Source organism: Actinobacillus succinogenes 130Z, assembly GCF_000017245.1.
Classification (GTDB): domain Bacteria; phylum Pseudomonadota; class Gammaproteobacteria; order Enterobacterales; family Pasteurellaceae; genus Exercitatus; species Exercitatus succinogenes.
This window is the reverse complement of the sequence record NC_009655.1, coordinates 1-230,686: the sequence shown is the minus strand read 5'-3', so window position 1 is coordinate 230,686 and position 230,686 is coordinate 1. Positions and strand designations below refer to the sequence as shown.

192 protein-coding genes, 8 tRNA genes, 4 rRNA genes and 4 pseudogenes (1 of these 208 cut by a window edge) are annotated in these 230,686 nt (G+C 44.9%); 141 read left to right on the top strand and 67 right to left on the bottom strand.

Features of this window, described 5'->3' with window-relative positions; genetic code table 11:
* Positions 1-121, bottom strand: partial view of a ribose ABC transporter ATP-binding protein RbsA gene (rbsA, locus tag ASUC_RS01030; RefSeq protein ID WP_011978851.1) — the beginning only. Its footprint begins 1,382 nt before the window's first position; only the first 121 of its 1,503 coding nucleotides appear in the window; it begins with the start codon at positions 119-121; the stop codon falls past the left edge of the window.
* Between the two features lie 9 nt (positions 122-130).
* Complete coding sequence (gene rbsD / locus ASUC_RS01025) at positions 131-550, bottom strand: D-ribose pyranase (RefSeq protein WP_011978850.1); 420 nt, start codon at positions 548-550, stop codon at positions 131-133.
* A 217-nt stretch (positions 551-767) separates the two neighbouring features.
* Between rbsD and recO the strand changes: the two genes are divergently transcribed.
* The 7 genes and pseudogenes from recO to ASUC_RS00995 all read left to right on the top strand — a co-directional run bounded on the left by recO (position 768) and on the right by ASUC_RS00995 (position 7,515).
* Complete coding sequence (gene recO / locus ASUC_RS01020; protein ID WP_011978849.1) at positions 768-1,481, top strand: DNA repair protein RecO; 714 nt, start codon at positions 768-770, stop codon at positions 1,479-1,481.
* A gap of 23 nt (positions 1,482-1,504) precedes the next feature.
* Complete coding sequence (gene rlmD / locus ASUC_RS11275; protein ID WP_011978848.1) at positions 1,505-2,824, top strand: 23S rRNA (uracil(1939)-C(5))-methyltransferase RlmD; 1,320 nt, start codon at positions 1,505-1,507, stop codon at positions 2,822-2,824.
* A gap of 12 nt (positions 2,825-2,836) precedes the next feature.
* On the top strand, positions 2,837-5,059 hold the full coding sequence (gene relA, locus ASUC_RS11270; RefSeq protein WP_011978847.1) for a GTP diphosphokinase: 2,223 nt from the start codon (positions 2,837-2,839) through the stop codon (positions 5,057-5,059).
* 43 nt (positions 5,060-5,102) lie between these two features.
* Complete coding sequence (locus tag ASUC_RS01005; RefSeq protein ID WP_011978846.1) at positions 5,103-5,462, top strand: diacylglycerol kinase; 360 nt, start codon at positions 5,103-5,105, stop codon at positions 5,460-5,462.
* Between the two features lie 10 nt (positions 5,463-5,472).
* A pseudogene (gene lptM / locus ASUC_RS11050) lies at positions 5,473-5,571 on the top strand (LPS translocon maturation chaperone LptM); the annotation flags it as partial.
* 66 nt (positions 5,572-5,637) lie between these two features.
* Positions 5,638-6,885 (top strand): diaminopimelate decarboxylase, encoded by a 1,248-nt coding sequence (lysA, locus tag ASUC_RS01000; protein WP_011978844.1) that lies wholly within the window; start codon positions 5,638-5,640, stop codon positions 6,883-6,885.
* Positions 6,886-6,897: 12 nt separating this feature from the next.
* Positions 6,898-7,515 (top strand): glutathione S-transferase family protein, encoded by a 618-nt coding sequence (locus ASUC_RS00995; protein ID WP_011978843.1) that lies wholly within the window; start codon positions 6,898-6,900, stop codon positions 7,513-7,515.
* Positions 7,516-7,781: 266 nt separating this feature from the next.
* On the opposite strand, the gene ASUC_RS00990 is transcribed toward ASUC_RS00995, so the two are convergent.
* A complete protein-coding gene (locus tag ASUC_RS00990; RefSeq protein ID WP_011978842.1) occupies positions 7,782-8,525 on the bottom strand; it encodes a GntR family transcriptional regulator in 744 nt (247 codons plus the stop codon).
* Positions 8,526-8,643: 118 nt separating this feature from the next.
* Between ASUC_RS00990 and acnB the strand changes: the two genes are divergently transcribed.
* Positions 8,644-11,250 carry a bifunctional aconitate hydratase 2/2-methylisocitrate dehydratase gene (gene acnB, locus ASUC_RS00985; RefSeq protein ID WP_011978841.1) on the top strand — a complete coding sequence of 869 codons (2,607 nt, stop codon included), beginning with the start codon at positions 8,644-8,646 and terminating at the stop codon, positions 11,248-11,250.
* Between the two features lie 164 nt (positions 11,251-11,414).
* Here acnB and ASUC_RS00980 read toward each other — a convergent pair whose 3' ends face one another.
* Together ASUC_RS00980 and ASUC_RS00975 are read right to left on the bottom strand one after the other, a co-directional pair.
* Positions 11,415-12,488, bottom strand: a complete 1,074-nt coding sequence (locus ASUC_RS00980; RefSeq protein WP_318248752.1) for a 4-oxalomesaconate tautomerase — start codon at positions 12,486-12,488, stop codon at positions 11,415-11,417.
* A gap of 104 nt (positions 12,489-12,592) precedes the next feature.
* On the bottom strand, positions 12,593-14,050 hold the full coding sequence (locus ASUC_RS00975; RefSeq protein ID WP_011978839.1) for an anion permease: 1,458 nt from the start codon (positions 14,048-14,050) through the stop codon (positions 12,593-12,595).
* Between the two features lie 396 nt (positions 14,051-14,446).
* Between ASUC_RS00975 and proS the strand changes: the two genes are divergently transcribed.
* Positions 14,447-16,162 carry a proline--tRNA ligase gene (gene proS, locus ASUC_RS00970; protein WP_011978838.1) on the top strand — a complete coding sequence of 572 codons (1,716 nt, stop codon included), beginning with the start codon at positions 14,447-14,449 and terminating at the stop codon, positions 16,160-16,162.
* A gap of 73 nt (positions 16,163-16,235) precedes the next feature.
* Here the strand turns inward: proS and modC are convergent.
* From modC to gpt, 3 genes and pseudogenes are all read right to left on the bottom strand, one after another.
* Positions 16,236-16,922, bottom strand: a pseudogene (modC, locus tag ASUC_RS00965) (molybdenum ABC transporter ATP-binding protein); the annotation flags it as partial.
* Positions 16,922-17,626, bottom strand: a complete 705-nt coding sequence (gene modB, locus ASUC_RS00960) for a molybdate ABC transporter permease subunit (RefSeq protein WP_011978836.1) — start codon at positions 17,624-17,626, stop codon at positions 16,922-16,924. The pseudogene modC and the gene modB, both read right to left, overlap by 1 nt.
* Positions 17,627-17,683: 57 nt before the next feature.
* Positions 17,684-18,142, bottom strand: a complete 459-nt coding sequence (gene gpt / locus ASUC_RS00955) for a xanthine phosphoribosyltransferase (protein WP_011978835.1) — start codon at positions 18,140-18,142, stop codon at positions 17,684-17,686.
* Positions 18,143-18,263: 121 nt separating this feature from the next.
* On the opposite strand from gpt, the gene ASUC_RS00950 reads away from it, so the two are divergent.
* The 11 genes from ASUC_RS00950 (at position 18,264) to ASUC_RS00900 (ending at position 31,089) form a co-directional block, all read left to right on the top strand.
* Entirely contained in the window at positions 18,264-19,712 is a 1,449-nt protein-coding gene (locus ASUC_RS00950) for an aminoacyl-histidine dipeptidase (protein ID WP_041834588.1), read from the top strand.
* 483 nt (positions 19,713-20,195) lie between these two features.
* The gene (ribB, locus tag ASUC_RS00945) at positions 20,196-20,840 is read left to right on the top strand and encodes a 3,4-dihydroxy-2-butanone-4-phosphate synthase (protein WP_011978833.1); all 645 of its coding nucleotides are present in this window, start codon (positions 20,196-20,198) and stop codon (positions 20,838-20,840) included.
* Positions 20,841-20,940: 100 nt separating this feature from the next.
* A complete protein-coding gene (locus tag ASUC_RS00940) occupies positions 20,941-21,894 on the top strand; it encodes a sugar-binding transcriptional regulator (protein WP_011978832.1) in 954 nt (317 codons plus the stop codon).
* Between the two features lie 144 nt (positions 21,895-22,038).
* Positions 22,039-22,971, top strand: a complete 933-nt coding sequence (locus ASUC_RS00935; protein WP_011978831.1) for a D-ribose ABC transporter substrate-binding protein — start codon at positions 22,039-22,041, stop codon at positions 22,969-22,971.
* 56 nt (positions 22,972-23,027) lie between these two features.
* A complete protein-coding gene (locus ASUC_RS00930; protein WP_011978830.1) occupies positions 23,028-23,624 on the top strand; it encodes a DUF2291 family protein in 597 nt (198 codons plus the stop codon).
* A gap of 11 nt (positions 23,625-23,635) precedes the next feature.
* On the top strand, positions 23,636-25,159 hold the full coding sequence (locus ASUC_RS00925) for a sugar ABC transporter ATP-binding protein (RefSeq protein ID WP_011978829.1): 1,524 nt from the start codon (positions 23,636-23,638) through the stop codon (positions 25,157-25,159).
* Positions 25,160-25,179: 20 nt separating this feature from the next.
* On the top strand, positions 25,180-26,217 hold the full coding sequence (locus ASUC_RS00920) for an ABC transporter permease (RefSeq protein ID WP_011978828.1): 1,038 nt from the start codon (positions 25,180-25,182) through the stop codon (positions 26,215-26,217).
* Between the two features lie 181 nt (positions 26,218-26,398).
* Positions 26,399-27,229 (top strand): transketolase, encoded by an 831-nt coding sequence (locus tag ASUC_RS00915; protein ID WP_011978827.1) that lies wholly within the window; start codon positions 26,399-26,401, stop codon positions 27,227-27,229.
* Entirely contained in the window at positions 27,222-28,157 is a 936-nt protein-coding gene (locus ASUC_RS00910; RefSeq protein ID WP_011978826.1) for a transketolase family protein, read from the top strand. Before ASUC_RS00915 ends, ASUC_RS00910 begins: the two co-directional genes overlap by 8 nt.
* Before the next feature lie 15 nt (positions 28,158-28,172).
* Entirely contained in the window at positions 28,173-29,645 is a 1,473-nt protein-coding gene (locus ASUC_RS00905) for an FGGY family carbohydrate kinase (protein ID WP_011978825.1), read from the top strand.
* Positions 29,605-31,089: an L-fucose/L-arabinose isomerase family protein gene (locus ASUC_RS00900; protein WP_198003514.1), complete on the top strand. Its 1,485-nt coding sequence runs from the start codon at positions 29,605-29,607 to the stop codon at positions 31,087-31,089. The genes ASUC_RS00905 and ASUC_RS00900 overlap by 41 nt, the downstream gene beginning before the upstream one ends.
* 313 nt (positions 31,090-31,402) lie before the next feature.
* Here the strand turns inward: ASUC_RS00900 and typA are convergent, their stop codons facing one another.
* Positions 31,403-33,253, bottom strand: coding sequence for a translational GTPase TypA (gene typA / locus ASUC_RS00895; RefSeq protein WP_011978823.1), 1,851 nt, complete (start codon positions 33,251-33,253; stop codon positions 31,403-31,405).
* A gap of 34 nt (positions 33,254-33,287) precedes the next feature.
* Between typA and ASUC_RS00890 the strand changes: the two genes are divergently transcribed.
* The gene (locus tag ASUC_RS00890) at positions 33,288-33,491 is read left to right on the top strand and encodes a hypothetical protein (protein WP_041834586.1); all 204 of its coding nucleotides are present in this window, start codon (positions 33,288-33,290) and stop codon (positions 33,489-33,491) included.
* Positions 33,492-33,695: 204 nt separating this feature from the next.
* Complete coding sequence (gene glnA / locus ASUC_RS00885; RefSeq protein WP_011978822.1) at positions 33,696-35,111, top strand: type I glutamate--ammonia ligase; 1,416 nt, start codon at positions 33,696-33,698, stop codon at positions 35,109-35,111.
* Positions 35,112-35,231: 120 nt separating this feature from the next.
* On the opposite strand, the gene ASUC_RS00880 is transcribed toward glnA, so the two are convergent.
* Positions 35,232-36,467 (bottom strand): chloride channel protein, encoded by a 1,236-nt coding sequence (locus ASUC_RS00880; protein ID WP_011978821.1) that lies wholly within the window; start codon positions 36,465-36,467, stop codon positions 35,232-35,234.
* Positions 36,468-36,597: 130 nt separating this feature from the next.
* Positions 36,598-36,888 (bottom strand): YfcZ/YiiS family protein, encoded by a 291-nt coding sequence (locus ASUC_RS00875; protein ID WP_011978820.1) that lies wholly within the window; start codon positions 36,886-36,888, stop codon positions 36,598-36,600.
* A 243-nt stretch (positions 36,889-37,131) separates the two neighbouring features.
* Between ASUC_RS00875 and ASUC_RS00870 the strand changes: the two genes are divergently transcribed.
* From ASUC_RS00870 to ASUC_RS00860, 3 genes are all read left to right on the top strand, one after another.
* A complete protein-coding gene (locus ASUC_RS00870) occupies positions 37,132-37,698 on the top strand; it encodes a Dps family protein (RefSeq protein WP_011978819.1) in 567 nt (188 codons plus the stop codon).
* Between the two features lie 114 nt (positions 37,699-37,812).
* A complete protein-coding gene (gene narQ, locus ASUC_RS00865; protein WP_011978818.1) occupies positions 37,813-39,498 on the top strand; it encodes a nitrate/nitrite two-component system sensor histidine kinase NarQ in 1,686 nt (561 codons plus the stop codon).
* A gap of 2 nt (positions 39,499-39,500) precedes the next feature.
* Positions 39,501-40,010 carry a GNAT family N-acetyltransferase gene (locus ASUC_RS00860; RefSeq protein ID WP_011978817.1) on the top strand — a complete coding sequence of 170 codons (510 nt, stop codon included), beginning with the start codon at positions 39,501-39,503 and terminating at the stop codon, positions 40,008-40,010.
* 48 nt (positions 40,011-40,058) lie between these two features.
* Here ASUC_RS00860 and ASUC_RS00855 read toward each other — a convergent pair whose 3' ends face one another.
* Positions 40,059-40,970 carry a GntR family transcriptional regulator gene (locus tag ASUC_RS00855; protein ID WP_011978816.1) on the bottom strand — a complete coding sequence of 304 codons (912 nt, stop codon included), beginning with the start codon at positions 40,968-40,970 and terminating at the stop codon, positions 40,059-40,061.
* A gap of 147 nt (positions 40,971-41,117) precedes the next feature.
* Here ASUC_RS00855 and ASUC_RS00850 point away from each other — a divergent pair, with 147 nt between their 5' ends.
* The 8 genes from ASUC_RS00850 (at position 41,118) to ASUC_RS00815 (ending at position 49,681) form a co-directional block, all read left to right on the top strand.
* Positions 41,118-42,122, top strand: a complete 1,005-nt coding sequence (locus tag ASUC_RS00850) for a zinc-binding alcohol dehydrogenase family protein (protein WP_011978815.1) — start codon at positions 41,118-41,120, stop codon at positions 42,120-42,122.
* 134 nt (positions 42,123-42,256) lie between these two features.
* Entirely contained in the window at positions 42,257-43,243 is a 987-nt protein-coding gene (locus ASUC_RS00845; protein WP_011978814.1) for a C4-dicarboxylate TRAP transporter substrate-binding protein, read from the top strand.
* A gap of 53 nt (positions 43,244-43,296) precedes the next feature.
* Positions 43,297-43,788: a TRAP transporter small permease gene (locus ASUC_RS00840; RefSeq protein WP_011978813.1), complete on the top strand. Its 492-nt coding sequence runs from the start codon at positions 43,297-43,299 to the stop codon at positions 43,786-43,788.
* Positions 43,789-43,790: 2 nt separating this feature from the next.
* Positions 43,791-45,083, top strand: coding sequence for a TRAP transporter large permease (locus ASUC_RS00835; RefSeq protein WP_011978812.1), 1,293 nt, complete (start codon positions 43,791-43,793; stop codon positions 45,081-45,083).
* 21 nt (positions 45,084-45,104) lie between these two features.
* Positions 45,105-46,562 carry a tagaturonate reductase gene (locus ASUC_RS00830; protein ID WP_011978811.1) on the top strand — a complete coding sequence of 486 codons (1,458 nt, stop codon included), beginning with the start codon at positions 45,105-45,107 and terminating at the stop codon, positions 46,560-46,562.
* A 13-nt stretch (positions 46,563-46,575) separates the two neighbouring features.
* On the top strand, positions 46,576-48,063 hold the full coding sequence (locus tag ASUC_RS00825) for a UxaA family hydrolase (protein WP_011978810.1): 1,488 nt from the start codon (positions 46,576-46,578) through the stop codon (positions 48,061-48,063).
* Positions 48,064-48,074: 11 nt separating this feature from the next.
* Positions 48,075-49,013 carry a sugar kinase gene (locus tag ASUC_RS00820; RefSeq protein WP_011978809.1) on the top strand — a complete coding sequence of 313 codons (939 nt, stop codon included), beginning with the start codon at positions 48,075-48,077 and terminating at the stop codon, positions 49,011-49,013.
* A gap of 29 nt (positions 49,014-49,042) precedes the next feature.
* Positions 49,043-49,681: a bifunctional 4-hydroxy-2-oxoglutarate aldolase/2-dehydro-3-deoxy-phosphogluconate aldolase gene (locus ASUC_RS00815; protein WP_011978808.1), complete on the top strand. Its 639-nt coding sequence runs from the start codon at positions 49,043-49,045 to the stop codon at positions 49,679-49,681.
* Positions 49,682-49,857: 176 nt separating this feature from the next.
* Here ASUC_RS00815 and uxuA read toward each other — a convergent pair whose 3' ends face one another.
* From uxuA to ASUC_RS00790, 5 genes are read right to left on the bottom strand one after another with little or no spacing between them, the layout of a single operon-like run.
* On the bottom strand, positions 49,858-51,042 hold the full coding sequence (gene uxuA, locus ASUC_RS00810; protein WP_011978807.1) for a mannonate dehydratase: 1,185 nt from the start codon (positions 51,040-51,042) through the stop codon (positions 49,858-49,860).
* Positions 51,043-51,067: 25 nt separating this feature from the next.
* Positions 51,068-51,823: a GntR family transcriptional regulator gene (locus ASUC_RS00805; RefSeq protein ID WP_011978806.1), complete on the bottom strand. Its 756-nt coding sequence runs from the start codon at positions 51,821-51,823 to the stop codon at positions 51,068-51,070.
* Positions 51,824-51,825: 2 nt separating this feature from the next.
* Positions 51,826-54,216, bottom strand: coding sequence for a glycoside hydrolase family 31 protein (locus ASUC_RS00800; protein ID WP_011978805.1), 2,391 nt, complete (start codon positions 54,214-54,216; stop codon positions 51,826-51,828).
* 10 nt (positions 54,217-54,226) lie between these two features.
* Complete coding sequence (locus ASUC_RS00795) at positions 54,227-55,528, bottom strand: TRAP transporter large permease (RefSeq protein WP_011978804.1); 1,302 nt, start codon at positions 55,526-55,528, stop codon at positions 54,227-54,229.
* A gap of 11 nt (positions 55,529-55,539) precedes the next feature.
* On the bottom strand, positions 55,540-56,031 hold the full coding sequence (locus tag ASUC_RS00790) for a TRAP transporter small permease (protein WP_011978803.1): 492 nt from the start codon (positions 56,029-56,031) through the stop codon (positions 55,540-55,542).
* Positions 56,032-56,269: 238 nt separating this feature from the next.
* Here ASUC_RS00790 and ASUC_RS00785 point away from each other — a divergent pair, with 238 nt between their 5' ends.
* Together ASUC_RS00785 and uxaC are read left to right on the top strand one after the other, a co-directional pair.
* Positions 56,270-57,256 carry a TRAP transporter substrate-binding protein gene (locus ASUC_RS00785; RefSeq protein ID WP_011978802.1) on the top strand — a complete coding sequence of 329 codons (987 nt, stop codon included), beginning with the start codon at positions 56,270-56,272 and terminating at the stop codon, positions 57,254-57,256.
* A gap of 307 nt (positions 57,257-57,563) precedes the next feature.
* The gene (uxaC, locus tag ASUC_RS00780) at positions 57,564-58,967 is read left to right on the top strand and encodes a glucuronate isomerase (RefSeq protein ID WP_011978801.1); all 1,404 of its coding nucleotides are present in this window, start codon (positions 57,564-57,566) and stop codon (positions 58,965-58,967) included.
* A 70-nt stretch (positions 58,968-59,037) separates the two neighbouring features.
* Here the strand turns inward: uxaC and cls are convergent, their stop codons facing one another.
* From cls to ASUC_RS00765, 3 genes are all read right to left on the bottom strand, one after another.
* Positions 59,038-60,522, bottom strand: a complete 1,485-nt coding sequence (gene cls, locus ASUC_RS00775; protein ID WP_011978800.1) for a cardiolipin synthase — start codon at positions 60,520-60,522, stop codon at positions 59,038-59,040.
* A 32-nt stretch (positions 60,523-60,554) separates the two neighbouring features.
* Entirely contained in the window at positions 60,555-61,415 is an 861-nt protein-coding gene (locus ASUC_RS00770) for an endonuclease/exonuclease/phosphatase family protein (protein ID WP_041834686.1), read from the bottom strand.
* 132 nt (positions 61,416-61,547) lie between these two features.
* Positions 61,548-62,870: an anaerobic C4-dicarboxylate transporter gene (locus ASUC_RS00765; protein ID WP_011978798.1), complete on the bottom strand. Its 1,323-nt coding sequence runs from the start codon at positions 62,868-62,870 to the stop codon at positions 61,548-61,550.
* 283 nt (positions 62,871-63,153) lie between these two features.
* Between ASUC_RS00765 and aspA the strand changes: the two genes are divergently transcribed.
* From aspA to trmL, 5 genes are all read left to right on the top strand, one after another.
* On the top strand, positions 63,154-64,581 hold the full coding sequence (aspA, locus tag ASUC_RS00760) for an aspartate ammonia-lyase (protein WP_011978797.1): 1,428 nt from the start codon (positions 63,154-63,156) through the stop codon (positions 64,579-64,581).
* Positions 64,582-64,615: 34 nt separating this feature from the next.
* A complete protein-coding gene (gene ansB / locus ASUC_RS00755; RefSeq protein WP_011978796.1) occupies positions 64,616-65,665 on the top strand; it encodes an L-asparaginase 2 in 1,050 nt (349 codons plus the stop codon).
* A 101-nt stretch (positions 65,666-65,766) separates the two neighbouring features.
* Entirely contained in the window at positions 65,767-66,231 is a 465-nt protein-coding gene (locus ASUC_RS00750) for a low molecular weight protein-tyrosine-phosphatase (RefSeq protein ID WP_041834584.1), read from the top strand.
* Positions 66,232-66,338: 107 nt separating this feature from the next.
* Entirely contained in the window at positions 66,339-66,551 is a 213-nt protein-coding gene (locus ASUC_RS00745) for a YdcH family protein (RefSeq protein WP_011978794.1), read from the top strand.
* 72 nt (positions 66,552-66,623) lie between these two features.
* Entirely contained in the window at positions 66,624-67,100 is a 477-nt protein-coding gene (trmL, locus tag ASUC_RS00740) for a tRNA (uridine(34)/cytosine(34)/5-carboxymethylaminomethyluridine(34)-2'-O)-methyltransferase TrmL (RefSeq protein WP_011978793.1), read from the top strand.
* Here trmL and ASUC_RS00735 read toward each other — a convergent pair.
* Entirely contained in the window at positions 67,097-67,975 is an 879-nt protein-coding gene (locus ASUC_RS00735; protein ID WP_011978792.1) for a LysR family transcriptional regulator, read from the bottom strand. The genes trmL and ASUC_RS00735 overlap by 4 nt on opposite strands.
* Before the next feature lie 115 nt (positions 67,976-68,090).
* On the opposite strand from ASUC_RS00735, the gene ASUC_RS00730 reads away from it, so the two are divergent.
* From ASUC_RS00730 to ASUC_RS00720, 3 genes are read left to right on the top strand one after another with little or no spacing between them, the layout of a single operon-like run.
* Positions 68,091-68,663, top strand: coding sequence for an NADPH-dependent F420 reductase (locus tag ASUC_RS00730; RefSeq protein ID WP_011978791.1), 573 nt, complete (start codon positions 68,091-68,093; stop codon positions 68,661-68,663).
* Positions 68,664-68,684: 21 nt separating this feature from the next.
* Positions 68,685-68,915 carry a tautomerase family protein gene (locus ASUC_RS00725; RefSeq protein WP_011978790.1) on the top strand — a complete coding sequence of 77 codons (231 nt, stop codon included), beginning with the start codon at positions 68,685-68,687 and terminating at the stop codon, positions 68,913-68,915.
* An 11-nt stretch (positions 68,916-68,926) separates the two neighbouring features.
* Positions 68,927-69,802 carry an alpha/beta fold hydrolase gene (locus tag ASUC_RS00720; protein ID WP_011978789.1) on the top strand — a complete coding sequence of 292 codons (876 nt, stop codon included), beginning with the start codon at positions 68,927-68,929 and terminating at the stop codon, positions 69,800-69,802.
* A 319-nt stretch (positions 69,803-70,121) separates the two neighbouring features.
* On the opposite strand, the gene gyrB is transcribed toward ASUC_RS00720, so the two are convergent.
* Together gyrB and ASUC_RS00710 are read right to left on the bottom strand one after the other, a co-directional pair.
* On the bottom strand, positions 70,122-72,557 hold the full coding sequence (gene gyrB / locus ASUC_RS00715; RefSeq protein ID WP_011978788.1) for a DNA topoisomerase (ATP-hydrolyzing) subunit B: 2,436 nt from the start codon (positions 72,555-72,557) through the stop codon (positions 70,122-70,124).
* A gap of 212 nt (positions 72,558-72,769) precedes the next feature.
* On the bottom strand, positions 72,770-73,888 hold the full coding sequence (locus ASUC_RS00710) for an ROK family protein (protein WP_011978787.1): 1,119 nt from the start codon (positions 73,886-73,888) through the stop codon (positions 72,770-72,772).
* Positions 73,889-74,058: 170 nt separating this feature from the next.
* Here ASUC_RS00710 and ASUC_RS00705 point away from each other — a divergent pair, with 170 nt between their 5' ends.
* The 5 genes from ASUC_RS00705 (at position 74,059) to ASUC_RS00685 (ending at position 79,354) form a co-directional block, all read left to right on the top strand.
* Positions 74,059-74,844, top strand: coding sequence for an SDR family oxidoreductase (locus tag ASUC_RS00705; protein WP_318248751.1), 786 nt, complete (start codon positions 74,059-74,061; stop codon positions 74,842-74,844).
* An 80-nt stretch (positions 74,845-74,924) separates the two neighbouring features.
* Positions 74,925-76,523, top strand: a complete 1,599-nt coding sequence (locus ASUC_RS00700; RefSeq protein WP_011978785.1) for a xylulokinase — start codon at positions 74,925-74,927, stop codon at positions 76,521-76,523.
* A gap of 95 nt (positions 76,524-76,618) precedes the next feature.
* Positions 76,619-77,974 carry a glycoside-pentoside-hexuronide (GPH):cation symporter gene (locus tag ASUC_RS00695; protein ID WP_011978784.1) on the top strand — a complete coding sequence of 452 codons (1,356 nt, stop codon included), beginning with the start codon at positions 76,619-76,621 and terminating at the stop codon, positions 77,972-77,974.
* A gap of 11 nt (positions 77,975-77,985) precedes the next feature.
* On the top strand, positions 77,986-78,438 hold the full coding sequence (locus tag ASUC_RS00690) for a PTS sugar transporter subunit IIA (protein WP_011978783.1): 453 nt from the start codon (positions 77,986-77,988) through the stop codon (positions 78,436-78,438).
* A 160-nt stretch (positions 78,439-78,598) separates the two neighbouring features.
* Complete coding sequence (locus ASUC_RS00685) at positions 78,599-79,354, top strand: DeoR/GlpR family DNA-binding transcription regulator (protein WP_041834685.1); 756 nt, start codon at positions 78,599-78,601, stop codon at positions 79,352-79,354.
* A 187-nt stretch (positions 79,355-79,541) separates the two neighbouring features.
* Here the strand turns inward: ASUC_RS00685 and ASUC_RS00680 are convergent, their stop codons facing one another.
* Together ASUC_RS00680 and ASUC_RS00675 are read right to left on the bottom strand one after the other, a co-directional pair.
* Positions 79,542-81,518 (bottom strand): bifunctional 2',3'-cyclic-nucleotide 2'-phosphodiesterase/3'-nucleotidase, encoded by a 1,977-nt coding sequence (locus ASUC_RS00680; protein WP_011978781.1) that lies wholly within the window; start codon positions 81,516-81,518, stop codon positions 79,542-79,544.
* A 142-nt stretch (positions 81,519-81,660) separates the two neighbouring features.
* Positions 81,661-82,419, bottom strand: a complete 759-nt coding sequence (locus ASUC_RS00675) for a DeoR/GlpR family DNA-binding transcription regulator (protein WP_011978780.1) — start codon at positions 82,417-82,419, stop codon at positions 81,661-81,663.
* Positions 82,420-82,603: 184 nt separating this feature from the next.
* Here ASUC_RS00675 and ltnD point away from each other — a divergent pair, with 184 nt between their 5' ends.
* The 8 genes from ltnD (at position 82,604) to ASUC_RS00635 (ending at position 91,592) form a co-directional block, all read left to right on the top strand.
* Positions 82,604-83,506 (top strand): L-threonate dehydrogenase, encoded by a 903-nt coding sequence (gene ltnD, locus ASUC_RS00670; protein WP_011978779.1) that lies wholly within the window; start codon positions 82,604-82,606, stop codon positions 83,504-83,506.
* A 2-nt stretch (positions 83,507-83,508) separates the two neighbouring features.
* Positions 83,509-84,750, top strand: a complete 1,242-nt coding sequence (gene otnK, locus ASUC_RS00665) for a 3-oxo-tetronate kinase (protein WP_041834583.1) — start codon at positions 83,509-83,511, stop codon at positions 84,748-84,750.
* On the top strand, positions 84,747-85,379 hold the full coding sequence (otnC, locus tag ASUC_RS00660; protein WP_011978777.1) for a 3-oxo-tetronate 4-phosphate decarboxylase: 633 nt from the start codon (positions 84,747-84,749) through the stop codon (positions 85,377-85,379). Before otnK ends, otnC begins: the two co-directional genes overlap by 4 nt.
* Positions 85,380-85,381: 2 nt before the next feature.
* Positions 85,382-86,158, top strand: coding sequence for a 2-oxo-tetronate isomerase (gene otnI / locus ASUC_RS00655; RefSeq protein ID WP_011978776.1), 777 nt, complete (start codon positions 85,382-85,384; stop codon positions 86,156-86,158).
* Between the two features lie 161 nt (positions 86,159-86,319).
* Positions 86,320-87,672, top strand: a complete 1,353-nt coding sequence (locus ASUC_RS00650) for a GntT/GntP/DsdX family permease (RefSeq protein ID WP_011978775.1) — start codon at positions 86,320-86,322, stop codon at positions 87,670-87,672.
* Positions 87,673-87,729: 57 nt separating this feature from the next.
* Entirely contained in the window at positions 87,730-89,070 is a 1,341-nt protein-coding gene (locus ASUC_RS00645; RefSeq protein ID WP_011978774.1) for an alpha/beta hydrolase-fold protein, read from the top strand.
* 11 nt (positions 89,071-89,081) lie between these two features.
* Positions 89,082-89,768, top strand: a complete 687-nt coding sequence (locus tag ASUC_RS00640; RefSeq protein WP_011978773.1) for a cyclase family protein — start codon at positions 89,082-89,084, stop codon at positions 89,766-89,768.
* Positions 89,769-89,795: 27 nt separating this feature from the next.
* Positions 89,796-91,592, top strand: coding sequence for an alpha/beta hydrolase (locus tag ASUC_RS00635; protein WP_011978772.1), 1,797 nt, complete (start codon positions 89,796-89,798; stop codon positions 91,590-91,592).
* Between the two features lie 125 nt (positions 91,593-91,717).
* Here the strand turns inward: ASUC_RS00635 and ASUC_RS00630 are convergent, their stop codons facing one another.
* The 4 genes from ASUC_RS00630 to def all read right to left on the bottom strand — a co-directional run bounded on the left by ASUC_RS00630 (position 91,718) and on the right by def (position 97,290).
* Positions 91,718-93,730, bottom strand: coding sequence for an OPT family oligopeptide transporter (locus tag ASUC_RS00630; RefSeq protein WP_011978771.1), 2,013 nt, complete (start codon positions 93,728-93,730; stop codon positions 91,718-91,720).
* A 155-nt stretch (positions 93,731-93,885) separates the two neighbouring features.
* On the bottom strand, positions 93,886-95,274 hold the full coding sequence (rsmB, locus tag ASUC_RS00625) for a 16S rRNA (cytosine(967)-C(5))-methyltransferase RsmB (protein WP_011978770.1): 1,389 nt from the start codon (positions 95,272-95,274) through the stop codon (positions 93,886-93,888).
* 68 nt (positions 95,275-95,342) lie between these two features.
* Complete coding sequence (gene fmt, locus ASUC_RS00620; RefSeq protein WP_011978769.1) at positions 95,343-96,296, bottom strand: methionyl-tRNA formyltransferase; 954 nt, start codon at positions 96,294-96,296, stop codon at positions 95,343-95,345.
* Between the two features lie 478 nt (positions 96,297-96,774).
* Entirely contained in the window at positions 96,775-97,290 is a 516-nt protein-coding gene (gene def / locus ASUC_RS00615; protein WP_041834582.1) for a peptide deformylase, read from the bottom strand.
* Positions 97,291-98,107: 817 nt separating this feature from the next.
* On the opposite strand from def, the gene ASUC_RS00610 reads away from it, so the two are divergent.
* The 16 genes from ASUC_RS00610 (at position 98,108) to ASUC_RS00535 (ending at position 117,116) form a co-directional block, all read left to right on the top strand.
* Positions 98,108-99,403: a nucleotide sugar dehydrogenase gene (locus tag ASUC_RS00610; RefSeq protein ID WP_011978767.1), complete on the top strand. Its 1,296-nt coding sequence runs from the start codon at positions 98,108-98,110 to the stop codon at positions 99,401-99,403.
* An 18-nt stretch (positions 99,404-99,421) separates the two neighbouring features.
* The gene (locus ASUC_RS00605) at positions 99,422-100,372 is read left to right on the top strand and encodes a Gfo/Idh/MocA family oxidoreductase (RefSeq protein ID WP_011978766.1); all 951 of its coding nucleotides are present in this window, start codon (positions 99,422-99,424) and stop codon (positions 100,370-100,372) included.
* A 208-nt stretch (positions 100,373-100,580) separates the two neighbouring features.
* On the top strand, positions 100,581-101,156 hold the full coding sequence (locus ASUC_RS00600) for an acyltransferase (protein WP_011978765.1): 576 nt from the start codon (positions 100,581-100,583) through the stop codon (positions 101,154-101,156).
* A gap of 13 nt (positions 101,157-101,169) precedes the next feature.
* Entirely contained in the window at positions 101,170-102,246 is a 1,077-nt protein-coding gene (locus tag ASUC_RS00595; protein ID WP_011978764.1) for a DegT/DnrJ/EryC1/StrS family aminotransferase, read from the top strand.
* 10 nt (positions 102,247-102,256) lie between these two features.
* The gene (locus ASUC_RS00590; protein WP_011978763.1) at positions 102,257-103,360 is read left to right on the top strand and encodes a glycosyltransferase; all 1,104 of its coding nucleotides are present in this window, start codon (positions 102,257-102,259) and stop codon (positions 103,358-103,360) included.
* The gene (locus tag ASUC_RS00585; RefSeq protein WP_011978762.1) at positions 103,360-104,517 is read left to right on the top strand and encodes a glycosyltransferase; all 1,158 of its coding nucleotides are present in this window, start codon (positions 103,360-103,362) and stop codon (positions 104,515-104,517) included. The genes ASUC_RS00590 and ASUC_RS00585 overlap by 1 nt, the downstream gene beginning before the upstream one ends.
* A gap of 4 nt (positions 104,518-104,521) precedes the next feature.
* Positions 104,522-105,829 (top strand): oligosaccharide flippase family protein, encoded by a 1,308-nt coding sequence (locus ASUC_RS00580; protein WP_011978761.1) that lies wholly within the window; start codon positions 104,522-104,524, stop codon positions 105,827-105,829.
* Positions 105,819-107,000 (top strand): glycosyltransferase, encoded by a 1,182-nt coding sequence (locus tag ASUC_RS00575; protein ID WP_011978760.1) that lies wholly within the window; start codon positions 105,819-105,821, stop codon positions 106,998-107,000. Before ASUC_RS00580 ends, ASUC_RS00575 begins: the two co-directional genes overlap by 11 nt.
* Before the next feature lie 181 nt (positions 107,001-107,181).
* Positions 107,182-108,288 (top strand): O-antigen ligase family protein, encoded by a 1,107-nt coding sequence (locus ASUC_RS00570; protein WP_245822059.1) that lies wholly within the window; start codon positions 107,182-107,184, stop codon positions 108,286-108,288.
* The gene (locus ASUC_RS00565; protein WP_011978758.1) at positions 108,285-108,884 is read left to right on the top strand and encodes a sugar transferase; all 600 of its coding nucleotides are present in this window, start codon (positions 108,285-108,287) and stop codon (positions 108,882-108,884) included. The genes ASUC_RS00570 and ASUC_RS00565 overlap by 4 nt, the downstream gene beginning before the upstream one ends.
* Positions 108,881-109,846, top strand: a complete 966-nt coding sequence (locus ASUC_RS00560) for an ATP-grasp domain-containing protein (RefSeq protein WP_011978757.1) — start codon at positions 108,881-108,883, stop codon at positions 109,844-109,846. The genes ASUC_RS00565 and ASUC_RS00560 overlap by 4 nt, the downstream gene beginning before the upstream one ends.
* Positions 109,836-110,480, top strand: a complete 645-nt coding sequence (locus tag ASUC_RS00555) for an HAD family hydrolase (protein WP_011978756.1) — start codon at positions 109,836-109,838, stop codon at positions 110,478-110,480. The genes ASUC_RS00560 and ASUC_RS00555 overlap by 11 nt, the downstream gene beginning before the upstream one ends.
* 33 nt (positions 110,481-110,513) lie before the next feature.
* Complete coding sequence (locus tag ASUC_RS00550) at positions 110,514-111,695, top strand: DegT/DnrJ/EryC1/StrS family aminotransferase (RefSeq protein ID WP_011978755.1); 1,182 nt, start codon at positions 110,514-110,516, stop codon at positions 111,693-111,695.
* A 14-nt stretch (positions 111,696-111,709) separates the two neighbouring features.
* Positions 111,710-113,635: a polysaccharide biosynthesis protein gene (locus ASUC_RS00545; RefSeq protein WP_011978754.1), complete on the top strand. Its 1,926-nt coding sequence runs from the start codon at positions 111,710-111,712 to the stop codon at positions 113,633-113,635.
* A gap of 20 nt (positions 113,636-113,655) precedes the next feature.
* On the top strand, positions 113,656-114,822 hold the full coding sequence (locus ASUC_RS00540; protein WP_011978753.1) for a polysaccharide export protein: 1,167 nt from the start codon (positions 113,656-113,658) through the stop codon (positions 114,820-114,822).
* A gap of 182 nt (positions 114,823-115,004) precedes the next feature.
* Positions 115,005-117,116 (top strand): polysaccharide biosynthesis tyrosine autokinase, encoded by a 2,112-nt coding sequence (locus ASUC_RS00535; RefSeq protein WP_011978752.1) that lies wholly within the window; start codon positions 115,005-115,007, stop codon positions 117,114-117,116.
* Between the two features lie 147 nt (positions 117,117-117,263).
* On the opposite strand, the gene coaA is transcribed toward ASUC_RS00535, so the two are convergent.
* Complete coding sequence (gene coaA / locus ASUC_RS00530) at positions 117,264-118,217, bottom strand: type I pantothenate kinase (protein WP_011978751.1); 954 nt, start codon at positions 118,215-118,217, stop codon at positions 117,264-117,266.
* A gap of 200 nt (positions 118,218-118,417) precedes the next feature.
* Here coaA and ASUC_RS00525 point away from each other — a divergent pair.
* The 5 genes from ASUC_RS00525 to tuf all read left to right on the top strand — a co-directional run bounded on the left by ASUC_RS00525 (position 118,418) and on the right by tuf (position 120,085).
* Positions 118,418-118,493 (top strand) — tRNA-Thr (locus tag ASUC_RS00525).
* Positions 118,494-118,520: 27 nt separating this feature from the next.
* Positions 118,521-118,605, top strand: a tRNA-Tyr gene (locus ASUC_RS00520).
* A 36-nt stretch (positions 118,606-118,641) separates the two neighbouring features.
* Positions 118,642-118,716, top strand: a tRNA-Gly gene (locus ASUC_RS00515).
* A gap of 4 nt (positions 118,717-118,720) precedes the next feature.
* Positions 118,721-118,796: transfer RNA gene (locus ASUC_RS00510), tRNA-Thr, on the top strand.
* Positions 118,797-118,900: 104 nt separating this feature from the next.
* On the top strand, positions 118,901-120,085 hold the full coding sequence (gene tuf / locus ASUC_RS00505) for an elongation factor Tu (RefSeq protein ID WP_011978750.1): 1,185 nt from the start codon (positions 118,901-118,903) through the stop codon (positions 120,083-120,085).
* A 296-nt stretch (positions 120,086-120,381) separates the two neighbouring features.
* Here the strand turns inward: tuf and ASUC_RS10965 are convergent, their stop codons facing one another.
* The 3 genes from ASUC_RS10965 to ASUC_RS00490 form a co-directional block, all read right to left on the bottom strand.
* Positions 120,382-120,780, bottom strand: a complete 399-nt coding sequence (locus tag ASUC_RS10965) for a PIN domain-containing protein (protein WP_049752176.1) — start codon at positions 120,778-120,780, stop codon at positions 120,382-120,384.
* Between the two features lie 121 nt (positions 120,781-120,901).
* Positions 120,902-121,660 (bottom strand): DeoR/GlpR family transcriptional regulator, encoded by a 759-nt coding sequence (locus ASUC_RS00495; RefSeq protein ID WP_011978749.1) that lies wholly within the window; start codon positions 121,658-121,660, stop codon positions 120,902-120,904.
* A 30-nt stretch (positions 121,661-121,690) separates the two neighbouring features.
* On the bottom strand, positions 121,691-122,566 hold the full coding sequence (locus tag ASUC_RS00490; RefSeq protein WP_011978748.1) for a rhomboid family intramembrane serine protease: 876 nt from the start codon (positions 122,564-122,566) through the stop codon (positions 121,691-121,693).
* A gap of 53 nt (positions 122,567-122,619) precedes the next feature.
* On the opposite strand from ASUC_RS00490, the gene ASUC_RS00485 reads away from it, so the two are divergent.
* Positions 122,620-122,925, top strand: coding sequence for a DUF5389 family protein (locus ASUC_RS00485; protein ID WP_041834581.1), 306 nt, complete (start codon positions 122,620-122,622; stop codon positions 122,923-122,925).
* On the opposite strand, the gene glpE is transcribed toward ASUC_RS00485, so the two are convergent.
* Complete coding sequence (gene glpE / locus ASUC_RS00480) at positions 122,904-123,239, bottom strand: thiosulfate sulfurtransferase GlpE (RefSeq protein ID WP_011978746.1); 336 nt, start codon at positions 123,237-123,239, stop codon at positions 122,904-122,906. The two genes, ASUC_RS00485 and glpE, sit on opposite strands and share 22 nt — an antisense overlap.
* A gap of 133 nt (positions 123,240-123,372) precedes the next feature.
* Between glpE and ASUC_RS00475 the strand changes: the two genes are divergently transcribed.
* The 4 genes from ASUC_RS00475 (at position 123,373) to ASUC_RS00460 (ending at position 128,089) form a co-directional block, all read left to right on the top strand.
* Positions 123,373-123,885: a hypothetical protein gene (locus tag ASUC_RS00475; protein ID WP_011978745.1), complete on the top strand. Its 513-nt coding sequence runs from the start codon at positions 123,373-123,375 to the stop codon at positions 123,883-123,885.
* 76 nt (positions 123,886-123,961) lie between these two features.
* The gene (fruB, locus tag ASUC_RS00470; protein WP_011978744.1) at positions 123,962-125,464 is read left to right on the top strand and encodes a fused PTS fructose transporter subunit IIA/HPr protein; all 1,503 of its coding nucleotides are present in this window, start codon (positions 123,962-123,964) and stop codon (positions 125,462-125,464) included.
* Between the two features lie 2 nt (positions 125,465-125,466).
* Positions 125,467-126,408, top strand: coding sequence for a 1-phosphofructokinase (gene fruK, locus ASUC_RS00465; RefSeq protein WP_011978743.1), 942 nt, complete (start codon positions 125,467-125,469; stop codon positions 126,406-126,408).
* Between the two features lie 4 nt (positions 126,409-126,412).
* Positions 126,413-128,089 carry a fructose-specific PTS transporter subunit EIIC gene (locus tag ASUC_RS00460; protein WP_011978742.1) on the top strand — a complete coding sequence of 559 codons (1,677 nt, stop codon included), beginning with the start codon at positions 126,413-126,415 and terminating at the stop codon, positions 128,087-128,089.
* Between the two features lie 153 nt (positions 128,090-128,242).
* Here ASUC_RS00460 and ASUC_RS00455 read toward each other — a convergent pair whose 3' ends face one another.
* Genes ASUC_RS00455 through ASUC_RS00445 form a run of 3 tightly spaced genes read right to left on the bottom strand, consistent with a single transcriptional unit; the run spans position 128,243 to position 132,233 of the window.
* Positions 128,243-129,697, bottom strand: coding sequence for an FGGY-family carbohydrate kinase (locus ASUC_RS00455; protein WP_011978741.1), 1,455 nt, complete (start codon positions 129,695-129,697; stop codon positions 128,243-128,245).
* A gap of 3 nt (positions 129,698-129,700) precedes the next feature.
* A complete protein-coding gene (locus ASUC_RS00450) occupies positions 129,701-130,729 on the bottom strand; it encodes an ABC transporter permease (protein WP_011978740.1) in 1,029 nt (342 codons plus the stop codon).
* A gap of 16 nt (positions 130,730-130,745) precedes the next feature.
* Positions 130,746-132,233, bottom strand: coding sequence for a sugar ABC transporter ATP-binding protein (locus tag ASUC_RS00445; protein WP_011978739.1), 1,488 nt, complete (start codon positions 132,231-132,233; stop codon positions 130,746-130,748).
* Between the two features lie 159 nt (positions 132,234-132,392).
* Here ASUC_RS00445 and ASUC_RS00440 point away from each other — a divergent pair, with 159 nt between their 5' ends.
* Positions 132,393-133,334, top strand: coding sequence for a sugar ABC transporter substrate-binding protein (locus ASUC_RS00440; protein WP_011978738.1), 942 nt, complete (start codon positions 132,393-132,395; stop codon positions 133,332-133,334).
* Between the two features lie 82 nt (positions 133,335-133,416).
* Here ASUC_RS00440 and ASUC_RS00435 read toward each other — a convergent pair whose 3' ends face one another.
* Positions 133,417-134,307 carry a LysR family transcriptional regulator gene (locus ASUC_RS00435; protein WP_011978737.1) on the bottom strand — a complete coding sequence of 297 codons (891 nt, stop codon included), beginning with the start codon at positions 134,305-134,307 and terminating at the stop codon, positions 133,417-133,419.
* Positions 134,308-134,676: 369 nt separating this feature from the next.
* On the opposite strand from ASUC_RS00435, the gene ASUC_RS00430 reads away from it, so the two are divergent.
* On the top strand, positions 134,677-135,843 hold the full coding sequence (locus ASUC_RS00430) for a multidrug effflux MFS transporter (protein WP_011978736.1): 1,167 nt from the start codon (positions 134,677-134,679) through the stop codon (positions 135,841-135,843).
* Positions 135,844-135,867: 24 nt separating this feature from the next.
* Here ASUC_RS00430 and ASUC_RS00425 read toward each other — a convergent pair whose 3' ends face one another.
* From ASUC_RS00425 to ASUC_RS00415, 3 genes are all read right to left on the bottom strand, one after another.
* Positions 135,868-136,773 (bottom strand): LysR family transcriptional regulator, encoded by a 906-nt coding sequence (locus tag ASUC_RS00425; RefSeq protein WP_011978735.1) that lies wholly within the window; start codon positions 136,771-136,773, stop codon positions 135,868-135,870.
* Positions 136,774-136,958: 185 nt separating this feature from the next.
* Positions 136,959-137,285: a glycine zipper 2TM domain-containing protein gene (locus tag ASUC_RS00420; protein ID WP_011978734.1), complete on the bottom strand. Its 327-nt coding sequence runs from the start codon at positions 137,283-137,285 to the stop codon at positions 136,959-136,961.
* 224 nt (positions 137,286-137,509) lie between these two features.
* Positions 137,510-137,713 (bottom strand): glycine zipper 2TM domain-containing protein, encoded by a 204-nt coding sequence (locus ASUC_RS00415; RefSeq protein ID WP_011978733.1) that lies wholly within the window; start codon positions 137,711-137,713, stop codon positions 137,510-137,512.
* A 132-nt stretch (positions 137,714-137,845) separates the two neighbouring features.
* On the opposite strand from ASUC_RS00415, the gene ASUC_RS00410 reads away from it, so the two are divergent.
* The gene (locus ASUC_RS00410) at positions 137,846-138,352 is read left to right on the top strand and encodes a TetR/AcrR family transcriptional regulator (protein ID WP_011978732.1); all 507 of its coding nucleotides are present in this window, start codon (positions 137,846-137,848) and stop codon (positions 138,350-138,352) included.
* A 34-nt stretch (positions 138,353-138,386) separates the two neighbouring features.
* Here the strand turns inward: ASUC_RS00410 and tehA are convergent, their stop codons facing one another.
* Both tehA and ASUC_RS00400 read right to left on the bottom strand, forming a co-directional pair.
* Complete coding sequence (gene tehA, locus ASUC_RS00405; RefSeq protein ID WP_011978731.1) at positions 138,387-139,331, bottom strand: dicarboxylate transporter/tellurite-resistance protein TehA; 945 nt, start codon at positions 139,329-139,331, stop codon at positions 138,387-138,389.
* A 149-nt stretch (positions 139,332-139,480) separates the two neighbouring features.
* Positions 139,481-140,800 (bottom strand): replication-associated recombination protein A, encoded by a 1,320-nt coding sequence (locus ASUC_RS00400; RefSeq protein WP_011978730.1) that lies wholly within the window; start codon positions 140,798-140,800, stop codon positions 139,481-139,483.
* A 255-nt stretch (positions 140,801-141,055) separates the two neighbouring features.
* On the opposite strand from ASUC_RS00400, the gene ASUC_RS00395 reads away from it, so the two are divergent.
* The 8 genes from ASUC_RS00395 (at position 141,056) to ASUC_RS00360 (ending at position 148,356) form a co-directional block, all read left to right on the top strand.
* On the top strand, positions 141,056-142,192 hold the full coding sequence (locus ASUC_RS00395; protein ID WP_011978729.1) for an alpha/beta hydrolase: 1,137 nt from the start codon (positions 141,056-141,058) through the stop codon (positions 142,190-142,192).
* Positions 142,193-142,434: 242 nt separating this feature from the next.
* Positions 142,435-142,992, top strand: a complete 558-nt coding sequence (locus tag ASUC_RS00390; RefSeq protein ID WP_011978728.1) for a DapH/DapD/GlmU-related protein — start codon at positions 142,435-142,437, stop codon at positions 142,990-142,992.
* The gene (locus ASUC_RS00385; protein WP_011978727.1) at positions 142,989-143,417 is read left to right on the top strand and encodes a cyclophilin-like fold protein; all 429 of its coding nucleotides are present in this window, start codon (positions 142,989-142,991) and stop codon (positions 143,415-143,417) included. Before ASUC_RS00390 ends, ASUC_RS00385 begins: the two co-directional genes overlap by 4 nt.
* Before the next feature lie 190 nt (positions 143,418-143,607).
* Positions 143,608-144,321, top strand: coding sequence for an HXXEE domain-containing protein (locus ASUC_RS00380; protein ID WP_011978726.1), 714 nt, complete (start codon positions 143,608-143,610; stop codon positions 144,319-144,321).
* Between the two features lie 318 nt (positions 144,322-144,639).
* Positions 144,640-145,098 carry a DMT family transporter gene (locus tag ASUC_RS00375; RefSeq protein ID WP_011978725.1) on the top strand — a complete coding sequence of 153 codons (459 nt, stop codon included), beginning with the start codon at positions 144,640-144,642 and terminating at the stop codon, positions 145,096-145,098.
* Between the two features lie 177 nt (positions 145,099-145,275).
* Positions 145,276-146,394 (top strand): S-(hydroxymethyl)glutathione dehydrogenase/class III alcohol dehydrogenase, encoded by a 1,119-nt coding sequence (locus tag ASUC_RS00370; RefSeq protein WP_011978724.1) that lies wholly within the window; start codon positions 145,276-145,278, stop codon positions 146,392-146,394.
* Between the two features lies 1 nt (position 146,395).
* The gene (gene fghA / locus ASUC_RS00365) at positions 146,396-147,235 is read left to right on the top strand and encodes an S-formylglutathione hydrolase (protein ID WP_011978723.1); all 840 of its coding nucleotides are present in this window, start codon (positions 146,396-146,398) and stop codon (positions 147,233-147,235) included.
* Between the two features lie 494 nt (positions 147,236-147,729).
* Positions 147,730-148,356, top strand: coding sequence for an endonuclease III domain-containing protein (locus ASUC_RS00360; protein ID WP_011978722.1), 627 nt, complete (start codon positions 147,730-147,732; stop codon positions 148,354-148,356).
* 47 nt (positions 148,357-148,403) lie between these two features.
* Here ASUC_RS00360 and ASUC_RS00355 read toward each other — a convergent pair whose 3' ends face one another.
* Entirely contained in the window at positions 148,404-149,252 is an 849-nt protein-coding gene (locus tag ASUC_RS00355) for an MBL fold metallo-hydrolase (protein ID WP_011978721.1), read from the bottom strand.
* Between the two features lie 160 nt (positions 149,253-149,412).
* On the opposite strand from ASUC_RS00355, the gene ASUC_RS00350 reads away from it, so the two are divergent.
* Both ASUC_RS00350 and ASUC_RS00345 read left to right on the top strand, forming a co-directional pair.
* Complete coding sequence (locus ASUC_RS00350) at positions 149,413-150,348, top strand: GlxA family transcriptional regulator (protein WP_011978720.1); 936 nt, start codon at positions 149,413-149,415, stop codon at positions 150,346-150,348.
* Positions 150,349-150,503: 155 nt separating this feature from the next.
* The gene (locus ASUC_RS00345) at positions 150,504-151,376 is read left to right on the top strand and encodes an aldo/keto reductase (RefSeq protein ID WP_011978719.1); all 873 of its coding nucleotides are present in this window, start codon (positions 150,504-150,506) and stop codon (positions 151,374-151,376) included.
* Between the two features lie 62 nt (positions 151,377-151,438).
* Here the strand turns inward: ASUC_RS00345 and ASUC_RS00340 are convergent, their stop codons facing one another.
* The gene (locus ASUC_RS00340) at positions 151,439-152,581 is read right to left on the bottom strand and encodes a porin (protein WP_011978718.1); all 1,143 of its coding nucleotides are present in this window, start codon (positions 152,579-152,581) and stop codon (positions 151,439-151,441) included.
* 190 nt (positions 152,582-152,771) lie between these two features.
* On the opposite strand from ASUC_RS00340, the gene ASUC_RS00335 reads away from it, so the two are divergent.
* The 6 genes from ASUC_RS00335 to ASUC_RS00310 are packed head-to-tail and all read left to right on the top strand — an operon-like array spanning position 152,772 to position 161,822.
* Positions 152,772-153,959, top strand: a complete 1,188-nt coding sequence (locus ASUC_RS00335; RefSeq protein ID WP_011978717.1) for a glycosyltransferase family protein — start codon at positions 152,772-152,774, stop codon at positions 153,957-153,959.
* Between the two features lie 36 nt (positions 153,960-153,995).
* Positions 153,996-155,225 (top strand): glycosyltransferase family 4 protein, encoded by a 1,230-nt coding sequence (locus ASUC_RS00330; protein ID WP_011978716.1) that lies wholly within the window; start codon positions 153,996-153,998, stop codon positions 155,223-155,225.
* A 15-nt stretch (positions 155,226-155,240) separates the two neighbouring features.
* Complete coding sequence (locus tag ASUC_RS00325) at positions 155,241-156,422, top strand: glycosyltransferase family 4 protein (RefSeq protein ID WP_011978715.1); 1,182 nt, start codon at positions 155,241-155,243, stop codon at positions 156,420-156,422.
* A gap of 11 nt (positions 156,423-156,433) precedes the next feature.
* The gene (locus ASUC_RS00320; RefSeq protein ID WP_011978714.1) at positions 156,434-158,296 is read left to right on the top strand and encodes an ABC transporter ATP-binding protein; all 1,863 of its coding nucleotides are present in this window, start codon (positions 156,434-156,436) and stop codon (positions 158,294-158,296) included.
* 19 nt (positions 158,297-158,315) lie between these two features.
* Positions 158,316-160,634, top strand: coding sequence for a phosphotransferase (locus ASUC_RS00315; protein ID WP_011978713.1), 2,319 nt, complete (start codon positions 158,316-158,318; stop codon positions 160,632-160,634).
* 18 nt (positions 160,635-160,652) lie between these two features.
* The gene (locus ASUC_RS00310; protein ID WP_011978712.1) at positions 160,653-161,822 is read left to right on the top strand and encodes a nucleotide sugar dehydrogenase; all 1,170 of its coding nucleotides are present in this window, start codon (positions 160,653-160,655) and stop codon (positions 161,820-161,822) included.
* Between the two features lie 121 nt (positions 161,823-161,943).
* On the opposite strand, the gene mazG is transcribed toward ASUC_RS00310, so the two are convergent.
* The gene (mazG, locus tag ASUC_RS00305; RefSeq protein WP_011978711.1) at positions 161,944-162,729 is read right to left on the bottom strand and encodes a nucleoside triphosphate pyrophosphohydrolase; all 786 of its coding nucleotides are present in this window, start codon (positions 162,727-162,729) and stop codon (positions 161,944-161,946) included.
* A 237-nt stretch (positions 162,730-162,966) separates the two neighbouring features.
* Here mazG and uspA point away from each other — a divergent pair, with 237 nt between their 5' ends.
* From uspA to rpoC, 14 genes are all read left to right on the top strand, one after another.
* Entirely contained in the window at positions 162,967-163,392 is a 426-nt protein-coding gene (gene uspA / locus ASUC_RS00300; protein ID WP_011978710.1) for a universal stress protein UspA, read from the top strand.
* Positions 163,393-163,555: 163 nt separating this feature from the next.
* The gene (gene alaS / locus ASUC_RS00295) at positions 163,556-166,180 is read left to right on the top strand and encodes an alanine--tRNA ligase (RefSeq protein ID WP_011978709.1); all 2,625 of its coding nucleotides are present in this window, start codon (positions 163,556-163,558) and stop codon (positions 166,178-166,180) included.
* A gap of 76 nt (positions 166,181-166,256) precedes the next feature.
* Positions 166,257-166,442: a carbon storage regulator CsrA gene (csrA, locus tag ASUC_RS00290; protein ID WP_011978708.1), complete on the top strand. Its 186-nt coding sequence runs from the start codon at positions 166,257-166,259 to the stop codon at positions 166,440-166,442.
* A 12-nt stretch (positions 166,443-166,454) separates the two neighbouring features.
* Positions 166,455-167,819, top strand: coding sequence for a phosphohexomutase domain-containing protein (locus ASUC_RS00285; protein WP_011978707.1), 1,365 nt, complete (start codon positions 166,455-166,457; stop codon positions 167,817-167,819).
* Positions 167,820-167,902: 83 nt separating this feature from the next.
* Positions 167,903-168,790, top strand: a complete 888-nt coding sequence (gene galU, locus ASUC_RS00280; protein WP_011978706.1) for a UTP--glucose-1-phosphate uridylyltransferase GalU — start codon at positions 167,903-167,905, stop codon at positions 168,788-168,790.
* A gap of 160 nt (positions 168,791-168,950) precedes the next feature.
* The gene (secE, locus tag ASUC_RS00275; RefSeq protein WP_011978705.1) at positions 168,951-169,361 is read left to right on the top strand and encodes a preprotein translocase subunit SecE; all 411 of its coding nucleotides are present in this window, start codon (positions 168,951-168,953) and stop codon (positions 169,359-169,361) included.
* Between the two features lies 1 nt (position 169,362).
* Complete coding sequence (gene nusG, locus ASUC_RS00270) at positions 169,363-169,920, top strand: transcription termination/antitermination protein NusG (protein WP_011978704.1); 558 nt, start codon at positions 169,363-169,365, stop codon at positions 169,918-169,920.
* A gap of 232 nt (positions 169,921-170,152) precedes the next feature.
* The gene (locus tag ASUC_RS00265) at positions 170,153-170,914 is read left to right on the top strand and encodes a hypothetical protein (RefSeq protein ID WP_011978703.1); all 762 of its coding nucleotides are present in this window, start codon (positions 170,153-170,155) and stop codon (positions 170,912-170,914) included.
* A 234-nt stretch (positions 170,915-171,148) separates the two neighbouring features.
* On the top strand, positions 171,149-171,577 hold the full coding sequence (gene rplK / locus ASUC_RS00260; protein ID WP_011978702.1) for a 50S ribosomal protein L11: 429 nt from the start codon (positions 171,149-171,151) through the stop codon (positions 171,575-171,577).
* 4 nt (positions 171,578-171,581) lie between these two features.
* Positions 171,582-172,271, top strand: coding sequence for a 50S ribosomal protein L1 (gene rplA, locus ASUC_RS00255; RefSeq protein ID WP_011978701.1), 690 nt, complete (start codon positions 171,582-171,584; stop codon positions 172,269-172,271).
* Between the two features lie 292 nt (positions 172,272-172,563).
* Positions 172,564-173,055: a 50S ribosomal protein L10 gene (rplJ, locus tag ASUC_RS00250; RefSeq protein ID WP_011978700.1), complete on the top strand. Its 492-nt coding sequence runs from the start codon at positions 172,564-172,566 to the stop codon at positions 173,053-173,055.
* 57 nt (positions 173,056-173,112) lie between these two features.
* Positions 173,113-173,481, top strand: a complete 369-nt coding sequence (gene rplL / locus ASUC_RS00245) for a 50S ribosomal protein L7/L12 (RefSeq protein ID WP_011978699.1) — start codon at positions 173,113-173,115, stop codon at positions 173,479-173,481.
* 309 nt (positions 173,482-173,790) lie between these two features.
* The gene (rpoB, locus tag ASUC_RS00240) at positions 173,791-177,819 is read left to right on the top strand and encodes a DNA-directed RNA polymerase subunit beta (protein ID WP_011978698.1); all 4,029 of its coding nucleotides are present in this window, start codon (positions 173,791-173,793) and stop codon (positions 177,817-177,819) included.
* Between the two features lie 137 nt (positions 177,820-177,956).
* Entirely contained in the window at positions 177,957-182,216 is a 4,260-nt protein-coding gene (rpoC, locus tag ASUC_RS00235) for a DNA-directed RNA polymerase subunit beta' (protein ID WP_011978697.1), read from the top strand.
* 148 nt (positions 182,217-182,364) lie between these two features.
* Here rpoC and rhlB read toward each other — a convergent pair whose 3' ends face one another.
* Positions 182,365-183,606, bottom strand: a complete 1,242-nt coding sequence (gene rhlB, locus ASUC_RS00230) for an ATP-dependent RNA helicase RhlB (protein WP_011978696.1) — start codon at positions 183,604-183,606, stop codon at positions 182,365-182,367.
* Between the two features lie 187 nt (positions 183,607-183,793).
* Between rhlB and rho the strand changes: the two genes are divergently transcribed.
* Complete coding sequence (rho, locus tag ASUC_RS00225; RefSeq protein WP_011978695.1) at positions 183,794-185,056, top strand: transcription termination factor Rho; 1,263 nt, start codon at positions 183,794-183,796, stop codon at positions 185,054-185,056.
* A 124-nt stretch (positions 185,057-185,180) separates the two neighbouring features.
* Here the strand turns inward: rho and ASUC_RS00220 are convergent, their stop codons facing one another.
* Positions 185,181-185,993, bottom strand: coding sequence for an outer membrane protein assembly factor BamD (locus tag ASUC_RS00220; protein WP_011978694.1), 813 nt, complete (start codon positions 185,991-185,993; stop codon positions 185,181-185,183).
* Positions 185,994-186,088: 95 nt separating this feature from the next.
* On the opposite strand from ASUC_RS00220, the gene rluD reads away from it, so the two are divergent.
* Entirely contained in the window at positions 186,089-187,063 is a 975-nt protein-coding gene (rluD, locus tag ASUC_RS00215) for a 23S rRNA pseudouridine(1911/1915/1917) synthase RluD (protein ID WP_011978693.1), read from the top strand.
* A 14-nt stretch (positions 187,064-187,077) separates the two neighbouring features.
* Complete coding sequence (pgeF, locus tag ASUC_RS00210) at positions 187,078-187,812, top strand: peptidoglycan editing factor PgeF (RefSeq protein WP_011978692.1); 735 nt, start codon at positions 187,078-187,080, stop codon at positions 187,810-187,812.
* Between the two features lie 104 nt (positions 187,813-187,916).
* On the opposite strand, the gene ASUC_RS00205 is transcribed toward pgeF, so the two are convergent.
* Genes ASUC_RS00205 through metN form a run of 3 tightly spaced genes read right to left on the bottom strand, consistent with a single transcriptional unit; the run spans position 187,917 to position 190,447 of the window.
* Positions 187,917-188,708 (bottom strand): MetQ/NlpA family lipoprotein, encoded by a 792-nt coding sequence (locus ASUC_RS00205; RefSeq protein ID WP_011978691.1) that lies wholly within the window; start codon positions 188,706-188,708, stop codon positions 187,917-187,919.
* Positions 188,709-188,730: 22 nt separating this feature from the next.
* A complete protein-coding gene (locus ASUC_RS00200) occupies positions 188,731-189,420 on the bottom strand; it encodes a methionine ABC transporter permease (protein WP_011978690.1) in 690 nt (229 codons plus the stop codon).
* A complete protein-coding gene (gene metN, locus ASUC_RS00195; RefSeq protein ID WP_011978689.1) occupies positions 189,410-190,447 on the bottom strand; it encodes a methionine ABC transporter ATP-binding protein MetN in 1,038 nt (345 codons plus the stop codon). The genes ASUC_RS00200 and metN overlap by 11 nt, the downstream gene beginning before the upstream one ends.
* A 166-nt stretch (positions 190,448-190,613) precedes the next feature.
* Here metN and gmhB point away from each other — a divergent pair, with 166 nt between their 5' ends.
* The 9 genes from gmhB (at position 190,614) to ASUC_RS00150 (ending at position 197,179) form a co-directional block, all read left to right on the top strand.
* Positions 190,614-191,168, top strand: a complete 555-nt coding sequence (gene gmhB, locus ASUC_RS00190) for a D-glycero-beta-D-manno-heptose 1,7-bisphosphate 7-phosphatase (protein WP_011978688.1) — start codon at positions 190,614-190,616, stop codon at positions 191,166-191,168.
* A 306-nt stretch (positions 191,169-191,474) separates the two neighbouring features.
* Positions 191,475-193,017, top strand: a 16S ribosomal RNA gene (locus tag ASUC_RS00185).
* An 82-nt stretch (positions 193,018-193,099) separates the two neighbouring features.
* A tRNA-Ile gene (locus ASUC_RS00180) sits at positions 193,100-193,176 on the top strand.
* Between the two features lie 70 nt (positions 193,177-193,246).
* Positions 193,247-193,322 (top strand) — tRNA-Ala (locus tag ASUC_RS00175).
* 292 nt (positions 193,323-193,614) lie between these two features.
* Positions 193,615-196,613, top strand: a 23S ribosomal RNA gene (locus ASUC_RS00170).
* A 102-nt stretch (positions 196,614-196,715) separates the two neighbouring features.
* Positions 196,716-196,831: ribosomal RNA gene (gene rrf, locus ASUC_RS00165) — 5S ribosomal RNA — on the top strand.
* Positions 196,832-196,881: 50 nt separating this feature from the next.
* Positions 196,882-196,997: ribosomal RNA gene (gene rrf, locus ASUC_RS00160) — 5S ribosomal RNA — on the top strand.
* The 16S, 23S and 5S rRNA genes sit together here with 4 tRNA genes alongside, the layout of an rRNA operon.
* A gap of 11 nt (positions 196,998-197,008) precedes the next feature.
* Positions 197,009-197,085 (top strand) — tRNA-Asp (locus ASUC_RS00155).
* Positions 197,086-197,103: 18 nt separating this feature from the next.
* Positions 197,104-197,179: transfer RNA gene (locus ASUC_RS00150), tRNA-Trp, on the top strand.
* A gap of 16 nt (positions 197,180-197,195) precedes the next feature.
* Here ASUC_RS00150 and ASUC_RS00145 read toward each other — a convergent pair.
* Positions 197,196-198,252: pseudogene (locus ASUC_RS00145) on the bottom strand (site-specific integrase).
* A 322-nt stretch (positions 198,253-198,574) separates the two neighbouring features.
* Between ASUC_RS00145 and ASUC_RS00140 the strand changes: the two are divergent.
* The 3 genes and pseudogenes from ASUC_RS00140 to purB all read left to right on the top strand — a co-directional run bounded on the left by ASUC_RS00140 (position 198,575) and on the right by purB (position 202,398).
* Positions 198,575-199,558, top strand: a pseudogene (locus ASUC_RS00140) (phage portal protein).
* 844 nt (positions 199,559-200,402) lie between these two features.
* Positions 200,403-201,017, top strand: a complete 615-nt coding sequence (gene hflD / locus ASUC_RS00135) for a high frequency lysogenization protein HflD (RefSeq protein ID WP_011978686.1) — start codon at positions 200,403-200,405, stop codon at positions 201,015-201,017.
* Between the two features lie 13 nt (positions 201,018-201,030).
* Entirely contained in the window at positions 201,031-202,398 is a 1,368-nt protein-coding gene (gene purB, locus ASUC_RS00130) for an adenylosuccinate lyase (protein WP_011978685.1), read from the top strand.
* Positions 202,399-202,468: 70 nt separating this feature from the next.
* Here the strand turns inward: purB and ASUC_RS11045 are convergent, their stop codons facing one another.
* Positions 202,469-202,774, bottom strand: a complete 306-nt coding sequence (locus tag ASUC_RS11045) for a YecR-like lipofamily protein (protein ID WP_011978684.1) — start codon at positions 202,772-202,774, stop codon at positions 202,469-202,471.
* A gap of 82 nt (positions 202,775-202,856) precedes the next feature.
* On the opposite strand from ASUC_RS11045, the gene ASUC_RS00125 reads away from it, so the two are divergent.
* On the top strand, positions 202,857-203,105 hold the full coding sequence (locus ASUC_RS00125; protein WP_011978683.1) for a helix-turn-helix domain-containing protein: 249 nt from the start codon (positions 202,857-202,859) through the stop codon (positions 203,103-203,105).
* Between the two features lie 60 nt (positions 203,106-203,165).
* Here ASUC_RS00125 and srmB read toward each other — a convergent pair whose 3' ends face one another.
* Both srmB and ASUC_RS00115 read right to left on the bottom strand, forming a co-directional pair.
* A complete protein-coding gene (gene srmB / locus ASUC_RS00120) occupies positions 203,166-204,488 on the bottom strand; it encodes an ATP-dependent RNA helicase SrmB (protein ID WP_011978682.1) in 1,323 nt (440 codons plus the stop codon).
* Positions 204,489-204,579: 91 nt separating this feature from the next.
* Positions 204,580-206,238, bottom strand: a complete 1,659-nt coding sequence (locus ASUC_RS00115; RefSeq protein ID WP_011978681.1) for a putative transporter — start codon at positions 206,236-206,238, stop codon at positions 204,580-204,582.
* A 168-nt stretch (positions 206,239-206,406) separates the two neighbouring features.
* On the opposite strand from ASUC_RS00115, the gene ASUC_RS00110 reads away from it, so the two are divergent.
* Both ASUC_RS00110 and polA read left to right on the top strand, forming a co-directional pair.
* The gene (locus ASUC_RS00110; protein WP_011978680.1) at positions 206,407-208,191 is read left to right on the top strand and encodes an ABC transporter ATP-binding protein/permease; all 1,785 of its coding nucleotides are present in this window, start codon (positions 206,407-206,409) and stop codon (positions 208,189-208,191) included.
* 106 nt (positions 208,192-208,297) lie between these two features.
* The gene (polA, locus tag ASUC_RS00105) at positions 208,298-211,168 is read left to right on the top strand and encodes a DNA polymerase I (RefSeq protein WP_011978679.1); all 2,871 of its coding nucleotides are present in this window, start codon (positions 208,298-208,300) and stop codon (positions 211,166-211,168) included.
* An 82-nt stretch (positions 211,169-211,250) separates the two neighbouring features.
* Here the strand turns inward: polA and ASUC_RS00100 are convergent, their stop codons facing one another.
* The 8 genes from ASUC_RS00100 to radC form a co-directional block, all read right to left on the bottom strand.
* Positions 211,251-212,639 carry an SLC13 family permease gene (locus ASUC_RS00100; protein ID WP_011978678.1) on the bottom strand — a complete coding sequence of 463 codons (1,389 nt, stop codon included), beginning with the start codon at positions 212,637-212,639 and terminating at the stop codon, positions 211,251-211,253.
* Positions 212,640-212,802: 163 nt separating this feature from the next.
* On the bottom strand, positions 212,803-213,513 hold the full coding sequence (locus tag ASUC_RS00095; protein ID WP_011978677.1) for a tRNA1(Val) (adenine(37)-N6)-methyltransferase: 711 nt from the start codon (positions 213,511-213,513) through the stop codon (positions 212,803-212,805).
* Between the two features lie 53 nt (positions 213,514-213,566).
* On the bottom strand, positions 213,567-214,568 hold the full coding sequence (gene bamC, locus ASUC_RS00090; RefSeq protein ID WP_011978676.1) for an outer membrane protein assembly factor BamC: 1,002 nt from the start codon (positions 214,566-214,568) through the stop codon (positions 213,567-213,569).
* 117 nt (positions 214,569-214,685) lie between these two features.
* Positions 214,686-215,582, bottom strand: a complete 897-nt coding sequence (gene dapA / locus ASUC_RS00085; protein WP_011978675.1) for a 4-hydroxy-tetrahydrodipicolinate synthase — start codon at positions 215,580-215,582, stop codon at positions 214,686-214,688.
* Between the two features lie 135 nt (positions 215,583-215,717).
* The gene (gene mutM / locus ASUC_RS00080) at positions 215,718-216,530 is read right to left on the bottom strand and encodes a bifunctional DNA-formamidopyrimidine glycosylase/DNA-(apurinic or apyrimidinic site) lyase (protein ID WP_011978674.1); all 813 of its coding nucleotides are present in this window, start codon (positions 216,528-216,530) and stop codon (positions 215,718-215,720) included.
* A 122-nt stretch (positions 216,531-216,652) separates the two neighbouring features.
* Positions 216,653-216,823, bottom strand: a complete 171-nt coding sequence (gene rpmG, locus ASUC_RS00075) for a 50S ribosomal protein L33 (RefSeq protein WP_011978673.1) — start codon at positions 216,821-216,823, stop codon at positions 216,653-216,655.
* A gap of 11 nt (positions 216,824-216,834) precedes the next feature.
* Complete coding sequence (gene rpmB / locus ASUC_RS00070) at positions 216,835-217,071, bottom strand: 50S ribosomal protein L28 (protein WP_011201102.1); 237 nt, start codon at positions 217,069-217,071, stop codon at positions 216,835-216,837.
* Between the two features lie 222 nt (positions 217,072-217,293).
* Entirely contained in the window at positions 217,294-217,956 is a 663-nt protein-coding gene (gene radC, locus ASUC_RS00065) for a RadC family protein (protein ID WP_011978672.1), read from the bottom strand.
* Positions 217,957-218,121: 165 nt separating this feature from the next.
* Here radC and coaBC point away from each other — a divergent pair, with 165 nt between their 5' ends.
* The 8 genes from coaBC (at position 218,122) to dld (ending at position 226,101) form a co-directional block, all read left to right on the top strand.
* The gene (gene coaBC, locus ASUC_RS00060) at positions 218,122-219,321 is read left to right on the top strand and encodes a bifunctional phosphopantothenoylcysteine decarboxylase/phosphopantothenate--cysteine ligase CoaBC (protein ID WP_011978671.1); all 1,200 of its coding nucleotides are present in this window, start codon (positions 218,122-218,124) and stop codon (positions 219,319-219,321) included.
* 50 nt (positions 219,322-219,371) lie between these two features.
* Positions 219,372-219,827 (top strand): dUTP diphosphatase, encoded by a 456-nt coding sequence (gene dut / locus ASUC_RS00055; protein ID WP_011978670.1) that lies wholly within the window; start codon positions 219,372-219,374, stop codon positions 219,825-219,827.
* Positions 219,827-220,480: a nucleoid occlusion factor SlmA gene (gene slmA, locus ASUC_RS00050; protein WP_172435802.1), complete on the top strand. Its 654-nt coding sequence runs from the start codon at positions 219,827-219,829 to the stop codon at positions 220,478-220,480. Before dut ends, slmA begins: the two co-directional genes overlap by 1 nt.
* Positions 220,481-220,501: 21 nt before the next feature.
* Positions 220,502-220,723 (top strand): YheU family protein, encoded by a 222-nt coding sequence (locus tag ASUC_RS00045; protein ID WP_011978668.1) that lies wholly within the window; start codon positions 220,502-220,504, stop codon positions 220,721-220,723.
* A gap of 27 nt (positions 220,724-220,750) precedes the next feature.
* Entirely contained in the window at positions 220,751-221,419 is a 669-nt protein-coding gene (gene crp / locus ASUC_RS00040) for a cAMP-activated global transcriptional regulator CRP (protein ID WP_011978667.1), read from the top strand.
* A gap of 128 nt (positions 221,420-221,547) precedes the next feature.
* Entirely contained in the window at positions 221,548-222,306 is a 759-nt protein-coding gene (locus ASUC_RS00035; RefSeq protein ID WP_011978666.1) for a class I SAM-dependent methyltransferase, read from the top strand.
* A 131-nt stretch (positions 222,307-222,437) separates the two neighbouring features.
* Positions 222,438-224,258 carry a monovalent cation:proton antiporter-2 (CPA2) family protein gene (locus ASUC_RS00030; RefSeq protein ID WP_011978665.1) on the top strand — a complete coding sequence of 607 codons (1,821 nt, stop codon included), beginning with the start codon at positions 222,438-222,440 and terminating at the stop codon, positions 224,256-224,258.
* Between the two features lie 148 nt (positions 224,259-224,406).
* The gene (dld, locus tag ASUC_RS00025) at positions 224,407-226,101 is read left to right on the top strand and encodes a D-lactate dehydrogenase (protein WP_011978664.1); all 1,695 of its coding nucleotides are present in this window, start codon (positions 224,407-224,409) and stop codon (positions 226,099-226,101) included.
* A gap of 108 nt (positions 226,102-226,209) precedes the next feature.
* Here dld and ASUC_RS00020 read toward each other — a convergent pair whose 3' ends face one another.
* The 4 genes from ASUC_RS00020 to dnaA are packed head-to-tail and all read right to left on the bottom strand — an operon-like array spanning position 226,210 to position 230,435.
* The gene (locus ASUC_RS00020) at positions 226,210-226,812 is read right to left on the bottom strand and encodes a hypothetical protein (protein ID WP_011978663.1); all 603 of its coding nucleotides are present in this window, start codon (positions 226,810-226,812) and stop codon (positions 226,210-226,212) included.
* A gap of 30 nt (positions 226,813-226,842) precedes the next feature.
* A complete protein-coding gene (gene recF / locus ASUC_RS00015; RefSeq protein WP_011978662.1) occupies positions 226,843-227,919 on the bottom strand; it encodes a DNA replication/repair protein RecF in 1,077 nt (358 codons plus the stop codon).
* Between the two features lie 29 nt (positions 227,920-227,948).
* Positions 227,949-229,049: a DNA polymerase III subunit beta gene (gene dnaN, locus ASUC_RS00010; RefSeq protein WP_011978661.1), complete on the bottom strand. Its 1,101-nt coding sequence runs from the start codon at positions 229,047-229,049 to the stop codon at positions 227,949-227,951.
* An 18-nt stretch (positions 229,050-229,067) separates the two neighbouring features.
* A complete protein-coding gene (dnaA, locus tag ASUC_RS00005) occupies positions 229,068-230,435 on the bottom strand; it encodes a chromosomal replication initiator protein DnaA (protein ID WP_011978660.1) in 1,368 nt (455 codons plus the stop codon).
* Positions 230,436-230,686: the final 251 nt, after the last annotated feature.

Sequence of the window (230,686 nt, the reverse complement as noted above, 5' to 3'; positions counted from 1 at the left end):
TTTCACCCATTAACGCCATTGCGCGTCCGGCATATACTGATAAACAGGCGTTACTTAATGCTTTCACACCTGGAAAGGATTTATCTATCCCATTGATTTTCAATAAAGTTTCATATTCCATACCGCCATCCTAAAATGGTACGCCCGAAACCAAAATAATATTGGCATAAGGCGAACATTCGCCGCTTCGCACAATGCCTTTGCTGTCGTGTGTCAGTTTCTTAAACTTTTCATGAGAAACAAATTCTACTGGAATTTGGTTACCCTGCTTGGTAGCTAATTGTGATAAATGCGCTAAAAGTGCGGTTAGAATTTCGGGATTTTTTTCTTTGATTTCAGATGCTAAAATGGCGCGTTCCACAAACATTTCACTAGTCACCGCATAAAGTGTTTCTAAAAAGCTCGGAATTCCTTTTGTTAAAGCCAAATCTATCCGATTGGAAGAATTGGGAATAGGCAACCCCGCATCACACAGGGTTAACGTTTCCGTATGTCCAAGCGTGGCTATCGCGTAGGAAAGTTGAGCATTTATAATAGTTGTTTTTTTCATTTTTGCTCCTTTAATTACCTCTATCTTTATCTTATCGAAACGTTTCGATGAGATAAAGATAGAGATGTTGACAGGAAAAGCAAATGGTTTTGTTTAAATTTGTGAACTGGATCACGAAAAATGTCTCTATTTTTAACCGAATATTCTTGTAAAAGTACGGCTAAAAATCTGCTAGAATATGGGCTCTTTTAAGATAGGGCGGATTGGCGTTTAAAACGTGGCGATTGAGACTTTTCAGCGGGGCTTCGTGCTACATCGCAAGCCTTACAGCGAAACCAGTTTGCTGGTCGATTTGTTTACGGAAGAAACCGGGCGGTTAACCGTTTTGGCGAAAGGTGCGCGGGCAAAACGTTCGGCGTGGAAAGGCGTGTTGCAACCCTTTACGCCGTTGCTGTTGCGCTGGTCGGGAAAAGGCGCGTTGAAAACGCTGACTAAAGCCGAACCCGCCGCTATCGCACTACCGTTACAGCAAACGGCATTGTTCAGCGGTTTTTACGTAAACGAACTGCTTTGCCGCGTAATAGAGGCGGAAACGCCGAACGGCGAGTTATTTCAGGATTATCTGCACTGTTTAACCCGTCTTGCTTCGGAAGACGGTGTGGAACCTGCGTTGCGTACTTTTGAATTTCAATTATTGACTATGCTGGGTTACGGCGTGGATTTTACCCATTGTGCGGGTTCGGGCGAACCGGTAGACGAGGCGATGACCTATCGTTACCGCGAAGAAAAAGGCTTTACGGCGTCGCTGATTAAAGATAACGCCACTTTTTACGGGCGGGATTTATTGGCGTTCGAGGCGCGGGATTTTCGTGATCCAGCCGTACGTTCGGCGGCAAAACGCTTCACCCGCATGGCGCTGAAACCCTATTTGGGCAATAAACCTTTGAAAAGCCGGGAATTATTCGCTCACAACATTTTATTTTTGAAATAACCGTTTTACTAACTGTAGTATCCATGGCATTGTTTTACTCTCCGCAAAAATCTGCAAAAAAACGACCGCACTTTCAGCCGGTATTGACCGCCGATATTATCGATTTGGATTATCAGGGGGCTGGCGTGGCGAAAATTCGGGGCAAAACCTGGTTTATCGACAATGCCTTGCCGTCGGAAACCGTGCAATTCCGTGTGACGGAAGACAAACGTCGGTACGGATTGGGTGTCACCGAAAATATTCTGCGTGCCAGTCCGCTTCGTCAAACGCCCAAATGCCGGTTTTTCGGCGAATGCGGCGGTTGTCAAAGTCAGCATATTCCGTCGGATATGCAGCGGAATGCAAAACAGCAGGCGCTGTTCCAACGCTTGCAGAAGCTGCAAAAGGATATTGAATTTATGCCGATGATGACGGGCGAACCCTGGCAATACCGGCGCCGTGCCCGTCTGAGTCTGTTATTCGATGGCAAAACCCGTCAGTTGGAAATGGGCTTTCGCGGCAAAGGTTCGGCGCAAATTGTCGCGGTTGATCGTTGCGAAGTGCTCGAGCCCGCCTTAAATAATTTATTGCCGAATCTGACCGCACTTTTTGCCCGCTTCAGCCAGCCGGCTTCCCTGGGGCATGTGGAGCTGGTTGCGGCGGATAACGGCGTTGCCGTGTTATTGCGGGTGACGCAAAATCTCGTCGAATCCGACCGCACTTTGTTGCTCGGCTTTGCCGAGTCGTACGGCGTAAATCTGTTTGTGCAGGATAATCAGTCGATTCGTTTGTTGCACGGTGAACCGCCTTATTATGAAATTCAGGGATTACGTCTGCAGTTCGATATTCGCGATTTCATTCAGGTGAATGCGGATTTGAACCGGAAAATGGTGGCGACGGCGTCGGATTGGTTGGCGTTGAAACCGACGGATCGGGTGCTGGATTTATTCTGCGGTATGGGCAATTTTACTTTGCCGATCAGCCGTTTGGTGAAAAGTGCGGTAGGAATCGAAGGTGTTTCGGCGATGGTGACAAAGGCGACAAAAAATGCCGAACAAAACCATTGTGAAAATGTCGAATTTTATCAAACGGATTTGGATTCGTCTTTTGTCGACAAGCCTTGGGCAAACCGACCGTTCGATAAAATTTTGCTCGATCCGCCCCGCAGCGGCGCGGCATTTGCGTTATCGGCCTTAATCGGATTACAGCCGGAAAAAATTCTGTACGTGTCCTGTAATCCGGCGACTTTGATACGCGATGCGGAAAATCTGTTGCGGGCGGGTTATCGTTTGCGACGCGTGGCGATGATCGATATGTTTCCCCATACGGGGCATTTGGAAAGTATTTCATTGTTTGAGAAATAAAAAGGAAAGAATATGGTTGCCGTTCGTGGTTCTCATCTGCTCAATCCCAAAGATTTTGTGATTGAAAACTGGTGTGCCGACTTGGGGCTTGCGCCCGAAGTGGAAACCCGTCTGGTGCAGGCTTGGCGTTATTCCCAGACCAAAGCGCAACAGCTTTTTTTGAACAGCCACTGGTATTTACGCGACGGCGTGGAAATGGTGGAAATTCTGCATAGTCTGAACATGGACGGCGACACGCTGCTGGCGGCGATGCTGTTTCCGGTGGTGAACGCCAAAATTGTGAATACGGAACAGATTAAGGAAGATTTCGGCAGCAAAATCAGTAAGCTGGTCAAAGGCGTGATTGACATGAGCTACATCCGCCAACTGGATGCGTTACAGTCTTCCGATAATCTGCAAATCGACAATATCCGCCGTATGTTGCTGGCAATGGTAGATGACTTTCGTTGCGTCATCATTAAACTTGCGGAACGGATTACCTATCTGCGCGATGCCGACAAGCGTTACAGTCGGGAAGAAAAAATCGCCGCCGCTAAAGAATGTACCAAAGTTTATGCGCCGTTGGCGAACCGTCTCGGGATCGGACAGCTCAAATGGGAACTGGAAGATTACTGTTTCCGTAATTTACAGCCCGAACAATACCGCATTATCGCGCTCAAACTGAACGAACGCCGGCTCGACCGCGAACAATATATTCAGGATTTTGTACAAGAACTCTCCGATTATTTGCATGAAAATATCGGCAAAGCGGAAGTTTACGGACGTCCGAAACATATCTACAGCATCTGGCGCAAAATGAAGAAGAAAAATCTGGATTTCAGCGGGCTGTACGATATTCGTGCCGTACGTATTCTGGTGCCGAATCTGGAGGATTGTTATACTGCATTGGGCGTTGTGCATACCCACTTCAAACACTTGCCGGACGAATTCGACGATTATATCGCCAATCCTAAACCGAACGGCTATCAATCCATTCATACCGTAGTGTTGGGCAAAGGCGATAAACCGATCGAAGTGCAGATTCGCACGGAAAAAATGCATGCCGATGCCGAACTCGGTGTGGCCGCTCACTGGAAATATAAAGAAGGCACCACGGGTTCCATGTCCGCTTACGAAGAGAAAATCACCTGGTTGCGTAAACTGCTGGCATGGCAGGCGGATATTGCCGACAGCGGCGGTATTGTGGGCGAAATGCGGACGCAAATCTTTGATGACCGGGTTTATGTGTTCACGCCGAAAGGCGAGGTGGTGGATCTGCCGGCGGGGTCTACGCCGCTGGATTTCGCTTATGCCATTCACAGCGATGTGGGACACCGTTGCATCGGTGCGAAAGCGGGCGGACGAATCGTGCCGTTTACTTACCAACTGCAAATGGGCGATCAAATCGATATTCTCACTCAGAAAACGCCGAATCCGAGCCGAGACTGGTTAAATCCGAGTTTAGGGTTTACCCATACGCAAAAAGCGCGGTCAAAAATCGCAGCGTTTTTTAAAAAACTGGATCGCGATAAAAACATTCCTCTCGGTAAGGAACAACTCGAAAACGAACTTGCTAAACACGGATTTAGCTTAAAACAAGCGGAGCAGTTAGGGCTGCCGCGTTACAACCTGAAATCGCTGGAGGATTTGTACAACGGTATCGGCAGCGGCGATATAAAGTTGAATCAGTTGATCAACTTCCTGCAAAACAAGCTGGTTAAACCGACTGCGGCGGAAGCGGATGCCGAGGTGTTACGCCACGTTACCCAAAAAAGCGTGGTGAACTCTCAGCAAAAGGCGGATAAAAAAGGGTATGTCGTGGTAGAAGGGGTGGGCAATTTAATGCACCACATGGCGCGTTGTTGTCAGCCGATTCCGGGCGATGAGATCGTCGGTTACGTCACGGTGGGACGGGGTATTTCCATTCACCGGGCGGACTGCGAACAATTGACGGAACTGGCGGCAGCTCATCCGGAGCGGGTAGTGGAAACCAATTGGGGCGATCAGGATCACCAAAACGGTTATCATGTCAGTATTCGTGTGGTCGCGACGGATCGCAACGGTTTGCTGCGTGATATCACTACCGTGCTTGCTAATGAGAAAATCAGCGTCACGGGCGTATCCAGTCGGGCGGACAATAAACGCCAGATTGCCACTATTGATTTGGAAATTGCGTTGGCCAATGTGGAAATGCTCGGCAAGATCACTGCGCGTCTCGCTTCGCTGGAAGATGTGATTGACGTCAAACGGTTATAATGTGACGGCAGATAAGCGCGTCGTGAAACGGAAATTTAATTTTATGTATGACAAAACCACAGGTTTAACCCATTTGATTAACGCCGCCAAATACTCGTTACAAGGGCTACAAAGTGCGGTCAAAAACGAAGCGGCTTTTCGCCACGAATTGCTGCTCGGTGTCGTGTTTGTTCCTCTCGCTTTCTGGCTGGCGGACGACAAAACCGAGCTGGTATTGATGCTTGCTTCTTACTTTATCGTACTGATCGTAGAATTACTTAACAGTGCGCTGGAATGTACAGTAGATCGTATCGGTACCGAACGTCACGAATTGTCCGGTCGCGCGAAAGATCAGGGATCTGCCGCCGTCTTTGTTGCATTGGTGAATTTTGTGGTCACTTGGTCGGTTTTATTGATTTTTTAACAGGATATTTATGAAAAAGTTATTTACCCTTTCCATTATATGTGCGTTATTGACCGGTTGCGGCGTGAAAGGTCCGCTTTATCTGCCGGCGGATAATCAACCTGAACAAGACGCGCAGAAACAGACGCAACCGCAAATTCAAGAAGAACAAACCCAACAGCAATAGGATTTCAGAATGGATTTTTTCCACTATAAAAACCATAAACTTTACGCCGAAGATTGTGAGATTACTCAACTGGCGGAACAATTCGGCACGCCGCTTTACGTTTATTCAAAAGCCACATTGGAACGTCACTGGCACGCTTTTGACGACGCCTTCGGCGATTACCCCCATTTAATCTGTTTTGCTGTGAAATCCAATTCGAATATCGCCGTTTTACAAACTATGGCACGCTTGGGATCCGGATTCGACATCGTTTCCCAAGGCGAATTAGAACGCGTGCTGGCGGCAGGCGGCGATCCGGGCAAAGTGGTTTTTTCCGGCGTGGCGAAAACTGAAACGGAAATTACCCGCGCGCTGGAAGTCGGTATTCGTTGTTTTAACGTAGAAAGTATTCCGGAATTGTATCGGATTAACGAGGTTGCCGGTAAACTAGGAAAAATCGCACCGATTTCCCTGCGGGTAAATCCTGATGTGGATGCCCATACTCACCCTTATATTTCCACCGGTTTAAAAGAAAATAAATTCGGTGTCAGCGTCGATCAGGCGCGCGAAGTGTATCGACGGGCGGCCGAATTGCCGCATATCGCCGTCACCGGAATGGATTGCCATATCGGTTCCCAATTAACGGAATTGCAACCGTTTTTAGATGCGGCGGATCGTCTCGTGGTATTAATGGAACAGCTGAAACAGGACGGCGTTCAGTTAAAACACTTGGATTTAGGCGGCGGTTTGGGCGTGACTTATAGTAATGAAACGCCGCCTCATCCTACCGATTATGCAACGGCATTGTTACAGAAATTGCAGGCTTATAATCTTGAGATTATTCTTGAGCCTGGCCGTGCCATTTGTGCCAATGCCGGCGTGCTGGTAACAAAAGTGGAATATCTTAAATCCAACGAAACCCATAATTTTGCCATCGTCGATGCCGGTATGAACGATATGATTCGTCCCGCTTTGTACGAAGCTTACATGAATATCATCGAAGCCGACCGTACTTTGCCGCGTGCAAAAGCGGTTTATGACGTGGTGGGGCCTATCTGTGAAACCTCGGATTTCTTAGGCAAAAAACGCGAACTTGCAATTGCCGCCGGCGATTATTTAGTGCAACGTTCCGCCGGGGCATACGGCGCCAGTATGAGTTCGAACTATAACTCGCGTCCCCGTACCGCCGAAGTGATGGTAGACGGCGATAAAGCTTTTTTAATCCGCCGTCGCGAAAGTTACCAAAACCTTTGGCAATTAGAAAACCTATTACCGTAACAAGGAATTAACATGAAACTATATTATTTAAAAGGCGCCTGTTCGCTGGTTCCGCATATTGCTCTGGAGTGGATCGGTAAACCCTTTGAAGCCGTGGAAGTCAGCCATGAACAAATTAAATCGCCGGAGTATTTGGCGTTGAACCCGCAAGGCGTCGTGCCGTTATTACAGGACGGTGATTTTGTGTTGTCGCAAAACGTTGCGATTCTGAGCTATTTGGATGCGCTCTATCCGGATGCCAAATTATTCGGCAGCGTTACCGTGCAGGATAAAGCCAAGGCGATGAAATGGCTGGCATTTTGTAACGCCGATTTGCACAAAGCTTTCGGACCGGTATTCCGTCCGCCGGTTTATGCGCAAGGCGATGACGAATTATTGACCCGCATCCGCCAAACCGCCGGTCGGCAAATCCTGGATTTATTAGCCATTGCCGATGATTGTTTGGCTAAACAGATTTTCTTAGGCGAACGTATTTCCGTCGCCGATGCGTACCTTTACGTAGAATTGCGTTGGTGCAAAGGTTTGGGATTGGATTACGGTCACTTACGCAACCTCGAAGCTTTTTACCGACGGGTAAGTGAAAATGTCGGAGTACAGGCCGCATTAAAAGCTCAGGGACTACCGGTTTAAGCGGGTTAAAAATACACTTAAAAACGACCGCACTTTAATTCCATCGTAAAATCGAATATCGAACCGACGAAGTTAAGGGGCGGAAGTTACGGGATAATATTCTTTTATACCGTTGGTTAAAGCGCGTAACGTCTCGGTGGGAAAAATAAATTCAAAAACTTAGGGTTCGTTTATTTTGTATAAACGAACCCTAAGTTTTGTATTAAAGGAAGCTTAATTTTCGAGTTAACTTTATTCTGTCTGCTGAAGTTTATAAACCGGCTCGGTTAGGTAATGGTTGTTTCGTAATAATAGTTTTCCGCCAAACCGTAAGTTTCACGGTATTCAATAATACTGCCGTCCAGACCTTTGGCGGTGCGGCGGATACGGACGACGGCTTTTTCCCGGTTGTCGGTTAAATACGGGTCGCTGTAGTTTAATAAAAAGTTCATTTGCTCTTTGGCCGAGATAACCATTTGCCCGCAGTGTTCAAAGTAGAACGGATAGAGCAGGCTGGGAAATTGCGCTAAAGATAAATCGAGAAAACTGCCGAAACGTTCTTCCGACAACCAAATCTTATCGCTTAGAATTACGGTATCCCCGTCCATGCGTACCCGTTCCAGATAAATAAGCGGTGCGTCCGGCGGCAAATCTAGAATTTTGTTGATTTCTTGATTCGGCGCAATACGTTTTACCGTTTTGACTATACCCGTAGGCGTGCTGACTTCACCCTTTTCGTCCCGAGAGGGATAAAAACGGATCATGGAGGATTTAATGAATGCCGGATGTTTTAAAAATGTGCCCTTCCCCTGGTGTTTGATTAACACGCCTTCTTCAACCAGCCCCTCAACCGCTTTACGGATGGTCCCGATAGATACGCCGTATTCGTTAGCGAGTTCTTGTTCGCTCGGGATGGCTTTATCAAATAACCAGTTTTCTTCAGCCAAAAATTGTTGCAGTCGATATTTTATCTGAATATAACGTGGCATTCTGCTCGCTTGAGCATAATTAATGTCATAACTTTGTAACATGAATTAACCTTAAAAAATGTGTTGACATACCTGAAAAAAGGTATTAACGTGACCAACATATAGTCATATATATGTTTTATTGATTCCTTTGCCTTTATTTTATATTGGAGTGAACATTATGTCTAATTTCTTAGCTCAATATCAATCACATGTTGATGAACGCGCTGCATTGGGAATTGTTCCGAAACCGTTAGATGCGGAACAGACCGGACAGCTTGTCGAGTTACTCAAAAATCCGGTAGTCGGAAGGGAAAGCGAATTACTTTCGTTATTTGAAAACCGCATACCTGCGGGTGTCGATGATGCCGCTAAGGTCAAAGCCGAATTTTTGACAGAAATCGTGAATGGTCGGGAATCCAGCCCGTTAATTTCACCGGAACATGCGGTAGAATTACTCGGAACCATGAGCGGCGGATACAATGTTCAACCGTTAATAGATTTACTGGATAATGCCAGATTCGCTCCGCTTGCCGTCAAAGCCCTTTCTTTTACCCTCTTGATTTTTGATAACTTCAACGCCGTTGCCGAAAAAGCGAAACAAGGCAATACGTTCGCCGAACAGGTATTGCAATCCTGGGCGGACGCCGAATGGTTTACTTCCCGTCCGAAATTAGCCGATAAAATCACACTCACGGTTTTTAAAGTATTAGGCGAAACCAATACCGATGATCTTTCTCCTGCGCAGGAAGCCTGGTGTCGTTCGGATATTCCGCTGCATGCCAATGCCATGTTAAAAATGCCTCGTGAGGGAATCGAACCGGATCAACCGGGATCTGTCGGTCCGTTAAAACAGCTTGCCGCATTAAAATCGAAAGGTTTTCCGCTGGTTTATGTAGGGGATGTGGTCGGTACCGGTTCGTCCCGTAAATCCGCAACGAATTCCGTGCTGTGGCATATGGGGGACGATATTCCGTTTATTCCGAATAAACGGACCGGCGGTTTCGTATTCGGCGGTAAGATTGCCCCGATTTTCTTTAATACGGCGGAAGATTCCGGCGCATTACCGCTGGAATTAGATGTTACCGCACTGAATATGGGGGATGTGATCGACGTTTATCCGTACGAACGGAAAATCTGTAAACATGGCTGTCAGGAAGTACTCGCAACTTTCAATTATAAAACCGAAGGATTGTTGGACGAAGTCCGTGCCGGCGGCCGTATTCCGTTGATTATCGGACGCAGTTTAACCGCCAAAGCCCGGGCCGAACTCGGGTTGCCTGAAAGCGATGTATTCGTCAAGGCACCGGAGATGCCTGATACGGGTAAAGGTTTTACCCTTGCCCAGAAAATGGTAGGCAAAGCCTGTGGCGTAGACGGCGTGCGTGCCGGTCAATATTGCGAACCCTTTATGGCTTCTGTGGGATCGCAGGATACGACGGGAACGATGACGCGGGATGAATTAAAAGATTTAGCCTGTTTAAAATTCTCTGCTCCGTTGGTTATGCAGTCGTTCTGCCATACTGCGCCTTATCCGAAACCAAGCGATGTGGTAACCCATAAAACGCTGCCCGAATTTATCACCAGCCGCGGCGGTATCGCACTGCGTCCGGGCGACGGTGTTATCCATTCCTGGTTAAACCGCATGTTGTTACCGTTCACGGTAGGAACCGGCGGTGACTCGCATACCCGTTTTCCTATCGGTATTTCGTTCCCTGCGGGATCGGGGTTGGTCGCATTTGCCGCCGCAACGGGTATTATGCCGTTAGATATGCCGGAATCCGTATTAGTGCGTTTCACCGGAAGCATGCAAAAAGGCATTACTTTACGTGATTTGGTACATGCCATTCCGTATTTTGCCATCAAGCAAGGCCTATTAACCGTTGAAAAAGAGAACAAGAAAAACGTGTTCTCCGGTCGGATTCTGGAGATCGAAGGGTTAGAAACGCTAACCGCCGAACAGGCGTTCGAATTGGCGGATGCGACGGCGGAACGTTCGGCCGCCGCATGTACGGTGAAATTGAACGAAAGTTCTATTGCCGAATATCTTCGTTCCAATATCGTATTATTGAAAAGCATGATTGCCGACGGTTATAGCGATGCGAAAGCACTGGAGAACCGTGTAAAGGCAATGGAAGAATGGTTGGCGAATCCGGAAATGCTGGAAGCGGATGCCGACGCCGAATACGCGGCGGTGCTCGATATCAACATGGACGAAATCAAAGAACCGATTCTCTGCGTACCGAACGACCCGGACGATGCCCGCTTATTATCCGAAGTACAGGGCAATAAAATTGACGAAGTCTTCATCGGTTCCTGTATGACAAATATCGGACACTTCCGTGCGGCGGGTAAATTACTCGGCGAATTAAACGGCGAACTCAATACCCGTTTATGGCTTGCTCCGCCGACCAAAATGGACGCGGCGAAATTATCGGAAGAAGGTTATTATAATATCTACGGACGCACCGGCGCGCGGACGGAAATGCCGGGATGTTCGCTCTGTATGGGTAACCAAGCCCGTGTACGCCCTAATTCTTCCGTGGTATCCACCTCAACCCGAAACTTCCCGAACCGTTTGGGGCAAGGGGCGCAGGTTTACCTGGCTTCTGCGGAACTGGCCGCCGTCGCCGCAATTCTCGGTCGCCTGCCGACATCGGAAGAGTACTTCAATGCCGTAGCGGATTTGAATAGCCGAAAAGACGAGGTTTACCGTTATCTTAACTTCGATCGGTTACCGAGCTATATCGAAAAAGCCGGGCAGGTTATTTTTCAAACCGGAGCTTAATTGCAAAAACGGATGTCACAATGACGTCCGTTTTTATTTGTGAAAAATAAAAGTCCCTAATAGAATAAAAGTGCGGTCAATATTTTGCGTATTTTTTCATGTCGTCATAAACAAAAAGAGTTGGTTTCACCAACTCTTTTCTCATGACTCGGATAATCGTTAAATTATTTCAACAAGGTTTCATCGTAGAACACTTCGCCGATCATTAACGGGCGGGCGGTACGTACTAAAGCGGCGCGGGTGAATTTATAGCTGTTACCGTCCGGTTCACACACAATGTCTACACTGATAAAACCGGAAGGATGTTCGATAGTTACCACGCTACCCGTGTCTTTATACAATGCGGAAGCCACCGTACCTTCGATTTTTGAGGCCGCCGATACGCAAATGGAACCGGTTACCGCATGACTTGCATGGCACTTATCCGGTACGAAATAGCGGGACGTAATGTTGCCTTTGCCTGCCGGTGCGGAAAGAATACCCATTTTCGGAATCACTTTTTCCGACACGTCGCCCAGTCCCATCATTTCCCCCGCTTTACGGCGAATGGGTTCGATAATGTCAAACAGCGCTTTATCGGCATCCAGTTCGGCTTTACTTTCTTTACCGGTTAACCCCAAATCCGCCGCATTAAATAACACCATCGGCATAGCGACATCAATGCAGGTCACATTATAGCCGTTGATATTATCCTGTTTATTGCCGGTCGGAAAAATTTTACCGGTTTTCGCCCCTTCGATTTGACTGAAATTCAGATTTACCGGAGAACCGGAGCCCGGCACGCCGGACACTTCCGCCGTGCCGTCGAATTTCAATTGTTTGTTCGGGGTTTCCGCCGACACTTCAATAATACTGTTGGTATTAACGTTGTTTACCACTACTGTGGTTATGCCGTCCTGTAGTTCGATTAACCCTTTTTCACTGGCGAAACACACGATACCGGACAAAATGTTGCCGCACGAAGGTGCGGTATCCACCACTTTTTTGTCAATTCCCACCTGGGCGAAAAGATAATCCAAATCGACGCCCTCTTTATCGGATTTTGACACAATGGCGACTTTGCTGGTTACGCTGGTGGCTCCGCCCAGTCCGTTAATCTGGGTGGCGTCGCCGGAACCCATCACTGTCATCAGAAATTTATCCCGCTCCCCAATATCGGCCGGCAAATCTTGTTTCAGAAAATACAGACCTTTGGACGTACCACCGCGAATAATCATACAAGGAATACGTTTCATCATATTCTCCTTTTAAAAAAACAATGGAAAAAAGCACCGCACTTCATTATTCGGAAAGGTTAGCGAGAACTTCCCGGATAAACGGAATGAAGCCGGTGCGAAGTCAGTTAACCGAAGAAGTTCATGTTTTCAAGGATTGACCACCAACCGAAACCGATAGTTACATGAATAAGCAATGTAATCACGGCACAAACACCGCCGGTAATCCAGAACGATTTCAAATCATGGTAACCCAAACCGTAAATCACCGCCGCCGGCGCCGAACCGTAGTGCGTTACCATACTGCCGTAGCTGTTTGAAAATAACAATCCCAACGCCAGGAATAACGGATCCGCCCCCGCAGCAATTCCCACGGCGGAGAAAACCGGCACCATAGACGCCACATAAGCGGCACCCGATGCGAACAGGTAACGTACGGCAACGCTGAGAATTAGTATAAAGACGGTAATCATCAACGGACTGTTTTCACTCGCCGGAATAAGCGTACTCATGGTGACGGATAACCATTCGAAAAAATTCGCCTGTTTCAATGTCGCCGCGATACCCAACAAGCCGCCGTACCAGGTCAAGGTCGTCCAGCCGCCTCTGTTTTTAAGCATATCCTCCCATGTCAGTACGGAAGTGAGAATAATCAATGCCATTGCCGAAATTGCCACAGTAAATTCGGCAATGTGCAGGACACCGGAAAATACCCAACCTAAAATTGCACTGATAAACAGCACTGCAAGGATTTTTTCTTTGGTTTTCATCGGCCCCATTTCTTCCAAACCTTTGCGGGCAATTTCTTTGTTATCCACCTCTTTCAATTCGGGTTTGTAAAGTACATAGACCACAAACGGCATTAACAGTAAGGCGATGAAGCCCGGTACGCAAGCGGCGATAAACCATTGCGTCCAATTCACATCAATATGCAGAATCGGGCGCATTAACTCCAACGCCACCGCATTCGGCGCCATCCCGGTTAAAGTGATATAACCGGTTGTCTTCACCACCATATAGGTATTCAACAATAAGTAGTGACCTACTCTGCGCGGCGATTTAAACGGTTCCGAACCGAGCGACACGGCGATAGACTGCATAATCGGCGCCATAATACCGCCGCCGCGTGCCGTAGTGGACGGCATAGCCGGGGAAATCAATAAATCCAATAAGGCATTTACATAACCCAGACGTAATGTGGTGCTACCGAAAGCGCCGATCATTTTATAGGCGATACGACGCCCCAAACCCGTTTGTACGAAAGCGGCGCTCATAGCGAAAGCGGCGAATACCAACCAGGTTGTGCCTGATTTATAGCCGTCCAATACCACGGACTGTTTCAACGCCACTTTTGTACCGTTTACGGTTTCCGCCGGCGTGTTGCCAATCATAATGGCGGAAATCGCGACCGCCGCCAATAAAATCGGCGGAGCCGGGAAGGGTTTCAGAATTAAAGCGATAATGGTACCGATATATACCCCCAGCACATGCCACCCGATCAATGACAAGCCTTCGGGTGCGGGGAAAATATAGGTTAAGATTGGAAATGCCAGAATGATGGCATAATGAATGAGTTTTTTGTCCATAAAGAGACTCCCACAGTTAAAAAATAATCTCAACTAGTCATATAGTTGACTAGTTTATGCATACTGTCAATGGGGTATTTACTTTTTTTAAGTTTTTGTGATTCAGATCACAAAACAGTCTAAATATGTGTAAAAAAATACATATCGATTAATGAATAAATTGTCGTTGCCGCCTGATATTTCTGTGAGAAATCCGGTCTGAAATGTTGAGATAATATTCGTATTATGAATCCCCCGCTTCAAACGTTTTATCCGTTTATTTCTATTATCACCTCCTATTTAATGAGCTAAAATATCGCCAAAAACTTCATTTTTTCTGACCGCACTTTATTTTTCGGTTTTGCAATTAATGGTAAACTAAACGGAATTTTTTGAGACAACCAAACAGGATACAGAATGCGTACGAGTCAATATTTATTTTCAACTCTAAAAGAAACCCCGAATGACGCTCAGGTGGTGAGTCATCAGCTGATGTTGCGGGCGGGCATGATTCGGTCGATGGCGTCCGGTTTATACAATTGGCTGCCGACGGGCGTTAAAGTGTTGAAAAAAGTAGAAAATATTATTCGCGAAGAAATGAATAAGGGCGGTGCCATTGAAGTGTTAATGCCGGTGGTGCAATCGGCGGAATTATGGCAGGAATCCGGCCGTTGGGAACAATACGGTCCCGAGCTGCTGCGTTTCAGCGATCGCGGCAATCGCGATTTCGTACTCGGCCCGACTCACGAAGAAGTGATTACCGATTTGGTGCGCCGCGAAGTGTCTTCGTACAAGCAGTTGCCGTTGAATTTATATCAGATTCAAACCAAATTCCGCGATGAAGTTCGTCCGCGTTTCGGTGTGATGCGCTCCCGCGAATTTGTGATGAAAGATGCTTATTCTTTCCACACCACGCAAGAAAGCCTGCAACAGACTTATGAGGTGATGTATCAGGTTTATACCAATATTTTTACCCGGTTAGGTTTGGATTTCCGTGCGGTACAGGCGGACACCGGGTCTATCGGCGGTTCCGCTTCACATGAATTCCAGGTGTTGGCGTCCAGCGGTGAAGACGACGTAGTGTTTTCTACCGAAAGCGATTTCGCCGCCAATATCGAACTGGCGGAAGCGATTGCCGTGGGCGAACGTCAGGCGCCGGGCAAAGCCATGGAACTGGTGGACACGCCGAATGCCAAAACCATTGCGGAATTAGTGGAACAGTTCAATCTGCCGATTGAAAAAACCGTGAAAACCCTGATTGTTAAAGGTGCGACGGAAGACGCGCCGTTGGTGGCGTTAATTATTCGCGGCGATCATGAGCTGAACGAAATTAAAGCGCAAAAACATCCGCTGGTGGCGGATCCTCTTGAATTTGCCGACGAAACGGAAATTAAAGCGAAAATCGGCGCGGGCGTGGGCTCGTTAGGGCCGGTTAATCTGAATATTCCGGCGATTATCGACCGTTCCGTCGCCTTAATGTCCGATTTCGGCGCCGGCGCCAATATCGACGGCAAACATTATTTCAACATAAATTGGGAACGCGATGCGGCGATGCCGGAAGCGTTCGATCTGCGTAATGTGGCGGAAGGCGATCCGAGTCCGGACGGCAAAGGTACGCTACAAATCAAACGCGGTATCGAAGTGGGACATATTTTCCAGCTGGGCAAAAAATATTCTGAAGCCATGAACGCTACGGTGCAGGGAGAAGACGGCAAACCGTTGGTAATGACCATGGGTTGTTACGGAATCGGCGTCACCCGCGTGGTGGCGGCGGCGATTGAACAGCATCATGACGAACGTGGAATTATCTGGCCGACGGACGAAATTGCACCGTTCACCGTGGCAATCGTGCCGATGAATATGCACAAATCCGAGAGCGTGCGGGCGTTTGCGGAAGAATTGTATCAAACCCTGAAAGCGCAAGGCGTGGATGTCATTTTTGATGACCGCAAAGAACGCCCGGGCGTGATGTTCGCGGATATGGAACTTATCGGTGTGCCGCATATGGTGGTGATCGGCGAGAAAAATCTCGATAAAGGCGAAATCGAGTATAAAAACCGTCGAAACGGCGAAAAACAAATGATTGCTAAAGACCGGCTGCTGGCATTTTTAGCTGAAAACGTGAAAGCGTAATCCGTTAAAAATATAGAGAAAACCGACCGCACTTTTAGAGGACAAATCAAAGTGCGGTCGGTTTTTATGTATTGTTTTCTGCGCGCCAGCGGGCTAGTCGTGGGTCGCTCAATACGGTTTGAGTATCGCCGTAAGCCGTTACCTTACCGTTATCCATCAGGATGACCCGTTGAGCCAACGCCTTGATTTCTTCCGGACTGTGCGTGACATATAAAATCGGAATTCGGATTTCGCGGGAAAGGGTTTGCAGGTAGGCAAGCAGTTCCTGTTTACGCGGTAGATCCAGTGCGGACAGCGGTTCGTCCATCAGTAAAATCTCGGGGGCGGTCAACAATGCGCGTCCGATGGCGACCCGTTGTTTTTCACCCCCCGAAAGTGTGGCGGGGTAGCGTTTCAGCAAGGATGCGATGCCGAGCAAGTCCAAAACCTGCTGAAAATTCACCGCACTTTTCTTTTTCATACCGTAACATAAGTTACCTTTCACCGTGTAATGGGGAAATAGGCGCGCGTCTTGAAATACGTAACCGATATGGCGCTCGTTCGGTGCGAGATTGATGTGGCGTGCTGTGTCCGTCAGCGTTTTACCGTTCAGACGGACGAAACCGTAATCCGGCGTAAGCAACCCGCTAACCATGTTGATCAGCGACGTTTTGCCCGAGCCGGACAGACCGAAAACGGCGGTAACGCCCTGCGCCGGAATTTGCAGATTAGCTTCCAGTTGCAGTTCGCCCAGTGTTTTTTTGACGTTGATTTCCAGCATTATTCCCGTCCTAATTTGGATTGAGTACGTTTCGCCAGCCATTCCGACATCAGCAGCGAAACCAGCGAAATTACAATAGCGATAAGACAAAGTCTTGCCGCCGCACCTTCCGCATTGGGCGTTTCGATAAACGAATACATGGCGAGCGGAATAGTACGCGTTACTTCGGGGATATTGGATACAAAGGTGATGGTCGCGCCGAATTCGCCGAGAGAACGGGCGAAGCCCAAAATCACGCCGGCTAAAATGCCGGGAGAAGCCAAGGGCAGCGTTACGGTGAAAAAGGTGCGCCAGGCGGACGCACCGAGAGTACGCGCCGCCTGTTCCAATTTGACGTCAATGCTTTCAATGGCAAGACGGATGGCGCGAACGACCAGCGGAAAAGTCACGATCGCCGAGGCCAACGCCGCACCGTACCAGGAAAAGGAAAAACTGAAACCGAACCAGTCCAGCAGGAATTTGCCGATCACGCCGTTGCGTCCCATGGTAGTGAGCAATAAATAACCGATTACCACCGGTGGCAGCACCAACGGCAAATGAATAATACTGTTCAGCACTGATTTGCCCCAGAACCGGCAACGCGCCAGCAACCAGGCGGTGGCGATTGCCGGCGGCAGGCTGCATAAAATTGCCCAAAAAGCGACTTTTAAACTCAACCGGACGGCGTCGATTTCCGCTTGGGAAAGAGTAATATATTCAATCATATAACGAATTCGTACAGAAAAAACACGAGTTTACTCGCGTTTTTCATTTTATCTCGATTATTTACGGGCGATAGGCGGAACGAAGCCCAAGCCTAAATCCCAAGGTTGTTCGATCCAAGTGTCCTGCGGAATGTCGATAACGTAATCGTCCACTAACGGCGCACCTGCCGGTTTGGCGAAGACGGTAACGAATTTGGCTTTCGGGTACATGTTACGGATTTCTTTCGCCGTATTGCCGGTATCTACCAAATCGTCCACCACGATAAAGCCTTCGCCGTCCGTTTCGGCGGCATGGATAACCCGTAATTCGCCTTGCCGGTCGTGATCATAACTGGCGATACACACGGTTTCCACATGACGAATGCCGAGTTCGCGCGATAATACGGCCGCCGGGAACAAACCGCCGCGGCTTACCGCAATAATCCCTTTCCATTGTGAAGCGGGTAATAAACGTTCCGCCAGCTTACGGCTGTGCATTTGGAACATATCCCAGGTCACCACATATTTTTCGCTCATAATTTCTTCCTTTCGACCTCTTTAAAAATGGCGTAAGGATAACCCGAAACGGGTTTTTATGCTATCATTTTGCAACAAAGTGCGGTCGAAAATCCGCAAATTTTATAAAAAAGGAAGAAATATGTCAGAAATTCAAACATTACAGCCCGCAAGACTATGGCAATGGTTCGATAAAATTTGTGCGATTCCGCATCCGTCCTATCACGAAGACGCATTGGCGGAATTCATTGTGAACTGGGCGAAAGGGAAAAATTTGTTTGCGGAACGGGATGAAGCGGGCAATGTGCTGATTCGCAAAGCCGCGACCCAAGGCATGGAGAACCGCCCGTCGGTAGCGTTACAGGCGCATCTGGATATGGTGCCGCAGGCGAATGAATCCACCCGTCACGATTTTCTGAAAGATCCGATCTTACCCCGCATTGAAGGCGATTGGGTGTATGCCGCCGGTACCACGCTGGGGGCGGATAACGGTATCGGTATGGCGTCGTCGTTAGCGGTGCTGGACAGCGACGATTTGGCGCATCCCGAACTGGAGGTTTTGCTCACCATGACGGAAGAAGCGGGCATGGAAGGCGCACTGGGTTTGCGTGCGGGATGGTTACGCGCCAAAATGATGGTGAATACGGATACCGAAGAAAGCGGCGAAATCTATATCGGTTGTGCGGGCGGCGAGAATGCGGATTTCAGCCTGCCGGTGAATACCCAACCCAATAAATTTCCTCATTGCTTTGAGGTCGCGATTAAAGGATTGCGCGGCGGGCATTCCGGTTGCGACATTCACACCGGACGAGGCAATGCCATTAAATTATTAGGTGTATTTTTGACCGCACTTTCCTACGCGACCCAAGATTTTGCCATTGTAGATATACGCGGCGGTTCCGTGCGCAACGCCATTCCGCGCGAAGCTTTCGTTACCTTGGCATTGGACGACGCCGACGCACTGAATCGGGTGGCGGAAAATTTCAAAGCGCATTTGAAAGCGGAATTAACGGAAGATCCGAATGCGCAAGTGTTGCTGAACAAAGTGGCGTTACCGCAACAAACCTTCGATACCGCCAGCAGTCAAACCGTGACACATGTGCTGAATGCGCTGCCGAACGGTGTCGTGAAATTCAGCGATACCGTTAAAGACGTGGTGGAAACCTCATTAAGTATCGGCGTATTAAATATGAAAAACGGCGCGTTACACGGCACGATTTTGTTGCGTTCGTTGATTGAACACGGTACCGATGAAGTGAAAGCGGAACTCGTCGCATTGGCGCAGCAAAGTGGCGGCGATGTCGCCTATTCCGGTTACTATCCGGGTTGGGAACCGCATCCGGATAGCGATATGTTGACATTGACCAAACAGGCGTATGCGCAGGTTATAGGCGAAGAACCGAAAGTCAAAGTGATTCACGCAGGTTTGGAATGCGGACTGCTGAAAAAAATCTATCCGGAATTGGACGTGGTGTCTATCGGCCCGACCATCCGTAACGCCCATTCGCCGGACGAATGCGTGCATATCCCTGCGGTACAGACCTACTGGTCGGTGTTAACACAAGTGTTAGCCGGTATTAAGGAGAAATAATTCGAATATTATTTTCGTAAAGTGCGGTCAAAAAATATGATGTTTTTCACGAGAAAATTATCAGAAATTTGACCGCACTTTTGTGAGAGTTGGAACAGAACAGTATGAGAACAATGGCAGTTCATTATCTATAGAAGATGAAAACTAAAATTATTAATTAGTTTCTTTTGCTGGTATTGCATCAGATTCAAATAATTACCGTTTTTACTGTTTTCTGAACCTTTTTACTATAATAATCTATTAATGCTGTGGTGATATTCTTATTTGCAAGGTAATTGGCGTTATTTGAATGAAATATTCACTCTGGAGAAGAATATTAGGCTTCTTCGGGATTGTTATATTTTTTTGATTTGAGTTATACTTCTTAATAATTATCAGGGCGAGTGAAAAGTCTTTTGGGTGAGATGATCCACTAGGTTCATTATCTCATCGTCATTTCTGACACCTTGATTCTAGCATTTTATTTTTTATAAGGTATTTAGTATGAATCAGTCATTATTATCTTCATTTGGCACATCGGAAGAGCGTGTTATCAAGGCTATTGAAGCATTTAAACAAGGTAATGGTGTTCTTGTCTTGGATAACGAAGACCGTGAGAATGAAGGTGATTTGATTTTTCCAGCAGAAACAATCACTCCAGAACAAATGGCAATTTTAATTCGCTATGGTAGTGGAATTACCTGTTTGTGTATTACAGATGAATTATGTAAGCAGCTTGATCTACCACCAATGGTTCAATGTAATACGAGTGTAAATAAAACTGCATTTACTGTAACAATAGAAGCTGCCAGTGGTGTATCTACTGGAGTGTCGGCATCAGATCGTGTGACTACTATTAAAGCAGCGATCTCAGTTGGAGCCAAACCAGAAGATTTACATCGACCGGGGCATGTTTTTCCATTATGTGCTGTTGAGGGCGGAGTGCTTGCCCGTGGAGGGCATACTGAAGCTGCAGTTGATTTAGCGCGTTTATCAGGTTACCGAGAGGCAGGCGTTATTTGTGAAATTACAAATGATGATGGTACGATGGCAAGAACACCGGAATTAGTGGAATTTGTAAAAAAATTTGGATATGCCATAGTAACAATCGAAGATATTATCGGGTATCGTAAAAAATATGATTGTTAGAGTGGTTAATTGGATTGTATATATTTACTCAATTCTCTAAATAGCAGCATATTGAAAATATACTGCTATTTTTTAATGGTTAAGATAAATGGAGAATGTTATGGCAATGTTGGATGAGAAACGGCTGTTGGCAAAGATTGCAAAGCTATATTACGATGAGAAAATGAAGCAAACAGATATTGCTAAGAGTTTGAATTTGTCACAATCTTTTATTTCTCGCTCTTTAACAAAATGCATTGCCGAAGGCATTGTTCAAATTAATGTTATCCCTCCCCCAAATATTTTTTTAGATCTCGAGCAAATTTTACAAAAGCGGTTTGCTCTTTCTCAGGTTATTATCGTTGATTCTGATGAACATGATAATGAAGAACAAATTCAGAGAGCTATTGGTTCTGCTGCTGCATATTACCTGCAAGTTACATCTCAACCAAACCAACTAATAGGGATTTCTGCTTGGAGTGATACGATTCGAGCCATGGTAGATACGATGATGCCATTAAATATAAAAGCAAAAGGTGTCGTACAACTTTTGGGTGGCGTTGGTATTAATGGGAATGTGCAGGCTAATTTATCAACTTACACACTTGCTCAAAAATTGAATTGTCCTGCTTATTTATTGCCTTCGCAAAATATTTCTTCTACAGATGAAGTAAGTTATAAGAATGAGTTATTAAAAAATCCTGAGGTTGCACAGGTGATAGAGTTATTTGATACGATTGATTGTGCGATTATTGGTATCGGACGATTGGAACCCTCAGCTTCATTAAAGAAATCAGGTATTTATTATAATTCTTGTATGAAAGAAAAATTAAAATCGAAAGGTGCTGTTGGTGATATTTGCTTACATTATTTTAATAATGATGGCACCCCCGTATTGAGCAATATGGAAGATCCTGCAATTGGCATTGATTTAGAAAAATTAAAGAAATGTCCAAAAGTGATTGCTTTGGCGGGGGGTATTGAAAAAGCAGAAGCCATCAAAGCAGCACTTATCGGTGGTTATATTGATATTTTAGTCATCGATAAGCTCACGGCTCAATTATTATTACAGTAAGTAATAGGCGCAAATCCATTTCATATTTTTTGTGATCAATATCGCATTTTTAATATTCTCTATTAGACAGTTTTTTGTTTTTTATTTATATTCCTTATTGAGTATATATTCATATTTGAATAAATATTCAATAAGGAGATCTCAATGAAATTACTCAAAGCTAGTCTTGTGGCATTATCTTTAGCTGCATCAACATTTGTTTATGCAGATAATGGATTAATTGCAATCATTACTCCATCTCATGATAACCCATTCTTTAAAGCTGAAGCAGACGGTGCGAAACAAAAAGCAGAAGAGCTGGGCTATACAACATTGGTTGCCTCACATGATGATGATGCCAACAAACAAGATCAATTAATCTCAACTGCAGTTTCACGTAAAGCTAAAGCAATTATTCTTGATAACGCTGGTTCTGATGTAACTGTTGGGGCATTAGAAAAAGCGAAAGCAGCAGGAGTTCCAGCATTTTTAATCGATCGTGAAATTAATAAAACAGGTGTTGCTGTTTCGCAAATCGTTTCAAATAACTATCAAGGTGCACAATTAAGTGCAGAAAAATTCGTTGAATTAATGGGCGAAAAAGGTCAATACGTTGAATTGCTTGGTCGTGAATCAGATACTAATGCCTCTGTTCGTTCTCAAGGCTTCCATGAAATCATTGATGAATACCCAGAAATGAAAATGGTTGCTCAACAAACTGCAAACTGGAGCCAAACAGAAGGTTTCAGCCGTATGGAATCTATTTTACAAGCTAATCCAAATATTAAAGGTGTCATTTCTGGTAACGATACTATGGCATTAGGTGCGGAAGCCGCATTAAAAGCTGCAGGTCGTACGGATGTGATTGTGGTAGGTTTTGATGGAAGCGACTATGTGAGAGATTCAATCTTAGCGGGTGGCAATATTAAAGCAACAGCTTTGCAACCGGCTTGGGATCAAGCGCAAGAAGCTGTTGTTCAAGCTGATAAATATATTCGCACAGGTTCTACTGGTAAAGAAGAAAAACAATTAATGGATTGTATTCTTATTGATAGTAGCAATGCGAAAAAATTAAATAAATTTTCATTAAGCAAGTAACATTTCATATTCGGGGATTTTGCTAAGTAAAATCCCCGCCTTATACAGGAGGCATTATGTTTTCATGTCAACATTTGAAATCAAGTCTTTTAATTGTGCTTACAAGTTTGGCTGTTGCCGGATGTGAAGTTGTTGAACTAGATAGTGCTGGCAAACCTATTATTCCAATGTCGGCAGAGGAAGCGGCATCCTTAGCGAATATGGATCCAAAAGATGTTGTTACTAAAATGTGGACTGATATTGTTCAGGATGCTCAGAAAGCACCAATTTCACTCGAATCCCTTGAAAATAAAAAAGAAAATGATAAAAGTTATTTCGTGAGATTCTCTGGGGTTGTTGAACAAGTTGAAGTTAAATCTAAATTTATTACAGTAAGTGTTAATACTGGTAACGAGATTATTCCTATTCAAGTGGGGTCAATGATCAAAGGCAATGCTATTCGTGATGCTTCTTCATTGCTTTCTTTTGACCAATTTAAAAACCAAATTCAATATTCTAAGTTAGCTAAAGAACTTAATAAAAGTGCGGTCCAAAATTTAGTTAAATTAGATGATAGCAGTGTTGGAAAAAAAGTTGATGTGTTATCTGCATTAACAATTAAAGGTGACAATATTCAGAACGTTGTTCCATTAGACATTAAAATTGTTGAATAAGGAGCTATGTAATGAGTATAGAAACAAAAGATGTTGTTATGCGTGCTGAGAATATCTCAATGATATTCCCAGGTACAAAAGCGCTTGATAATGTGAGTTATAACGTTTATCGCGGCGCTGTTAATGTAATCATTGGAGAAAATGGTGCAGGTAAATCAACATTAATGAAAATTCTTGCAGGTGTACAGCAACCAACTCTTGGTGATTTGTATATCAATGGTGAGAAAGTTCATATTACTGATACGCGTAGTGCAGCCGCTCATGGTATTGGTATGGTACACCAGGAATTGAATTTATCTGAAAATCTCTCTGTCGCAGAAAATATTTTCTTAGGTCGCGAACTTCAATCAGGATTATTACCAATTGACAATAATGCTCAATACGAAGCATCAAAAGAATTGCTCAAACGTTTAAAACAAGATATTGATCCAAATGAAATTGTTTCAAATTTAAAAGTTGGACAAAAACAACTCATTGAAATTGCAAAAGCATTAGCAGGCAAAATTGATATTTTGATTTTAGATGAACCGACCTCTGCATTGAGTAAAACTGAAGTACAGATTTTGTTTGATGTGATTCGCGAACTTACAGCGCAAGGTGTTTCCATTATTTATATTTCGCACCGTTTGGAAGAATTAATGGAAATTGGTACTTATATCACTATATTGCGTGACGGAAAATTCCAGTCCGAGGCTGCAGTGAAAGATATTGACGTGCCTTGGATTGTGCGTGAAATGTTAGGTTCTGATCCTGTGACTGATTTTTTACCTGAAAATCGTGAATTTGGTGCAAAAATTCTGGAAGCAGAAAATATTACTTGTATCAATGAATCTGAAAATAAAGTGGTCAATGATGTGTCCTTTTCTTTACGAGCTGGTGAAATCGTTGGGATTTACGGTTTAATGGGAGCGGGACGTACAGAATTATTTGAATGTTTATTAGGACAAGCTGAATATTCAGGTCGTTTTTCATTAAACGGTATCATTATTAATGAAAATATTTCAACTACTAATCGGATAAAAATGGGATTGGGTTTGGTGCCGGAAGATCGTAAACGTTCAGGTATTTTCCCTGTTACTTCAGTAGGTAATAACCTCACTGTTTCTAGTTTATGGAAACGCTTGAAAAAACAATTTGTAATTTCTAAAGAAGATGAGGAGAAAGCCATCCAATCAACCATTAAAGAGCTTTCAATTAAAGTGTCTTCTCCTGAGGTAGAGATTCAAGCATTGAGTGGTGGTAACCAACAAAAAGTGGTTATTGGTCGTTCATTGTTAACTGAACCTAAGGTATTGTTACTCGATGAACCAACACGAGGCATTGATATTGGTGCTAAAGCCGATGTATTTGAGATGATGGTTAAACTTTCTCAACAAGGTATTGGTATTTTATTCTCAACATCAGATCTAAAAGAAATTATGGCAGTTTCAGACCGTATTTTGGTGATGTCTAATGGTAAATTAACCGCAGATGTGAAACGCTCTGAAACTAATGAAGCCGCTCTTGTTCTTGCAAGTGCAAAAGGATTCCAATAAGAAGTATTGTGGGGGACGTTATGTCTAAATCAGTATCATCAGGTAATTTAACATTATTACTTTTAAAATTAAGAACATTTATTGCATTAATTATTATTCTTGCATTCTTTACTTTTACTGTTGATGGTTTCTTAAATCCATCAAGTTTAATCATTATGATTAAACATATTTCGATTAATGCCTTGTTAGCATTGGGGATCACTTTTGTCATTATTACGGCAGGTATTGACTTATCCATTGGTGCGATTTTAGGCTTATGTGGTATGGTGGCCGGATATCTTATTTCTAAAGGTATTGTGTTGCCAATGTTTGGCATTGCGATTTTCCCGAGTGTGTGGGTAATTGTTCCGCTCGTCTTGTTACTCGGTGCAATACTCGGTGGGATTAATGGGTATATTATCACTCGTTACAATGTTGCACCGTTTATTTGTACATTAGGTACGATGTACATTATTCGTGGTGCAGCAATGTTAACCTCAAATGGTGAAACCTTCCCTGGTTTATCAGGTAATCCTCAATTAGGTAATACAGGTTTTGATATCATAGGAGCAGGCAGTTTGTTTGGTGTGCCTTATTCAATTTGGCTCATGTTTATTGTGGCGGGCTTAATTGCTTACACCGCAAAAAAATTGCCTTTTGGTCGTCATGTTTATGCGATTGGTGATAACGAAAGAGCAGCTGAGTTATCAGGTATTAAAGTAAATAATACAAAAGTTTGGGTGTATGTTATTTCTGGTTTGTGTGCTGCATTGGCGGGTATTGTGGTGACATCTCAATTAGTTGCCAGTCACCCAGCAACAGGTAATGCATTTGAAATGAATGCGATTGCAGCGGTTGTATTAGGTGGTACATCATTAGCAGGTGGTCGAGGTACTGTTGGCGGTACACTGATTGGTGCGTTTGTTATTGGTATTTTAGCTGATGGCTTGGTAATGATGGGGGTAAGTGAATTCTGGCAAATGGTGATTAAAGGTATTGTAATCATCGTGGCAGTGGTCATCGATCAAATGCAAAATAAATTGCAATATAAAGTTGCAGTGGCATCTCAAAAATCTTAGGTAGGATAACAATTTTTAAAAGCTGATTTAATTACAAATCAGCTTTTATTTTTTTATAGACTATTTTTTGTGATCTATATCTCATTTTGAGAAAGATCTTTTAGACAAACAATAAATTTAAGCATATAGTTATCTTGAATATATAGCCGACAAAGAATATTTATTCATTAAGGAGCAAGAAATGAACCCGTATAATTTGTCCTATGATGAGTTAGAAAAAAAAGCCAAAGCAATTCGTCGGAAAATCGTCGTATTAAATGCTAACAGTCCTGCTGGTGGTCATACAGGCGCAGATTTATCTCAAGTAGAAATCTTAACTTCATTGTACTTCCGTGTATTAAATAATGATCCAAAAGATTTAATTAACCCAGAGCGTGATATTTATATTCAGTCTAAAGGTCATGGTGCAGGTGGTTATTATTGCTGTTTAGCCGAGGCAGGCTATATTCCTGAAGACTGGTTACCAACCTATCAACATTCAGATTCAAAACTTCCAGGCCACCCAGTAAAACATAAAACACCTGGTGTGGAATTAAATACGGGGGCTTTAGGTCATGGTTTACCTGTGGCTGTCGGTTTAGCCATTGCCGCTAAAAAAAGCGGTAGTAAACGTAAAATCTATGTGTTAACGGGGGATGGCGAACTTGGCGAGGGTAGTAACTGGGAAGCTGCATTGACTGCGGCACAATATAAATTAGACAACCTTATTATTATTAATGATAAAAATAAATTACAACTTGCTGGTTTTACTAAAGATATTTTATGTACTGATCCATTAGATAAAAAATGGGAAGCGTTTGGTATGGAAGTGCATGAATGCCAAGGTAATGATATTCGTTCAGTCGTAGATACCTTAGAAAGCATTCAGCCAAATGGCAAACCACATGTAGTTATTGCTAATACTACGAAAGGTGCAGGTATTTCATTTATTGAAGGTCGTCCAGAATGGCATCACAAAGTACCGAAAGGCGATGAAGTTGAATTAGCATTAGAGGAGTTGAAAGATGAGTAACGCAGAACATTTAGCAAATATCATGGTGGAACGCTTTATAAGTGCGGTCAAAAATGGCGTAGATTTAGTTCCTGTAGTTGCTGATTCAACATCAACAGCAAAAATTGCTCCATTTATTAAAGAATTTCCAGATCGCTTAGTGAATGTTGGTATTGCTGAACAATCTTTGGTTGGTTGTGCTGCAGGGTTAGCTTTAGGTGGTAAGGTGGCTGTTACTTGTAATGCGGCACCATTCCTAATTTCACGAGCCAATGAGCAAGTGAAAGTGGATGTTTGCTACAACAACACAAATGTAAAACTCTTTGGATTAAATTCAGGTGCCAGCTATGGTCCATTAGCCAGCACGCACCACAGTATTGATGATATTGGAGTGATGCGTGGTTTTGGTAATATCCAGATCTTTGCGCCATCCAGTCCAAATGAATGTCGCCAAATAATTGATTATGCAATTAATTATGTCGGTCCAGTGTATATTCGCCTTGATGGTAAAGAATTACCAGAGATCCATAATGATGACTATGAGTTTGTTCCAGGTCAAATCGATGTATTACGGAAAGGGGGTAAAATTGCGTTAGTGGCTATGGGTTCTACAGTATATGAAATTGTAGATGCGGCAGTTAAATTAGCAGAAAAAGGCATTGAAGTCACCGTTGTAAATGTGCCTTCAATTCGCCCATGTGATACAGAGGCATTATTCAATGCAATTAAAGATTGTAAATATGTGATTAGTGTTGAAGAACATAATATTAACGGTGGTGTCGGTAGTCTAGTGGCTGAAGTGATTGCTGAACATGGTGCACCGATTACGTTAAAACGCCGAGGTATTGCGGATGGTGGTTATGCACTGGCAGGTGATAGAAAATCAATGCGTAAACACCATGGTATTGATGCGGATAGCATTGTGGACTTAGCCTTATCTTTAAACTAGATAGTTGGAGTTGTTATGAGCACGCCTTTTATTATCGCTATTGATGAAGGAACAACTAATGCAAAAGCCATTGCTGTAAGTATGAATGGAGAAATGCTTGCAAAGGGTAGTGTACCATTAAAATTAGCACATCCACAGCCAAGTTGGGCAGAGCAAGATCCTATGGAAATTTGGAATGCAGTCGAAAGTGCGGTCGAAATCTGTGTTAGTTCTTTGGCTAAAGAGGATATAAAAGGCGTTGCGATTAGTAACCAACGAGAATCTGTTTTAATTTGGGAGCGCGCTACAGGGAAACCGCTAACACCATTAGTGAGCTGGCAATGCCGGCGCACAGAGAGTTTATGCCAAGAAATTGCACAGCAACCTGCCGCGACAAAATTAAAAGAGATGACAGGTTCCGTGCTTGATCCGCTTTTCCCAGCCTCAAAAATCAAATGGTTATTAAGCCATTTAGAAAATGGCTTTGAACGCGCTCAGCGTGGTGAACTTTGTGTCGGGACGGTTGATGTCTGGCTGGTTTGGAAATTAACCAATGGAAAATCCTTTGTGACAGACCATTCTAATGCATCGCGTTATCAATTATTTAATTTACATACTGCAAGCTGGGATGATGAATTATTAAGTTTATTTGGTGTGCCAAAAGCCTGTTTACCTGACATTATGCCATCAAGTGGTTTACGTGGAGAAACCGAAAACTGCCGTAGTTTACCTAATGGTGTTCCAATTTTATCTCAAGCTGGGGATTCTCACGCAGCTTTGTATGGTCAATGTGGCTTTAACGATGGTGTGGTGAAAGCAACCTATGGTACAGGTAGTTCGTTGATGACCAAAACTAATGTTATTCCGACAGAAGATTTTGGTGTGAGTACGACAGTCGCATGGTATGACGATAAATTAGATTTTGCTTTGGAAGGCAATATCACGCATACAGGTTCTGCATTAGCTTTTGCAGCGCAAATATTGGGGATTGATTCAGTAAATACATTAAGTGAGCTGGCTCAATCTATTGATAACAATCAAGGGGTTTATTTTGTTCCTGCATTAGCAGGTTTAGGTGCGCCTTATTGGGACACCCAAGCACGTGGAATTATTTGTGGTTTAACCGATGCGGTAACGCCAGCGACTATCGCAAGAGCAGCGATGGAATCTGTTGCTTATCAAGTAGCAGATCTCTTCTTTGCCATGGAGAAAACTTTAGGAAAAAAATTAGAAACACTTTCTGTTGATGGTGGACCAACCAAAAACAAATGGCTTATGCAATTCCAAGCTGATTTATTACAACGACCTATTATCTGTGGGGAAATCGCCGAAGTGTCAGCATTTGGAGCAGCTTTTTTAGCAGGGAAAGCGCTTGGCTGGTGGAAAAATGATAAACAATTAAATGCATTACCGCGGAAAGTGGAGATTATTCAACCAAATCCAGCAACAGAAGTGATGAAAAATAACTATGGTGCTTGGCAAAGTGCGGTCAAAAAAGCAAGAATTTAATTCAACTTATGGAGTGATTAAAATGAGAAGAAAATTAGATAAAATGACCTTGGCGGTATTAATTGGTAACCGCGGTTTTTTCCCGAGTTATTTAGTGGGTGATGCACGACGTGATGCACAAAAAATTTTTGCAGAATTAGACATTAATACTATTATGCTTACTGAAGAACAAACCAACTATGGGGGAATTGAAACCTATTCAGATGCAAAAATTGCCGCGCAGTTATTAAAAGATCACAAAGATGAAATTAATGGTATTGTTGTTTTATTACCGAACTTTGGTGATGAAAAGGCGATGTCTGAAGCTATTCGTCAATCAGGTTTAAATGTCCCGATTTTAGTGCAAGCGGAAGATGATGAATTACACAAAATGGGCTTGGCGACACGCCGTGATAGTTTCTGTGGTAAAATTTCTCTTTGTAATAATTTAAGACAATTTGGTATTCCGTTTACTCTAACAACACAGCATACCTGTGCACTTACCAGTGATATATTTAAACAAGATTTAAAATCTTTTGAAGCTATCTGTCGAGTGGTAACAGCCATCCGCGGTTGTCGTATCGGGGCTATTGGTGCACGTCCAGCAGGTTTTAATACTGTAAGATATAGTGAAAAATTATTAGAGCGTTTAGGTATTACAGTAGAACCAATTGATTTGTCAGAGATTTTTGCTCGAGTAAATAATCTTACGGATAATGATCTTCGCATAGAGGAAAAACTTACATTGTTAAAAAACAATGCTGATGCATCACGTATTTCTGAAGATAAATTGCTGATGATGTCTAAACTTTTTGTTGTGATTAGCGAATGGATCATATCAAATGATATTGATACAACTGCTATTCAATGTTGGACCTCGTTACAAAATACTTTAGGTATTAATGTTTGTTCAATTATGAGTGTGATGTCTGGTCAATTAATGCCAAGCGCCTGTGAAGTGGATGTGATGGGGGCATTATCTATGTATGCACTATCGATTGCTTCAATGAAACCAGCATCTATTGCAGACTGGAATAATAATTTTGGCAATGATCGTGATAAATGTGTGATGTTCCACTGCGGTAATTATGCAACTGATGAATTAATTAATCCATTTATGGCAACAGCAGATATTATCGGTACAACCGTAGGTTGTGAGAATACCTGTGGAGCGATTAATGGTCGTATGAAAGCAGGTCCATTAACTTATTGCCGTATTTCGACAGATGAGTTTACTGGTAAAGTAAAAGCTTATGTCGGTGAAGGTAAATTCGTTGATGATGACTTAGATACTGTTGGTTGCCGTGCAGTGATTCAAGTGAAAGGTTTAGAAGACTTATTAGCTTACATTTGTAACAATGGTTTTGAGCATCACGTGGCGATGAACCATTCATCAACAGCGAAAGTATTGAATGAAGCATTTAATAAATATTTAGGTGTTGAGAGTTATTACCATAATAAATAACTAGTATAAGATGGTAGGAACTTAAGATATGGAAGATCAGGCTTAATCTGACAAATATGTAATTTTAAGCAGAGGTTGTCAGATTGAGTTTGATTTTCTACAGATAAGCATTTATACCATTGAGTATTATTTTTTACCATATCTTTGGACTATTGGATTGCTGCAAAAATGAATTTTTCAGGTTCATAATTCAAAAATATGGGTTAAAGCCTTGTACTATATAGCTTTAACCCACTTTTCACCAACGTTTTGTCCATTATGCCAAGAAAAACCGCACCATCAAAGTGCGGTTAATTTTTTCATAGTTTTTTTATTAACGCGTGCTGGTACTGGTTGTCGTACGGTTGGCGCGTTTGCGATCCGTTTCCGTCAGCAGTTTTTTACGGATGCGGATGGATTGCGGGGTGACTTCCACCAATTCGTCGCCGTCGATAAATTCGATGGCCTGTTCAAGGGTAAGCTTGAGCGGCGTGGTCAGCTGAATCGCATCGTCTTTACCGGACGCCCGCATATTGGTGAGTTTTTTGCCCTGCAGACAGTTTACGGTTAAGTCGTTGGAACGGCTGTGAATGCCGATGATTTGACCTTCGTACACTTCCTGACCGTGTTCGACCATTAATTTGCCGCGTTCCTGCAAACCCCATAAGGCATAGGCGAGGGCTTTACCGGTGGCGTTGGAAATCAATACGCCGTTTTGGCGTTGACCGATTTCGCCCGGTTTAATGTCGTCGTAATGGCTGAAGCTGGAGTACAGCAAACCGGTACCGGAAGTCATCGTCATGAATTCGTTACGGAAACCGATTAAACCGCGGCTTGGGATCACATATTCCAAACGGGTGCGGCCTTTGCCGTCCGGGCTCATATCTCTGACTTCGCCTTTGCGAATACCCAAGGCTTCCATTACGGCACCTTGGTGCTGCTCTTCGATGTCGATGGTGACCTGTTCGAACGGTTCCTGTTTATGACCGTTTTCTTCTTTGTAGATTACTTTCGGGCGGGATACCGCCAATTCGTAGCCTTCGCGACGCATATTTTCGATTAATACGGATAAATGCAGTTCGCCACGACCGGATACGCGGAATTCGTCCGGATTAGGGGTTTCTTCCACGCGCAACGCTACATTGTGTACCAATTCTTTGTTTAAGCGTTCGAGAATTTGACGGGATGTCACGAATTTTCCTTCCTGTCCGCAGAACGGTGAGGTGTTGACGCAGAAGAACATGGTGACGGTCGGTTCGTCTACGCTCAATGCCGGTAACGCTTCCACCGCGTTGATGTCGCAAATCGTATCGGAAATGTTCAGTTCGCCTAAACCGGTGATTGCCACAATATCGCCTGCTTGCGCCAAATCTTCTTCGTAACGCTGTAAACCCAAGTGTCCCAACACTTGACCGATTTTACCGTTACGGGTTTTGCCGAAACTGTCGATAATAGTGACGGATTGATTCGGTTTTACCGTACCGCGTTTGATTCGACCGATACCGATCACGCCCACGTAGTTGTTGTAATCCAATTGGGAAATCTGCATTTGGAACGGTGCGTTTAATTCCACTTTCGGCGGTTCTACATATTCGACGATAGCTTCAAATAACGGTGTCATGTCTTCCGCCAGTTCTTCATGTTCAAGACCGGCAACACCGTTTAAGGCGGAAGCGTAAATAATCGGGAAATCTAATTGTTCGTCCGTGGCGCCCAAGTTTACAAATAAATCAAAGACTTGATCCACCACCCAGTCCGGACGGGCGCCCGGACGGTCGACTTTATTGATCACCACAATCGGTTTTAAACCGTGAGCGAAAGCTTTTTGAGTGACGAAGCGGGTTTGCGGCATCGGGCCGTCAAAGGCGTCCACCACTAATAACACGGAATCCACCATGGAAAGAACGCGTTCCACTTCACCGCCGAAGTCCGCGTGCCCCGGGGTGTCCACGATGTTGATACGGTAGTCGTTCCAGTTAATCGCCGTGTTTTTGGCCAAAATGGTAATGCCGCGTTCTTTTTCCAGATCGTTCGAGTCCATTACGCGTTCGTCCGCATCACCGTTACGGGCCGCTTCTAATGTGCCCGATTGCTGTAACAGTTTGTCGACCAGTGTCGTTTTACCGTGGTCAACGTGCGCAATAATCGCGATATTGCGCAATTTATGAATATCTAATTCTGCCATTTAAAATGTTCTTAATAGTTTAACGAATAATAAAATGATGAGATTTTTATTCGAAGCCGCCGAAACGGTTTCTTTTCCCTTCGGGGTTGTCGGCAAAGCCAACGTGCAAAAATCTTCGATTTTCGTCGCCGCACTTTGTGTGCCGTATGCGGTGTCGGATGAGCCGTGGCGGCGAAAGGTCGCAAATTATACAACTTTTTCCGGCTACGGGCTATCTAAAATCGGAAAAACAGTTTGAATTTTCACCGCACTTTCTTGACTAACATGAAGATCTTATTCATTTAAATATCGACGGGGTTTTGTTTTTTACGGATATTTGCACGGAATAGATTATGTGGTATTTTCCGCAGGGGGAAAATGTTTTAGAATAACCCTAATTTTAGGGGCTGTTTATGAAAGATAAACGGGTCTTACTGATAAAATCTTATAACAGGAGTTTTTTATGGCTAATGCAGCAATTGAACGCGTGTTCAAGTTGATAGAAGAGAACGACGTTAAGTTCGTGCTTCTTCGTTTTACGAATATTAAGGGGAAAGAACACGGCGTTTCATTACCTGTCAGTGCTGTCGACGAAGATTTCTTCGAAGACGGCAAAATGTTCGACGGTTCGTCGGTGGAAGGCTGGAAAGCCATCAATAAAGCCGACATGCTGTTAATGCCAATCGCCGAAACCGCTGTTGTCGACCCGTTCGCCCAAATCCCTACCTTATCTATCCGTTGCAGTATTTACGACCCGAACACTATGCAAAGTTACGATCGCGATCCGCGTTCCATCGCTATGCGTGCGGAAGAATACATGCGTTCCACCGGTATTGCGGATCACGTATTTTTTGGTCCGGAACCGGAATTCTTTTTATTCGACGACGTACGTTTCAGCACGGAAATGAATAACGTTTCCTTTAAAATCGACGATATTGAAGCGGGTTGGAACACCAACCGCAAATACGAAGACGGCAACAATGCTTACCGTCCGCTGGTGAAAGGCGGTTACTGTGCGGTTGCGCCGAACGATACGGCGCACGACATTCGTTCCGAAATGTGTCTGTTAATGGAAGAAATGGGCTTGGTGATTGAAGCGCACCACCATGAAGTGGCGACGGCCGGTCAAAACGAAATCGCCACCAAATTCAACAGCCTGACCCTGAAAGCGGACGAAACCCAAATCTATAAATACATCGTGCAGAATGTCGCGGCGGAACACGGCAAAACCGCCTGTTTCATGCCGAAGCCGTTTGCCGGCGACAACGGTTCGGGCATGCACTGTAACATGTCTTTAAGCAAAGACGACAAAAATATTTTCCAAGGCGGTAAATATGCCGGTTTATCCGAAACCGCGCTTTATTACATCGGCGGTATCATCAAACACGCAAAAGCGTTAAACGCATTCACCAACCCGACCACCAACTCTTACAAACGTTTGGTGCCCGGCTTTGAAGCGCCGGTGTTATTGGCGTATTCCGCCAGCAACCGTTCCGCTTCAATCCGTATTCCGGCGGTGACCAGCCCGAAAGCGATTCGTGTGGAAGCGCGTTTCCCGGATCCGGCGGCGAATCCGTATTTAGCCTTTGCGGCATTATTAATGGCGGGGCTGGACGGCGTGGTGAACAAAATTCATCCGGGTGACGCGATGGATAAAAATCTGTACGATTTACCGCCTGAAGAATTGAAAGAAATTCCGGCGGTGGCCACCTCATTGGAAGATGCGTTGGCTTCTTTGGAGACCGACTTCGAATTCTTAACCAAAGGCGGCGTATTTACCAAAGACTTTATCGAAGCCTTCATCGACATCAAACGCAAAGAAGTGGCGCGCGTCAATATGACACCGCATCCGGTAGAATACGAAATGTACTATGCCTGATTTATCGGCTTAACGGCAGAATAATTCGCGTAATAAATGAAGTGCGGTCAAAAAAATCGATGATTTTTCGACCGCACTTTTTGTTTGCCCGAGATCTGATAAAAGTATTTTATGAAATGGTTATTTCCATTTGGCGATCAAGCGATCGGTGGCGATTGCCGCCCCCATTGCCAAGGTGAGCGGCATTAATACTTCCGCGTTGCTGCGGGTGAGCTCCAACAGAAAAACGATGGAAGTAAACGGCATTTTCTGCATAATCCCCAAAAACACGCACGCGCCGATAATGGCGGCGCCTTCCAGCGAAAGCTGCGGGAAGAGCGCGTTCCAGCCGATCGCCAGACTGTAGGCGAAAGTGCTGCCGAGCATCATAGACGGCGTAATCAGCCCGCCGTAAGCGCCCGCCGCCAGCGCAAACAGCACCGCAAGCCATTTTAACGCCATTAATTGAAGGCTTTCCGACCAGTTAATCATTTCACCGAATGTCAGTTGATTGCCGGGTTTGCCGTTGCCGAGAATTTCCGGTTGATAAATGGAAATGAAGCCGATGAGACTGAATAACAGTACGGCGACGGGAATAATGCGTTTGTCCGTGCGCTGTAAAAAAGGCACGTGTTGGGTAGAGCGACGGAATCCCTGTACCACAAAAGGAATCAGCATCCCGATAATAGCGGAGAAAATCAGTAGTTCCGTATTAATGGCGAACGGCGTGACTTTGTCGTACTGCACCAAATCGCCCAGAAAAAAGCGCGATACGCAGGTGGAAAGCACCACGGTGACTAAGGCCGCCCCCAGCGAACGCGTGCTGATGCTGAGCACCATGGTTTCCAGAATAAAAATCGTGGAGGCGAGCGGCACGTTATATACCGCCGTCAAACCCGCACCGGAGGCGCAAGCGAGAATCAATTTAGCGTCGGTGTCGTTTAAACCGGCTTTTCTTACCCATGCGCTGCCGAATGCCACGGACATTTCGCGCGGCGCCACTTCGCGTCCCAAAGGGGAACCCAGCCCGACGGTAATAATCTGCAATAAAGCATGGCCGACGGTTTTAAAAAACGGTACTCCCTGTTGCGGGTTATCCAGTCCCTGTTTCACACTGAGCAGTTTTTTGCCGTAACGATGAACGCTATACCAGCCGATTCCCACCACAATACCGCAAAATGTGAGGGCGAGCCAACGACGTTCGGCGGAACTTTGTAACACGCCTTCGCGAAAGGACATGTTTTCGCCGTTTAAGCCGTAATCGAAAGCGATATGCTGAATACCGTGCAGAATATGAGTGAGCGCCGTGCCGATTAGCCCCGAGATAATACCGATATAGACGAGAGAAAGATAGAAACGCAAGTTGAGTTTTGTCATGAAACAATTAATTATATGAGAACGGTTGACAGAAACGGCGTTATGTCGGCTTGCAAAACCGTTACGCCAAGAAAAGTGCGGTCGGAAAAACGAAAGTTTTTTGGACCGCACTTTTATCGAATCGATAACTTTAAACGGAACGCGTGCCTAATTGGAAAATCACGGCTTCCGCCTGACAACTGAATACGAAACCGGCTTTTAAGCGAAAACCGCCTTCGGCTTCATTAATCTCACTTTGAATTTGGCAGGGTTCGGTTTCGGTGTCCCGTGCTTTTTGGGTCAGTTTCGCCAATGCCGCTTCCGCTTCCGCCCGGGTCGGGTACACTTTGTCGAAATCCGCTTTTAAATCGCTGTTATCCAGAATAGAACCTACATCAAAGGTGTTGCAACCGACGCATTCGACGGGTTTATCGTTTTTCATAAGTTATTGTCCTATAGTTGTGAGTTAACCTGTTTCCTCACTTTACCCTCAAATGCGGCGGTAAGCAACCTTCAAGGCGGTAATTGTCCTATTTTGATAGGAATTTACAATTGTTATATCGATAAGTGATAGTCTGTTTCTATTTTAACTATTCGGGATAACAATTGGAAAAGCGGTTCGCGCGCCATATAATAAACTCGACAAAACAAAAAAGCAGCAGCAAAATACAGAAGGAGAAACGTTATGTCAGACAAAATGAATTATCCGGTTTTAACCTTAACCGAAAAATCGAAATCTTTAACGGCGGACGTTAATAAAAATGCCGCTCATACCGTACCGGGCTTGGACGTAAAAACCGGGCATTCCATCGCAGACGCATTACAAACGCGTTTACAGGGCTTGAACGAACTGCAATTAATTCTAAAACACGCTCACTGGAACGTAGTAGGGCCTCAATTTATCGCGGTACACGAAATGCTGGACGATCAGGTTGACGAAGTGCGCGACTTTGTAGACGAAATCGCCGAACGTATCGCCGCCTTGGGCGTGGCGCCGAACGGTTTGCCGGGCAATCTGGTGGCAATCCGTCAAACGCCGGAATATCCGTTAGGCCGGGCCGGCGCGCAGGATCATTTGCGTATTCTCGACAAATACTATGCACATAATATCGAATCTCACCGTTTCGTATTGGAACACTTCGGCGAATTGGATCCGATTAGTGAAGATTTGTTGGTAGCGCAAACCCGGGCATTGGAAAAATTACACTGGTTTATCCGCGCCCATTTGGATAACGGCAACGGAAATCTGTAATATTCGGGTATTTTAGGGTGCGGTCGCAAAAACGCGGTTTTTTGTGACCGCACTTTTTTGTTGTTCCCGTTTTTTGTTACAATACACCGCGTTTTCTACTCAGCAGGATTTATTGTGAACGTTAAAAAATCGGTGACTACGCGCATTGCCCGCTATCTGATTACGGTAATTATTTTTGCCGGCATAATCACTACCTTCGCGCTCGGCATTATGGTGAGCAACCGTTCCGATGCCGAACAGATTAACGTATCGGGTTCGCTGCGTTATCAAAGCTATCGCATTCTGTATAACTTAAAAAACCATCCGGATTTGCTGTATCAGGATTTACGCGAATACCGCAAATCCTTGCATTCGCTGTCTTTAAGTCAAATCGACACCCAATTTTTAGCACCGAAAGAGCTGAAAAATGCCTACCATGATCTCATCGCCGACTGGGGCAAAATGGAAAAAAACGCTTTAGTTAAAGATGTGAAATCTTACGACGCCAATCTGGAAAATTACGTGTTACAAGTGGATCGCTTCGTCTTTGCCCTGCAACGGTTTGCCGAACGAAAACTGATTATCACCAGCGTAGTGATAGTGGTGTCCATGCTGTTGATTATTGCACTGGTCGCCTGCATTACCGCCTTTGTTAAAAAACAGGTGGCGGCGCCGTTACAACAATTAACCCGTGCCAGCGTGCAGATTCAAATGCGCAATTTTCAGCATATTCCGTTGGATACGAACCGACCGGACGAACTGGGTGATTTAGCCAAAGCGTTCACCCAAATGTCTTCGGAACTGAGCAAAATTTATTCCAATCTGGAAGAACGTATTGCGGAAAAAACGCAAAAACTCACCCAAACCAACCGCACGTTGTCTATGCTGTATCATTGTTCGCAGGCACTTTCCGGTTCGGATACGGACAATGAACATTTACGCGCGGTAATGAAAAATGTCATGCTGGCGGAACATTTGCGGGCGTTGGAATTAGTGCTTATCGCCGACGACACCCGCATTATGCTGGGCGAACCGAGCGAAAGTTTAAGCTGGCAATCGGCGGATGTGGGCGCCGACAGCAACCGCATAGGCGAATTGCGCTGGCAGGCGGGATTGCCTTGCCCGGATCCGCGTATTTTGGAAAATATCGGACAAATGTTGGGACGCGCTTTATATTTCAGCCAAACGCAACGCCAGCAACAGCAACTGTTACTGATGGAAGAACGTTCCATTATCGCCCGCGAACTGCATGATTCGCTGGCGCAAGTGCTGGCTTATCTGCAAATTCAGTTAACCCTGTTAAAACATCATCTGAACAAAGACGAGCCGAATGCGAAAAACAAAAGTCTGGCGATTATCCGCGATTTCGAACAGGCGCTGACCGGCGGTTACACCCAATTACGGGAGCTGTTGGCAACCTTCCGTTTAACCGTGCAGGAAGCGAATCTAAAACTTGCGTTGGAACAAGTGATAGACAGCCTGCGCAATCAAACCTCTATTCACATGAATGTGACCTGCAATCTGCCGTCGCACGTATTCAATGCCCAGCAGTTGGTGCATGCATTGCAGATTGTGCGTGAAGCCGTATTGAATGCGATTAAACATTCTAAGGCAAATCTGATTGAGGTGATCGCGCATACCAATGAGGATGGCGAACAGGAAATCATTATCCGTGACGACGGTGTCGGCATTGCGAGTCTGGATGAACCGGAAGGTCATTACGGTTTGCGGATTATGGAAGAGCGCAGCCGTCAGTTAAACGCGAAATTAACCATTAAGAACCGCCCGACCGGCGGCACCGAAGTTTGCATATTGTTATAGCGATGAAAATCAGAACGGCGAAAGAACAGGATTTGCCGCAGATTGTGGCGATTTATAATCAGGCGATTCCCTCACGCCGCATTACCGCCGATTTGCAGCCCGTAACCGAACAAGCGCGTCGCCCCTGGTTTGAAGCGCATTTGAACAGTTCCCGCCATCCGATTTGGGTGTTGGAAAGTGCGGTGGAAAAAAACAAAATTTTAGGTTGGTGTTCCTTTTCACCTTTTTATGATCGCGCCGCCTTCGATCAAACCGTCGAAATCAGCGTTTATCTGGATCAATCTGCAAAAGGACGGGGTTACGGATCGCAGGCAATCCGGTTTTTACAGGCACAAATGACCGCATTGGACGTACATACTTTAATGGCGTATGTTATTGAGGAAAATCACATCAGCCGTAAAATGTTCGAAAAGCTGGGATTCCGCCGGTGGGGACGCTATCCGCACATCGCCAACATGGGCGACAGCTTGCAGACTTTTTTGATTTACGGTTACCAGAAAACGGCGGAATAGGTGTAGGGGCTAAAAAAACATTTTATTTTTGACCGCACTTTTGACGGATTATTCATTCATCCGGTTAATACTGTTCATCAACCCTTTCTTAGCCGTCCGTAAATGACGCTTCAATTCTGTAATTGCGCCTAAGTCATCTTGGCTTACGATTTTCACTAGGATAGCCAAGTGTTCTTCTACCGCTAAGATATTCCTAGTGCGTAAATCTTTGTTATCCCATTGATAGTGAAAATGAAAAACAACAGAAATTAAATTAATAAAATCATTAATGAAGGGATTATCGGCAGCGGATAAAATAAGAGAATGCAATTGTTGATCTAATAGGGAAAAATCAGGATATTTTTCAATGATGTTATCCCTTAGTGCGCGGTGTTCCTGCAATAAAAATTTCATCTTTTTCCAACGAATATCATCTTTGGGTAAATTCATAAAGCAATTTAATGCATGACATTCAAGCATTTCTCTTAATTCAAATAATTTATCGGCGTAATGCTGAGTCAATTTTGTGAGTTTCCATTTACCTGCCGTGATATGGGAAATCAAATTAAAACGAGAGAATTGGATGAGATATTCGCGCACGGTAAAAATATCTACATTTGCTTTTTTCGCTAATTCCAACTCTGTAAAATCATCACCGGGTTTGATAATTTTCTGTTGTACTGCATAGCTGAAGTATTTTTCTAATTTCTGTAATTGGTTATTCTCTAACTTTTTGATTTTTATATAGGTTATTTTAAGATCTTCTGTTGGTTTTTGAATAACGATTAATTTATCATTTGTTTTATTCAGAATATTTTGTTCTGTTAGATAATGTACTGCGTGTCGGATGGTTGTTCTGCTGACGTTGTATAAACCTGCAAGTGTTGATAATGAAGGTAAAGGCGATTCCAATAGTTCTGATGATATATCGTCAATCAATCGATTAATAATATCCTGTCTTAGATTTAAATCTCTACTCATATACTGCCCGGTCTAGTAATAAAAAACAGTTAAAAAACACTAAAATTATTCTTTGATCACATTACTGCAAAGAAATTTATAACTTAATAAAAATTAAATCAATAATATCTTCACTTTTTAATTATTTCGTTAGAAGAGAGAATTATTATGAAATCACTAGTATGTAAAGAACCGTTTAAACTTGTTTTAGAGGAAAGAGAAAAGCCGCAACCAAAAGAAAATGAAGTGCAATTGAAAATTGCAGCGATTGGTATTTGTGGTACGGATATTCATGCTTATGCCGGTAATCAACCATTCTTTGAATACCCGCGTGTATTAGGACATGAGGCAAGCGGTGTGATAACGGATTTAGGTAAAAATGTAGATAAATTCAAAGTAGGTCAACGGGTGGCATTAATCCCTTATGTTTCCTGTGGTAAGTGCGGGGCATGTTTAAGCGGTAAAACGAATTGTTGTGAGAAAATTTCGGTTATCGGCGTTCATCAAGACGGCGCATTTAGTGAGTATCTCGTTGCACCCGCTCAAAATATTTTACCCGTTTCTGACAATGTTAATGATGTTACTGCTGCGCTAATCGAACCTTATGCTATTAGTGCACATGCAGTAAGACGCGCACAAATAAACGTTGGGGATGATGTTTTAGTCGTGGGAGCCGGTCCTATTGGACTTGGCGCCGCCGCGATTGCTCATGCCGATGGCGCAAATGTCGTGATTGCTGATACGAGTGAAGAACGACGTAAACATATTCAGGCAAATATTCCGGTACCTACATTGGATCCTATTAATGAAAAAGTAGAAGATTATTTTAACGGTCGTTTACCTGAAATTGTTATTGATGCGACAGGTAATCAAAGGGCAATGAACAATGCGGTAAATTTAATCCGTCATGGCGGTCGGATCGTATTTGTCGGTTTACATAAAGGCTCAATTGAGTTTAGTGATCCTGATTTCCATAAAAAAGAAACCACTCTTATGGGGAGCCGTAATGCGACATTAGAAGATTTTGAGAAAGTACAGCGGTTAATGGCTGAAGGCAAAATTGCAGCGAATATGATGCTGACTCATACATTCAAATATGATGGATTAGCGGATATTTATGAGGAAGAGATTACCAAGAATAAATCGTTAATTAAATCTGTTATTTTATATTAGAAACAAATAAAAAACAGATAAAAAACAGGTAAGTATGATATGTAGCAGAAATTAATAAAAATTTTCATCGTAGTAGTTATTCATTTACGAAGTTGTAAATTTATTATCTATCATCATTAATATGTGAGGACAATATGAAATTACTTTCTAAATCAATCAAAGCTATCCTTTCAGTGGGTTTATTAGGATTAGCAATTAACGCTCAAGCAGAAACGGAAATCATGGTTGCTTATGGTAACCAGCCTGGCGAACCTATCGATAAAGCAATGCACTTTTGGGCGGACAAAGTCAAAGAAAAGTCTAATGGCGACATCGTATTTAAATTGTTTCCATCGAGCCAATTAGGTAGTGAAACTGAGGTATTGGAACAGGCAAAATTCGGAGCAAATATTATTACTATCAGTGATTACGGCGCATTAATGGATATTGTGCCTGATCTTGGTGTTATTAATGCGCCGTATATTAGCCAATCATTTGAGAAAAAATCTAAGTTATTACATTCTGACTGGTTTAAAGATTTAAGCGATAAATTAGATCAACATGATATTCATATTATCGTTCCTGATGTAATTTATGGTACGCGTCATTTATTAACAAAGAAACCGGTAACAAAACCAAGTGACCTTAAAGGTATGAAAGTCCGTGTTCAACATTCACGCTTGTTCTTACAAACGATTAACGCGATGGGTGGGGTTCCGACACCGATGTCATTATCTGATGTTTACCCCGGCTTATCCGAAGGGATTATTGACGGTTTAGAAAATCCTACTGTTGTATTATTCGGTGGGAAGTTTTTTGAAGTCGCTAAAAATCTGAATTTAACTGCTCATACTAAACACATGTCTCCATTTGTGGCTGGTACGGCATTTTGGAATAACTTAACGCCGGAACAACAAAAGATTATTGTAGATGCAAGTCGTGAAATGGTGACTTATGGTGGAGGATTAATTGAACAGGCTGAAAATGAAGCATTGGAAAATTTGAAGAAAGCGGGTGTAACGGTTAACGATGTCGATTTGCCGGCTTTCGAAGCATCTGTTGCCGATGTTATTTCCACAGGATTCCCTGAATGGTCACCAAATCTTTATAAAAATGTTCAGGAAAAACTTTCTCAATTTTGACCGCACTTATGGCGTTCAGCTAGCTGAACGCCATTCTATATAGAGGTTTTGTTATGTCTAAACCAACAATTAAAAAGAAATTTTGGCTAAGTGATATTGATGAAATATTAGCATCATTTTTCTTAGCGTTAATTGTTCTGTTATCGGGTTACGGCGTAGTTATGAGATATTTTTTAAATACTCCTAGTGCCTGGGTAGAAGAAATCTGTGTCGTATTTTTTATTTGGTTTACATTTTTGGCATCAAGCGCCTTATGTAAAAACAATGAATTGATTCGCATTGATTATCTATTAACTAAAATTCCGAACAAGATAGCAAATTTCATAGACGGAGTGATTCAACCCTTAATCATGATTTTTTGTTTGGGATTTATGATTTATTGGGGATTTAAATTATTACCAATGTCGAAAATGCGTTTCACACCGGCATTACAAATTTCTTATGTCTATATTTATGCCATCATTCCGATTAGTGCATTATTTATGCTTTATTATGAATTAAGAAAAATTGCTTATTACTTCAAACTTAGTAATAAGGGGGATTAATTATGGACGTTATTATTCCTATTTCTATTCTATTGTTTCTCTTTGTTATTGGAACACCGGTCGCTTTCTGTATTTTTTGTTCAACATTAATCTATTTTTTAATGAGTAATTTACCTATGGTAATGTTGATTCAACGACTAGCTGGCGGTTTGGAAAGCGTTACTTTACTTGCGATTCCTTTCTTCATTATGGCTGGAGTATTTATGAATCACACAGGGATTAGTGAACGATTACTCAAGTTTTGTGAAGTATTAACGGGGCATATGAGTGGCGGTTTGGCTCAGGTTAATGTCGCATTGAGCACATTAATGGGCGGTTTATCCGGTTCGAATATTGCGGATGCCGCAATGAACTCGAAATTACTTGTACCTCAAATGGTTGCGCGTGGTTATAGTGCTTCATTTTCTGCAGCCGTAACAGCTGCCGGATCGCTCATTACCCCTATTATTCCGCCCGGTATAGCGATGATTATTTATGGTTATGTCAATAATGTTTCTATTGGGCGTTTATTTTTAGCGGGTATTGTCCCCGGAACCCTGCTTTGTATCATGATGATGGTTTTGGTTTCCATTATTTCTAAAAAGCGAGGTTATTTGCCTATTCGAGAAAAGCGTGCAAGCTGTAAAGAAATCATTGTTTCGGCTAAAGATGCGGTATTGGCTCTTTTACTGCCAATTATCATTATTGGCGGTATTCGAATGGGGATTTTTACACCTACTGAGGCTGGGGCTGTTGCGGTGATTTATGCATTAATACTAGGCATGTTTATTTATCGCAATATGGATTTGAAAAAACTTTGGCTGGCAACCCGAGAATCGGCATTAGGCGCGGCGAACGTATTGTTAATAATCTGTGTCGCCGTAGCATTCTCAAAATTCTTGACTTGGGAGCGTGTGCCGCAAACTCTTGCGAGCTGGATGACAACAGTGGTTGATAGTCCGATTACGTTCTTAATGCTGGTTAATGTTGCTTTATTGATTTTAGGTATGTTTTTAGAAGGTAATGCGATCATGATCGTATTGGCGCCGTTACTTGCGCCAATTGCACATTCATTTGGCATTGATCCTATTCATTTCGGTATTGTTTTTATTTTCAACGGGGCAATTGGGACGATTACGCCTCCATTAGGAACCGTAATGTTTACAACGTGTTCTATTACCGAAGTTCCTATTGAGAAATTTATCAAAGATGTCTTACCGTTTTGGGGACTCCTTATATTGGAACTCATTCTATTAACTTATATTCCGACAATCACCACTTGGCTGCCTAATTTAGTTTATGGCGTAGCACAATAATTCGTAGTAAGGATAAATAAAATGAAACAATTAAACAGAACTAATCACCCAGGCCGCCAATATCCGACAAAAATCATCCAATTCGGTGAAGGTAATTTTTTACGTGCCTTTATCGACTGGCAAATCGATATTTTAAATGAAAAAACGGATTTGAATGCGGGCGTAACAATTGTCCGTCCGATTAATACGGATTTTCCGCCGTCATTAAATACGCAAGACGGGCTTTACACGACTATTATTCGCGGGTTAGATGAAAACGGTAATAAAGTTAAAGAAACCCGTATTATTCGTTCGGTTAATAATGAAATCAATATTTATCAAAGTTACGACGAATATTTGCAGTTAGCGCATAATTTAGACATTAAATTTATTTTCTCCAACACCACTGAAGCGGGCATCAGTTATCATTCGGGCGATAAATTCGACGACCGTCCGCAAGTGAGTTATCCGGCAAAACTCACCCGTTTATTATACGAACGTTTCACTGCGGCGAACGGTGATAAAGATAAGGGGTTTATTTTATTGCCTTGCGAATTAATTGATTATAACGGTGAACAGCTTAAAGAACTGGTATTTAAATATGCCGAAGAATGGCAACTTTCCGCCGCTTTTTTGGAATGGTTGGAAGCCGCCAATACTTTTTGTTCGACCTTGGTGGATCGCATTGTCACCGGCTATCCGCGTGTCGAAGCGGCGCAATTGGAAGCGGAACTGGGCTATAACGATACTTTCTTGGATACCGCCGAACATTTTTATTTATTTGTGATTCAGGGGCCGCAGTCGCTGGCGCAATTATTGCGTTTAGACCAAGCGGATTTAAACGTCTTAATCGTAGATGACATTAAACCGTACAAAGAACGTAAAGTGGCGATTTTAAACGGCGCCCATACCGCATTGGTGCCGGTGGCTTATCTGGCAGGCGTGAATACGGTGGGAGAGGCGATGAATGATGCGGAACTTTGTCGTTTTGTGCAACACACTATGGATAAGGAAATTATTCCGGTCCTTTCTTTGCCGAAAGACGAATTGCAACAATTTGCCGACGCGGTCATTAAGCGTTTCCAAAATCCGTTTATTCAGCATCAGTTGTTATCTATTTCCTTGAACAGTATGACAAAATACCGCACCCGTAATCTGCCGCAATTGATCACTTATGCGGAAAAATTCGGTAAATTACCGCCGCACTTAACCTTTGCTTTAGCGGCGCTGATTGCCTTTTATCGCGGCGAGCGGGACGGGCAGGCGATTCCGTTGCAGGATGACGAACATTGGTTGACGAATTTCAAAACCTGGTGGCAGGAAGCGGATGCCGGCGAAATTTCTTTATTCCAATTGGTTCACCGCGTGCTGAAACAGGCGGAACATTGGGAGCGGGATTTAACCGCAATCCCGCAGTTGACGGAAACCGTTACCCGACAATTGGAAAGCATTTTAGACAAAGGTATGCGTCAAGCCCTTCGTGAATATTGTGCCGACTAAGCGGAGATTTGATATGAAGCAGTTTATCAAAATCCAGCGACAGGATAACGTAGCGGTGGCATTGCAGGATTTATCCGCCGGCACGTTGTTAGATGTTGACGGACAACAAATCGAATTAAAATCGGATATCGGGCGGGGACATAAATTCGCGTTGAACGCCATTGCCGAAAATCAGGATGTGATTAAATACGGTTATCCGATCGGTCATGCATTGTGTGATATTGCAACGGGCGAACATATTCATACTCATAATGTAAAAACCAATCTGAAAGATATTAATGATTATAAATATTCGCCGGAATCGACCGCACTTTCTGCGCAAATGCCGGATCGCGAGGTGCGGATTTATCGCCGTAAAAACGGCGGTATCGGCATCCGTAACGAACTTTGGATTGTACCGACCGTAGGATGTGTGGTGGGCATTGCCAATTTAATTAAAAAGCGTTTTATGCAGCTTAACGATTTAAGCGATATTGACGGCGTATTCACCTTTAATCACAGTTACGGCTGTTCTCAATTAGGCGATGACCACCAAAACACCAAAACAATGCTGCAAAATATGGTGAAACATCCTAATGCGGGCGCGGTTTTGGTGATTGGCTTGGGGTGTGAAAACAATCAGGTCGGCGCGTTTAAAGAAAGTCTGGGCGAACATGATGAAAATCGTGTGAAATTTATGGTTTCACAGCACTATGATGATGAGGTCGAACAGGGCGTCGAGCTTTTACAGCAGCTTTATCAGGCAATGCGTCAGGATCGCCGTGAAAGCGGTAAATTAAGTGAAGTGAAATTCGGTTTGGAATGCGGTGGCTCCGACGGTTTTTCCGGCATTACGGCAAATCCGATGCTGGGTCGTTTTTCCGATTATGTCATTAGTCACGGCGGCACGACAGTGCTTACGGAAGTGCCGGAAATGTTCGGGGCGGAACGTATTCTGATGAGCCATTGCAAAGATAAAAATATCTTCCAAAAAACCGTGGATATGGTGAATGATTTCAAAAAATACTTTATTGAGCATAACCAGCCTATTTATGAAAATCCGTCGCCGGGTAATAAAGCGGGGGGCATTACCACGCTGGAAGATAAATCTCTCGGCTGCACGCAAAAAGCGGGACACAGCCAAGTGGTGGATGTACTGAAATATGGCGAACGATTGAAAGTTCAGGGGTTGAATCTGTTGAGTGCGCCCGGTAATGATGCCGTGGCGACCAGCGCATTAGCCGGAGCGGGTTGCCATATGGTATTGTTCAGCACGGGGCGCGGTACGCCTTACGGCGGTTTTGTGCCGACCATGAAAATTGCCACCAACAGCGAGCTGGCTCATAAGAAAAAACATTGGATCGATTTTGACGCTGGGCGTTTGGTTTATGATGTGGGCATGGATGAATTATTGAACGATTTCATTAACTTAGTGGTGGAAACCGTAAACGGCAAGCCCACTAAAAATGAAATTAACGAATTCCGCGAACTAGCGATTTTCAAAAGCGGTGTGACGCTTTAAGGGAAGAGACAATGAAAAAACTCGCTCTAATCGGAGAATGCATGATAGAGCTGAACGGCGAGCCGTTCGGCACTATGCGTCAGACTTACGGCGGCGATACGCTGAATACGGCGACTTATGTGGCGCGCGTCAGCTCGCCCGAACGGATTCAGGTATGTTACGTATCCGCCTTGGGCACGGATAAATTGAGTCAGGGCATGATTGACCGCTGGCAGGGGGACGGCATTCAGACGGATTGGGTGCTGCGCGATAAAAACCGTTCCGCCGGTCTGTATCTGATTCAGCTGGACAAACAAGGCGAACGGACGTTTTTATATTGGCGCAACCAATCCGCCGCCCGTTACTTGCTGCAACACCCGGATTATCCTCAGGTTCTCTCCGCCCTGAAAAGTGCGGACATGATTTATTTAAGCGGCATCAGTCTGGCAATCTTGCCGGAAAACGACCGCACTTTGCTGATTGCACAATTGCGCGAATTGAAAAAAGCCGGCGTGGAAATCGCCTTCGACAGCAACTTCCGTCCGAAATTATGGGACAGCCTCGCACAGGCGCAAGCCTGTTATCGAGCCTTGTTACCGTTAGTGGATGTGGCGTTAGTCACCTTTGACGACGAAGAAATGCTGTGGTCGGATACGGACGAACAAGCCACTATCACCCGCTTGTCCGCCTTCGATATTCCGAAAATCATCGTAAAACAAGGCAGTCTGGGTGCCACGATTTGTGAAAACGGCACGCAGACCTTCGTTCCGACGATTCCCGTCGAAAACGTAACGGACACCACTTCCGCCGGCGATTCCTTCAACGCCGGTTTTCTGGCGGGCTATTTACAGGGCAAACCGTTGACCGTTTGTTGCGAGCAAGGTAACCGACTGGCGGGCATCGTGATTCAACATAAAGGCGCGATAATCGACCCTGCCGCCACCGAAGCGTTACGCGCAGCGTTTAATTAAATACAAGATAGAAAAATTAAGGACGGATTATGGCTTACAGCACCGAACAAATTATCGAAAAACTCAGCCGACTGAAAGTGGTCCCGGTGATAGCCGTGGATGAGGCGAAGGACATTATTCCCTTAGTGCAAACCTTATCGGACAACGGTTTACCGGTGGCGGAAATCACCTTCCGTTCGGCGGCGGGTGAAGAAGCGATTCGGTTAACCCGTCAGCATTTTCCCGACGTACTGATTGCGGCAGGAACCGTGCTGACCCCGGCACAAGCGGTGGCGGCTAAAAACGCCGGCGCGGATTGCATTGTGACGCCGGGATTTAACCCGAATATCGTCAGACTTTGCCAAGCGTTGGACTTACCCGTTACGCCGGGGGTCAACAACCCGATGGCGATTGAAGCGGCATTGGAATTAGGCGTGAAGGCGGTGAAATTCTTCCCGGCGGAAGCCAGCGGCGGGGTGAATATGATTAAAGCGTTGCTCGGACCTTATGCAAACCTGCAGATTATGCCGACGGGCGGCATTTCGCCTTCGAACATCAAAGATTATCTCGCCGTTCCGAACGTTGTGGCCTGCGGCGGTTCCTGGTTTGTGGATAAGGCGCTGATTAAGTCGCAGAACTGGGATGAAATCGGGCGCTTGGTACGCGAAGCGGTGGAATTGGTCAGCTAAAACCGTGTTAAAACAATAACCGGAGAAACCGGTCAGGGCGACGATAAGAACCGCTGGAGAGAAGAACGCTCATTCGGTTCTTGTTCGGTTGGGGTGCAGCCGGGGCAAATTGAAACGGTTGAAAAACGTTGAAAAAATTGACCGCACTTTTGTGCGGTCAATGCTTTTAAGTGTAATTATTTTTCAAAAAAGACTTTTTTCAGTCCCATTTCCAGACCGCGGAATTCGGCTAAACCTTTCAAACGACCGATTGCCGAATAACCCGGGTTGGTTTTTTTCTTCAAGTCGTCCAGCATTTGATGACCGTGATCCGGACGCATCGGAATCAGGCGGGTATCACCGTCGGCTTTACGGCGGTATTCTTCCGTTAATAGGGCCTTAACCACATTAAACATATCCACGTCACCCTGTAAATGCGCGGCTTCATGGAATGTCAGCGGATTATCTTCACGGCAGGTGGAACGTAAATGCGCGAAATAAATGCGATCGCCGAATCTTTCGGTCATTTTGACTAAGTCGTTATCCGCCCGGACTCCGTAAGAACCGGTACACATGGTGAATCCGTTCGCCGGTAAATCACAGGTATCTACGTACCATTGCATATCTTCAATAGTCGAAACGATTCGTGGTAAACCTAAAATCGGACGCGGCGGGTCATCCGGGTGAACCGCCATTTTTATGCCGACTTCCTGCGCTACCGGAATGACTTCATTTAAGAAATAAGCCAAGTGGGTGCGGAATTTTTCCGGCGAAATGTCTTTATAGCGATCGAGTTGCCCTTGGAATTCTTCTAAGGTGTAGCCTTCTTCGGCACCCGGCAATCCGGCGATAATGTTGGCGGTCAGCTGTTTGATATCCGCTTCCGTCATGTTGTCGAAATAAGCTTTCGCCGCTTTTTGTTCTTCTTCGGTGTAAGCCTGTTCTGCTCCCGGGCGTTTTAAAATATGTAATTCAAAAGCCGCAAAGGCAATTTGATCAAAACGCAATGCTTTTGAACCGTCCGGCAATTCATAGGCGAGATCGGTACGCGTCCAGTCTAAAACCGGCATGAAGTTGTAACAAACCGTATCAATGCCGCATTGGGCAAGATTACGTAAGGTTTGTTTATAATTTTCGATCCATGTTTTGTAATCGCCCGTTTGGGTTTTGATTTCTTCGTGGACCGGCACGCTTTCCACTACGGACCAGGTGAGTCCCGCCGCTTCAATAATCGCTTTACGTTTTTCGATTTCTTCGATACTCCAAACTTGCCCGTTCGGAATATGATGCAGTGCGTTTACGATACCGGTTGCGCCGGCTTGGCGGATGTCTGCTAAAGATACCGGATCATTCGGTCCGTACCAACGCCATGTTTGTTCCATAAAAACTCCTTATTTAATCGTTTATTTAAAGCCCGACAACCACCGGATTTACGTTAAACAAGAAACCGTCAAAATTCGGGTCTTCGATATCCGATAATTCGAACAGCGTTTGTTTTACGTTTTCTAAGTGTTGCCACATCGCTTTTTTTGCAAGTGCCGGATTTTTCCGTTGAATTCCGTTTAAAATATTTTCGTGATCCTGAAGCCAGAATTTGCGGTATTCCTGATCAGTAATATGGGCGTGCAGCCCCTGCCACATAGACGAGTTCGTCCGGTATTTCCAAAGCTCTTTTTGCAGTTTTATCAGCACTTCATTTTGTGTGATTTCGGCAATGGCGCAATGAAACTCTTCGTCGGCCGTATAATCTTTATCATCTTCGGCCAGCGTCATTCGCTCTTTATTTAAGATTTGTTTTAATCTCAAAATATCGTTACGGGTCGCTTGGATAGCGGCGAATTCAGCAATGCCGCTTTCCAGTAATTGTCTTGCCTGTAATAGTTCGAAAGGACCGACGTCTTCGTAAGATTCGTCCGGATGTTCCTCCGAAGTCAGCGGCATATTGATCACGTATACGCCGGAACCTTTTCGCACTTCCACTAAATTTTCCAGCTCAAGCATAATGATGGCTTCACGGACCACCGTACGGCTGACGTTCATTTTTTCTGCCAGATCCCGCTCGGGCGGCAATCTTTCGCCGATTTGGTAAAGACCGTCGATTAATTCCTGTTTTAAGATTGAGCCGATTTTTTTATAGGAGCGTAATTCTGCATTTTCAGCCATAATTAAATCTCTCGGATGTTTTCTAAGCTTAATTCGGTACCCGGTCGGAATTCATTGCCGTTTACCAGAAACGTTCTTGTTTCGTTTGCCGGTAAAGTCAATTTTAATGCCTGATAGGCGGGTTTCCAATTCCCTTGTTTCCGAATATCCATATAAACCGTATCTTGCGTACTGCCTAATGTGATATTTAATTGTAAATATTCACCTTTTTGATATTGATAAGTTAAACCGTCATCGTCAAAAATTGAGCATTGGAGTTCGCCGTCCTGTTTTAACGGATAAACGGCAAGTTGTCTTGCGGTATCCGCTTCCGGTTTGCTATAAGCGGTACGTTCGGACATCGGAATGACGGTTCCCGCTTTAACGAATAACGGAATACGTTCTAACGGTGCGTCGACATTAATTTTTTGACCGGGTTCATAGTAAGTATGGTGGTAAAAATCGTACCAGCCCGCATGATTTTGCGGTAAATACACTTCACGATTTCGTTGCCCTTTTTCTACTACGGAAGCTACGAGCAACTCTCTGCCGAAGAGATAATCATCGGTTTCGGCGTAAGTATTTGCATCGTTTTCGTGATCTAAGAACGTTGGTCGCAACATCGGTTCAAGTTGTTTATGTGACTGCCAGAAAATATTGTAGATATAAGGCATTAATCTATAACGCAGTTTAATGGTGTCGCGAATGATATTCGTCACTTCCGGATACATCCAAGGTTCGTTTACCGTTTTGTCGTCATTCCATGAATGGATGGTAAAACGCGGGTGAAAAATGCCGTTTTGTACCCAACGTACAAACAATTCGGGTTCCGGTTTGTCGCCCGCGAAACCGCCTACGTCATGACCTACGTTATACAAACCAGACAAGCTCATCCCTAATCCCATACGAATGTTATAGCGTAAGGTATTCCAGCCGGTACGGTTGTCACCCGACCAGGTTTGTACGTAACGGTTCATACCGGCGCAACCGGAACGGGAAATTAAGTACGGACGTTCGTTCGGCGCAAATTCTTTTTGTGCTTCGTAAGACGAACGCATCATTAATAGGGGGTGTAGTGCGCGAATGAGGTTAATCGGAATTTCTTTACCGAAGCCCGCGCATTTGGCTTGTTCGTCCCAAATTTCATATTCGTTGTTATCATTCCACGTAGAGCCGATACCGCGTTCCAATAACTGTTCTTTAACGTTATCTTTCCACCATTTTACCGTCGCGGGGTTGGTAAAGTCTAAATGCGAACCTTCATCGTCCCAAAAGACGGAGCGCTCGGGCAAACCCGTTTCACTGTCTTTAATAAATAAACCCAACGTTTCCGCTTCTTTATAACGAGGATGATCCTGCAACATACAAGGTTTAATGTTGGCCGCCAGATGCATACCGGCTTCGCGGAAATGCGCCGACATTTTCAGCGGTTCCGGAATTTTATCGTAATTCCAGTTGAATACATAACGTTTGCCGTTAATTGAAGTATAGCCTGATGATAATTGAAACGAGTCGCACGGAATATCGTGTTGTTTACATAGGTCTACGAATTTTTTGAGTTGTTCCTGCGCATCATCGGCATCGGTATAACTCATTGTGGAACCGCTGTAACCCAGCCCCCAACGGGGACCGAAGATTGTTCCGCCCGTAAGTGCGGTGTATTTTTTGGTAACGTCCAAGGTACTCGGTCCGAGAATGACATAGTAATCCATATCCCCGTCTTCTGCGCGGTAGCTTTTATAAGCGGTATGATAGTTATCCAATTCGTTGCCTAAATCAAACCAGCATTGAGCGAGGTTATCGTAATAAATGCCGTAGCTTACGTCGTTTTTACGGGTAATATAGAACGGAATATGTTTGTATAACGGGTCGGTTTTTTCTGCGTTATAACCCATTGCGTCGAGATTACGCATCTCAAACCGACGACCTTTACGGTTCAAATCCCCCGCTTTTTCGCCCAAACCGTAGCAGTTTTCGTCAAGGCTACGGGCAATGAAGTGAGCGATTTTATCGTTGCTGACACCAAACTGATATGCCCCTGTTTTACGTTCTTGCATCAGAGGCAGCCATTCGTCTTCTTTTTTATAAAACCATTCCAATGCGAGCGGTTGATTTATGCGAATTTTTAGCAAATCAGTCGCTACCTCAATCACATCGTTAGTAAAATTCAATTGATAATTTGGTAATGAAAATCCTGCGGTTGAAATACGATCACGTCCTTCAAACGGCACATCTTCCTGATTGGGTGCAATCGCCCAAGTGCGGTCTAATTTGAAGGCGTTTTTGTGTGTGAATGCAACGCGGATAACGTCCTGTTCCAGAACGAATATATGCATAATATAATCGCGTTCGCACTGAATATCTACGCGGTTTCCTTCTTGTCTTAAAAACTGAGCGCTTTTTAACGTTTTCATCGTATATCCTTTAATAGCCAAGTAATGTTTGCGGTAACCATAAGCTTAACTGCGGAACGAATGTCACCAAAAATAAGGTTAAAATTAACATAGCGTAAAACGGTAGTAACGGTCTGATGACTTTATCGATTTTTACGCCGGCTACGGAACAACCGACAAATAAAGTTGAGCCTACCGGCGGCGTACAGATGCCGATTGATAAGTTAAATGCCATTAAAATACCGAAATGCACCGGATCCATGCCTAATTCGGTTACGATCGGTAAGAAAATCGGCGTAAAGATTAACAGGGCGGGCGTCATATCCATAAAGGTACCCACGATTAATAATGTTAAGTTAATGATTAATAAAATTACAATCGGATTGTCCGAAACGCTTAATAAGGCATCGCTGATGGTATAAGGAATATCCGCATTCGCCATTGCCCAGGACATTCCCATTGAGGCACCGATTAACAGTAATACGATAGAGGTGGTGGTCATGGCATCCAGAATAATCCGGGGTAATTCTTTCAGCGAGATTTCTTTATAAATAATCATGGACAGAATCAGGGTATAAACTACGGCGATCGCAGAAGCTTCCGTTGCGGTAAAAATACCGGCAATAATACCGCCGATGATAACGACCACCAGCCCTAAACTCGGCAATGCGTCTAAAGTACGATGCGTCACTTCTTTAAAAGTCGGTTTCGGTGAAACGGGATATTTGTTTTTTTTCGCAATAAAATAGGCGATGCTCATAATACCCAAACCCATTAAAATTCCCGGAATATAGCCCGCTAAAAATAATGCGCCGATTGATGTGCCGCCAGAAATCAATGAGTAAACGATAAAAGTATTGCTCGGCGGAATTAACAGACCCGTCGGCGAAGAGGTAATATTTACTGCGGCGGAAAACGCCGGATCATAACCTTCTTTTTTTTGCAGCGGCGCCATTGTGCCGCCTACTGCCGCCGCCGCTGCCACCGCAGAACCGGAAATGGAACCGAACATCATGTTGGCGAGTACATTCACATGCGCTAACGAACCCGGCAAGCGACCGCCCAATACTTTGGCAAATTCGATTAAACGTAAAGCAATACCTCCGCGGTTCATAATGTTACCGGCCAAAATAAAGAACGGAATGGCTAGCAGTGAAAAACTGTCTAAGCCCGATGCCATCTTTTGAGAAATAACGGTAATTGCCGATTCCATCGGAAGGGCAAGCAAAATGGTTAAAAGCGATGATACGCCGATAGCGAAAGAAATTGGTACACCAATGGCAAGGAAAAAGAAAAAACTGCCCGCTAATGTGAGAATTGTTGTCCATTCCATGAGAGACTCCTTTAATTCTGACCTGAAAACTGACGAATGTCAGCGATAAAATCCCGCACTAAAAAGACGAGCATAAAGAATCCGCTAACGGGAAGCGCCAGATAAACCAATCCCATTTGGATTCCCAATACGGGAGAGACCTGACCGGCGGCTATCGTATCGAGAACCAGTTTCATTCCGCCGTAACACATGATTACGACAATAAAAAATATACTGATAGTATTGATAACCAGTTGAAGAAATGCCTGTTTTTTAGGGCTTTTTTCGAGTTTCATCAACAACAGATCAATGGCAAGGTGTTTCTTTTTCCCTAATCCGTAAGCCGCTCCGACTAATCCGACCCAAATAAAAAGAAAGCGTGCCAATTCGTCCGTTACCGTACTCGGATCATTCAGTACATAACGTGAAAAAACCTGCCATACGACAGAAACGACGAGCGCCGCACACAGCACAATACAGAAAGCGGCCAGTATACGGTCTAATAGGGATATGAGCCTGGTCATGATATTTTCCTCATATGATTTACAACATGTATACGCATTAATTGGTAAACCAATATACTGATAAATTTATTCAAATAACATTGAAATTTAGTTTTTTTGTTTATTTTGTGATCTTCTTCACAGATTTACATAAAACATATAGAGCCAATTATTAAATCGGTATACCATTTTATCCGATAATAGGAACGAGAGCCTATTATCCCCACCGTTTCACCAAATTTTGTATGGAGATAAGCTTATGTTTATGAAGAAAAATGTCCTTACCCTAGCGATAAGCGGCTTAGTGGCGGCGACGATGTCCCTTTCCGTGTCGGCCAAAACAACGTTAAAATTAAGTCATAACAATGATAAAACACACCCGGTTCATATTTCTATGCAGGCTATGGCGGATGAAGTCAAAAAAGCAACTGACGGTGAAGTGGTTGTTCGTATTTATCCGAACAGTCAATTAGGTAATCAACGCGAATCCATGGAATTAATTCAATCGGGTTCTCTTGATATGGCAAAAACCAATGCCAGTGAATTAGAAGCGTTCGAACCTGTTTACGGTGCGTTTAATGTTCCGTATTTATTTAAGGATACCGAACATTATTACAAAGTACTGAAAGATCCTGAAATCGGCGGGAAAATTCTGGATTCTACAAAAGGCAAAGGATTTGTCGGGTTAACTTATTACGATGCGGGATCCCGTAGTTTTTACGCTAAAAAGCCGATTAAAACTCCTGCGGATTTAAAAGGGCTGAAAGTTCGCGTACAACCTAGTCCGAGTGCATTGGAAATGATGAAATTAATGGGGGCGTCCGCAACACCGTTGGCATTCGGTGAACTCTATACTGCGCTTCAACAGGGCGTCGTAGATGCGGCGGAAAATAACCCGACGGCCTTAACATTAATGCGTCACGGTGAAGTGGCGAAATTTTATAGCGAAGACGAACACACAATTATCCCGGATGTCTTGTTAATAAGTGAAAAATCCTGGGCAAAACTCACTCCGGAACAGCAAAAAATAGTGAAGGACGCAGCGGATAATTCAATGATGAGCCATAAAGATCTTTGGGCTAAGGCAACTGAAGAAGAAATTCAGAAAGCAAAAGATACGATGGGAGTTGAGTTCGTAAAAGTGGAAAAACAACCGTTTGTGGATGCGGTGAAACCGATGCATGATAAGGCGCTTGCCGATCCGGTCATTGGTCCGATGGTACAAAAAATTGATGCCGCACGATAATAGGGCTATTAGGGTATGATAATCCATGCCCTTTTATTTTGAGGTTCGGAGAAAATAAAATGACGTTAGCCGGAAGTCATCGTTTTAACGATAAAGCGGTGGTATTTACGGAAAGCGGTGAGTGCTTGGTACTTATTTTGCCGGATAAGCAGCCAAAACGGGTGCACATAAAATTTTAACCGATATGCCTACGGGAGATTTCGCCGAAACGAGACCATTAATAGGAGGTATGCGGGTACTTCGAACAGCATTGTTTTTCCTATTGACGGCGGCATCTCTGCTTATAGCGGCGTGTAAGGAGTAACAAATGAAACAATTTATGGATGAGGATTTTTTACTGTCTAATGATGTGGCGCGTACGCTTTATTTCGATTATGCGAAAGATCAGCCGATTTTCGATTATCATTGCCATTTACCGCCTAAAGAGATTGCGGAGAATCGTTTATTTAAGGATTTAACCGAAATCTGGTTAGCGGGCGACCATTATAAATGGCGAGCCATGCGTTCGGCGGGGTTTGATGAAAATGTGATTACGGGCAATGCTTCCGCTTATGAAAAATATCAGGCTTGGGCGAAAACCGTACCGCTTTGTATCGGCAATCCGATTTATCACTGGACGCATTTAGAACTGCGTCGTCCGTTTGGGATTACCGATACCTTGTTCGGACCTCAAAGTGCGGACAAAATTTGGCAAGAATGTAATGAATTGTTACAACAACCCGAATTTTCCGCTCGCGGTATTATGCGGCGGATGAACGTGAAATTTTCCGGCACAACGGATGATCCGATTGACAGCCTTGAGTATCACAAAGCTATTGCGGAAGATAACGCTTTTGATATTGAGGTCGCGCCGAGCTGGCGTCCGGATAAAGCGGTTAAAATCGAATTAGACCAATTTAACGATTATCTGGAACAGCTGGAACGGGTTTCCGACACCGACATTAACAGCTTCGACGCATTGAAAAAAGCGCTTCTCAAACGTTTGGAGCATTTTGATCAACATGGTTGTAAATCGGCGGATCACGGTATGGAAATCGTACGTTTTGCGCCGATTCCCGATGAAAAAGAATTGGATCGTATTTTACGATTACGCCGTAGTAATCAGGCGTTGACGGAATTACAAATCAATCAATATTCGACCGCACTTTTAGTATGGTTAGGTACCGAATATTGCAAGCGTAACTGGGCTATGCAAATGCATATTGGTGCCTTGCGCAATAACAATACCCGTATGTTCAAGCTGCTCGGTGCGGATGCGGGATTCGATTCTATTGCCGACCGCACTTTTGCGGAACCGCTTTCTCGTCTGTTGGATACGATGGATCAAAACGACGAATTGCCGAAAACCATTTTGTATTGCCTGAATCCTCGGGACAACGAAATGATCGCTACGATGATCGGTAACTTCCAAACGGGAGGAGTCGCCGGAAAAATCCAGTTCGGTTCGGGTTGGTGGTTTAATGATCAGAAAGACGGTATGGAACGTCAGTTACAGCAACTTTCACAGCTTGGTTTATTGAGTCAATTCGTGGGTATGTTGACGGATTCGCGCAGTTTCTTGTCTTACACCCGACACGAATATTTCCGTCGGATTTTATGCGAGATGGTGGGTAAATGGGTGGTCAACGGCGAAGCCCCGAATGATATGAATCTGCTTGGAAATATGGTGAAAAATATCTGTTATAACAACGCGAAAAGTTATTTCAAATAAGGGAAAATTTGACCGCACTTCCGGGTTCCGACTAAAAAGGCGTGATTCAACGCCTTTTTAATCGCCGTTTTTACAGTAACGGGCTGACCAGCCGTACGATATTTTCCACCAGCCCCCACCATTTTTGTCGGAACAGCCGGTCCATTTCGTTAATGTAACGGCTGTCGGCTAAGTATTGTTGTTGCAACGCGGCGATTTGGGTCGTCATATCCCGATTGTAAATCGCCAGACTGATTTCAAGATTCAGGAAAAAGCTGCGCATATCCATATTAACGGTGCCGAACAGGCTGAAATCATCATCGATTACCAGGGTTTTGGCATGTAATAATCCCGCTTTAAATTGCGCGATTTTAATGCCGTGTTTCAGTAATAACGGAAAATAAGCCCGTGAAGCGTAGCGCACCATGAAGGAATCCACTTTTTCCGGCAAAATCAGCGTGACGTCCACACCGCGTCGCGCCGCGGTGGTGAGAGCTATCAGCAGCGGTTCGTTCGGTACAAAATACGGCGTAGTAATCACAATCCGTTTGGTGGCGGCGTGAATGGCGCACAGAATGGTTTCGTAAATAATACTTTCATCTTGTTCCGGTGCCGAGGGAATCACCTGAGCAGTGATATCGCCCGCAGCGGCCGGGATTCTTTCCATATCCGTTTGTTCGTAACGCAGCAGGTAATGTTGTACCAATTGCAGATTTTCTTCGCTCTCAACGGCGATATCCGCATACAGCACCGCCGCCATTTCCAGTACGACGGCGCCGGTGCAGCGCATCATTACGTCCACCCATTCGCCCACACCGGAATCTTTTTTGAAATAACGGGGATCAATCAGGTTAAAACTGCCGGTGTAACCGATATAGTAATCGACAACCAGAATTTTGCGGTGGTTGCGCAGATCATTGCGGGTATAAAGGGTGCGTAATAACCCGATAGGCAGGGAGGCCTCTACAAATACGCCGGCAGTTTGCAGTTTATTATGCCATCGGCTGCGGAAAAAACGGCTGCTGCCGATGGCGTCCGCCAGAATGACGCAACGTACGCCGCGTTTGGCGGCATCCAGTACCGCTTGTAATAAGGCGTCGATTCTGCCTTCCGGTTCGATAATATAAAAAGCCAACAGGCAGCTTAATTTAGCTTGTTGAATATCGGCAATCATGGCATTGATGATGTCGTCGGTAGAGGTGAGCAGTTGCATGCGGTTATGTTGATTTGCCGCTAATCCGGTAGCTTTTTTTACCATTTTTTCAATGCCTTGATGGGATTCGGGCAGTTCTTTATCCGCACTGAAATGTTGTTCGTCCGTTAAATAATCCGAGGCGAAGTTTTGATAAAATCGAATCATTTCCGTTGTTCGGGCTAAACGGCGTCTGCCGATTCGGGTTTCGCCCACTAGTAAATAAGCTATAATCCCCACCATGGGAAATGCCAGCAAAATCACTAGCCAGGCGAAAGCCGAACCCGTATTGCGCTGACGGTATAATACCCGCACGGCGCAAGCGACGACGACGGTAAAGTGGAGCGCCAGTAATACTTCACTCCAGGTTAACGAAAATGACATATTCCTTCCTTCATCGATAAAATACGAAGCCTTTACTCCAAAGAAAAATGCAGTTCTACCGGATTATGGTCGGAACTGCGTAACGCCGTGCTTTGCGCGGAATGTACGGTGACACCGCGGATAAAAATATTGTCTAACGGATAACCGAAGGCTTTAATCCGTTCATCCGGCGAAAAGTGCACGGCGGTTAAGCCTAAGGAACGGATGAGTGCCTGTAACTGTGCGTTGCGGTTTTTGCTCCATGCATTGAAATCGCCCGTTAACACTACGGCGCCGTGATGTTGCGCTACTAATTGTTTTAAGGTTTCCAACTGGTATTGGTAAGCCGTGGTTTTCCATTCGAAATTGACCAAATGCACGTTCACGATGAGCAGAGACCGGTTTTCCACCGCAAACTGCATTGCCGCCATCACTTTCGGCAGCCGCAGCCAAGGCTCGGGTTGCGCATTGATACAATAACGTTCGGCGCTCAAATCGGATAGATTCAATACGCCCGATTGCTGGTGACGAAACTGAAACGCCAGTGTGTGTAACATGGTTTTAAACCGGGGTAATGTTTGCGGAATATGCTGTAAAGTGGTGGCTTCCTGCAGAAAAACGAATTGTTTGTCTTGCACCAGATTAAGTAAGTCCCTGCGCCATCCGTTATCCGCACCTTTGTGAATATTCCAACTAAGCAGGCGGAATTCGCGTTTTGCCACGGGTTCCGCCAGCGGATTGCGATAACACTGCCAGCGGGTAATATTCTTATCTTTCTCTTTTTCAAATGGCTGTCCCTGCGGGTGCCGGAATAATACTTCCGGTGTTTGATAAAGGGTCAGATTTTTGGTTAAAAACATAGTACCGCCGCCGAATAAAAGCGTAATAATTAAAAAAAATGTGCGTTTTTTCATTTTATGCACAACTTGATAAATGATATCCATCTTAGCAATAAACGGCGTGATTATTCAAATTTTTACCAAATGGCGGGAGTCAAACAAAAAGTGCGGTCAACTTGACCGCACTTTTTCCTTTTTGCAGGGATTTTAGATAAACAGATTCGCAAATAACAAACCCAAACAAATACTGAAGAACATGCTGAGTAAGCCCGGAATCATAAAGCTGTGGTTGAAAATGTATTTACCGATACGGGTGGTGCCGGTAGTATCAAAGTCGATAGAGGCGATAATCGGACCATAGTTCGGAATAAAGAAGTAACCGTTGACCGCTACAAACACCCCGATAAGCACCGGTGCCGGAATGCCCAAGCCGATACCGAGCGGGAACAATGTGGCAACCGTCGCCCCTTGGCTGTTTACCAGCACGGATAATGCGAATAAGGCGAAGGCGAACGCCCATGGTGCGGTGTTGACCAATTCGGATACCATTTCTTTTACTTCGCTCATGTGAGCCTGCATTAAGGTGTCGCCTAACCATGCGATACCGAAGATGGCGATAACCGCACGCATACCGGCATGGAATACGGAACCTTTGGTAATGGCGGTGCCGTCCGGTTTGCAGAAGAAAATGATGAGCGCGCCGATTGAAAGCATGACGATTTCGATAGTATGCGCCATGCCCATTGGTTTACCGTCGAACACCGGACGCAGTGACGGAATCGCCCCCATTAATACGACCAGTAATGCGCCCAATAAGAATAAGGAGACGGAAACTTTAGCGCCGGCGGTGATTTCGACTTCTTCAGGATTGCTGTCCGCATGAATGGATTTTACGTATTCCGGATCTTGCAAACGTTTTTGATATTCCGGATCGTCTTTCAGTTCTTTACCCATTTTGTTCACGAAAATACAGGCGAGACCCAAACCGAGTACGGTTGCCGGAATAGTCACGGAAAGTACGTTACCTAAAGTAATGCCTTGCGGTTCGAGATATGCGACCACGGCAACCACTGCGGCGGCAATCGGACTGGCAACAATGGCGAATTGCGAAGCGATAACCGCCATCGAAAGCGGACGTTCCGGGCGAATACCGTTGTGGCGGCTGACTTCCGCAATAACCGGCAGTACGGAATAAGCTACGTGGCCGGTTCCCGCCAATACCGTGAATGTCCAGGTTACCGCGGGTGCCATAAAGGTGATATATTTCGGATTACGGCGCAGAATGTTGGTGGCGATTTTGATCATGTAATCCAAACCGCCCGCCGCTTGCATAGAAGCTGCGGCGGCAACCACCGCCATAATCATAAACATTACGTCAATCGGCAAACCGGCGGGTTTCAGTCCGAATCCGAAAGATAGGATAGCCAGACCCAAACCGCCGAATACGCCTAAACCTATACCACCGACCCTTGCACCCATCAGGATACAGAGCAATACGATGGCAAATTGGATAATAAACATTGCAGTCATAATTGTTCTCCATAAAAGTTATAAAAAGTAAGCCGCACTTTTCAGCCTGAATATCGGTTCCGCTGATTTTACAAGCGATTGCCAACCGTTATCAGGACTTTAACATTTTCCGATAATATACCGCTAAATAGTAAGGATTTAAACCTTAAAAATTTTAATAGTTCAAATAAAAATTTGTACGATCAAACACTTATCGAAATTTGATCAAGATCACATTTTTAGCCTATAAAAGCCGCTATGATTTGGTGTGACGACTATCTGACACAAAAACGAGGGTAAAATTATGAAAAACGTACGTGTTGAAGTGGATTTATTAGGCGAACGCGAAGTATCGAATGATGTGTATTGGGGGATTCATACATTAAGAGCGGTGGAAAATTTCAATATTTCCGATCATTGCATTTCCGACGTACCGGAATTCGTACGCGGTATGGTGATGGTGAAAAAAGCGACGGCGATGGCCAACGGCGAATTAGGTGCGATTCCGAAAAAAGTCTCCAAAGCTATCGTTCAGGCTTGTGATGAAATCCTGTTGAACGGACGTTGCATGGATCAGTTCCCGTCCGATGTTTATCAAGGCGGCGCAGGTACTTCCGTGAATATGAATACCAACGAAGTCGTAGCCAATTTAGCCTTAGAAATTTTAGGTCATCAAAAAGGCGAATACGATATTATCGACCCGATGGATCACGTGAACGCCAGCCAGTCTACCAACGATGCCTACCCGACCGGATTCCGTATCGCCGTGTACAACAGTATTATGCATCTGATTGAAAAAATCGAATATTTGCAACAAGGTTTCGACAAAAAAGCGGAAGAATTCGCCAATGTGTTGAAAATGGGGCGTACTCAGTTACAAGACGCCGTACCGATGACCGTGGGACAAGAATTCAAAGCCTTTGCGATTCTGCTTGAAGAAGAAGCGAAAAATTTAAAAGATACGGCGGAATTATTGCTGGAAGTCAACTTAGGTGCGACGGCAATCGGAACCGGTTTGAATACCCCGGAAGGTTACCGCGAATTGGCGGTGAAATGTTTATCCGAAGTAACCGGTTTGCCTTGCGTCGGTTCCGAAAATCTGATTGAAGCCACTTCCGACTGCGGTTCTTATGTAATGGTGCACGGCGCGCTGAAACGAAGCGCGGTCAAAATTTCGAAAGTTTGTAACGACTTACGTCTGCTGTCATCCGGTCCGCGAGCAGGATTGAACGAGATCAATCTGCCCGAATTGCAAGCCGGTTCTTCCATCATGCCGGCAAAAGTAAATCCGGTTGTGCCCGAAGTGGTAAACCAAGTGTGCTTTAAAGTGATCGGTAACGATACGACCGTAACTTTTGCCGCCGAAGCCGGCCAGTTACAGTTAAACGTAATGGAACCGGTAATCGGTCAAGCGATGTTCGAATCTATCGATATTCTCGCTAACGCATGTGTGAATTTGCGTGATAAATGTATCGACGGTATCACCGTAAACAAAGAAATCTGTGAAAATTACGTGTTTAACTCTATCGGTATCGTGACCTATCTGAATCCGTTTATCGGCCACCATAACGGCGATATTGTGGGTAAAATCTGCGCACAAACCGGTCGCAGCGTACGAGATGTAGTACTGGAAAAAGGCTTACTGACCGAGGCGCAGTTAGATGATATTTTATCCGTTGAAAACCTGATGAAACCGACCTATAAAGCGGCGCGTTTTACCGACGAAGAATAAGCGACGGCGAAAATCATCACAGGAAATAATAGCTATGCAAATGAAACAATTAACCTTAGCAACCTTATTGGCCTTCTCGGCGTTTTCCGCTTCCGCCGCAGATTTGCCTAATCTGACCGTGCTCGCTACCGGCGGCACCATCGCCGGCAGCGGTGAAAGCGAAGTAAGTTCCGCTTATCAGGCGGGTCAGTTGAATATCGACACTTTATTAAACGCCGTGCCGGAAATCAAATCGCTGGCAAACGTGAAAGGCGAACAGGTGGTGAAAATCGGTTCGCAGGATATGAGCGACGATATCTGGCTGAAACTGGCGCGTACCATTAACGGTCAATGCGGCGGTACCGACGGTTTTGTGATTACTCACGGCACGGACACCATGGAAGAAACCGCTTATTTCCTCGACATGACGGTGAAATGCGAAAAACCGGTGGTCATGGTGGGCGCAATGCGTCCGGCAACGGAGAAAAGTGCGGACGGCCCGTTGAATCTTTATAACGCCGTGGTGGTGGCGAAAGATAAAAAATCTTCCGGTCGCGGTGTATTGGTGGCGATGAATGACGAAGTGCTGGGGGCGCGTGATGTCACCAAAACCAGCACAACTTCCGTGCAAACTTTCCGTTCACCGAATTTCGGTACTTTAGGTTATGTACATAACAGTAAAGTGGATTACGAACGTTCGCCGGAAAGCAAGCATACTATCGACACGCCGTTTAATGTGGATCATTTGGAAAAACTGCCGAAAGTGGGTATTGTTTACGCTTATGCCAATATGCCGACGGAACCGTTGAAAGCGTTGCTTGATGCGGGTTATGAAGGTATCGTGGTCGCCGGCGTGGGCAACGGCAATATGAATAAAGCGAATCTGGATTTGTTGGCGGAAGCCGCTAAGAACGGCGTAACGGTGGTGCGTTCCTCCCGCGTACCGACAGGTTACACCACCCGAGATGCGGAAGTGGACGACAGCCAATACGGCTTTATTGCCTCCGGTACGTTGAATCCGCAAAAAGCCCGCGTGTTATTGCAGTTAGCGTTAACCAGAACCAAAGACGCGGTACAAATTCAGCAGTATTTCGAAGATTTCTGAATTTGCCGAAAAACGTTGTGTTTTTTGACCGCACTTGAATCGCAAACACCCGACAAGATACAATGTCGGGTGTTTTTTATGGGAGTTAAAGTACGAAGAAAATTCGTATTCTGTTTGTCTGTTTAGGGAATATCTGCCGTTCTCCTATGGCGGAGTTTATGATGCGGCATAAAGCAAAATTAGCGGGATTGAGTGATTTTATCGAAACGGACAGTGCGGGAACATCGGGTTGGCATGACGGTAAGGATATGCATTGCGGCACGGCGGATATGCTGGATTTACATAAAATCGGCAGCACCGGTTTTGTCAGTCGCAAAGCGGACGTTGCGGATTGGGAACATTTCGACTATATCGTGGCGATGGATCATCAAAACCTGCGGGATTTGCAAGCGCTGTTCGGTAAAAAATCCGATAAATTATTCGGCATCGCCGAATTAGTCCCCGAGTTGCAATACGATCATATTCCCGATCCCTGGTACACCCATAATTTTCAGGAAACCTATCAGTTGTTAGACGTGTGCTGTGATGCCTTACTGGCAAAAATTCGACGCGAACATAAACTTTAAAAATGCCGGGCAGATCACATTTTTTATGTTTGAAATCGGTTAAGATATAAACATATCCTAGAGATATTCTCTTTTCTTTTTTGATTTATCCCACAGGAGTAAAGCTTATGTTTCCGGAATTCCGTGATTTAATTACCAAACTAAAAACCGAAGATGCGCATTTTGCCCGCTTATTTGAAAGACACAACGAGCTGGATCACAAAGTCAAAAACATCGAAGACCATATCGAGATGGGAACGCCGAGCGAAGTGGAAATGCTCAAGAAGGAAAAACTTCAGTTGAAAGACGCCATGTACGCCATCTTGAAAAAAGCTTCATAAATGCCTTCGGACGGTTGCATTCGGGGGCGTATAAGTTAGAATGAGCGGACTTGATTCGAACAGGTTATGCTTATGTTAGATATTGTTTTATACGAACCTGAAATCCCGCAAAATACCGGCAATATTATCCGTTTGTGCGCCAATACCGGTTTTCGCCTGCATCTAATCGAACCGCTCGGGTTTACTTGGGATGACAAACGTCTGCGTCGGTCCGGTTTGGATTACCATGAATTCGCCGAAATCAAACGGCATAAAACGTTCGAGCGGTTTATTGAAAGTGAAAAACCGAAACGTTTATTCGCTCTTACCACCAAAGGCGGACCGGCACACAGTGAAGTGCGGTTCGAATCGGGTGATTTTTTAATGTTCGGTCCTGAAACCCGCGGCATCCCGATGTCGATTTTAGACAACATGCCGATGGAACGGAAAATCCGCATTCCCATGACGGCAAACAGCCGCAGCATGAACCTGTCCAATTCCGTCGCCGTTGCGGTATACGAAGCCTGGCGCCAACTCGGTTATCAGGGAGCGGTGAATTTAACCCGTTAATTTCTAAATACTTCTTTCAATATATTCAATACAGCCACATTTTTCGCCGACTGCGCGGCGTTTGCCACTACGGCGGAAATGCGTTTGCCGGGTAATGTTGTATTCGGCAGTACTTGTTGCAACCGGTGATTTTCGGCGAAAACTTGTAATTCGCCGCTAAGTATAAAAGTCAGCCCCATTCCTTCGCTTGCCAAGTAATAAGCGCTCGCCGATGCATTCGGGCATTCGGTACGGTGTTCGGGCAGGCATTTCGGCAGGTTCAAGGCTTCAAAAGCGTTGAGCAATATGAAATCGCTGTGGTTAAGCCAGTGGGCGGTAAGTAAATCCGCAGGTTGATTGATGGGGGTTCTTGTCAAATAATCCGGCGAAGCGGCGATACACAACGACCATTCCGCTAAGCGATACACCACATTATCGGGCGAATCGCTGATGTCGCCCGCCCGGATAGCGATGTCCGCCGTGCTGTGTTGTAATTGAGCCATAGTATCTTCGGCGAGCAAGACAAGCTGAATATCGGGCAAATTCTGTTCCACCGTCTTCAATAAAGCTCGAATTTCTTTGGTTCGCACCAACCCAGTGGGTAAAGAAAGGCGCACCATACCGCTAGGTTTGGCTTTAAGTGCGGTCATTTTTTCGTGCGTTTCCGTCATCACGTCCGCCAGTTTTGAAGCCTGTTGCCATAAAATTCTGCCCGATTCGGTCAGTTCTAAACGGCGAGTATTGCGATTGAGCAATTTCAACCCGTAATAGGCTTCCAGATTTTGCAAATGCTGACTAACCGCACTTGCCGTCATGCCTAAACTTTCTGCAGCACGGCTCATACTGCCTTTTTTGATGACTTCATTGAAAATTAACAGACGTTTTGTATTTTCCATGTTCAAGTTTAACTTAAAAGTATTTTCAGAATTATTGGTATTATCAAGTAAAACTGTGTGTATTAAAATATACCCAACTTAAATAGTCAATCAAAACTTAAATGAGGAATATGTTATGACAACGATTTCAATTTTCGGCAAAGGTAATATGGGTAAAGTGCTGGCGGAACGTTTCACGCAGGCCGGTAATCAAGTGACAACGGTCGGACGTAATGAGAATGCAAAACTGGGCGAAATCGTCATCTTTGCCGTCCCATTCGCAGCAGTTGATGATATTATCAACCAATATCGCAATCAATTAGCCGATAAAATTGTGATTGACATTACCAATCCGGTGGACTTCGCTACCATGGATGATTTGGTGGTGCCGCCCGACAGTTCTGCGGCTGCGGTTATCGCACAAAAATTACCGGCTTCAGCGGTAATCAAAGCGTTTAACACTAATTTGGCGGCGAATATCGGTTCCGGAAAAGTGGCCGATCTCGCTCAAACCACGGTGTTGCTCGCCGGTGATTGCGAACAATCCAAGGCAAAAGTAACCGAAGTTTTAAACGGTAGCGGTTTGGCGGTAAAAGATGCGGGTTCGCTCAAACGGGCGAGAGAATTGGAAGCTCTCGGTTTCTTGCAAATTACTCTTGCAGTGCGGGAACAAATCGGCTGGACAGGCGGTTTTGCGTTGTTTGCATAAAAAAGTTATGAGGAGAAAAAAATGCCGCATATTTCGATTAAATGTTATCCCAAAGGGTTGAACGCACAGGAATTGCAACGTTTTGCCGATGACTTAACGGCGTTTGTCAGCGAACGTCTGCATACGCCTGAAGAGTGGATTACCATTGATTATCAGGAAATGCCTGCTGATGAATGGAAGGAAAAAGTTTATGATGCGGAAGTTAAACCGAACGGCAAACATTTTTTACGCCGACCGCATTATGAATTATAAGGAAGAGTAACATGAAATTTAAAACCGTTTTAGCCTGCGCATTATTGATGAGTTCTTTTGCTTTCGCCCAAGAACCCGTGCGCTATTTCGGACAGAGCGAGCAAGGTTATCGGGCCTCGCAACCTTACGGCGTAAATGAAAAAGCGGGGCATTACGCCCAATCGGCGGACGCCGAAATTTGGTATGAAATCTACGGTAAAGGCGAACCTGTGGTAGTGTTGCACGGCGGCATGGTCGGTTCGGTGGCGGAAATGGGCGAATTTATCGATGAATTGGCGAAAACCAAGCAAGTGATTGCCATCAGTACCCGCGGACATGGTAAATCCTTTGCCGGCGGTAATCAAAGCTATCCGCAAAAAGCCGAAGATGTGTTAGCCGTATTAAATGCCGCCAAAGTTCAAGGCAAAGTCAGTTTGCTCGGGTTTAGCGACGGCGGCTATACGGCGTTATTTTTCGGTGCAAACTATCCTGAACGTACGGCAAAAATCGTTGCCATCGGTGCGGGCGAATGGAAAAAAGGCTTTGTGCAAGGCACTCGTAACCCGAATATGACCTTTCAAGACTTGGAAAAACTTGACCGCACTTTTTGGGCGCAGCAAGCCGGAATCCGTCCTGAACCTGCCAAAACCGCCGACTGGTTCGACAGCCTTAATGAAACCTACAATCACACCGGCGTAGAAGCGGACGTGTTCCAAAAAATCATGGCGCCGACCTTATTTGTGGTGGGCGAAAAAGATACCAATGCGCCGTTGGATACGGTGTTAAGTGCATATAAAATGACGAAAAACGCCCAACTTTCGGTGATTCCAAATGCTAACCACCCGGTTTTTGCGGAGAATTTCCAAGCCGTATGGACGGCGGTAAAACCGTTCTTAGATACGAAATAAAAGTATGTAGCCCGGGTCGTTTGGATTTATTGGTCGGGTAACATTGCCCGACCTTGTATATTAAAAATCAGATAAACCGGCAACCGCTAGCACAATGTTATCCACAGCTACGTTTACTCGGTTATTAGGGCGCGGTGAATTTAAACTGTCGGTGGCCGAATGTTCTGCCATTCTTGAGCGTATCCCTGCCAATTTGAATTTTTACATCGCGTTTATTAACGACGACATAAAAATCGAGCTCTGTAAAATACGGAGCTCGATCGTTAAGTTTACTTTTCACTGTCTAAAAGTGCGGTCGGTTTTAATGACGTTTTTTAGATTAAATATCCAGATTTGCACGTAACGCGTTGGTTTCGATGAAGTCGCGGCGCGGTTCCACTTCATCCCCCATTAAGGTGGTGAATAGCTGATCCGCTTCGACGGCGTCTTTAATGGTGACCTGCAACATATGGCGCGCTTCCGGATCCATAGTGGTTTCCCAGAGTTGTTCCGGGTTCATTTCGCCTAGCCCTTTGTAACGCTGTACGGTTAAACCGCGGCGGGACTGTGCTACCAGCCAGTTGATCCCTTCTTCGAAACCGCTAATCGGTTTTTTGGTTTCGCCGCGTTGAATATAGGCAGTGTCTTCCAATAATCCGTCGATTTTTTTACCTAAATTTACTACGCGGGCGTATTCGTTGCTGTGAGCAAAATTGAAATCCAGCAGATAGTTGGTATCAATACCGTGCGCGCGGACGGTCAGTACAATGTCGTACATATTCCGTTCGCCGTTGAACTGAGTTCGAATGCGGTAATGGTTGCTGTCGGTATCCTGTTCTTCCAGTATTTTTACCAGAGAATTCGCCCAATTTTCCACCGCACTTTGATCTTCCAGAATAGATGTGGTCAATTCGGGATAATAAATCAATGATTTTAACAGGATTTCCGGATAGCGACGGTGCAGGCGCGCAATCATTTGTTGTACGCCGTTAAATTCGGATACCAGATTTTCCAACATTAAACCGTTCATCGCCGGGGCGTTTTCATTCACATAAAGCGCCGCGTCCTCCAGTGCTATCGCCAATTCGTATTGGGTCATGGATTCGTCGTCTTTCAGGTATTGTTCCTGTTTGCCTTTCTTCACTTTATAAAGCGGCGGCTGGGCGATATAGACGTAACCGCGTTCAATCAGTTCCGGCATTTGGCGGTAGAAGAACGTCAGCAATAATGTACGGATGTGCGAACCGTCCACATCCGCATCGGTCATGATAATAATTTTGTGATAACGCAGTTTTTCCGGATTATATTCGTCGCGTCCGATTCCGCAACCCAGTGCGGTGATTAACGTACCCACTTCCTGAGAAGACAGCATTTTGTCGAATCGGGCTTTTTCCACATTCAGGATTTTACCCTTTAACGGCAGAATAGCCTGGTTTTTGCGGTTGCGGCCTTGTTTGGCCGAACCGCCCGCAGAATCCCCTTCCACCAGATAAAGCTCGGAAAGGGCGGGATCCCGTTCCTGACAATCCGCCAGTTTGCCCGGCAGACCGGCAATATCCAGTACGCCTTTGCGGCGGGTCATTTCACGGGCTTTACGGGCGGCTTCACGGGCACGTGCCGCCTCTACGATTTTGGTGGCGATAATTTTGGCGTCGTTCGGATTTTCTTCCAGATATTCCTGCAACCGCTCGTTCATGGCGGATTCCACGGCGCCTTTTACTTCGGAAGAAACCAGTTTGTCTTTGGTTTGCGAGGAGAATTTCGGATCCGGTACTTTCACGGAAATCACCGCGACCAAGCCTTCGCGGGCGTCATCGCCGGAAGTATCCACTTTATCTTTATCGCTTTTCCCTTTCTTGTTTAAACCGGATTTATCCATATAGGCATTCAGGGTGCGAGTCAACGCCCCGCGGAAACCCGCCAAGTGGGTACCGCCGTCCCGTTGCGGAATATTGTTGGTAAAACAGTAAATATTTTCGTTATAACTGTCATTCCACTGCAATGCCACTTCAACGCCGATACCCTCTTTTTCCATCGTAAAATAGAATGGTTTTTGATGAATCGGCGTTTTATTTTGGTTTAAAAATTCCACGAAAGCCTGGATACCGCCTTCGTAGTGGAAATGATCATTTTTACCGTCTCGTTCGTCGAATAATTTGATAGATACGCCTGAATTCAGGAAAGAGAGTTCGCGTAACCGTTTTTTCAGAATATCGTATTCGAAAACGGTTTTAGTGAAAATAGCGGAACTTGGCCAGAAGTGTACTGTAGTACCTGTTTTTTCGCTGTCACCGATGATTTTCAACGGCGCTTGCGGTTCGCCCAGGTGATAGAACTGCTCGTGTACATGTCCCTGGCGGCGGATGGTAAGTTGAAGTTTGTCAGAAAGGGCGTTCACCACGGAAACCCCCACACCGTGTAATCCGCCCGATACTTTATAGGAGTTATCGTCGAATTTACCGCCGGCATGCAATACGGTCATAATCACTTCTGCCGCCGAAACGCCTTCTTCCGGGTGAATATCTACCGGAATGCCGCGCCCGTCGTCCTGTACGGATATGGAATTGTCTTCATGAATGGTGACGATAATGTCTTTACAATAACCGGCTAACGCCTCGTCAATAGCATTGTCTACCACTTCAAAAACCATGTGATGCAAGCCCGTGCCATCATCCGTATCTCCGATATACATTCCGGGGCGTTTACGTACCGCATCTAAGCCTTTCAATACTTTGATGCTGCCCGCACCGTAATTTTCGGCTGTATTCTCTGACATAAAAATATCTCTTATTTGTTGCAAAAAATTGGCGAAATTATAGCAGAAAAGAGGAAAAATAGCACGGATTAATGCCGGCAAAGTGCGGTCGGAAAACGCAAAGTTTTTTGAGTCTCGGTTAGGTCAACGCCCCTGGCGGAACGTTCTTTCCGAAGGATAGCGAATAACAAAATAGCGTTTGAGGGAATGCCGGTTTTAGAAAGTCGTTACGTTTACGGGATATATTTTCGGATAAACGGCAACCCGGCGCCGATTAACGCTGCGTTTTGCTGTAAAGCGGCGATGCGGATGAATTGTCCGCTCAGCGGAAACGGGGCATGATTTTCTACCAGCCGGCTTAAGAGCGACAGGTCTTCATCGCGTAAATAAGGGGCGATTTCTCCGCCTAAAATAATGTCCCGTTCCAACAAAAGATATACGTAATTCAATGCCTTGGCGAAGTAGGTTAAGAATCGGAGCCAACGGGCATAGGTCGGTTGATCGTCGGTACGCAGTTTCAGAAAAAAGTGTTCCAGGGATTCGCCGGATTGTAAAAGTGCGGTTAAAGAACAATAAGTTTCTAAACAGCCGATTTGACCGCAATAACAAGGATTACCGTTGTCGTTTATGCGGAAATGTTCCAGCGCGCCGGAATAGCCCTGTTTGCCTTGATCAATCTGATTATTGAGAATTAATGCGCCGCCGAGATGTTCGCTGACGGAAATATAAACGGCGTTATGAATGTGTTGTTTCGCATGCCATAATTCGGCATTGGCGGCGCATTTGACATCGTGCAGCAGGATTACGGGATAAGCGAAATACGGTTGCAGTGTCGCGACGCTGAGATGATCATAAGGTAAGATTTTGCCGTATAAAATAGTTTGCCCGTCTTTATTGGCTATCCCCTGAAAGGAAATCCCCACCCCTAAAATCCGACTGTCGTTATAGCCCTGATCCGCAATAAATCCGTTTATAGTGTGACAGAGACTTTGAATATAGTTCAAGCTGTTCTCAAAATTCACCATGAAATAATTCACTGTAGAAATATCGCCTTTCAGATTAATGACGGCGCATTTGATACTTTTGGACTGGATTTCCACTCCGATGGAAACGGCGGCATCGTCCACCAACCGATAAGCGGTGGCCGGTCTGCCGCCTTGTGGTGCACACATGCCGTTTTCTTGAATTTTTCCTTCCGCTTCTAAAGCGGATACATTATTAACGACAGTGGGTAGGCTGAGTTTCAATAAACGGGCAATTTGGGGTTTCGACAGTAATTCGTGGTGAAAAAACAAACGGTATATGTTGAGGTAATTGCTTTGTTTCACATCCTGCGCAGTAACTCGACTCATTTTATCCCTCATACCTTCAAAAACTTTTTAATTTTGTGAATTCTATCACATTTTTGATAAAAACTTTGCTCTTCTCCGTCGATTTACTTGCTTATTTGTTGCACAGAGAATAATCTAAAATCACTTTAATAAAATATCTTTATTAAAGTTGATTTTATTAAATGGAGAAAATGATTATGGGTATCTTGGAAAAAATGAAATTAAACGGCAAAACGGCATTTGTTACCGGCGGGGCGCGAGGTATCGGTAAAAGTGTTGCGACGGCATTTGCCGAGGCGGGAGCCAATATTGCTATCGCAGATTTCGATATTGCCGAAGCGGAAAAAACGGCGGCGGAAATTGCACAAGCGACAGGTGTAAAAGCCATCGCGGTAAAAACGGACGTTACTCAGCCCGAAAGCGTCAATCAATTAATCGATACCGTTAAGAAAGAATTCGGCAAATTAGATATTGCATTCTGTAATGCGGGTATTTGTTTGAACGTGCCTGCGGCGGAAATGAGTTATGAACAATGGTTGAAAGTGATCAATGTGAATTTAAACGGCGTATTTCTGACCGCTCAGGCCGCAGGTAAATTGATGATTGAACAGGGAAGCGGCGGTTCCATTATTAATACCGCGTCTATGTCCGCACATATCGTGAACGTACCGCAACCGCAATGTGCCTATAACGCGTCTAAAGCGGGCGTCATCCAGCTAACCAAATCGCTGGCTATCGAATGGGCGCAGCACAATATTCGCGTTAACAGTTTAAGCCCGGGTTATATCGGTACGGAACTGACTCTCAATTCCAAAGAATTACAACCGTTAATCAAAACCTGGAACGATATGGCGCCGTTACACCGCTTAGGCAAACCGGAAGAGTTACAGGCGATCTGTGTCTATCTTGCCGGCGATACCAGCAGTTTTACAACCGGTTCCGATTTTATCGTAGACGGGGCATTCACCTGCTTCTAATCAATTTTCGGACTATCCGGTTCTACCGGATAGTTCTTCTAGACAGCCAAAAGCGCTTTGTACTTGTATAGGAGGCATTTATGAATGCTGATGCAAAAGTAACCGTTCAAAACGGCCAGGCTTATTTGGGGATTGAACTGGGTTCTACCCGAATTAAATCCGTATTAATCGACGAACAAGGGAATATTCTCGCCAAGGGTAGTTTTGAATGGGAAAACCATTTCACCGACGGTATTTGGACGTATCCGCTGGATGAAGTCTGGGCGGGGATAGCACAAAGTTATCAGGATATGAGTAACGCCGTTAAAAGCAAGTATGGTATTCGGCTCACCCGCCTTGCCGCCATAGGGATCAGCGCTATGATGCACGGTTATTTGCCTTTTGACGCGCAGGATAACCAGCTTGCGGAATTCCGCACTTGGCGTAACAACACCACGGCGGTGGCTGCGGATGAACTCACCGAACGGTTGCAATACAACATTCCTCAACGATGGAGTGTCGCTCACCTTTATCAAGCCGTGCTGAATCAGGAAGAACATGTTAAAAATATCGCCTATATCACTACATTGGCGGGCTATGTTCACTGGCAGTTAACCGGCGAAAAAGTGTTGGGGGTCGGCGATGCTTCCGGTATGTTCCCGATTGATTCGGGTATTAAAAACTACGATGAAAATATGGTGAATATTTTCAACGAACTGGTTGCTGATCGGAATTTTAACTGGACGCTGAATCAAATTCTGCCGAAAGTGCTAGTAGCGGGTGAGCCTGCCGGGGTATTAAGCGAAAAAGGCGCAAAATTACTGGATCCGGCCGGTTATCTGCAGGCGGGATGTCCGCTTTGTCCGCCGGAAGGCGATGCCGGAACCGGTATGATGGCGACTAACAGTATTAAGGTGAAAACCGGTAATGTTTCCGCCGGTACGTCGGCTTTCGCCATGGTAGTGTTAGAAAAACCGTTGTCAAAAGTTTATCGTGACCTGGATATGGTCACCACGCCTGACGGCGAACCGGTGGCGATGGCGCATTCTCAGAATTGCAGTTCGGATCTGAACGCCTGGTTCCATTTATTCAGTGAAGTTTTACGTACTTTTCGCGCCGATATTACGACCGACCATCTATACGATTCATTGTTTACCAAAGCCTTAGAAGCTTCACCGGACGGCGGAGGCTTGTTGTCTTATTGTTTCTATTCCGGCGAACACGGAGTGGATTTGCTTACCGGTTGCCCGTTATTCCTGCATTCCGCCAAATCCGAATTTAACTTGGCCAATTTCATTCTGGTACAACTTTATACTGCCTTCGGTGCGATGAAACTCGGCATGGATACGCTGACCAAACAGGAAAAAGTTAAGGTAGAAAAAATCTTTGCCCACGGCGGTTTGTTTAAAAGTAAAGGCGTGGCGCAGCATGTACTGGCGTCGGCGTTGGACGTGCCGGTTGCGGTATTGGATACCGCCGGTGAAGGCGGTGCCTGGGGAATTGCCTTATTGGCGGCATACACCCGACAAGCTGACCGTCCGTTGGCCGATTTTTTGGAACAAACGGTTTTTGCCGGCGCCGTGGATAACGTTTTGGCACCGGATCCCGTTTGGGTCGGGGGGTATGAAAAATTTATTCAGCGTTATAAAGACGGATTATCCGTCGAACGGGAAGCGGCTAAATTTGCGAATCCCGTGTAAAAACACCGCTTTTTTTGACCGCACTTTATGACAATTAAAACCGCACTAAGCACGGCGTTTTGTTAAAAATGTCATGCTTAGCGTAAGGAGTTTTTATGAACCGACAAAATAAATGGTTAAAACGTATCGGTTACGGTTTCGGCGATTTCGGCTGTAACTTAGTATTCAGTACCATGGCGTCTTACCTTATGTTTTTCTATACCGACGTATTCGGCATTGAAGCCGCCGTGGTCGGTACCATGATGTTATCCACCCGGTTGTTGGATGCCGTGACGGATGTACTGATGGGATTGGTTGTTGACCGTACGCATACCCGCTGGGGTTCCGGTCGGCCTTATTTTGTGATCGGCGCCATTCCGTTTGCGATTTTTACCACATTAACGTTTTACGTGCCTGATTTCGGTACGGCGGGGAAAATCATTTGGGCCTATTGCACTTATATTATGCTTTCTCTTGCCTATACTGTAGTGAATATTCCGTTAAACACCATTGTTCCGCGTTTAACGTCGGACATTAACGAACGAAATATTCTGGTGGCAAGCCGTATGATTTGCGCCTTGTTGGGGACGACCGTGGTGATGGGGATTACCCAACCGTTGGTGGATTTCTTCGGCGGCGGCGACTATAAGCAAGGCTATTTCATCACCATGACGGTTTACGGCGTGCTGGCCATGTTGATTTTCTTTTTTACTTTTACCCAAACGGAAGAAGTGGTACCGCCAACCGTCGTGCGAAGCGAAAAATCTTCCGTATGGGATGATTTCAGAGGACTGACTTCACAATCCTGGATTTTAGTTTTAGTGAATTTCTTCTATTTCGGCCTGTTCGTTGTGCGTAATACTTCCGTAATTTATTACTTTACATATAACCTGAACAGTACCGGATGGTTGACCTTCGTCGGCTTTTTCGGGATTTTATCCGGTTTACCGATTCTGTTGTTATTGCCTCGGCTGCAAAAAATCTTTCCGCAACGCACCCTGATCATCGCCTGCTGTGCGCTTTATCTTGTCGGTGATGCCATTGCCTACATCGGTAAGGATTCTCTGTTCCTGCAACTGACCAGTTTAGCCGTTACCGGTTTGGGAATGTACGGTATTTTCGGTGTGACTTTTGCCATTCAACCGGATGTGATTGATTATTCCGAATATGAGAAAAACCGCAGTATACCGGGTATGATCGCCTCAATGCAGGGATTTTTCGTAAAATTCGGTATGGGCGTAGCCGGACTTTCTATCGGTTGGATCCTTGAGGCCGGCGGTTATCAGCCGAATGTGGCGCAAACCGACTCCGCTTTATTCAGTATCGAGGTTTGCTACATTTGGATTCCGGTCATTATTTGTCTCAGTATTGTGGCATTAATGAGCTTCTACAAACTGGACGGATTACGCAGCGAAATGAGCCGGGTATTGGATTTACGCAGAAAACAAATGGAATACGCCGATAAATTTTAGGAGAACATATCATGAGTACTGATTTCATTATTCCGATGTCGGGGAAGTTGGTATCCCTCGAACAAGTACCCGATGAAACTTTTTGTCAAAAGAAACTTGGTGACGGTTTCGCCGTGATTTTACAGGGCGAAGTGGTTGTCAGTCCGATTTCAGGCGTGGTCATTGCCGCTTTTCCGACAGGACATGCTTTTATTATCCGCCGGGAGGACGGTTTGGAAGTATTGATTCACATCGGACTCAACTCGGCGGCGAAATCCGAAGCGTTTCGTATGCAGATTGAAAAATATCAGGAAATAGAACGGGGCGACGTATTGGTTTATATTGACCGACAAAAACTCGGCGATACGGAGGCCGATCTGGTTTCGCCCATTGTGTTTGCGAATCCCGGAATCAGAATCAATCTGTTGAAATCGGAGCAAGACGTGTTAGTGGGGGATCCGGACGCCGTTAGCGTTTCATTGTGATATTTGAATATCAAGCAGTTATTTTAAATAATCCGCAACGCCGGAGTCGGCCTAAATTGCCGGCTTCGGCGTTGCAATTCGGTTACAGGTAAATTTTCTTTTGGTAATTATTTTTTCTTGTATGATAATGGTATAACCAATCTAAAGGATCAGAATCATGATATTACAGGAAAGACAAGAAACCATTATGCGCTACTTAAAAAGCCACAATATGGCGACGGTAGAGCAGCTGGTAAAAGTTACCCATTCTTCCCCGGCGACCATTCGTCGGGATTTGATTAAACTGGATCAGCAGGGTTCCATTATCCGTACGCACGGCGGCGTAGCGTTAAATCAATTTATTCCCTTTCAGCCCACCACCAATGAAAAGCAATACCGTCAGATTGTGGAAAAAGAGCATATTGCGGAATACGCTTCTTCACTGATAAAGGCCGGGGATTCCGTGGTTTTGGATGCCGGCACGACTACGCTTTGTATCGCCAAAAGAATTACCCATCTCCCGTTGCGGGTCATTACCACCGATTTGCATATATCCCTCTTGCTGTCCGAATATAAGCAGATTGAAGTGATTATGACCGGCGGACGGATCGATACCAGCAGCCAATCCTGCATAGGAGCCCAAAGTTTGGCGTTTCTGCAAACGATTAATCCGGATTTTGCTTTTGTCAGCTGTAATTCATGGTCATGGGAAAAGGGCATCACCGCTCCGACGGAAGAGAAAGCGGCATTGAAGAAATCGCTGTTACAAAATGCCGTTAATCGGATCTTGGTGGCGGATAGCAGTAAATATGGCAAATATTCGTTATTCTGCGCCACTAATTTAACGGATTTGACCCGCATTATTACGGATTCTAATCTTGATGCCGAAATACAGCAGCAATTATCCGATAAAAGATTCGAACTGGCTATCGTATAAATCCGCAGGATAAAATTATCTCGTTTTTATTGGTAATGTCTGCTCGGGTGTTTCTTTATTTAAGATGCAGACAGCGCCAATGTGCAAAAAATATCGTATTTTTGACCGCACTTTACGGCATGGAAATAAAAAATCTCCGGCTTAAGGCCGGAGATTTTATCGTCGGTATTCTTGTTATAACGGCCGGTTATCGGCTTAAGTCGATTTGGTATACCGCAAATCCGATTTCATCTATGCCCACAAAGGTCATCGGATGACGGGCGTTAGTTTGAATAAATTCCATCGCTTTGTCCGTCGGCGAGGTTTCGAAACGGATATCCAATTTTCCGTCGCTGCGAATCGGTGCAATCCGCCAGTTCTTATCTACTTTCGGTGACACTTCGCCCTTTGCTTTACTTTCCGACGAAATATAATCCGCCACAACCTGGCGGTTTTCATTCGGCGACGCGAATACGATGTGATCATCGCCCGTTCCCGGGAATTTATTGCCGTAAGCGCGATAATTATTGGTGACAATCAGAAAATTCGCTTTCGGATTAACCGGTTTTCCTTTAAATTTTAATTCCACAACACGGTGTGAATTCGGATTAATCAGATTGCACTCGCCGTCATAACGGGCCGGTCGGGTTATATCGAATTGATATTCCACGCCGTCAATTACGTCATAATTATAAGTGCGGAAACCGTCCCAGTTTAAAAGGTATTGCGTTTCTTCGCTGGCGGCGTCAATTTGATTGAACATACCGGCGCTGCATTCCAGCCATTCTTTCAGTTCTGCGCCCGTGACTTTGACCACGACCAGCATATTCGGATAAAGGTATAAATCGGAAGCGTTACGGAAGGTTAAATGTCCTTTACTGACTTCGGTAAACCCGAGCGGATCGTTTTTGCGTCCGCCGACTTTGAACGGCGCCGACGCGCTTAACACCGGTAATTTAGCCAGCTTAGGCAGGTTCTTCATGATTTTTTCGGCATAGGCTTTTTGGGCGCGGTTCACGATTTGTATGGTCGGATCATCCTGCACTAACGCCAGATAACTATACATATTATCGCTTGAACGGCCGATCGGTTGAGAGACGAATCTGAGTGTGGCTTCATGTACCGGCTGTAAAAGTGCGGTGATTTTCGGATGATTTTTTACTGTCGGCGTTTTCGTTTGTTCGTCGTAAATCGGACGTAAAGCGGAGGAACCGTTCACTACCGTCCATTTTCCCCGACGTTTCGCCAACGTTAAATCAATTACGCTGATATGATTCGCCCAGTACCCGGCCATGCCGGCGGGGATGTTTCGGATGGTACCTTTGGCAATATCGACATGCGGCGATTTTTCAAATTCCTTACTCGGGAATAAACCGTGAGAATGTCCGAAAACAATGGCGTCAATGCCTTTTACCGTGGCTAAATGAAAGGCGGCATTTTCCATTCCCGCACGATAAGGACCGTCAAAAGGTCCGGTATGCGCCAATGCAACGATAATATCCGCGCCGTTCTTTTTCAGAATCGGAATGTATTTGCGCGCAGTCCGGACAATATCCCGTACTTGCACTTTGCCCGCCAGGTTCGCTTTATCCCAGAGCATAATCTGCGGCGGTACAAAACCGAGATAACCGATACGGATTTTCTGTCTGTTGCCCGCCTGATCCAATACCTCTTTTTCCTGCACGGCATAAGGCTGGAACATGGGTTCGTCGGTACCTTTGCGCACTATGTTGCTATTGATGGTGGGATATTGCGCCTGTTTGATGACGCGGTTTAGATATTCCAAACCGTAATTGAATTCATGATTTCCCAGTGTCCCTACATTGTATCGCATTTCGTTATTGACTAAGATCGCCGGATGCGGTTTGCCTTGTTTGGCTCCTTCCGCCGCTTGATAATCCGCAATCGGATTACCCTGAATTAGATCGCCGTTATCGACCAAAATGGAATTCGTTACTTCCCGGCGCGCCTGCTCAATTAACGTCGCGGCACGGGTGAACCCGAATCTGTCGGTCGGCGCGTCTCGGTAATAATCGAAATTCGTTAAAAAACAATGAACATCAGTGGTTGCGATAATGCGTAATTCGACTTGACGGTTGTTGCCGGCTGCCGCCCAACCGTAACGATCGGTTCCCAACACCAGAAAGGCGCCGGCTCCGAGCTGAATGAATTTTCGTCTATCCATTTTTACCCCATGGTTATCTTCTAAGGCAAGGTAACGCTAAATTTTTGATGAAATCGTACTGCCGCATAAAACATAGAAAAAGTGCGGTCACAAAATGAAAGTTTTTATTAGGATCCGTTTATGAAAGATAAACAGGCGGTATTTAAACCAGCGATAATTCCACGTCCATTTTGTGGATTTTTTCCTGTGCGTTTATTACTAATCCTTTATCACAAATAATACGATTAAATGTCGTCAACGGAAAGAGCGAGAACGTGGCGACTTTGCCGTATTTTGAAGAATCGGAAACCAAGACTTTACGCCTGCTGGCTTGGATAATGGCCCGTTTGACAGAAATTTTGTCTTCGTCCGGCGTAGTTAACCCGGCCAGATTCCACGAAGAAGTCGAAATAAACGCCAGATCGATGGAAAGCTGGCGTAATGCCTGTGCCGCCAATTCGCCGACGGAAGAACGATTGGCTTTATTCACGGTACCGCCGATATGAATCAGCCGACATTTTCCGTTGACCATCAGATAATTGGCAATAACAAAATCATTGGTCACCAGTAACAAGTCTTCACGCTCGGTAATATATTTGGCGATTTCAAGTGTTGTGGTGCCTGCGTCCAAATAAACTACGCAGTTTTCCGGAATCAGGTTTGCCGCCGCTTTACCGATTTTTTCTTTTTGTTCGTGGGAAAGCCGGGATTTGTCGTCATGAGGCAGTTCTACCGTCAGTCTTTCTAACAACTGTACGCCGCCGGACACCGAAATTACTTTTCCTTCGCTTTCGAGTTTCTGAATATCCCGTCGAATCGTCATGTGAGAAACGTTTAATTTCTCCATTAATGCGCTAATACTGATTACACCGTGTTTTCGGATAAGTTCAAGCTCAATACGAAGCCGTTCTACAGGTATCATCTTATCTCCTTGGGTCTATCGTACCTCATTATATGACTTTGTCATATATTATCAATGCATATCTTTTTTGAACATATTTTAACAATATTTATCATTTTTGCGATCTTGATCACAGATTTTCACATATTTATCGGGCAGAATACTCACCGCCATCACAATTAATTTATTTTGAGGAGAATTCGTTATGAATAAATCTTATTCTGTTGCAGTTATCGGTTTGGGTTCTATGGGAATGGGCGCCGCTATGTCTTGCGTGAATGCCGGCTTAACTACCTACGGTATCGATTTAAACCCGGCGGCATTAGAAAAACTGCAGGCTGCCGGTGCTAAAGCGGTGGCAACCGACGGTCATGATTTTGCGCAAGAATTAGATGCGGTGGTTGTGTTGGTGGTAAATGCGGCACAAGCCGATTCAGCCTTATTCGGCGAAAACGGAATCGCAAAGAAATTAAAAGCGGGTACCGCGGTAATGGTGTCGTCTACTATGGCGGCGTCAGATGCAAAAGCAATTTCACAAAAATTAACAGAGTTAGGCTTGGTAATGTTAGACGCGCCGGTATCGGGCGGAGCAGCCAAAGCCTTAAAAGGTGAAATGACGGTCATGGCGTCGGGGCCGAAACAGGCTTTTGATAAATTACAGCCCGTATTAGACGCTACCGCCGCGAAAGTTTACAACATCGGCGAAGAAATCGGTTTAGGGGCGACGGTGAAAATTGTGCATCAATTATTGGCCGGCGTGCATATCGCCGCAGGCGCGGAAGCGATGGCGCTGGCGTCAAAAGCCGGTATCCCGTTAGATGTGATGTATGACGTGGTGACCAACGCCGCAGGTAATTCCTGGATGTTTGAAAACCGTATGAAACACGTGGTGGACGGTGATTATACGCCGCTTTCTATGGTGGATATTTTCGTAAAAGATTTGGGTTTAGTCAATGACACCGCAAAATCGCTGCACTTCCCGCTTCATCTTGCAAGCACGGCTTATTCAATGTTTACCGAAGCGAGTAATGCGGGTTACGGCAAAGAAGATGACAGTGCGGTAATCAAAATCTTCAGCGGCGTAAATTTACCGAAAAAAGGAGCGTAATGATGTTAGGCGTTATTGCAGATGATTTCACTGGCGCCAGCGATATTGCCAGTTTCTTAGTAGAAAACGGGCTAAGTGCGGTGCAAATGAACGGCGTGCCGAAGCAGCCGTTAAACAGCCGGGTAGATGCGATTGTTATCAGCTTAAAATCTCGTTCTAACCCGGCGAATGAAGCCGTTGAACAATCTTTAAATGCTTATAACTGGTTGCAAGAAAACGGTTGTACACAGTTTTATTTTAAATACTGTTCCACCTTTGACAGCACGGCGAAAGGCAATATCGGCCCGGTTACCGATGCTTTGTTAGAGGCGTTAAACGAAGATTTCACCGTGATTACGCCGGCCTTGCCGGTGAACGGTCGAACCATATTTAACGGTTATTTATTTGTGGGCGAGCAATTATTAAGCGAATCCGGCATGAAAAATCACCCGATTACACCGATGACGGACGCGAACCTAATGCGTTTGATGGACGCTCAAGCCAAAGGCAAAACAGGTTTGGTGGCGTATGCCGATGTGATTCAAGGTGCGGCGCGTGTAAAAGAACGCTTTGCGGAACTTAAAGCGCAAGGTTATCGCTATGCCGTAGTGGACGCGGCGGATAATTCCCAACTTGAAGTGCTTGCCGAAGCGGTGGCCGGTTTGAAATTGGTGACGGGCGGTTCCGGTTTGGGTGCTTATATAGCGGCCCGTTTAAGCGGCGGCAAAAAAGGTACGAACGCCTTTACGCCGACTAAAGGCAAAACCGTAGTGCTTTCGGGATCCTGCTCGGTTATGACCAACAAACAGGTGGAAAAATACTGCGAAAAAGCACCGCACTTTCAGCTTGATGCGGCACAAGCGATTAATAATCCCAACTATGCAGAAGAACTTTATCAATGGGTAACCGCAAACCTTGACGCACCGCTTGCACCGATGGTGTATGCAACGGTTCCGCCTGAAGCGTTGAAAGCGATTCAAAATGAATTCGGTGCGGATAAAGCCAGTCATGCCATTGAAAACACCTTTGCGCAGTTAGCGGCGAAATTAAAACGGTACGGCGTGACCAATTTTATTAATGCGGGGGGCGAAACCTCAAGTATCGTGGTGCAACAGCTCGGTTTCTCGGGGTTCCATATCGGTAAACAAATCGCTCCGGGTGTGCCCTGGTTGAAAGCGGTGGAAGAAGATATTTATCTGGCGCTTAAATCGGGCAATTTCGGTAAAGAAGACTTCTTCGAATATGCACAAGGAATGTTTGTATGACGGATTTAGAACAAAAAGCATTGATGGTGCGACTCGGACGTTCTTTTTATGAACGCGGTTACACCGTCGGCGGCGCCGGCAATTTATCCGTGCGTCTTGATGATAATCGTGTGTTAGTGACGCCGACAGGCTCTTCTTTAGGTCGTTTAACGGCGGAATGTTTGTCGGTGTTGGATATGGACGGCAATGTGCTGGAAGGCAATAAGCCATCGAAAGAGTCCGTGTTTCACTTGGCGATGTACAGAAAAAATCCGGCGTGCAAAGCCATTGTGCATTTACATAGTACTTATTTGACCGCACTTTCTTGTTTGGAAGGGCTGGATCCAAATAACGCAATGCGCGCTTTCACGCCTTACTATGTCATGCGTGCAGGCAAAATGCAGGTGATTCCCTATTATCGTCCCGGTTCGCCGAAAATTGCGGAAGCGCTGAGCGAACGGGCTTTGACGGGCAAAGCGTTTTTGCTGGCTAACCACGGCGTAGTCGTGACCGGTGCCGACTTACTGGACGCCGCAGATAACACGGAAGAATTAGAAGAAACCGCCAAATTATTCTTTATCTTGCAAGGACAAAAAATCCGTTACTTGACTGATGAAGAAGTGAAAGATCTAGAAAACAGAGGGAAATAATTATGCCTAAATTTGCAGCCAATTTAACCATGATGTTTAAGGAAGTGCCGTTCTTAGACCGATTCGAAGCCGCCGCTCGAGCAGGATTTAAATATGTGGAATATTTATGGCCTTATGATTATCCGGCGGAAGAACTTAAAGCCAAGCTCGATCAATACGGATTGAAACAAGTGTTATTTAATTCTTTACCGGGCGATATTGCCGCCGGCGAATGGGGCGTATCCGCCATTCCCGGGCGAGAGGAAGAAAGTCACCGGCATATCGATTTGGCATTGGAATATGCGCTTGTGTTGAAATGCCCGACCGTTTTGATTATGGGGGGCGTCGTACCGCCGGGTCAAAACCGGGCTAAATACAAACAAACCTTTATCGATAACTTACGCTACGCCTCGGAAAAATTTAAAGCGCACGGTATTAATATCGTACTGGAATCCTTAAGCCCGCAGGTGAAAGAAAACTACTTGATGAGAACGCAGGACGACGCCTTGGAAATCATTGATTTGGTCGATCGGGATAATGTTTTTTTACAACTTGATTACTATCACGCCCAAAATGTAGAAGGCAATCTGGCACGTTTAACGGATCGCGTCAAGAATGTGCTTTATCACGTGCAAATCGCTTCGGTGCCGGATCGTCACGAACCGGACGAAGGTGAAATCAATTATCCTTTTATTTTCAATAAATTGGATGAAATCGGTTATCAAGGTTATGTGGGCTGCGAGTATAACCCGCGTGGCGATACCGCTGCCGGTTTAAACTGGTTCCAAGCCTATAAATAATCGTCCGAAGAGATAACGGTTTTAAGGCGACGGATAATAGTCCGTATTTAAAAAATGTTTAGTTTTTTGACCGCACTTTTCATTATCAATGAGTGAAAAAGTGCAAAACGAAATAAAGCGTTTCATTGAGATGAAACGCTTTTTTAAACCGAGGTGATTATATGTCAAACGGCAGTCTTATTCTCATTGGCATAGTGAGCGTGGTTGCGTTGCTCACTTTAATGATTCGCGGTAAAGTCCATCCTTTCTTGGCATTGGGCGCAGTCAGTATCGCCGTAGCGCTTAGTGCGGGCATTCCGATGGGGGAGGTTATTCCGACTCTGGTAAAAGGTATGGGCGGAACTCTTGGCGGCGTTGCATTGATTGTGGGGTTAGGGGCAATGCTCGGTAAAATTATCGAGAAATCGAACGGTGCAGACGTTCTGGCCGGTTGGTTGCTGGATAAATTCGGTTCCAAACGGGCGCCGTTTGCATTGGCGATGACAGGGTTTATTTTCGGTATTCCCGTTTTCGTCGATGTGGGCTTTATTGTTCTGATTCCGATTATTTTCAGTGTCGCCCGTCGTTTAGGCGGCAATATGCTGGTTTATGCGCTACCTATCGGTTTATCCATGCTGACCGTTCATGTTTTAATGCCGCCGCATCCCGGCGTTGTGGCGGGTGCTCAGGTTTTAAACGCGGATATCGGGTTAGTCCTCGGTTTAGGTTTTATCGCCGCTCTTCCTGCGGTTTTGCTTGGTCAGAATTTTATTCCGCTGTTTACAAAAAATAATTTTGTCAATATTCCCGCCTCAAGTGATTTGCTGGAATACCAAAAACTGCGTTCACAGAAAGAAAACGGCTTGCCGTCCTTCGGTACCGTGTTGACGATGATCGTATTCCCCTTGGTGCTGATCATGCTGGGAACGGTGACCGCCACTACATTACCGAAAGAAAGCGTTATCCGCTCTTTTTTCAGTATGGTGGGGGCATCGCCGTTCGCATTAATGCTTGCGGTTTGTTTATCTTCATACGTACTCGGCATTAAACGGGGATGGAGCAAGGAACAGTTAGAAGAAATTCTGAATTCCGCATTAGCTCCTATTGCGGGCATTATCCTGATTACCGGTGCAGGCGGTATGTTCGGCAAAGTGTTGGATGCAAGCGGCGTAGGTAAAGCGCTGGCCGATGTGTTATCCGGCACCGGTCTGCCCGTAATACTGTTAGCGTTTATTCTTGCCGCATTATTGCGTGCCGCTCAAGGTTCGGCAACCGTCGCCGTGATTACTACCGCAACGATTTTAGCGCCGATGATTACGGTTTCGGGTTATACGGACGTTCAAGCGGCGCTGGTTACTGCGGCGATTGGCGCGGGTTCAATGACGCTTTCACATGTAAATGACAGTTTATTCTGGGTATGGACGAAATTCTTCGGAATTTCCATTTCCCAAGGGCTGAAAACCTGGTCGATTCTCACCACCATTTACGGCACGATAGCGTTTTTAATCGTCAGTTTAATGTGGATGTTTGTTTAAGCCGACAAAGGCAAGCTATGTTGATAGCTTGTCTTTATTTTTTCTAAGGAGAAAACGATGTTAAAGAAATCGCTCGTCTTACTTTCTCTGTTCGGCACATTACCTGTCCATGCGGAAGATGTGCCGATGCAAGCTCAATTTGTTCAAACGACATTACTTGCGGAAATCACGGCACAGGGGCAAAAAATCAACGCTGTGGCTTTGGAATATGAAGACAATGTGCTTTCCGGTTCCGATTTACGCAAAACTTTTCAAATTTCCACCGCACTTGAGGGCAAAGAACCACAACCTAGAACGATATTACGTGCTTATGTAAACGACAAACCTGAAATTTCATCACAAGCCAAAACAGGAAAATTTGTGATTATAGAATTGGATGATCAAGATAAGAATGCCGATTTGTATAGTTTGAAAGTCGAAAATGATCAACCGATGAAATTCAGAGGTAAGGATAAAGACGGCAATATTGTAGATGTTGAGAAAAAGCAAATTAATCGTGTACCTCAATATTATGGTGAGAAATTGGTTTATCACATTGAGCAAACCGGTTATTTGAAACTCACCAACGGTAAAACGTTGGCAAAAGCTCAGTTAACACAATCCGCAGTTGCGGGAAAAGTGAAAACCCTCTGGCTTGATGAATTTACGGCCAAGTCGGTTTTCTTAACAGATAAAGCTAATTTCCTAAATTATCGTATTTTTACACCGCACTTTGAGCAAGGGAAAGCCTATCCGCTGACTATTTTCTTACACGGTTCAGGGCAAGTTGGCTCGGACAATCTCGCACATTTATTATCCGGCAAAGGGGCGATTTCCACGCTGCAATATGAACGGGGCATTGTGCTTGCGCCGCAATATCAAAGCGTTTTCGATCCTTTTGATGACAGTGCGAAAGGGCAGAACGGCGGTATTCACTGGCAAACGGATAATCGCCGTGATTTAGTTTTTAACATGATTGACGACACTTTAGCGCAATATCCGCAAATTGATAAAAATCGGATTTATCTTGTGGGATTATCACGCGGTGCGGAAGGTGCGCTAAAACTTTTGCTAAGTCGACCACACTTTTTTGCTGGTGCGTTGTTAATGAGTGGCCGCGAAGCCTTTACCCATGAATGGATTGATGGCAATGCGACTAAAGAGAACATTTCTCCAATTAAAGACATACCGATGTGGTTCTTCCATAGCAAAGAAGACAAAATCTCGCCGGTTACCGGTTCGCGTATTAATGTAGATTTATTAAAAACGCTGAATGCACCACATGTGAAATATACGGAATTCACCACCGAACAGGCGGGAGATAACGGCATTACTAATAGCAATGCGCATAATACTTGGGATGCAGTATTCAATAGTCCCGAAGTCATGCAATGGCTATTACAGCAAAAACGTCAATAAGGAGATTAATTATGTTTATATATTTATCACATAAATTAGATCCGAATGATTTAGCTTGGCCGGGTGAACCAATGGTCGAAGTAGTACGCTGTACGGATGTGAGTGAAGAAACGCCATTTAGTAGTTTTATCACTAAATTGCCTAATCATTGCGGTACACATATGGACGCACCTCGTCATTTTGTGAAAGAGGGGTTGAGCATTAACGAATTAGCGATGGAATATTTCTGCCACAAAGATATTGCCTTACTAGACATTCCAAAAGGTGAAGCGGAAGGTATTACTAGAGAAGATTTAGAATCTTACGCTGATATTTTGGCAAAGGTGTCTTTTGCCTTTTTGCGTACGGGTTTTGAAAAATACAGAACGGAAAATCCGCTCATTTACCAAAATGAAGGTCCGTATATTGCGGTAACTGCAGGACAATATTTATCTGATAATTTCCCAAATCTTAAAGGGGTGGGTATCGACTTTTTATCTATCGGTTCGCCATCTTCGCGTATTCCTGATACGGAAAATCCGAAAAATTGTCATCAGGCAATTTTGGGTTATCACACAGGGCGTTTCACGACAGTAATTGAAGATATGCATCTTGCTGAATTGCCGAAAGGAGCAAAAATTAAACAATTTATTAATGCGCCGTTACGTATTACCGGCTTAGATTCGAGTCAAGTGACGTGTATTGTGGAATTAGAATAAAGTGCGGTTAAATTCTGAGGAATTTTCATGATGAAAAGAAATAGCTTCCGGGCAATTGTTTTTCTCATTTTTAGTTTTGTCGGCGCTTATTTTGCCCATCAAATTGAGCGTGATTTTGGGCGGATTGATGTTTATACGGTGAGTTTTATCACAGAAGAAAATCACCCCATGGTGGCGAAACTTTATCGTCCCATTTCAGCGATAAAAGACACGCCAAAACCCGGGTTATTGGCGTTACATGGTTATCAGAGCGATAAAGAGGCGACGAATACTTTCGGAGCCTTGGAGTTGGCAAAACGCGGTTTTGTCGTGTTAGCGATTGATCATTTCGGTCATGGTTATTCTACCGCTTTGCCCGCTGCGAATAAAAATATGAGCGGAGCCAATAACGGTTATCAATATTTAAAATCTTTGCCTTTCGTGGATAAGGAACGTCTTGGTATTTTCGGGCATTCTACCGGTGCGTTAAATGCGATCGGAGTGGCGAAACTTAATCCGGATCATAAAGCCGTTAACGGTCAAAGCAGTAACGGCGGTGATCCGAGTTTACATAACTATTTGGTTACACAAGGCTTGTATGAAGAAATTGGCGGTTATCGTGAAAAATCTTTCCCTGTGAAAGAATTAGTGAAAAATGAAGCGCGTTTAAAAGCTTTTAATCTGCCGATAAACGGGCAACTGCAGTGGAATCATACTTACGGTGATTTTGCGGATGGTTCCGCACGTCGCGCGGCATTGGTGAACGGCACCCATTTAGGCGTGATGATAGCGGAGCAGACGAATAAAGAAGCGATTTTATGGTTCAATCAAACCCTGCAAAACGGTGTTCAAGATGCTGATTGGATTGATCCGGATCGACAAACTTATTGGTATAAAGAATTTGCAGGTTTATTTGCATTATTTAGTGCATTAGTTTCCGCATTATTTTTAGCAAATGGTTTATTACGCAATTCTTATTTTTGTGCAGTGACACAAACTCCGTCAAAATTAACCGCGCTTTCCCAAGGAAAATGGTGGGCATTTGCATTAGTGAATGTTGTTATGACGATGATTTTATATCCGTTATTTACACAATGGGGCGGAGCCAATGAGCCTATTGCTTCGATAATTCCATTTATGCCTTTAGAAATGGGGAATGGGATTATTTTGTGGCTTGTCGTGAGCGCAATGATAAACTATTTATTCTTCTTACTTTGGAAACGTAATACGAAAGTTTCTTTGCGAGAATTCGGTGTGTTGACTAATAATCAAGGTGTAACAACACCACAGATCGTTATTCGTCACTTTATTTTGGCAGTAATTTTAATTATCTATTTATATGGCATCACAAGTTTTGTACATACATTCTGGGGAGTAGAATTACGTTTTCTATGGCCGTTACTCAAACCGTTAACGGCAGAACGTTTTATGTTATTCCCTGTATATTGGCTATTGATTTTACTGTTCTTCTTTTCATTTAACGGTTTAATCGCGACAGTTCAAATGAGAATGAAACAAGCGGAAAGTTTTGCAATAACGCTGTTAAGCTGGACGGTAAAAACCAATTTCTTTGCCGTATCAGGTTTAATTTTGTTATGGTTATTTCATTTCGTACCGGATTTCATGCAAATTGGTCCGGGATTCGATATTGTTGGTTTGCCACAGTTCGGAGGACGTTGGATGATGATGTTAGCGGTGATTATTCCGCAATTTATCGTATTCATCTTCTTAAATCATTGGTGTTATCTGAAAACAGGTTATGTTTATTTAGGTGTCTTTCTTACGTCGATGCTTATGGCATGGATTATCGTCGGCGGACAAGTGATAGGACGTTTTTTAGGGTAGGAAATCAGTAAGATTTTTCGTTTTCTTAGTACTTAAGATTATATTTCAAAACTATAGGGACAATAAATACAATCTGCACCTTAAACTTAAGTGCAGATTGTATTTTGTTATCGGGTAGAGCGTATTTAACGCTTAGCCCGTAACACCCGGAGGGCGTAGATGCCGATGCCGGCGACGAATACGATTAAACCTAATACTTGACCGACAGTATCCCAGTCGTTCAAAGCTAGAGCCAATGGGGCGTCGGAACCGCCGGAGGTGACGGAGCCTGCGATAATGAAGGCAAGTAAGACGCCGATTAAGCTCTCGCCCACGATTAAACCGGCGGCAAACAATGTGCCGTAGCGATCCGCTTTTTTCTTTATCTCATGCACGTTTTTGCCGTGGCGTTCGGCGTGGTTTTCAATGTGGCGATTGATGAACCAAGCCAGCGCGGCGCCCACGATAATCGGCGCATTCACTACCGGCGGCAGATAAATGCCCATGCCTACGGCAAGTACCGGCAGTGCAAGGCGCCCGTCGCTGGATTTTTTCAGCAACGCGTCCACAATAATTAATGCAATGCCCAGTGCAATACCGGTGAAAATATACGACCATTCCAGATTATGGGAGAAAATACCGTTGGCGATAGTCATCATTAATGTGGCTTGCGGCGCAGACAACGCCTGTGTCGCATCCATGCCTTCGCGCGGCATGGCACCGCTGAAACCGTATGCATTGAACAGAATTTCGAGCACCGGTGCGATGACGAACGCTCCCACGATACAACCGATGATTAAGGCGACCTGTTGACGCCAAGGTGTTGCCTGTACTAACTGGCCGGTTTTCAAGTCCTGCAGGTTATCGTTGGAAATCGCGGCGGTCGTCATCACGATTGAACCGGTGAAAATAGTTAACGCGGTTAAGAAACGTTGTCCATCCTGGTGTGCGGTTAAACCGAGACTGTTACCGATCGCCATCAGTACGATAGCGGTGATGACTACGGAGATAATTCCGATACCGGAAATCGGGCTGGAAGACGACCCCACTAATCCCGCCATGTAACCGCAGGCGGCGGCGACGAAGAAACCGATGACGACGGCAAGGGCGGTACAGACCGCAATCAGCAGCAATGCCGCTTCCGCAGAAAGAGATACGGGGTGCACAAAGTTATACATGGCGAATACGATTAACGCAACGCTTACCAAGGTGATGAGGACCATCGCTTTAGGCGATAAGTCTTGTGAAGTGCGGTCGGATTTTTGCAGGTTTTTATCACCCAATGCACGGAAGGATTGGCTCATACCTTGCAACATCGGTTTTAGTAAAATCAGTAATGTCCAGATTGCGGCGATACCGATGGTTCCCACGCCGATAAAGCGGACTTTGGTTTTCCAGATATTCATGGCATAACCGATCATTTCCGCATCCGCCGGCATAGGATCAGCCGCCGTGAAATAGGGTACGGCGACACCCCAAGCGAAGAAAATACCCAGTAAAATTGCGATACCGCCTATCATGCCCACCAAATAACCGGCACCGAGCAAGGCGAAAGAAAACCCCATCGGTACCTGGAAAACGGCATTGCCGCCTTTGAACCATAAGCTGGCGCCATCGGCGATCACGCGCAAACCGTTGGTACAGAATCCCACGATTGCCGCCAATAGCCCGCCGGCGGCGATTTCCTTGATACCGCTTTCGCTTTCACCGTTATGGCTGTCGTCGTTACCGGCTTTCAGAATCTCTGCGGCGGCGACACCTTCGGGATAAGGCAGGTCGCTTTTTACCACCATGACATGTCGTAACGGCACGGTAAAAATCACGCCTAAAATCCCGCCCGCCATACAAACCAATAGAGTTTGCCAAAACGGAAATCCCTGCCAGTATCCCATCATCAGCATTGCAGGCAATACGAAAATGACGGAAGATTGAGTTCCGGCCGAGGACGCTTGCGTTTGCACCATGTTGTTTTCAAGAATATTCGAACCCTTGAAAAATTTTAATACCGCCATAGAAATTACCGCGGCGGGGATGGATGAAGCAAACGTCAAGCCGACTTTCAGCCCTAAATAAACGTTGGATGCGGTGAAAACCACCGTAATCAGCGCACCCAACAACATACCTCGGAAGGTGAGTTCTTTTAATGTTGGTTGGTTCATAAATATATTTCCTTGATTGAAAGGTTTCCGAGTATAGACGAACTTCGAAAAATTGGCACGAAGATCCTATAAAAATGTGGTGAAATATTATTTTTCTTATATAAAAAAGCCTGAAATGTATCAGGCTTTTAAATATTATCTAAAAATCAGTTAATTCATTGGGCCGTTTTGCGCAGCTTCGCATAATAGAATCCGTCGCCGCCGTTTTCCGTCGGCAGAAACTGATGCCCGATTTCCTGTGGCGGCGAGAAGGGTAATGGCATTAATTGCGCATCGGTATGTTCCGCTAAGAAACGGGCGATTTGTCGGCCGTTTTCTTCGGGCAGCACGGAACAGGTCGCATATAGTAATACGCCGTTCGGTTTAAGGGTCGCCCAAAGCGCGGTCAGAATTTGATACTGAATGTCCACTAACGGAGCAATATCCTGTTCCTGACGCAACCATTTTATATCGGGATGACGGCGAATCACGCCGCTGGCGGAACAAGGCGCGTCCAGTAAAATACGGTCGAATTGTACCGCACTTTTACGTCCGCTAATCTGTTGAGCCGCCTGCTCTAACCAGGTTTCGGGCCGTGCGGCGTCACCGCAAATGACGATTGCCTGCTGGTTTAAGCGGGCGAGGTTTTCCGTAATCCGTTTGAGGCGGTTTTCTTCCACATCCACCGCCACCACTTTGGCTTGCGGCGCCTGTTCCAGAATGTGTGTCGTTTTGCCGCCCGGCGCTGCACAGGCGTCCAGAATCAGTTCGCCGTTTTGCGGTTCCAGTAAAATGCCGGACCACTGAGCGTGCACATCCTGTACCGTTACCCAACCTTCGGCAAAGCGAGGCAAGCGTTGCACCGGCATCGGCGATTCCAGTCGCAGGGCATGGGGATTTTCATCGGTACAAGCCGTCATGTCGTTTTCCGCCAGCAACTGTCGGTAATTTTCCGTAGAACCGTGAATTCGGTTCACCCGTAACCACATCGGCGGTTTCCGATTGTTGGCGTCGATAATATCGCGCCAGTTCGGATAGATTTTTTTCAGTTTGTTCACCAACCATTCGGGATGGTTGGTCTGCCAATGTTTGTCTACCGTAGCAAGCACGCTTTCCTGTTCCCGCAGAAAGCGGCGCAACACGCCGTTAAGCAATCCGCGGAAATTGTCCGATTTGAGTTCTTTCGCCGCATTCACCGTTTCGTTTATCGCCGCGTGTTGCGGAATGCGGGTGTATAGTATTTGATACAGCCCCACCAACAGTAAACAATGCACGATACGGGTTTTGCCTTTCAGCGGTTTGTCCATCAGCAGACGGATTATCCATTCCAACCGCGGCAGTACACGGCATATGCCGAAGCAGATTTCCTGCAGCAACGGCAGATCCTGCGGCTTGAGTTTTAGTTGCGTTTCGGGAATTAACGCGGATAAGGATTTTCCCTGATCCAGCACTTGCAGAATAATTTGCGCCGCCGCCGCCCGCACGCTGAGATTTTTTCCGGTTAAGCCTTTGGGGGCGTTATTTTTGCCGGAAAGTGCGGTGGTTTTTCGGGATGTTTTTGTCATATGGGTTTACTCAATATTACTTGATGATGTTACGGACACAGGGTGAGAGTGCAAACTGTGCAGTAGAATTAACTCAACACATTTCCCGCTTGAAACCAATCCGCCCGCCCGTTCAGAAAATCCTGCACCGACATCGGTTTTTTACCGGAAGGTTGCAAACGGGTGATATTCAATACGCCGTCGGCAGTGGCGATTTGCACGCCTTTTTTATCGCAAGCCAATACCGTACCCGCCGCTTTTTCCTGATGCGGTAATACATCCGCCTGATAAATTTTAATGCGCTCTTCGTTACCGTTGAGGTTTAAAGTTAAAAATGCCGTCGGTGCGGGATTAAAGGCGCGAATATTGCGTTCAAGCTGGGCGGCGGGCAAGGTCCAATCCAGCTTTGCTTCTTCTTTGGTCAGTTTGTCGGCGTAACAGCTTTGACTGTCGTCCTGTACCTGCGGTTGAAAACTGCCGTCTTCCAGGTGATCCAATACTTCAATCAATGCCGACGGTGCGAGTTGCGCCAATTTTTGATAGAGCGTGGCGGAGGTTTCCTGCGGGGTAATTTCACAATAAACTTTGTGCAACATATCACCGGTATCCAAGCCTTCGTTCATTTGCATGACAGTGACCCCGGTTTGCTTATCGCCCGCCCAAATCGCCCGTTGAATAGGCGCCGCACCGCGCCAACGGGGCAGAATCGAACCGTGCACGTTCAGGCAGCCCAAACGCGGTGCTTCAAGTACCGCTTTCGGCAGAATTAAGCCGTAAGCCACGACCACCATGACGTCCGCATTTAATGCCGCCAGTTCCGATTGCGCTTCTTCATTGCGCAGAGATTTTGGTTGATAGACGGGAAGGTTATGCTGTTGCGCCAGCTGTTTAACCGGACTGGCTTGCAGTTTTTTTCCGCGCCCCGCCGGTTTATCGGGCTGGGTATAAACCGCAATGACATTGTGGTTGGAAGCAAGCAGCGCTTGCAGATGCTGTGCGGCAAAATCAGGCGTGCCGGCGAAGATAATGTTTAGGTTTTTCATAATTAACGTTTTTTTCTCTTACTTTCTTTGCTTCGCCAAAGAAAGTAAGCAAAGAAAGGCGCCCCCGTTTTGCCTTATTTCCTGAAAATGGTGAAATTTGCTTTACGAAAATCTTGTAAACTCGCTACGCTCAAACAAACAAGATTTTCTACAAATTTAACCATTTTCAGACGGCAAAAAGGGGAATGGATCAGGTTGAATATCGGTTATTTTAGAACAAATTAAAAAATATTAAAAATTTGACCGACTTTTTATGATAATGCGCTAGAGGGGCCCCGTCTGAGGCGCCTGAGCGACTTGAAATTTTCAGGAAAATAAGTTTGTTTGAGCGTAGCGAGTTTACTTATTTTCCGTGAAGAAAATTTCAACCGAGCGAAGAACAGCACCGAAGTCGGGGTGCACTTTCTTTTGCATACTTTTCTTTGTGCAAGCAAAGAAAAGTATGGAGGCTTTGGCGAAGTAAAGAAAGTAAGAGGAATTAAGCTCTTTGTTTCGCCAGTTGTCGTTGATATTTCACTAGTTTTTCTTTCATTCGATTGCGCTTTAACGGCGATAAATAATCGGCGAAAACGATACCGTTTAAGTGATCCATTTCATGCTGGATGCAGATTGCCAGTAAACCGTCGGCATGCAAAGTAAATTCTTCGCCGTAGCGGTTAAGGGCTTTGACGGTGATTTTTTCTTTGCGCGGGACGAAACCGCGAAAGCCGGGTAATGACAGGCAGCCTTCTTCGATACCGGTTTCGCCTTCGCTGTCGAGTAATTCGGGATTAATCAATACCAGTTGTTCGTTTTTTTCACCGCTGATGTCGATGGTGATCACGCGTTTGTGTACGTCGACCTGCGTAGCGGCTAATCCGATGCCTTCTTCCTGATACATGGTGTCAAACATGTCGTCGATAAACGTCTGTAGTTCGTCGTTGAATTCGGTGACGGGGGCGGCGACGGTTTTCAGGCGTTCGTCAGGATAAATCAGTACGTTTAATAATGCCATAAAGTCTCTTTCCATAAATGTTAAAAAATCGGGCATATTCTACACGAAATTCCGTTAAGCCGCTCCTATTTCTTTGATTAGCCTTCGGCTGTGTTTTGGCGAAAATGTATGTAAAAACAGTTGCTTTTTTGACCGCACTTAGCATAAAAAGTGCGGTCGTTTTTATGAAGATTTATTACGCAAACGGTTTTATTTCCTGAAGATAAAAACGCGGAATATTACTTTTAATATATGGTAAGCGAATTGGATTTTGTATTCGGTAAATAGTATTTTAATGTTTGTTTAATTTAAATTTTTCTTTACTTTTTGTAAGGTTTTGTTAGTTTTTATTGTTATTGTTATTGTTATTGTTATTGTTATTGTTATTAGGTTTATTGTAAGTTTTTGTAAATAGCGGGGTTCGGAGACTGAAATAAGTTGCTATCCCAGTTAAATACTGCTATTTATTAACAATAACTCGGATGTCAGACCAATGATGAAATCATTTTTTTATTAAATTATACCGTATTCCTATGAGATGTTTGTTTATCGTCAATGTTTAATTATGATTATCATAAATTACTTATTTATCGGTGAATTTTTTAGTGGTCGGATCTGATAAGGATTTTCTGAACTATATTAATGTGTATTAAGTCCTATATTCGTATTTATTTTTATTAAATCCTAGTTGTTTTATTTTATTGATTTTCCGAACCGTAATTAGGGTGAAATTGAAAATATTGTGATGTTTTCTTTACGGTTTGATTTTTATTTTTCTGATCGATTAATTTATTTAAATCGTTACTTTTAAATTTTGAAAATATAGGGGTATATTTTTATGAATCTAGACAGCTACAAAGTTGGCGTTGTCGGTCTTGGTTACGTGGGTTTGCCGTTAGCGGTAGAGTTCGGTAAACAGCGGGAGACCATTGGCTTTGATATTAGCCCGAATAGGGTAAAAGAACTGGCAGAGGGTAAAGACCGGACTTTAGAAGTCTCATCGGAAGCCCTCAAGTCAGCTACTCATCTTTCTTACACCTCTGATCTGGAACGGCTTAAGCGATGCAATTTTTTTATCGTTACGGTTCCGACTCCCATTGATGATGTCAACCGCCCGGATTTAACACCGCTGCAGAAAGCCAGCGAATCCATCGGTAAAGTGCTGAAAAAAGGCGATATCGTAGTGTATGAATCCACGGTATATCCCGGGGCTACGGAAGAAGTCTGTGTCCCTATTTTGGAGCGGGTTTCCGGTTTGAAATTCAACCAGGATTTCTTTGCGGGTTATAGTCCGGAGCGGATTAATCCGGGCGATAAAGTCAATACGCTTACTAAAATTAAAAAAATTACCAGCGGCAGTACGCCCGAAGTGGCGGATATTGTCGATCAAATGTACGGCAGTATCATTACTGCGGGCACCCATAAAGCCGCCAGTATTAAAGTGGCGGAAGCGGCAAAAGTGATCGAAAACACTCAACGGGATTTGAATATTGCCTTAGTAAACGAATTATCCATCATTTTCGAACGGGTCGGTATCGATACGGTGGATGTGTTGGAAGCGGCAGGCAGTAAATGGAACTTTTTACCGTTCCGCCCGGGTTTGGTGGGCGGACACTGTATCGGTGTCGATCCGTATTATTTAACTCACAAAGCGGAAGAGGTGGGGTATAACCCGCAGGTGATTCTTGCCGGTCGTCGCATTAATGACAATATGGCGCATTATGTGGCGCAAACCACCGTCAAATTAATGCTGAATCATAATATTGACGTCGCCAAAGCCAAAGTAGGTATTTTAGGGGTGACGTTCAAGGAAAACTGTCCGGATATCCGTAACAGTAAAGTGGTTGATGTGATTCACGAGTTACGTAATTGGGGCGCAGATGTGGTGGTCGCCGATCCTTGGGCCGATCCCGCCGAAGTAAAACACGAATACGGTTTGGATTTATCCGTGATTGATGAAAATCACCCGGTGGATGCGCTGATTGTGGCGGTAGGTCATAAAGAGTTCCGGGAATTAAATCCGGAAATTCTGCGTACTTATATGAATTCGTCTAATCCGGTATTGGTGGATGTGAAGAGTTTATTTGATCGAGATGCCTTATCACAGCAAGGTATCAGTGTGTTCCGTTTATAAACGAATAGAGACTAAATTATGAAAAGATTTGCACTTATCGGTGCGGGCGGTTATATCGCGCCACGTCATTTGAGAGCGATTAAAGATACGGGCAATACCTTGGTTGTTGCCATGGATGTGAACGATTCCGTCGGAATTATGGACAGTCATTTTCCGGACGCCGAGTTTTTCACCGAATTCGAACAGTTTGAGGCTTTTGTCGAAGATCAAAAATTAAAGGGTGAAAAACTGGATTATGTGGCGATTTGTTCACCGAACTATCTGCATGCGCCGCATATGAAATTCGCCTTAAAAAACGGGATTAACGTGATTTGCGAAAAACCGTTGGTACTCAATTCCACGGATTTGGATATATTATCCGAATATGAACAAAAATACGGTGCAAAAGTGAATTCGATTCTGCAGCTACGCCTGCATCCGTCGATTATCGCCCTGCGTGAAAAAGTCGAATCCGCGCCGGCCGATAAAGTGTTTGACGTCGATTTAACCTATCTGACTTCACGCGGTAAATGGTATATGAAATCCTGGAAAGCGGAGGATCAAAAATCCGGCGGCGTCGCCACCAATATCGGTGTGCATTTTTACGACATGCTGCATTTTATTTTCGGTGATGTGGTGAAAAACGAAGTGCATTACCGCGATGAGAAAACCGTTTCCGGCTATTTGGAATACAAACGTGCGCGGGTTCGTTGGTTCTTATCGATCGACGCCAATAATTTGCCGGCAAACGCCGTGCAAGGTGAAAAACTGACTTATCGTAGTATTACGATTGAAAACGAAGAACTGGAGTTCTCCGGCGGTTTTACCGATTTGCACACCCAAAGTTATCAACGTATTTTGGAAGGCAAGGGTTACGGCCTGGAGGAAAACCGCACGGCGATCGAGACGGTGGAACATATCCGCCATGCCGATGTAGTGGCGAATCCGGCAAATCCGCATCCGTTTTTAACGAAATTATTACAAAAATAAATCTCAATTGAGTGTACTGGCGGGCAGTTCAATTGCAATTCAATTCTGGGCTATATAAAAGTGCGGTCACAAAAAACGACGTTTTTATTTTGTTTTTTGACCATAATTTATACATAGCCCATTTGAGAATTGCATTTACGCTTTAAAGGTTTTGTATAAAACGCGAAGCGGGATCCATTCAATTATTCAACAGCGGGAAACCAACATAATGAACTATTATCAACATTCGTCGGCAATCGTCGACGAGGGCGCCGAAATCGGCGACGGCTCAAGAGTCTGGCATTTTGCTCACGTATGCGGCGGCGCCAGAATCGGCAAAGAAGTGTCCTTAGGGCAGAACGTATTTGTGGGCAATAAAGTGCGTATCGGCGACCGTTGCAAAATTCAGAATAATGTTTCCGTATATGACAATGTGTACTTGGAAGAAGGCGTTTTTTGCGGTCCGAGCATGGTTTTCACCAATGTTTACAACCCGCGTTCCTTGATCGAACGGAAAAGCGAATATAAAGATACTCTGGTAAAAAAAGGCGCGACGTTAGGTGCCAATTCCACCATTGTCTGCGGGGTAACCGTCGGCGCTTACGCCTTTATCGGCGCGGGCGCGGTTATTAACCGCGATGTGCCGGATTATGCCCTGATGGTCGGCGTGCCCGCCAAACAGATCGGTTGGATGAGCGAATACGGCGAACAGCTGGATTTACCGTTGTCGGGTCAGGCTGAAACCCGATGCCCGCATACGGGAGAGGTTTATCGCTTGGACGGTAATACGGTGAAGAAATTATAGGCAGGTAACAAAGATGGAATTCATTGATTTAAAGGCGCAACAGCAACGCATTAAAGCGCAGATTGACGCGGGGATTCAAAACGTATTGACGCACGGTAAATATATTTTAGGACCGGAAGTGGCGGAATTGGAAGAAAAACTGGCGGCTTACGTCGGCGCAAAATATTGCATTACCTGCGCTAACGGTACGGACGCGTTGCAAATCGCACAAATGGCGTTAGGTATCGGTGCGGGCGATGAGGTCATTACCCCGGGATTTACCTATATCGCTACGGCGGAAACCGTTGCCTTGTTAGGCGCAAAGCCCGTTTATGTGGACGTAGATCCGAAAACTTACAATATTGACCCGGCGAAACTGGAAGCCGCCATTACAGCACGCACTAAAGCCATTATTCCCGTCAGTCTGTACGGGCAATGTGCGGATTTTGATGCGGTAAATGCTGTCGCGCAGAAATACAACTTACCGGTGATTGAGGACGCGGCGCAAAGTTTCGGTGCGAGCTATAAAAACCGTAAAAGTTGTAATTTAACCACTATTGCCTGTACCAGTTTCTTCCCAAGCAAACCTTTAGGTTGTTATGGTGACGGCGGTGCGATTTTTACCAATGACGATGAGTTGGCGAAAGTGATTAGACAAGTGGCGAGACACGGTCAGGATCGTCGTTATCATCATATCCGTGTAGGGGTGAACAGCCGTTTAGACACCTTACAGGCAGCGATTTTATTACCGAAATTGGCAATTTTGGATGATGAAATTGCCGCCCGTCAGCGCGTAGCGGAAAATTATACCCGGTTGTTTAATCAAGCGGGCATTCACACCACGCCGTTTATCGAGGCGCATAACCAAAGCGCTTGGGCGCAATACACCATTCAAGTGGACAACCGCACCGATGTGCAGGAAAAATTAAAAACATCAGGAATTCCGACCGCGGTTCATTATCCGATTCCGTTAAATAAACAGCCGGCCGTGGCGGATAGCGGTGTTCGTTTACCGGTGGGCGATTCGATTGCCGAACGCGTGATGAGTTTGCCTATGCATCCGTATCTCACGCCGGAAGAACAGCAAAAAATCGTACAAAGTTTAGGATAGGATTGTTGCCATGAGCCAGGCTAAGTTACGCATATTGCTGGTGAGCGATATGGGGCATATCGGCGGAACGGAAATCGCCACTTTGATCGCCGCTACGGAATTAAATCCGTTGGCGGAATCCGTGACGGTTTTCGGTAAAACCGGACCGTTATTCGAGCACATCGACAAATTGGGAATTCAACAAATTAATGCGGATTGCCATACCAAAAATCCGTTGAAATTATTGAATTATGTTTATCAGTTGGTGAAAACGGTCAATGATAATCAAATTGATGTAATTCACGCGCAAATGGCACGTCCGTTACTGTTTATTTGGCTGGCGAAAAAATTTTTCAAAAATAAACGGGTGAAGATTTTCTGGACGTCACGCGGTTTGGATCACGAGACTTATCAGAAAGTTGTGCCGTTTTTTGTCAAGATGGGGGTAAGAGGACTGGGCAATTGTAAGCTGGAACGGCAAAAATTGATTCGTTACGGTTATCCTGAAACGCAAACCTCTTATATTTACAACGCCTATCGTTTAACGCCGACGGCTAAGCCGATGAAATCTTTGAATAAATCGCAGTTTGTGATCGGAACTTTATCCGCCTTGCGCGAAGGTCGCAGCGTCGAATTGTTTTTGGATTTGGCGAAATATTGCCTGACTTATTATCCGGAACGTCAATTCCGATTTGTGATCGGCGGTGACGGTCCGCATCGCGGGGTATTGGAAAAAATCGCCGGGGACTTAGGACTTGAACAACAGGTGGAATTTTTAGGCAATGTGTCGGATGTCATGACTTTCATGGACGGCGTTGACGTGTTTGTCAGTCCGTTGGTCGTAGATGGCGACAGCGGTGCGGGATTATCCAATTCTATCGTGGAAGCAATGATTATGAAAGTGCCGGTTTGTGCTTTCAGAGCAGCCGGTATTGAAGAAATCGTGATAAACGGCAATACGGGACATTTGATTGAAGCGCGCGATATTCCGGCGATGGCGGAAGCGGTTTGTCAGACAGTGGATAATAAAACGGAAACCGAATCCTGTGTGAATAATGCCTACGATTTGATTATTCGAGAGTGCGATCCGAAAAAATACGCACAGAAGTTGTTGAAACTCTATAAGGAGTTGTAATGCATATCCTGATATTGCCGTCTTGGTACCCTTTGCATGACAATGATTTAAACGGTTCTTTTTTCAGGGAACAAGCCCATGCGCTTGCTAATGCCGGTGTAAAAGTCGGCGTAATCGCACCGCAGTTTAGATCATTGCGGTTAGGGAAAACTGCGGTTCTAGGGCGTTATGATCAGGAAGTCTGGCTGGACGGCGAGATTCCTACGTATTTTCAACATGGCGTATTTTGGTTTCCTAGAGTTCCCTATTTGGATTTAAAACGTTGGGTGAATGCCGGATTGGCATTATTCGACCGTTATGTGAAAGAGCGGGGAATGCCGGATATTTTGCATGTACACAGTTTGTTACATGCAGGTCCTTTGGCATTGGAAATTCACAAAAAATACCGGATTCCTTATTGCGTTACCGAACATAGCTCCGTTTTCGGACGGGAATTGGTAAAAGATTGGGAATGGGAACGTTTGAAACAGTCCGAAGCGGCGGCCAGCGAATTATTGGCGGTCAGTAAAAGCTTGGCGGATTTATTGCAGCAAAAATTAAACGGTAAAGCGTGGACGGTTTTTCCTAATTTATTGGACGATTTATTTACACAAAGTTCGATGGATTCGTCAGCGCGAAAATATCAGCTGTGCGCCGTCGCGTTTTTACATGCGAAAAAAGGATTTGACGTCTTAATTAAGGCGTTCGCTACGGTGGTTAAAACTTACCCGCAGCTAAAATTGGTTATCGGCGGTGACGGGCCCGAACGGGCGAAACTGGAATCCTTAATTAAAACCCTGGACTTGGACAATAATGTGACTTTGCTCGGTGCGCTTTCCCGGAAGGAAGTATGCCAATTAATGAGAGAAAGTCTGTGTTTTGTGCTGTCCAGCTATATTGAAACCTTCGGGGTGGTCGTGATTGAAGCTTTATCGCAGGGTACGCCGGTGGTATCTACCTTATGCGGAGGACCGGAATCTATTTTAACGGAGGGGGACGGTTTGTTCGTTAAACCTGGCGATGAAAAGGAGATGGCTAAAGGGATTTTGGAATTTCTTGCCAATCAGGACAAATTTGATAACGCACAAATTCGGCAGAGATGTATTGATACTTATTCGAAGAAGCCGTTTGTGCATAAGCTGACGGCTGTTTATCAGGATATTTTAGATAAAAAGTAACGTTATGGTGAGATTAATATCGACGGTTTTTATTCGACAGATTTTAGTCGGTATTTTGCAGGTTATTACATTAATTGTCATTGCCAGAGGATTGGGTACCGAACAAATGGGGCAATATACCTTAGCGATTTTATTGCCGACGCTGTTTTCCCAAATTATTACCTTTGGTTTGCAGAGTATCAATATTTACGCCATCGGGCGGAAGATGGTGAATGAAAATCAGGCGCTGTACGCCAATCTGTTTTTTTTATCCGGTTTGTCGGTTCTGACCAGCTTGATATTGAGCGTTGTAGTGCATTATTTCGGACGGTATTTCTTTAATGAAGTACCGGTAAGTCTATTGTATTTATCGCTTGCGTCTTTGTTGCCGCAGACGTTTTTTACCGTATTGCCGTCTTTAATTCAGGCGGTACAGAATTTTAAATGGTTCAATATCCTTTGCGTGGCGCAGCCGTTAGTCATTTTTCTGGTTTCCATGGTGGCGATATTACTTTCGAATAATGTGAGTTCAATTTTAACCGCTTACGTATTAAGTCATTGGATTAGTTTTTTTATTTTACTCGGAATTATCTTGAAATTAATCAAGGTGGAAACTTACTCCTTAAGACGTTTTTGTTCCGAATTTATCGGTTACGGGCTGAAATCTCATTTGAGTAACATTATTACGTTGTTGAATTACCGTTCTTCATTGTTGATTTTAGGTTATTTCACGACACCGGTTGTGGTCGGTATTTATTCCGTGGGGATGCAATTGGCGGAAAAATTATGGTTGCCGTCTCAGGCGGTGAGTACCGTATTGCTTCCCCGTTTATCCAATAAATTAGGTGAGGGCAGCGATGAAAAAGAGGTGGCTAAGCTTACGTTAGACAGCGCCAGACTGACCTTTATTGTGACGCTGGTTATAGGTCTTGCTTTTGCCTGTTTGTCTTCCGTCGTGGTAAATATTTTATTCGGCGCGGAATACAAAAAGTCCGTGTATGTGATTTTATTGTTATTGCCGGGTATTTTAGCCTGGACGCCGTCGAGAATTTTGGCCAACGATCTTGCCGCCCGGGGATTTGCCGAGTTGAATCTGAAAAATTCTTACTGGGTGTTCGGGATTAATACCGTTTTGAGTTTATGTCTCGTTCCGTTATGGGGATTAATCGGCGCATCTGTTGCGACGACCGTTGCTTACACTATGGATTTGGTGTTGCGGTTGATGGCGTTTAATCGGGTAACGCAGAGTCAGGCATTTTTACATATTCTGCCGAAACCCTCGGATTTCGGTACGATGGTGAATTTTATAAAAGGATTAAAAAATGCAAGATAAAAAACATATTCTGATTGTCGCACCTTATGTCACATTTCCGCATGAAATGGGCATGAACCGTTTTATTTATCTTGCCAAAATGCTATCGGCGGAATTTGATGTGACGCTGGTAACCAGTAAATATTGTCATTTCTTAAAGAAACACAGAGAACGGACGCCGGAACTGGGTAATGTCAAAGTGATTTTATTGGATGAGCCGGGATACCGCAAAAATGTCAGTCTTCAGCGTTTAATCAGCCATCGCCGGTTTTGCCGTAATTTTGAAACCTTGTTAAAAAGTTACGATCGGCAAATCGATGCGGTTTATTCCGCTTATCCGCTAATCAGAACGAATTATATTTTAGGCCGTTACAAGCAAAGTAAAAACTTTAAATTAATTATTGATGTGCAGGACGTCTGGCCGGAAGCCATTGCCGGACCTATTGCGTTTTTTTCTACACAAATCGGTAAAATGCTGATGAAACCGATTACCCAGTATGCGGATAAAACTTACAGCTATGCGGATGCGTTAGTGGCGGTTTCCGAAACTTATCTGCAACGGGCGGATGTGAATCGATTGCCGGCTAGGCTGAAAAGTGCGGTCTATATCGGCGGAGATTTTTTATTTACCAAATCAAACGGTAAAAAAGCGACGGATAAACTGGTTGCGACTTATTTAGGTACCATGGCGGGCAGTTACGATTTGGAGACCGTAGTGAGAGCTGCGCCGTTGTGTAGCAAGAAAGTGAAAATCCAATTTATCGGTACCGGTCCGCATGAGGCTTCTTTACAGGCGTTAAACCGCCAGTTGGGCGGGCATGTAACGTTTTTAGGCGTGCATCCTTATAAAGAAGCTATGCGTATACTGGCGGATTCCGATGTGGCGTTAAATGCCATTAAGGCTTCGTCGGAAGGCAGTATCACCAATAAATTGTCCGATTATATCTGTTGTGCATTACCGATTCTAAGCTGTCAAAAACATCCCGAAGTAGAAAAATTGTTGGCTTTGGGCGGGGGGATTCAATACACCGCAGGCGATCATCGGGAATTGGCTGCCAAGCTGGATAAGCTGGCGGAAGACCAAGCGGTTTTAGATAAAATGTCGCAAACGAATTTATCGCTTGCAAAAGAGAAGTTTTTACGTGAACGTTCCTATAAAGAAATTGAGAAATTAATTAAAAATATTATTTGATATGAATATTAGAATTGTCAGTATTTTTAAACTGTTATTATTTTTCGCTTTAGCTGCCGTTATACTTTCTCCGGCTTTATCCAATCTTGTTGGATTGCCCAGATTGGACAGTACGTTGAGCTTTGCTTTTTTTTTCTTGTCTTTGGCTACGCTTTTTTTAAGAGAGACGGAAAAAGATTTTTTGAAACTGATATTACCGTTATACGTATTGTTTTTTTTCGTATTGATTTCGTTATTAAATAGTTTTTCTTCGGAAAAAGCGGTGGATTCGTTTTTTTTCGGGGCGGTGATTTTTTTATTCCATTATACTTTTTTAGCCTTTAATCGGGATGACGGAGAAAAAGGTATTCGGTATCTTGTGCTGGGCTTGTCGTTAATCGTTTTAGCCGGTTTTTTTATTGAAGCGTTACTGGGTTTTCAGTTGGTATCGGGTAATGAAGAATTAACCGTAACCGATAAAGCGTTTAAAGGGTTTTTCTTTAATACCAACGACCAGGCGGTGATTATGATTTCCCTTGCCGTACTGGTAGGTTTTTTTTTCATCATTCGGGAAAACGGTTGGAAAGTGAAATTAACCGGATATGCGCTGTTGCTCATTATCGGTTTGGCTATCGTGGTCAGTGCATCCCGTTCGGTATTGCTGAGTTATCTGATCATGATGATGCTGATATTGTTTTTAAATGCGTCGGTCTATTTTAAAGCGGTGTATCTGTTTTTTGCCTGCGTGATCGCATTATTTGTATTTAATCTTTCCTGGTTACAGGAATTATTTATTATGCTAGCCAAAATCGATTGGCTGGAACGTCCGATAGAGCGTTTTTCATTGGTGATATTTTCCATGGCGGATGATAAATCCGTCGGCTATCGGACAGAAATTTATACGGCGTTTTTAGATAACTTTAAGATTCTTTGGTTGGGTTACGGTCCTAGAGATTATATCGGTTATTTTGATCAGATAAAGTTAAGTTTTCCGTTAGGTTATACCAATCCTCACAGCTTTTTCATAGAAGTTTATCTGGCGTTCGGTATTTTTGCGTTTTTTGCTTTTTTATATTTTATATTGTATTCCGTTTATTACGTATTAACCGATTATTTATTAGCTTGGAAAGAACGAATATTTATTTTGTTTATTTTTGTTAATTTTTGCTGGATTGTCTGGGTTCCGTCTTCAGTATTAAGACTGCCGTTGGTTTGGTATCCGCTTTTCCTGGTTTTGGTTTATGCGGTTTTAGTAAGAAACGGGACTTTTACCGATCCGAAATTGGTTAGTAGCAGGAGAGTTTCATGATAAAACGCCTTTTCGATATTGTTATCGCATCGGTAGCGCTGATTTTGTTTTCGCCGTTGTATTTATTGGTGGCGTATAAAGTCAGACGGAATTTGGGGTCGCCGGTGTTATTTAAGCAAATCCGTCCGGGCTTGCACGGTAAACCTTTTGAAATGATTAAGTTCAGAACCATGAAAGACGGTGTAGATCAAAACGGCAATATTTTACCGGATGCGGAACGGTTGACGCCGTTCGGTAAAATGCTACGGGCAACCAGTCTGGACGAATTGCCGGAATTGTGGAACGTGTTAAAAGGCGACATGAGCTTAGTGGGACCGCGCCCGTTACTGATGGATTATTTGGCGCTGTATAACGAACGGCAGGCTAAACGCCACGACGTAAAACCGGGTATTACCGGTTATGCTCAGGTAAACGGGCGTAATGCCATCAGCTGGGAACAGAAATTTGAATTGGATGCCTGGTACGTGGAACACCAATCCTTTTGGCTGGATTTAAAGATCATTGCAAAAACCATTCAAAAAGTGATTGCTAAAGACGATATTAATGCGGCAGATGATGCCACCATGCCTAAATTTGAAGGAAATAAAAAATCATGAACATTCTTATAACATCCGCCGGACAACGTGTTTCTCTTGTTCAGGCCTTTAAAAAGGAATTATCGCGATTAGTAAGCGGCGGTAAAGTGTTAACCGTGGATTTAAATCCCGAGCTGGCACCGGCTTGCTATGTGGCGGACGGGCATTTTCAGGTACCGCGGGTGACGGATGCGAATTACATTCCGACATTGCTTGAAATCTGTGCGGCAAATAACGTGAAATTGATTGTTCCGACCATTGATACGGAGTTGTTGATTTTAAGCGAACATCTGCAACGGTTTAAAGAAAAAGGCATTACTATTTCCGTCAGTGATGCGGCGTTAATCAGAAAATGCCGTGATAAACGATTAACCAATGAGCTTTTCGTTGCACAGGGTATTGCCGTGCCGAAACAGTTTAAAAAAGGTCAGTTCGAGTATCCGGTTTTCGTGAAACCTTATAACGGCAGTTTGAGCAAGGGTATTTTTGTGGCGGAGAAAGAAGAAGATATTTCGCCGGAACAGTTGGAAAACCCGGAACTCATGTTTATGCAATATATTTCGCCGGAAGAATATGACGAATACACCGTAGATTGTTATTTCGACAAAGATTCCGTGTTGAAAAGTGCGGTACCGAGAAAGCGTATTTTTGTACGAGCGGGTGAAATTAACAAAGGCGTGACTAAGAAAAATGCCATTGTTACCCAATTATCGCAAAAACTGTCTTATCTACCGGGTGCGCGCGGCTGCTTGACGGTGCAAGTGTTTTATCGGGAATCCGATGAGAGCATTCTGGGAATTGAAATTAATCCGCGTTTCGGCGGCGGTTATCCGTTAAGTTATCTGGCGGGCGCGAACTATCCCCGCTGGCTGATTCAGGAATATCTGTTTAATCAAGCCGTTCCGGCATTCGATGCTTGGGAGGCGGATTTATTAATGTTGCGTTACGACGCGGAAGTGTTGGCACATCATTATGAAAAATAAAGCGTTGGTGCTGGATTTAGACGACACGCTGTATGCGGAAATTGATTTTCTGTATTCTGCTTATCATCACATTGCGTTTCGCTTAGCGCCGGAACAAGAGGAAATGTTGTTTAACCGTCTGGTTGAACGGTATCACCGCGGTGAAAATGCTTTTCAGTATTTGACGGAACGATATGATGTCGATTTGGCAACGTTGCTGGAGTGGTATCGTTTCCATATTCCGGATATTCACTTGTTTCCTCATGTAGAGGAACAGTTAAACCTGTTTAAATCCGATTGGCGTTTTGCTTTAGTCACGGACGGACGTTCCGTAACACAGCGAAATAAAGTGAAAGCATTGGGGTTGGAACCGTTACTGGATTGTATGGTGATTTCGGAGGAAGTCGGTAGCGAGAAACCCAGTTTGAACAACTATCGATTGGTTGAAGATGCGCTTCAGTGCAAGGATTACATTTATATAGGAGACAACCCTAAAAAAGATTTTGTAACGCCGAATAAATTAGGCTGGAAAACTATTTGTTTAAGGGATCGCGGAACCAATATCCACAAACAGGATTTTGAAATTCCGCACGAATTCCGACCGCACTTTTATATGTCGGATTGGTCGGATTTACCGACGATTTTGAATTTTTAATTTTATTATTGCTTAATAATTAAGGGGTTTATTATGTTGAATACTGCTTTCGAACCGTGGCCTTCGTTTACTCAGGAAGAGGCCGATGCGGTTTCCCGCGTGCTTTTATCAAACCGCGTCAATTATTGGACGGGTACCGAATGTCGTGAATTTGAAAAAGAATTTGCCGCTTATGTAGGGACAAAATATGCCATCGCGTTGACTAACGGTACTGTCGCTTTAGATCTCGCCTTAAATGCGTTGGGGATCGGTGCCGGTGATGATGTTATCGTTACTTCCCGTACTTTTCTGGCTTCCGCCAGTTCTATCGTTACTGCCGGCGCCAATCCGGTGTTTGCGGATGTCGAGCCGGATTCTCAAGTTATTTCCCGTCGTACTATTGAAGCCGTTCTTACTCCGAATACCAAAGCGATAATCTGTGTGCACTTGGCCGGCTGGATGTGCGATATGGATCCGATTATGGATTTGGCAAAAGAAAAAGGAATGTATGTCATTGAAGATTGCGCACAGGCGCACGGCGCTCAATATAAAGGTAAATCCGCAGGTTCCATCGGTCATATTGCGGCTTGGTCTTTCTGCCAGGATAAAATTATGACCACCGGCGGTGAGGGCGGTATGGTTACCACAAACGATAAAGATTTGTGGAATAAAATGTGGTCTTATAAAGATCACGGTAAAGATTTTGATACGGTTTATAACAAACAACATCCGCCGGGTTTCCGTTGGTTACATAATTCATTCGGCACTAACTGGCGCATGATGGAAATGCAGGCGGTAATCGGACGTATTCAGTTAACCCGCATGGCGGATTGGACGGCGAAACGTATTCATAATATGGAACGCATTCTGGATGCTTTCGGCGACAGCTCTTATTTCTCTGTGTTCAGACCGACTCGGGATTATGTGCATGCGGCGTATAAATGTTATGTACAGGTTAATCCTCAGACTTTACCTGAAGGTTGGTCGAGAGATCGGATTATGCAGGTAATCAATGAACAGGGCGTGCCTTGTTACAGCGGTTCCTGTTCCGAAGTGTATTTGGAAAAAGCCTTTGATAATACGCCTTGGCGTCCGGCACAACGTTTGCCGAATGCGAAATTGTTGGGTGAAACCAGCTTAATGTTTTTAGTTCACCCGACACTCAGCGAAGAAAGTCTGGATAAAACTTGTGCGGCAATAACTCAGGTTATTAAGGCATTATCGGAAAACAAATAAGGTAGCGGGTTATTATGAAGTCTTTTATTGCAAGCCTGGTGATTGCATCAAGATGGATAAAGCTCTGCGGTCTTATGTTGTTGGACTTTATGGTTTTTCCGGTCTTGCTGTGGATGTGTTATGCCTTGCGTTTATTAGATCTTTCTGCCGAGATGGTACCGAATCTCTATTTAGGTGAGTTTTGGATTTCGTTATTTGCCGTTGCCTGTCTTTTTGTGTGCAGTGTGTACCATTTTGTTATTCGGACATTTAACGAAACATTGATCGTCAGATTGTTTATCGCCACGATTATGACGGTGAGCGGATTGCTGCTGTTAGGGTATTTTACGGATATCCTTATTCCGGCATCGGTTGCTTTCATGTTCGGGTTTATGATGTTTTTATGGGTGTGGCTCAGCCGTAGCGCTATTCGCTTAACCGTAAGATATATTTTAAATCCTCGGGTGATCAGTAAACGTATCGCTATTTATGGTGCGGGTATCGGTGGGCAGCAAGTAGTGCAGACTTTGTTGCGTTCCGATGAACATTTGCCGTTATTTTTTATTGATGACGATAAAAATTTAAGAAACAGAAGGGTCGGCGGATTAAAGATTTATTCCGCCAAAGCGGCATTAGATGCGTTGGAGCAGTATGAGATCGATGAGATCCTTATTGCGCTACCTTCAATTAGCCGGGCCAGAAAAAATGAGATTGTGGAATTCCTGTCTCAATCGCATCGCCGGATTATGGAATTGCCGAGTCTTACCAAGTTGGTGGACGGACAAATCAATATATCGGATATAAAAGAAGTGGATATTGTGGATTTACTGGGGCGTGAACCGGTAGATCCGGTACCGGAATTATTCAGCAAGAATATTCAGGGCAAAGTCGTTATGGTGACGGGTGCGGGCGGTTCCATCGGTTCGGAATTATGCCGGCAGATTATCCGCAATCAACCTAAGGCATTGTTATTATTTGAAATCTCGGAATATGCACTTTATGCTATAGAACAGGATTTAAAAAATATTATACGCGAAGAATCGCTGTCGGAGACGGATATTTTACCGTTGCTCGGAAATGTGCAAAACAAACAGCGGTTGGTTGAAATCATGAAAGCGTTTAATGTGGAAACCTTATATCATGCGGCGGCCTATAAACACGTACCGATGGTTGAATATAATGTGGTCGAGGGGGTACAGAATAATATTTTCGGTACTTACAATACGGCGAAAGCGGCAATTGAAGCGAATGTAGATTCCTTTGTGCTAATTTCTACGGATAAAGCGGTTCGACCGACAAACGTGATGGGGACGACAAAACGTATTGCCGAACTTTGCCTGCAGGCGCTTGCCCAAGAACAAGGAAATGCGCACCATACTTTGTTTTCTATGGTTCGTTTCGGTAACGTACTGGGATCGTCGGGTTCCGTTATTCCGTTGTTTAAAAAACAAATTGCGCAGGGAGGACCGATTACGGTCACGGACAAACGAATTATCCGTTATTTTATGACCATTCCTGAAGCGGCTCAGTTAGTGATTCAGGCGGGCGCTATGGCGAAAGGCGGCGATGTGTTTATCCTTGATATGGGGGAACCTGTTAAGATCGTAGATTTAGCACGAAATTTAATTAAACTTTCGGGATTAACCATTAAGGACGAAGATAATCCTGACGGCGATATTGAAATCCGTTTTACCGGATTAAGACCGGGTGAAAAACTTTATGAAGAGTTGCTCATCGGCGGGGATAACGTCGAACAGACATATCATGAACGGATTATGACGGCGAAAGAGGATTTCTTGCCGCCGGATAAACTGAAAGAGCTGATTGCACGGCTTGAAGACGCTTGCAATCGTAACGATTGCGAACAGGTTCGTCATTTGTTGTTAAATGCGCCGACAGGTTATCATCCTGTCAGCGAACTTGCGGATTTTGTTTGGAATAAACAACATTCGGATGATTAACTTTTTAATATAGATTAACTATGAATAAATTAACTAAATCTCTATTTTTAGCCGGGTTAGGATTATCTCTCTCATCTTGTTCGGTATTTCTGCCGGACAGCCATAAATCGCCTATTTCAAAAAGACCTGCGCAGGTCGTCGGTGAAAATGTGGATTTGGCTAAAGCGATAGATGCTTATCTGATTACACCGCAGTTATTGAAAACGCTGAAACCGATGAATGCATCGGCGCAGTCTAATCTGAATTTGGACAGAGAACTGAGTAATTATCAATACCGTGTCGGGGTCGGTGACGTACTGAATGTTACCGTGTGGGATCATCCTGAATTAACTACTCCGGCCGGCTCTTACCGTTCATCGGCAGAAGCGGGAAATCAGGTTCATGCAAACGGAACGATGTTTTATCCTTATGCAGGTAATATCAAAGTAGCGGGCTTGACCGTAGGTCAAATCCGTAGCCGTTTAACCAAAGCGTTATCTAATTATATTGCAGAACCGCAGGTTGAAGTAAATGTTGCTTCGTTCCAGTCGCAAAAAGCCTATGTAACGGGTGAAGTTAAATCGCCGGGTCAACAGTTTATTACGAATGTGCCTCTTACTTTGCTGGATGCCATTAATAAGGCCGGCGGATTAGCGGATAATGCCAACTGGCACAATGTGACGCTGACCCGAAACGGACGGGATGAGGTCATTTCGGTAGAAGCGTTAATCCAACGCGGTGATCTGACGCAGAACCGCCTGCTGCAAAACGGCGATATTGTGCATATACCGCGCAACGATACCATGAAAATTTTTGTGGTGGGAGAAGTGGTACAATCGCAACTGCTGACTATCGGACGTAACGGTATGACTTTAACGGAAGCGTTGAGTGCCAGTGGCGGTATCGACAAATTGTCTTCCGATGCCACAGGGATTTTCGTAATTCGTGGTCAGCGCGGCAAACATGAAATGGTTCAGGATAATAATGGTGAAAAAATTGAAAAAGTCGCCAATATTTATCAGTTGGACGTTACGAATCCGACCGCTTATATTTTGGGTACCGAGTTCTATCTGCAACCGCATGATGTCGTTTATGTAACGACAGCGCCGGTTTCCCGCTGGAACCGTGTGATTTCTCAAGTCGTACCGACTATCAGCGGATTTAACGACTTAACCGAAGGCGTATTACGTATCAGAACATGGCCTTAAAGAATCGAATAAACGTGTGAATTCAGACCGGTTTTATTGGTCGTTAAGGGGCGTGTCCGAGGTTCTCCGCCGGAGAACCATTATCGGGCATTATGTTGTCCGTTATCGGTTTTTCTTCAGAAATTACAAATTTACAGGCTGAAAGTCGAACAACTGATTTTATTATTAAGGGTTTTATTATAATGGGTAAAAAACAAAATGATGTTATCGATCTGACTAAACTGTTGAGTTTATTTTGGGATCAAAAACGAATCATTATTTTCTCTACATTGTTATGTGCAGGGCTGGGGCTGATTTATTCATTATTGGCACCTTCGGTTTATATGGCAACGGCCTCCGTTCAGGTGGAGGAAAAATACACGGGCGGTGCCTTACAGGGGATTTCCAGTATTTTTGAACAGGAATCTACCGCCGGTACCGAGATTGCCGTTATTAAATCCAGAGCGATTGTGTCAAAAGCAGTGGAGGATCTGAATTTAACGACGGAAGTGTCTCCCGTTTATTCGATTCCTTTTTTTAGTAAAGCGATAGAAAAACTGACGGGTGAAGAATCGGAAATTACCGTTGCGCGTTTCGTGCCGAAACAAGAAGTATCGCAAGAATACACCTTAATTGTCGGTTCCAATGAAAACGAATATGTCATTGTAGATGAGCAGGAGCAAACCGTATTAAGCGGCGTAGTAGGTGAAAAATACGATAATAACAATATGGAAATTCAGGTTACTCACCTGAAAGGCGCATCGGGAAAACGTTTTAGCTTGAAAAAACTGGAGAAATCCGATGTTCTTGAACTGGTTGAGAATCTTCAGCAAGCGGTTATGGCGAACGAAAAGGGCAAACAAACCGGTGTGGTGGAGTTGAGTTTAAAAGGTGAAAATCCGGAATATATTCAAAACGTATTGGAAAGTATTACCCAGAGCTATTTGGAACACAGTGCGGCGCGTAATTCGGCCGAAGCAACCAGCAGCTTGGCGTTTTTGGAAAAACGGTTACCGGAAGTCCGCGACAGATTGACCAAGTCTGAAAACGCCCTGAACGAATACCGTCAAAAGAGAGCTTCTATCGATTTAGAGCTGGAAGCGAAATCGGTGTTGGATACGTTGGTACAGTTGGATGCGGATCTTAATGCTTTGACTATCAAAGAAAGCGATATATCCCAGCGTTTCACCAAACGCCATCCGAATTATGTGGCGTTATTGGAACAACGCAAAGTTTTACTGAATGAAAAAGCCCGTTTGACCAAGCAGCTTGAATCCTTGCCCGAAACCCAAAAAGACACGGTTCGTTTAACCCGTAATTTTGAAGTCGACCAACAGATTTATACTCAATTATCCAACAAAATTCAGGAATTGGATGTAGTGAAAGCGGGAGCGGCCGGAAATGTGCGAATCTTAGATCAGGCTCAAACCCTGCCGAAACCGGTGGCGCCGCGTAAGCTGATTATTCTGGTTTTAACGGCGATCATCGGATTTTTGTTAGGCAGCGGAGCCGTATTGTTGAAATCAATATTACAAAAGGGCGTTGTCACCGTATCCGAAATTTCGGAGACCGGTTTGGTGACTTACGCCAGCGTCCCCTTCTCTAAAAAACAATCGGCGTTATCCCGTGCCAAAGGCGGTAATAAAGCGGGGATCGGGTTATTATCGGAGCGCCAAACCGATGATTTCTCAATAGAAAGTCTGAGAAGTCTACGAACCGGTTTAAACCACATGTTATCCGAGGCGAATAACCGAATCGTATTGCTTTCCGGCGTTTCAAAAGGTGTCGGCAGACATTTTGTTTCGTCCAACCTCGCCAATTTATTGGCAAAAGCAAATAAACGCGTATTATTGATTGATGCGGATTTGCGTAGAAGCCACTTACATTATGTGTTGAGCGTAGAGAACCGTATGGGCGTCACCGAATTGTTGACACAAGATATACCGTTTGAACAAGGCGTGCAAAATATCAGCGATCACTTTGGGGTGATAACCTGCGGTAGTCCGACGGATGCGCCGTCCGAATTGTTATCATCCGCTCGTTGGCAACAATTATTGGATTGGGCGGCGCAACATTATGATGCCGTGATTGTTACCGCACCGTCGATTCTCAGCGTTACGGATGCGGCGATAGTAGGACAGCATGCGGATATTACGCTGTTAATCGGACGCTTCGAGAAAACCACCGTACATGAGATCGAAGCCTGCCGGGAACGTTTCGGCAATGCCGGCGTAACAATCAACGGATTTATCTTAAACGGCGTTAAGCCGCGGGCCGTAAATAGAGACGATTATTTTTCGAGCGCATATGCTTAAACCGTAAAATGTCGTTTGAATTGCTGCAAACGGCATTTTTATGGGGCAACGAACGATATTCGGTAAAATAAAAAACGACGACGGATCGGATCGCACTTGGACGAAATGAGCGAAGTGCGGTCGTTTTTTCGTCTGTTTTTTTATTTATTATTTACGCAGTTTCACTTCCTGTACCGCATGGTCGGCGCCTTTGTGCAGAATCAGATTCGCCCGTTCTCGGGTCGGTAAAATATTCTGTTTCAAATTCAATCCGTTGATAGTATCCCAAATATTGGTTGCGGTATTAATGGCGTCTTGTTCGGATAAAGAGGCGTAATGTTTAAAGTAGGAATGAGGATTGTTAAATGCGCTTTGCCGGAACTTCAAAAAACGGCGAATATACCATTCCCGCAACAGTGCTTCGTCGGCATCCACATAAACGGAAAAATCCACGAAATCCGAAACGAAAGTTTTCGCTTTATTACCGGTTTGCAAAACATTCAATCCTTCCAGAATAAGGATATCTGGCTGATTTACCAGATTAAACCGATTCGGAATAATGTCGTAAGTTAAATGAGAATAAATCGGTGCTTTCACATGAGGTTTACCGGATTTGATATCGGCTAAAAACTGAATCAGCTTAGGCGTATCGTAAGAAACCGGAAAGCCTTTTTTCTGCAACAGATTTTTCTCCTGCAAATCGGCAAGAGGGTAAAGGAAACCGTCAGTTGTAATTAAATCTACTTTGCGAGCCTGCGGCCAATTTGCCAGCAAAGACTGTAAAATACGTGCTGATGTACTTTTTCCTACCGCTACGCTGCCGGCAATACTGATAATGTAAGGTACTTTGGGATGTTGTCCGCCCAGAAACCGGTTGAGCACGGTTTGGCGGCGCAGATTTTCTTCAATATAATAATTAATCAGACGGACAAGCGGTAAATAAATGGTGCTGACTTCATCCAGCGATAATTCTTCATTAATACCAAGCAGCGGTTTCAGGTCCTGTTCGGTTAAGGTTAACGGAACCGATTTGCGCAATTCCGCCCATTGCAAACGGTTAAAGACAAGAAACGGACCGGCAATTGGTGGCTGATTTAAAGTATTCACGATTTTTGCATTCATGTAATAAGAAAATTTTGTTAAGAATATACCTTTATAAAGCGTCCGTGCACAGTGAATTTTATAAAGTGCGGTCAAAAAATAACAATTTTTTGCATTTTTGTGTGGAATTTAAGCGAATAATTAAAAAATATTGATTTTTTACAAAAAAACACTTGTCAGAGGTAAATTTTTCCATATAATACGCGTCACTTGCTTATGACGCCGACTTAGCTCAGTAGGTAGAGCAACTGACTTGTAATCAGTAGGTCATCAGTTCGATTCCGATAGTCGGCACCATTTTCATAAACAAGATCAATCTAGTGTGGAGGGGTTCCCGAGCGGCCAAAGGGGGCAGACTGTAAATCTGTTGGCTCAGCCTTCGAAGGTTCGAATCCTTCTCCCTCCACCACTCACAAGATTTGATGGGACAGATGAATTTAGGACTGCGGGCATCGTATAATGGCTATTACCTTAGCCTTCCAAGCTAATGATGCGGGTTCGATTCCCGCTGCCCGCTCCAGTACGCTGATATAGCTCAGTTGGTAGAGCGCACCCTTGGTAAGGGTGAGGTCGGCGGTTCAAATCCGCCTATCAGCACCACGCCTATTTTCACCTATCCGTTTAACAGAAACCGTTGATTAATTACATTAGGTTAACTTGGTGTTATTGTACCATCGTAACCGTGTTTTTTAGAGGGACTTTCAATGTCTAAAGAAAAATTTGAACGTACAAAACCGCACGTAAACGTGGGTACAATCGGCCACGTTGACCACGGTAAAACAACTTTAACAGCAGCAATCACCACAGTATTATCCAAACACTACGGCGGTGCGGCTCGCGCATTCGACCAAATCGATAACGCGCCGGAAGAAAAAGCGCGTGGTATCACCATCAACACATCACACGTTGAATACGATACGCCGACCCGTCACTATGCTCACGTTGACTGCCCGGGACACGCGGACTATGTGAAAAACATGATCACCGGTGCGGCACAAATGGACGGCGCAATCTTAGTGGTAGCGGCAACAGACGGTCCTATGCCGCAAACCCGTGAGCACATCTTATTAGGTCGCCAGGTAGGCGTACCGTACATCATCGTATTCTTAAACAAATGCGACATGGTGGATGACGAAGAATTATTGGAATTAGTTGAAATGGAAGTTCGCGAACTTCTGACCCAATATGATTTCCCGGGCGATGACACGCCAATCATTCGTGGTTCCGCATTAAAAGCGTTGGAAGGCGAAGCGGAATGGGAAGAAAAAATTCTTGAATTGGCGAACGCTCTGGATAGCTATATTCCGGAACCTGAACGTGCGATTGACCAACCGTTCTTATTACCGATTGAAGACGTATTCTCAATCTCAGGCCGTGGTACGGTAGTCACCGGTCGTGTAGAACGCGGCATCATCCGTACCGGTGACGAAGTAGAAATCGTCGGTATCAAAGATACGACGAAAACTACCGTAACCGGAGTTGAAATGTTCCGTAAATTACTGGACGAAGGTCGTGCGGGTGAAAACATCGGTGCGTTATTACGCGGTACCAAACGTGAAGAAATCGAACGCGGTCAAGTATTGGCGAAACCGGGTTCAATCACACCGCACACAGACTTCGTATCGGAAGTGTACGTATTGTCAAAAGAAGAAGGCGGTCGTCATACTCCGTTCTTCAAAGGTTACCGTCCGCAGTTCTATTTCCGTACGACTGACGTAACGGGTACAATCGAATTACCGGAAGGCGTAGAAATGGTTATGCCTGGCGATAACGTAAAAATGACGGTAAGCTTAATCCATCCGATTGCGATGGACCAGGGTTTACGTTTCGCAATCCGCGAAGGCGGCCGTACGGTAGGCGCCGGCGTGGTAGCGAGCGTAATCAAATAATAGGTTTGTCATTGAGACATTCAAAAAGGGTACCTTAGGGTGCCCTTTTTATTTTGTTTATCTCTGCTTTATTCCTGTGAATAAATGACTTTATTCCCCTGTATGAATAATATTTTTTCATTAACTAAGCGCATAATAATCGCTTGAAGAGCTGTACTGCAGTCTGTTTTTAAAGTTTTCAATGGCGTTTGACTACGGATATGGTTTTCTAATTTTTCTCGTTTACCGGGTAAATGACGCGGTGAAATTTTCATTAACAAGGTTTTATAAACCGAAAAACTTTCATTGATTAATCGCTAATTTTGTTGTTGTGTGGTGTCGAAAAAATCTTTTGTAATTTTGACCGCACTTTCAGGCTGAACGAGTAAACAATGCCGTGGTGTTTTTTGTTGTCGGATGAAATTGCATATTCCCTGATAGCCGAGATCTTTTGACAATACATGAAATTCGACGGATTTAGGTGCTGTTTGGTCGAGCTTTCCTAAATAATAGCTTAAATGGAAATCTACATTATTTTGGGCAATCTGTTTCACTGTAATCAATGAAATATTGATTTTATCGGTAAATTTTTCAGATATACGAATCTCTGCCTGATTAGGTGCCGCGCCAATAAAAATAAATATTTTTTCATATTGCTCTAATTTGACTCCGTTCAGACTGTTAAGGTTTTCATAATCAATAAAAGCGTATTTCATGCTGATTTTCTCTTACGTTTTAGGTTTAGTTTTGCATCTAGCGCAGTGAAAAAGCAACGAAATAACGAAGAATATTTCGGATTTGTGAAGCGGATTCCAAATTATTTGATTTTAAAGCGATTTAACGACAAATTTTGACATTGACTTTGGCCGGGTCTAGTTTTTCTTGTACTGAAACCGGCAACAGCGTATCGGTAAAGAAGTAATCGATCTCGTTGATTTCTCCCAAACGTACCATCGCAGTACGGCTGAATTTAGAATGGTCGGCGACTAACAACGCAATGCGGGAACTTTCGATCATTGTCCGTTTTACCTGAACTTCATGGAAATCGTAATCAAGCAAGGAGCCGTCCTGATCGATGCTGCTGATACCGATTATGCCGAAATCTAACCGAAACTGGGAAATAAAGCTGATAGTGGCGGAGCCGATAATACCGCCGTCTTGGCGTAACGAACCGCCTGCAATGGTGATATTGAAAGTTTCGTTTTGCATAAGAATATGGGCGGCATTGAGATTGTTGGTAACAACGCGCAGATTTTTGTGGTTAAGCAGCGCATTGGCGACAGCTTCCGGTGTGGTACCTATGTCGATGAAAAGTGATGCGCCGTTCGGAATGATTTTTGCCACTTCGGCGGCGATACGGTTTTTCTCTTGTGAGAAAAATTGTTTACGATCTAAATAATCACTGTTTTCTGAACTGGACGGGGAGGCTGCACCGCCATGATGGCGACGAATTCTATTATTTTCAGCCAATTCGTTAAGATCCCGTCGGATAGTTTGCGGACTGACATCTAGCAGGGTGACAAGTTCTTCCGTGCTGACATAGCCTTTTTGCATGACGAACTCAACAATTTTATTATGACGAATAGACTGTTTCATAACATTCCTCAAACTGATACCGAGTTTTCTTTACTTTAGTGGAATTTCATGGCTTTGCCTAGTCTTTGTGTAGAGAAAACCACAAATTAATCCGGTGATTAGACCGGATATATGGGCGGCATTACCCATTTGAACACCGATTAATGGGCTGACGAAACCGAATAGAATCCCGACCACCAACATACTAAAAAAACCTTGTGGCAACAGAGTTCCCTGTGTTTTGCCGAATTTATCGGCTGAGAAGACAAACCCCATTACCGCATAAACCACGCCGGATAAGCCGAAGAATGCCGGTCCGCTGGCGTAGTTTTGCGCCACACCGCTGATTATACCGGATAAACAATAAAGGGTAATGAGTGTGAATGTCCCTAAATGCCGTTCGATGGCGCCGGCAAAAATCCACCACCAGCATAGGTTAAATAGAATATGTAATGGAGATAAATGGACTAAAGTATGACTGAAATAGCGCCAGAATTGCCGTTCTTCGCCGAATTCCGCAGGATAGTGCGCGAATAGCATAATGGATTGGTCATAACCCACGATTTCAAACAGATAAATTGCAATACAAAGTGCGGTCAAAAAAACGGTGAATTTTATTTGCCGCCAGCGTATAAGCGTCCGCAACCAAGAAAACGCAGGTGCGATTGTTTCAACTGTTTGAATATCGCCGTCGGTCCAGCTCGCCTGATGATATTCGGCGGCGAAAGGATTGGCCAAATACCGTTCGGCTTCTTGTTGAATAAGGTGGATATGGGGAGAATTATCCGGCAGGTAGACATTCAGAATTTTCACACCGTAGCTATCCGCTTCCGCACGTAAAATCAATTCGACCCGATACCGGGCGCGTACGTAATCACGGAATCCCCACGCTAAACTATGAATTTCGGTTCCAAATAAACGCTGCATTTGCTATAGTCCTTGTTAATGTGTTTTTAACCATTATAAAGAAGCAAAATACGATGGAAAAGGAAAATTCGGGATTTAGCCTTTTTATCTGGGCGTTGGCGGGATTTTGTTCGCCGGTTTTATTATGGCCGCTGGCATTGCTATTGTCGCCGGCGATTTTGGAGAATCCGGCGTTATCCCATCCGGTCGCTATGGCGTCGGTATTCTGGTTTTATCCCGTTGTATTTGTGTTGACGGCTCGTGTTCTATTTAAAATGAATCGGCGAAATCCGGCAAAAGCCAAACCTGCATTGTTGATAAGTGCGGTCGTTTTTTGGGGTGTTTTATTGGCAATCGGTTATATCGGCTTAACGCCATAAGCGGTTTCCATCGGCAGTCCCGCACGTTGCCAGCCCTCAAAACCACCGATAACGCTGTACACGTTATCATAGCCCTGTTCAGCCAGAAATGCCGCTATCGAGCGGCTGCTTATACCGTGATAACAACTGACTATGACGGGATGATCAAAATCATAGGTGTCCTGAAATTCCCCGTAGCTTTGGTTGGTTAAATGGAATGCGCCTTGTGCGCGGCTGTAACTAAAACGCTCGGCATCGCGTACATCAAGCAAAACGGCGTTTTCGGTTTGTATCATGTCCCATGCGCGTTCCGGTGTAATTTCTGTAAATGCCATATTAATTCCTGAGTCAATTGATATGGATTAATTGTAACAGAAGTATTTTCCGGAAAAAACGTTTTTTGTTCTTATGCAGAATTCAGTATAATGGCTTAGCTATACTTTTTTTCACTTGCTATGAAGGGTATTTATGTTTAAGCAATTTTCATTAGCCGCGTTAATCGCCATGACCGCCGCCTGTTCTTCTATTTCGGATTATGTACCGTTTATGGGAAACAGCAAGCCCGTGATTAATTTGGAGCAGGATCAGATTGATCAAAAATCTTATGCCGTCGCTTATGCCTCTACGGTACAAACGTATAAAGGGCAGATCAACGACAGCTATGATGTAAACAATTTTGCCAGCGGAGTGAATGACTGGAACCGTAACCGTATTCTGGTACCGGTTGAACAAGTGCGGGCCAAGCTTTCGGCGGGCATTGACAGTAATGTGCACGCCTATTACAGCGGCGTGGTGTTCGCTTCGGATTTACAGAATAATTTCAGCCGTTTGAGTAAAGACTGCTGGTCGAAAATCGATCGCCCGAGTATGACGCAGGGGATTTACGATGCCATGCTTGATTTGAAAAAAGGGAAATCCCGCAGTGAGAACGACGAATACATCAGCAAGGGCTCGGAACAGTTACTGGGTGTGTGTAAGTAACAAAAATTCAGGCTAAAACGACCGCACTTTTGTTGTTTTAGCCTTTTCATTTTTTATTCAACAAAAGGACAGCAGAATGTTCAATTTACCTGAAAATAACATTCATCTTGCCGCTCAAGCTACGGATAAACAACAGGCCATCGAAATGGCGGCTGCCGCGTTAGAGCAGGGGGGGTATGTAGAAAGCGGTTATTTACAAGGCATGCTGGGGCGTGAACAGCAGACTTCCACCTTTTTGGGTAACGGCATTGCCATTCCCCACGGTACCTTGGAAACCCGCGGGTTAGTTAAAAATACCGGTGTGGCCGTGTTCCAGTTTCCGCAAGGTATCGAATGGGGAGAGGGCAATAAAGCTTATGTGGTAATAGGAATCGCCGCCCGTTCGGATGAACATTTGTCGTTACTGCGCCAACTGACGCATGTTTTGGGCGATGAGGACACGGCGGCAAAATTGGCCACATTAGATGATGTGAAGAAATTCCGCGCAATTCTCATGGGCGAAGCGGAAGACTTTGTCGTGAAAGCTGAAACGATCAGCTTAGACGTAGATACCACCAGTTTGCTGACTTTAACCGCGATCAATGCGGGTAAATTACAGGAACAGAGTGTGGTGGAAAATGCCTTTGTTTCTGAGGTTATTAGCTCACCGGCGTTGCCGTTAGGAAAAGGATTATGGCTGACGGATAGCGTTGCGGGCAATGTCAAAAACGGTTTGGCATTCAGTCGGGCGCGCAAAGCGTTCGAATATAACGGCAAAACCGTGCGGGCGGTATTAACGGTCTCGTCCAAAGACGATGCGGTAAACGAAACGCTGGCACGGTTATTGGATACGAATGTGCAGGAGCAGCTGTTAACCGGTTCGCGGGAACAAATTGTTGCGGCATTAAACGGTACGGAATTGGTAGTGAATACTGTGCCGGCACAAGCCGGCGGGACTGTAATCGGAACCTTCACGTTACGTAATGAACACGGTTTGCATGCTCGTCCCAGCACGGTTTTAGTGAATACCTTAAAAGCCTTCGGCGCGAAAATTACAGTGGAAAATCTTACTCGCGGCGGTTTGGCGGTGAATGCGAAAAGCGCAATGAAGTTAGTGGGTATCGGCGCAACTAAAAATCATCGTTTGCGTTTTGTGGCACAAGGCGATGACGCAGAACAGGCTATGGAAGCGTTGGCAAAAGCCTTTTCCGAAGGTCTGGGTGAAGGCGTGTCCGCCGTGCCGCCGGCAGAACCGGACACCATTGAAGTGGTGTCTGCGGATTCGACAGCCAATGTGCCGGAAAAAAACGAGGCAAAATCCGCCGACGGCGCCGAAGGCATTTTTGTACTCAATAACGAGCACGGTTTACACGCCCGTCCGAGCGCGGTGTTGGTCAATGAAGTGAAAAAATATAATGCTTCCGTGGCGGTACAGAATCTTGATCGTAATACCCAATTAGTCAGTGCAAAAAGCCTGATGAAAATTGTGGCGTTAGGCGCAACCAAAGGTCATCGCTTGCGTTTTGTGGCAACCGGTGAAGAAGCGCAACAGGCAATCGACGGTATCGGTGCGATCATTGCGGCGGGGTTAGGAGAATAATTATGGCGAAAGTAGCAACTATTACCTTAAATGCCGCTTATGATTTAGTCGGTCGTTTGAAACGTATCGAATTAGGCGAAGTTAACACGGTGGAAACGCTGGGTTTATTCCCTGCCGGTAAAGGCATTAATGTGGCGAAAGTGCTGAATGATCTCGGTGTCAGCGTTGCCGTCGGCGGTTTTCTGGGTAAAGACAACGTCGGTGATTTCGAGCGCTTGTTTGCTTCCGTCGGTTTGGAGGATAAATTTCAGCGGGTAGCCGGTAAAACCCGTATTAATGTAAAAATTACCGAAACGGAAGCGGATGTGACGGATTTAAACTTCTTGGGCTATCACATTTCGGCAGCGGATTGGCAGAAATTTGTAGCGGATTCGTTAGCTTATTGCCAAGCCTTCGACATCGTGGCGGTTTGCGGCAGCCTTCCGCGCGGTGTTACGCCGGAATTATTCGCCGATTGGTTACGTCAGTTACATCAAGCCGGCGTAAAAGTCGTACTGGACAGTTCCAACGCTGCCTTAACCGCGGGGTTAACCGCACATCCTTGGTTAGTGAAACCGAATCATCGCGAATTAGAAGCTTGGATTGGACACAGCTTGAACAGTTTGGAAGAAATTGTTCAGGCTGCAAAAAAATTGCAGACGCAAGGCATTGCCAACGTAATTATTTCCATGGGAGCCGAGGGTTCGCTGTGGTTGAGCGAACAGGGCGTAGTACGGGCGCAACCGCCGAAATGTGAAAATGTGGTAAGTACCGTCGGTGCAGGCGATTCCATGGTGGCAGGGTTGATTTACGGTGTAGTAAACGGATTGTCCCAACAGGATACCTTGGCGTTTGCCAGTGCGGTTTCAGCCTTTGCCGTATCGCAAAGCAATGTGGGAGTCAGTGATCGGGCGTTACTCGAACCGATTCTCGCCAACGTTAAAATTACAACGATTGAAGGATAACGCAATGAATATTTTTCTGACTCAATCTCAACTCGGCAACGCCAAAGCTTTTTTGTTAAAGCAAGTGATTACGGCGGCGGCACAAGCCCAAAATCACCAGATTACGGATAATGCCGAACAAGCGGATTTGGCTATTATTTTCGGTAAAACATTGCCGAATTTGACCGCACTTCAAGGTAAAAAAGTCTATTTGGCGGAGCCGGAACAAGCGTTAACCGCACCGGAACAAACCGTACAACGGGCTTTAACGGAAGCGACGGATTATGTCGCGCCGCAGCAATCCGGCGTTTCAGCCGTCGCAGCGGGCGGAAGCAAAAATATTGTGGCGATTACCGCCTGTCCGACCGGCGTGGCACACACCTTTCTGTCCGCCGAAGCCATTGAGGCTTACGGTAAAAAAATGGGCTGGAACGTTCGGGTCGAAACCCGCGGGCAAGTAGGCGTCGGTAATCCGATTACTCCGGAAGAAGCGGCGGCGGCAGATTTGGTATTCGTAGCCGCGGATATCGATGTGGATTTAAGCAAGTTCAAAGGCAAACCGATGTATCGCACATCGACCGGTTTGGCGTTGAAGAAAACCGAACAGGAATTTACCAAAGCCTTTGCTGACGCTAAGATTTACGAAGGGGGCGAAACGAAAACAGCCGCTGATAATTCGGCTCAGGGAGAGAAAAAAGGCGTTTATCAACATTTGATGACCGGCGTTTCCCATATGTTGCCGATGGTGGTAGCAGGCGGTTTGTTGATTGCCATTTCGTTTATGTTCGGACCGAATGCCTTTAAAGATCCGAGTATTGCGGGCGGTTTGCCGACGGCGTTAATGGAAATCGGCGGCGGAGCCGCATTTAAATTGATGATCGCCGTATTCGCCGGTTATGTGGCTTATTCCATTGCCGACCGTCCTGGGCTGGCTGTGGGATTGATCGGCGGGATGCTTGCCACCAATGCCAATGCCGGGATTTTGGGCGGGATTTTAGCAGGTTTTCTTGCCGGTTATACCGTTAAATTTCTGAACGACATCATTAAATTGCCCGCCAGTATGACATCGTTGAAGCCGATTTTGATTTTACCGCTGTTAGGCTCCGCTATTGTGGGGCTGGCCATGGTTTACTTCCTGAATCCGCCTGTAGCGGCAGTGATGGCGTCCTTAACCGATTGGTTAAACGGCTTGGGTTCTACTAACGGCTTATTATTCGGAGCGATTCTGGGCGGTATGATGTGCATCGATATGGGTGGTCCGGTAAATAAAGCGGCGTACGTATTCGGCACCGGCTTACTGGCTTCTCAAGTGAATACGCCGATGGCGGCAATTATGGCGGGCGGTATGGTGCCGCCGTTAGGCATGGCGATTGCCACTTGGATTGCGCGTAATAAATTCAATGCGGGACAACGCAACGCAGGCAACGCGGCGTTCGTGTTAGGCTTATGTTTTATTTCCGAAGGCGCGTTACCGTTTGTGGCGGCGGATCCGATTCGCGTGATTGTTTCCAGTGTAATCGGCGGTGCGTTAGCAGGGGCGATTTCTCTAAGCTTCGCCATCGAATTACCGGCGCCGCACGGCGGGTTGTTTGTGGTTCCGTTAGTGTCGCAACCGTTAATGTATCTTGGCGCGATTGCCGCCGGCGCATTGGTGACCGGTGTGATCTACGCCGTTATCCGGCCAAAACAAACGCAGGAATAACCGCACTTTTATTCGGCAAAATGCCGCGTAGTTTTATCACTGCGCGGCATTTTGTTATATGGCAATCCGGAGTTCCGGCAGCTGAAAGTGCGGTCAAAAATTGGCAGGTTTTACAAAAAACGGCATAAAAAACGACCGCACTTTCACAGACGGTTACGTCATCTGCGCTAATAACTCCACCAGTTTTTGATATTGCCGGTATTTGTTTCGGTAAGCGTCGAAATTGGCAGGATTCGGCCGAATAACACGTATCGCCTGATGTCGTTTTAATGCGCTGCCGTTAGCGCCGACGCCTTCCGCCGCCATTAATGCGGCGCCCAGACAACCGATTTCCTCCACTTCCGGTACTTCCAGTATTTTACCCGTCAGATCCGCCAGCATTTGCAACCAGACGGCGGATTTCGCCGGTCCGCCGGTCACGCGTAATGTCTGTATTTGCGGAAAGCGTCGATACATACGCTCTAGATGTGTCATCAGACTGAACAGCACGCCCTCGTAGACCGCTTGTAACAAATGCGCCTGCGTATGGTGCGCCTGCATACCGTAGAAACCGGCGGTCATACCCAGTTTGGCATTGGTACCGTATAAAAACGGCAGAAAAACGACCGTACTTTGCGCCGGCGGAAGCGGAGCAATCATTTGATTGATTTGCTGATAATCCAGATTCCACTGTTTCACGAACCATTCCAGATTGCCGGCGGAAGTCGGACTGGCCTCCTGAATCAGGAATTTGCCCGCTTCTACATAACGCCCGTGGGCAAAACGCGAATCCAGTCTGTCGTCAAGGGAATCGGAAATACCGGTTACGATAGACCAAGTTCCCAGCACTACATTCAGTTTGCCGGGTTGATTATCCGTAAGGCATAATGTCATCGCCGTAACGTCGAATACACCGCCGACCACCGGCGTACCCACAGCCAGCCCGCAGGCTTGCGCCGCTTGTTCCGTAACATAACCGGCGATTTGATTCGCTTTAATGACGGGCGGCAGTTTCTCCGTGATTTCTTCAATACCGAGCAATTGTGCCAGTCGAGGGTCGTATTTCCCCGTAATCATATTATATAAATTGCTTTCGGATATATTGCTCTCTTCGCAATACAGGTTACCGGTCAGACAAAAACGCAGATAATCGTGGGACATCAGCAAATTGCCGATATGGCGGTAACGTGCCGGTTCGTTTTCTTTCAACCAGCGTAAAATGGCAACGGGATGACCCGTCCACAATCCTTGGCGGGACAGCGGATAGACTTTCTCTTCCAACCCTTCCGCCTGCCAGCGTTTGACGATAGCCTGCGCACGCTGATCGGAAGACAAAATCGCCCGTCCTAACGGGCGGTTGTGTTTATCCAGTAAGAATGCGCCTTTGCCTTGTGCCGAAATGCCGACGCTTTTGATCAAGTGCGGTCGGATTTTGCTTGATTTTAGGGTGCGCCGAATCACCTTCGTACACATTTGCCATAGCTCGTCCATATCCCGTTCGGCGTAGCCGGATTGCTTGCTGACGACGGTGACGTTTTCACGCTCGCAAGCCTGAATATTGCCGTTTTCGTCGAACAGGGCGGCTTTGATAAAAGTGCCGCCGCAGTCGATGCCTAAATAATAATTCATATTTTATTCCCTGAAAAAAATGCGTCTTAACCGACCGGCGGAAACTTCACCGCGGCGTAATTGATCGAGGAATACCGCCAGAATAATCACCATACCGATAATCAAACGTTGCAGGTAAGAAGTAACGTTCAATAAGGTTAAGCCGTTTTGCAGCACCCCCATAATCAGCGCACCGATAGAGGTACTGACCACGGAACCGACCCCGCCCATCAGGCTGGTACCGCCGATAACCGTGGCGGCGATAGCATCCAGTTCATAGCCCGTTCCCGCAATCGGCTGGGCTGCGTTTAAGCGTCCTACCAGAATTACCGCACCTACTGCCGCCAAGGCGCCGTTAATTACGTAGGTTCTGATTTCCAGTTTATTTACGTTAATGCCGGATAACCGCACCGCTTCGCGATTACCGCCGAGCGCGTAAATCTGCCGGCCGAAAACGGTTTGGGTTAACACGTAAAAACTGATCAATACTACGATTAACGCGATAATCACCGGAATCGGAATGCTGAAACTTTCCGTCACCGCAAGGCGTCCGTTACCGAAAAAACGCAACTGTTCGGGAAAATTATAAATGGTTTTACCGTTGGATAAGGTTAACGCCAGACCGCGGGCGATGCCCATCATGCCCAGGGTAGTGATAAAGGACGTAACTTTACCGTATACAATGATCGCGCCGTTCACATAACCGCATAACGCGCCGACTAAAACGGCACCGGCGATAGAAAGCACCATCACGCCCCATAATGCTCCCTGCGACGGATTCTCACCCAGCCATGCCACGCCCCAATGGGTAAACAACCCTAAGCAGACTGCACTGAGCGCCACTATGGAACCTACGGATAAATCGATACCGCCGGTGAGAATAACGTATGTCATTCCGACGGAGATCACGCAAATGACGGAAACCTGCAATAAAATATTAAAAATGTTATTGGTGGATAAAAATGCCTCCGAAGTGAAAGACATGCCGATAATCATGAATAATAAGACGAGTCCGATTCCTAGCTTGGATATAACTTTTTTTAATGAAAACATAAAATTATCCTTATTTTCAAATGCCGATCATGGCATGCATTAAGTTTTCTTCCGTAATTTCGTCGCGATTGGTGATTTCTTTCACTTTTTCGCCGTTACGCATGACAATGACGCGATCGGAAATAGTGATCAGTTCGGGTAAATCCGACGATACCATAACGATAGTGCCGCCGTTTTCGGTAAATTGACGCATTAAGTCATAGATTTCCGATTTTGCCCCGATGTCGATGCCGCGCGTGGGTTCGTCGAAAAACAGAATATCTACGCCGCTTTCCAGCCAACGGGCGAGAATGACTTTTTGTTGATTACCGCCCGACAGCGTTTTGGTCTGTTGTTCCTGATCTTTCGATACGATATGCAGTTTACGGCGATTGGCTTCCACGACTTCGCGTTCTTGGTTTTTATCTAACCGCCAGCCGTTCCAGAAGCGTCTTAAAATAGGCAGGGTGATATTTTCACGAATGCTCATGCCAAGTACCAATCCTTGCGATTTACGGTCTTCGGTAATAAAGCCGATTTTATTTTTCACCGCATCTTCCGGCGAATGGATAACGATTTCCCGCTGATCGATATAAATTTTACCGGAGGACTCGTCCGCACCGTAAATCGCCCGTAAAACTTCCGTTCGTCCAGCTCCCACCAAACCGGCAAATCCGAGGATTTCTCCTTTGTTTACCTGAAACGAAATCGGGCTGATATGCTTGCTTCGGATGTTTTCCACCCGCAGTTTTTCTTGGGTGAAAACCGTATTGCGTCGGTAACGGCTGAAATCCACCTTACGCCCGACCATTAAACGTACGATCTCTTCCGGCGAGGTCTCTTCGTAACGCAGATTACCGGTTATACGACCGTCCCGCAGTACGGTGACGCGATCGGCGATATATTTGAATTCTTCCAGACGGTGAGAAATGTAAATCATCGCCACGCCTTTGGTTTTCAATTGATGAATGATTCTGAACAATACTTCTGTATTTTTACGGGAAATGGAAGACGTCGGTTCGTCGAAAATAATGATTTTATATTCGCTGAAAACAGCTTTGGCGATTTCCACCATTTGTTGTTGGGCTATGGAAAGATCGGCGATTAAATCGTCAGGTTTAATGTCCAGTTCCAGTTCGTCGATGATATGCTGTGTTTCAGTGCGCATTTCCGTCCAGTTCATACGTCCGAAGCGGGAAGATTTTTCCGTTCCGAGAAAAATATTTTCCATCACGCTAAGTTTCGGTACCAGCATTAATTCCTGATGAATAAAACCGATACCCGCTTCCTGCGCTTCTTTTACCGTGGTCGGCGAATAAGGTTCGCCTTGATAAAGCATTTCACCGTTATCGCTACGGTAAATGCCTGCGATAATCTTACACAGCGTGGATTTGCCCGCACCGTTTTCTCCGATCAGACAAAGCACTTCGCCGCATCGGATATCCAAATCGATGTCTTCTAAAACGGTGACGCCGAAAAAACTTTTCGAAATATTTTTCAGCGTCAGAATGCTGTGATCATTCATTTACCCTCCTTGTTTACGGTCAAATTCGGCATATAGAATAAATTATTTTTTCTGTTAAAAATGGGATAAAGCTCACAGTTTTGGAAATTAAATCTGGGTACACTAGAGCCTGTTTCAGCGGAAACGAATTCTTTTACGGCAAATCAAGGAGAGTCTTCTATGGCATCTAAATTACTAAAAAATATTTTTAAATTCAGTGCATTGCTCGGTGCGCTTCCGACTTTGGCGTTTGCCGCGGATAAACCGCAAATTGCACTGTTAATGAAAACATTAAGTAACGAATATTTTATTTCCATGCGTCAGGGCGCGGAAGAAACGGCGAAACAGAAAGATATCGATTTAATCGTACAGGTAGCGGAAAAAGAAGATTCCACCGAACAATTGGTCGGGCTGGTAGAAAATATGATAGCGAAAAAAGTGGATGCCATTATCGTCACCCCGAATGATTCCATCGCTTTTATCCCCGCTTTCCAAAAAGCCGAGAAAGCCGGTATTCCGATTATTGATTTAGACGTCCGGCTTGATGCCAAAGCCGCCGAAGCGGCCGGGTTGAAATTCAATTACGTAGGTGTGGATAATTTCAACGGCGGTTATTTGGAAGCCAAAAACCTGGCGGAAGCCATCGGTAAAAAAGGTAACGTTGCGATTCTGGAAGGGATTCCCGGCGTAGACAACGGCGAACAACGCAAAGGCGGCGCATTAAAAGCGTTCGCGGAATATCCGGACATCAAAATCGTCGCCTCTCAGTCCGCCAACTGGGAAACCGAACAGGCACTGAATGTGACCACCAACATTCTAACCGCCAATCCGAATATCAACGGGATTTTCGCCGCTAACGACAATATGGCGATCGGTGCGGTGACAGCGGTAGAAAATGCGGGTCTGGCGGGTAAAGTGTTAGTGAGCGGTTACGACGGTATTCCGCTGGCGATCGAATACGTCAAACAGGGCAAAATGCAAAACACTATCGACCAATTGCCGAAGAAACAGGTGGCAATCGCTATCGAGCATGCCTTGAAACAAATCAACAAACAGGAAATTCCGTCGGTTTATTATGTGGATCCTGTCGTAGTGGATAAAGAACAGTCTAAAAATTATTAATGAATTCCGTTCTGAGGAAAGTGCGGTCGAAATTTCCATCGTTTTTAAAAAACGTGTGAAAAAAGACCGCACTTTTTTGTTGTTACCAATCTTTTACGGCAAACCATTGCGCTAAAAAATCAATCAAACTGCGTACTGCGAGGGGCAATTTATGACGGCTCGGATAAAGCGCGTAAATATCGAATTCGGGCAGTTGCCAGTCGGTAAGAACCGGTTTTAACGTACCGTTTTTCAGTTGTTCGCTTATCAGATAGCGGGGCAGCATGGCAATGCCGCCGTGACCCTGCACCGCGTGCAGCAGCGCGAGCGTGTCGTTAGTGGCGAACCGGCTGGTCAGTTCGATTTGTATTTCCCGTCCGTTTTGCTTGAATTTCCAGCTTTTACGGTTGATATTGGCGTGGGCTAAATACCGGTGGTTCGCCAATTGGTCCGGCGTTGCCGGTTCGCCCGCCTGCGCCAGATAGGCGGGCGTAGCCGCCAATACGGAATGGCAAGCCGCGAGCTTGCGCGCCACAAGGTTCGGATCGGGCGAGTTGGTGATGCGAACGGCCAAATCAATACGTTCTTCTACTAAATTAATAGGCGTGTCGCTTAGCAATAATTGAATATTGAGTTTAGGATGGCACATCATAAAAGCGTTTATTGCCTGAACCAAATGGGCGCTGCCGAAGGCGTTACTGGCGGTCAAACGCAAACCGCCGCGCAGTTCGCCGCTTTGCGCAGCCAGTTCCTGTTCCATTTCCTGTTGCAGGTTGATTATTTGCCGACAAAAAACAACGGCTTGTTCGCCGGCTTCGGTGAGCGATACTTTGCGCGTGGTGCGTTGCAACAGTCTTGCGTTGAGCCAGTCTTCCATTAAATTCACGTAACGGCTGATCATCGGTTTGGAAATATCCAAACGCGCGGCAGCCTGAGTAAAACTGCCCGTTTCGGTAACCGCCAGGAAAACTTGAATAGCGGTAATTCTGTCCATTTTTCACTCTCTTTTGTTTCTTATTTTGAAATAATTATATTCATAAGGCAGGCTTTTTCCAGTTTTTTATTCCCTTATAATATATCGCCTATAAAGGCGGACATTCACCGACATTCTTATTTACAATAAAGAAATAATGTGAAAAAAATTGATTTTAACGACCGCACTTTTGCTTTCGTCCGTTTCCGCCCGGACTACGCCGGAACAGAACAAAACCAATGTCTTGGCGTTTTACGAATTGGTTTTAACCGGCGTAAAGTGCAGGAAGGAAGGGACAAATCGTTTATATTAGACGGTCGGAAAATACCGATATTTTGCAGCTGTTTTGTCTTATAATTATCAATTTTCAGCTTTACTTAACTTACGACAATGACAAAATCCAATTCCAAATTTTTCTTAGTATTGTTGCTGGGCGTACTGTCCGCGTTCGGCCCGTTCGTAGTGGATCTGTATCTGCCATCTTTACCGCAACTGACCGCATTTTTTGCGACTACGCCTCCTATGACACAGTTAACGCTGACCACAGCGATGATCGGTCTGGCGGGCGGACAATTATTAATCGGACCTGTCAGCGATAAATTCGGACGTAAAAAACCGCTGATTCTTTCCTTACTGGTGTATATCGCCAGTACCCTGGCAATCGTGTTTTCGCCGGATATCGAAACAATGATTGTTCTGCGCGTTATTCAGGGCTTGTCTTCCGCCGGCAGCGTGGTGATTTCCCGTGCGGTGGCGACGGATTTGTATCGCGGACGAGAAATGACGCGTTTTTTCGGTCTGTTGATGACCATTAACGGTATGGCTCCGATTATTTCGCCGATTCTGGGCAGTTTATTGCTCGAATATATCAGTTGGAAAGGAATTTTTGTATTTTTAACCTTAATCGGGGTGGCGGTCACACTTTTTTGCTTCAATCTGAAAGAAAGTCTGCGGCCGGAGGCGCGCTTGACAGGTTCGGTGTTATCGACTTTCAAGACTTTCTCCGTAATTGCCCGAAACCGTCGATTTATGAGTTACGTCGGCATTGAAAGTTTTCTGTTTGGTGCGATGTTCGCTTATATCGCCGCTTCCCCGTTTATTTTACAGTCTTTTTACGGCTTATCGGCGTTTGTTTTTAGTTTGTGTTTCGGTGCGAACGGTTTCGCATTGGTGTTGGGATCGAATTTAGGCAGCCGTTTATCTAATAAAGCAGCATTGAAATCGGGGGTAATAGGATTTTGGTTCGCCACGATTTACACGATTGCCGTACTGCTGGTACAACCGCACTGGTTTTGGGTGGAAGCGGGCTTTTTTGTGATGTTGTTGATGACAGGGGGGCCGCTTCCGGCTATTTCCGCCTTAGCGATGGAGAGCGAACGCCAATATGCCGGTTCCGCGTCGGCGTTGCTTGGATGTATGCCGTTCTTGCTGGGCGGGGTCGTTTCGCCGTTGGTGGGGATCGGTAATATTTTCTATGCTACCGCCGTTGTGGTCGCATTATGCGGATTACTCGCCGTCGCCATTTATTTTTCCGTGAAAAGTGCGGTCGAAAAATAAATGTTTTTTCGACCGCACTTTTGCTTATTCGGGATTGAAAATATTGCGCAGAATAGCGGTCATTAAATCAAATACTTTTAACACCCGTGCCGGCGTAATGGCTTGATAAGGACGGTAAAGAAACAACTGCCATTTATCGATCTCTATTTCAGGGAAAAGTCGAACCAGTTGTCCGTCGGCAAGCAACGGTTTCGCCATAAAGTCACTGACTAAACCGGCGCATTTCCCGATTAAAATGGCTTGCAGGGCGCTGTAATTATCTACGGAGTGAAAAGCGATATTGCGCGGGATCAGAGCCACGTTTTCATTTAACGGCAGATTCCAGGCGCGTCCGGTATTCGGATTAATCGGTTGCGCGAAAGGAAAGCGGCGCTGGAAATCTTCAAAATTCCGCGGCGTACCGACAGTCTCCAATAATTTCGGCGAAGTCACCAGAATATCGCCCACATCCGCAATTTTCCGCACGACAAAATCTTGATCCGGTTCCGCACCGATACGTAAGCCGATGTCGATTCGGTCTTCAATCATGTCCAGTTTACCCATATCCTCCCGCCAATCCAGCACGATTTCGGGATGATCATCAAGTGCGTTCAGTAATTCGCGAATTATTAAGTCGTTTTCACGCCATGCCGGCACTGTGATACGTACGATGCCCGCCAAATCGTCATTCGGGGTTTTCCCCATGCGGAACAGATTTTCGCTGTCCGTCAACAGTTGTTGGGCTTTGGGCAGAAATTGTTCGCCGAAGCTGGTCAGCCGTATATTCCGGGTATTTCGTTTGAACAGCTGTTCGCCCAATTCGTTTTCCAATTCATTGATAACGCGGGTGATAACGGAAGGCGAAATCGCCAATCGGCTCGCCGCTTCACGGAAATTCAGGGTTTCCGCCGCCAGACAAAAGTATTTTAACGAATCGAGTTTGTTGCTCATATTGTTCTGATTTTAAGAATAGATGATGACTATTTTATGAATTATCGACCGAGAGATCCAGTTTAACGGAATATCTGAGGCAGACGAATAAATAAGGTGAAAAGTGCGGTCGGATTTTATCTTGTTTTTTCAGCGGCGAGAAAACCAAAAATCCCCGTTAAATTCTGAACGGGGATTTTGGGCGATTAATCGTGACGGCGGTGGTGTCGATAATGACGGGACGGTCGCCGATCATGATGACGGACTTTATGACGATCGGAACGATAGTGACGACGGTCGCGGTCGTAATGACGATGACGGTGACGATCCTTAGCATTCCACTGACTTCCCACTACGCCGCCTAACGCCGCACCGGCAACGGTTGACGTAATATCATTTCCTATGACGGCACCTGCTACGCCGCCTAATACGGCACCTACGGCGGTATCGTGTTGCGAACGGCTTAAGGCATGCGCCGAAACCGACGTCGATAATAATGCGACGAACAAGCCTTTTGCGATGATTGATTTCATAATAAACCCCTTAAAATATTATTGTTATTTTCGGTTATGCCATTTTGGCTACCGACTTTGACGAGCTCATTCTGCGCATTTAAAGAAAATTCGTCAAGCCGGAAAAACCGTACTGAAACAAATAGATAGGTTTTGTAACAGAATGAAAAAATTTTTGAACTTTTAGCCTGATCGGTTGATAAGCTCCCTTTCTGTTTATTATCGCTCCTTTTTTATTTTAGTCATTAACGGTTCCACTGGCTGCCGACTACGCCGCCTAACGCCGCGCCGGCAACGGTGGATACGGTGTTACCGCCGATTAAATTGCCCGCTACCCCGCCGATTAACGCACCGGTCGCCGTATCGCGCTGTTGACCGTGTAATCCGCAAGCGGAAACGGATGTTGCGACGGCAACAATCATTAATCCTTTCAACCATGTTTTTTTCATTATTTACTCTCCGAGTTATACATATAAAATCTGTTACAAATGTAACATTTGACGGATAATATTTTAGATATTGTGGGAACTTAGTCAATACATCTTTCTCTAACTGAAACAGAATCAGGAATTTGTAACAGTATGAAAAAAACCGTGAACTTTGTGGTGAAAGAGAGTATCACCGAGGCGCTTATCCGCCTGATGAAGAAGAAAAGCTTCGATAATATCAGTATTACCGAGATTACCGCGCTGGCAGGCGTCAGCCGGATTTCCTTTTATCGCAACTTCGAATCGAAGGAAGATGTATTAATAAAACATTTGTACGAGCGCGCAATGACATCTTTTACGGCTCTGCATGCGGATACCGTGCGGGAACGCCTGCTCGGTTTGTTTTCCGTGACGGACGAATTGGGCGATGTGTTGGATTTATTGTATTCGCAGGGGCTTTCCCATCTGTTTTTGCGTTATTTTGCTTTCGTTATCGGTGCAAAGCCCGAACAATCCAACGAACAGGCATTCCAAAGCGCTATCATGATGGGAATTTGTTTCGGTTCGCTGGACGAATGGATAAAACGCGGACGCCAAGAAAGTCCGGAGGTTATGGTGGATATTTTGCTAAACACCATCCGCCGTTGTCTGGATGAGTAGCATAAATATATTCGTTTATTTCAATCCGCTTCAGTTAGGTTCGGCGTATTTTTTTCACCATTAACCAAAGCGTGCCGGCCGTTAATAATGCGATAAATGTGGTGCCAACTACAAACATGACGTATCCCAGCCAACCGAAAGGCTGGTTTTCAACGCCGTGATAAATCCGCAAACCGACGCCTGCCATGGACGCCAATCCGAATGAAAACGCCCAGTAAGACAAGCTGACGCCGTGTTGCGCTATCCATGGAAATAAACGGGCTAAAAATAAAAATTGCAACAGACTGTAGCCAATCAGCAATTTGGCGAAGGTGTCAATTTCACCGCCGTTTACCGACAAATAAGCGGCACAGCCCACAATTGCCGGCGCAAATTGAATGCCGAGGGCGGGACGTACTGCGTTCGGTATCGCCGTCAGGTTGCGCAACCGTTGTTGAATCGCACCGTCGATAAAGAACCAGCTGAAAATGCCGGCACCGAGGAAAATCATACCGAAATCTTTCAGCCCGATGTCGCCTAAAGCGATGGTACTGACAAAATTGGTGGCGACGGTAGGCAAATATAAGGCGGGTGTGGTGGCTTCCGCCGGATGAGTTCCCTGCCAGAGGCGTGCCGTGAAATAAGCGGAAAAACCGAGTTGTCCGATAATGCCGAACACCAGCAAGACTGTGCTCAAAGAGGAAAAGTGCGGTCGGATTCCGACACAAATTAACAGCGTGGTAATCGGCACCAGACTGACGAAACTGCCGGTAATCGGATGGGTGAGTTCCGATTGCGCCGTTTCAGGAAATTTCACCCATTTATAACCGTACGCTGTCATTAATCCCAGCCATATCAAGCCCGCCGCAGCGATAACGGTTTCACCGACCCACGCGGGAAACAGCGCTACCGACGCCCCGTAACGCCATGCCAATCCCAGTGCGGCAAGCCCTAATACAATACTGAAATAATTAACGGGAAGAGGCGTTTTCAAAAACATAAGGGTTCTCAGGTCAAAAAAAATGCTATTTTAGCTTAAAATCAGCGTAGAAATGAAGCAGGGATTATTCGACGAGGAAAAAATATTTCTTTCGCCGGGAAGCTAAAACGGCATAAAGTGCGGTCGGAATTCGTTTTGTTTTTTACCGCTTAACCATGGCTTTTCTTCCATTGCTTGATTTCGGCTAAACGATTTTTAAACCGACCTTCCAGCCCCTGTTCCGTCGGACGGTAATATTCTCTACCGAGCAGTGAATCCGGCAGGCATTGCATTGTTGTAAGTTTGTCTTCGTAATGATGAGCGAATTCGTAGCCTTTGCCGTAATCCAGTTCTTTCATCAGCTTGGTCGGTGCATTGCGAATATGTAACGGCACCGGATCCGCAAGCTGAGTTAGCGCGTCTTTGCGGGCTTGGTGATATGCCATATCGATAGCGTTGGATTTCGGCGCCAGCGACAAATACACCACCGCCTGGGTTAAATGCACGCTGCATTCCGGCATGCCGATGAAATGGCACGCCTGATACGCCGCAATACAGATTTCCAGCGCACGCGGATCCGCCAGTCCCACGTCTTCACTGGCAAAGCGGGTAATGCGTCGTGCCACATAAAGGGGATCTTCACCCGCTTCCAGCATGCGAGCCAGCCAATACACCGCCGCATCCGCATCGGAATTGCGCATGGATTTGTGCAGGGCGGAAATCAAATTGTAATGTTCCTCGCCTTTTTTATCGTACAACAGAGTTTTACGGGACAAACACTGGCTGAGCGTTTCTTCCGTGACGGTGACGGCGTTACCCTGATGTTCGCCGTTCAGTACCACCATTTCTAAGGTGGATAACGCCGAGCGGGCGTCGCCGTTGGCAAAATTGGCCAGTACTTCCAACATATCGGACTGCATGTTAACCCGCAGATGCCCGAACCCTTTGGGTGCCGTCAGCGCACGTTGTAACAGCTTGACAATATCCGCCGTTTCCAGCGGTTGCAACACAAATACTTTACAGCGGGACAATAACGCGCCGTTAATTTCAAAGGACGGATTTTCGGTGGTGGCGCCAATCAGCACGATGCTGCCTTTTTCCACGAAAGGCAGAAAAGCATCCTGTTGCGCCTTGTTGAAACGGTGAATTTCGTCCACAAACACGATGGTTTTGGCGCCGTACCGACGGTTTTGTTCCGCCTGCTGCATAATGGCGCGAATGTCTTTAATGCCGCTGGTGACGGCGGAAAATTCGATAAATCCCGCCTGGGTACTGTTTGCGATAATTTGTGCCAAAGTGGTTTTCCCCACGCCGGGCGGTCCCCAGAAAATCATGGAGGAAATTTGATCGTTTTCGATTAAACGACGCAATACTTTGCCTTCGCCCAATAGATGGGGTTGACCGGCGAATTCCTCCAACCGTTCGGGACGCAGGCGCGCGGCGAGCGGTTGATTTTCCGGATTTTCAAATAGGGACGGTTGCGTACTCATATGTGCTCCAATGAACGAAGGATGAATGCCTGCAGCGCGGTAACAAATTAAAAAACTGTCGGTTTTTTGACCGCACTTTTAATGATATTACGAGCCTTCGGTGATTTTTCAAGGGAATTTTGGGATTATTTTTGCTTTATTGTTCTTATATTGAGAATAGTCTATTCTTGTTTTGTTGATTTTCTTGTCGCAATAGAGGACCTATAATGCCCCCATCGAAACAAAATAATGAATTTTAGATATAAGGAAAATCCAATGAAATTTAAACTCAAAACCTTAACGTCGGCATTGATATTCAGTTCAACCTTATTAGGAGCGTCCGCAATGGCAGCATTACCGCAAAACGCAGCGGCAGTTGAAGTGCCTGTGCAAAGCATTCAACTTACGCAAGAATGGGACAAAATTTTCCCGAAATCAGATAAAGTGGAACACCGCAAAGTCACCTTTAAAAATCGCTACGGCATTATCTTGGTGGGCGATTTGTATGTGCCGAAAAACGCTCAAGGCAAGTTAGCGGCGATTGCGGTGAGCGGTCCGTTTGGCGCGGTGAAAGAACAAAGTTCGGGCTTGTATGCACAACATATGGCGGAACGTGGTTTTGTCACCATGGCATTTGACGGCTCGTACACGGGCGAAAGTTCAGGCATGCCGCGTAATGTGCCTTCGCCTGAAATCAACACCGAAGACTTCTCTGCGGCAGTGGATTTTTTAGGTTCGCTGGATAATGTAGATCGTGAAAAAATCGGTATTTTAGGCATCTGCGGCTGGGGCGGTTTTGCGCTAAATGCGGCGATTTCAGACACTCGTGTGAAAGCCGTTGCGGTCAGCACCATGTACGATATGACCCGTGTGAACGCCAATGGTTATGAAATCAAATTAGATCCGAAAGGACAGTATGACCGAGTGCCTGCGCAAACGGCAGAAGCGCGTTACAAAATGAAAGAAGGGCTTAACAATGCCCGCTGGGAAGCGATGAAAGACGGCTACGCCGCCTTATTACCGGCGAACAATCTCGATCCGAAAAAAGACATTACGGCAGAAACGCCGAAATTCGTGGCGGAATATGCGAATTTTTACCGCACAGAGCGTGGCTTCCACCCTCGTTCGGTAAACTCAAACCCTGAACATTCGTGGACAACTACCGCGTTTTTGCCTTTCGTCAATATGCCTATTCTGCAATATGCGGCGGAATTGAAGGCGCCGGTGTTGGTGGTACACGGTGAAAAAGCGCACTCACGCTACTTTGGCGAAGATACCTTCAAAGCCTTGGGCAGTAAAGACAAAGAGCTGGTAATTGTGCCGAATGCGTCGCATACCGATTTGTACGATGACGTGGCAGGCAAAATTCCTTACGACAAATTTGAAGCGTTTTTTAAAGCAAAGTTGAAATAAGGCGATACAAGCGGTCGGATTTTGCAAAAAATTTGCAAAATTTCACCGCTTGTTGTGCGTAAGGCTTTCAAACATCCCTCTACCCGTTTACGGGAGAGACAGTCTGCTGATTCGTTCAGAATCAGCAGACTGAGAGAGGGGGAAAATGTTGATTACCCTCTCCCGCCGAAAACCTTACGGATTTTCTTCACCCTCTCCCGCAAGCGGGCGAGGGGAAGCAATAGCGCCCATAAAGGTAAAAAATGAATCCCAAACTCAATCTTCCGATCAATCAACTGATTGCTAGCAACAGCGAATTATTCGTAAAAATTCACGACATTGTGGCTAAAAATGCGCCGTTGGTGGCTGCGCTGAATGCAGGTTACAAAACCCAAGCGGAAATACGGTCGATTTTAAGTGCAATGACAGGCAACGCAATCGATGAAAGTCTGCACGTAAATTTGCCGCTTTACACCGATTTCGGGGCGAATATCCGCATCGGCAAACGGGTGTTTATCAACACTGCCGTGATGCTGACCGATTTGGGCGGCATCACTTTGGAAGATGATGTGTTAATCGGACCGCGTGCTAATATTGTCACTGTCGATCATCCAACCGACCCAAGTCAGCGTCGTGGCGTGCTCCTCAAACCTGTGGTCATTAAAAAGAATGCGTGGATTGGCGCAGGGGCAACGATTTTATCTGGCGTAACCGTCGGTGAAAATGCTATTGTTGCCGCAGGTGCCGTTGTAACCAAAGACGTGCCGTCCAACGCTATTGTCGGCGGTGTACCCGCTAAAGTTTTGAAGGAAATCCGATGAAAAAAATTGTCTTATTTTTAACCGCACTTTTCACTACAATGAACACATTAGGACAGCTTATGAACATTGAAATCCAACTTGCAAAATCTCACGAAAAAATCACCGCTTCCCTTGCAGATAATCAAACGGCACGTGATTTTTACAATCAACTGCCGCTAATCATGAAACTGGAAGACTATGCCGACAGCGAAAAAATCGGGCGGGGCATTCCAAAAAAACTTTCCATCGCAGACAGTCCCAAAGGTTACGCAGGCAACCGAGGTGATCTCGCCTATTACGCCCCGTGGGGCAATCTTGCCGTTTTTTACACCGATTCCCACGTCGGTTATGCCAATGGCTTGGTATATTTAGGTAAAATTACGTCAGGCTTGGAAACATTAAGTAAACTGGATGGCGAAAAGGTGACAATTAAAAAAGTCGAATAAAAGAGTAATATCATCATTTTCTCAAAACGCATAAAAAACAATCTAATCAAATAGCTTGTCACAGTTGTCTGATGTTATTCGTAATCCCGGTTAATCGAAAACCGAAATATTACTTTTTTCATGGCCGTTGAAATAAAAAGGAGTATACTCAAATCAAGTAAAAGCGGTTTGTTTTGAGCGGGAGGCTGCGATGGATAATTTATTCGTGAAATTTAATTTTGCCTGGCCTTGGATGGGGCTTGCTATGGCGGCGGTGTTGTCGGTGTTGATGATTACCACGGATATTTTTCGCCGTGATGAAAACGGTCATCGCTGGTTTGACCCTGTATGGCTGGCTTGGCTGGTGGTACCGCTGTGTATGTTTCATCAGTTTGAAGAATATGCGGCGTCTTATAATGTGGCGACGGACAGTTATGACATGGTGCGCGAAGTCTGTCGGCAACAGGGATTCGCGCCTTATGAACATTGCCCGATTCCTATCGTCCATTTCCCTCTGGTGAATGTGTTATTGGCTTGGGTGGCGGCACCGATTGCCGCTATGTTGTGTAAGCATAATCCGTTGGTAGGACTGAGTTTATACGGTTTCCTTTTTGCCGACGGTCTGATCCATTTGATCATCAGTCTGGTGGATAATCAACCGTTTTTACATCATCCGGGATTAATTACGGGCTCACTGGTGTTTATTCCGCTGGCATTATGGGTAATGTTAATTGGCGTACCAAAATTTATGAACTGTAACGCCATGATATGTACTATTTTTGCCGGCGTAATCGGGCAGCTTTGCCTGTATGCCGCTTATTCCGCTTTGCTGAATTGGGGAGTAGCGGCAATGTTAGTGACAGACGTTATAGCAGTGTTTATCCCGCTTGTGCTGACGGCATTGGTGACCCGTCGCGTGATTTAAACTAAAAAACTGTCGTTTTTTTGACCGCACTTTTGTACGTCGGTTAACGGAAGCCGTCTGTATTTTCAGACGGTTTTTTATGATGGAAGGAAAAGTGCGGTCGGTTTTGGGGTTATTTTTGTCATTTTTGCAATGCGCCTTTGCGGATTTGTTTATTTTTTGCAACTAAAATTTCAGCTATAATGACGATTCATTTATTAGCGGAGAAATTTAACCCTTTTTCTTTGAGGGACGACGGTCATCTTAGCGACTATCGCTGTTTGCAAGACAAATAAACTCTCAGGTAATTCTATGTCTCATCAAAAACGGAAATAAAATATGTACTTCCCTTATTTTTTGCTTGCACTGGTTGCGGGAGCCGCATTGGCTTCACAAGCAGCCATTAACAGCCGTTTAGCTCAGGCCGTGCTGGGGCAACCGTTAATTTCCGCTTTGGTTTCCTTTGCCAGCGGTACTGTTGCCCTATTGATCTTTTGTTTTTGGAAAACCGATTTGAGTGCATTGCGTGAATTGACAAGCGTTGCTTCTTGGAAACTGTTAGGCGGTGTATTAGGCGCGGGCTTTGTTTTTACTACAATATTTCTTGCCCCTAAACTTGGCATTACGAATATGCTGTTTTTCGTAATTATAGGGCAGCTTTGTACTGCTGCCGTCATCGATCATTTCGGGTTGTTCGGTATGGCGCAACGTACATTTCAATTCTCACAAATTATTGGTTTATTGATCATTGTTATAGGATTAGGTTTTTACTTTTTCGGTAATAAAATATTAGGATAAATTAAATAGAATAGCATTTTAATTATTGAGTTTTTTGCAAAACTCTTTTCCCGATTTTTGACTATTCACCAACAATCCTAATCTTTATAATAGACATTATGTTATAAAAGTTATGCCGTCTGAAAACTCATTCAGGTGGTTTGCGTTTTCAATCTGTTGAATAATTAGGAAATCTTTATGGAATTTATCAAAACCCGAGCGGCGGTGGCATGGGCGCCGAATGAGCCGTTGAAAATTGAAGAAATCGATTTAATGCCGCCACAGGCTGGCGAAGTATTGGTGCGAATTGTGGCGACGGGCGTGTGTCATACCGACGCTTACACACTTTCCGGACAGGATTCGGAGGGTGTGTTTCCGTGTATTTTGGGGCACGAAGGCGCCGGCATTGTAGAAGCGGTGGGGGAAGGCGTGACCGATTTTAAAGTCGGCGACCACGTGATTCCGCTTTATACGGCGGAGTGCGGCAAGTGTAAATTCTGCTTGTCGGGCAAAACCAATCTTTGTTCGGCGGTGCGTGAAACCCAGGGTAAGGGCTTAATGCCTGACGGTACGGTACGTTTTTTCAAGGACGGTCAACCGATTTATCACTATATGGGGACTTCGACTTTCTCGGAATACACCGTTGTGTCACAGTATTCATTGGCAAAAATTCAAGAAAATGCACCGCTTGATGAAGTCTGCTTGCTCGGCTGTGGCGTAACTACAGGTATTGGCGCAGTCACAAAAACCGCCAAAGTGAAAAAAGGCGACACCGTGGCAATCTTCGGCCTGGGCGGTATCGGTTTGGCGGCGATTATCGGCGCACGAATGGCGGAAGCGGGCCGTATTATCGGTATCGACACCAACCCGGCTAAATTTGAGAAAGCCAAAGAACTGGGTGCAACCGACTGCATTAACCCGAAAGATTTCGATAAACCGATTCACGAAGTCATTATCGAAATGACCGACGGCGGCGTGGATTTCTCCTTTGAATGTATCGGCAACGTGGACGTTATGCGTTCGGCACTGGAATGCTGCCACAAAGGCTGGGGCGAAAGTGTGATTATCGGCGTAGCGCCAGCAGGTGCCGAAATCCGCACCCGCCCGTTCCAGTTGGTCACTGGTCGCGTATGGCGTGGTTCGGCGTTTGGCGGCGTGAAAGGTCGTACCGAATTACCGGGTATTATCGACAAATTTATGCAAGGTGAATTCAAACTGCGTGATTTCATCACCCATACCATGCCGTTGGAAGACATCAATAAAGCTTTCGACTTAATGCACGAAGGCAAATCAATTCGCACGGTGATCCACTACTAATATGAGCGATTTAACTTTACTTTCACGCAACAAAATGTTTGACGGCTATCACGAGCGTTATAGCCATCATTCCAAGGCGAATAACTGTACGATGACCTTTGCGGTGTATCTTCCTCCGCAAGCTGCAAACGGTGAAAAAGTGCCGGTCATTTACGTATTGTCGGGGCTGACCTGCACGGACGAGAATTTCTCCACCAAAGCAGGCGCACAGCAATATGCGGCGAAACACGGCGTGGCGTTGGTGATGCCCGATACTTCGCCCCGTGGCGAAAATGTGGCGGACGACCCGGCCTACGACTTGGGGCAAGGTGCAGGTTTTTACCTGAACGCCACCCAACAGCCGTGGGCGGCGAATTATCAGATGTACGACTATGTGGTACACGAATTGCCTGTATTGATTGAAGCCAACTTCCCCGTAAGTGACAAGCGCGCCATCTGCGGACACAGTATGGGCGGGCATGGCGCGTTGCAAATCGGGCTGAAAAATCCCGAACGTTACGTATCGATTTCTGCATTCGCCCCGATTGTAAACCCAATGGATACTCCATGGGGACAAAAAGCCTTTACTGCCTATTTGGGAGAAGATCGCAGCCAATGGCAGCAATATGACAGCACTTATTTGGTTTCAAAGGCAAAAATTGCGGTCAAAATTTTGATCGATCAGGGCTTGGCAGATAATTTTTACCCCGAGCAGTTACAGCCCGAAAAATTTGCCGCAGCGGCAAAGCAAAACGGCATTGACGTCACGCTAAATCTGCACGAAGGCTATGATCACAGCTACTTTTTCATCGCAACAATGGCGGAAAAGCACATTGCGTTTCACGCCGAGCAGATGAAGTGAGTAATACCGTCTGAAAAGTGAGTTTTCAGACGGTATTTTTATATATTTCACATTAATGGCATAAATATTGCCTGATTAAGATTGGAACTATATTTCCATTTTGGTTAATTTTTAGAAAAATTGGAAACATAATTCCAATTCTTAATCTTAAGAAGTTGTAAGCAGCTGTAGACATTTTCCCAAACAGTGCTATATTTCCCACCGCTTTTCTACCGTTTGTAATTATTAAAAGAGAATTTACAATAATGCCAACAGCCAACAGCCAACAGCCAACAGCCAACAGCCAACAGCCAACAGATACATATCGCTTTGGGTTTTGCAGGCAAAAGTGCGGTCATTATTTTCAGTATTTTTCAGGTATCCTTTACTAACTTTATACTAGGGATAAAAAACACAAAAAGTTATCATGACTGATCCGATAAAAGTACTTTTCGTGCTATTGTATGTATCCGTAACAAGACGAATCGTGAGCGATTCAAGAGTGCATTGAGGATATGAAAACAGACGAACAAAAACTTGCGGTACTGAATAAGTTAGTGGCTCACTACGGTGAGCAGCATTGGTGGGAAGATGAAAATTGGGTACGGGATGGTGTGTCGATGATTTTGATTCAGCAATCCACGCAAGAAAATGTGGAAAAAGCCTTAGCCAATCTGGCACCTGTAATGAGCCTGCAAGGCTTGCGTAAGCTTTCGGTAGATGAGTTGCAAGAACAAATCCGTCCTGCGGGTTTTTACAAACAAAAAGCGGCATATCTGCAAAACTGGTTGGCGTTTTTTGCAAAATACGGCGATGAGCCAACCGCTTACAATCGTTTTGCTACTCCCGAATTACGCGAAATGTTACTCTCAATTAAAGGCGTGGGTGCGGAAACGGCAGATTGCATGCTGATGTATCTATTCCAACGCAAAACCTTTATTGCCGATGCTTACGCTCTCCGTTTGTTTGCTCGCTTGGGCTTCGGCGAATATGAAAACTACCCATCTATGCGCAACGATTTCCAACATCTCACCGACCATGTCACATTGAAGCAATGCAAAGAATGGCACGCTTGTATTGACGTTCATGGCAAGCGTTTTCGGAAAGGGCTGGTGAGCGAGGAAAGCTTTTTACTGGAATAACGGAAAACCGTCTGAAATATTTTCAGACGGTATTCGTTCTTAAAAAATTAATATTTCAATTTCTCGCCTTCAGTCGGCACGGCAACTTGTTTTAAGCTTTTTACTTTCACGAATTCACGCATATCTTCGCTGGAAACCGTGGCGTGGTTTACTGCGTCCATGTGTACGGTGACGATATCGGCTTCGGGCGACACTTCACGCATTTTCGTTACGTCTTCCAATCCCATAATGATACCGCCTTTTGGCTCGATCATTTGTGCGTAGCCCGTATTCATTACCACAACTTCAGGTTTGAAATCGGCTAAAGCGTTATCTACCGCCTGATTCCAAATGGTGTCACCCACGATATAAGCGGTTTTCTCATTGTCTGCCTGCATAATAAAACCCATTGCGTCACCTAGCATTTCCGCCAACGTCGGTTGGGCATACATTTCGTCTGTGCCATGCTGGCCGCCTTTGATACGGGTTAATTTCACACCGTTGAATTCGGTGTTCGCGCCCATTACGCGAACATCTTTAAAGCCTTGTCCGCGAATGATTTTAGCGTCGTCCGCATTTTGGACGAAAATCGGTAAATCTTTCGGTAATTTATCTTGTGCCGCTTTATCCCAGTGGTCATCGTGGGTGTGGGTGACAATTACCGCTTGCACGCCGTTGATCACATCTTCCGCCGACTGTTTCATATCAATCAACGGGTTACGTTTTTCAAAGTTCACCGTACCGGCAAAACCTTCGTAAACCCCTTTGGTCGCCAAATACGGATCCACCAAGAACGTCGTGCCGGCGTAGTCGATTTTTGCCGTCGCGTTACGAATGTGCTGATATTCCATCGCTTGCGCCGATGTTGCAATGCCTAAACTTAACAAAAGTGCGGTTGATAATGCTTTAATTTTCATAATGTTTTCCTATGTAAAAATGTTGAATTTTATCACTTACAGGGCTTACCTTCTCCCTGTGAATGATGAGTATTTTATAGGTAATAAACGCTGGAAAACATTGACCTATTTACCAAAAAGCGTAAAATTCGGGTCAAATCAGTCCAAACATAAAAATCCAATGAAAACCGTTGCCCTTTATCTCGCCCCAAACTTCAGCCTGTTTCATTTTTCTGTACCGCAGATGGTATTTTCTACGCAGGTGGATAAACCGTTATTTGATCTGAAAATCGTTGCCGAAATGCCGACGGTCAAACTTTCAGACGGCATTACGGTGCAAGCCGATGGCGGTTTGGAACTGTTTGAACGGGCGGATATTGTTATTGTGCCTGCGTGGAATGACTATGCCGAGCAGCCGAGTTTTGCATTGCAGACGGCTTTACAACAGGCAAATGGATGCGGGGTGATGATGGTCGGGCTGTGTTTGGGGGCGTATGCGTTGGCGTATTCGGGTTTGCTGAACGGCAAGAAGGCAGCGACCCATTGGGCGGCGGAGAGCGATTTTAGCCGCCGTTTTCCGCAAGTGCAGTTGGATTCCAACGCTCTTTATGTGCAAGACGGCAATGTGATGACTTCGGCAGGTACGGCGGCGGGGCTGGATTGCTGTTTGGCGATAGTGCGGGAAATTTACGGCGTGCAAACCGCCAATCATCTCGCTCGCTTTTTCGTTACCCCACCGCATCGAGAAGGCGGTCAGGCTCAATTTATCGAACAACCCGTGCCGCGTAAAACGTTCGATGAAAACATCAACGAGTTGTTGGACGACATCCGTAAAAACCTGCAAGCGGTCTATTTGATTGACGATATTGCCGACCGTCTGTCCATGAGCCGCAGTACTTTCACCCGCCATTTCCGCAAAGCCACCGGGCAGTCTTTCGCCCGATGGCTGATTGAAACCCGCCTGCAACGCGGTCGCGAGCTGTTGGAAAGCAGCAAATTGCCCGTCGAACAAATCGCCGAACAAAGCGGTTTCCGAAGTGCGGTCAGTTTTCGCCAACATTTTATAGAGAAACATAAAATCAGTCCGAGGGCTTATCGTAAGGCGTTCGGGGACTAGGTTTATAGGCGGGATACGGTTACTACGTTTTTTTAATGATATTTTATAAAACCTATTGTTAAGTATTTTTAAACGGTTTATTCAGAAAATTCTCATTTATTTTCATAAAAACGCTGATTAAACTGACCGCACGTTCTATAAATAAAGGGGGAAACATGCGTAACATTAAACTATACAATGGTGTGGAAATGCCCAAACTCGGTTTCGGAGTATATCAGGTGGCGCCGGAACAAACGGAATCTGTGGTAGCGGAAGCGCTGGGCGCAGGTTATCGTCATCTTGACACGGCGGCAGCGTATTTCAATGAAACGCAAGTAGGTAACGGTATTCGTCAGAGCGGTGTGCCGCGTGAAGAAATTTTCCTGGTTACCAAACTGTGGTTGAACGCAGCAAGCTATGAAGGCGCGAAAGCGCAGTTTGAGCGCAGTTTAAACCGTTTGCAAACGGATTATTTGGATTTGTATTTGATTCATCAGCCTTACGGTGATGTACACGGCGCATGGCGGGCGATGGAAGAACTGTATGAGGCCGGCAGAATTAAAGCCATTGGTGTAAGCAATTTCCACGGTGATCGCTTGGTGGATTTAACCGAGTTCAACCGTATCAAACCTATGGTCAATCAGATTGAAATCAATCCGTTCCATCAACAAATCGGCGAGGTGAATTTTATGCAGGCAAACGGCATCGTTGCGGAAGCCTGGGGGTCGTTTGCGGAAGGAAAATACGATTTTTTCAATAATCCCGTGCTCACCGAAATCGGCAAAAAATATGGTAAAACCGCAGGACAGACGGCGATTCGCTGGCTTTACCAGCGCAATGTCGTGTCGTTGGTAAAAACCGTCCGTCCTGAACGGATGAAAGAAAATCTTGCCGTGACGGATTTTGAGTTGTCTGCAGAAGATATGTTGCAAATCAGTACGTTGGATACCGGTATCAGCGCGCTTGCTACGACGATGCCGACATTCTTTTCTCATCGCGATCCGAATTTCAGTAAATGGATGGCGGCGTGGAAAGCGTGGGATATTTAATTTAAACTTTATTTAAGCGGTGGTGATGTTGATGGTTTTCCACCGCTTTTGTTTGTTACTCATTACCAATAGGCGCGTAAACCGATGACGGTAGTGTAATTGCGTTCTTTTTGGCGTAATTCGCCTGTACGGTATTCTTTGGTTCGGGTCGCTTGCCATTCAAGAAATGTCTTCAGACTGATTGGTCCTGTGTTTTTCGGGATCAGATAATATTCCGAACCTAACATGAATTGGTGGGTTTTATCTTTACGATCGGTACTGTCGACATCGTTACGCTTTTCCGTCTTGTAGGCGTACATGGTGTAGGCCCGCCAATCCGGGGTGATTTTGTGATACAGCACGGTACGTATTTCCTTGTAAGTACGTTTGGCTCCCGCTTCATCCTGATTTTTCCGTTCCTGACGTTCCAAGTCCAGACCTAGCGTGGTGTCGTCATAAGTATAGGCGCTGCCGAATGCATAAGCCGTACGGCTGTAAACCGGCAAGTTCGCCCGTTCAAAGCGTTCTTTGGTAGTGCCTAAGGATAATACGAGTTCCTGATATTCATCGATTTCAAATTTTTGAATGGCTCCGCCTCCCCATATGTCTTTCCGGTGTTCCTCCAGACTGAGCCCGTTATTTCCCCGTGGGCTGCGGTTACCATAGAACGCACCGATTTTCAGGCCTTTCGTATAACCGTTATTACCGGTATAAACATATTGTATGGTACGGCGCGCACCGGAAACCAATAACCCGTCACTTAAACTGAGCGTATTCGGTAAGTCAGTTTGTTTCACTTCGTCCGTTAACACGGTTTGGTTGCCGTAGGTGAGTTCGCCGTATTGGCTGTGTCCGATTCCGGCATAGAGTTGACGCGTGTAGATATGGTCAAAATTATGTTGGGAACGGGCTTCTACGCCGTTATTGTCGGTACCGCGGAAACGCCATTCTACGCGTCCCAGGACATAAAAGTCATTAGTTAGCGATTGACTTAATTTAAAGCCGAAACGGGAACCGTTATTTTGTACGGCATGATTTATATGTTCACGAGTGATGGAACCGTCAGCTACGTCAGTTTCTTTGTCGGAAGTGTTTCTCCACATGATTCGGGCGGAACCGACGAAATCCAGTTTGGTACCGTATTCCTGATTATCGACCAGATTGAACGCGGAAGCCGAAGGAATAGCGAAAATAGAGGTGAAAAGGGCTAGCGTAGTCTTTTTCATATATTTTCCTTAATTTTGAAATAGGGTGGAATAAAACATTAAATCCCGAAGTCTATCAGATTCTTTTTACGGATCAATGCTCTGAAATGATAAACATAAGAATGATTCGAAAAATTAAAACAGATGAAAATATTTTACCGAATTTGTTGTCTAAATAGCGTTCAATATGAAATCAAAGGGAAATTTGATTATGGCTAATTCGTTGAAAACACGAAAAAATATGCCGAGAATTGCATTTTATTCTCATGATACGATGGGATTGGGGCATATTCGTCGAAATATGCTGTTGGCGCAATCCGTATTAGAAGCTTATCCCAAAGCGGAGGTGCTTTTGTTGTCAGGCGTGCGGGAATCCGGTGCGTTTAAACTGCCGAAAGGCGCAGACAGCGTAACGATGCCGACTTATTTGAAAACCGTCGAAGGAGAATATATTCCGCGTTCTTTGGGTAAGGACGTAAAACGGTTGGTCGATATCCGTAAAAATATTATTCGGGCTGCATTAAACGCATTTGAGCCGGATATCGTGGTTATAGATAACGTGCCCCGCGGTGCCATGAACGAACTGGATAATATTCTGCCGGAACTGGCAAGTCGAGGAACCTATATCGTATTGGGTGTACGCGATATTATTGATGAACCCGAAGCGGTACGGAATCAATGGCAAAAACTGAAAAATATAGACGTTATCCGTTTGTATTTTTCCGCTATATGGGTTTACGGCGATCACCGTCTTTATGATTTTGCCGAAGAATATCGATTGCCCGAAGATATTTGCCGTAAATTATATTATGTCGGATATTTGGATCAGAGTCGCAGACTGGAAGTACGGAGAACGGATACCGCACCGTTCGATATCCCTTCGCCTTATATCTTATGTGCTGTCGGCGGAGGACAGGACGGATTCGAACTCGCCCGGGCATTTCTTCGAGCAAAATTACCTTTACATCGACACGGATTACTCATTACCGGTGCATTTATGCCCGAAAAACTTCGTACTAAATTACATACTATGGCAGCTGAACGTCAAGATCTGACCGTAATGGATTTTATTCCCGAACCGTTGAAAATTATGCAAAATGCCGAGCGGGTTATTTCGATGGGCGGTTACAACACTACGACGGAAATTTTATCGTTTAATAAGCCGGCGTTGATTGTTCCCCGCATAAAGCCGAGGAAAGAACAGTGGTTGCGCGCATCCCGTTTATCCGGAATGGGAGTCGTCGATTGTCTGCATCCTGATGCGTTGACGCCGGAAGCTCTAAGCGGATGGATGCAGGCGGATAAAACGTTATTAAATATGCGTGAATATTTGCGGTTCGACGGTTTGGACAGTGTGGTATCCGAAATTCGAACAATTCTTGAAAATAAATTGTCTTAATCTTTGTTTTTTCTTTTTTAAAGTCTGGGTGATTTTATGAATAATACACAACAAAGTAGTCCTTTGTATATCGGTTACGTTCTGAAACGTTATCCGCGTTTTTCCGAAACCTTTGTCGTGAATGAAATTCTGGCTCATGAACGGGCGGGGACTAAAATTGATATTTTTGCTTTAGGACCGGTACAGGAAACCCATTTTCAGGATGTTATTTCCCAGGTGAGGGCGCCGGTATATCGTTTAACCGATAAACAGCGTAATGCAGAGAGTTTATGGGCTTTATTCCGAAACGGTTTTGCTCAATTACCGGATTTTGCCGGAAAACTGTCAAAAGCAACGGGGTCTATCCATGAAGTGGCGCAAGCGATACAGATAGCCCTCGAGATTCAAAAAAACGGTATTCAACATTTGCACGCCCATTTCGGTACACAAGCGGCGACAGTCGCTCGTCAGGCAGCGATTTTTGCAGGAATCGGCTATACCTTTACCGCACATGCCAAAGATATTTACTATCAATACGAAGAATCCACCGAACTTGCCGCCAAAATGCGCGATTCCTCCGCGACGGTTACGGTATCGGATTATAATTTGGCATATTTGAGGGAACAATATGGCGAAGATGCGTCGAAAGTCGTGCGGATTTATAACGGTATGGATTTAAACAAATTTCCTTATCTGCCCTATATCCGGCGAAAACCGCATATTTTGGCGGTAGGGCGCTTGGTTGCGAAGAAAGGATTTCATATTTTACTTGAGGCCTTGGCTTTGTTGAAACAACAGAAGATCGATATGTCTTGTACGTTGGTGGGAGCGGGCATATTGCAGACGAAGCTGGAAGAACAGATTAAAGCGTTGGCAATCGAAGATGTGGTTAGTATGGTCGGACCGATGCCTCAGCAAGACATTATCCGAATAATGCAACAAGCCAATATGGTGGTGGCTCCTTGTGTGATTAGTGACGACGGCGACCGCGACGGTCTACCGACAGTGTTATTGGAATCAATGGCGTTAGGTACGCCGGTTATTTCAACCCAAGTGGCGGGCATTCCGGAATTAGTGAAAGATAATGAAACCGGTTTGTGCGTTACATCACAAAATCCGCAGTTATTAGCGGATGCAATTAAACGTCTTCTGGGTGATCGGAGACTATGTCAAACTCTTTCTAAAAACGGTCGCGCACTAATTGAGCGGGAATTCGACGAAGATCGCAATGCCGCCCGATTGCGGGAACTGTTCCGTTATGCAATTCAATCGTCAACAGCCGCTTAACAAAAGGAGAATTGAATGCGTGTAGCTTATATTTGCGCGGATCCCGGTATTCCGGTGTTCGGAACGAAAGGCGCATCGGTCCATGTACAGGAAGTGATAAAAGGGATGTTGGCGAAGGGCTTAGACGTTACGCTTTTCGCTCAACGTTTAGGCGGTGATGTTCCGCAGGCGTTAAAAAATATTAAAATCCGGACATTGAATAAATTACCCGAAGCTTCTGCTGAAATTCGTGCGCGAGCGGCATTGGACGCTAATACGGGAATAGAACGTTTATTGGCATCCGAAGGACCGTTTGATGTGGTTTATGAGCGTTATTCCTTGTGGAGTAACGCCGGTATGAATTTTGCCAAGAAACATCGTTGCATAGGTATTTTGGAGGTAAATGCGCCGTTAATCGAAGAACAGAAAAAACATCGCACATTGCCGCTGGAAGCGGAAGCGCAAGATATTGCGCAATCCGTATTTTCCGATGCTGATGCGATGATTGCCGTTTCGCCGGGCGTTCGGCAATATCTTGAAAGTTTTGCAAAAGCCAAAGGACGCGTGCATGTCATTGCCAACGGCGTAAATTTAGAACGATTTGCTTCCGCTGCGTTAGAAAACCAAAAAAGATTGCGAAATTTGACCGCACTTTCTGAGATAACCATCGGTTTTTTAGGTACGTTAAAGCCTTGGCACGGTTTAGCGACACTGGTGGATGCCTGGAAAATTCTGCGTCGCCGCAATCAGCATATTCGCCTGTTAATTGTAGGAGACGGTCCGGAATACGCATATTTGTATTCGGATATTAAAAATGCGGGATTGACGGATTATGTCACCTTTACGGGCACGGTACAACCCGAACAGGTACCGTATTGGCTGGCTCAAATGGATATTGCCGTAGCACCTTATCCGCAACTGGACAATTTCTATTTTTCCCCGTTGAAAATTTACGAGTATATGGCGTCGGGTATTCCCGTTATTACCACCCGAGTCGGGCACTTGGAAAAGGTGGTTTGCCACGGACAAAACGGTATGTTGGTGGAAGCGGAAAATCCGGAGCAAATGGCGGATTGTATTGAGCGACTCGTCGCCGAACCGCTCAGATTGCAGCAGTTGGGTATAGCCGCCAGACAAACCGCCGAACGGGAACACAGCTGGTTATCCGTGGTGGAACGTATTATCCGTATTGCAGAATCCATTAACGGACAAAAATAAACAAGGTCGTTATGAAGAATAATGCATGGTGGGAAGTCGCCTACCGTTTTAAAGATTATATTCGTCCGGAAAGAGGACTGATAATTCTGTCGTTGCTCTCATTGTTGATTTCTACCGGTGCGCGGCTGTTAAAACCGTTACCACTGGCGTTTGCCGTGGATTATATTTTGATTGAAGTGGTGGAATATGTGGATGTGCAGGACGGCGGTATCGGGCAGAGTTCTTCTGTTAATGATCTGAAATTCGATTCTATTTTTAATGTACCGCTTCATTCCATTGATAATAAGTATCTGTTGCTGGGGTGTGCGGCAATGGTGGTCATTATCGCTTTGCTGATGGCTGCGGGCAGCTTTTTCAGCACGGTGGGACTGGCATTGGCGGGCAGCCGTATTCTGGCTAAAGTGCGCAGTGATTTATTTTCCCATTTACTACGGCTTTCCATGCGGTTTCATTCGCAAGCGAAAACAGGTGATCTGACGATGCGTTTGGTTAGTGATGTGGGCATGTTGCGTGAAGCGGTGATTACGGCTTTAATGCCGATGTTGGTGAATGTGTTGATTTTGGTCGGCATGCTTAGTGTGATGTTTTACTTGCATTGGAAACTTACTTTGTTTGCCGTCGCTTCTTTACCCTTACTATGGGTTGTAACCAACCGTTCGGGGAAGAAAATTCACGAAGTCAGCCGGGCGCAACGCAAAAAAGAAGGTGGTTTAGCTTCCAAGGCATCTGAATATATTGCTTCCGTTAGAACAATCCAATCCCTTTCTCTGGAAGGGGAAACCGTTCGTAGCTTTGAGGGCGATAACAATGCAAGCCGTCAGCAAGAAGTGAAATCTAAGAAATTAACGGCGGGCTTGGAGCGTCGGGTAGACGTATTGATGGCATTGGTGACGGCGGTTGTATTATTCCAAGGTGCAAATACCGTTTTGGACGGGCGTATGTCACCCGGAGAATTAATCGTTTTTATGTCTTATTTGAACAATTCTTTCCGACCGGTGAGGGAATATGCGAAATATACCGCCCGTCTGGCAAAGGCGTTGGCGGCAGCGGAACGTATTATTGATTTGCTGGACGAAACTCCGGATATTAAAGATAGCGCGGATGCGAAAGAATTGATAGGTGTAAACGGCGATATTCGTTTTGAGCATGTGAGTTTCGGTTATCATGATAAAGATCAATCCTTTATTAATGTGTTACGGAATATGGATTTCTCTATTCGTGCCGGAGAGAGCGTGGCGGTTGTCGGTCCTTCCGGTGCCGGTAAAACAACGATAACCAGTCTATTGTTAAGGCTTTATGAACCGGATTCCGGTACGGTACGTATTGACGGACATGATATTCGCGAATACACCTTAGCCAGTATGCGTAAACAGATTACAGTGGTGCCTCAGGATAATTTACTGTTCGGCATAAGCATTCGGGAAAATATTGCTTTAGGCGCTCTGCATAATATCGATGAAGTCACCGATAACGAAATTATTGCGGCGGCCAAATTAGCTAACGCTCATGACTTTATCAGCGCATTACCGGAAGGTTATAACACGGTATTGAGCGAACGGGGCAGTTCGCTTTCCGGCGGACAGCGTCAGCGTATTGCAGTAGCCAGAGCGGCAATCAGCCAAAGTCCTGTTTTAATTTTGGACGAGCCGACGGTAGGGCTTGATAGAGAAAGTGAAAGTCATGTGATGAATGCGTTGCATAATTTAATGCAAAACCGTACTACTATCATGATTACTCATGATTTGGTTCTTGCTTCGACGGCGGATCGCATTCTGTTTGTGGAAAACGGTGTCATTGCCGAACAGGGAAGTCATGAGGATTTATTGGCAAACGGTAAAAATTATGCCGACTGGTGGAGGATGCAGGTTAATTAACCGGGAGCGGACATAAATTATGTTAACGATCGCAGATAAAAAAATTATTGCGCGAGACCCGGCGTTACCCGGGTTGTCGCTGTTGCTGGATGCCGAGTCTTTATTAAACCGGTTAAAAATGATTTCCCGCTTGGCTCAAGTTACAAAAGCCGATGTGCAATATTTACGTTATAAACCCAGTAATAGCTGTGCTTGTACGATTCGGCTGAAATTCGCCGACGATTCTTATCAATATTATTATGCAAAAGCGTTAACCGAAGAACGTTTTCTCGAATCTTGGAATCGACGTTCCCGTAAGAAATTAATCAGGGAAGGTGATCCGCTGGCGCCGTTAGCAATTAAGGAAGCATATATTATGCTTTTGCATCCGGCTTATGATCGGGAAATTTATCATCTGAAATGGCTGATAAGCGATACTGCTCGTCAGGAGCTATGTAAAACTTGCGGATTAACCGAAGCGGACGATAAATCTTGGCGTATCGATATTTTACGCTATAAACCGGAACGCCGTTTGGTAGCTAAAATCAGTCGGGAAAACCGCCCTTTCGCCATTGTTCGTACAGCAACCGCAAAAGAATTCGGTAAAATGCTGGTCGGTAGTGCTTTTGGCGTAGCGCATGGCAGTATCTCTCTATTAGGCGCGGACGGTGAGCGTTGTACTTTAGCCACCAACTGGCAAAGCGGGCGCAGTTTATGTCCGGAAGAGGGTATCTTACCGTCCGATGAAATAGTAAGAAAACTGGCAAAAAAATTGGTACGGATTCACCGTTCGCCGAATCGCCACCCGGTCACATACTCATGGCGGGATGAAGTGAATGCCCTGCATGGCGTTATCAGTACATTCCGGCATATTCTGCCGGAACATACGCCGTGGTTCCGGCAGTTACTTGAGCGACTGGAACAGGGGGGAAGCCGAATACCGGCATGTTTTTCGCTTATTCACGGCGATTTTTCTTTGGATCAGGTCGTACAAAGAAAAAACAAAGCCGGTGAAATAAAGCTCTATATTCTGGATTGGGATCGTTCGGCATTCGGTCATCCTTTTTTTGATCTCGCCACTTTTCAGGCGCGTCTTGAATTGCAGGTGATTGAAGGATTTATCCCTCGTTGGCGGGCGGATGATATTTTAGCCGTGTTATTTGAAACTTATCAAAAACAAGGAGAAACCGATCTTCGGGGATTATTTTATTTTACGGCTTCAGCTTTGCTGCGTTTAGCGACGGAACCTTTCCGTAAGCGTGATTCTAATTGGGAAGATTACAGTTTACAGCTTTTACAGCGTGCGGAAACGATTTTAGCCGCCGGTGATACGGCGTACTTTCTGAAAGATAAACGACAAAACTCTGAGTCGGATAATAATCTGGCGATATTGCTTAATGCGGAACAAATGCAAACATGGTTACTGAAGGCACATATATTGTCTGAACCGGAACAAATAAAAAGTGTGTTTTTAAGACGTTATAAACCGGGACGCCGCGCGTTATTGGATTATCGTGTGATAAACCTTCAAACGGAACAGGAGGAGAATCGGTATTTAATCGGAAAATATCGGGCGAAAGGGTTGGGTAAACGTTCTTACGGCGTGCAGCAACAATTACGGCAAGCGGGATTTGATGACCAATCTAAAGTAAGCGTACCGGAAGTGGTCGGCGCTTTGCCTGAATTAAATACTTGGTTTCAATGCCGGGTGAACGGACAAAGTATCGGAGAACTGTTAATTCCGACTAACGGACGTCTGAGCTTTTTGGGCACATCCGTGGCGGATGCCGTGGTAGCGTTACATAACAGCCGGGTCGAACAAAATCTACCGTTATCGGTTTGGACGCCTGAAAACGAATTCGCGGTTTTACAGGACGGATTACAAAAATTTCTTAAAAACCGACCGCACTTCGAATCGCGAATTCATGCGATTTTAAGCGGCTGTAAAGTGTTAATTTCACAGTTGAACGATACGGCTTACGTTACCGTCCACCGGGATTTTTACCAGGATCAACTGCTTGAACGTTACAGTAAACCCGGGTATCTCGTGTTGGTGGATTTAGATTTGGTTTGTCTTGGGCATGCCGCCTTAGACGCGGGTAATTATGTTGCCCATATCCAAGAACTGTCGTTACGCCTGTATGACGATATAAGCGCATTGAAGGTTCATGAGGATGCATTCAAGCAACAGTTTTTATCGGAAACGAATAGTGCAACGTTTCATCAGGTGGAAATTTATACGACGCTGAGTTTAGCTCGTCATATTTATATCAGTACATTATTTGAAAACCGTACGCATACTACGGAACGGTTGTTAAAACTTTGTGAAGAACGATTGGATTCACATTTTATCAATTAAAAAATAAGGGGAATTTTTATGAAAATTACTGTCGTCGGTGCCGGTTATGTGGGGCTTTCCAACGCCGTATTACTGTCACAAAAATATGAAGTTACGCTATTTGATGTCGCACAAGAAAAAATTGATTGCATTAAGCATAAAGTCTCGCCGATTCAGGATGCTGAAATCAGCGAATATTTAGCCGCGAGATCGCTGAATCTGCGGGCAACGGCAGATGAGTCCGGGATTTATGACGAGGCGGAATATATTATTGTCGCCACGCCTACGGACTATGATCCGGAGGCTAATTATTTTAATACGCGGTCGATAGAGTCTGTTTTGACCGCGGCGCTGGCGAGAAATCCCCGGGCGTACTGTATTATCAAATCTACTGTTCCCGTAGGATTTACCGTAAAAATGCGGGAAAAACACCAAACCGAACGCATTATTTTTTCACCGGAATTTTTACGGGAAAGCAAAGCGTTGTACGATACTTTATATCCGTCGCGAATCGTTGTGGGCGATACCGGCGAAGCAGCCCGGCGTTTTGCCGAAATTCTGCGTGATTGCAGTTTAAAACCGGATATGCCGATTATTCTGATTAACCCGACGGAAGCGGAATCCGTTAAGTTGTTTTCCAATGCTTATTTGGCACTACGGATTGCCTTTTTTAACGAACTGGATTCTTTTGCCGCAACTTTCGGATTGGATACCCGGCATATTATCGACGGCGTATCCGCTGACCCGCGTATCGGTACGCACTATAATAATCCGTCCTTCGGTTATGGCGGCTATTGTTTACCGAAAGATACCAAGCAGCTTTTGGCGAATTATAAAAATGTTCCGCAAAATTTGATTGGCGCTATTGTAGCATCCAATCGAACCCGTAAAGATTTTATAGCTCAGGATGTGTTGCGTCGGCATCCGGGGCTGGTCGGGGTATACCGCCTAATAATGAAATCCGGATCGGATAATTTCCGTAATTCCAGTATTCAGAGCATAATGAAACGGCTTAAGAAAAAAAATATTCCGATTATTATTTACGAACCCGAATATGACGGAGATGAGTTTTTAGGTTTCGAAATAGTGAACGATCTGGCAGAATTTAAACGGCGGTCGGATATTATTTTAGCAAACCGCTATCACGATATCCTGTTTGATGTGGCGGAAAAAGTCTATACCAGGGATTTAACCGGAAGCGATGTTTAACCGCATTACAAATTAATATCTTGAAGTTTAACCGATTTATTTCTCGGGGATAAAACCATATCAGGTTCCGTTTACGAAAGATAAACGGAACCTGATTTTTAACTGTACTCGGTGATTCCGCTCATTCTTGCGATTTCACTTCATCCCAGAGTTGGTCCAATTCCGCCAGCGAACAATCTTTCAGAGCTTTGCCCGATTGCCGGATTTTTTGTTCCACCGTGCGGAAACGGCGTTCGAATTTGTGATTGGCCTGACGTAACGCTTCTTCCGGCTGGGTTTTGACATGGCGAGCCAGATTGACGGCGGCAAACAGCAAGTCGCCCATTTCTTCGTTTACTTTAGTTTGCGTTAAGTGCGGTCGGTTTAGTTCCTGTTTTACTTCGTCCAGTTCTTCTTCCACTTTGGCAATGACGCCGTTTACATCATTCCAGTCGAATCCGACTTTTGAACATTTCTTTTGTAATTTTTCCGCTCTAAGTAAAGCCGGGAACGCATGGGGAATGCCGTCTAAAATCGAAGTTTCCTTTTGACGGCTTTTTTCCTGTGCTTTTATAGCGTTCCAATGCGCCAACGCTTCCTGCTCGTTGCCGGCGGATTGTTCGCCGAATACATGGGGATGGCGCCGGACTATTTTTTCCGCTACATCGTTCACCACATCGTCAAAGGTGAATTTTTGTTCCTCCGTAGCGAGTTGACTGAGGAAGACTACCTGCATCAATAAATCACCCAGTTCTTCGCGCAGATTTTCCGTATCCTGCCGTTCTATGGCATCAATTACTTCATAGCTTTCTTCAATTAAACAGGGGATCATAGTTTGGTAGTTTTGTTTGAGATCCCACGGACAGCCGCCGTTCGGGTTGCGTAATCGGGCGATAAGCCGAACAAAATCCTGAATATGATAAGCCATAATTAAATTCCTCAAATCCAAAAGTGCGGTAGAAAAAACGGGTGTTTTGCGTCACTTGCGGTGCGAAGACGAAACCGAATTTCCGACAAAAAGTTCTATGATAGGCAGATTATGTAAAAATTCAATGTTTTTTCTGAAATGTGATCTGGCGCAAGTTTTTTTCGGGTTCGGAATGTTATGATACAACCAGCAAAACCAGCAAAAGAAGTATAACTCGATCAAATAAGGAGTAAGGTTATGTACAAACACGTATTAGTAGCCGTGGATCTTTCCGATGAAAGTGATTTCTTGTTGAAAAAAGCGGCAGGTATTGCAAAACGTCATGATGCGAAACTCTCAATCATTCACGTGGATGTCAATTTCTCTGATCTCTATACCGGTTTGATTGATGTGAATATGTCCTCAATGCAGGATCGCATTTCCAGTGAAACCCAACAGGCTTTATTGCAGCTCTCCGAACAAGCCGGTTATCCGGTTACTGAGAAATTAAGCGGAAGCGGAGATTTAGGTCAAGTACTTTCAGATGCCATTGAACAATACGGCGTCGATTTACTGGTGACAGGTCACCATCAGGACTTCTGGAGTAAATTGATGTCATCAACCCGTCAAGTGATGAATAGTATTACTATCGATATGTTAGTTGTGCCGCTTCGTGATGAATAAGAAATTCGGACATGACAAAAAATCAACCTAAATTCAACCGCACTTTCGCAGGAAGAGCAAAAGTGCGGTTTTATTTATCCGGGAACGGGATGAATTCCATTCAATAAATGAGAAAAATATGTCACAATAAGCCCAGTATTTAAGGACAACCAAAGGCTTAATAATGAAAACAACAGCAGAAATCCGTCAATCTTTTTTAGATTTTTTTCACAGTAAAGGACACCAAGTTGTAGAAAGCAGCTCGTTAGTGCCGGAAAACGATCCGACATTATTATTTACTAATGCGGGAATGAATCAATTCAAGGATGTGTTCCTCGGCATGGACAAACGTCCGTACAGCCGTGCGACCACCGCGCAACGTTGCGTGCGCGCCGGGGGGAAACACAACGATTTGGAAAACGTGGGATATACCGCACGCCACCATACTTTCTTCGAAATGATGGGGAATTTTAGTTTCGGTGATTATTTTAAATATGACGCGATTAATTTTGCCTGGGAATTTTTAACTTCGCCCAAATGGTTAGCATTACCGAAAGAAAAACTGTATGTCACCGTATATGAAACCGATGACGAAGCATATGATATTTGGAATAAAGAAGTCGGCGTACCGCAAGAACACATTATCCGAATCGGCGATAACAAAGGCGCACCTTATGCGTCCGACAATTTCTGGGCGATGGGCGATACCGGTCCTTGCGGTCCTTGTACCGAAATTTTCTATGATCACGGCGATCATATTTGGGGCGGTTTGCCGGGGACGCCGGAAGAGGACGGCGACCGTTATATCGAGATCTGGAATATAGTGTTCATGCAGTTTAACCGTTTAGCGGACGGCACCATGGAGAAATTACCGAAACCGTCTGTGGATACCGGTATGGGCTTGGAACGTATGACGGCGGTATTGCAGCATGTTAATTCCAATTATGAAATCGATATTTTCCAAACGTTGATTAAAAAAGTGGCGGAGATCGTGGGAACCACGGACTTAGGCAATAAATCCTTACGTGTTATTGCCGATCATATTCGTTCATGTGCGTATTTAATTGCCGACGGCGTAATCCCGTCTAACGAAGGTCGCGGTTACGTATTACGCCGTATTATACGCAGAGCGGTACGTCATGGTCACTTATTAGGCGCGAAAGAAACGTTCTTCTATAAATTAGTACCGACCTTGATTGAAGTTATGGCGGAAGCGGGCAAACAGGTTAAAGAAAAACAAGCCAACGTGGAAAAATTATTGCGATTGGAAGAAGAACAATTCGCCCGTACTCTTGAACGCGGATTGATATTATTAGATGCTGAATTGGCGAATGTAAAAAACGGTGTGCTGTCCGGCGAAGTGGCGTTCAAATTGTACGATACTTACGGTTTTCCGCTTGATTTAACCGCAGATGTTTGCCGTGAACGTAATATTGCGGTGGACGAAAACGGTTTTGACAAAGAAATGGAGGCGCAACGTTTGCGCGCGCAATCCGCCAGCAATTTCGGCATGGATTATACCAGCATTATCCGTGTGGACGGTGAAACTAAATTTGAAGGTTATACTAACGTAGAAAGTCTCGCAAAAGTGACCGCACTTTTCCGGGACGGTAAAGCGGTGGAGAGCGTTTCCGCCGGTCAAAGTGCCGTGGTGATTTTGGAAAATACGCCGTTCTACGCGGAAATGGGCGGCCAAATCGGCGACAGCGGCATGTTAACGGCGAACGGCTTGCATTTTGATGTAAAAGATACGCAAAAATACGGTCAGGTATTCGGCCATATCGGCGAATTGACGCAGGGAACGTTGTCCGTCGGTCAAATCGTGAATGCGCAAGTGGATGCGCAACGTCGTCAGTACACGAAATTGAACCATAGCGCGACACACTTGCTGCATGCCGCATTACGTCAGGTTTTAGGCGAACACGTCGCGCAAAAAGGGTCGTTGGTTTCCGATGTGGGATTGCGTTTTGACTTCGTGCAACCGGAAGCGGTAACAAAAGAACAAATCATGGAAATCGAACGTTTAGTGAATTTCCATATCCGTGCCAACCATCCGGTGTTAACGGAAGAAATGGGGGTGGCGGAAGCAAAATCCAAAGGCGCTATTGCGTTGTTCGGTGAGAAGTACGGTGAAACTGTGCGGGTTGTTACGATGAGCCCGTTTTCAATTGAGCTTTGCGGTGGTTTGCATGTGGAACGAACCGGTGAGATCGGATTATTAAAAATTATTTCCGAAGGTGCGGTGGCAGCCGGTATCCGCCGGGTTGAAGCGGTAACGGGCGAAGAGGCGATAAATTGGTTGTTCAACCAACAAACTATTCTGGCTCAAAGCGCAGATTTGCTGAAATCGGACATTCCGTCTTTGCCGGAAAAAATTATCCAATTACAGGATAAAGTGAAAAAAACGGAAAAAGAACTGCAACAGCTTAAAGAAAAAGCGGCAATGCAAGCAGGTTCCGATTTAGCGAAAAGTGCGGTCAAAATTAACGGTGTTTCTGTAGTGACTCATCAACTTGACGGTGCGGATGCCAAAGTATTACGTGTGATGGTGGATGATCTGAAAAACCAATTGGGTTCCGCCGTTATTGCATTAGGTTCTGCTTCGGGCGGCAAAGTTAATTTAATTGCCGGTGTTACCGCAGATTTAACGGCAAAAGTGAAGGCCGGTGAATTAGTCAATGTAATGGCTCAACAAGTGGGCGGTAAAGGCGGCGGTCGTCCCGATATGGCAATGGCAGGCGGTTCGCAACCGGAAAATTTGTCTGCCGCATTAATTGTCGCGTCTGACTGGTTAAAGACAATGATTTAACAGGGAAAAGGCTTGTCAGCGGATGAGTCTTTAGACGAAGGAAAGTTACAGGCGATATTCATTAGGGGAGGTCCGTATGTTGATATTAACCCGGAAAGTTGGTGAAACGGTGCTGATTGGCGACGATATATCCATTACTGTGTTAAATATTCGGGGAAATCAAGTGAAAATCGGTATAGAAGCCCCGAAGGATGTGACGGTGCATCGTGAAGAAATTTACGAACGCATCAAACTCGCAGCTGAAGACAATAATCATGTATAGCTAGGAGAAATTATGTCTAAATTAACGTGCTTTAAAGCTTATGATATCCGCGGTCGCTTAGGCGATGAATTAAATGCAGATATTGTGTATCGAATTGGTCGAGCATTCGGGCAATTTTTAAAACCAAAAACCATTGTTGTCGGTGGTGACGTTCGTTTAACAAGTAAAGAACTTAAAAGCGCGGTAACAAACGGCTTATTGGATTCCGGCGTCAATGTCATTGATTTAGGTGAAGTGGGCACGGAAGAAGTGTACTTCGCCACTTCGTTTTTAAAGGCTGACGGCGGAATTGAGGTTACGGCAAGCCATAATCCGATGGATTTTAACGGTTTGAAACTGGTTCGCGAAGGTTCCCGTCCGATTAGTGCGGATACCGGTTTGGCGGACATTCAGCGTTTGGCCGAAGAAAACAACTTTCCGGATGTAGTACAACGCGGTACGTACAAACAACAATCCGTAGTAGGTGATTATGTCGAACGTTTATTATCTTACGTGAATTTCGATAATATCAAACCGCTGAAATTGGTATTTAATGCCGGTAACGGTGCGGCGGGGCATGCTCTGGATGCTATTGAAGCGCAATTCAAAGCACGTCGTATTCCGGTAGAATTCGTTAAAGTGCATAATAATCCGGACGGTACGTTCCCGCACGGGATCCCGAATCCGATTTTGCACGATAATCGTCAGGATACTATTGATGCAGTACTGGCTAATAAAGCGGATATGGGGATTGCCTTTGACGGTGACTTTGACCGCTGTTTCTTCTTTGATGAAAAAGGTCAGTTTATTGAAGGTTACTACGTGGTCGGTTTATTAAGTCAGGCGTTCACGAAGAAATATCCGGGTGCTAAAATTATTTATGATCCACGCTTGATCTGGAATACCGAAAAATTGGTGGAGGAAAACGGTGGGGTTGCGGTAATGTCGAAATCCGGTCATTCATTCATTAAAGAAAAAATGCGTGAAGTGGATGCCGTGTACGGCGGCGAAATGTCGGCTCACCATTATTTCCGCGATTTCTATTATTGCGATAGCGGTATGATTCCTTGGTTACTTGTGATGGAACTGGTTTGCGTGTCTGGTAAAACTTTAGGTCAGTTGGTGAACGAAAGTATTGACTCTTATCCGTCACCTGGCGAGATCAACAGTAAATTAACCGATGCTAAAGCGGCGATTGCCCAGGTCCGCGCGGCTTATGAAAAAGATGCGGTTTCCGTGAGCGAGATCGACGGCGTCAGTATTGAATATCCGAACTGGCGTTTTAATCTGCGTAGTTCCAATACGGAACCGGTGGTCCGTTTAAACCTTGAAACCCGTGGCGATAAAGCGTTAATGAAAGAAAAAACCGATGAGGTTTTGGCATTATTACGCCAATAAATCGTAAATCTCTGTAAAATGTGACCGCACTTTACGAATTTGTGCTAAAGTGCGGTCGTTTATGTGTAAATTAAGGAAAAACTATGAAAGCGATTATTCCAGTTGCAGGCCTGGGAACACGTATGTTGCCGGCAACCAAAGCCATTCCGAAGGAGATGCTGACACTGGTGGATAAACCGTTAATTCAGTATGTGGTCAGTGAATGTGTCGCAGCCGGGATTAAAGAAATTGTTTTGGTTACGCATTCGTCAAAAAATGCTATCGAAAACCATTTTGATACGTCTTACGAATTGGAATCTATGCTGGAAAAACGGGTTAAACGCCAACTTTTAGAAGAAGTACGTTCAATTTGTCCGAAAGACGTTACTATTATGCATGTACGCCAAGGGAATGCTAAAGGTTTAGGACATGCCGTATTATGCGGTCGTCCTTTAGTCGGAAACGAACCTTTTGCCGTTGTTTTACCTGACGTATTATTGGCGGATTTTACCGCTGATCAGAAAAGAGAAAATCTGGCGGCGATGATCAAGCGTTTTGAAGAAACGGGAGCCAGTCAGATTATGGTAGCGCCGGTGGAGCCGAAAGATGTCAGCAGTTATGGCGTGGCGGACTGTAACGGTGTTGAATTTGGCGGAGGCGAAAGTGCTCAGATTTCCCGTTTGGTGGAAAAACCGAGTGTCGATAAAGCGCCGTCTAATTTAGCCGTCGTGGGGCGCTATGTATTCTCAGCCGGTATTTGGGAACTATTGGAAAGAACTCCGGTCGGTGTGGGAGATGAAATCCAGTTAACCGATGCCATCGATATGTTAATTAAAAAAGAAACGGTGGAGGCTTTCCACATGACCGGTGAATCTTTTGACTGCGGTGATAAAATCGGTTACATGGAAGCCTTTGTCGAATACGGTTTGCAGCATGAAAAATTAGGTACCCAATTTAAAGATTACCTGAAAAAATTGGTCAAAACCCTATAATGAAAGATAGTTTAATGTTAAACGGGCTGAGCATTTGCTCAGCCTGTTCTTTTTATCCGGAAGAAAATTAATAATTAGTTATGAATTACACAAATAAAATGCTACAATCGCGAATCCAGTGTTTAGTCTCCGTAAAATAACAATTCACTTAGGTTAAAATATGGCTTTAGTTGTTGAAAAAAAGAAAAATGAAGTAGAACAAACGGCGCAAAAGTCAAAAGGCTTGAATGGCTTTTTGTGGTTTCTTGTCGTTGCGTTTATCTTAGTGGCGTCGGTTGGTAATATTTATTTTGCAGAACAGTATTCGACACCGGTTCGTGTTGTTGCGATGTTCGTTTTAATTGCAATTGCCTTAATTCTTGCGGCAATGACGAACCAGGGTAAAAAAGCGTTGGCATTCTTCAGTGAAGCCAGAACGGAACTTCGTCGGGTTACTTGGCCGACACGCCCTGAAGCTACTCAAACCACATTCATTGTTGTGGCGGTTACGGTTGTTACGTCGCTGATTTTATGGGGTTTTGACAGTGTAATTGTAAGCGTATTAAATTTCTTAACAGATTTGAGATTCTAAGATGACAGAAACAGCAGCACCTAAAAAACGTTGGTATGTATTACAAGCCTTCTCCGGTTTTGAAGGTCGTGTAGCGGCAACGTTACGTGAATATATCAAACTTAACCATATGGAAGATCAATTCGGCGAAGTTCTGGTACCGACCGAAGAAGTCGTTGAGAACGTAGCGGGCAAACGTCGTAAAAGCGAACGTAAATTTTTCCCGGGCTATGTGTTAGTACAAATGGAAATGAACGATTATACCTGGCAATTGGTACGCAGTGTACCGCGCGTAATGGGGTTTATCGGCGGAACGCCGGATAAACCGTTACCAATCAGCCAGCGTGAAGCGGATGCTATTCTTAACCGTGTAGAACAGAATGCGGATAAACCTCGTCCGAAAAATGTATTCCAGCCGGGAGAAGAGGTTCGAGTTACCGAAGGTCCGTTTGCAGATTTCAATGGTACGGTTGAAGAAGTGGATTATGAAAAAGGTCGTTTGAAAGTTTCCGTTTCCATCTTCGGTCGCGCAACACCGGTCGAACTTGAGTTCAGTCAAGTGGAAAAAGCGACCGGCTAATTTGAATTTTAATAAAAAGCAGAGTTATCTCTGCTTTTTTATTGCCTGAAATTCAAGAAAAAATAACCGCACTTTTCCCTCAATAATGCAGAAGTATACTTTTCTATTACTTAGCTTTGACAGGCTAAGTAATAAACATCATTGCAGAATAAAATAATTTCGATGAGACACAAAATATCCGTTATTGTCTTTATTCAAAAGCTACCTTAAATATACTTCAGAGGAATCTTCTATGACATCAATTTATACACTTCCATGTGAACAGGAATTACATCAAAAATTACAAGCGTTGTTTCGAGATTGGAAGAATGCAATAGGTGCAGAGCACTTTGTTGAAGACGGTTTTTACCCTTATTATACAAAACAAACCGTAAAGGTTTTATTTATTGGTCGCGAGGGTTTGACGATTGATGCTAATTACATTGATCAAATTTACAAAGAATATAAAGTGAATCTTTCTAATTGGTTAAGAACGGAAAATTCAACTTACACATTAAATAGCCATCCGTTTCATAGTAAATTATTTTATATGGCATACGGTTTTCAACATCAGTTCCAAAAGTATGAAGACATTCCTTGGGCAAATGATATGCGTGATGATTTCGCAACTGAAAAAGGAATTAGCTTTGCATTTATGAATTTATCGAAGTTTAGTAATAATAGTGGAAATTTCCAAGCGGATTGGAACCAAATTAACGATTTTATAAAACGTACAAAACAGGTAGAGAAATCAACGGGTCGTAATTTTTTTGAAGAAGAAATTGCTTTATTGAACCCAGATGTGATTATTACAATGAATTTTGCTTTCCCAACACGTGAATTACCATTTATTGGAAAAAGTAAAAATGGCGCTGTTGATTTATACGAACTATCTTTGGCAGATAAAAAGATACCTGTCTTTGATACCTTCCATTTTTCTGCAGTCAAATCTATGGAAGCTAATTTTTATCAAGCCATTGCTGAACTTTATAATAAATATCAGGAGCAAAACTAATATCCGACAGTTAAATTTTGGGTATGGCGGAATGGGATTGTAACACGTACAAAAAAGTGCGGTCAGTTTTTTCTGAGTTTTCATATTTAGTTTGATGACAAAACCGCTTGAAAATCAACCGCACTTTTTATATAATCCGCGACCTATTATGAGCTAGAAAAATCCAGCTCATATTTTTGTGCAACGGGGAGCTGATTTTTTCAGCGTTATTACCCATATAGAGGAAACTTAAAAATGGCAAAAAAAGTCCAAGCATACGTTAAGCTGCAAGTCGCGGCGGGTATGGCTAACCCTTCACCACCGGTTGGTCCTGCATTAGGTCAACAAGGTGTAAACATCATGGAATTCTGTAAAGCGTTCAATGCGCGTACCGAAAGCATTGAAAAAGGTTTACCTATTCCTGTTGTAATCACTGTTTATGCAGACCGTTCATTTACATTCGTAACTAAAACTCCGCCGGCAGCCGTATTATTGAAAAAAGCCGCAGGTATCAAATCCGGTTCTGGTAAACCGAATAAAGATAAAGTGGGTAAAGTAACTCAAGATCAAATCCGTCAAATCGCTGAAACTAAAGCAGCGGACATGACCGGTGCGACTATCGAAACCAAAATGAAATCAATCGCTGGTACTGCTCGTTCAATGGGCTTAGTGGTGGAGGAATAATACGATGGCTAAATTGACTAAAAAAATGAAAGCAATCAAAGCTGGCGTAGATTCTACCAAAGCGTATGAAATCAACGAAGCTCTCGCATTATTGAAACAATTTGCGACCGCTAAATTCAACGAAAGCGTTGACGTTGCCGTAAATTTAGGTATTGATCCGCGTAAATCCGATCAAAACGTTCGAGGTGCAACCGTGTTACCACATGGTACCGGTAGAACCGTACGTGTTGCTGTGTTTACACAAGGCGCTAATGCTGAAGCCGCGAAAGAAGCCGGTGCTGATTTAATCGGTATGGAAGACTTAGCAGAGCAAGTTAAAAAAGGCGAAATGGATTTTGACGTAGTAATTGCTTCTCCGGATGCAATGCGCGTAGTCGGTCAGTTAGGTCAGATTTTAGGTCCGCGCGGTTTAATGCCAAACCCTAAAGTCGGTACCGTAACACCAAATGTTGCCGAGGCGGTTAAAAATGCGAAATCAGGTCAGGTTCGTTACCGTAATGATAAAAACGGTATTATTCATACCACAATCGGTAAAGCGAGCTTCTCCGAAGAACAATTAAAAGAAAACTTACAAGCGCTTTTGGCGGCGTTAGCGAAAGCACGCCCTACAACGGCTAAAGGTATCTTTATTAAGAAAGTAAGCGTTTCTACTACTCAAGGTGCCGGCGTTCAAGTTGATCAAAGCAGCTTATAATTTGCAACGGTAACTTTACAAAGGCGTAAATTATCCGTATAATTTACGCCCTATTTGCGGCTCATGCCGTAAATTTGATGGTGCTTGCCAAATCAAGCCCCGTCCAAGACCGTAGGAGAAAATGCACGATAAAAAGTGCGGTCGGTTTTTTACTGAATTTTCTTAATAACCTACGTAGATGGTGAACAGAAAAAGAATTTTCTGCTTCTGTACACCGAAGTCGTCCTGATACTTTGTTGTGTCAGGTAATTTAGTTCCGATTTATCGGAGTGTATTCAGGAGCTCAAAGCCAATGGCATTAAATCTTCAAGACAAACAAGCAATTGTTGCTGAAGTAAATGAAGCAGCCAAAGGTGCCCTTTCTGCCGTTATCGCGGATTCCCGCGGTGTAACGGTAGATAAAATGACTGAGTTACGTAAAGCGGCTCGCGAAGCTGGCGTTTCAATGCGCGTTGTTCGTAATACTTTATTACGTCGTGCGGTTGAAGGTACAGAATTCGAATGCTTAACAGATACGTTTACCGGTCCGACACTTATCGCATTCTCTAATGAACATCCCGGTGCGGCGGCACGTTTGTTCAAAGATTTCGCAAAAGCGAATGATAAGTTTGAAATTAAAGGTGCAGCCTTTGAAGGTAAGATTCAAGATATCGATTTCTTGGCGACATTACCAACTTACGAAGAAGCGATTGCACGTTTAATGGGTACAATGAAAGAAGCTGCGGCAGGCAAACTTGTTCGCACTTTTGCAGCATTACGCGACAAATTACAAGAAGCGGCTTAATTTTCATAGCCTTTCTTAAATCGTTTAACAACTTATTTACTTTAGGAATTGATTGTCATGTCATTAACTAACGAACAATTAATCGAAGCGATTGCTTCAAAATCAGTATCAGAAATCGTTGAATTAATTGCAGCGATGGAAGAAAAATTCGGTGTTTCAGCTGCAGTAGCAGCGGCAGCTCCGGCAGCGGGCGGCGCAGCGGCAGCAGAAGAAAAAACCGAATTCAACGTAGTATTAACTGAAGCCGGTGCTAACAAAGTTGCTGTAATCAAAGCAGTACGCGGCGCAACCGGTTTGGGCTTGAAAGAAGCTAAAGACTTAGTTGAATCAGCTCCGGCTAACCTGAAAGAAGGTATTTCTAAAGGCGAAGCTGAAGAGCTGAAAAAAGCTTTAGAAGAAGCAGGCGCGAAAGTAGAAATCAAATAATTTTTGATGACTATTTTCCGTTCTTCGGAACTTACGGCTGGCGGTTTTTCCGTCAGCCTTTTGTGCTCTCAAACGAGTACAAAAAAATTCACCGTTTTATTGCAGAAAAAATTAAGTTAAATCAAGCTGTTAGCTTAATGCAATCCGCTCATCAGAAGTAAGGTTCAGAGTGCGGTATCTCACAAACGGATTCATACCTTGATTTAAAATCATCTGATAGCAAATCAGATAAAAAAATATTAAATTTTTTACCGCACTTCAATGGTTTTATTTCAAGTCGGTCTCACTAGATATTACAGAGGAAAACCAATGGGTTACTCCTATACTGAGAAAAAACGTATCCGTAAAGACTTCGGCAAACGTTCGCAAGTTTTAAACGTACCTTATTTATTAACCATTCAATTAGATTCATTCGACAAATTTATTCAGCGCGATCCTGACGGTCAGCAAGGGCTGGAAGCGGCATTTCGTTCTGTATTTCCTATCGTCAGTAATAACGGTAGCACGGAATTGCAATATGTCAGTTATAAGCTTGGCGAGCCTGTGTTTGATGTGCGAGAATGTCAGATTCGCGGTACAACCTTTGCTGCGCCGTTACGGGTGAAATTACGCCTGGTGAGCTATGATAAAGATGCAGCTCCCGGTACCGTGAAAGATATTAAAGAACAAGATGTATACATGGGTGAAATCCCATTGATGACAGATAACGGTACTTTTGTTATCAACGGTACCGAGCGCGTTATCGTTTCACAATTACACCGCAGTCCCGGCGTATTCTTCGATAGTGATAAAGGTAAAACACACTCTTCAGGTAAAGTTTTATATAACGCACGTATTATTCCTTACCGTGGCTCGTGGTTAGATTTTGAATTTGATCCGAAAGATAACTTATTCGCACGTATCGACCGTCGTCGTAAATTACCCGCAACCATCATTTTACGAGCATTGAATTACACAACAGAAGAAATTCTGGATTTATTCTTTGATAAAGTGGTGTTTGAAATTCAAGGCGATAAATTGCTGATGGAATTAGTGCCGGAGCGTTTACGCGGCGAAACGGCAACATTTGATATTGAAGCCGAAGGTAAAGTGTATGTCGAACGCGGTCGTCGTATTACGGCTCGCCATATTAAAGCACTTGAAAAAGACGGCGTGAAAAAAGTCGAAGTTCCGACCGAATATATTATCGGTAAAGTTGCGGCAAAAGACTACGTGGATTTAGAAAGCGGTGAAGTAATCTGTGCCGCAAACACGGAGATTTCTTTAGAACTGTTAGCGAAATTGGCTCAGGCCGGTTATACCGCAATCGAAGCGTTATTTACTAATGATTTGGATTTCGGGCCGTATATTTCCGAAACATTACGAGTGGATCCTTCTTGCGATCGTTTAAGTGCGTTAGTAGAAATTTACCGTATGATGCGTCCGGGCGAACCACCGACAAAAGAAGCGGCGGAAGGTCTATTTGATAACTTATTCTTCTCCCAGGAACGTTACGATTTGTCCGCTGTAGGGCGTATGAAATTCAACCGTTCGTTAGGTATCGACAGCGAAACGGGTAGCGGCGTGTTAAGTAAAGAAGATATCGTCAGCGTGATGAAAAAACTGATCGATATCCGTAACGGTCGCGGTGAAGTGGACGATATCGACCATTTGGGTAACCGTCGTATCCGTTCGGTAGGTGAAATGGCGGAAAACCAATTCCGTATCGGTTTAGTCCGCGTTGAACGAGCTGTTAAAGAACGCCTTTCATTAGGTGATCTTGATGCCGTAACGCCACAGGATTTGATCAATGCTAAACCGATTTCTGCGGCAGTCCGAGAATTTTTCGGTTCTTCGCAATTGTCTCAATTTATGGATCAAAACAACCCGTTATCGGAGGTTACGCATAAACGTCGTATCTCCGCATTAGGTCCGGGCGGTTTGACGCGCGAACGGGCAGGTTTCGAAGTGCGAGACGTTCACCCGACCCATTATGGTCGCGTTTGTCCGATCGAAACGCCTGAAGGTCCGAATATCGGTTTGATTAACTCGCTTTCCGTATATGCGCGTACTAATGATTACGGTTTCTTAGAAACACCATACCGCAAAGTGGTAAACGGTCAAGTTACCGAAGAAATTGAATATTTGTCTGCGATTGAAGAAGGTAAATATATCATTGCTCAGGCGAATGCAAACTTAGATGATGATTTCCGTTTTACGGATACTTTCGTAACGGCCCGCGGCGAACATGGTGAATCCGGTTTATATCGTCCGGAAGAAATTCATTATATGGACGTTTCGACCCAACAAGTAGTATCTGTTGCGGCGGCATTGATTCCATTCCTTGAACATGACGATGCGAACCGTGCCTTAATGGGTGCAAACATGCAACGCCAAGCGGTTCCGACATTACGTGCGGATAAACCGCTAGTCGGTACCGGTATGGAAAAACCGATTGCACTGGACTCAGGTGTAGCGGTTGTTGCAAAACGTGGCGGTACCATTCAATATGTTGATGCCTCTCGTATTGTGGTGAAAGTTAATGAAGATGAAACGATTCCGGGCGAAGCGGGTATCGATATCTACAACTTAATTAAATATACCCGTTCAAACCAAAATACCTGTATCAACCAAATTCCTTGCGTGAACTTGGGTGAGCCTGTCGGTCGCGGCGAAATCTTAGCTGACGGTCCGTCTACCGATTTAGGTGAATTGGCATTAGGTCAAAATATCCGTGTGGCGTTCATGCCTTGGAACGGTTATAACTTCGAAGACTCTATGTTGGTTTCCGAACGTGTGGTTCAACAAGACCGTTTCACTACCATCCACATTCAAGAATTATCTTGTGTGGCGCGTGATACCAAATTAGGTGCGGAAGAAATTACTGCGGATATTCCTAACGTAGGCGAAGCGGCGTTAAGTAAATTGGATGAATCCGGTATTGTCTACGTGGGTGCCGAAGTAAAAGGCGGTGACATTCTGGTGGGTAAAGTGACGCCGAAAGGTGAAACTCAATTAACGCCGGAAGAAAAATTACTACGAGCGATCTTTGGTGAAAAAGCCTCTGATGTAAAAGATTCGTCTCTTCGGGTACCTAACGGCACTTCCGGTACGGTTATCGACGTGCAAGTTTTCACCCGAGACGGCGTAGAAAAAGATAAACGCGCGTTAGAAATCGAAGAAATGCAATTAAAACAAGCGAAAAAAGACCTTGTTGAAGAATTGGAAATCTTAGAAGCCGGTTTATTTTCCCGCGTTCGCAACTTACTTGTTGACGGCGGTATCAGCGAAAAAGAATTGGATACAATGGAGCGTGCGAAGTGGTTGGAACAAACTCTTTCAAGCGAATCCAAACAAAGCCGGTTAGAACAACTTGCGGAACAATACGAAGAATTACGTAAAGATTTCGAACACAAATTGGAAGTGAAACGCAGCAAGATTATCCAGGGAGATGATTTGGCGCCGGGTGTACAAAAAGTCGTGAAAGTATATCTTGCGGTAAAACGTCAAATTCAGCCCGGGGATAAAATGGCTGGTCGCCATGGTAACAAAGGGGTTATTTCAAAAATTAATCCGGTTGAGGATATGCCGTATGACGAAAACGGTCGTCCGGTTGAGATCGTATTGAACCCATTGGGTGTACCGTCCCGTATGAATATCGGTCAGATTTTGGAAACCCACTTGGGGTTGGCGGCAAAAGGTATCGGCGAACAAATCAATATCATGCTTAAACAAAAACAGGATATTGAGAAATTACGCGGTTACATCCAAAAAGCTTATGATTTAGGCGGCGGTTCACAGGTAGTAGACCTTAATACTTTCACGGACGAAGAAGTATTACGTTTAGCGGAAAATTTACGTAAAGGTATGCCACTTGCGACACCGGTATTTGACGGTGCCGATGAAAGCGAAATCAAAGGCTTGCTGGAACTTGGCGGATTGCCGACTTCCGGTCAGATTACCTTATATGATGGTCGTACCGGTGAAAAATTCGAGCGACCGGTAACTGTCGGTTATATGTACATGCTGAAATTGAATCACTTAGTGGACGATAAAATGCATGCACGTTCAACCGGTTCTTACAGCTTGGTGACTCAACAACCGTTGGGCGGTAAAGCACAATTCGGTGGTCAGCGTTTCGGTGAAATGGAAGTTTGGGCACTTGAAGCGTACGGTGCGGCATATACCTTGCAGGAAATGTTAACCGTGAAATCCGATGACGTGAACGGCCGCACGAAGATGTATAAAAACATCGTGGGCGGTACGCACTACATGGAACCGGGCACACCGGAATCTTTCAATGTAATCATGAAAGAAATTCGCTCGCTTGGTCTTAATATTGATTTAGATGAAGCCTGATTTATAGACGGGAATCGTCCCGTCGTAATGAGAAAGCATTCATCGTAATGCGAAAATTCCGCGCAAGGTGCGGTCAAAAAATTAAATGAATTTCGACCGCACTTTGAATAAGTTTAACTCCGACAGGAGCAAAATCTGTGAAAGATTTAGTTAATTTTTTAAAAGCGCAATCAAAAACTGCCGAAGATTTTGATGTAATTAAGATTGGTTTGGCTTCACCGGACATGATTCGATCATGGTCGTTCGGTGAAGTGAAAAAACCGGAAACCATTAACTACCGTACCTTTAAACCTGAACGAGACGGTCTTTTCTGTGCGCGTATTTTCGGGCCGGTAAAAGATTACGAATGTTTATGCGGTAAATATAAACGTTTGAAGCATCGTGGCGTAATCTGTGAAAAATGCGGGGTTGAAGTGACCCAAACCAAAGTTCGTCGCGAACGTATGGGGCATATTGAATTAGCGTCACCGGTGGCTCACATCTGGTTCTTAAAATCGCTGCCGTCTCGTATCGGTTTATTGTTAGACATGCCGTTGCGCGATATTGAACGAGTGCTTTATTTCGAATCTTATATCGTCATTGAACCGGGTATGACTGATTTGGAAAAAGGGCAGTTATTAACTGAAGAACAATATTTGGATGCCGAAGAACGTTGGGCGGATGAATTCGAGGCGAAAATGGGGGCGGAAGCTATCCAGTCCATTTTACGCGATATGGATTTAGAACACGAATGTGAAGTTTTACGTGAAGAATTACAAGAAACCAATTCTGAAACCAAACGTAAAAAAATCACTAAACGTTTGAAATTATTAGAAGCATTTATTCAGTCCGGCAACAAACCGGAATGGATGGTAATGACTGTATTACCGGTACTTCCGCCGGACTTACGTCCGTTAGTTCCGTTGGACGGAGGTCGTTTCGCCACTTCGGATTTAAACGATTTATACCGCCGTGTCATCAACCGTAACAACCGTTTGAAACGACTATTAGATTTAGTTGCGCCGGATATTATCGTACGTAATGAAAAACGTATGCTGCAAGAATCCGTGGATGCGCTGTTGGATAACGGTCGTCGCGGTCGCGCGATTACGGGGTCGAATCGTCGTCCGCTGAAATCTCTTGCGGATATGATCAAAGGTAAACAGGGTCGTTTCCGCCAAAACTTATTGGGTAAACGTGTTGACTATTCAGGCCGTTCTGTAATCACCGTAGGTCCGTACTTGCATTTACATCAATGCGGTTTGCCGAAAAAAATGGCACTGGAATTATTCCGTCCGTTTATTTATGCGAAACTAGAAAGCCGCGGTTATGCGACAACCATTAAAGCGGCGAAGAAAATGGTTGAGCGTGAAGATGTTATCGTGTGGGATATCTTGGCTGAAGTTATTCGCGAACATCCGATTTTATTAAACCGTGCGCCGACCTTGCACCGTTTGGGTATTCAAGCATTTGAGCCAATTTTAATCGAGGGGAAAGCAATCCAGTTGCATCCGCTTGTTTGTGCGGCGTTTAATGCGGACTTCGACGGTGACCAGATGGCGGTTCATGTACCGTTGACGTTAGAAGCGCAGTTAGAAGCCCGCGCTTTGATGATGTCGACCAATAATATTTTATCACCGGCGAACGGTGATCCGATTATTGTGCCGTCACAAGATGTGGTATTGGGTATTTACTATATGACCCGTGATAAAGTGAACGGTAAGGGTGAGGGTATGCTGTTACAGGATCCTCGCGAAGCGGAAAAAGCTTATCGTACCGGTCGTGCGGAATTGCATTCACGTGTAAAAATCCGTATTACGGAATATGTGAAAAATGCGGAAGGAGAGTTTGAACCGCAAACTAACTTAGTGGATACCACTGTCGGTCGTGCTATTTTATGGATGATCGCGCCGAAAGGTATGCCGTTTAATTTGTTCAACCAAACTCTTGGTAAAAAAGCCATCTCTAAATTGATCAACGAATGTTATCGTCGTTTAGGCATGAAAGAGAGCGTAATGTTTGCGGACCAAATCATGTATACCGGTTTCGCGTATGCGGCACGTTCGGGCTCATCCGTCGGTATCGACGATATGGTGATTCCGGAGAAAAAATACGAAATTATTGCGGCAGCGGAACAAGAAGTAGCTGAAATTCAAGAGCAATTCCAATCAGGTTTGGTGACTGTCGGTGAACGTTATAACAAAGTGATCGATATTTGGGCGGCAGCTAACGAACGTGTAGCGAAAGTAATGATGGAAAATCTTTCTACGGAAGAAGTAATCAACCGTGAAGGTAATCCGGAAAAACAATCTTCATTCAACAGTATCTTTATGATGGCGGATTCCGGCGCTCGTGGTTCCGCCGCACAGATTCGTCAGCTAGCGGGTATGCGCGGTTTGATGGCTCGACCGGACGGTTCAATTATCGAAACACCGATTACGGCGAACTTCCGTGAAGGTTTAAACGTATTACAGTACTTTATTTCAACTCACGGTGCGCGTAAAGGTTTGGCGGATACCGCATTAAAAACAGCGAACTCCGGTTATTTAACCCGTCGTTTGGTTGACGTCGCACAAGACTTAGTTATTGTCGAAGACGATTGTGGTACGCATGAAGGCATCGTGATGTCTCCATTAATCGAAGGCGGCGATGAAAAAGTTCCGCTACGTGAGCTGGTATTAGGTCGTGTAGCCGCGGAAGACGTGTTAAAACCGGGTACGGAAGAAGTCCTGATTCCGCGTAATACGTTGATCGACGAACAATGGTGTAATATTATCGATGAAAATTCGGTAGACAGCATTAAAGTACGTTCCGTCGTAACCTGTGATACCGATTTCGGTGTGTGCGCTAAATGTTATGGGCGTGACTTGGCGCGCGGTCATCTGATTAACCAAGGCGAGGCCGTCGGTGTTATCGCGGCACAATCTATCGGCGAACCGGGTACACAGTTAACCATGCGTACGTTCCACATCGGCGGTGCGGCATCAGCAGCGGCGAAAGAATCCAGCGTACAGGTTAAAAACAACGGTACAATTCGTTTGGCTAATGTAAAATTTGTCACCAATAACGAAGGTAAACTAGTATTAACTTCGCGTAATACCGAATTAACCGTAATCGATGCTTTCGGTCGTACCAAAGAGCATTACAAACTGCCTTACGGTACCACCTTAAATAAAGCGGACGGCGCTGAAGTCACGGCTGGCGAAATCGTAGCAAACTGGGATCCGCATACTATGCCGGTTATATCAGAAGTGGCCGGTTTCGTGAAATTTGTCGATATTGTCGACGGTTTAACCGTAAGTCGCCAAACTGATGAATTAACCGGGTTATCTTCTATCTTGGTGCAGGATGTAGGGGAACGAGCAACGGCAGGTAAAGACTTACGTCCGGCAATTAAATTGGTGGATGCGCAAGGTAACGACATTTTAATCGAAGGTACCGATGTCGCAGCACAATACTTCTTACCGGGCAAAGCTATCGTTACTTTGGACGACGGTGCGGAAATCAACGTTGGTGATCCGCTGGCTCGTATCCCGCAGGAATCTGTGGGGACTAAAGATATTACCGGCGGTTTGCCGCGCGTTGCGGACTTATTCGAAGCACGCAAACCGAAAGAGCCGGCAATCTTGGCTGAAATTTCCGGTATCGTATCCTTCGGTAAAGAAACCAAAGGTAAACGTCGCTTATTAATTACACCAACCGATGGCGGTGAAACTTACGAAGAAATGATTCCTAAATGGCGTCAGCTTAACGTGTTTGAAGGCGAAATGGTACAACGTGGCGATTTGATTTCTGATGGTGCGGAAACACCGCATGATATCTTACGCTTACGTGGTGTGCATGCAGTTACTGAGTATATCGTAAACGAAGTGCAAGAAGTTTACCGCTTACAAGGGGTTAAAATTAACGATAAGCACATCGAAGTGATCGTTCGTCAAATGTTGCGTAAAGCCATTATCACAAACGCTTACGATTCCGAATTCTTAGAAGGCGAGCAAGTGGAAGTGGCGCGTATTAAGATCGTTAACCGTAAACGTGAAGCTGAAGGCAAACCGCTGGTAGAATTCGAACGCGAGTTGCTTGGTATTACCAAAGCATCATTGGCAACCGAGTCATTTATCTCGGCGGCCTCGTTCCAGGAAACTACCCGCGTATTAACTGAAGCGGCGGTTGCCGGTAAACGTGACGAATTACGCGGCTTGAAAGAAAACGTGATTGTCGGCCGCTTAATTCCGGCAGGTACCGGTTTTGCATATCATCAAAATCGTGCGAAAAACCGTCATAATGCGTTAGCGGCCGAACAAGCCGTGAAATTCTCCGCAGCGGATGAAGCGGAAATTGACGCGGAATTTAATATGATCGCGGATGATCCGACTTCCAGTCTGGCAGAAATGCTGAATATGGCGGATGAAGAATAAACCGGGCGATATCAATTCATAAATGAAAAAATCCCCTGGAGGTTAATTCCTTCAGGGGATTTTTATTCCATTGTTGCTGTTACATGAAAAATGACAAAAAATCGACCGCATTTTAGTCAAAACAGCGCTGGAAGTGCGGTCAGATATTTTAACGTTTTTTATAATCCCGGCTGGAATGCGGAATCGTATGATTACGTTTGATACGGTAAGGCTTCGGCAAATCATTGATTAACGAGTCGGGATCATATTGACTGACGGGAATGTGATGGCCGATATATTCTTCGATTGCCGGAAGATTCATGGCGTATTGTTCGCAGGCAAAACTGATTGACATACCGCTTTCGCCCGCCCGTCCGGTACGACCGATACGGTGTACATAATCTTCGCGATCATCCGGTAAATCATAATTAAAAACATGGGTAACATCGGGAATATGCAAACCGCGGGCCGCCACATCGGTTGCTACCAGAATATCCAGTTCGCCGTCGGTAAACTGTTTAAGTAAGGCAAGCCGTTTCTTTTGCGCTACATCGCCGGTCAACAAACCGACACGTTGCCCATCGGCAGCAAGATAGCCCCAGATTTCCTCGCAACGATGTTTGGTGTTAGCAAAGATAATGCAGCGTTCCGGCCATTCTTCTTCTAATAGGGTCATCAATAATGCCATCTTATCCCGATTCGATGGATAGAACAGTTCTTCTTTAATTCGATGTCCCGTTTTTTGTAAAGGCTCGATTTCAATATATTCGGGATCGTTCATATCTTCAAAGGCGAGCTCCCGAACTTTATAGGAGAGCGTTGCGGAGAATAGCATGGTTAAGCGTGATTTCGGGGCAGGGCATTTGCGCAGCAAGTAGCGAATATCTTTAATGAAACCTAAATCGAACATCCGGTCGGCCTCATCCAGTACCACTACCTGAATATCGTTAAAGCGGATAATCCCTTGTTTCACGTAATCAATCACTCGGCCGGTGGTGCCGATTAAAATATCTACGCCGTTCTCAATGGTTTTCAATTGTTTATCGTAACCGTCACCGCCGTAAGCCAGTGCGATACGCAGTTTGGTTGTTTGAGCGAGGGATTCCGCATCATGAGCGATTTGTACCGCCAGTTCACGGGTTGGTGCCAGGATCAATGCCCGTGGTTGGTTTGTAATGAAATCCGGTTGATGAGTCAGTAAATGATGAAACGTCGCCGTAAGAAACGCCATAGTTTTGCCTGTCCCCGTTTGCGCCTGTCCTGCCACATCTTTGCCTTGTAGCGTCAGGGGTAAAGATAGTGCTTGAATCGGTGTGCAATATTCGAAATTCTGGTCGTTCAGTGCGGCGAGAATTTGAGGATGTAGCGGCAGGTCGGCAAACCGCTGCTGAGATAAGTGTTCTGTCGTCATAATATTATTTTTATTTTGTGAAAATTGGGGCAAGCATATCACGTTATGCAAAATTACCCAAAAAAAGACCGCACTTTTTTTAGGTAAAAGCTAGACAGAATCGGGTTTTAGTGGTAACTTTACGTCCATTCAATCGACCGATGAGTCAACTCTTATTTTTTCCAATCCAAAGTATTAACTCTCAATTATGCATTTAACAGAACTCAAAAATACCCCGGTTTCCACGCTTGTGCAGCTTGGGGAAGAACAAATGGGCTTAGAAAATTTAGCCCGCTTACGCAAACAAGATATCGTTTTTGCCATTTTAAAACAACACGCGAAAAGCGGTGAAGATATTTTCGGCGGCGGTGTGTTGGAAATTTTACCCGATGGTTTTGGCTTTCTACGTTCTGCAGACAGTTCCTATCTAGCCGGTCCGGATGATATTTATGTGTCGCCAAGCCAAATCCGCCGTTTTAATTTACAAACCGGGGATAAAGTGGAAGGTAAAATTCGTCCGCCGAAAGAAGGGGAACGTTATTTCGCCTTATTAAAAGTAGATCAAGTCAATGATGACCGTCCGGAAGTTTCCCGCAGTAAAATCCTTTTTGAAAACTTAACACCGCTACACGCCAATTCCCGATTGCGCATGGAACGCGGTAACGGCTCGAAAGAGGATTTAACCGCCCGTATTTTAGATTTGGCTTCGCCTATCGGTAAAGGTCAGCGCGGTTTGATCGTCGCACCGCCGAAAGCGGGGAAAACCGTATTGTTGCAAAATATTGCACAAAGTATCACGGCGAATTATCCGGAATGTGAGTTAATCGTATTATTAATTGACGAACGTCCGGAAGAAGTGACGGAAATGCAACGGACTGTGCGCGGTGAAGTCATCGCTTCAACCTTTGACGAACCGGCGGCACGTCATGTTCAAGTGGCGGAAATGGTGATTGAAAAGGCCAAACGCTCGGTAGAGCATAAAAAAGACGTAGTGATTTTGCTGGATTCCATTACCCGCTTAGCCCGAGCTTACAATACGGTGACCCCGGCTTCCGGTAAGATTTTGTCCGGCGGTGTGGATGCCAATGCATTGCATCGTCCGAAACGTTTTTTCGGTGCGGCACGTAATGTAGAAGAAGGCGGCAGCCTAACCATTATCGCCACTGCACTGGTAGATACCGGTTCGAAAATGGATGAGGTGATTTTTGAAGAATTTAAAGGAACAGGTAACATGGAATTGCACCTTTCCCGTAAAATTGCAGAAAAACGCGTGTTCCCGGCTATCGATTTCAACCGTTCCGGTACCCGTAAAGAAGACTTACTTACTACGCCGGATGAATTACAGAAAATGTGGATTCTGCGTAAAATTCTTAACCCGATGGGAGAAGTGGAAGCGATGGAATTCCTTATTGATAAATTAATGGTGGCGAAAACCAACGAAGCGTTTTTCGAAGTTATGAAGCGTTCATAATATCAAAAATACTGAATTTTTTGACCGTACTTTCGTTATTTGGGAATAAAAGTGCGGTCATTTTTTTACCTGTTTTTCAGGCAAAAGAAAAGGCACATTCGTACCTTTCCGTTTTTATTCCGCACTATTTTTTGTCGTCGCTACCGAATTTTAACCAAGACGGCAAGCTTAAGAACGGCTCTTCAGGTTTATCCGTTTCTTTAATGACTTTACCTTCGTTGGCTTTCACTAAAGTTGCCGCTTTTTGTTCCAATTGGGTTAACCCCATTTCGTGATAGGCCTTTTCCAATAACGGCAATGCCTGTAATGTTGCGTTAGTATCTGGATAAGTTTGTAGCATACCGGTTACACGGTTTGATACAGCCACCCATGCGTTGCGTTTGGCATAAAATTTAGCAATTTCCAATTCATGACGAGCTAAACGGTCTTTGATATAAGCCATACGGGTGATAGCGTCCGGCGTGTAAGGACTATTCGGAAAATGCTGAACCAAGGTTTGGAAGTTGCCGAATGCCGTTTTCATGGAAGTGCTTTCGCGGCTTGCGCGATCAATACCGAAGAAATCCTGAATAAAGTTGTCCCCCATTGACATATTGGTTAGTGCCGCCATATAAAGCACATAATCCGTATGCTGACTTTGCGGATGCAACTGTAGGAATCGGTCCGCCGTTACCAACGCAGTAGTGTAATCCTGGTTGCGGTAAGCGGCGTAAATCAGATTTAATTCAGCCTGTTCGCTGTAATCGCTTCCCGGAAAACGTGAATCTACCGCTTGCAAGTATTTGGTCGCATCACTGTAATTACCCTCCTGCACATAGGCCTGCCCTTTGGTGAACAATTCCTGTTCGGATGCTTGTTCGACTTCGTTGTTGCTGGAACAGGCCGTTAACGCAAATGCAGCCAAAGCGGCAAGGGAAAGCGATTTTAATTTACGCATGGCGTGGTAATCCTTTTTCTATGTAAAAATATGATATTCAGTTACAATAATCGTCACATTTTATCTGATAGTGCAAAATAATTCACGGACTTTTTATGGCTCAACTTACTTTAACGGCTGAGGTTCAGTCGCACCAAATGGGACAGCGTTTAGACCAGACTTTGGCGGAATTGTTCCCGGATTATTCCCGTTCACGCCTGAAAACCTGGATTGAGGGGAATTTAGTGCGGGTGAACGGGAATATTCAAAATATTCCGCGGACCAAAGTATTGGGCGGCGAACAAATTGAAATTCGTGCGGAAGTAGAAGAGGAAACGCATTACGAACCGGAAAATCTGCCGTTGGATATTGTGTATGAAGACGACCACATTTTAGTACTCAATAAACCGAAAAATTTTGTGGTGCATCCCGGTGCCGGTAATCCGCGCGGGACGGTGTTAAACGCATTACTTTATCATTACCCGCAAATCGCCGAAGTGCCGAGGGCCGGTATTGTTCACCGTCTGGATAAAGATACTACCGGATTGATGGTGGTGGCAAAAACGATTCCGGCGCAAACTCAGTTGGTACGCGATTTACAAAAACGCAAAATCACCCGCGAATATGAAGCCGTAGCGTTCGGTGTCATGACAAAAGGCGGAAAAGTAGACGAACCTATGGCGCGTCATCCCACCAAACGTACGGCAATGGCGGTACATCCGATGGGGAAACCGGCGGTTACGCATTACCGTATTATGGAACATTTCCGTAATTATACGCGTTTGCGCCTGCGTCTGGAAACCGGGCGAACCCACCAGATTCGCGTACATATGGCGCATATCGCCCATCCGTTATTAGGTGATCAAACTTACGGAGGCCGTCCGCGCCCGCCTAGAAACGCCAGTGAACATTTCAGCGAAGTATTGCGTAATTTCCAGCGTCAGGCTTTGCACGCCATTATGTTGCGTTTGGAACATCCGATTAGCGGTGGGTTAATGGAATGGTTTGCGCCGTTGCCGGATGATTTTGCCGAATTGATTGCCGCTTTGAAAGAAGATTATCAATTACATAAAGACGAACTGGATTATTAAAAATGGACGAAAAAATGACCGCACTTTCTCCCTGTTGGCAGGTTCCGCAGAATGTTCATGCTTTAACGACATTACGTAACGGCGGTGTCAGTCAAGCGCCCTACACAAGTTTTAATTTGGGTGATCATGTAGGAGATAATCCAAGTGCGGTCAAAAAAAACCGAGATTTGCTAGTGAAACAATTCGGATTACCACAGTTTCCGCTGTTTTTGACCCAGACTCACAGTACGGATGTCATTTGTTTGCCCTATCAAGGAAAAGACCTAAAAGCGGATGCGGTTTATACCGATAAGCCCGCTCAGGTTTGTCTGGTGATGACGGCTGACTGCCTGCCCGTATTATTTACTTCGCAAAAGGGCAATGAAGTGGCGGCGGCGCATGCGGGATGGCGGGGGTTATGCGACGGTATTCTGGAAGAAACGGTGAAGCGTTTCCAATGTCCGCGCGATGAAATTATTGCTTGGTTCGGGCCGGCCATCGGTGCGACGGCGTTTCAGGTCGGACGCGAAGTGGCGGATCAATTTATTGCGCAAGATGTACAGGCGGAGCAGGCTTTTGTGTCGGATCCGACAGACAAGGGGAAGTATCTCGGCAACCTTTATCAAATTGCCGAGCAGCGTTTGCACCGTATGGGCATTAAGCAAGTCAGTGGCGGAGAACATTGTACCTATACGGAAGAAAATAAATTTTTCTCCTTTCGCCGTGATGGTAAAACCGGTCGTATGGCAAGTCTGATTTGGTTCGATTAAACCGGTTCATTATTCGGTAAAAGTAAAGGCGTAATCACGAACATTACGCCTTTACTTTTGATGTTAATTAAAAATGTTTGGTTTTTTGACCGCACTTTTGCCGATTACCAGCCTTTTACCACGCCGTCTTTAAAGTGTTTTACCGCTTCTTGATATACTTCTTCGGACTGATAAGCTTTAACGAAATCTTTTACCGGTTGTGCGTTTTTGTTATCTTCACGTGCGACGATGATATTCACGTACGGACTGTCTTTGTCTTCAACAAAAATTCCGTCTTTCGGCGATAAACCGATTTGGCCGGCAAAGTTGTTGTTGATCACGGCTAGATCCACATCATCCAGCACGCGTGGCAGTAAAGCACCTTCTACGGCATTGAATTTTAAATTTTTCGGATTTTCAACCACATCCAGCGGCGTACTTAAAATATTGCTGCTGTCTTTTAATTTGATTAACCCCTGTTTTTCCAATAACGCCAATGAACGTCCCTGATTGGTCGGGTCATTCGGAATAGCCACGGTTGCGCCGTCTTGTAATTCAGATAACGCTTTGATTTTTTTCGAATAACCGGCAATCGGGTAAACGAAAGTATTGCCGACAATCACTAAATCTTTATAACCGCCTTTGGCCATGTCTTCATCTAAATAAGGTTTATGCTGAATCGCATTGACATCCAGATCTTTACGGAATAACGCAGCGTTCGGTTGGCTGTAGTCAGTGAACGACACTAATTCTACATCAAGTTGATATTTGTCTTTAGCGACTTTGGCAGCGATTTCCGCCATTTGATGTTCCGGACCGGCCATAACGCCGACTTTTAGTTTGCTATCGTCTTTACATGCGGTTAATGCAAATATTGAAGTTAATGCCAACACGCTAAGAAGTTTTTTAAAGTTCATAATGTTTCCTTTTTTAGATTGATTAACGATGATCAAATCGATCAGCAAGTTTGTTTCCGTATTTTTCACCGATGATGACGATGAAGACGATAATAATAGTGGCTACCCAAAGTACATAAGGCATATTTCGGTATAATCCGAATGTGATGGCGGTGTTCCCCAGACCTCCGCCGCCCACGGCCCCCGCCATTGCGGAGTAACCGATTAAGGTCACGAAGGTCAGCGTAAACGCTTTAATCAGCATAGGTAAGGCTTCGGGTAAATAAAATTTAGTAACCAGCTGCCAGGTGCTGGTGCCCATTGCCCGGGCTGTTTCCGTCAACCCGGAAGGCACGTCACCCAACGCATTAACGGTTAAACGCGCCACAAAAGGCAATGCCGCGACACTTAGGGGAATAATAGCCGCTGTAGTACCGATAGTCGTTCCCACTAAGAATTTCGTAACAGGTAATAAAATCAATAATAAAATAATAAACGGAACGGAACGCCCGATATTGATGATAACTTCTAAAGTGCGGTTGATTTTGGTATTGTTTAATGCGTAACCTTTTTTAGTCAAAAATGCCCAGATACCCAATGGCAAACCGAACAAAATAGCAAAAAACGTAGCGGCGAAGGTCATATACAGGGTTTCCCAAGTACTGACTAAAATCAGATCCCAGATTTCGGGCGTCATTTGAGTATTGAAATCATTAATAAAACTAGCCCACATAACCCAGTACCTCCACGCGGACATTGCTTTCCATTAAATATATTTTGGTTTGCGTAATGGCATCTTCATCGCCTTCCAATTCTGCAATGGTGAAGCCGAATTTAATACCGCCCGCATAATCGATTTGTGAAATTAAGATATTCAAACTGACGTCAAAGCGGCGTGAGGCTTGTGATAATAACGGCGCGTCTACGGAGCGTCCGGTAAATTCAAATTTAATAATCGGCGTAGATTTTGCCGAACGCGGCGTATCGGACATTTTTTCCAGATATTCTTCCGGTAAATGATAATGAAACGTGGAACTGATAAATTCTTGTGCTAATTCGGTTTTCGGGTTGGAAAAAATATCACTGACGGAACCCTGTTCAACCAGCTGACCATGGTCGATCACGGCAACAGAATCGCAAATGCGTTTTACCACTTCCATTTCATGGGTAATTAATAGAATAGTAATACCCAAAGTGCGGTTGATTTCTTTCAATAATTTTAAAATCGACTGCGTTGTTGCAGGATCTAACGCACTGGTCGCTTCATCACACAGTAATACCTTGGGATCATTGGCCAGCGCCCGAGCGATGGCTACACGCTGTTTTTGCCCGCCCGAGAGGTTCGCCGGATAAACGTCGCTTTTTTCACCTAATCCTACCAGTTCGAGTAATGCGCTGACTCTTTTTTGAATAACATTTTTCGGCGTATTTTCTAATTCTAGCGGTAAAGCGATATTATCAAAAACCGTACGTGAACTGAGCAAATTAAAATGCTGGAAGATCATGCCGATTTTACGGCGTTCATGTATTAATTGGTTATCGGATAATTGAGTCAGATCGTTTCCGTCGATAATTACCGAACCGGAAGTCGGATATTCCAATAAATTGACACAACGAATCAGTGTGCTTTTCCCGGCACCGGAAGCGCCTATGACTCCGCAAATCTGTCCTTGCGGAATATGCAAAGAAACATTGTCGAGAGCGGTGAATTTTTTGCCCGAAACGTCAAAGATTTTCGTAATATTTTCTAATTTAATCATATTTTATCGCTACAGTAATGATGTTTTCGTATTTTAGACGGCTATATGGCTGTGTCAACATTTATCACTTTTGTTTTTTAGAATCGTTCGGTATGACTTATAAGCAATTTGCCAATACGGATGAGAGAGACGATAATATGAATATAAAATAGGATTCGGAGATAACATGAAAAAAGCTATTTTCTTAGATCGTGACGGTACATTGAATATTGATCACGGTTATGTTCATCAAATTGACGATTTTCACTTTATTGACGGTAGTATTGAAGCCTTGCAGAAATTAAAATCAATGGGATATTTACTGGTTTTAGTGACAAATCAATCAGGCATTGCCAGAGGTTATTTCAGCGAAGCGCAATTTTTAAGGCTAACCGAATGGATGGACTGGTCACTTGCGGATCGCGGCGTGGATTTGGATGGTATCTATTATTGCCCGCATCATCCGCAAGGAAAAGGAGAATATAAACGGATTTGTGATTGTCGTAAACCGAAATCGGGCATGCTGAATCAGGCGATTAAAGAGTTAAATATCGATCCCGCACAATCTTTTATGGTGGGAGACAAGATTGAAGACCTATTAGCTGCACAAGGGGCCAAAGTGCGGTCAAAAATTTTGGTGAAAACAGGAAAACCTATTACGCCGGAGGGAGAGGGACTGGCGGATTATGTTATAAACAGTATTGCGGATTTACCGAATTTAATAAAACAGATGAAAAAATGACCGCACTTTGAATGGCGTGCAAGCAATACGGTGAAAAGATCATCAATTAAGAAAAAAATTACCTTTTTTTACAAAAAGGGCTTGCAAAGGATTCTAAAAGCCCTATAATACGCCCCACACAACGACGCGCCGTTGTGAAGAAGTCAAATCAAGCGGTGCGTCGTTGTTTTTTGCTCTTTAACAATTTATCAGACAATCTGTGTGGGCACCGGAAAGATTCGTTTAGAAAAAACAAATGAAGACTTAAGGTGCTGACCGAAGTTAATACATTAATGAATGTCAGTATATTGAGCGAAAAAACTTTTTGAACTGAAGAGTTTGATCATGGCTCAGATTGAACGCTGGCGGCAGGCTTAACACATGCAAGTCGAACGGTAACGGGTGGAAAGCTTGCTTTCCATGCTGACGAGTGGCGGACGGGTGAGTAATGCTTGGGGATCTGGCTTATGGAGGGGGATAACGACGGGAAACTGTCGCTAATACCGCGTAATGTCTAAGGACTAAAGGGTGGGATTTTCGGACCGCCCGCCATAAGATGAGCCCAAGTGGGATTAGGTAGTTGGTGGGGTAAAGGCCTACCAAGCCGACGATCTCTAGCTGGTCTGAGAGGATGACCAGCCACACTGGAACTGAGACACGGTCCAGACTCCTACGGGAGGCAGCAGTGGGGAATATTGCGCAATGGGGGCAACCCTGACGCAGCCATGCCGCGTGAATGAAGAAGGCCTTCGGGTTGTAAAGTTCTTTCGGTGGTGAGGAAGGCGAATAAGTTAACAGCTTATTCGATTGACGTTAGCCACAGAAGAAGCACCGGCTAACTCCGTGCCAGCAGCCGCGGTAATACGGAGGGTGCGAGCGTTAATCGGAATAACTGGGCGTAAAGGGCACGCAGGCGGCTATTTAAGTGAGATGTGAAATCCCCGGGCTTAACCTGGGAACTGCATTTCAGACTGGGTAGCTAGAGTACTTTAGGGAGGGGTAGAATTCCACGTGTAGCGGTGAAATGCGTAGAGATGTGGAGGAATACCGAAGGCGAAGGCAGCCCCTTGGGAACGTACTGACGCTCATGTGCGAAAGCGTGGGGAGCAAACAGGATTAGATACCCTGGTAGTCCACGCTGTAAACGCTGTCGATTTGGGGATTGGGCGATAAGCCTGGTGCCCGAAGCTAACGTGATAAATCGACCGCCTGGGGAGTACGGCCGCAAGGTTAAAACTCAAATGAATTGACGGGGGCCCGCACAAGCGGTGGAGCATGTGGTTTAATTCGATGCAACGCGAAGAACCTTACCTACTCTTGACATCCTCAGAATCCGGTAGAGATATCGGAGTGCCTTCGGGAACTGAGAGACAGGTGCTGCATGGCTGTCGTCAGCTCGTGTTGTGAAATGTTGGGTTAAGTCCCGCAACGAGCGCAACCCTTATCCTTTGTTGCCAGCATGTAGAGATGGGAACTCAAAGGAGACTGCCGGTGATAAACCGGAGGAAGGTGGGGATGACGTCAAGTCATCATGGCCCTTACGAGTAGGGCTACACACGTGCTACAATGGCGTATACAGAGGGAAACGAGCCTGCGAGGGGGAGTGAATCTCAGAAAGTGCGTCGTAGTCCGGATTGGAGTCTGCAACTCGACTCCATGAAGTCGGAATCGCTAGTAATCGCGAATCAGCATGTCGCGGTGAATACGTTCCCGGGCCTTGTACACACCGCCCGTCACACCATGGGAGTGGGTTGTACCAGAAGTAGATAGCTTAACCGAAAGGGGGGCGTTTACCACGGTATGATTCATGACTGGGGTGAAGTCGTAACAAGGTAACCGTAGGGGAACCTGCGGTTGGATCACCTCCTTACTAAAGAACGGATTACCGGTGTTCACACAGATTGTTTGATAGAAGAAAGCAAAGCGAACGTGTATTAACGCGACGTCCTTTTGGGTCTGTAGCTCAGGTGGTTAGAGCGCACCCCTGATAAGGGTGAGGTCGGTGGTTCAAGTCCACTCAGACCCACCACTCATACGAGTGGCAAGCCGAATGATGAGTGAAAAGCGAAAGGGTAAATGACAAGCGTAGTTGTGATAACGGGGATATAGCTCAGCTGGGAGAGCGCCTGCCTTGCACGCAGGAGGTCAGCGGTTCGATCCCGCTTATCTCCACCAATCATCATGACTAAGTAAATAAAGCGTTAAATAAAGACAGCCTTATAAAAGAAGGCTCGACGGCATTTGGACGTACTTTGTTTATTTAGTCATGATGATAGTCGAAAGACATAATCGTTGTTCTTTAAAAAATTGGAAACAAGCTGAAAAACTGAAGAGATTTTCGAAAGAAAGTCTGAGTAGTAAAAATCTTGACTGAACAAAAGCAGTCAAGTGTTTAGTTTAAAAAACCGACTTCAAATTGAAGGCACTTTCTTGCAAAAGACAGTAAAGAGAACATTTGAGGTTGTATAGTTAAGCGACTAAGCGTACAGGGCGGATGCCTTGGCAATCAGAGGCGAAGAAGGACGTGCTAATCTGCGAAAAGCTCGGATGAGCCGATAAGAGGCGTTTAATCCGAGATGTCCGAATGGGGAAACCCGATGGATGAAGAATCCATCATTTCATTATGAATCCATAGTAATGAAAGGCGAACCGGGAGAACTGAAACATCTAAGTACCCCGAGGAAAAGAAATCAACCGAGATTCCGTGAGTAGCGGCGAGCGAAAGCGGAGCAGCCGGTCAGTGATAGCGGCATAGACAGAGGAATTGGCTGGGAAGCCAAGCGACAGAGGGTGACAGCCCCGTACTCGAAGTCTGAGCGGTGGTACTGAGCTGACGAGAAGTAGGGCGGGACACGAGGAATCCTGTCTGAAGAAGGGGGGCCCATCCTCCAAGGCTAAATACTCCTGATTGACCGATAGTGAACCAGTACCGTGAGGGAAAGGCGAAAAGAACCCCGGCGAGGGGAGTGAAAGAGAACCTGAAACCCTGTACGTACAAGCAGTGGGAGCCCCATCACTTAATCCAATTGGAAAGTGATGGAAATTAACCGCACGTTAATGATGGTAAGACGAGCGAAGCGAGTCAAACCTTCAAAAGAAGCAGTGGGATTAAGTGATGGGGTGACTGCGTACCTTTTGTATAATGGGTCAGCGACTTATATTTTGTAGCGAGGTTAACCGCATAGGGGAGCCGAAGGGAAACCGAGTCTTAACTGGGCGTGGAGTTGCAAGGTATAGACCCGAAACCCGGTGATCTAGCCATGGGCAGGTTGAAGGTTGGGTAACACTAACTGGAGGACCGAACCGACTAATGTTGAAAAATTAGCGGATGACCTGTGGCTGGGGGTGAAAGGCCAATCAAACCGGGAGATAGCTGGTTCTCCCCGAAATCTATTTAGGTAGAGCCTTGAGCGGACACCTTCGGGGGTAGAGCACTGTTTCGGCTAGGGGTCCATCCCGGATTACCAACCCGATGCAAACTGCGAATACCGAAGAGTGATACTCAGGAGACACACGGCGGGTGCTAACGTCCGTCGTGGAGAGGGAAACAACCCAGACCGCCAGCTAAGGTCCCGAAGTACTAGTTAAGTGGGAAACGAAGTGGGAAGGCTTAGACAGCTAGGATGTTGGCTTAGAAGCAGCCATCATTTAAAGAAAGCGTAATAGCTCACTAGTCGAGTCGGCCTGCGCGGAAGATGTAACGGGGCTAAAACTAGTCACCGAAGCTGCGGCATCAATGGAGACATTGTTGGGTAGGGGAGCGTTGTGTAAGCGGAAGAAGGTGAGTCGAGAGGCTTGCTGGACGTATCACAAGTGCGAATGCTGACATAAGTAACGATAAAACGGGTGAAAAACCCGTTCGCCGGAAGACCAAGGGTTCCTGTCCAACGTTAATCGGGGCAGGGTGAGTCGGCCCCTAAGGCGAGGCTGAAAAGCGTAGTCGATGGGAAACGGGTTAATATTCCCGTACTTGGATAAACTGCGATGCGGGGACGGAGAAGGTTAGGTTATCAGACGGTTGGATGTCTGTTTAAGCCGGTAGGTGGAGAGTTTAGGCAAATCCGGACTCTTTAATAACACCGAGAAGTGATGACGAGGCTCTAAGGAGCCGAAGTAACCGATACCATGCTTCCAGGAAAAGCCGCTAAGCTTCAGGTTTATCTGAACCGTACTATAAACCGACACAGGTGGTCAGGTAGAGAATACTCAGGCGCTTGAGAGAACTCGGGTGAAGGAACTAGGCAAAATAGCACCGTAACTTCGGGAGAAGGTGCGCCGGGATAAATTGTAGAGATAGACTCTTGAAGGTTGAACCGGTCGAAGTGACCCGCTGGCTGCAACTGTTTATTAAAAACACAGCACTCTGCAAACACGAAAGTGGAAGTATAGGGTGTGATGCCTGCCCGGTGCCGGAAGGTTAATTGATGGTGTAATCGCAAGAGAAGCACCTGATCGAAGCCCCGGTAAACGGCGGCCGTAACTATAACGGTCCTAAGGTAGCGAAATTCCTTGTCGGGTAAGTTCCGACCTGCACGAATGGCATAATGATGGCCAGGCTGTCTCCACCCGAGACTCAGTGAAATTGAAATCGCCGTGAAGATGCGGTGTACCCGCGGCTAGACGGAAAGACCCCGTGAACCTTTACTATAGCTTGACACTGAACCTTGAATTTTGATGTGTAGGATAGGTGGGAGGCATTGAAGCGGTCACGCCAGTGACAGTGGAGCCATTCTTGAAATACCACCCTTTAACGTTTGATGTTCTAACGAGGAGTGAAAACACGCTCTCGGACAGTGTCTGGTGGGTAGTTTGACTGGGGCGGTCTCCTCCCAAAGAGTAACGGAGGAGCACGAAGGTTTGCTAATGACGGTCGGACATCGTCAGGTTAGCGCAATGGTAAAAGCAAGCTTAACTGCGAGACGGACAAGTCGAGCAGGTGCGAAAGCAGGTCATAGTGATCCGGTGGTTCTGAATGGAAGGGCCATCGCTCAACGGATAAAAGGTACTCCGGGGATAACAGGCTGATACCGCCCAAGAGTTCATATCGACGGCGGTGTTTGGCACCTCGATGTCGGCTCATCACATCCTGGGGCTGAAGTAGGTCCCAAGGGTATGGCTGTTCGCCATTTAAAGTGGTACGCGAGCTGGGTTTAGAACGTCGTGAGACAGTTCGGTCCCTATCTGCCGTGGGCGCAGGAGAATTGAAAGGGGCTGCTCCTAGTACGAGAGGACCGGAGTGGACGCATCCCTGGTGTTCCGGTTGTGTCGCCAGACGCATTGCCGGGTAGCTACATGCGGGAGAGATAAGTGCTGAAAGCATCTAAGCACGAAACTTGCCTTAAGATGAGTTCTCCCAGACTTTAGGTCTGTAAGGGTTGTTGTAGACGACGACGTAGATAGGTGGGATGTGTAAGCGTTGCGAGACGTTGAGCTAACCCATACTAATTGCCCGAGAGGCTTAACTATACAACGCTCAAATGTTTTCGGCTTGTTTCGAATTTTAAAGGAAGCGGCGCGGGCTATCGAGAGGTAGAGGCGTTGCGGATAAGCGGAGAACAACAGAATTATCTTGGCGGCGACAGTGCGGTGGTCCCACCTGACCCCATGCCGAACTCAGAAGTGAAACGCCGTAATGCCGATGGTAGTGTGGGATATTCCCATGTGAGAGTAGGGCACCGCCAGGTATTATTTCTTAAACTTATTTGATAAGTGAGTTTAAGAAATAAAAAGAATTTTTGGCAGCTATAGTGCAATAGACCCACCTGATCCCATGCCGAACTCAGAAGTGAAATATTGTAACGCCGATGGTAGTGTGGGATATTCCCATGTGAGAGTAGGTCACTGCCAATTACTATTTTAGCGGAGTGGTAGTTCAGCTGGTTAGAATACCTGCCTGTCACGCAGGGGGTCGCGGGTTCGAGTCCCGTCCATTCCGCCAATTCATTTTCATACCAATAGGGGCGTAGTTCAATTGGTAGAGCACCGGTCTCCAAAACCGGGTGTTGGGAGTTCGAGCCTCTCCGCCCCTGCCATTAAATCCTTTCTATATCAATAATTTACAACGTTATAAAAATTATCTTGTGAAAAATCATCGTTTGATTGTGGCGTAAATGTGACATTTTCGGCATACTCTAACATATGTGTGGCGTTCAAGTGCGCGTATTTTTTGACCATTTCCAATGTTTCCCAACCACCCATTTCTTTCAGCGTGTAAAGCGGTGTTCCGGCCTGTACGTGCCAACTTGCCCACGTGTGTCGCAAATCGTGGAAGCGGAAATTATCTATACCGCTTTTGTTCAACGCCTGATGAAAATCATGCCAATCAATCCGGCCGATACGCTTGTCTGTGTCACGATGGAAAACGTACTCATTGCGCCGATTTTGCTTTAAATTCTTGAGTAAATCTAATGCGATTTTATTGAGTGGCAATGCGCGAGCTTTACCGGATTTTGCAACATCATTTGACACAATCGCAATGCTGCGATCAAAATCCACTTTATCCCACGTCAACGATAAAATTTCGGTCATACGTGCGCCCGTTAACAGTGCGAAAGAACACACGTTTTTCATCCATGCCAGATTCAAATTTGCAATAAGCGCGGCGGCTTGTGCCTTGGTAATCCACCGTACCCGGACTTTAGGTTCTACATATTTAGGAACATACGGTACGCGATCAACCCAGCCATTTTTGTACGCCAACGACATCACGCGTAAAATTGACGTGCGATATCTATTTTTAGTTGACGGTGACAAGGCTTTTTTATGCGTTGTTGAGTGCGTCGGCAGGTTGGCGTTAATATCCTCGCCGCTTATATTTTTAAGCTCCCATCCGGAAAAAACTGCACGCCAATAAATGGCGTGCCGGCGGCTTGTATCAAAATCCTTTTTATTTTTTGCATCCTCAACATACAACAGCAAGGCTTCTTCAAACATTCGCGGCGGGGTTTTATTTAATTTTGCTAAATCCCACAATTCCGCTTTTATTTTGTCGTGCAATTCCTGTGCCTTTTTCCTCACTTCCGTTTTAGTGCATTTGTCTAATGCGTCGTCCGTCTGGCGTTGTAATATCGAGCCAATATATTTTTCCTCGTTTGCAGATTGACATTTGTTTTTTCCTCCATTTTTTCTTTCAGTCAATCCAATCAATCGGATGACATTATTTTTCTTTTTACGGCGTTGGTCAAGATCCCGCCTAAATACCCGCCAAACGCGCGACCCCTCCATCTGAAAAAATCCCCATTTAAGGCGGTGAGCGAATACCGTGCTATAACTTAAATTAAGGAGGCTTGCCACCTCTTTAATAGTCAAAGTGCGGTCGGATTCCTCCTGTTCCGGCGGCAAATCATAGGTGTTATTTTTTTGCGGGGTGATATGGTCAAACGGCTGGTATATCATATTTATTAACCTCGTTACCCCAGTCCGCTTCTATGCCAATTCGGTGCGGATTGCCGGGCAAAAAGTTCAATCCGCGGCAAATCGCCGTACCAATGCTTGACCGGGCAGACATTATGAACTATTTTGAGGCGGCCGTAATGTACGATAAATATTACTATCCGCCGATTAATCCCAGTTATTTGGCAAAATCGCTTAGAGCCTCACCCGCATCATAGTAGTGCACTTAGTGTTAAAAAAAATATTTTGCTGGCGACCTGTAAACCGACCGCACTTTTGCCTCGAACCCAGCTTGAAAAATTTGTACAAGATTATCTGGTATTTGGCAATGCTTACTTAGAGGTGATTCCGAATTCATTTGGGCATCCTCTCACGCTTAAGGCGCCGCTGGCTAAATATATGCGCGTCGGTGTAAAAGAGGGTATTTTTTATCAAGTGGTTAACGGCATCGACGAGCACGAATTTAAAAAAGGTTCGGTTTTTCACTTGTGCAACCCTGACATTAATCAAGAGATTTACGGCATGCCGGATTATTTAGGGGCGTTGCAATCGGCTTACCTTAATGAAAGCGCTACATTGTTTCGGCGCAAATATTATATCAATGGGGCGCATGCGGGATCGATTATTTATTTTACTGATCCGACGCAAACCAAGGACGATGTTGACGAAATCAAGGCGCAGTTAAAACAGACTAAAGGGACAGGCAATTTTAAAAACACATTCCTGAAGGTAAAAAAGACGGGTTACAGGTGATTCCACTTTCAGACGCAATCGCTAAAGACGATTTTTTAAATATTAAAAATTCAAGTCGTGATGATGTGCTTGCTGCTCACCGCGTGCCGCCGCAATTAATGGGGATAATCCCTAATAATGTGGGCGGATTTGGAGATATTGAAAAAGCGGCAACGGTGTTTTACGTGAATGAGATTATGCCACTACAAGCCCGATTGAAAGAGTTAAACGACTGGATGGGGAAAACAGTGATAGAGTTTACGGACTATAAACTTTTAGATAAGTGAGCCAAAAAATGTATTGCCCGTGTAAAAACGGGCATTTTTTTGTGCGCAAAAAACTAAAATTTACAGCAGATCCCAACCCTCGCGAAGATCTTTTTTTGCGTTATTTTGCGTTGATTTGCGTTATTGAGATCTTAAAAAAAGACTTCAAAGGCGCCAGTATTGGCGCAGCCTGAACCACCAACGCAATTTGCGTTAAAATCAATACGTTTAGTGTGCGGGCGTGGCGAGGGGTTGACTGCGATTTTTATATTTTTATTTTCTTTTTCGTCTCAGCTTATTTCTTTAAATAAAAAATTAAATAATTTAATTCTCAATTAAATATTTGATTAATTTGAGATAATTGTGGCTTGCTCGGTTGTGGCGCGAATGTGTCGCGGATATATAATTTAGGTGTAATTAAGCAATAATGTGTTGAAAATGATTGATTGGGTAACTGATTGATTTATTTAATATTTGGTTGCTTTTAAATTTATGTCATTTTATATTTTTCAGAACTCCAAAACCGGGTGTTGGGAGTTCGAGCTTCTCCGCCCCTGCCATATTATTTCATTTCTTTTCATTTTAATTGAGATTTATTTGGTACGGATCATCTATACTATAAATCAGTCTAATATCTGTTTATCTCAATTATGTCTTTTACTATTCAGCCACGCTTATTCCTCATTTTGATGAAGTTTATTCACTGTAGCCATCGACAGATGGAATCGAATTTAATCCTTTTGATGATAATCCTCAAGCTATATCTCAATTTTTAAGATTTACAACTGAGTTGAATTCTTTTTCAAAGAATTTTATATAAAAATATGCTATATTTGACCGCACTTTTTCTATATTTTTATATCTTATGGCATCCGATTATTTTGATATTGCTATCGCATTAGCCGGTGTTTGTCAGGCAGCAAAACTGGTTCAACAATTTGCCCATAATGGTGAAGCGGATCTAAATGCACTTGAAACCAGCCTTTATTCCTTGTTACAAACCGAACCGGAGAATATTGCCGCGGTGTACCGCGGCTCTTTGGCGAATATCAAGTTAGGATTGGAAACGTTAATCGAACAATTGAATGCCATGGACACGGAATTAGCACGTTACTGGCTTGGTATTTTGGCTTTATCCGGTAAGTTGACAAAATCTGCGGATGCTAAAAATGCGTTGGCCAGCCGTATGCAGTATCTGCCTGCTCAGCTTGAGCATTATGGTTTATGCAGCGATATGACATTCGAAAAAATGGCGACCATTTATACCGACATTATTAGTCCGCTCGGTAAAAAAATTCATGTTATCGGTTCATCTCTTTATTTGCAACAACCCTCAATGCATAATCGTATTCGAGCCTGTTTATTGGCTGGTATTCGTTCGGCTATATTATGGCAACAGGTAGGCGGCACCAAATGGCAAATTCTTTTTTCCCGCCGTAAGATTTTAAAAGCAGCAAAACATATTTACGAAACAATCTAATGGAGCAAAATCTATGCAACTTAATGCATTAACAGCACTTTCCCCTATTGACGGACGTTATCAAGATAAAGTGGCATCTCTTCGTAACATTTTTAGTGAATTCGGGTTATTGAAATTTCGCGTAACCGTTGAAGTTCGCTGGTTGCAAAAATTGGCGGCTTCCGCAGAAATTCAAGAAATTAAAGCTTTGTCCAAAGAAGCAAACGATTACCTTGACAGTATTGTGACGAATTTTAACCTTACGGATGCGGAACGTATCAAAGAAATTGAACGGATAACTAACCATGATGTGAAAGCCGTCGAATATTTTTTAAAAGAAAAATCCACCGCACTTCCTGAGTTGTCAACGGTTTCCGAATTTATTCATTTTGCTTGCACATCCGAAGACATCAATAATCTTTCCCATGCATTAATGTTGAAAACCGCCCGTGAAGAGGTCATTCTGCCGGAATGGAAAAACCTGATTGACGAAATCACCCGCCTTGCCAACGAATATAAAACCATTCCGTTATTGTCGCGAACTCACGGTCAACCGGCTTCACCTTCAACGGTAGGTAAAGAAATGGCAAATGTAGTTTACCGTTTACGCCGTCAATTTAAACAATTGGAGAACATTGAAGTTCTAGGTAAAATCAACGGCGCAGTAGGGAATTACAACGCTCATCTCAGCGCTTATCCGGAAATTAATTGGCACCGGTTCAGTGAAGAATTCGTGACTTCGCTGGGTATTACGTGGAATCCGTATACTACGCAGATTGAGCCGCATGATTACATTGCAGAGTTCTTTGATTGTGTTGTACGTTTTAATACGATCATCATTGATTTTGACCGTGATCTTTGGGGTTATATTGCATTGAATCATTTCAAACAACGCACGATTGCCGGTGAGATCGGTTCTTCTACCATGCCGCATAAAGTTAACCCAATAGATTTTGAAAATTCGGAAGGAAACCTGGGGCTGGCCAATGCCGTAATGACTCATTTAGGACAAAAATTACCGGTTTCCCGTTGGCAACGTGATTTAACTGACTCGACCGTATTGCGTAATTTAGGTGTAGGCGTCGGTTATTGCCTGATTGCTTATGCAGCAACCCGCAAAGGCATCAGTAAGCTTGAAGTGAACGAGCAACATTTGCGTGACGAATTGAATCAAAACTGGGAAGTTTTAGCCGAGCCGATTCAAACGGTGATGCGCCGTTACGGCATTGAAAAACCGTATGAAAAACTGAAAGAGTTAACCCGTGGTAAACGCGTAGATGAAAAAGCTATGCGCGAATTTATTGAAAAACTGGCTATTCCTGCGGAAGAAAAAGCCCGTTTACAGCAATTAACGCCGGCGACTTATATTGGCGCGGCAATTCGGTTGGTGGAAAATCTTTAACAATTCTAAACAAAAGTGCAGTTAAATTAGGCTGCACTTTTTTATTTCAGTTTATTACAGAATATTTTGGTTAGAAACACTGATATTGTACTGTAATCAAATAGCTAAGACATTTGCGTCCTTTAGCTATATTGCATCTTCTTGTGTAACCTGAAAATCTTTCAGCATTTTGGTAACCCCATTGTCTACATCTTTTTTGAGCTAGACGTAGACCCTGATTTGGGTTAGGTGCGGCTCTTTCGTTATATCTTACTTGGTAAGATAAATTAATCACTCCATCAGCTCTGCTTCCTCCTGTTGCTACATAGCGTTTTTGTTCTGAGACACAAGCGGTTAGTGAACAAACCATGCAGATTAGCATTAATAGTTTCTTCATCTTTTCTCCTTAGATCTTTATGCAATTAATGTAAAATGTACCCAAAACAGGTACATTTTATATTGCACCTAAAATCGGTGCAATGGGAAATATAAGATTATCTGTACATTCTTTTGAGCATTGCTGGTTAAGAGATTTTTTGCTAAAAAGAAGAAAGGAATTGGGTTTATCACAACGTGCATTGGGTATGAAAATGGGCGTTGTGCATTCTTTTATCGGAAAAGTGGAAACAGGAGATAGAAGACTTGATATTTTTGAATTTATAACTTATTGCGAAGCGTTGGAATTGGATCCTATTGAAGTAATAAAAGAAATCCAAAAACTAAAGTGATTAGTATATGAATTTTTTGTAATGAAATAGCAAAAGTGCGGTCAAATTTGACCGCACTTTTTAGTTATTTTCGCTATTTGCTGGCTTACGCCGTTTGCCGATATTTTTGCTATCTTTATGACGTAATTTTACTTTTTTCTTTTGCTCCGCTTTTCTTTTTTCAACCAGTTTTTCTTTTTTTCGCACTTTGGCTTTTTTGGAAACGGTTTTGGTTTCGCCGTCTTTCGGTGGGCTGGTGCGAGGTTCCAATCCTTCAATGATACGTGGTTTTAGCAATTCTCCCGTATAACGTTTGATTTTACCCAGTAAACGATAATCATGATTTTCCACGAAGGAAACTGCCGTACCTTTTTTACCGGCACGTGCGGTACGTCCGATTCGGTGCAGGTAGGTGTCGGCACTGTAAGGTAAATCGAAATTCATAACATGGCTAATATCATCAATGTCGATTCCACGTGCAGCAACGTCGGTTGCCACTAATACCGTAACAATGCCGTTTTTGAGTTTATCGATGGAATTATTGCGCTGTGTTTGCGCCATTTCGCCTTCAAGATACGTGGAACGGATGCCGCGTTTACGTAAGGTTTCCGATAATTCACGCACGTCTTCCCGGCGGCGCACGAAAAGAATGCCTTTCGTGACGTTTTCCTGTGCGATAAAACGGGCGACCAGTTTGATTTTATGCTCTACGCTGTCGGCATGGTAATACCACTGGTTGATTTTCTTTCTTTCGCGCCGACTGGGTTCTACAGCAATTTTGGCGGGATTATCCAAAATGCGATCGGCGAAATCTTGCAGCAGTTCGCCTTCCAGGGTGGCGGAAAATAACAATGTTTGTTTACGCCAACGGGTTTCTGCGGCAATTTTTTCTGCATCTTGGCCGAATCCCATTTGCAGCATTCTGTCCGCCTCGTCGAAAATCAGTATTTCCACGGAACGGCAATCGAAATTTTCTTCTTTAATATATTGCAGTAAGCGTCCCGGCGTGGCGACTACGAGATCTTGGTTTTTGTTAAAGACTTCACCGTGATTTTGGTATGCTACGCCACCGGTAATGGTGGCTATGCTGAGTTTTGTGAATTGTGCCAATTCACCCGCTTGTTCGGCAACCTGCATGGCTAATTCGCGAGTGGGGGTTAACACCAAAATGCGCGGTGCACCCGGTTTTTTGCGGGGATAATCCAATAGATGTTGGAGGGCTGGCAGTAAGAAAGCTGCCGTTTTGCCGGTACCTGTCGGTGCGGAACCTAAAAGATCCTGTTCTTCCATAGCGACGGGAATACTTTCCTGCTGAATGGCGGTCGGGCGGTCGTAACCTTTTTTAGCTAACGCTTTAAGCAATTCTGGCGCAAGATCGAAATCATCAAAAGTCGGCTGTGACATAAATTCTCTAATATTTTGGTAAAAATCAGGCAAAATTATACCGCACTTTCCGATATAAAGGGGAAAAGTGCGGTCATTTTTATCCGGGTTTTTACACGGCGCGCCAAAGCAGAATAGCAAGTAATTGCGGTGAAATTATGCGCAGGAACATGACTAGCGGGTAAACCGTTGCGTAAGCCAGTGCGGAAGCGCCGCAATTTTCTTTTAATGAATTCGCGAAAGCTAATGCCGGCGGATCGGTCATCGAACCCGCTACTAACCCGCAAATACTGAGATAATTCAGCTTGGCGTAAATTCGCGCAATAATACCGGTAATCAATAACGGTACAAAAGTGATAAATATACCGTAGAACATCCACTCTAAACCGTTTCCGTTAATTAGCGTATGAACAAAATTCCCGCCGGATTTAAAACCGACGACGGACAGGAATAACACGATACCGATTTCCCGCAAGGCAAGGTTGGCGCTCGGCGGCATAAACCAATAAAGTTTGCCGATGGTCCCGACTCTTGCCAGAATTAGCGCCACAACTAACGGACCGCCCGCTAAGCCTAATTTTAACGGTACCGGAATGCCCGGAATGCTGAACGGAATGGAACCCAATAGCACGCCCAAACCGATCCCGATGAAGACCGGTAACATTTGAACCTGGTTAAGTTTGGACTGAGCATTGCCGAACATTTCGATTACTTTATCCATCACGTCGGCGCTGCCGATAATATGCAGTACGTCGCCGAATTGCAACGTGGTGTTGGCTGTCGGAATCAATTCCACGCCGGAACGGTTGAGACGGGAGATCATCACGCCGTATTGTTGGTGAAACGCCAAAGTACGGATCTTTTTACTCAAGATTTTTTCATTGGTGACCACTACCCGTTCGGTACGCAAATTCCCTTTCATTGCAGACGCTTCTACCTGAATGGATTCGCCCAGAATCAGTTCCATTTCATGCAGAATTTTGGGATCGCCCAAAAAATGCAGAATATCGCCCACCTGCAGTTGGGTGTCTGCCTGAGGAATGAAAATATCCTGCTCACGTTTTAATCGGGTACACACAATACCGTTTTTTTCAAAACCTGGAATATCCCGCAAATTCAAGCCTGCAAAATTGGCGTTGGTAATTCGGATATTGGCTTTTCGAATGGTTTCTTTGTCTTTCCCTGTTTCGCGGTCAAAGTTTTCCGCTTCTTTATCAATATTGATTTTAAAAAATAAGCGGATCAGCCACATAGTTAACAAAATGCCGCAAATCCCGAAAGGATACGCCATGGCATATGACATACCCATGGTTTCGGTGATATCCTGCATACCTAATTCGTTCAGAATTTGTTGTCCGGCCCCCAGTGACGGCGTATTTGTGACCGCACCGGAATAGATCCCTAAAATAGCATCAAGGGGGATCTCGGTAACCTGATGGATAATCACTACCAATAATGCGCCCAGAACGACGATTAGTCCGCCCAAGACGTTAAGTTTTAGTCCGCTTTCCCGCAAAGAGGAAAAGAAGCCGGGTCCCACCTGAATCCCGATAGTATAAACAAATAGGATTAAGCCGAATTCCTGAACGAAATGAAGCGTATGCTCGTCTAACTTTAAGCCGTATTGATTGGCAAAATGAGAGATAATAATCCCGCCGAATAGCACGCCGCCTATGCCTAATCCTACGCCTCTGATTTTCCAATGACCAATCCATAACCCCAGTACCGCCACTAACGACAGTACGGAGATGGTTACTGCAATATCGGACATGAAGCCCTCCTCAAGTTTGATAAAATTAACTATTTGTGATTATAGCGATGTTCGGAAACGAAATAATGATTAATGTCAAAAAGTGTAGGTTTCATCACATTTTTCTTGCACTTCATTGTATTTTACTCAACAATAACGGTCATTTTTTAGCAAAAATAAAGAGCACTTATGAATTACAGTGAAGAATTACTTACTTCAATATTTTGGATTTTTAAAGCCATCGGCATTACCGCCGTTGTATTCACCCTGGTCGTTTGGATTTTAGTGAAAACCACCCGTTGGGCTCATCAATTCTGGTTGCTTGGAAAAGATTATTTATCGCCTAAACGTAGTGTGAAACCGCTCATTTATTTTATCGTCATCGTTTTTTTTAACTTACTTTCCGTACGCTTGGATATTCTCTTTTCCAACTGGTATAAAGCTATGTACGATGCTTTGCAGAAAATGGACGAAAACGTGTTTTGGCTGCAAATGGTCGTATTTTCCGTACTTGCCGTTATTCATATCACCAATATTTTGCTCACGTATTACCTGACCCAACGTTTTACTATTCAGTGGCGTATGTGGCTAAATGAAAATATGGTGGAAAAATGGATGGCAAAGCAGGCGTATTACAAATCCCAATATGTATATAACCAGCTTGATAACCCGGATCAACGTATTCAGCAAGATGTTCAATCTTATGTAAGATCTTCTATTAGTTTTGCTACCGGCGTTATTTCTTCCGTGGTATCTATTGTGGCGTTTACCCAAATTCTGTGGAATTTAGCGGGGCCGATGAATATAGCGGGCGTGACTGTGCCGCACGCCATGGTGTTCTTAGTATTCATTTACGTGCTTGTGACCAGTATTTTCGCTTTTCGTATCGGTCGCCCGTTGATTCATTTGAACTTCCTGAATGAACGGTTAAACGCAAATTACCGTTATTCGCTTATCAGAGTAAAAGAATATGCGGAAAGTATCGCTTTTTTCCGTGGTGAAAAAATGGAAAAGAACGTGTTATACAAACAATTCGACCATGTCATTGATAATGTGTGGAAAATGGTATATATGACGCTGAAATTATCCGGTTTTAACGTAATGATGACGCAAATTTCAGTGATTTTTCCGTTTATTATCCAGGCGGCGCGTTATTTCAGCAAACAAATCCAGTTAGGGGATTTAATCCAAACGGCGCAATCCTTCGGGCGCGTTCAATCGGCATTGTCTTATTTCCGAAACGTGTATGACGATTTTACCGGATATCGGGCCGTGCTCGACCGTTTAACCGGATTTCACAGCGCTGTCGGTCAAGCGACTCAGGTTTCTCAGGTGGTACTGAAAGATAGCGAAAGCGCGGTCGTTTTCGAACAACTTTTTGTAAAAAAACCGACGGGTGAAGTGCTGATTAAAGATTTAAACTTAAATCTACCGCAAGGCTCATCGGTTTTAATTAAGGGAGCATCCGGTTCGGGTAAAACCACTTTGTTGCGCACGATAGCGGGATTGTGGTCTTTTTCGGAAGGTACCGTGTATTGCCCTCAACATAATGCGTTGTTTTTGTCTCAAAAACCTTATCTGCCGCAGGGGCGTTTAATCGACGCTTTATATTATCCGGAAGTGGCGCCGGCGGATGTGGATTTGGATGGGGCGGCGGATACGTTGCGTCAGGTGCAACTTGGTCATCTTGCCGATAAACTGGGACAGGAAAACGATTGGATGCGTATGCTTTCTTTAGGGGAACAGCAGCGTTTATCTTTTGCTCGTCTGCTGATCCATAAGCCGATGGTGGCTTTTCTGGACGAAGCCACCGCCAGTATGGACGAAGGTTTGGAGGATGCGATGTATCGTTTATTGCGCGAACGGTTGCCTGACACCACTATCATCAGTGTTGGTCACCGTTCTACCTTGCAGCCTCATCATGATAAACAATTGATTATCGACCCGCAGGATCAAAGCTGGCAATTCTGTTAAAGTGCGGTCGTTTTTTAGTTTGTTTTTCAGCACGGACTTCGGTTCGTGCTTTTTTATTTGTCTGCTATAATGACTTTCAATTTTTATCAGATTTCGGGATTTTTCAATGGTTCAAATTGCTCCAAATCCGCTTGTTCTTGTGGACGGCTCATCTTATCTTTATCGTGCGTTTCACGCATTCCCGCCGCTTACCAATTCCCAAGGGGAACCGACGGGCGCGATGTTCGGCGTACTGAATATGCTGAAAAGTCTGATTTCCCAAGTACGGCCGAGTCATATTGCCGTGGTGTTTGACGCAAAAGGTAAAACATTTCGTGATAAATTGTTTGAACAATATAAATCCCATCGTCCGCCGATGCCCGATGATTTGCGCCGGCAAATTCAGCCGTTGCACGATATCATTCGTTCATTGGGTATTCCGCTGCTTTCCGTTGAAGGCGTCGAAGCGGATGATGTGATCGGCACCCTTGCCGTACAGGCATCCTCCCAAGGCAAAAAAGTGTTGATCAGTACCGGTGATAAGGATATGGCGCAGCTGGTGGACGAAAATATCATGCTTATCAACACGATGAGCAATACGTTGCTCGATCGTCAGGGTGTGATTGAAAAATACGGCATTCCGCCGGAACTCATCATTGATTATCTGGCATTGATGGGCGACAGTTCGGACAATATTCCGGGGGTTGCCGGCGTGGGTGAAAAAACCGCATTGGGCTTGCTGCAGGGAATCGGTTCCATGTCCGAGGTATATGCAAATTTGGATAAAGTGGCGGATTTACCGATTCGCGGGGCAAAAAAATTAGGTGAAAAATTATTGGCGGCGAAAGCGGATGCCGATTTGTCTTATGTGCTGGCCACCATTAAAACCGATGTCAAATTGGATGTGATACCGGAAAAGCTTATCATCGGCACGCCGAATAATGATGAATTGGCTGCACAATTCGGACGTTACGAATTTAAACGCTGGTTGAGCGAAGTATTATCCGGTAATAATTCGATGGTTAATCCGCCGGAACAAGTTGTCAGAGTGAATCGCTATCAAGCTGCTGCGGCGGTACCCAAAACGGAAAGTGCGGTGAAAAATTCCGTTAAAATCGACCGCACTTTATATGAAACGGTGACTACGCCGGCTCAGTTACAAAGCTGGATTGAAAAAATTCAGCAGGCTAATTTAATCGCCGTAGATACAGAAACCGATTCTCTGGATGCTATGACGGCGGAACTGGTGGGCATTTCTTTCGGTTTGGAAAACGGCGAAGCCTGTTATATTCCGCTGGCGCATGTGCATGAAGTGGCGGAGGCCGAAGAACAGGCGCAGGCGGATTTATTTGCCGAACCGAAAGCAACGGGGAAAACCTCTTGGCACCGATTGCCTGATCAGTTGAACAGGGAGGATTGTTTGGCACGACTGAAACCGGTTTTGGAAAATGCCGATATCCGTAAAATCGGACAGAATCTGAAATATGATCTCACTATTTTTGCCAATCACGGTATTCAAGTACAGGGCGTGGCGTTTGATACCATGTTGGAAAGTTATGTGCTGAACAGCACAGGGCGTCACAATATGGACGATTTGGCGGAACGTTATCTCGGGCATCAGACGATTTCTTTCGAAACTTTGGCGGGAAAAGGCAAGAATCAACTTACTTTTGATAAAATCCCGTTGGCGCAGGCGGCGGAATATGCGGCGGAAGACGCGGATGTAACCATGAAACTTCACCAAACACTTTGGGCCGAGTTGGAAAAAACACCGACACTGACAACTTTATTCAAGGATATTGAATTGCCGCTGGTTTCCGTGCTTTCGCGTATAGAGCGTAACGGCGTATTAATTGACGCGCAGGCTTTAAGAAAACAATCACAAGAGTTCGGCGAGAGATTGACCGCACTTGAAGCGAAAGCCCATGAAATAGCCGGTGAGGCCTTCAATCTGGCGTCGCCGAAGCAGTTGCAGGAAATTCTGTTCAATAAGCTGCATTTGCCGGTGTTACAGAAAACGCCGAAGGGCGATCCGTCCACTAAAGAAGAAGTACTGGAGGAATTGGCGTTCGATCACGAATTGCCGAAATTACTGGTGGAACACCGCGGTTTGGCAAAACTGAAATCCACGTACACCGACAAACTGCCGCAAATGATTAATCCGCATACGGGACGTGTGCACACGTCTTATCATCAGGCGGTTACGGCAACAGGACGACTTTCTTCGACGGATCCGAATTTGCAGAATATTCCGATTCGAAACGAGGAGGGGCGCCGTATTCGTCAGGCGTTTGTCGCCCGTGACGGTTATCGCATTATCGCGGCGGATTATTCGCAAATCGAACTGCGGATTATGGCCCATTTATCCGGCGATAAAGGATTAACAACGGCCTTTGTGGAAGGTCGGGATATTCATCGATCTACAGCGTCGGAGATTTTCGGTATCCCGTTAGAAGATGTTTCCGCAGAACAGCGTCGTAGCGCTAAAGCTATTAATTTTGGGTTGATCTATGGTATGTCGGCGTTCGGTTTATCCCGTCAGTTAGCTATCTCCCGTATGGAAGCCAAAAAATATATGGACTTATATTTCCAACGCTATCCGAATGTGCAAACCTTTATGCACGATATTCAGGAAAAGGCAAAAGCGCAGGGCTTTGTGGAGACCCTGTTCGGGCGGCGCTTGTATCTGCCGGATATTAAATCCGGCAATGCCTCGCGTCGTAAAGGTGCCGAACGGGTGGCGATTAATGCGCCGATGCAGGGAACCGCAGCGGATATTATTAAACGTGCCATGATTGATATTGATCACGTCATTGCGGGCGATGAGGATATTCTGATGATTATGCAGGTGCACGATGAATTGGTATTTGAAGTGCGGTCGGAAAAAGTAGAATTTTACAGCGAACTGATCAAGCAAAAAATGGAAACTGCCGCACAGTTAGACGTACCTTTGATTGTAGAGGCGGGCGTCGGTGCCAATTGGGATGAGGCGCATTAAAACGTATAAAACGCACTTCGGGCTAGCTAAACGGAAGTAAAAGAAAGGCCGGAATTACTCAAGCCTTTCTTTTTTTATGATTTTACCACCATGTCATCCAGAAGAAATAAGATAAAGAACCGACAACCAGTATGCTGATAGTATTTAAAATTATACCGACACGCAGCATGTCTTTTTGCTTGATATAACCCGTAGCAAATACGATGGCGTTCGGCGGAGTGGCAATCGGTAGCATAAATGCACAGGATGCTCCGCAGGCGATGATTGCCGCCAGCGAAATAGGCGGTAATCCCAGCGAGCTCGCCACGGAAATATAAATCGGCATAAGCAGAGCGGCACTTGCGGTGTTAGAGGTAAATTCGGTTAAGAATAAAATAAACGCCGCCATCACGATCGCCATTAGCCACCAGTTTTTATCGCCGATATAGGAAACGATGGTTTCCGCTAAAATTTTACTGGCTCCGGTATCTTTCAGCACGATGCTTAATACCATACCGCCGCCACAGAGCAGCAGTACGCCCCATTCCGTACGTTCCTGAATCTGACTCCATGTCGCCGTACCACTTAAGGCGAACGCCATTACCGCGATCATCGCAATTAACGCATCAAAACTTCGGATAGCAGAGGTTAATCCTAGCGTTTCCCGTACAATAGGTTCAAGCACGGAACTGAAAATCAGAAATGCTGCAGTCAAGGCAAAGACAATTAATGTGATAATGCGTTTGCCGGTCATTGGAATTTCTTCGATTTCGACATCGAACGGCACATTAAAATTAGGACGCAGAACCAATAACAGCGTTATCATCATGGCAATCAAAAGCAGAAATGTCACCGGCACGCCGTATGCCAGCCATTCTGAGAAGGATATTTTGATTTGCGAGGCCATAATAGCATTGGGAGCCGAACCCACCAGTGTGGCAATACCGCCGATACTGGCGCTGAAAGCAATGCCGAGCAACACGAAAACGTACAGATTGCGATTGGTTTTCATGTCTACTTTATGCAGAATACCCAGTGTCAGCGGCAACATCAACGCGGCGACGGCCGTGTTGTTGATGAAAAAAGACAACAGATTGGTGACGGCAAAAAGATAGAAAACAGTAAGTTTTAGACTTCCCCGAGCCAAACGGATGACGTGATTGGCAATCCATAGATCGATTTTCTGAATATTTAATACGGCCGCAATGACAAAACCGCCGAAAAACATAAAGATGATCGGTTCGGAAAAAGGAGCAAATGCCGCTTTAGTATTCAGTACGCCCAATCCGATAGCAAAAACCGGCACAAGCAAAGCGGTAATCGTAATATGGAAAGCTTCGGTCAGCCATAAAATGCCGATAAAAACCAGCAGGGCGAGACCTCGGTTTTCCTGGGGATTAAAGGGCAGGATGTTTAATAGAGTAAAGAAGAGTATCAGATCAACGATTAAAATACTTAGTCCTCTGATGGGATTTTTGCTGGTACTTGACATAACGCCCTCGCTATTTTATGTTTATATGTTTGCATAGAATAATATGAATAGATATGTTGTTTTTTTGAATTTCTATTCAGTTTCGAATGTAGCGTAATTCAAGCTGTTGCGCAATCCGCGGCGGATAATTCCTGATAGGTTTTCAGTATGGAATTTGAAATTATCAAAATTTCAGGTAAAACTCGCGGGTTAATTGAATAAATTCTAGCGTGTACCGATTTTTTTCATCATAAATTGTCAATTCGCTGTATGCGGTTTCCTTTTTTTCTTTCATAAAACTCAATAATACTCGTTGCGCTGCTTTGCCTTGTTTGGAAATAACATCGCATTGGCGAACACAATAAAGTGCGGTGGATTGTTTCAGGGTTTTACCTTGTTCCGCCGGTAACACAAAATGAATCGTGCCTTGTTCCGTCAGTAAAGAGGATGCGATTTCCAGCCATTGTGCATGGGATAGCGCAGCGGTATAACGGGCGGCGTTACGTGCGTGATTACGGCAATCTACGCCTTGTGCAAAATAGGGCGGATTCGCCACAATATTATCGAATTTTTGACCGCACTTTTGTGCAAAATCCGCAATATCGCCGAAATGCAGGTACAGACGGTGCGCCCAGGGTGAAGCACGGAAATTTTCCTGCGCCTGTCGTGCCGCAGCGGGATCCCGCTCAACACCGTGGATTTGGACGTCTTCATCGCTACGTTGCGCCAGCATCAGGGCAATTAACCCTGAACCGGTACCAAGATCCAAAATGGAACGGGAATTTGCCAAGTCCGCCCAGGCCCCGAGCAAAATACCGTCCGTTCCTACTTTCATGGCGCAGCGATCGTGATTGATATGGAATCGTTTAAACGTAAAACCGTTACCCGCTTTCATAATATGTAGGAAAAAAGGCACGAATTATGTGCCTTTTTGAGATGAAAGAAACATTATTTGCTGATTAAGTTCGCCAGCGCCCGATACATCGCCTGCGCGGCATCACCGCTGATAGCGTTACCGTCTTCATCGCTGATGACAACGGAACTTTGCTTACCGTGCGCACTGATCTGCATACTGTATTCGCCGTCTTCCAATTCCGGTCGGTTAACGCCGAGACGCGCCCATTCCGTTGCGCCTAGCGGTTTATAATTCAGTTTGCGGTAACCGCGACCGACGGTTTCTTCTTCCGTTTCAAATCCTAATTGCGGTAATGCGTCGCCCAGTTTGCTCCAGGATTGTTGGAATTCGGAAGACATAGCTAATGCCAAATGGTTGTTGCCGTCGGTAATAATCGCCGTTTGAACCGGTCCCGTTGTCGTCGGTGTCGCCACTGCCTGAGCTTGGCTTCGGTAATCGGCATTCAATTCACCGATAAACTGATTCAACAAACTTGAAGTATAACGTTCTTTTTCTTTTTGGCTTGGTGTAAACAGAATATCGTCGCGTTTGGCTTCCAGTACGCTCACTACTAAAGCGTTGGCTTCCTGATTGCCGACCTGGTTAATCTGGTAACGCAGCAGAGTTTCGCCTTGGTCCGTCTTGGCACCGAAATTAGTCCAATCGGTTTCGATTTGGTTGTCTTTTGTCGTGAATTTAATGGAACGTTCTTCTAACAAACGTGCCATTTGCCGAATATTATAAACTTCGGCTTTTTCCGACGGATAAATAATAGATGCGCGTTCGCCGTCAAATTGTGCTACGGAATTGCCGATAATCGCCATCGGAATTGCCGGCGGACGAATATCCATATTTTCGCCTTTCTTCACATTGGTTGCAGGCAAGAGATAAGTATCGTTTTGACCGATAATCCGAATGCCGGCGGTGTCTATTGTGGTGAAAGTCGGTGCGTTTGCATGTTTTTCATAGCTGTCATTAGCATAAGGACTGGTATTACCGCAGCCGGTTGCCACAATAACCGCAAGTACAGATAGAGGGAATAAGCATTTTTTCATTCTTTTTCCTTAAATTTAAAGAATATTCTGTTTTCTGACCGCACTTTGGGGGAAAAGTTTAAATGAAAACCGCACACCTGATAACGCGTGCGGCTTGTTATTAAAAATCGGTTAATTTCAGATTAAACCTGCAATTTTTAGCGCTTCCAATACTTTCGGCTGTGCCTGTTCGCTCAAGACGGTTAATGGCAAACGTAAGAACGGATCTTTAATCAATCCGATTTTGTATGCCGCCCATTTTACCGGGATCGGATTACCTTCAATGAATAAATCACGGTGTAACGGCATTAAACGCTGGTTGATTTTTTCCGCTTCTTCGAAATTACCGGACAAGGCGAATTCACACATTTTTGCCATATCCGCAGCCGCCAGGTTGTTGGTAACGGAAATTACGCCTTGCCCGCCCAGTTTTATACTTTCCAAACCGGTTGCGTCGTCACCGCTTAAGAAAATGAAATCTTCACCGGCGAGTTCTTTAATCTGTTTTACTCGGCTGACATCGCCTGTCGCTTCTTTTATGGCGACGATATTCGGAATTTTTGCCAAACGTGCGACAGTTTCCGGTTTCATATCGGAACCGGTGCGTCCCGGTACGTTGTAAAGTATTTGCGGTAAATCGGTACATTCGGCGATAGCTTTGAAATGTTGATACATGCCTTCCTGAGTCGGTTTATTGTAATAAGGCACGACGCTTAAGCAGCCCGCGACACCGCTGTCCCGCAACAATTTTGTCATGGTGATGGCTTCGCTGGTGGCATTGGCGCCTGTTCCGGCGATAACCGGAATACGTCCGGCGGCAAATTCGACGGTTTTCAAAATCGTCTTCACATTTTCATCAATACTTAATGTGGCGGATTCGCCGGTGGTACCGACCGAAACAATGGCGTTGGTGCCCGCATTGATATGGAACTCAACCAGTTTTTTTAATTCGTCATAATCCACTTCGCCGTGGTTATCCATTGGCGTGATTAATGCAACGATGCTTCCTGAAAATAATGGGGTGCGTGAAGACATAAGAACCTCTTATCGTTATTTGAACTAATTGTTATAAGCATTGCGAAAATAAGCGGTTTTTGCAAGCGGTTTTTTTGCTTTTTACTGTGAGAAAGCAAAATTGTACGGTTTTTTCCGATAAAAAGAGAGAATAGATTATTTTTTCTGGCAGTGAAGACAAACATAGCTGTTGCGCTGTCCTACAGTAAAACTTTCGATTTTTTGACCGCACTTCGGGCAGGGACAGCCTTTTTTTCCGTAAATTTGTAATTCCTGCACAAAATAGCCGGGTTTTCCGTCGGGTTGCAAAAAGTCCTTTAATGTCGTACCGCCTTGGGCGATGGCTCGGGTTAATTCTTTTTTAATGGTTTCCGTTAACAATGCCGCCTGGGTTTTGGTAATTTTGCCCGCCGGTTTTTCCGGATGTAAACCGCATTGAAACAGCACTTCGTTGGCATAAATGTTACCGATTCCCACCACCACGGCATTATTCATAATGAAGGATTTAACTGCGGTCGGTTTTTTACGTGATTTTTTGAATAAATAATCACTGTTGAACTCACCGGAAAGCGGTTCGGGACCTAATTTGGCAAACAGCGGAAATTCATCAAGATTTTCAGTCCAAAACCATGCGCCGAAACGGCGGGGATCGTTATAACGCATGATTTTGCCGTTATTCATCACAATGTCCAGATGATCGTGTTTATTGACCGGCGAGTCCGGCGACACAATGCGGACGGCTCCCGACATACCGAGATGACCGATGATATAACCTTGTGCAGTATGGATAATCAGATATTTGGCGCGGCGGGAAAGTGCGGTCACTTTTTGATGAGAAATTTGAGAGAGTTCAGGGCTGACTTCCCAGCGCAGTTTCGGTTGGCGCACGATAATTTTTTCAATGTAAAAACCGTCCAGATAAGGCGTTATGCCGTTTTTGGCCGTTTCGACTTCAGGTAATTCGGGCATATCGGATTCCGTGTGTTTGGGTTTAGACCACTATACCATATCCGTTACGGTTAGGGATATGGTTTTTCGGGCAATAAAAAACCCGAATTTTCATTCGGGTCTCAATTCGTTACAAAACCAAATTATTTGATTTTAGCTTCACGATAGATAACGTGTTTACGTACAACCGGATCAAATTTTTTGATTTCCATTTTTTCCGGCATGTTACGTTTGTTTTTATCTGTTGTGTAGAAGTGACCGGTTTCTGCTGAAGAAACTAAACGGATTTTCTCACGAGCACCTTTAGCTGCCATGTTTTAGCTCCTTAGATTTTTTCGCCGCGAGCACGGATGTCAGCTAATACTGCATCAATGCCTTTTTTATCGATAATACGCATACCTTTCGCGGTTAAGCGTAAAGTTACGAAACGGTTTTCACTCTCAACCCAGAAACGGTGAGTGTGCAAGTTTGGTAGAAAACGACGACGGGTCGCGTTCAATGCGTGCGAACGGTTGTTACCAACTGCCGGACGTTTGCCTGTTACTTGACAGACTCTAGACATAATAATCTCCAATAATCAAATATAAGCTCGAGCTTACGGTTCGGATACAATTTCAAGGAAAGCCTTGAGAGCCACCTCGTCAGGTCGCTCGCAGCCGACCCGCTTACTATATTAAAGGTCGCAAATTATACTTGCTAAAATCCGTTTTCTCAAGCGAAAATTAGAATTTCCTTTAAAAACCGCGAGATTTTATCCGAAAATCGTTGATGATCCAAGCGGAACCTACAGCCAGTCTTGTTCGGCGAAAGAAAAGTAACAACCTTTTCCAATGACAAAATGATCCAAAACCCGAATTTCCATTAATTCTGCGGCCGCCTGGATCCGTTTGGTCATCTGTTTGTCGGAGGCGCTGGGTTCTGCCGAACCCGAAGGATGATTATGAGCGAGAATAAGGGCGGCGGCATTGCAATATAAGGCTGTTTTGATGATTTCACGAGGATAAACGGAGGCGGCGTTAATGGTGCCCCGGAACATGTCCTCTTTCTTGATCAGCCTGTGTTGATTGTCTAAAAACAGTACGCTGAATACTTCCCGTTCGTAATGTTCCAGCTCGGTTTGCAGATAAAGTCTGACCGTGAGCGGATTGGTGAATTCGTGAGCAAAAGTAAGTTCTTCCGCCAGATAGCGTTTTGTCATTTCGGTGCAGGCCTGCAGCTGAATATATTGCGTAATGCCGATTCCTTTGAATTGGCAGAACTGTTCCTGATCGGCGGAAATCAAACCGCGCAAGGAACCGAAATAGCGTAGCACGGCTTGGGAAAGCTGTATGACAGGACAATTTTTAATCCCTGTTCGCAGAAATATTGCTAGTAATTCATAATTTTCCAGTGTTTCGGCACCTGATTTCAGTAATTTTTCTCTGGGCATTAACGATTGATTTTCCATTATTTCCTCAAAACATTATAGAAATTGACCGCACTTTGGCGCATTTTTTCTGGTTTTACCAGATTGGCGGCACGGATTTGGAACGGGGATCGCAAAATAAAATTTTTTCTTCGGACAATTTGAAGTAAAATGCTCAAACTTATTAAAAGTGAAAGGGGACTAACAATGTTGAAAGCGAAACGCATTGTGGTGGGAATAACCGGCGGAATTGCCGCATATAAAAGCATTGAACTTATTCGCTTACTGCGTAAAAGCGGGGCGGAAGTACGCGTCGTATTGACGCCCGCTGCGGCAGAATTTGTGACGCCTTTAACATTACAGGCGATTTCGGGGAATCCCGTTTCCCAATCTTTGCTGGACCCTGCCGCCGAGCTTGCCATGGGACATATCGAATTGGCTAAGTGGGCGGACGCCGTGCTTATCGTGCCCGCCAGTGCGGATTTTATCGCCCGTTTAACCGTTGGCATGGCGAATGATTTGCTGTCGACGGTTTGCCTTGCCACCGCCTCGCCGATTTTATTGGCGCCGGCGATGAATCGACAAATGTATGCACAAGCGGTGACACAAGAAAATATTGCGAAATTAGTCGCGCGCGGAATGCAATTTATTGGTCCCGCCAGTGGGTTTCAGGCTTGTGGCGATGTGGGCGCAGGACGTATGTGCGAACCAAGTGAAATTTTCACCGCACTTTCGGAACGATTGGCGCAAAAACGGGATTTAGTCGGTTTATCCGTGGCGATTACCGCCGGACCGACCCGCGAACCTATTGATCCGGTGCGTTACATCAGCAATCACAGTTCCGGCAAAATGGGGTTTGCCATTGCGGCGGCGTTTGCCGAACGGGGAGCGGACGTCACATTGATTGCCGGTCCTGTGAATTTAACTACGCCGGCGGGGGTGACCCGAATTAATGTGACTTCCGCCCGGGAAATGCGGCAAATCGCGTTGGAAAGTGCGGTCAAAAATCGACTGTTTATCGGCTGTGCGGCGGTGGCGGATTACCGAGTGGCGGAAGTGTCGGCTCAGAAAATCAAAAAAAACAGCGATAACGACGAACTTTCGTTAAAGTTAATTAAAAACCCGGATATTATTGCCGAAGTGGCACATCTGACCGAACGTCGTCCTTTTGTGGTGGGCTTTGCGGCGGAAACACAAAATGTAGCACAATATGCACAAGATAAGTTGGTACGAAAAAATTTGGATATGATTTGTGCTAATGATGTTGCGGATGGAAATGTATTTGGGGCCGATCAGAATACCTTGCATTTATTTTGGAAAGACGGTGATAAATTGTTACCGACAACTTCAAAACGCGAATTAGCGAAAATTTTAGCGGAAGAAATTGTCGCGCGTTATCGAGCATGACAAATCTCTTTTTAAATGAAGAATATAGGATAGGGATAGAAGGAATCTGAATGAAAAAAATTGATGTGAAAATTTTAGATAGTCGTATCGGTGCACAATTTCCGTTGCCCGCTTATGCGACGACCGGTTCGGCGGGGCTGGATTTACGGGCTTTAACGGACGAAGCCTTTGAAATTCAACCGGGCGAAACTAAATTAATTCCTACCGGTTTATCCGTTTATATAGCCGATCCGCAGTTGGCCGCAGTGATTTTGCCCCGCTCCGGTTTGGGACATAAACACGGGGTAGTATTAGGCAATTTAGTCGGACTGATTGATAGCGATTATCAGGGACCGCTAATGGTTTCTATGTGGAACCGTAGCGATAAACCGTTTAAAGTGGAAGTAGGCGATCGTATTGCGCAATTGGTTTTCGTTCCTGTGGTACAGGCTGAGTTTAATATTGTGGCAGAATTTGAACAGACGGATCGCGGCGAAGGCGGTTTTGGACATTCAGGCAAAAAATAATTATGGTTGAACAACTCGAAATCGCGGATTTGGAGCCGGCTCCGGAAACGCATACGACAAAAATTGAAAAACGCAGTGTTAAAGAACGACGGCAACAGGTTTTGGCCGTTCTTGTGAATATGTTACATTCCGAACGCGGAATGGAGCGTATGACAACTGCTCGTTTGGCGGAAGCGGTCGGTGTTTCTGAGGCGGCGTTGTATCGCTATTTTCCTAATAAAACAAAAATGTTTGAGGCATTGCTCGATCACATTGAAAAAAATCTGTTTACTCGAATTGATCAGGCTAAAGCGTTACAAACCAATACCGTCAGCCGGGTACATGACATTTTATTGATGGTGTTGGATTTTGCGCGTAAAAATCCCGGTTTAACCCGGGTTCTGACGGGGCATGCGCTAATGTTTGAAGAGGCGCGGCTGCAACTTCGTGTCGCGCAGTTTTTCGATCGTCTTGAATTACAATTCGTGAATGTGTTACAAATGAGCAAAATTCGTGAAGGGAAGAGTTTTTCCGTTGATGAGCGTATGATGGCGGCGCATCTTGTTACTTTTTGTGAAGGGCAAATGATGCGTTTGGTACGAACTAATTTCCGTCGTACGGCAAATCAGGGATTTGAACAGCAATGGAAATTACTGGCGCCGATTTTTGCTTAACTTAAATAGATTGGGGACGGGATGATTATTCCTTGGCAATCCTTAGACGACGATACCCTGAAAAATGTCGCGGAAAGTTTTATTTTGCGCGAGGGAACGGATTATGGGTTCGAAGAGCTGTCTTTGCAGCAAAAAGTAGACAACTTATTAGGTTTAATTCGCTCGGGAAGTGCGGTGATCGTTTGGTCAGAATTGCATGAAACGATTGATATTAAAGATAAAGATTCATTTTTGACCCGTTAAGTCAAAGCATAAGTATGGAGTGATTTTATGCTAAAGAAAGAACAGGATTTGGCAGCCGAACCGGCTGATCAACAGGCGGTATCACTTGATCCAACTATTGATTGGTTCATATCGCATTGTCATATTCATAAATATCCGACTAAAACAACATTAATCCATGCGGGAGAAAAGGCGGATACGCTCTATTACTTAGTGAAAGGCTCCGCAATTGTCATGGCAAAAGATGATGACGGTAAAGAAATGATTTTATCTTATCTGAGCGAGGGCGAATTCTTCGGTGAAGTGGGATTGTTTGAGGAAAATCAAGTGCGTACGGCGTGGGTGAAGGCGCGTACCTCTTGTGAAGTGGCGGAAGTCTCTTATAAAAAATTCCGTCAGCTGTTGCAGGTGAATCCTGAAATTCTGATGAATTTGGCGGGGCAGCTCTCCCACCGTCTGCAAAATACCTCGCGTCAGGTGACTAATCTGGCGTTTCTTGACGTGACGGGGCGTATTGCGCAAACGCTGATGAATTTAGCAAAATTACCGGATGCCATGACTCACCCGGACGGAATGCAAATAAAAATTACCCGTCAGGAAATCGGACAGATGGTAGGATGTTCCCGGGAAACCGTCGGGCGAGTATTAAAATTGCTGGAAGACGACAATCTGATTGCGGCGCACGGTAAAACCATTGTAGTGTTCGGTACCCGTTAATACCTGATTAAAATGTAAAGTGCGGTTAAAAATTCATCAATTTTTAACCGCACTTTATTGCAAATAAGAATAGATTTCATTTTTTAAATCCGATATATTTACTCAAGTATTTAAATGAGGAGTCTGTGATGAAAAAAGATGAAGTCGGACATAATTTTTTAGCGCGTTTAGGTAAAACCCGTTTGCGTCCCGGCGGACGCAGAGCTACGGAATGGTTGATTGAGCAAGGGAATTTCTCGACCGATAAAACCGTACTGGAAGTGGCGTGTAATATGGGAACAACCGCTATCGGACTGGCGAAACGGTACGGTTGTTATATAGAAGGCGTAGATTTGGATGAAAAGGCATTAGCCAAAGCGGAACGCAATATTGCCGAGCGGGGGTTACAGCATTTGATTCATGTACAACGTGCAAATGCTATGAAACTGCCTTTTGCCGATAAAACCTTCGATATCGTGATTAATGAAGCCATGCTGACTATGTTACCGTTAGCGGCAAAACAAAAAGCGGTAACGGAATATTTTCGTGTACTTAAGCCGGGCGGTATATTATTGACTCATGACGTTATGCTGACGACGGAGGACAGTGAAACGGTGCTAAAGCAGTTACGACAGGCGATTAACATTACAGTGACGCCTTTAACGCAAGAAGGTTGGCAGTCTCTGTTTTCAAACATCGGTTTTGCCCGGGTAGAGACGGTTAGCGGTAATATGACCTTACTTTCGCCGTCCGGTATGATTTATGACGAAGGTATAATAGGAACATTGAAAATCATGAAAAACGCTTTAAAAGCGGAAAATCGAACAACTTTTAAAAATATGTTCAAAGTATTTAATGATCCCGAACGAAAGCTGAATTTCATCGCCGTTTGCAGCCGTAAAGCGTGATTCCTCGATCTCCCGAATTGATTCGGGAGATTTTTTTATTTCCTGCGTCAAAGTGCGGTTAAAATTTGTAAAATTTTTGCTAGAATAATGAAAAATTTTTGATTTCATTTTTTCATGGGGAACCGAGTCCGATGGCAGCAGTAGAAGGTGCAAACCAATTAGTTCATGTGGTGACGTTATTAGGTGCTGCGGTCATTGCCGTGCCTCTGTTCAAACGTTTGGGGTTAGGCTCCGTATTAGGTTATCTCGCTGCAGGGTTAATTATCGGTCCTTTCGGATTACGTCTTTTTACCGAACCGCAATCCATTATTCACGTAGCGGAGCTGGGCGTGGTGATGTTTTTGTTTCTGATCGGTCTGGAAATGAAACCGTCTCAGTTATGGGGGCTGCGTAAACAGATTTTCGGTTTGGGAATGCTGCAGGTCTTACTGAGCGGTTCGCTGGTTATGTCGGTTGCCAGAATAGGACTTGGCTTTTCCTGGCAAACGGCATTTATTATCGCTTCGGGATTTGTGCTGAATTCTACCGCTATAGTTATGCAAATACTGAGCGAACGCAATGAAATGGCAAGTTCTCGCGGACAGAAGATGATTTCCATTTTATTGTTTGAAGATTTATTAATCGTTCCGTTACTTGCCATTGTAGCTTTCCTTTCACCCGTTACCGATATTGATACTCACGAACCTTTATGGCAAAAATTCGCTATTGGAACCGGTTCTCTTACGATTTTAATCGTGTCGGGAATTTGGTTGTTGAATCCGCTCTTTAAGGCTCTGGCATGGACTAAATTACGCGAAATGATGACGGCGGCCGCGTTGTTGGTGGTTCTTGGTTCCGCATTATTGATGGAACATGCCGGGCTTTCCGCCGCCATGGGAGCCTTTGTGGCGGGCGTATTATTGTCCAATTCCAGTTTCCGTCATCAATTGGAGGCGGATATCGAACCGTTTCGCGGATTGTTACTCGGGTTGTTTTTTCTCGGTGTCGGTATGTCTTTGGATCTTAACCTGGTGTTTGCTCACCTTTGGTTTATTTTGTTAGGTGTCATCGCCTTAATGATAGTGAACGGCTTTGGGGTTTTTCTGGCTGCGTTGTTAACACGGTCTAGTTTTTCCGAAGCCTTGGATCGTGCTTTTGTGATGGCATTAGGAGGCGAGTTTGCTTTCGTTATTTTTGCCGCGGCAGCCGGCCAGCGAGTGATTACCCCGCAACAGCAAGCCAACGGCGTCGCTATTATCGTTTTATCTATGGTATTCAGCCCGCTTTTCGTTTTATTTCACAAAAAATATCTAGAACCGCGTTTACGTAAACCGAATGAGGAGCGTGAAGCGGATAATATTGATGAAATACGACCTATCATTATGGTGGGATTCGGGCGTTTCGGGCAGATTATCAATGAAGTGCTAACCATGACTAACCATAAGGTTACGATTATTGACCGTGATGAAGAGATTATTACTGGTATGCGTAAATTGGGGATTAAAGCCTATTACGGTAATGCCGAACGTCCGGAAATTTTGCATCATGCGGGTATTGAATCCGCCCAAATGCTGATCGTGACTTCGGGGAATAAGGCAAAAGCGACGCATATTGTGGAAATGGCGCGTAAGATGAATCCGAGCCTGCGTATTTTGTCGCGTGCTTACGATTTGTTTCATGTTTTCGAATTATACGAAAAAGGCGCCGATCGCCAGGTGCGAGAAACCTTTGATTCTGCGCTACGTACGGCTCGTTATGCGTTGGAAGATTTGGGGGATATCGACAGCGAACGTATTGAGGAAATTACTCATATATATTACGAAGAAAACCGCCGTCGTGTCCGTTTAATGGCGGAAGTGCATGATCCGAACTATACGAAGAAATTCCAGAATAAGGAAATGATTAAAGTGGCGTTGGAACATGATCAGAAAACTATGGCTAAAATCCAACAGATTTTACAGCGGGAAGATTAAACGGACGATGAAATCATAAGCGCGGTTGAAAAATAAATATTTTTGACCGCACTTTTTTTATATTTTGTGACGGATATCACAAATTTGTTCAAATCATAATTTTCGAATTTGTTATTATATTGTTATCTTTTTACAAAGAGGTAACAAAATGTCAATGCAACAACTCGTTTCAACTCTTACCCAAATTGTCACACCCTCCTACATTATTACCGAACCGAGTAAAACCGAGGCTTATCGTAACGGCTATCGTTTCGGTACCGGAAATGCGCTGGCAGTAGTCCGTCCCGCTAATTTATTAGAGTTCTGGCAAGTGTTGAAAGCCTGTGTAGAACAGGATGTTATTGTGATTAATCAAGCCGCCAATACGGGGTTGACGGGCGGTTCGACGCCGAGTGGTAACGATTATGATCGTCCGATTGTCATCATTAATACCATGCGTATGGATAGTATTCAGGTAATTAATAACGCTCACCAAGTGGTGTGTTTTCCCGGCTCTACACTGAATAAACTGGAAAACGTGCTGCAGCCGTATGGCCGGGAACCGCATTCTGTGATAGGTTCGTCCTGTATCGGGGCCTCTGTGATTGGCGGTGTGTGCAATAATTCGGGCGGTGCATTGGTGCAACGCGGACCGGCTTATACTGAAATGGCTTTATTCGCTCAGCTGAATGAAAACGGTGAATTGGAACTAAAAAACCATTTGGGGATTGATTTAGGTTCGACGCCGGAGGAAATTCTAACCAATTTACAAAATCATCATTATCAACAAAAAGACATTAAACAGAATTGCGGTAACGGGCATGACCACAGTTATTGTCATCATGTGCGACAGGTGGATGAAGATACGCCGGCACGATTTAATGCGGATCCCGCCCGTCATTACGAAGCATCGGGCAGTGCGGGCAAATTAGCGATTTTCGCCGTTCGTCTGGATACCTTTCCGTTGGAGAAAAATACGGCCGTATTTTATATCGGTACCAATCGAACGTCAGTGCTTAGCGATTTACGTCGCCATATGCTTTCTAATTTTGAAGAATTACCGGTTTCAGGAGAGTATATTCATCGGGATGCTTTCGATATAGCCGCTCGTTACGGTAAGGACACCTTCTGGGTGATTAAGAAATTCGGTACTGATTGGTTACCAAAACTGTTTGCGTTAAAAGCCAATGTGGATCGTTTGAGCAAAAAACTGCCTTTTGTACCTTCTCATTTTAGCGATAAATTTATGCAATGGTGTTCCAAACTTATTCCCGAGCATTTACCAAAAAGTTTATGGCAATATCGGGAACGTTACGAGCATCATTTAATTTTAAAAATGGGCGGTAAAGGCGTCGAGGAAGCGCGCGCTTATTTGGCGGATTATTTTAAGGATAGCGGTAAAGGCGCTTATTTCGAATGCAATAAGGCGGAAACCCAAGCGGCGATGTTACACCGCTTTGCCGTAGCTTCCGCCGCGATTCGCTATCGTGCGATTCATTCGAAAGAAGTGGAAGAAATCGTAGCGTTGGATATTGCGTTGCGTCGCAATGATTCCGATTGGTTCGAAATGTTGCCGCCGGAAATCGATTCGAAAATTATCCATAAATTGTATTACGGACATTTTATGTGTCATGTTTTTCATCAGGATTACATCATTAAAAAAGGCTGTGATTATGAAGAAGTGGAACATGATATGCTGAAATTACTTGATCGGCGCGGAGCGCAATATCCGGCCGAGCATAACGTCGGACATTTATACGAGGCAAAACCCGCGTTAAGGAAGTTTTATAAAGTATTGGATCCCACCAACAGTTTTAATCCGGGAATCGGCAAGACATCGAAGAAAAAATATTGGCATGAGTAAAGTCTGTTTATAAAAGATAAGCGGATGTTAATCTTTTTTCAGAAAGATAAGAATAAAAAAATCGCCATTGACCGTTAAAACGGTATGGCGATTTTCTATATCTTGCGATTAGGCTTTGCCCCGAATATATTTTACGCAGGAAAAACACATAATAGCGTAGCCTAATAATTCCGTATATTCTTCCGCAATATTTTTTACGATACGGGGATAAGTATAATAGAAAATAGAACGCCAAAGCCAGCTCATACCGATAAGGCGGGAAATTACCAGTACCAACAGTAAACCGATAATAAAACTGTAAAATTCTTTACTCTGGGTAAAATCCGTTAACGCATTTAATGTTTCGGTTTTATTCAGTAAAGCATAAACTACAGCGAAAGTAGCGAGCGGTGCGGCCAAAAGGCTCCAGCTGCCGTGATAAATGAGCGCATCAAATATGTTATCCATTTCACGAATCAGCATAGTGAGGAAAAAGAATCCCATCAGTAAAAATCCGCTTCGCGCTTCAGGATGTTTGTGCGCTTGTCGGAAAAATAATACGCTGAGTATGACAAGAAAGATATCCTGACAATATTCTACCGCGGATTCTTCACCGACGGCGTTCCGGAAATAGATCACGTCAACCAATAATGCTACGAAAGGAATAAGCGATGCTACTAAAAAGTACAGGGTTACGTATAAGCTCTGAAAAAATAATTGTGTTTTTTGCATAAGATTCCAGCTAGGTTAATTAACTTATTTTTATAATGAAATCATTCCGTTATTGACGGAAAAAGTGCGGTGATTTTCCGGTTGCATTTGTTTCAGCTGTTCCGCAGTAATGGCAGTAACAAAAACCTGAGAATGGCTTTGCCGTAACCGTTCGGCTAACAGCCCTCGTTTTGTTTCATCCAGTTCGGAGGCAAAATCGTCAATTAAAAAAATGCAGGAGCGGTTTTTTTGTACCATCAAATGCTCGCCTTGCGCCAGACGTAAGGCGCACATTAATAGCTTTAACTGTCCGCGGGAAAGTACATCTTCTACGGGAAATCCGTTGGCTTTAAAGCGAAAATCGGCTTTTTGCGGTCCTGAAACCGTATAACCGATATGTTTATCACGGGCGAAATTCTCACGTAATAAATCACCGTAATCCGTGTTTTTATCCCACCCTTGGTGAAAACTTACCTGAATATCCAATTCTGGTAAAAATAAACGGCAAGTTTGTTCTATTTCCGGACGTAAGGCCTCCGCGTAATCGGTTCGCCAAAGGCTGACCTGGTGAGCCAGTTTAGAGAGTTCCACGTCCCAAACCTGTAAATCCGTATAATCATACGTTTGTTGTAATGCCGCATTACGTTGTTTGAGTAAACGATTCAGCGCCGACCAAGCGGAATGAAAATTCGGTCGATGGTGAAACAACCCCCAGTCTAAAAATGCCCGTCGATAAGAAGGACCGCCGTTAAGCAGTGTCAGCCCCTCCGGCGTAATCATCTGCATCGGCAGTAAATGAGCAAGATCGGAAATTTTGTTACCGTCTTCCCCGTTGATTTTTACAAGAGTAAGCCCTTCTTTTCGCTGTTTTTGTAACCCTACCGACCATTCGTGCTGTTGTTCCCAAATTCGCCCGTGCAAGGTGAAATAAGGTTTATCATAAGTGATGATCCGCGTGCTGACCGAACTTTTGAAAGAACGTCCGTGCCCGAGATAGAAAATGCTTTCCAGTAAGCTGGTTTTTCCGCTGCCGTTATTACCCACCAGAAAATTAAAACCATGATCGAATTCCAGATCCACGGCTGCCAAATTACGAAAGTTCTCAATAATTAAACGTGAAATAGCCATTGAAAGTGCGGTCGGAAATTTAAATGTTTTTACAGCTTCATCGGCATAATGACATATTCGGCCGTATTATCTTCACAATCCTCTATTAAACAGCTTGACGACGCATCCGTGAAGCGGACGCGAACCCTTTGACATTTCAGCGCGTTCAGTACATCCAGTACATAACTGACATTGAAGCCGATTTCGATTGGTTCGCTTTGATAAGAAACGTCGAGAATTTCCTCGACTTCCTCCTGCTCCGGATTTTTTGCAGTGATGGTTAATTGATTTTGATTCAATTCCAAACGCACGGTACGTACTTTTTCGCTGGACAGAATAGAGGCGCGCACGAAAGACTGTTTCAGATTTTCCCAATCCGATTCTAAAATTCGGTTGGCATTACGCGGTAAGACGCGTCGATAATCCGGAAAACGCCCGTCTATAAGTTTTGAGGTAAACACAACGGAACCTAATTCAACACGGAAGTTATTGGTACCGATTTGTACTCGGGCGGGTTGCTCGCTGGTTGCGTCCAGTAAACGCGCCAATTCCAATACGCCTTTACGTGGCAGAATGACAGAATGATTTTGTAAATCCTGTTCTAATTCGATGGTACAAACCGCAAGGCGGTGTCCGTCCGTTGCGACGGTACGCAGCAAATTACCTTCAGTTTCGAATTTCATGCCGTTTAAAAAATAACGAGCGTCATTATTTGCCATGGAAAACTGTGTGGCTTCGATGAGACGGCGCATAGTCGCCTGGCTGACGGTAAAATCCACTTCGGATTGCCAATCGGTGAGATTCGGATATTCTTCGGCGGGAAACGTCGCCAGATTAAATTTGGTTCGACTCGAGCGGACAATAGCGCGATCCTGTTCGAAATCTACCGTGATGACGGCATCTTCAGGCAAACTGCGGCAAATATCCAAGAATTTTTTTGCCGGAATGGTGAACGTACCTTCTCCATGGCTGTTTAATTGTGCTTGTGTGGAAAGTTCCACTTCCAAATCCGTGCCGGTGATGGTTAGGCGGTCGCCTTCGATTTGTAACAAAACGTTATTGAGCACAGGGACGTTAGGACGAGAACTTAATACACCGCAGACCTGTTGTAACGGTTTTAACAGATTTTCTCTTGAAACAATAAACTGCATGATTTTCTCCCTGATTCGTTATGCGGATAAAGTACGGATTAAATTTGACCAGTCTTCCTGAATGCTGCTGTCGGTTTCCCGCAGTTCCTGAATTTTATCACAAGCATAAATCACGGTGGTATGGTCTTTACCGCCGAAATTTTTACCGATTTCAGGAAAGCTGCGGTTAGTCAGCTCTTTTGCCAGGGCCATTGCCAGTTGACGCGGACGCGCTACTGAGCGAGAACGGTTTTTCGAATTCAAATCGGAAACTTTGATGCGATAATATTCCGCTACGACTTTTTGAATGTTATCAATGGTCACTAACTTATCTTGCAGCGCCAGCATATCTTTTAAGGTGTCGCGCACAAAATCGATAGTAATGGTTTTTCCGGTAAATTCGGCATTAGCGATGACACGGTTCAGGGCACCTTCCAGTTCCCGTACATGGGTACGCAATTTCTGACCGATGAAAAATGCCACTTCTTCCGCTAAATTGACACCGCGTTCTTCGGCTTTTTTCATTAAAATAGCTACTCGGGTTTCTAATTCCGGCGGTTCGATGGCGACACTAAGGCCCCAGCTGAAACGGGATTTTAAACGATCTTCGATCTTTTCTATTTCACGCGGGTAGCGATCCGAAGTCAAAATAATCTGTTTTTCACCTTCGAATAAGTTGTTGAAAGTGTTAAAAAATTCTTCTTGAGTAAGTTCTTTACCGGCAAAGAACTGGATATCGTCTATGAGTAATGCGTCCAGATTACGATAGAATTTTTTGAAGTTTTCTGCGGCACCTAGTTTAGTTGCTTTCACATATTCCTGTACGAACCGTTCCGCATGGATGTAAAGCACACGAGCTTTCGGATTGTTTGCCAGAATACCGTTACCCACGGCGTGTAACAAATGGGTTTTACCCAATCCCGTACCGCCGTATAAAAACAGCGGATTGGCAGTTTTATCGCCGGGATTGTTGGCGACTTTAATGCCTACCGCTCGAGCCAGTTGGTTGGATTTCCCCTCCACAAAATTTTCAAACAGATGATTGCTGTTTAATCCGGTTTTAAACTCAACAGACTGTAAATGTTGTTCGGAATCGACCGCAGTTTCCGCATTTTGTTTAGTTGTGACGATATTATTTTGTTTCGGTGCCGGTTTGACGCCCTCTACCAGTTTGACGACAAAATCGGGGTTTCCCGTTAATTGACGGGCTAGTTTGGTGATGTCCGCCAAATAATTATTCTCAACCCATTGACGACTAAAAAAATTCTGCACATAAATAGTCAGTTGATTAGGAGACGAAATATCTGCCTGTAACGGACGCAACCACATCTGGAATTTGTCCGCCGGTACTTGATCTTGCAGTTGAAGCAGGCAATCAGCCCACAGGGAAGAAGTATTACGGTTCATTTTATCTTTATTATCATAGGATTAACAAAACAGACCTAAAAGCGCGGTCAAAATTTCTTATGATTTTACCTTAAAAACGAAGAAAGATCTTGTGAAAAGGATCAAAAAAATGACTTGAGATTTTTCGCGGAAAACGTATAATTCGCCCACGCTTTTTATGCGTGAAACCGGCAGAACATGTAAATATCCGCCGGGTTTCGCCTATTCACATTTGACGAACGCTGAATTTATCAGTAAAATTCCGTTCCTAA

Excerpts from the sequence above, each read along its gene's own strand:
- rbsD (WP_011978850.1), bottom strand. The coding sequence starts at position 550 with ATGAAAAAAACAACTATTATAAATGCTCAACTTTCCTACGCGATAGCC.
- rlmD (WP_011978848.1), top strand. The coding sequence starts at position 1,505 with ATGGCATTGTTTTACTCTCCGCAAAAATCTGCAAAAAAACGACCGCAC.
- relA (WP_011978847.1), top strand. The coding sequence starts at position 2,837 with ATGGTTGCCGTTCGTGGTTCTCATCTGCTCAATCCCAAAGATTTTGTG.
- ASUC_RS01005 (WP_011978846.1), top strand. The coding sequence starts at position 5,103 with ATGTATGACAAAACCACAGGTTTAACCCATTTGATTAACGCCGCCAAA.
- lysA (WP_011978844.1), top strand. The coding sequence starts at position 5,638 with ATGGATTTTTTCCACTATAAAAACCATAAACTTTACGCCGAAGATTGT.
- ASUC_RS00995 (WP_011978843.1), top strand. The coding sequence starts at position 6,898 with ATGAAACTATATTATTTAAAAGGCGCCTGTTCGCTGGTTCCGCATATT.
- ASUC_RS00990 (WP_011978842.1), bottom strand. The coding sequence starts at position 8,525 with ATGTTACAAAGTTATGACATTAATTATGCTCAAGCGAGCAGAATGCCA.
- acnB (WP_011978841.1), top strand. The coding sequence starts at position 8,644 with ATGTCTAATTTCTTAGCTCAATATCAATCACATGTTGATGAACGCGCT.
- ASUC_RS00980 (WP_318248752.1), bottom strand. The coding sequence starts at position 12,488 with ATGATGAAACGTATTCCTTGTATGATTATTCGCGGTGGTACGTCCAAA.
- ASUC_RS00975 (WP_011978839.1), bottom strand. The coding sequence starts at position 14,050 with ATGGACAAAAAACTCATTCATTATGCCATCATTCTGGCATTTCCAATC.
- proS (WP_011978838.1), top strand. The coding sequence starts at position 14,447 with ATGCGTACGAGTCAATATTTATTTTCAACTCTAAAAGAAACCCCGAAT.
- modB (WP_011978836.1), bottom strand. The coding sequence starts at position 17,626 with ATGATTGAATATATTACTCTTTCCCAAGCGGAAATCGACGCCGTCCGG.
- gpt (WP_011978835.1), bottom strand. The coding sequence starts at position 18,142 with ATGAGCGAAAAATATGTGGTGACCTGGGATATGTTCCAAATGCACAGC.
- ASUC_RS00950 (WP_041834588.1), top strand. The coding sequence starts at position 18,264 with ATGTCAGAAATTCAAACATTACAGCCCGCAAGACTATGGCAATGGTTC.
- ribB (WP_011978833.1), top strand. The coding sequence starts at position 20,196 with ATGAATCAGTCATTATTATCTTCATTTGGCACATCGGAAGAGCGTGTT.
- ASUC_RS00940 (WP_011978832.1), top strand. The coding sequence starts at position 20,941 with ATGGCAATGTTGGATGAGAAACGGCTGTTGGCAAAGATTGCAAAGCTA.
- ASUC_RS00935 (WP_011978831.1), top strand. The coding sequence starts at position 22,039 with ATGAAATTACTCAAAGCTAGTCTTGTGGCATTATCTTTAGCTGCATCA.
- ASUC_RS00930 (WP_011978830.1), top strand. The coding sequence starts at position 23,028 with ATGTTTTCATGTCAACATTTGAAATCAAGTCTTTTAATTGTGCTTACA.
- ASUC_RS00925 (WP_011978829.1), top strand. The coding sequence starts at position 23,636 with ATGAGTATAGAAACAAAAGATGTTGTTATGCGTGCTGAGAATATCTCA.
- ASUC_RS00920 (WP_011978828.1), top strand. The coding sequence starts at position 25,180 with ATGTCTAAATCAGTATCATCAGGTAATTTAACATTATTACTTTTAAAA.
- ASUC_RS00915 (WP_011978827.1), top strand. The coding sequence starts at position 26,399 with ATGAACCCGTATAATTTGTCCTATGATGAGTTAGAAAAAAAAGCCAAA.
- ASUC_RS00910 (WP_011978826.1), top strand. The coding sequence starts at position 27,222 with ATGAGTAACGCAGAACATTTAGCAAATATCATGGTGGAACGCTTTATA.
- ASUC_RS00905 (WP_011978825.1), top strand. The coding sequence starts at position 28,173 with ATGAGCACGCCTTTTATTATCGCTATTGATGAAGGAACAACTAATGCA.
- ASUC_RS00900 (WP_198003514.1), top strand. The coding sequence starts at position 29,605 with ATGGTGCTTGGCAAAGTGCGGTCAAAAAAGCAAGAATTTAATTCAACT.
- typA (WP_011978823.1), bottom strand. The coding sequence starts at position 33,253 with ATGGCAGAATTAGATATTCATAAATTGCGCAATATCGCGATTATTGCG.
- ASUC_RS00890 (WP_041834586.1), top strand. The coding sequence starts at position 33,288 with ATGATGAGATTTTTATTCGAAGCCGCCGAAACGGTTTCTTTTCCCTTC.
- glnA (WP_011978822.1), top strand. The coding sequence starts at position 33,696 with ATGGCTAATGCAGCAATTGAACGCGTGTTCAAGTTGATAGAAGAGAAC.
- ASUC_RS00880 (WP_011978821.1), bottom strand. The coding sequence starts at position 36,467 with ATGACAAAACTCAACTTGCGTTTCTATCTTTCTCTCGTCTATATCGGT.
- ASUC_RS00875 (WP_011978820.1), bottom strand. The coding sequence starts at position 36,888 with ATGAAAAACGATAAACCCGTCGAATGCGTCGGTTGCAACACCTTTGAT.
- ASUC_RS00870 (WP_011978819.1), top strand. The coding sequence starts at position 37,132 with ATGTCAGACAAAATGAATTATCCGGTTTTAACCTTAACCGAAAAATCG.
- ASUC_RS00860 (WP_011978817.1), top strand. The coding sequence starts at position 39,501 with ATGAAAATCAGAACGGCGAAAGAACAGGATTTGCCGCAGATTGTGGCG.
- ASUC_RS00855 (WP_011978816.1), bottom strand. The coding sequence starts at position 40,970 with ATGAGTAGAGATTTAAATCTAAGACAGGATATTATTAATCGATTGATT.
- ASUC_RS00850 (WP_011978815.1), top strand. The coding sequence starts at position 41,118 with ATGAAATCACTAGTATGTAAAGAACCGTTTAAACTTGTTTTAGAGGAA.
- ASUC_RS00845 (WP_011978814.1), top strand. The coding sequence starts at position 42,257 with ATGAAATTACTTTCTAAATCAATCAAAGCTATCCTTTCAGTGGGTTTA.
- ASUC_RS00840 (WP_011978813.1), top strand. The coding sequence starts at position 43,297 with ATGTCTAAACCAACAATTAAAAAGAAATTTTGGCTAAGTGATATTGAT.
- ASUC_RS00835 (WP_011978812.1), top strand. The coding sequence starts at position 43,791 with ATGGACGTTATTATTCCTATTTCTATTCTATTGTTTCTCTTTGTTATT.
- ASUC_RS00830 (WP_011978811.1), top strand. The coding sequence starts at position 45,105 with ATGAAACAATTAAACAGAACTAATCACCCAGGCCGCCAATATCCGACA.
- ASUC_RS00825 (WP_011978810.1), top strand. The coding sequence starts at position 46,576 with ATGAAGCAGTTTATCAAAATCCAGCGACAGGATAACGTAGCGGTGGCA.
- ASUC_RS00820 (WP_011978809.1), top strand. The coding sequence starts at position 48,075 with ATGAAAAAACTCGCTCTAATCGGAGAATGCATGATAGAGCTGAACGGC.
- ASUC_RS00815 (WP_011978808.1), top strand. The coding sequence starts at position 49,043 with ATGGCTTACAGCACCGAACAAATTATCGAAAAACTCAGCCGACTGAAA.
- uxuA (WP_011978807.1), bottom strand. The coding sequence starts at position 51,042 with ATGGAACAAACATGGCGTTGGTACGGACCGAATGATCCGGTATCTTTA.
- ASUC_RS00805 (WP_011978806.1), bottom strand. The coding sequence starts at position 51,823 with ATGGCTGAAAATGCAGAATTACGCTCCTATAAAAAAATCGGCTCAATC.
- ASUC_RS00800 (WP_011978805.1), bottom strand. The coding sequence starts at position 54,216 with ATGAAAACGTTAAAAAGCGCTCAGTTTTTAAGACAAGAAGGAAACCGC.
- ASUC_RS00795 (WP_011978804.1), bottom strand. The coding sequence starts at position 55,528 with ATGGAATGGACAACAATTCTCACATTAGCGGGCAGTTTTTTCTTTTTC.
- ASUC_RS00790 (WP_011978803.1), bottom strand. The coding sequence starts at position 56,031 with ATGACCAGGCTCATATCCCTATTAGACCGTATACTGGCCGCTTTCTGT.
- ASUC_RS00785 (WP_011978802.1), top strand. The coding sequence starts at position 56,270 with ATGTTTATGAAGAAAAATGTCCTTACCCTAGCGATAAGCGGCTTAGTG.
- uxaC (WP_011978801.1), top strand. The coding sequence starts at position 57,564 with ATGAAACAATTTATGGATGAGGATTTTTTACTGTCTAATGATGTGGCG.
- cls (WP_011978800.1), bottom strand. The coding sequence starts at position 60,522 with ATGTCATTTTCGTTAACCTGGAGTGAAGTATTACTGGCGCTCCACTTT.
- ASUC_RS00770 (WP_041834686.1), bottom strand. The coding sequence starts at position 61,415 with ATGAAAAAACGCACATTTTTTTTAATTATTACGCTTTTATTCGGCGGC.
- ASUC_RS00765 (WP_011978798.1), bottom strand. The coding sequence starts at position 62,870 with ATGACTGCAATGTTTATTATCCAATTTGCCATCGTATTGCTCTGTATC.
- aspA (WP_011978797.1), top strand. The coding sequence starts at position 63,154 with ATGAAAAACGTACGTGTTGAAGTGGATTTATTAGGCGAACGCGAAGTA.
- ansB (WP_011978796.1), top strand. The coding sequence starts at position 64,616 with ATGCAAATGAAACAATTAACCTTAGCAACCTTATTGGCCTTCTCGGCG.
- ASUC_RS00745 (WP_011978794.1), top strand. The coding sequence starts at position 66,339 with ATGTTTCCGGAATTCCGTGATTTAATTACCAAACTAAAAACCGAAGAT.
- trmL (WP_011978793.1), top strand. The coding sequence starts at position 66,624 with ATGTTAGATATTGTTTTATACGAACCTGAAATCCCGCAAAATACCGGC.
- ASUC_RS00735 (WP_011978792.1), bottom strand. The coding sequence starts at position 67,975 with ATGGAAAATACAAAACGTCTGTTAATTTTCAATGAAGTCATCAAAAAA.
- ASUC_RS00730 (WP_011978791.1), top strand. The coding sequence starts at position 68,091 with ATGACAACGATTTCAATTTTCGGCAAAGGTAATATGGGTAAAGTGCTG.
- ASUC_RS00725 (WP_011978790.1), top strand. The coding sequence starts at position 68,685 with ATGCCGCATATTTCGATTAAATGTTATCCCAAAGGGTTGAACGCACAG.
- ASUC_RS00720 (WP_011978789.1), top strand. The coding sequence starts at position 68,927 with ATGAAATTTAAAACCGTTTTAGCCTGCGCATTATTGATGAGTTCTTTT.
- gyrB (WP_011978788.1), bottom strand. The coding sequence starts at position 72,557 with ATGTCAGAGAATACAGCCGAAAATTACGGTGCGGGCAGCATCAAAGTA.
- ASUC_RS00710 (WP_011978787.1), bottom strand. The coding sequence starts at position 73,888 with ATGAGTCGAGTTACTGCGCAGGATGTGAAACAAAGCAATTACCTCAAC.
- ASUC_RS00705 (WP_318248751.1), top strand. The coding sequence starts at position 74,059 with ATGATTATGGGTATCTTGGAAAAAATGAAATTAAACGGCAAAACGGCA.
- ASUC_RS00700 (WP_011978785.1), top strand. The coding sequence starts at position 74,925 with ATGAATGCTGATGCAAAAGTAACCGTTCAAAACGGCCAGGCTTATTTG.
- ASUC_RS00695 (WP_011978784.1), top strand. The coding sequence starts at position 76,619 with ATGAACCGACAAAATAAATGGTTAAAACGTATCGGTTACGGTTTCGGC.
- ASUC_RS00690 (WP_011978783.1), top strand. The coding sequence starts at position 77,986 with ATGAGTACTGATTTCATTATTCCGATGTCGGGGAAGTTGGTATCCCTC.
- ASUC_RS00680 (WP_011978781.1), bottom strand. The coding sequence starts at position 81,518 with ATGGATAGACGAAAATTCATTCAGCTCGGAGCCGGCGCCTTTCTGGTG.
- ASUC_RS00675 (WP_011978780.1), bottom strand. The coding sequence starts at position 82,419 with ATGATACCTGTAGAACGGCTTCGTATTGAGCTTGAACTTATCCGAAAA.
- ltnD (WP_011978779.1), top strand. The coding sequence starts at position 82,604 with ATGAATAAATCTTATTCTGTTGCAGTTATCGGTTTGGGTTCTATGGGA.
- otnK (WP_041834583.1), top strand. The coding sequence starts at position 83,509 with ATGTTAGGCGTTATTGCAGATGATTTCACTGGCGCCAGCGATATTGCC.
- otnC (WP_011978777.1), top strand. The coding sequence starts at position 84,747 with ATGACGGATTTAGAACAAAAAGCATTGATGGTGCGACTCGGACGTTCT.
- otnI (WP_011978776.1), top strand. The coding sequence starts at position 85,382 with ATGCCTAAATTTGCAGCCAATTTAACCATGATGTTTAAGGAAGTGCCG.
- ASUC_RS00650 (WP_011978775.1), top strand. The coding sequence starts at position 86,320 with ATGTCAAACGGCAGTCTTATTCTCATTGGCATAGTGAGCGTGGTTGCG.
- ASUC_RS00645 (WP_011978774.1), top strand. The coding sequence starts at position 87,730 with ATGTTAAAGAAATCGCTCGTCTTACTTTCTCTGTTCGGCACATTACCT.
- ASUC_RS00640 (WP_011978773.1), top strand. The coding sequence starts at position 89,082 with ATGTTTATATATTTATCACATAAATTAGATCCGAATGATTTAGCTTGG.
- ASUC_RS00635 (WP_011978772.1), top strand. The coding sequence starts at position 89,796 with ATGATGAAAAGAAATAGCTTCCGGGCAATTGTTTTTCTCATTTTTAGT.
- ASUC_RS00630 (WP_011978771.1), bottom strand. The coding sequence starts at position 93,730 with ATGAACCAACCAACATTAAAAGAACTCACCTTCCGAGGTATGTTGTTG.
- rsmB (WP_011978770.1), bottom strand. The coding sequence starts at position 95,274 with ATGACAAAAACATCCCGAAAAACCACCGCACTTTCCGGCAAAAATAAC.
- fmt (WP_011978769.1), bottom strand. The coding sequence starts at position 96,296 with ATGAAAAACCTAAACATTATCTTCGCCGGCACGCCTGATTTTGCCGCA.
- def (WP_041834582.1), bottom strand. The coding sequence starts at position 97,290 with ATGGCATTATTAAACGTACTGATTTATCCTGACGAACGCCTGAAAACC.
- ASUC_RS00610 (WP_011978767.1), top strand. The coding sequence starts at position 98,108 with ATGAATCTAGACAGCTACAAAGTTGGCGTTGTCGGTCTTGGTTACGTG.
- ASUC_RS00605 (WP_011978766.1), top strand. The coding sequence starts at position 99,422 with ATGAAAAGATTTGCACTTATCGGTGCGGGCGGTTATATCGCGCCACGT.
- ASUC_RS00600 (WP_011978765.1), top strand. The coding sequence starts at position 100,581 with ATGAACTATTATCAACATTCGTCGGCAATCGTCGACGAGGGCGCCGAA.
- ASUC_RS00595 (WP_011978764.1), top strand. The coding sequence starts at position 101,170 with ATGGAATTCATTGATTTAAAGGCGCAACAGCAACGCATTAAAGCGCAG.
- ASUC_RS00590 (WP_011978763.1), top strand. The coding sequence starts at position 102,257 with ATGAGCCAGGCTAAGTTACGCATATTGCTGGTGAGCGATATGGGGCAT.
- ASUC_RS00585 (WP_011978762.1), top strand. The coding sequence starts at position 103,360 with ATGCATATCCTGATATTGCCGTCTTGGTACCCTTTGCATGACAATGAT.
- ASUC_RS00580 (WP_011978761.1), top strand. The coding sequence starts at position 104,522 with ATGGTGAGATTAATATCGACGGTTTTTATTCGACAGATTTTAGTCGGT.
- ASUC_RS00575 (WP_011978760.1), top strand. The coding sequence starts at position 105,819 with ATGCAAGATAAAAAACATATTCTGATTGTCGCACCTTATGTCACATTT.
- ASUC_RS00565 (WP_011978758.1), top strand. The coding sequence starts at position 108,285 with ATGATAAAACGCCTTTTCGATATTGTTATCGCATCGGTAGCGCTGATT.
- ASUC_RS00560 (WP_011978757.1), top strand. The coding sequence starts at position 108,881 with ATGAACATTCTTATAACATCCGCCGGACAACGTGTTTCTCTTGTTCAG.
- ASUC_RS00555 (WP_011978756.1), top strand. The coding sequence starts at position 109,836 with ATGAAAAATAAAGCGTTGGTGCTGGATTTAGACGACACGCTGTATGCG.
- ASUC_RS00550 (WP_011978755.1), top strand. The coding sequence starts at position 110,514 with ATGTTGAATACTGCTTTCGAACCGTGGCCTTCGTTTACTCAGGAAGAG.
- ASUC_RS00545 (WP_011978754.1), top strand. The coding sequence starts at position 111,710 with ATGAAGTCTTTTATTGCAAGCCTGGTGATTGCATCAAGATGGATAAAG.
- ASUC_RS00540 (WP_011978753.1), top strand. The coding sequence starts at position 113,656 with ATGAATAAATTAACTAAATCTCTATTTTTAGCCGGGTTAGGATTATCT.
- ASUC_RS00535 (WP_011978752.1), top strand. The coding sequence starts at position 115,005 with ATGGGTAAAAAACAAAATGATGTTATCGATCTGACTAAACTGTTGAGT.
- coaA (WP_011978751.1), bottom strand. The coding sequence starts at position 118,217 with ATGAATGCAAAAATCGTGAATACTTTAAATCAGCCACCAATTGCCGGT.
- tuf (WP_011978750.1), top strand. The coding sequence starts at position 118,901 with ATGTCTAAAGAAAAATTTGAACGTACAAAACCGCACGTAAACGTGGGT.
- ASUC_RS10965 (WP_049752176.1), bottom strand. The coding sequence starts at position 120,780 with ATGAAATACGCTTTTATTGATTATGAAAACCTTAACAGTCTGAACGGA.
- ASUC_RS00495 (WP_011978749.1), bottom strand. The coding sequence starts at position 121,660 with ATGAAACAGTCTATTCGTCATAATAAAATTGTTGAGTTCGTCATGCAA.
- ASUC_RS00490 (WP_011978748.1), bottom strand. The coding sequence starts at position 122,566 with ATGCAGCGTTTATTTGGAACCGAAATTCATAGTTTAGCGTGGGGATTC.
- ASUC_RS00485 (WP_041834581.1), top strand. The coding sequence starts at position 122,620 with ATGGAAAAGGAAAATTCGGGATTTAGCCTTTTTATCTGGGCGTTGGCG.
- glpE (WP_011978746.1), bottom strand. The coding sequence starts at position 123,239 with ATGGCATTTACAGAAATTACACCGGAACGCGCATGGGACATGATACAA.
- ASUC_RS00475 (WP_011978745.1), top strand. The coding sequence starts at position 123,373 with ATGTTTAAGCAATTTTCATTAGCCGCGTTAATCGCCATGACCGCCGCC.
- fruB (WP_011978744.1), top strand. The coding sequence starts at position 123,962 with ATGTTCAATTTACCTGAAAATAACATTCATCTTGCCGCTCAAGCTACG.
- fruK (WP_011978743.1), top strand. The coding sequence starts at position 125,467 with ATGGCGAAAGTAGCAACTATTACCTTAAATGCCGCTTATGATTTAGTC.
- ASUC_RS00460 (WP_011978742.1), top strand. The coding sequence starts at position 126,413 with ATGAATATTTTTCTGACTCAATCTCAACTCGGCAACGCCAAAGCTTTT.
- ASUC_RS00455 (WP_011978741.1), bottom strand. The coding sequence starts at position 129,697 with ATGAATTATTATTTAGGCATCGACTGCGGCGGCACTTTTATCAAAGCC.
- ASUC_RS00450 (WP_011978740.1), bottom strand. The coding sequence starts at position 130,729 with ATGTTTTCATTAAAAAAAGTTATATCCAAGCTAGGAATCGGACTCGTC.
- ASUC_RS00445 (WP_011978739.1), bottom strand. The coding sequence starts at position 132,233 with ATGAATGATCACAGCATTCTGACGCTGAAAAATATTTCGAAAAGTTTT.
- ASUC_RS00440 (WP_011978738.1), top strand. The coding sequence starts at position 132,393 with ATGGCATCTAAATTACTAAAAAATATTTTTAAATTCAGTGCATTGCTC.
- ASUC_RS00435 (WP_011978737.1), bottom strand. The coding sequence starts at position 134,307 with ATGGACAGAATTACCGCTATTCAAGTTTTCCTGGCGGTTACCGAAACG.
- ASUC_RS00430 (WP_011978736.1), top strand. The coding sequence starts at position 134,677 with ATGACAAAATCCAATTCCAAATTTTTCTTAGTATTGTTGCTGGGCGTA.
- ASUC_RS00425 (WP_011978735.1), bottom strand. The coding sequence starts at position 136,773 with ATGAGCAACAAACTCGATTCGTTAAAATACTTTTGTCTGGCGGCGGAA.
- ASUC_RS00420 (WP_011978734.1), bottom strand. The coding sequence starts at position 137,285 with ATGAAATCAATCATCGCAAAAGGCTTGTTCGTCGCATTATTATCGACG.
- ASUC_RS00415 (WP_011978733.1), bottom strand. The coding sequence starts at position 137,713 with ATGAAAAAAACATGGTTGAAAGGATTAATGATTGTTGCCGTCGCAACA.
- ASUC_RS00410 (WP_011978732.1), top strand. The coding sequence starts at position 137,846 with ATGAAAAAAACCGTGAACTTTGTGGTGAAAGAGAGTATCACCGAGGCG.
- tehA (WP_011978731.1), bottom strand. The coding sequence starts at position 139,331 with ATGTTTTTGAAAACGCCTCTTCCCGTTAATTATTTCAGTATTGTATTA.
- ASUC_RS00400 (WP_011978730.1), bottom strand. The coding sequence starts at position 140,800 with ATGAGTACGCAACCGTCCCTATTTGAAAATCCGGAAAATCAACCGCTC.
- ASUC_RS00395 (WP_011978729.1), top strand. The coding sequence starts at position 141,056 with ATGAAATTTAAACTCAAAACCTTAACGTCGGCATTGATATTCAGTTCA.
- ASUC_RS00390 (WP_011978728.1), top strand. The coding sequence starts at position 142,435 with ATGAATCCCAAACTCAATCTTCCGATCAATCAACTGATTGCTAGCAAC.
- ASUC_RS00385 (WP_011978727.1), top strand. The coding sequence starts at position 142,989 with ATGAAAAAAATTGTCTTATTTTTAACCGCACTTTTCACTACAATGAAC.
- ASUC_RS00380 (WP_011978726.1), top strand. The coding sequence starts at position 143,608 with ATGGATAATTTATTCGTGAAATTTAATTTTGCCTGGCCTTGGATGGGG.
- ASUC_RS00375 (WP_011978725.1), top strand. The coding sequence starts at position 144,640 with ATGTACTTCCCTTATTTTTTGCTTGCACTGGTTGCGGGAGCCGCATTG.
- ASUC_RS00370 (WP_011978724.1), top strand. The coding sequence starts at position 145,276 with ATGGAATTTATCAAAACCCGAGCGGCGGTGGCATGGGCGCCGAATGAG.
- fghA (WP_011978723.1), top strand. The coding sequence starts at position 146,396 with ATGAGCGATTTAACTTTACTTTCACGCAACAAAATGTTTGACGGCTAT.
- ASUC_RS00360 (WP_011978722.1), top strand. The coding sequence starts at position 147,730 with ATGAAAACAGACGAACAAAAACTTGCGGTACTGAATAAGTTAGTGGCT.
- ASUC_RS00355 (WP_011978721.1), bottom strand. The coding sequence starts at position 149,252 with ATGAAAATTAAAGCATTATCAACCGCACTTTTGTTAAGTTTAGGCATT.
- ASUC_RS00350 (WP_011978720.1), top strand. The coding sequence starts at position 149,413 with ATGAAAACCGTTGCCCTTTATCTCGCCCCAAACTTCAGCCTGTTTCAT.
- ASUC_RS00345 (WP_011978719.1), top strand. The coding sequence starts at position 150,504 with ATGCGTAACATTAAACTATACAATGGTGTGGAAATGCCCAAACTCGGT.
- ASUC_RS00340 (WP_011978718.1), bottom strand. The coding sequence starts at position 152,581 with ATGAAAAAGACTACGCTAGCCCTTTTCACCTCTATTTTCGCTATTCCT.
- ASUC_RS00335 (WP_011978717.1), top strand. The coding sequence starts at position 152,772 with ATGGCTAATTCGTTGAAAACACGAAAAAATATGCCGAGAATTGCATTT.
- ASUC_RS00330 (WP_011978716.1), top strand. The coding sequence starts at position 153,996 with ATGAATAATACACAACAAAGTAGTCCTTTGTATATCGGTTACGTTCTG.
- ASUC_RS00325 (WP_011978715.1), top strand. The coding sequence starts at position 155,241 with ATGCGTGTAGCTTATATTTGCGCGGATCCCGGTATTCCGGTGTTCGGA.
- ASUC_RS00320 (WP_011978714.1), top strand. The coding sequence starts at position 156,434 with ATGAAGAATAATGCATGGTGGGAAGTCGCCTACCGTTTTAAAGATTAT.
- ASUC_RS00315 (WP_011978713.1), top strand. The coding sequence starts at position 158,316 with ATGTTAACGATCGCAGATAAAAAAATTATTGCGCGAGACCCGGCGTTA.
- ASUC_RS00310 (WP_011978712.1), top strand. The coding sequence starts at position 160,653 with ATGAAAATTACTGTCGTCGGTGCCGGTTATGTGGGGCTTTCCAACGCC.
- mazG (WP_011978711.1), bottom strand. The coding sequence starts at position 162,729 with ATGGCTTATCATATTCAGGATTTTGTTCGGCTTATCGCCCGATTACGC.
- uspA (WP_011978710.1), top strand. The coding sequence starts at position 162,967 with ATGTACAAACACGTATTAGTAGCCGTGGATCTTTCCGATGAAAGTGAT.
- alaS (WP_011978709.1), top strand. The coding sequence starts at position 163,556 with ATGAAAACAACAGCAGAAATCCGTCAATCTTTTTTAGATTTTTTTCAC.
- csrA (WP_011978708.1), top strand. The coding sequence starts at position 166,257 with ATGTTGATATTAACCCGGAAAGTTGGTGAAACGGTGCTGATTGGCGAC.
- ASUC_RS00285 (WP_011978707.1), top strand. The coding sequence starts at position 166,455 with ATGTCTAAATTAACGTGCTTTAAAGCTTATGATATCCGCGGTCGCTTA.
- galU (WP_011978706.1), top strand. The coding sequence starts at position 167,903 with ATGAAAGCGATTATTCCAGTTGCAGGCCTGGGAACACGTATGTTGCCG.
- secE (WP_011978705.1), top strand. The coding sequence starts at position 168,951 with ATGGCTTTAGTTGTTGAAAAAAAGAAAAATGAAGTAGAACAAACGGCG.
- nusG (WP_011978704.1), top strand. The coding sequence starts at position 169,363 with ATGACAGAAACAGCAGCACCTAAAAAACGTTGGTATGTATTACAAGCC.
- ASUC_RS00265 (WP_011978703.1), top strand. The coding sequence starts at position 170,153 with ATGACATCAATTTATACACTTCCATGTGAACAGGAATTACATCAAAAA.
- rplK (WP_011978702.1), top strand. The coding sequence starts at position 171,149 with ATGGCAAAAAAAGTCCAAGCATACGTTAAGCTGCAAGTCGCGGCGGGT.
- rplA (WP_011978701.1), top strand. The coding sequence starts at position 171,582 with ATGGCTAAATTGACTAAAAAAATGAAAGCAATCAAAGCTGGCGTAGAT.
- rplJ (WP_011978700.1), top strand. The coding sequence starts at position 172,564 with ATGGCATTAAATCTTCAAGACAAACAAGCAATTGTTGCTGAAGTAAAT.
- rplL (WP_011978699.1), top strand. The coding sequence starts at position 173,113 with ATGTCATTAACTAACGAACAATTAATCGAAGCGATTGCTTCAAAATCA.
- rpoB (WP_011978698.1), top strand. The coding sequence starts at position 173,791 with ATGGGTTACTCCTATACTGAGAAAAAACGTATCCGTAAAGACTTCGGC.
- rhlB (WP_011978696.1), bottom strand. The coding sequence starts at position 183,606 with ATGACGACAGAACACTTATCTCAGCAGCGGTTTGCCGACCTGCCGCTA.
- rho (WP_011978695.1), top strand. The coding sequence starts at position 183,794 with ATGCATTTAACAGAACTCAAAAATACCCCGGTTTCCACGCTTGTGCAG.
- ASUC_RS00220 (WP_011978694.1), bottom strand. The coding sequence starts at position 185,993 with ATGCGTAAATTAAAATCGCTTTCCCTTGCCGCTTTGGCTGCATTTGCG.
- rluD (WP_011978693.1), top strand. The coding sequence starts at position 186,089 with ATGGCTCAACTTACTTTAACGGCTGAGGTTCAGTCGCACCAAATGGGA.
- pgeF (WP_011978692.1), top strand. The coding sequence starts at position 187,078 with ATGACCGCACTTTCTCCCTGTTGGCAGGTTCCGCAGAATGTTCATGCT.
- ASUC_RS00205 (WP_011978691.1), bottom strand. The coding sequence starts at position 188,708 with ATGAACTTTAAAAAACTTCTTAGCGTGTTGGCATTAACTTCAATATTT.
- ASUC_RS00200 (WP_011978690.1), bottom strand. The coding sequence starts at position 189,420 with ATGTGGGCTAGTTTTATTAATGATTTCAATACTCAAATGACGCCCGAA.
- metN (WP_011978689.1), bottom strand. The coding sequence starts at position 190,447 with ATGATTAAATTAGAAAATATTACGAAAATCTTTGACGTTTCGGGCAAA.
- gmhB (WP_011978688.1), top strand. The coding sequence starts at position 190,614 with ATGAAAAAAGCTATTTTCTTAGATCGTGACGGTACATTGAATATTGAT.
- hflD (WP_011978686.1), top strand. The coding sequence starts at position 200,403 with ATGGCATCCGATTATTTTGATATTGCTATCGCATTAGCCGGTGTTTGT.
- purB (WP_011978685.1), top strand. The coding sequence starts at position 201,031 with ATGCAACTTAATGCATTAACAGCACTTTCCCCTATTGACGGACGTTAT.
- ASUC_RS11045 (WP_011978684.1), bottom strand. The coding sequence starts at position 202,774 with ATGAAGAAACTATTAATGCTAATCTGCATGGTTTGTTCACTAACCGCT.
- ASUC_RS00125 (WP_011978683.1), top strand. The coding sequence starts at position 202,857 with ATGGGAAATATAAGATTATCTGTACATTCTTTTGAGCATTGCTGGTTA.
- srmB (WP_011978682.1), bottom strand. The coding sequence starts at position 204,488 with ATGTCACAGCCGACTTTTGATGATTTCGATCTTGCGCCAGAATTGCTT.
- ASUC_RS00115 (WP_011978681.1), bottom strand. The coding sequence starts at position 206,238 with ATGTCCGATATTGCAGTAACCATCTCCGTACTGTCGTTAGTGGCGGTA.
- ASUC_RS00110 (WP_011978680.1), top strand. The coding sequence starts at position 206,407 with ATGAATTACAGTGAAGAATTACTTACTTCAATATTTTGGATTTTTAAA.
- polA (WP_011978679.1), top strand. The coding sequence starts at position 208,298 with ATGGTTCAAATTGCTCCAAATCCGCTTGTTCTTGTGGACGGCTCATCT.
- ASUC_RS00100 (WP_011978678.1), bottom strand. The coding sequence starts at position 212,639 with ATGTCAAGTACCAGCAAAAATCCCATCAGAGGACTAAGTATTTTAATC.
- ASUC_RS00095 (WP_011978677.1), bottom strand. The coding sequence starts at position 213,513 with ATGAAAGCGGGTAACGGTTTTACGTTTAAACGATTCCATATCAATCAC.
- bamC (WP_011978676.1), bottom strand. The coding sequence starts at position 214,568 with ATGAAAAAATGCTTATTCCCTCTATCTGTACTTGCGGTTATTGTGGCA.
- dapA (WP_011978675.1), bottom strand. The coding sequence starts at position 215,582 with ATGTCTTCACGCACCCCATTATTTTCAGGAAGCATCGTTGCATTAATC.
- mutM (WP_011978674.1), bottom strand. The coding sequence starts at position 216,530 with ATGCCCGAATTACCTGAAGTCGAAACGGCCAAAAACGGCATAACGCCT.
- rpmG (WP_011978673.1), bottom strand. The coding sequence starts at position 216,823 with ATGGCAGCTAAAGGTGCTCGTGAGAAAATCCGTTTAGTTTCTTCAGCA.
- rpmB (WP_011201102.1), bottom strand. The coding sequence starts at position 217,071 with ATGTCTAGAGTCTGTCAAGTAACAGGCAAACGTCCGGCAGTTGGTAAC.
- radC (WP_011978672.1), bottom strand. The coding sequence starts at position 217,956 with ATGGAAAATCAATCGTTAATGCCCAGAGAAAAATTACTGAAATCAGGT.
- coaBC (WP_011978671.1), top strand. The coding sequence starts at position 218,122 with ATGTTGAAAGCGAAACGCATTGTGGTGGGAATAACCGGCGGAATTGCC.
- dut (WP_011978670.1), top strand. The coding sequence starts at position 219,372 with ATGAAAAAAATTGATGTGAAAATTTTAGATAGTCGTATCGGTGCACAA.
- ASUC_RS00045 (WP_011978668.1), top strand. The coding sequence starts at position 220,502 with ATGATTATTCCTTGGCAATCCTTAGACGACGATACCCTGAAAAATGTC.
- crp (WP_011978667.1), top strand. The coding sequence starts at position 220,751 with ATGCTAAAGAAAGAACAGGATTTGGCAGCCGAACCGGCTGATCAACAG.
- ASUC_RS00035 (WP_011978666.1), top strand. The coding sequence starts at position 221,548 with ATGAAAAAAGATGAAGTCGGACATAATTTTTTAGCGCGTTTAGGTAAA.
- ASUC_RS00030 (WP_011978665.1), top strand. The coding sequence starts at position 222,438 with ATGGCAGCAGTAGAAGGTGCAAACCAATTAGTTCATGTGGTGACGTTA.
- dld (WP_011978664.1), top strand. The coding sequence starts at position 224,407 with ATGTCAATGCAACAACTCGTTTCAACTCTTACCCAAATTGTCACACCC.
- ASUC_RS00020 (WP_011978663.1), bottom strand. The coding sequence starts at position 226,812 with ATGCAAAAAACACAATTATTTTTTCAGAGCTTATACGTAACCCTGTAC.
- recF (WP_011978662.1), bottom strand. The coding sequence starts at position 227,919 with ATGGCTATTTCACGTTTAATTATTGAGAACTTTCGTAATTTGGCAGCC.
- dnaN (WP_011978661.1), bottom strand. The coding sequence starts at position 229,049 with ATGCAGTTTATTGTTTCAAGAGAAAATCTGTTAAAACCGTTACAACAG.
- dnaA (WP_011978660.1), bottom strand. The coding sequence starts at position 230,435 with ATGAACCGTAATACTTCTTCCCTGTGGGCTGATTGCCTGCTTCAACTG.